This is a genomic window from Lysobacter alkalisoli (assembly GCF_006547045.1).
GTDB lineage: Bacteria > Pseudomonadota > Gammaproteobacteria > Xanthomonadales > Xanthomonadaceae > Marilutibacter > Marilutibacter alkalisoli.
Genome location: NZ_CP041242.1, coordinates 860687 through 1088324, shown reverse-complemented (window position 1 = coordinate 1088324; position 227638 = coordinate 860687). Strand labels below are relative to the sequence as shown.

210 protein-coding genes, 4 tRNA genes, 4 pseudogenes and 1 riboswitch (2 of these 219 cut by a window edge) are annotated in these 227638 nt (G+C 66.7%); of the genes and pseudogenes, 116 read left to right on the top strand and 102 right to left on the bottom strand.

The genetic code is table 11. The features are described from left to right. On the bottom strand, nucleotides 1-517 hold the start of the coding sequence (locus FKV23_RS04710) for a fibronectin type III domain-containing protein (protein ID WP_167284972.1). The gene continues 902 nt to the left of window position 1, outside the view; only the first 517 of its 1419 coding nucleotides appear in the window; the start codon lies at nucleotides 515-517; its stop codon lies beyond the left edge, outside the window. 217 nt (nucleotides 518-734) lie between these two features. On the opposite strand from FKV23_RS04710, the gene FKV23_RS04705 reads away from it, so the two are divergent. Continuing rightward, nucleotides 735-3557 carry a TonB-dependent receptor gene (locus FKV23_RS04705; protein WP_167284969.1) on the top strand — a complete coding sequence of 941 codons (2823 nt, stop codon included), beginning with the start codon at nucleotides 735-737 and terminating at the stop codon, nucleotides 3555-3557. Between the two features lie 610 nt (nucleotides 3558-4167). Continuing rightward, a complete protein-coding gene (upp, locus tag FKV23_RS04700; RefSeq protein ID WP_141622809.1) occupies nucleotides 4168-4794 on the top strand; it encodes a uracil phosphoribosyltransferase in 627 nt (208 codons plus the stop codon). A 35-nt stretch (nucleotides 4795-4829) separates the two neighbouring features. Here upp and FKV23_RS04695 read toward each other — a convergent pair whose 3' ends face one another. The 8 genes from FKV23_RS04695 to rsmD all read right to left on the bottom strand — a co-directional run bounded on the left by FKV23_RS04695 (nucleotide 4830) and on the right by rsmD (nucleotide 11326). Continuing rightward, nucleotides 4830-5234 carry an MAPEG family protein gene (locus FKV23_RS04695; protein ID WP_141622808.1) on the bottom strand — a complete coding sequence of 135 codons (405 nt, stop codon included), beginning with the start codon at nucleotides 5232-5234 and terminating at the stop codon, nucleotides 4830-4832. Beyond that, entirely contained in the window at nucleotides 5234-6016 is a 783-nt protein-coding gene (locus tag FKV23_RS04690; protein WP_141622807.1) for a TMEM43 family protein, read from the bottom strand. The genes FKV23_RS04695 and FKV23_RS04690 overlap by 1 nt, the downstream gene beginning before the upstream one ends. After that, nucleotides 6013-6903: an MBL fold metallo-hydrolase gene (locus tag FKV23_RS04685; protein WP_141622806.1), complete on the bottom strand. Its 891-nt coding sequence runs from the start codon at nucleotides 6901-6903 to the stop codon at nucleotides 6013-6015. The genes FKV23_RS04690 and FKV23_RS04685 overlap by 4 nt, the downstream gene beginning before the upstream one ends. A gap of 419 nt (nucleotides 6904-7322) precedes the next feature. After that, on the bottom strand, nucleotides 7323-9074 hold the full coding sequence (ggt, locus tag FKV23_RS04680) for a gamma-glutamyltransferase (protein WP_244244153.1): 1752 nt from the start codon (nucleotides 9072-9074) through the stop codon (nucleotides 7323-7325). A 55-nt stretch (nucleotides 9075-9129) separates the two neighbouring features. Continuing rightward, complete coding sequence (locus FKV23_RS04675) at nucleotides 9130-9378, bottom strand: YfhL family 4Fe-4S dicluster ferredoxin (RefSeq protein WP_141622804.1); 249 nt, start codon at nucleotides 9376-9378, stop codon at nucleotides 9130-9132. Nucleotides 9379-9573: 195 nt separating this feature from the next. After that, nucleotides 9574-10062, bottom strand: a complete 489-nt coding sequence (locus FKV23_RS04670) for a hypothetical protein (protein WP_141622803.1) — start codon at nucleotides 10060-10062, stop codon at nucleotides 9574-9576. A gap of 35 nt (nucleotides 10063-10097) precedes the next feature. Further along, complete coding sequence (coaD, locus tag FKV23_RS04665) at nucleotides 10098-10607, bottom strand: pantetheine-phosphate adenylyltransferase (protein ID WP_141622802.1); 510 nt, start codon at nucleotides 10605-10607, stop codon at nucleotides 10098-10100. A gap of 110 nt (nucleotides 10608-10717) precedes the next feature. Beyond that, nucleotides 10718-11326, bottom strand: a complete 609-nt coding sequence (gene rsmD, locus FKV23_RS04660; RefSeq protein ID WP_141622801.1) for a 16S rRNA (guanine(966)-N(2))-methyltransferase RsmD — start codon at nucleotides 11324-11326, stop codon at nucleotides 10718-10720. A gap of 66 nt (nucleotides 11327-11392) precedes the next feature. Between rsmD and ftsY the strand changes: the two genes are divergently transcribed. The 3 genes from ftsY to FKV23_RS04645 all read left to right on the top strand — a co-directional run bounded on the left by ftsY (nucleotide 11393) and on the right by FKV23_RS04645 (nucleotide 14237). Next, on the top strand, nucleotides 11393-12661 hold the full coding sequence (ftsY, locus tag FKV23_RS04655; protein WP_141625048.1) for a signal recognition particle-docking protein FtsY: 1269 nt from the start codon (nucleotides 11393-11395) through the stop codon (nucleotides 12659-12661). Between the two features lie 61 nt (nucleotides 12662-12722). Then, on the top strand, nucleotides 12723-13769 hold the full coding sequence (gene mutY, locus FKV23_RS04650) for an A/G-specific adenine glycosylase (protein WP_141622800.1): 1047 nt from the start codon (nucleotides 12723-12725) through the stop codon (nucleotides 13767-13769). A gap of 192 nt (nucleotides 13770-13961) precedes the next feature. Continuing rightward, nucleotides 13962-14237 carry an oxidative damage protection protein gene (locus FKV23_RS04645; protein ID WP_141622799.1) on the top strand — a complete coding sequence of 92 codons (276 nt, stop codon included), beginning with the start codon at nucleotides 13962-13964 and terminating at the stop codon, nucleotides 14235-14237. A 306-nt stretch (nucleotides 14238-14543) separates the two neighbouring features. Here the strand turns inward: FKV23_RS04645 and FKV23_RS04640 are convergent, their stop codons facing one another. Beyond that, on the bottom strand, nucleotides 14544-17009 hold the full coding sequence (locus FKV23_RS04640) for a S8 family serine peptidase (RefSeq protein ID WP_208543239.1): 2466 nt from the start codon (nucleotides 17007-17009) through the stop codon (nucleotides 14544-14546). A 145-nt stretch (nucleotides 17010-17154) separates the two neighbouring features. After that, nucleotides 17155-17619, bottom strand: coding sequence for a DUF6491 family protein (locus tag FKV23_RS04635; protein ID WP_141622798.1), 465 nt, complete (start codon nucleotides 17617-17619; stop codon nucleotides 17155-17157). Nucleotides 17620-17860: 241 nt separating this feature from the next. On the opposite strand from FKV23_RS04635, the gene FKV23_RS04630 reads away from it, so the two are divergent. Beyond that, nucleotides 17861-17936, top strand: a tRNA-Phe gene (locus FKV23_RS04630). Nucleotides 17937-18390: 454 nt separating this feature from the next. Here FKV23_RS04630 and FKV23_RS04625 read toward each other — a convergent pair. Beyond that, a complete protein-coding gene (locus FKV23_RS04625; RefSeq protein WP_244244101.1) occupies nucleotides 18391-20892 on the bottom strand; it encodes a S8 family peptidase in 2502 nt (833 codons plus the stop codon). 275 nt (nucleotides 20893-21167) lie between these two features. On the opposite strand from FKV23_RS04625, the gene FKV23_RS04620 reads away from it, so the two are divergent. From FKV23_RS04620 to FKV23_RS04550, 16 genes are all read left to right on the top strand, one after another. Next, the gene (locus FKV23_RS04620) at nucleotides 21168-22028 is read left to right on the top strand and encodes a DUF6689 family protein (RefSeq protein WP_407067645.1); all 861 of its coding nucleotides are present in this window, start codon (nucleotides 21168-21170) and stop codon (nucleotides 22026-22028) included. A 216-nt stretch (nucleotides 22029-22244) separates the two neighbouring features. Continuing rightward, nucleotides 22245-23135, top strand: coding sequence for a GAF domain-containing protein (locus tag FKV23_RS04615; protein ID WP_208543237.1), 891 nt, complete (start codon nucleotides 22245-22247; stop codon nucleotides 23133-23135). After that, nucleotides 23132-26512, top strand: coding sequence for a protein kinase domain-containing protein (locus tag FKV23_RS04610; RefSeq protein WP_244244100.1), 3381 nt, complete (start codon nucleotides 23132-23134; stop codon nucleotides 26510-26512). The genes FKV23_RS04615 and FKV23_RS04610 overlap by 4 nt, the downstream gene beginning before the upstream one ends. Continuing rightward, nucleotides 26509-27258 carry a sensor histidine kinase gene (locus FKV23_RS04605; RefSeq protein ID WP_141622795.1) on the top strand — a complete coding sequence of 250 codons (750 nt, stop codon included), beginning with the start codon at nucleotides 26509-26511 and terminating at the stop codon, nucleotides 27256-27258. Before FKV23_RS04610 ends, FKV23_RS04605 begins: the two co-directional genes overlap by 4 nt. A gap of 135 nt (nucleotides 27259-27393) precedes the next feature. After that, nucleotides 27394-28092 (top strand): response regulator, encoded by a 699-nt coding sequence (locus tag FKV23_RS04600; RefSeq protein WP_141622794.1) that lies wholly within the window; start codon nucleotides 27394-27396, stop codon nucleotides 28090-28092. Between the two features lie 71 nt (nucleotides 28093-28163). Continuing rightward, complete coding sequence (locus FKV23_RS04595) at nucleotides 28164-28670, top strand: NDR1/HIN1-like protein (RefSeq protein ID WP_141622793.1); 507 nt, start codon at nucleotides 28164-28166, stop codon at nucleotides 28668-28670. A gap of 34 nt (nucleotides 28671-28704) precedes the next feature. Further along, nucleotides 28705-30495 carry an acyl-CoA dehydrogenase C-terminal domain-containing protein gene (locus FKV23_RS04590; RefSeq protein ID WP_141622792.1) on the top strand — a complete coding sequence of 597 codons (1791 nt, stop codon included), beginning with the start codon at nucleotides 28705-28707 and terminating at the stop codon, nucleotides 30493-30495. Beyond that, nucleotides 30492-30635: a hypothetical protein gene (locus FKV23_RS17125; protein WP_167284964.1), complete on the top strand. Its 144-nt coding sequence runs from the start codon at nucleotides 30492-30494 to the stop codon at nucleotides 30633-30635. The genes FKV23_RS04590 and FKV23_RS17125 overlap by 4 nt, the downstream gene beginning before the upstream one ends. 273 nt (nucleotides 30636-30908) lie before the next feature. Continuing rightward, on the top strand, nucleotides 30909-31421 hold the full coding sequence (locus tag FKV23_RS04585) for an HNH endonuclease (protein WP_341867582.1): 513 nt from the start codon (nucleotides 30909-30911) through the stop codon (nucleotides 31419-31421). A 244-nt stretch (nucleotides 31422-31665) separates the two neighbouring features. After that, nucleotides 31666-32439, top strand: a complete 774-nt coding sequence (locus tag FKV23_RS17120; protein ID WP_167284961.1) for a hypothetical protein — start codon at nucleotides 31666-31668, stop codon at nucleotides 32437-32439. After that, the gene (locus tag FKV23_RS04575; protein ID WP_141622789.1) at nucleotides 32340-32909 is read left to right on the top strand and encodes a hypothetical protein; all 570 of its coding nucleotides are present in this window, start codon (nucleotides 32340-32342) and stop codon (nucleotides 32907-32909) included. Before FKV23_RS17120 ends, FKV23_RS04575 begins: the two co-directional genes overlap by 100 nt. Before the next feature lie 175 nt (nucleotides 32910-33084). Next, nucleotides 33085-35034: a 1-deoxy-D-xylulose-5-phosphate synthase gene (gene dxs / locus FKV23_RS04570; RefSeq protein ID WP_141622788.1), complete on the top strand. Its 1950-nt coding sequence runs from the start codon at nucleotides 33085-33087 to the stop codon at nucleotides 35032-35034. Between the two features lie 62 nt (nucleotides 35035-35096). Next, nucleotides 35097-35873: a sterol desaturase family protein gene (locus FKV23_RS04565; protein ID WP_141622787.1), complete on the top strand. Its 777-nt coding sequence runs from the start codon at nucleotides 35097-35099 to the stop codon at nucleotides 35871-35873. Beyond that, complete coding sequence (locus FKV23_RS04560) at nucleotides 35870-36787, top strand: fatty acid desaturase (RefSeq protein ID WP_208543236.1); 918 nt, start codon at nucleotides 35870-35872, stop codon at nucleotides 36785-36787. Before FKV23_RS04565 ends, FKV23_RS04560 begins: the two co-directional genes overlap by 4 nt. Continuing rightward, nucleotides 36787-38691 (top strand): iron-containing redox enzyme family protein, encoded by a 1905-nt coding sequence (locus tag FKV23_RS04555; RefSeq protein ID WP_141622786.1) that lies wholly within the window; start codon nucleotides 36787-36789, stop codon nucleotides 38689-38691. Before FKV23_RS04560 ends, FKV23_RS04555 begins: the two co-directional genes overlap by 1 nt. Continuing rightward, complete coding sequence (locus FKV23_RS04550) at nucleotides 38688-39614, top strand: DUF6999 family protein (RefSeq protein ID WP_208543235.1); 927 nt, start codon at nucleotides 38688-38690, stop codon at nucleotides 39612-39614. Before FKV23_RS04555 ends, FKV23_RS04550 begins: the two co-directional genes overlap by 4 nt. Here FKV23_RS04550 and FKV23_RS04545 read toward each other — a convergent pair. From FKV23_RS04545 to thrS, 10 genes are all read right to left on the bottom strand, one after another. Then, the gene (locus tag FKV23_RS04545) at nucleotides 39584-40582 is read right to left on the bottom strand and encodes a TraB/GumN family protein (RefSeq protein ID WP_167284959.1); all 999 of its coding nucleotides are present in this window, start codon (nucleotides 40580-40582) and stop codon (nucleotides 39584-39586) included. The two genes, FKV23_RS04550 and FKV23_RS04545, sit on opposite strands and share 31 nt — an antisense overlap. Before the next feature lie 279 nt (nucleotides 40583-40861). Further along, nucleotides 40862-40938, bottom strand: a tRNA-Pro gene (locus tag FKV23_RS04540). A 132-nt stretch (nucleotides 40939-41070) separates the two neighbouring features. Next, a complete protein-coding gene (locus tag FKV23_RS04535) occupies nucleotides 41071-41427 on the bottom strand; it encodes a MerR family transcriptional regulator (protein WP_141622784.1) in 357 nt (118 codons plus the stop codon). After that, nucleotides 41408-41707 carry an integration host factor subunit alpha gene (locus FKV23_RS04530; RefSeq protein ID WP_111265868.1) on the bottom strand — a complete coding sequence of 100 codons (300 nt, stop codon included), beginning with the start codon at nucleotides 41705-41707 and terminating at the stop codon, nucleotides 41408-41410. The genes FKV23_RS04535 and FKV23_RS04530 overlap by 20 nt, the downstream gene beginning before the upstream one ends. Nucleotides 41708-41734: 27 nt before the next feature. After that, the gene (gene pheT, locus FKV23_RS04525) at nucleotides 41735-44122 is read right to left on the bottom strand and encodes a phenylalanine--tRNA ligase subunit beta (protein WP_141622783.1); all 2388 of its coding nucleotides are present in this window, start codon (nucleotides 44120-44122) and stop codon (nucleotides 41735-41737) included. A 131-nt stretch (nucleotides 44123-44253) separates the two neighbouring features. After that, nucleotides 44254-45264 carry a phenylalanine--tRNA ligase subunit alpha gene (pheS, locus tag FKV23_RS04520; RefSeq protein ID WP_141622782.1) on the bottom strand — a complete coding sequence of 337 codons (1011 nt, stop codon included), beginning with the start codon at nucleotides 45262-45264 and terminating at the stop codon, nucleotides 44254-44256. Between the two features lie 266 nt (nucleotides 45265-45530). After that, entirely contained in the window at nucleotides 45531-45890 is a 360-nt protein-coding gene (gene rplT / locus FKV23_RS04515) for a 50S ribosomal protein L20 (protein WP_141622781.1), read from the bottom strand. 13 nt (nucleotides 45891-45903) lie between these two features. Continuing rightward, nucleotides 45904-46101, bottom strand: a complete 198-nt coding sequence (gene rpmI, locus FKV23_RS04510; protein WP_141622780.1) for a 50S ribosomal protein L35 — start codon at nucleotides 46099-46101, stop codon at nucleotides 45904-45906. 328 nt (nucleotides 46102-46429) lie between these two features. Then, nucleotides 46430-46966, bottom strand: a complete 537-nt coding sequence (gene infC, locus FKV23_RS04505; RefSeq protein WP_141622779.1) for a translation initiation factor IF-3 — start codon at nucleotides 46964-46966, stop codon at nucleotides 46430-46432. Nucleotides 46967-47044: 78 nt separating this feature from the next. After that, a complete protein-coding gene (gene thrS, locus FKV23_RS04500) occupies nucleotides 47045-48961 on the bottom strand; it encodes a threonine--tRNA ligase (protein ID WP_141622778.1) in 1917 nt (638 codons plus the stop codon). A 333-nt stretch (nucleotides 48962-49294) separates the two neighbouring features. On the opposite strand from thrS, the gene FKV23_RS04495 reads away from it, so the two are divergent. The 3 genes from FKV23_RS04495 (at nucleotide 49295) to FKV23_RS04485 (ending at nucleotide 51116) form a co-directional block, all read left to right on the top strand. After that, nucleotides 49295-50230 (top strand): aminotransferase class IV, encoded by a 936-nt coding sequence (locus FKV23_RS04495; protein ID WP_141622777.1) that lies wholly within the window; start codon nucleotides 49295-49297, stop codon nucleotides 50228-50230. After that, complete coding sequence (locus FKV23_RS04490; protein ID WP_141622776.1) at nucleotides 50227-50955, top strand: sulfotransferase; 729 nt, start codon at nucleotides 50227-50229, stop codon at nucleotides 50953-50955. Before FKV23_RS04495 ends, FKV23_RS04490 begins: the two co-directional genes overlap by 4 nt. An 86-nt stretch (nucleotides 50956-51041) precedes the next feature. Continuing rightward, a tRNA-Val gene (locus tag FKV23_RS04485) sits at nucleotides 51042-51116 on the top strand. A gap of 113 nt (nucleotides 51117-51229) precedes the next feature. On the opposite strand, the gene uvrB is transcribed toward FKV23_RS04485, so the two are convergent. Continuing rightward, on the bottom strand, nucleotides 51230-53296 hold the full coding sequence (uvrB, locus tag FKV23_RS04480) for an excinuclease ABC subunit UvrB (protein ID WP_141622775.1): 2067 nt from the start codon (nucleotides 53294-53296) through the stop codon (nucleotides 51230-51232). A 249-nt stretch (nucleotides 53297-53545) separates the two neighbouring features. Between uvrB and FKV23_RS04475 the strand changes: the two genes are divergently transcribed. After that, nucleotides 53546-54073: a GspH/FimT family pseudopilin gene (locus tag FKV23_RS04475; RefSeq protein WP_141622774.1), complete on the top strand. Its 528-nt coding sequence runs from the start codon at nucleotides 53546-53548 to the stop codon at nucleotides 54071-54073. Between the two features lie 77 nt (nucleotides 54074-54150). Then, a tRNA-Asn gene (locus FKV23_RS04470) sits at nucleotides 54151-54227 on the top strand. A 74-nt stretch (nucleotides 54228-54301) separates the two neighbouring features. Here the strand turns inward: FKV23_RS04470 and FKV23_RS17655 are convergent. From FKV23_RS17655 to FKV23_RS04440, 6 genes are read right to left on the bottom strand one after another with little or no spacing between them, the layout of a single operon-like run. Then, nucleotides 54302-54742 carry a type IV pilin protein gene (locus FKV23_RS17655; RefSeq protein WP_279633040.1) on the bottom strand — a complete coding sequence of 147 codons (441 nt, stop codon included), beginning with the start codon at nucleotides 54740-54742 and terminating at the stop codon, nucleotides 54302-54304. A 3-nt stretch (nucleotides 54743-54745) separates the two neighbouring features. Then, the gene (locus FKV23_RS04460) at nucleotides 54746-58168 is read right to left on the bottom strand and encodes a pilus assembly protein (protein ID WP_141622773.1); all 3423 of its coding nucleotides are present in this window, start codon (nucleotides 58166-58168) and stop codon (nucleotides 54746-54748) included. 43 nt (nucleotides 58169-58211) lie between these two features. Beyond that, the gene (locus FKV23_RS04455) at nucleotides 58212-58766 is read right to left on the bottom strand and encodes a pilus assembly PilX family protein (protein WP_244244099.1); all 555 of its coding nucleotides are present in this window, start codon (nucleotides 58764-58766) and stop codon (nucleotides 58212-58214) included. Further along, entirely contained in the window at nucleotides 58763-59782 is a 1020-nt protein-coding gene (locus FKV23_RS04450) for a prepilin-type N-terminal cleavage/methylation domain-containing protein (protein ID WP_141622772.1), read from the bottom strand. Before FKV23_RS04450 ends, FKV23_RS04455 begins: the two co-directional genes overlap by 4 nt. Next, nucleotides 59779-60261 (bottom strand): type IV pilus modification protein PilV, encoded by a 483-nt coding sequence (pilV, locus tag FKV23_RS04445; RefSeq protein WP_244244098.1) that lies wholly within the window; start codon nucleotides 60259-60261, stop codon nucleotides 59779-59781. The genes FKV23_RS04450 and pilV overlap by 4 nt, the downstream gene beginning before the upstream one ends. Before the next feature lie 8 nt (nucleotides 60262-60269). Further along, nucleotides 60270-60845, bottom strand: a complete 576-nt coding sequence (locus FKV23_RS04440; protein WP_141622771.1) for a GspH/FimT family pseudopilin — start codon at nucleotides 60843-60845, stop codon at nucleotides 60270-60272. 146 nt (nucleotides 60846-60991) lie between these two features. On the opposite strand from FKV23_RS04440, the gene FKV23_RS04435 reads away from it, so the two are divergent. Beyond that, entirely contained in the window at nucleotides 60992-62008 is a 1017-nt protein-coding gene (locus tag FKV23_RS04435; protein WP_141622770.1) for a sensor histidine kinase, read from the top strand. Nucleotides 62009-62137: 129 nt separating this feature from the next. Here FKV23_RS04435 and ppnN read toward each other — a convergent pair whose 3' ends face one another. From ppnN to grxD, 5 genes are all read right to left on the bottom strand, one after another. Continuing rightward, nucleotides 62138-63529 (bottom strand): nucleotide 5'-monophosphate nucleosidase PpnN, encoded by a 1392-nt coding sequence (ppnN, locus tag FKV23_RS04430; RefSeq protein WP_141622769.1) that lies wholly within the window; start codon nucleotides 63527-63529, stop codon nucleotides 62138-62140. A 110-nt stretch (nucleotides 63530-63639) separates the two neighbouring features. After that, complete coding sequence (locus tag FKV23_RS04425) at nucleotides 63640-66906, bottom strand: TonB-dependent receptor (RefSeq protein WP_141622768.1); 3267 nt, start codon at nucleotides 66904-66906, stop codon at nucleotides 63640-63642. Between the two features lie 300 nt (nucleotides 66907-67206). Then, the gene (locus FKV23_RS04420) at nucleotides 67207-67803 is read right to left on the bottom strand and encodes a YhgN family NAAT transporter (protein WP_141622767.1); all 597 of its coding nucleotides are present in this window, start codon (nucleotides 67801-67803) and stop codon (nucleotides 67207-67209) included. Beyond that, a complete protein-coding gene (locus FKV23_RS04415) occupies nucleotides 67800-68546 on the bottom strand; it encodes an SDR family NAD(P)-dependent oxidoreductase (RefSeq protein WP_141625039.1) in 747 nt (248 codons plus the stop codon). The genes FKV23_RS04420 and FKV23_RS04415 overlap by 4 nt, the downstream gene beginning before the upstream one ends. 26 nt (nucleotides 68547-68572) lie before the next feature. After that, complete coding sequence (gene grxD / locus FKV23_RS04410) at nucleotides 68573-68908, bottom strand: Grx4 family monothiol glutaredoxin (protein WP_141622766.1); 336 nt, start codon at nucleotides 68906-68908, stop codon at nucleotides 68573-68575. 199 nt (nucleotides 68909-69107) lie between these two features. On the opposite strand from grxD, the gene FKV23_RS04405 reads away from it, so the two are divergent. Continuing rightward, nucleotides 69108-69686, top strand: coding sequence for a superoxide dismutase (locus FKV23_RS04405; RefSeq protein WP_141622765.1), 579 nt, complete (start codon nucleotides 69108-69110; stop codon nucleotides 69684-69686). A 335-nt stretch (nucleotides 69687-70021) separates the two neighbouring features. Here the strand turns inward: FKV23_RS04405 and FKV23_RS04400 are convergent, their stop codons facing one another. Both FKV23_RS04400 and purE read right to left on the bottom strand, forming a co-directional pair. Beyond that, nucleotides 70022-71164: a 5-(carboxyamino)imidazole ribonucleotide synthase gene (locus FKV23_RS04400; protein ID WP_141622764.1), complete on the bottom strand. Its 1143-nt coding sequence runs from the start codon at nucleotides 71162-71164 to the stop codon at nucleotides 70022-70024. A gap of 10 nt (nucleotides 71165-71174) precedes the next feature. Then, nucleotides 71175-71693, bottom strand: a complete 519-nt coding sequence (gene purE, locus FKV23_RS04395) for a 5-(carboxyamino)imidazole ribonucleotide mutase (protein ID WP_141622763.1) — start codon at nucleotides 71691-71693, stop codon at nucleotides 71175-71177. A 194-nt stretch (nucleotides 71694-71887) separates the two neighbouring features. Here purE and FKV23_RS04390 point away from each other — a divergent pair, with 194 nt between their 5' ends. From FKV23_RS04390 to FKV23_RS04380, 3 genes are read left to right on the top strand one after another with little or no spacing between them, the layout of a single operon-like run. Beyond that, on the top strand, nucleotides 71888-72157 hold the full coding sequence (locus FKV23_RS04390; protein ID WP_141622762.1) for a Trm112 family protein: 270 nt from the start codon (nucleotides 71888-71890) through the stop codon (nucleotides 72155-72157). Between the two features lie 47 nt (nucleotides 72158-72204). Next, the gene (nadC, locus tag FKV23_RS04385) at nucleotides 72205-73098 is read left to right on the top strand and encodes a carboxylating nicotinate-nucleotide diphosphorylase (RefSeq protein ID WP_141622761.1); all 894 of its coding nucleotides are present in this window, start codon (nucleotides 72205-72207) and stop codon (nucleotides 73096-73098) included. A gap of 14 nt (nucleotides 73099-73112) precedes the next feature. Beyond that, a complete protein-coding gene (locus FKV23_RS04380) occupies nucleotides 73113-73439 on the top strand; it encodes a DUF3301 domain-containing protein (protein WP_141622760.1) in 327 nt (108 codons plus the stop codon). Between the two features lie 18 nt (nucleotides 73440-73457). Here FKV23_RS04380 and FKV23_RS04375 read toward each other — a convergent pair whose 3' ends face one another. From FKV23_RS04375 to FKV23_RS04350, 6 genes are all read right to left on the bottom strand, one after another. Beyond that, a complete protein-coding gene (locus FKV23_RS04375; RefSeq protein WP_167284956.1) occupies nucleotides 73458-73997 on the bottom strand; it encodes a ClpXP protease specificity-enhancing factor in 540 nt (179 codons plus the stop codon). A gap of 204 nt (nucleotides 73998-74201) precedes the next feature. After that, the gene (locus tag FKV23_RS04370; RefSeq protein WP_141625037.1) at nucleotides 74202-74837 is read right to left on the bottom strand and encodes a glutathione S-transferase N-terminal domain-containing protein; all 636 of its coding nucleotides are present in this window, start codon (nucleotides 74835-74837) and stop codon (nucleotides 74202-74204) included. Between the two features lie 212 nt (nucleotides 74838-75049). Beyond that, nucleotides 75050-75793, bottom strand: a complete 744-nt coding sequence (locus tag FKV23_RS04365) for a cytochrome c1 (protein WP_407067667.1) — start codon at nucleotides 75791-75793, stop codon at nucleotides 75050-75052. 25 nt (nucleotides 75794-75818) lie between these two features. Next, entirely contained in the window at nucleotides 75819-77078 is a 1260-nt protein-coding gene (locus tag FKV23_RS04360; RefSeq protein WP_141622758.1) for a cytochrome b, read from the bottom strand. 3 nt (nucleotides 77079-77081) lie between these two features. Continuing rightward, on the bottom strand, nucleotides 77082-77726 hold the full coding sequence (petA, locus tag FKV23_RS04355; protein ID WP_141622757.1) for a ubiquinol-cytochrome c reductase iron-sulfur subunit: 645 nt from the start codon (nucleotides 77724-77726) through the stop codon (nucleotides 77082-77084). A gap of 212 nt (nucleotides 77727-77938) precedes the next feature. Then, nucleotides 77939-78877: a lytic transglycosylase domain-containing protein gene (locus tag FKV23_RS04350; RefSeq protein WP_141622756.1), complete on the bottom strand. Its 939-nt coding sequence runs from the start codon at nucleotides 78875-78877 to the stop codon at nucleotides 77939-77941. A gap of 140 nt (nucleotides 78878-79017) precedes the next feature. Between FKV23_RS04350 and miaB the strand changes: the two genes are divergently transcribed. After that, nucleotides 79018-80466, top strand: a complete 1449-nt coding sequence (gene miaB / locus FKV23_RS04345) for a tRNA (N6-isopentenyl adenosine(37)-C2)-methylthiotransferase MiaB (RefSeq protein WP_141622755.1) — start codon at nucleotides 79018-79020, stop codon at nucleotides 80464-80466. 34 nt (nucleotides 80467-80500) lie between these two features. Further along, nucleotides 80501-81244, top strand: a complete 744-nt coding sequence (locus FKV23_RS04340; RefSeq protein WP_167284954.1) for a phosphatase PAP2 family protein — start codon at nucleotides 80501-80503, stop codon at nucleotides 81242-81244. A 332-nt stretch (nucleotides 81245-81576) separates the two neighbouring features. Here the strand turns inward: FKV23_RS04340 and FKV23_RS04335 are convergent, their stop codons facing one another. Then, nucleotides 81577-83238, bottom strand: a complete 1662-nt coding sequence (locus FKV23_RS04335; RefSeq protein WP_141622753.1) for an amidohydrolase — start codon at nucleotides 83236-83238, stop codon at nucleotides 81577-81579. A gap of 96 nt (nucleotides 83239-83334) precedes the next feature. On the opposite strand from FKV23_RS04335, the gene msrB reads away from it, so the two are divergent. Next, nucleotides 83335-83781: a peptide-methionine (R)-S-oxide reductase MsrB gene (msrB, locus tag FKV23_RS04330; RefSeq protein ID WP_141622752.1), complete on the top strand. Its 447-nt coding sequence runs from the start codon at nucleotides 83335-83337 to the stop codon at nucleotides 83779-83781. A gap of 80 nt (nucleotides 83782-83861) precedes the next feature. Here the strand turns inward: msrB and FKV23_RS04325 are convergent, their stop codons facing one another. The 4 genes from FKV23_RS04325 to FKV23_RS04310 all read right to left on the bottom strand — a co-directional run bounded on the left by FKV23_RS04325 (nucleotide 83862) and on the right by FKV23_RS04310 (nucleotide 87713). Further along, nucleotides 83862-84965, bottom strand: a complete 1104-nt coding sequence (locus FKV23_RS04325) for an ABC transporter permease (RefSeq protein ID WP_141622751.1) — start codon at nucleotides 84963-84965, stop codon at nucleotides 83862-83864. Beyond that, the gene (locus tag FKV23_RS04320) at nucleotides 84962-85927 is read right to left on the bottom strand and encodes an ABC transporter ATP-binding protein (RefSeq protein ID WP_141625036.1); all 966 of its coding nucleotides are present in this window, start codon (nucleotides 85925-85927) and stop codon (nucleotides 84962-84964) included. Before FKV23_RS04320 ends, FKV23_RS04325 begins: the two co-directional genes overlap by 4 nt. Nucleotides 85928-86001: 74 nt before the next feature. Continuing rightward, nucleotides 86002-86943 carry an HlyD family secretion protein gene (locus FKV23_RS04315; protein ID WP_244244151.1) on the bottom strand — a complete coding sequence of 314 codons (942 nt, stop codon included), beginning with the start codon at nucleotides 86941-86943 and terminating at the stop codon, nucleotides 86002-86004. 11 nt (nucleotides 86944-86954) lie between these two features. Continuing rightward, nucleotides 86955-87713: a TetR/AcrR family transcriptional regulator gene (locus FKV23_RS04310; protein WP_141622749.1), complete on the bottom strand. Its 759-nt coding sequence runs from the start codon at nucleotides 87711-87713 to the stop codon at nucleotides 86955-86957. Nucleotides 87714-87885: 172 nt separating this feature from the next. Between FKV23_RS04310 and FKV23_RS04305 the strand changes: the two genes are divergently transcribed. From FKV23_RS04305 to FKV23_RS17760, 6 genes and pseudogenes are all read left to right on the top strand, one after another. Next, nucleotides 87886-88881 carry a PhoH family protein gene (locus tag FKV23_RS04305; RefSeq protein ID WP_244244097.1) on the top strand — a complete coding sequence of 332 codons (996 nt, stop codon included), beginning with the start codon at nucleotides 87886-87888 and terminating at the stop codon, nucleotides 88879-88881. Between the two features lie 9 nt (nucleotides 88882-88890). After that, nucleotides 88891-89373 (top strand): rRNA maturation RNase YbeY, encoded by a 483-nt coding sequence (gene ybeY, locus FKV23_RS04300; protein WP_141622747.1) that lies wholly within the window; start codon nucleotides 88891-88893, stop codon nucleotides 89371-89373. A gap of 92 nt (nucleotides 89374-89465) precedes the next feature. Then, the gene (locus FKV23_RS04295; RefSeq protein WP_141622746.1) at nucleotides 89466-90392 is read left to right on the top strand and encodes an HlyC/CorC family transporter; all 927 of its coding nucleotides are present in this window, start codon (nucleotides 89466-89468) and stop codon (nucleotides 90390-90392) included. Continuing rightward, nucleotides 90385-91602, top strand: a complete 1218-nt coding sequence (locus FKV23_RS04290; RefSeq protein ID WP_141622745.1) for a lipoprotein N-acyltransferase Lnb domain-containing protein — start codon at nucleotides 90385-90387, stop codon at nucleotides 91600-91602. Before FKV23_RS04295 ends, FKV23_RS04290 begins: the two co-directional genes overlap by 8 nt. Nucleotides 91603-91668: 66 nt before the next feature. Then, nucleotides 91669-92424, top strand: a complete 756-nt coding sequence (locus FKV23_RS04285) for an ankyrin repeat domain-containing protein (RefSeq protein WP_141622744.1) — start codon at nucleotides 91669-91671, stop codon at nucleotides 92422-92424. Nucleotides 92425-92492: 68 nt separating this feature from the next. Continuing rightward, nucleotides 92493-93287 (top strand): annotated as a pseudogene (locus tag FKV23_RS17760) (Mbeg1-like protein); the annotation flags it as partial. Between the two features lie 355 nt (nucleotides 93288-93642). On the opposite strand, the gene FKV23_RS04275 reads toward FKV23_RS17760, so the two are convergent. The 11 genes from FKV23_RS04275 to ssb form a co-directional block, all read right to left on the bottom strand. Next, nucleotides 93643-94671 (bottom strand): ArsA family ATPase, encoded by a 1029-nt coding sequence (locus FKV23_RS04275; protein WP_141625034.1) that lies wholly within the window; start codon nucleotides 94669-94671, stop codon nucleotides 93643-93645. A gap of 12 nt (nucleotides 94672-94683) precedes the next feature. Then, complete coding sequence (locus tag FKV23_RS04270; RefSeq protein WP_141622743.1) at nucleotides 94684-94965, bottom strand: cory-CC-star protein; 282 nt, start codon at nucleotides 94963-94965, stop codon at nucleotides 94684-94686. Beyond that, nucleotides 94965-96650 carry a carbon starvation CstA family protein gene (locus FKV23_RS04265; protein WP_141622742.1) on the bottom strand — a complete coding sequence of 562 codons (1686 nt, stop codon included), beginning with the start codon at nucleotides 96648-96650 and terminating at the stop codon, nucleotides 94965-94967. Before FKV23_RS04265 ends, FKV23_RS04270 begins: the two co-directional genes overlap by 1 nt. Before the next feature lie 183 nt (nucleotides 96651-96833). Then, on the bottom strand, nucleotides 96834-98096 hold the full coding sequence (locus tag FKV23_RS04260; protein ID WP_279633036.1) for a DUF819 family protein: 1263 nt from the start codon (nucleotides 98094-98096) through the stop codon (nucleotides 96834-96836). Between the two features lie 120 nt (nucleotides 98097-98216). Continuing rightward, complete coding sequence (locus tag FKV23_RS04255; protein ID WP_141622741.1) at nucleotides 98217-100331, bottom strand: S9 family peptidase; 2115 nt, start codon at nucleotides 100329-100331, stop codon at nucleotides 98217-98219. Nucleotides 100332-100570: 239 nt separating this feature from the next. Beyond that, entirely contained in the window at nucleotides 100571-102562 is a 1992-nt protein-coding gene (locus tag FKV23_RS04250; protein ID WP_141622740.1) for an alpha/beta hydrolase family protein, read from the bottom strand. Nucleotides 102563-102668: 106 nt separating this feature from the next. After that, nucleotides 102669-103556 carry a dTDP-4-dehydrorhamnose reductase gene (gene rfbD, locus FKV23_RS04245; protein ID WP_141622739.1) on the bottom strand — a complete coding sequence of 296 codons (888 nt, stop codon included), beginning with the start codon at nucleotides 103554-103556 and terminating at the stop codon, nucleotides 102669-102671. Between the two features lie 10 nt (nucleotides 103557-103566). Continuing rightward, the gene (gene rfbC, locus FKV23_RS04240) at nucleotides 103567-104124 is read right to left on the bottom strand and encodes a dTDP-4-dehydrorhamnose 3,5-epimerase (protein WP_141622738.1); all 558 of its coding nucleotides are present in this window, start codon (nucleotides 104122-104124) and stop codon (nucleotides 103567-103569) included. Beyond that, entirely contained in the window at nucleotides 104121-105005 is an 885-nt protein-coding gene (gene rfbA / locus FKV23_RS04235; RefSeq protein WP_141622737.1) for a glucose-1-phosphate thymidylyltransferase RfbA, read from the bottom strand. The genes rfbC and rfbA overlap by 4 nt, the downstream gene beginning before the upstream one ends. Before the next feature lie 9 nt (nucleotides 105006-105014). Continuing rightward, on the bottom strand, nucleotides 105015-106067 hold the full coding sequence (gene rfbB, locus FKV23_RS04230) for a dTDP-glucose 4,6-dehydratase (RefSeq protein WP_141622736.1): 1053 nt from the start codon (nucleotides 106065-106067) through the stop codon (nucleotides 105015-105017). Nucleotides 106068-106121: 54 nt separating this feature from the next. After that, complete coding sequence (gene ssb, locus FKV23_RS04225; RefSeq protein ID WP_141622735.1) at nucleotides 106122-106619, bottom strand: single-stranded DNA-binding protein; 498 nt, start codon at nucleotides 106617-106619, stop codon at nucleotides 106122-106124. Between the two features lie 231 nt (nucleotides 106620-106850). Between ssb and FKV23_RS04220 the strand changes: the two genes are divergently transcribed. Beyond that, a complete protein-coding gene (locus FKV23_RS04220) occupies nucleotides 106851-107858 on the top strand; it encodes a polyprenyl synthetase family protein (protein ID WP_141622734.1) in 1008 nt (335 codons plus the stop codon). Nucleotides 107859-107864: 6 nt separating this feature from the next. Here the strand turns inward: FKV23_RS04220 and FKV23_RS04215 are convergent, their stop codons facing one another. The 4 genes from FKV23_RS04215 to FKV23_RS04200 form a co-directional block, all read right to left on the bottom strand. Further along, nucleotides 107865-108665, bottom strand: coding sequence for a dienelactone hydrolase family protein (locus FKV23_RS04215; RefSeq protein WP_141622733.1), 801 nt, complete (start codon nucleotides 108663-108665; stop codon nucleotides 107865-107867). A 79-nt stretch (nucleotides 108666-108744) separates the two neighbouring features. After that, a complete protein-coding gene (gene murD / locus FKV23_RS04210; RefSeq protein ID WP_141622732.1) occupies nucleotides 108745-110223 on the bottom strand; it encodes a UDP-N-acetylmuramoyl-L-alanine--D-glutamate ligase in 1479 nt (492 codons plus the stop codon). After that, nucleotides 110165-111565, bottom strand: coding sequence for a UDP-N-acetyl-alpha-D-muramoyl-L-alanyl-L-glutamate epimerase (murL, locus tag FKV23_RS04205; protein ID WP_141622731.1), 1401 nt, complete (start codon nucleotides 111563-111565; stop codon nucleotides 110165-110167). Before murL ends, murD begins: the two co-directional genes overlap by 59 nt. 13 nt (nucleotides 111566-111578) lie before the next feature. After that, entirely contained in the window at nucleotides 111579-114161 is a 2583-nt protein-coding gene (locus FKV23_RS04200) for a bifunctional aspartate kinase/diaminopimelate decarboxylase (protein ID WP_244244094.1), read from the bottom strand. Between the two features lie 220 nt (nucleotides 114162-114381). Here FKV23_RS04200 and FKV23_RS04195 point away from each other — a divergent pair, with 220 nt between their 5' ends. Beyond that, complete coding sequence (locus tag FKV23_RS04195) at nucleotides 114382-115257, top strand: PhzF family phenazine biosynthesis protein (RefSeq protein ID WP_244244093.1); 876 nt, start codon at nucleotides 114382-114384, stop codon at nucleotides 115255-115257. On the opposite strand, the gene rrtA is transcribed toward FKV23_RS04195, so the two are convergent. From rrtA to FKV23_RS04175, 4 genes are all read right to left on the bottom strand, one after another. Next, a complete protein-coding gene (gene rrtA / locus FKV23_RS04190; RefSeq protein ID WP_141622728.1) occupies nucleotides 115226-115741 on the bottom strand; it encodes a rhombosortase in 516 nt (171 codons plus the stop codon). The two genes, FKV23_RS04195 and rrtA, sit on opposite strands and share 32 nt — an antisense overlap. A gap of 47 nt (nucleotides 115742-115788) precedes the next feature. Beyond that, nucleotides 115789-116703 carry a rhombotarget lipoprotein gene (rhlP, locus tag FKV23_RS04185; RefSeq protein WP_167284951.1) on the bottom strand — a complete coding sequence of 305 codons (915 nt, stop codon included), beginning with the start codon at nucleotides 116701-116703 and terminating at the stop codon, nucleotides 115789-115791. 362 nt (nucleotides 116704-117065) lie between these two features. Next, a complete protein-coding gene (locus FKV23_RS04180; protein WP_141622726.1) occupies nucleotides 117066-117881 on the bottom strand; it encodes an alpha/beta fold hydrolase in 816 nt (271 codons plus the stop codon). A 6-nt stretch (nucleotides 117882-117887) separates the two neighbouring features. Beyond that, nucleotides 117888-118325 carry an OsmC family protein gene (locus FKV23_RS04175; protein ID WP_141622725.1) on the bottom strand — a complete coding sequence of 146 codons (438 nt, stop codon included), beginning with the start codon at nucleotides 118323-118325 and terminating at the stop codon, nucleotides 117888-117890. 264 nt (nucleotides 118326-118589) lie between these two features. Between FKV23_RS04175 and FKV23_RS17475 the strand changes: the two genes are divergently transcribed. The 3 genes from FKV23_RS17475 to FKV23_RS04165 are packed head-to-tail and all read left to right on the top strand — an operon-like array spanning nucleotide 118590 to nucleotide 120954. Next, the gene (locus FKV23_RS17475; protein ID WP_244244092.1) at nucleotides 118590-119456 is read left to right on the top strand and encodes a GTP-binding protein; all 867 of its coding nucleotides are present in this window, start codon (nucleotides 118590-118592) and stop codon (nucleotides 119454-119456) included. After that, entirely contained in the window at nucleotides 119360-120631 is a 1272-nt protein-coding gene (gene fusA, locus FKV23_RS17470; protein WP_244244150.1) for an elongation factor G, read from the top strand. Before FKV23_RS17475 ends, fusA begins: the two co-directional genes overlap by 97 nt. Then, nucleotides 120631-120954, top strand: a complete 324-nt coding sequence (locus FKV23_RS04165) for a helix-hairpin-helix domain-containing protein (protein WP_141622724.1) — start codon at nucleotides 120631-120633, stop codon at nucleotides 120952-120954. Before fusA ends, FKV23_RS04165 begins: the two co-directional genes overlap by 1 nt. Before the next feature lie 17 nt (nucleotides 120955-120971). On the opposite strand, the gene FKV23_RS04160 is transcribed toward FKV23_RS04165, so the two are convergent. The 4 genes and pseudogenes from FKV23_RS04160 to FKV23_RS04150 all read right to left on the bottom strand — a co-directional run bounded on the left by FKV23_RS04160 (nucleotide 120972) and on the right by FKV23_RS04150 (nucleotide 123631). Continuing rightward, complete coding sequence (locus FKV23_RS04160; protein WP_244244091.1) at nucleotides 120972-121961, bottom strand: hypothetical protein; 990 nt, start codon at nucleotides 121959-121961, stop codon at nucleotides 120972-120974. Nucleotides 121962-122081: 120 nt separating this feature from the next. Beyond that, nucleotides 122082-122183, bottom strand: a pseudogene (locus tag FKV23_RS17755) (DUF4236 domain-containing protein); the annotation flags it as partial. After that, nucleotides 122180-122950, bottom strand: coding sequence for an ion transporter (locus FKV23_RS04155; protein ID WP_208543233.1), 771 nt, complete (start codon nucleotides 122948-122950; stop codon nucleotides 122180-122182). The gene FKV23_RS04155 and the pseudogene FKV23_RS17755, both read right to left, overlap by 4 nt. A gap of 90 nt (nucleotides 122951-123040) precedes the next feature. Next, a complete protein-coding gene (locus FKV23_RS04150) occupies nucleotides 123041-123631 on the bottom strand; it encodes a carboxymuconolactone decarboxylase family protein (RefSeq protein ID WP_141622722.1) in 591 nt (196 codons plus the stop codon). 67 nt (nucleotides 123632-123698) lie between these two features. On the opposite strand from FKV23_RS04150, the gene FKV23_RS04145 reads away from it, so the two are divergent. After that, a complete protein-coding gene (locus FKV23_RS04145; protein WP_141622721.1) occupies nucleotides 123699-124136 on the top strand; it encodes a putative toxin-antitoxin system toxin component, PIN family in 438 nt (145 codons plus the stop codon). On the opposite strand, the gene FKV23_RS17115 is transcribed toward FKV23_RS04145, so the two are convergent. From FKV23_RS17115 to FKV23_RS04130, 3 genes are all read right to left on the bottom strand, one after another. Continuing rightward, a complete protein-coding gene (locus FKV23_RS17115; RefSeq protein ID WP_167284949.1) occupies nucleotides 124133-126370 on the bottom strand; it encodes a DUF5916 domain-containing protein in 2238 nt (745 codons plus the stop codon). The two genes, FKV23_RS04145 and FKV23_RS17115, sit on opposite strands and share 4 nt — an antisense overlap. 147 nt (nucleotides 126371-126517) lie before the next feature. Beyond that, the gene (locus FKV23_RS04135) at nucleotides 126518-127318 is read right to left on the bottom strand and encodes a 3-hydroxybutyrate dehydrogenase (RefSeq protein ID WP_141622720.1); all 801 of its coding nucleotides are present in this window, start codon (nucleotides 127316-127318) and stop codon (nucleotides 126518-126520) included. A gap of 258 nt (nucleotides 127319-127576) precedes the next feature. Beyond that, nucleotides 127577-128092, bottom strand: coding sequence for an SET domain-containing protein (locus tag FKV23_RS04130; RefSeq protein WP_141622719.1), 516 nt, complete (start codon nucleotides 128090-128092; stop codon nucleotides 127577-127579). Nucleotides 128093-128269: 177 nt separating this feature from the next. Between FKV23_RS04130 and FKV23_RS04125 the strand changes: the two genes are divergently transcribed. The 13 genes from FKV23_RS04125 (at nucleotide 128270) to FKV23_RS04065 (ending at nucleotide 142427) form a co-directional block, all read left to right on the top strand. After that, the gene (locus FKV23_RS04125) at nucleotides 128270-128731 is read left to right on the top strand and encodes an SUF system Fe-S cluster assembly regulator (RefSeq protein WP_141622718.1); all 462 of its coding nucleotides are present in this window, start codon (nucleotides 128270-128272) and stop codon (nucleotides 128729-128731) included. Nucleotides 128732-128747: 16 nt separating this feature from the next. Next, on the top strand, nucleotides 128748-130232 hold the full coding sequence (sufB, locus tag FKV23_RS04120) for a Fe-S cluster assembly protein SufB (RefSeq protein ID WP_167284946.1): 1485 nt from the start codon (nucleotides 128748-128750) through the stop codon (nucleotides 130230-130232). Between the two features lie 64 nt (nucleotides 130233-130296). Further along, nucleotides 130297-131061 carry a Fe-S cluster assembly ATPase SufC gene (gene sufC, locus FKV23_RS04115; protein WP_141622717.1) on the top strand — a complete coding sequence of 255 codons (765 nt, stop codon included), beginning with the start codon at nucleotides 130297-130299 and terminating at the stop codon, nucleotides 131059-131061. Between the two features lies 1 nt (nucleotide 131062). Then, nucleotides 131063-132361, top strand: coding sequence for a Fe-S cluster assembly protein SufD (gene sufD, locus FKV23_RS04110; RefSeq protein ID WP_141622716.1), 1299 nt, complete (start codon nucleotides 131063-131065; stop codon nucleotides 132359-132361). Beyond that, complete coding sequence (locus FKV23_RS04105; RefSeq protein WP_141622715.1) at nucleotides 132358-133635, top strand: cysteine desulfurase; 1278 nt, start codon at nucleotides 132358-132360, stop codon at nucleotides 133633-133635. The genes sufD and FKV23_RS04105 overlap by 4 nt, the downstream gene beginning before the upstream one ends. Before the next feature lie 435 nt (nucleotides 133636-134070). After that, nucleotides 134071-134595: a GNAT family N-acetyltransferase gene (locus tag FKV23_RS04100; RefSeq protein WP_141622714.1), complete on the top strand. Its 525-nt coding sequence runs from the start codon at nucleotides 134071-134073 to the stop codon at nucleotides 134593-134595. A gap of 123 nt (nucleotides 134596-134718) precedes the next feature. Further along, nucleotides 134719-135042, top strand: a complete 324-nt coding sequence (locus FKV23_RS04095) for a Rieske (2Fe-2S) protein (RefSeq protein ID WP_141622713.1) — start codon at nucleotides 134719-134721, stop codon at nucleotides 135040-135042. Nucleotides 135043-135201: 159 nt separating this feature from the next. Continuing rightward, nucleotides 135202-137658, top strand: a complete 2457-nt coding sequence (locus FKV23_RS04090) for a TonB-dependent receptor domain-containing protein (protein ID WP_244244090.1) — start codon at nucleotides 135202-135204, stop codon at nucleotides 137656-137658. Between the two features lie 19 nt (nucleotides 137659-137677). After that, the gene (locus FKV23_RS04085) at nucleotides 137678-138313 is read left to right on the top strand and encodes a PepSY-associated TM helix domain-containing protein (protein ID WP_141622712.1); all 636 of its coding nucleotides are present in this window, start codon (nucleotides 137678-137680) and stop codon (nucleotides 138311-138313) included. 19 nt (nucleotides 138314-138332) lie between these two features. Continuing rightward, a complete protein-coding gene (locus FKV23_RS04080) occupies nucleotides 138333-138842 on the top strand; it encodes a DUF2271 domain-containing protein (RefSeq protein ID WP_141622711.1) in 510 nt (169 codons plus the stop codon). Nucleotides 138843-138918: 76 nt separating this feature from the next. Beyond that, on the top strand, nucleotides 138919-139737 hold the full coding sequence (locus FKV23_RS04075) for a DUF4198 domain-containing protein (RefSeq protein WP_141622710.1): 819 nt from the start codon (nucleotides 138919-138921) through the stop codon (nucleotides 139735-139737). A 21-nt stretch (nucleotides 139738-139758) separates the two neighbouring features. After that, the gene (locus FKV23_RS04070; RefSeq protein ID WP_141622709.1) at nucleotides 139759-140727 is read left to right on the top strand and encodes an FAD:protein FMN transferase; all 969 of its coding nucleotides are present in this window, start codon (nucleotides 139759-139761) and stop codon (nucleotides 140725-140727) included. Continuing rightward, nucleotides 140724-142427: a flavodoxin domain-containing protein gene (locus FKV23_RS04065; protein WP_141622708.1), complete on the top strand. Its 1704-nt coding sequence runs from the start codon at nucleotides 140724-140726 to the stop codon at nucleotides 142425-142427. Before FKV23_RS04070 ends, FKV23_RS04065 begins: the two co-directional genes overlap by 4 nt. On the opposite strand, the gene FKV23_RS04060 is transcribed toward FKV23_RS04065, so the two are convergent. Together FKV23_RS04060 and FKV23_RS04055 are read right to left on the bottom strand one after the other, a co-directional pair. Beyond that, nucleotides 142421-143041, bottom strand: coding sequence for a HutD/Ves family protein (locus FKV23_RS04060; protein WP_141622707.1), 621 nt, complete (start codon nucleotides 143039-143041; stop codon nucleotides 142421-142423). The two genes, FKV23_RS04065 and FKV23_RS04060, sit on opposite strands and share 7 nt — an antisense overlap. Before the next feature lie 215 nt (nucleotides 143042-143256). Next, nucleotides 143257-143604, bottom strand: a complete 348-nt coding sequence (locus tag FKV23_RS04055; protein WP_141622706.1) for a ComEA family DNA-binding protein — start codon at nucleotides 143602-143604, stop codon at nucleotides 143257-143259. A gap of 246 nt (nucleotides 143605-143850) precedes the next feature. Here FKV23_RS04055 and FKV23_RS04050 point away from each other — a divergent pair, with 246 nt between their 5' ends. The 4 genes and pseudogenes from FKV23_RS04050 (at nucleotide 143851) to FKV23_RS04035 (ending at nucleotide 150124) form a co-directional block, all read left to right on the top strand. Further along, nucleotides 143851-145359, top strand: coding sequence for a M20 family metallopeptidase (locus tag FKV23_RS04050; protein WP_407067644.1), 1509 nt, complete (start codon nucleotides 143851-143853; stop codon nucleotides 145357-145359). A gap of 293 nt (nucleotides 145360-145652) precedes the next feature. Further along, nucleotides 145653-147485, top strand: a pseudogene (locus FKV23_RS04045) (assimilatory sulfite reductase (NADPH) flavoprotein subunit); the annotation flags it as partial. Between the two features lie 129 nt (nucleotides 147486-147614). Beyond that, a complete protein-coding gene (gene cysI, locus FKV23_RS04040) occupies nucleotides 147615-149375 on the top strand; it encodes an assimilatory sulfite reductase (NADPH) hemoprotein subunit (protein ID WP_141622704.1) in 1761 nt (586 codons plus the stop codon). Further along, complete coding sequence (locus FKV23_RS04035; protein ID WP_141622703.1) at nucleotides 149372-150124, top strand: phosphoadenylyl-sulfate reductase; 753 nt, start codon at nucleotides 149372-149374, stop codon at nucleotides 150122-150124. Before cysI ends, FKV23_RS04035 begins: the two co-directional genes overlap by 4 nt. Before the next feature lie 67 nt (nucleotides 150125-150191). On the opposite strand, the gene FKV23_RS04030 is transcribed toward FKV23_RS04035, so the two are convergent. Beyond that, nucleotides 150192-150992, bottom strand: coding sequence for an NAD(P)H-dependent oxidoreductase (locus FKV23_RS04030; protein ID WP_141622702.1), 801 nt, complete (start codon nucleotides 150990-150992; stop codon nucleotides 150192-150194). A 123-nt stretch (nucleotides 150993-151115) separates the two neighbouring features. Between FKV23_RS04030 and FKV23_RS04025 the strand changes: the two genes are divergently transcribed. Further along, on the top strand, nucleotides 151116-152009 hold the full coding sequence (locus tag FKV23_RS04025; protein ID WP_208543232.1) for a LysR family transcriptional regulator: 894 nt from the start codon (nucleotides 151116-151118) through the stop codon (nucleotides 152007-152009). Nucleotides 152010-152099: 90 nt separating this feature from the next. On the opposite strand, the gene FKV23_RS04020 is transcribed toward FKV23_RS04025, so the two are convergent. Continuing rightward, nucleotides 152100-153086: a LysR family transcriptional regulator gene (locus tag FKV23_RS04020; RefSeq protein ID WP_141622700.1), complete on the bottom strand. Its 987-nt coding sequence runs from the start codon at nucleotides 153084-153086 to the stop codon at nucleotides 152100-152102. Nucleotides 153087-153237: 151 nt separating this feature from the next. Here FKV23_RS04020 and cysG point away from each other — a divergent pair, with 151 nt between their 5' ends. From cysG to FKV23_RS04005, 3 genes are all read left to right on the top strand, one after another. After that, nucleotides 153238-154698 (top strand): siroheme synthase CysG, encoded by a 1461-nt coding sequence (gene cysG, locus FKV23_RS04015; protein ID WP_141622699.1) that lies wholly within the window; start codon nucleotides 153238-153240, stop codon nucleotides 154696-154698. A 77-nt stretch (nucleotides 154699-154775) separates the two neighbouring features. Further along, nucleotides 154776-155735: a cysteine synthase A gene (gene cysK, locus FKV23_RS04010; RefSeq protein WP_141622698.1), complete on the top strand. Its 960-nt coding sequence runs from the start codon at nucleotides 154776-154778 to the stop codon at nucleotides 155733-155735. 226 nt (nucleotides 155736-155961) lie between these two features. Continuing rightward, entirely contained in the window at nucleotides 155962-156975 is a 1014-nt protein-coding gene (locus tag FKV23_RS04005; protein ID WP_141622697.1) for an aminoglycoside phosphotransferase family protein, read from the top strand. Nucleotides 156976-157062: 87 nt separating this feature from the next. On the opposite strand, the gene FKV23_RS04000 is transcribed toward FKV23_RS04005, so the two are convergent. Continuing rightward, complete coding sequence (locus FKV23_RS04000; RefSeq protein ID WP_167284944.1) at nucleotides 157063-157869, bottom strand: right-handed parallel beta-helix repeat-containing protein; 807 nt, start codon at nucleotides 157867-157869, stop codon at nucleotides 157063-157065. Between the two features lie 492 nt (nucleotides 157870-158361). On the opposite strand from FKV23_RS04000, the gene murU reads away from it, so the two are divergent. The 4 genes from murU (at nucleotide 158362) to FKV23_RS03980 (ending at nucleotide 161176) form a co-directional block, all read left to right on the top strand. Further along, nucleotides 158362-159093: an N-acetylmuramate alpha-1-phosphate uridylyltransferase MurU gene (gene murU, locus FKV23_RS03995; protein WP_141622695.1), complete on the top strand. Its 732-nt coding sequence runs from the start codon at nucleotides 158362-158364 to the stop codon at nucleotides 159091-159093. A gap of 340 nt (nucleotides 159094-159433) precedes the next feature. Further along, on the top strand, nucleotides 159434-160042 hold the full coding sequence (locus FKV23_RS03990) for an RNA polymerase sigma factor (protein WP_141622694.1): 609 nt from the start codon (nucleotides 159434-159436) through the stop codon (nucleotides 160040-160042). Nucleotides 160043-160055: 13 nt separating this feature from the next. After that, a complete protein-coding gene (locus FKV23_RS03985; RefSeq protein WP_141622693.1) occupies nucleotides 160056-160442 on the top strand; it encodes a hypothetical protein in 387 nt (128 codons plus the stop codon). Beyond that, complete coding sequence (locus FKV23_RS03980; protein ID WP_141622692.1) at nucleotides 160442-161176, top strand: PDZ domain-containing protein; 735 nt, start codon at nucleotides 160442-160444, stop codon at nucleotides 161174-161176. The genes FKV23_RS03985 and FKV23_RS03980 overlap by 1 nt, the downstream gene beginning before the upstream one ends. A 35-nt stretch (nucleotides 161177-161211) precedes the next feature. Here the strand turns inward: FKV23_RS03980 and hda are convergent, their stop codons facing one another. The 3 genes from hda to FKV23_RS03965 are packed head-to-tail and all read right to left on the bottom strand — an operon-like array spanning nucleotide 161212 to nucleotide 164296. Then, nucleotides 161212-161919: a DnaA regulatory inactivator Hda gene (gene hda, locus FKV23_RS03975; RefSeq protein ID WP_141622691.1), complete on the bottom strand. Its 708-nt coding sequence runs from the start codon at nucleotides 161917-161919 to the stop codon at nucleotides 161212-161214. After that, the gene (locus tag FKV23_RS03970; RefSeq protein WP_141622690.1) at nucleotides 161916-163151 is read right to left on the bottom strand and encodes an AI-2E family transporter; all 1236 of its coding nucleotides are present in this window, start codon (nucleotides 163149-163151) and stop codon (nucleotides 161916-161918) included. Before FKV23_RS03970 ends, hda begins: the two co-directional genes overlap by 4 nt. After that, nucleotides 163151-164296 (bottom strand): DUF2066 domain-containing protein, encoded by a 1146-nt coding sequence (locus FKV23_RS03965; RefSeq protein WP_141622689.1) that lies wholly within the window; start codon nucleotides 164294-164296, stop codon nucleotides 163151-163153. The genes FKV23_RS03970 and FKV23_RS03965 overlap by 1 nt, the downstream gene beginning before the upstream one ends. A gap of 150 nt (nucleotides 164297-164446) precedes the next feature. On the opposite strand from FKV23_RS03965, the gene purM reads away from it, so the two are divergent. From purM to FKV23_RS03945, 4 genes are read left to right on the top strand one after another with little or no spacing between them, the layout of a single operon-like run. Further along, complete coding sequence (gene purM, locus FKV23_RS03960; RefSeq protein ID WP_244244089.1) at nucleotides 164447-165550, top strand: phosphoribosylformylglycinamidine cyclo-ligase; 1104 nt, start codon at nucleotides 164447-164449, stop codon at nucleotides 165548-165550. A gap of 4 nt (nucleotides 165551-165554) precedes the next feature. Continuing rightward, complete coding sequence (gene purN, locus FKV23_RS03955) at nucleotides 165555-166226, top strand: phosphoribosylglycinamide formyltransferase (RefSeq protein WP_141622687.1); 672 nt, start codon at nucleotides 165555-165557, stop codon at nucleotides 166224-166226. A gap of 25 nt (nucleotides 166227-166251) precedes the next feature. Continuing rightward, nucleotides 166252-167052: a DUF3108 domain-containing protein gene (locus FKV23_RS03950; RefSeq protein ID WP_244244088.1), complete on the top strand. Its 801-nt coding sequence runs from the start codon at nucleotides 166252-166254 to the stop codon at nucleotides 167050-167052. Beyond that, nucleotides 167053-167751, top strand: coding sequence for a DUF3108 domain-containing protein (locus FKV23_RS03945; RefSeq protein WP_167284942.1), 699 nt, complete (start codon nucleotides 167053-167055; stop codon nucleotides 167749-167751). Nucleotides 167752-167759: 8 nt separating this feature from the next. Here the strand turns inward: FKV23_RS03945 and murA are convergent, their stop codons facing one another. Then, on the bottom strand, nucleotides 167760-169031 hold the full coding sequence (gene murA, locus FKV23_RS03940) for a UDP-N-acetylglucosamine 1-carboxyvinyltransferase (protein ID WP_141622686.1): 1272 nt from the start codon (nucleotides 169029-169031) through the stop codon (nucleotides 167760-167762). Between the two features lie 4 nt (nucleotides 169032-169035). Then, nucleotides 169036-169266: a BolA family protein gene (locus FKV23_RS03935; protein ID WP_141622685.1), complete on the bottom strand. Its 231-nt coding sequence runs from the start codon at nucleotides 169264-169266 to the stop codon at nucleotides 169036-169038. A gap of 226 nt (nucleotides 169267-169492) precedes the next feature. Between FKV23_RS03935 and FKV23_RS03930 the strand changes: the two genes are divergently transcribed. The 15 genes from FKV23_RS03930 to FKV23_RS03860 all read left to right on the top strand — a co-directional run bounded on the left by FKV23_RS03930 (nucleotide 169493) and on the right by FKV23_RS03860 (nucleotide 182346). Then, the gene (locus tag FKV23_RS03930) at nucleotides 169493-170506 is read left to right on the top strand and encodes a KpsF/GutQ family sugar-phosphate isomerase (RefSeq protein WP_141622684.1); all 1014 of its coding nucleotides are present in this window, start codon (nucleotides 169493-169495) and stop codon (nucleotides 170504-170506) included. A 92-nt stretch (nucleotides 170507-170598) separates the two neighbouring features. Further along, the gene (locus FKV23_RS03925; protein ID WP_141622683.1) at nucleotides 170599-171177 is read left to right on the top strand and encodes a KdsC family phosphatase; all 579 of its coding nucleotides are present in this window, start codon (nucleotides 170599-170601) and stop codon (nucleotides 171175-171177) included. Then, nucleotides 171174-171740 (top strand): LPS export ABC transporter periplasmic protein LptC, encoded by a 567-nt coding sequence (lptC, locus tag FKV23_RS03920; protein ID WP_141622682.1) that lies wholly within the window; start codon nucleotides 171174-171176, stop codon nucleotides 171738-171740. The genes FKV23_RS03925 and lptC overlap by 4 nt, the downstream gene beginning before the upstream one ends. Beyond that, nucleotides 171721-172260 (top strand): lipopolysaccharide transport periplasmic protein LptA, encoded by a 540-nt coding sequence (gene lptA, locus FKV23_RS03915; protein WP_141622681.1) that lies wholly within the window; start codon nucleotides 171721-171723, stop codon nucleotides 172258-172260. The genes lptC and lptA overlap by 20 nt, the downstream gene beginning before the upstream one ends. After that, a complete protein-coding gene (gene lptB / locus FKV23_RS03910) occupies nucleotides 172260-172979 on the top strand; it encodes an LPS export ABC transporter ATP-binding protein (RefSeq protein WP_141622680.1) in 720 nt (239 codons plus the stop codon). Before lptA ends, lptB begins: the two co-directional genes overlap by 1 nt. A 196-nt stretch (nucleotides 172980-173175) precedes the next feature. Beyond that, nucleotides 173176-174606 carry an RNA polymerase factor sigma-54 gene (locus tag FKV23_RS03905; protein WP_141622679.1) on the top strand — a complete coding sequence of 477 codons (1431 nt, stop codon included), beginning with the start codon at nucleotides 173176-173178 and terminating at the stop codon, nucleotides 174604-174606. A 176-nt stretch (nucleotides 174607-174782) separates the two neighbouring features. Further along, nucleotides 174783-175112, top strand: coding sequence for a ribosome hibernation-promoting factor, HPF/YfiA family (gene hpf, locus FKV23_RS03900; protein WP_141622678.1), 330 nt, complete (start codon nucleotides 174783-174785; stop codon nucleotides 175110-175112). Between the two features lie 91 nt (nucleotides 175113-175203). Beyond that, nucleotides 175204-176154, top strand: coding sequence for an HPr(Ser) kinase/phosphatase (gene hprK, locus FKV23_RS03895; RefSeq protein ID WP_141622677.1), 951 nt, complete (start codon nucleotides 175204-175206; stop codon nucleotides 176152-176154). Next, entirely contained in the window at nucleotides 176151-177083 is a 933-nt protein-coding gene (gene rapZ / locus FKV23_RS03890; protein ID WP_407067643.1) for an RNase adapter RapZ, read from the top strand. The genes hprK and rapZ overlap by 4 nt, the downstream gene beginning before the upstream one ends. 251 nt (nucleotides 177084-177334) lie before the next feature. After that, nucleotides 177335-177664 (top strand): hypothetical protein, encoded by a 330-nt coding sequence (locus FKV23_RS03885; protein WP_141622676.1) that lies wholly within the window; start codon nucleotides 177335-177337, stop codon nucleotides 177662-177664. A 143-nt stretch (nucleotides 177665-177807) separates the two neighbouring features. Continuing rightward, nucleotides 177808-178200: a PTS sugar transporter subunit IIA gene (locus FKV23_RS03880; RefSeq protein WP_141622675.1), complete on the top strand. Its 393-nt coding sequence runs from the start codon at nucleotides 177808-177810 to the stop codon at nucleotides 178198-178200. Between the two features lie 92 nt (nucleotides 178201-178292). Beyond that, nucleotides 178293-178562 (top strand): HPr family phosphocarrier protein, encoded by a 270-nt coding sequence (locus FKV23_RS03875; protein WP_141622674.1) that lies wholly within the window; start codon nucleotides 178293-178295, stop codon nucleotides 178560-178562. Nucleotides 178563-178572: 10 nt separating this feature from the next. Continuing rightward, entirely contained in the window at nucleotides 178573-180333 is a 1761-nt protein-coding gene (ptsP, locus tag FKV23_RS03870; protein WP_141622673.1) for a phosphoenolpyruvate--protein phosphotransferase, read from the top strand. 178 nt (nucleotides 180334-180511) lie between these two features. After that, nucleotides 180512-181873: a magnesium transporter gene (gene mgtE, locus FKV23_RS03865; RefSeq protein ID WP_141622672.1), complete on the top strand. Its 1362-nt coding sequence runs from the start codon at nucleotides 180512-180514 to the stop codon at nucleotides 181871-181873. Nucleotides 181874-181983: 110 nt separating this feature from the next. Continuing rightward, nucleotides 181984-182346: a hypothetical protein gene (locus FKV23_RS03860; RefSeq protein ID WP_141622671.1), complete on the top strand. Its 363-nt coding sequence runs from the start codon at nucleotides 181984-181986 to the stop codon at nucleotides 182344-182346. Nucleotides 182347-182477: 131 nt separating this feature from the next. On the opposite strand, the gene FKV23_RS03855 is transcribed toward FKV23_RS03860, so the two are convergent. From FKV23_RS03855 to FKV23_RS03825, 7 genes are all read right to left on the bottom strand, one after another. Beyond that, on the bottom strand, nucleotides 182478-183440 hold the full coding sequence (locus tag FKV23_RS03855) for an aspartate carbamoyltransferase catalytic subunit (protein WP_141622670.1): 963 nt from the start codon (nucleotides 183438-183440) through the stop codon (nucleotides 182478-182480). Between the two features lie 17 nt (nucleotides 183441-183457). Continuing rightward, nucleotides 183458-183937, bottom strand: coding sequence for a Holliday junction resolvase RuvX (ruvX, locus tag FKV23_RS03850; RefSeq protein WP_141622669.1), 480 nt, complete (start codon nucleotides 183935-183937; stop codon nucleotides 183458-183460). Nucleotides 183938-183962: 25 nt separating this feature from the next. After that, nucleotides 183963-184535: a YqgE/AlgH family protein gene (locus FKV23_RS03845; protein WP_141622668.1), complete on the bottom strand. Its 573-nt coding sequence runs from the start codon at nucleotides 184533-184535 to the stop codon at nucleotides 183963-183965. Between the two features lie 131 nt (nucleotides 184536-184666). Beyond that, nucleotides 184667-185149: an FKBP-type peptidyl-prolyl cis-trans isomerase gene (locus tag FKV23_RS03840; RefSeq protein WP_141622667.1), complete on the bottom strand. Its 483-nt coding sequence runs from the start codon at nucleotides 185147-185149 to the stop codon at nucleotides 184667-184669. A 185-nt stretch (nucleotides 185150-185334) separates the two neighbouring features. Further along, nucleotides 185335-186033: a TraX family protein gene (locus FKV23_RS03835; protein WP_141622666.1), complete on the bottom strand. Its 699-nt coding sequence runs from the start codon at nucleotides 186031-186033 to the stop codon at nucleotides 185335-185337. Between the two features lie 228 nt (nucleotides 186034-186261). After that, on the bottom strand, nucleotides 186262-187392 hold the full coding sequence (locus tag FKV23_RS03830) for a PilT/PilU family type 4a pilus ATPase (RefSeq protein ID WP_141622665.1): 1131 nt from the start codon (nucleotides 187390-187392) through the stop codon (nucleotides 186262-186264). Between the two features lie 152 nt (nucleotides 187393-187544). After that, nucleotides 187545-188582, bottom strand: a complete 1038-nt coding sequence (locus tag FKV23_RS03825; RefSeq protein WP_141622664.1) for a type IV pilus twitching motility protein PilT — start codon at nucleotides 188580-188582, stop codon at nucleotides 187545-187547. A 191-nt stretch (nucleotides 188583-188773) separates the two neighbouring features. Here FKV23_RS03825 and FKV23_RS03820 point away from each other — a divergent pair, with 191 nt between their 5' ends. The 3 genes from FKV23_RS03820 (at nucleotide 188774) to FKV23_RS03810 (ending at nucleotide 190903) form a co-directional block, all read left to right on the top strand. Next, nucleotides 188774-189490, top strand: a complete 717-nt coding sequence (locus tag FKV23_RS03820) for a YggS family pyridoxal phosphate-dependent enzyme (RefSeq protein ID WP_244244087.1) — start codon at nucleotides 188774-188776, stop codon at nucleotides 189488-189490. Nucleotides 189491-189563: 73 nt separating this feature from the next. Further along, nucleotides 189564-190415 carry a pyrroline-5-carboxylate reductase gene (gene proC / locus FKV23_RS03815; RefSeq protein ID WP_141622663.1) on the top strand — a complete coding sequence of 284 codons (852 nt, stop codon included), beginning with the start codon at nucleotides 189564-189566 and terminating at the stop codon, nucleotides 190413-190415. A 2-nt stretch (nucleotides 190416-190417) separates the two neighbouring features. After that, entirely contained in the window at nucleotides 190418-190903 is a 486-nt protein-coding gene (locus tag FKV23_RS03810) for a DUF4426 domain-containing protein (protein ID WP_141622662.1), read from the top strand. A gap of 50 nt (nucleotides 190904-190953) precedes the next feature. On the opposite strand, the gene FKV23_RS03805 is transcribed toward FKV23_RS03810, so the two are convergent. Both FKV23_RS03805 and pdxH read right to left on the bottom strand, forming a co-directional pair. Further along, the gene (locus FKV23_RS03805) at nucleotides 190954-191775 is read right to left on the bottom strand and encodes a cobalamin-binding protein (RefSeq protein WP_141625023.1); all 822 of its coding nucleotides are present in this window, start codon (nucleotides 191773-191775) and stop codon (nucleotides 190954-190956) included. Continuing rightward, nucleotides 191748-192365, bottom strand: coding sequence for a pyridoxamine 5'-phosphate oxidase (gene pdxH / locus FKV23_RS03800; RefSeq protein WP_141622661.1), 618 nt, complete (start codon nucleotides 192363-192365; stop codon nucleotides 191748-191750). The genes FKV23_RS03805 and pdxH overlap by 28 nt, the downstream gene beginning before the upstream one ends. A gap of 17 nt (nucleotides 192366-192382) precedes the next feature. Between pdxH and FKV23_RS03795 the strand changes: the two genes are divergently transcribed. Further along, nucleotides 192383-193261 (top strand): kinase, encoded by an 879-nt coding sequence (locus FKV23_RS03795; RefSeq protein ID WP_244244086.1) that lies wholly within the window; start codon nucleotides 192383-192385, stop codon nucleotides 193259-193261. Here FKV23_RS03795 and FKV23_RS03790 read toward each other — a convergent pair. Then, nucleotides 193248-193451 carry a dodecin family protein gene (locus FKV23_RS03790; protein WP_141622660.1) on the bottom strand — a complete coding sequence of 68 codons (204 nt, stop codon included), beginning with the start codon at nucleotides 193449-193451 and terminating at the stop codon, nucleotides 193248-193250. The two genes, FKV23_RS03795 and FKV23_RS03790, sit on opposite strands and share 14 nt — an antisense overlap. Nucleotides 193452-193618: 167 nt before the next feature. Between FKV23_RS03790 and FKV23_RS03785 the strand changes: the two genes are divergently transcribed. The 5 genes from FKV23_RS03785 to FKV23_RS03765 all read left to right on the top strand — a co-directional run bounded on the left by FKV23_RS03785 (nucleotide 193619) and on the right by FKV23_RS03765 (nucleotide 197634). Continuing rightward, entirely contained in the window at nucleotides 193619-194155 is a 537-nt protein-coding gene (locus FKV23_RS03785; protein WP_141622659.1) for a shikimate kinase, read from the top strand. After that, a complete protein-coding gene (gene aroB / locus FKV23_RS03780) occupies nucleotides 194155-195264 on the top strand; it encodes a 3-dehydroquinate synthase (RefSeq protein WP_141622658.1) in 1110 nt (369 codons plus the stop codon). Before FKV23_RS03785 ends, aroB begins: the two co-directional genes overlap by 1 nt. 113 nt (nucleotides 195265-195377) lie before the next feature. After that, on the top strand, nucleotides 195378-195632 hold the full coding sequence (locus tag FKV23_RS03775) for a WGR domain-containing protein (protein WP_141622657.1): 255 nt from the start codon (nucleotides 195378-195380) through the stop codon (nucleotides 195630-195632). A 226-nt stretch (nucleotides 195633-195858) separates the two neighbouring features. Continuing rightward, on the top strand, nucleotides 195859-196932 hold the full coding sequence (gene hemE / locus FKV23_RS03770) for a uroporphyrinogen decarboxylase (RefSeq protein ID WP_141622656.1): 1074 nt from the start codon (nucleotides 195859-195861) through the stop codon (nucleotides 196930-196932). A 6-nt stretch (nucleotides 196933-196938) separates the two neighbouring features. After that, nucleotides 196939-197634 (top strand): penicillin-insensitive murein endopeptidase, encoded by a 696-nt coding sequence (locus FKV23_RS03765; RefSeq protein ID WP_141622655.1) that lies wholly within the window; start codon nucleotides 196939-196941, stop codon nucleotides 197632-197634. A 42-nt stretch (nucleotides 197635-197676) separates the two neighbouring features. Here the strand turns inward: FKV23_RS03765 and FKV23_RS03760 are convergent, their stop codons facing one another. Together FKV23_RS03760 and FKV23_RS03755 are read right to left on the bottom strand one after the other, a co-directional pair. Then, nucleotides 197677-198282: a copper chaperone PCu(A)C gene (locus tag FKV23_RS03760; RefSeq protein ID WP_141622654.1), complete on the bottom strand. Its 606-nt coding sequence runs from the start codon at nucleotides 198280-198282 to the stop codon at nucleotides 197677-197679. Nucleotides 198283-198326: 44 nt separating this feature from the next. Further along, nucleotides 198327-201920 (bottom strand): ATP-binding protein, encoded by a 3594-nt coding sequence (locus tag FKV23_RS03755; RefSeq protein WP_141622653.1) that lies wholly within the window; start codon nucleotides 201918-201920, stop codon nucleotides 198327-198329. A 94-nt stretch (nucleotides 201921-202014) separates the two neighbouring features. On the opposite strand from FKV23_RS03755, the gene FKV23_RS03750 reads away from it, so the two are divergent. From FKV23_RS03750 to FKV23_RS03740, 3 genes are read left to right on the top strand one after another with little or no spacing between them, the layout of a single operon-like run. Then, a complete protein-coding gene (locus FKV23_RS03750; RefSeq protein ID WP_141622652.1) occupies nucleotides 202015-202797 on the top strand; it encodes a YceI family protein in 783 nt (260 codons plus the stop codon). Next, nucleotides 202794-203375 (top strand): cytochrome b, encoded by a 582-nt coding sequence (locus FKV23_RS03745; protein ID WP_141622651.1) that lies wholly within the window; start codon nucleotides 202794-202796, stop codon nucleotides 203373-203375. The genes FKV23_RS03750 and FKV23_RS03745 overlap by 4 nt, the downstream gene beginning before the upstream one ends. A 54-nt stretch (nucleotides 203376-203429) precedes the next feature. Beyond that, the gene (locus tag FKV23_RS03740) at nucleotides 203430-204002 is read left to right on the top strand and encodes a YceI family protein (protein WP_141622650.1); all 573 of its coding nucleotides are present in this window, start codon (nucleotides 203430-203432) and stop codon (nucleotides 204000-204002) included. Nucleotides 204003-204047: 45 nt separating this feature from the next. Here FKV23_RS03740 and FKV23_RS03735 read toward each other — a convergent pair whose 3' ends face one another. After that, nucleotides 204048-204290 carry a glutaredoxin family protein gene (locus tag FKV23_RS03735; protein WP_141622649.1) on the bottom strand — a complete coding sequence of 81 codons (243 nt, stop codon included), beginning with the start codon at nucleotides 204288-204290 and terminating at the stop codon, nucleotides 204048-204050. A gap of 101 nt (nucleotides 204291-204391) precedes the next feature. On the opposite strand from FKV23_RS03735, the gene FKV23_RS03730 reads away from it, so the two are divergent. The 5 genes and pseudogenes from FKV23_RS03730 (at nucleotide 204392) to FKV23_RS03715 (ending at nucleotide 210926) form a co-directional block, all read left to right on the top strand. Then, complete coding sequence (locus FKV23_RS03730) at nucleotides 204392-205774, top strand: L-serine ammonia-lyase (RefSeq protein WP_141622648.1); 1383 nt, start codon at nucleotides 204392-204394, stop codon at nucleotides 205772-205774. Between the two features lie 153 nt (nucleotides 205775-205927). Beyond that, the gene (locus FKV23_RS03725) at nucleotides 205928-206431 is read left to right on the top strand and encodes a cupin domain-containing protein (protein ID WP_167284939.1); all 504 of its coding nucleotides are present in this window, start codon (nucleotides 205928-205930) and stop codon (nucleotides 206429-206431) included. A 3-nt stretch (nucleotides 206432-206434) separates the two neighbouring features. Further along, nucleotides 206435-207421, top strand: a pseudogene (gene cysK / locus FKV23_RS03720) (cysteine synthase A); the annotation flags it as partial. Nucleotides 207422-207424: 3 nt separating this feature from the next. Then, entirely contained in the window at nucleotides 207425-207916 is a 492-nt protein-coding gene (locus FKV23_RS17465; RefSeq protein ID WP_341867578.1) for a glutaredoxin, read from the top strand. Nucleotides 207917-208433: 517 nt separating this feature from the next. After that, on the top strand, nucleotides 208434-210926 hold the full coding sequence (locus FKV23_RS03715) for a glycosyl hydrolase family 18 protein (protein ID WP_244244085.1): 2493 nt from the start codon (nucleotides 208434-208436) through the stop codon (nucleotides 210924-210926). A 313-nt stretch (nucleotides 210927-211239) separates the two neighbouring features. Here FKV23_RS03715 and FKV23_RS03710 read toward each other — a convergent pair whose 3' ends face one another. From FKV23_RS03710 to metX, 3 genes are read right to left on the bottom strand one after another with little or no spacing between them, the layout of a single operon-like run. Continuing rightward, nucleotides 211240-212355 (bottom strand): homoserine dehydrogenase, encoded by a 1116-nt coding sequence (locus tag FKV23_RS03710; RefSeq protein WP_141622645.1) that lies wholly within the window; start codon nucleotides 212353-212355, stop codon nucleotides 211240-211242. Continuing rightward, a complete protein-coding gene (gene metB / locus FKV23_RS03705; protein ID WP_141622644.1) occupies nucleotides 212352-213557 on the bottom strand; it encodes a cystathionine gamma-synthase in 1206 nt (401 codons plus the stop codon). Before metB ends, FKV23_RS03710 begins: the two co-directional genes overlap by 4 nt. Next, nucleotides 213554-214549, bottom strand: coding sequence for a homoserine O-succinyltransferase MetX (gene metX, locus FKV23_RS03700; protein WP_244244148.1), 996 nt, complete (start codon nucleotides 214547-214549; stop codon nucleotides 213554-213556). Before metX ends, metB begins: the two co-directional genes overlap by 4 nt. Before the next feature lie 226 nt (nucleotides 214550-214775). Further along, nucleotides 214776-214898, bottom strand: a riboswitch (SAM riboswitch). Between the two features lie 130 nt (nucleotides 214899-215028). Between metX and FKV23_RS03695 the strand changes: the two genes are divergently transcribed. From FKV23_RS03695 to trhA, 4 genes are all read left to right on the top strand, one after another. Beyond that, nucleotides 215029-216183 carry an NHL repeat-containing protein gene (locus tag FKV23_RS03695; RefSeq protein ID WP_141622642.1) on the top strand — a complete coding sequence of 385 codons (1155 nt, stop codon included), beginning with the start codon at nucleotides 215029-215031 and terminating at the stop codon, nucleotides 216181-216183. A 43-nt stretch (nucleotides 216184-216226) separates the two neighbouring features. After that, nucleotides 216227-217192, top strand: coding sequence for a peptidoglycan DD-metalloendopeptidase family protein (locus FKV23_RS03690; protein WP_141622641.1), 966 nt, complete (start codon nucleotides 216227-216229; stop codon nucleotides 217190-217192). Between the two features lie 118 nt (nucleotides 217193-217310). Continuing rightward, complete coding sequence (locus FKV23_RS03685) at nucleotides 217311-218915, top strand: peptide chain release factor 3 (protein ID WP_141622640.1); 1605 nt, start codon at nucleotides 217311-217313, stop codon at nucleotides 218913-218915. A 63-nt stretch (nucleotides 218916-218978) separates the two neighbouring features. Next, nucleotides 218979-219683 (top strand): PAQR family membrane homeostasis protein TrhA, encoded by a 705-nt coding sequence (gene trhA, locus FKV23_RS03680; RefSeq protein WP_141622639.1) that lies wholly within the window; start codon nucleotides 218979-218981, stop codon nucleotides 219681-219683. A 55-nt stretch (nucleotides 219684-219738) separates the two neighbouring features. On the opposite strand, the gene FKV23_RS03675 is transcribed toward trhA, so the two are convergent. The 3 genes from FKV23_RS03675 to mtgA form a co-directional block, all read right to left on the bottom strand. Further along, a complete protein-coding gene (locus FKV23_RS03675; RefSeq protein WP_141622638.1) occupies nucleotides 219739-220167 on the bottom strand; it encodes a CBS domain-containing protein in 429 nt (142 codons plus the stop codon). Between the two features lie 85 nt (nucleotides 220168-220252). Further along, a complete protein-coding gene (locus tag FKV23_RS03670) occupies nucleotides 220253-221284 on the bottom strand; it encodes a glycosyltransferase family 2 protein (RefSeq protein ID WP_141622637.1) in 1032 nt (343 codons plus the stop codon). Nucleotides 221285-221313: 29 nt separating this feature from the next. Next, a complete protein-coding gene (mtgA, locus tag FKV23_RS03665; RefSeq protein ID WP_141622636.1) occupies nucleotides 221314-222057 on the bottom strand; it encodes a monofunctional biosynthetic peptidoglycan transglycosylase in 744 nt (247 codons plus the stop codon). An 86-nt stretch (nucleotides 222058-222143) separates the two neighbouring features. Here mtgA and hslO point away from each other — a divergent pair, with 86 nt between their 5' ends. From hslO to FKV23_RS03645, 4 genes are all read left to right on the top strand, one after another. Beyond that, a complete protein-coding gene (hslO, locus tag FKV23_RS03660) occupies nucleotides 222144-223049 on the top strand; it encodes an Hsp33 family molecular chaperone HslO (protein ID WP_141622635.1) in 906 nt (301 codons plus the stop codon). Nucleotides 223050-223197: 148 nt separating this feature from the next. Next, the gene (locus tag FKV23_RS03655) at nucleotides 223198-224088 is read left to right on the top strand and encodes an XOO1806 family protein (RefSeq protein WP_141622634.1); all 891 of its coding nucleotides are present in this window, start codon (nucleotides 223198-223200) and stop codon (nucleotides 224086-224088) included. 216 nt (nucleotides 224089-224304) lie between these two features. Then, the gene (locus FKV23_RS03650; RefSeq protein WP_208543231.1) at nucleotides 224305-226998 is read left to right on the top strand and encodes a TonB-dependent receptor plug domain-containing protein; all 2694 of its coding nucleotides are present in this window, start codon (nucleotides 224305-224307) and stop codon (nucleotides 226996-226998) included. A gap of 116 nt (nucleotides 226999-227114) precedes the next feature. Beyond that, nucleotides 227115-227638, top strand: partial view of a putative 2OG-Fe(II) oxygenase gene (locus tag FKV23_RS03645; RefSeq protein WP_141622633.1) — the 5' portion only. 160 nt of this gene lie beyond the right edge of the window; 524 of the gene's 684 nt are visible here — the first part of the coding sequence; the start codon lies at nucleotides 227115-227117; its stop codon lies off the right edge, out of view.

The following is a 227638-nucleotide window of genomic DNA, read 5'->3' as shown; positions in this document are numbered from 1 at the left end:
GCGTGTCTCCGAAATACAGCATCTCGAACGCCTCGCCGGCTTCCGCGGCGGTACGCACCTGGTACCACGGACTCCAGGTACGGTCGCCCTGCACGCGGTAGGCGTACAGGGTGTCCGGCTGCAGGCCTCCGACATCGACACGGTGGTGATGGGCGGTGCCGTTCTCGGTCTCCAGCGCGTGAGTGGCGGCAACGACACTGTTCGGGATGCCCATGTCCGGTGAATCGCCGGCCACGACCCATTCCAGCACCGGCGCTCCCACCGTGACATCGGTGCGCCAAGCAACGGCGAAACCACGGGAAGCATCCTGCGCCGGCGAGGCCACGACGCGCTCGGGGAAACCGCTGGGCGCGTAACGCATCACGCCCTTCGGAACCAGCGTGTTCGGTTCGAGGGTGCGCGCCTGCGGCATGCGCGCCTCGGCCTGCACTGGAATCTGCACTGTCAGCAGACCGGATACCGCAAGAGTGAGAACGACGGCAATGCCGGACCGGGCGGACAACAGCTTCAGGTGCATACGGCAACTCCCAACGGATGGAACATGCAAACCCGGTTGTATATCGAGGTCCTGTTTCATCGCCGTGACACGCGCGACAAAGTCGATGGAGCGCCGGGACGATGCGACAACCTTAATGCTACGGAAACATTTCCGACCCAGGATTCTCACGCACTTTGAACGCGTCGCGCAGGGATGTGCCGGACGTCGTTTTCCTGTCCATCCCACGGGTCCAAGCATGAACTTCAAACACTCCCTGATCGCGACCGCGGTCGCTTCCGCGTTGGCGCTTTCCTTCAACCTGTCTGCACAGGCCCAGTCCTATCAACCGCGGATTGCCGAGGAAGGCACCGCCGGCACCGTCACCGGCCGGATCAAGGAAGCCGTGCGCGGCGTGTACCTGGATGGCGCACGCGTCACCCTCAACGGCACCCAGGTCGCGACCCAGCGCGATGGCGGCTTTCGCATCAGCGGTCTGGTGCCGGGGCAGTACCGGCTCCGCGTCGACTACATCGGCTACCACCCCCAGGAGCTGCAGATCGAAGTCGGCAGCAACCGTGGCCTGCACGTCGAACTCGACATGATCAGCACGGTGAGCGCCGCCGACGCGACCGACCTGGACCGCATCCAGGTGCGAGCCACGCGCGATGCCCAGGCGATGGCGCTCAACCAGCAGCGCATGTCGACCAACTACGTCAACGTCGTCTCGGCCGACCTGCTGGGCCAGTTCCCGGACAACAACATCGCCGAATCGACCCAGCGCATGCCGGGCGTATCGATCGAGCGCGACCAGGGCGAGGGTCGCTATGTGACCGTGCGTGGCGCACCCAAGGAATTCACCACCGTCTCCATCGACGGCGTACCGCTGGCCAATCCCGACCAGGCCAGCCGCGGCGTCGAGCTGGACACCATTCCTTCCGACGTGATCGCCGCACTCGAAGTCACCAAGGCGCTGACCCCAGACATGGACGGCGATGCCATCGCCGGCAACATCAACATCCGCACCCAGAGCGCACTCGATCGCGACGGCATGATCCTGCGCGCCTCGGCCGGCATGGGGCGCTACGAGCTGGGCGACGGCGACAACGAGCGCTACAGCGGCGCCATCGGCAACCGCTTCGGCGCTGATGGCAACATCGGCGTGCTGCTCTCGGCCTCGCACAGCCGGCAGGGTCGCTTCACTGACAACGTCGAAACCGTATATGTCCAGGAAGACGATGGCCGCATCCTGCCGGAGACGGTGGAAATCAAGGACTACGAAGGCACCCGGACCCGCACCGGCATCACCGGCCGCCTGGACTTCCGCATCGACCCGGGCAACCTGATCTATTTCGTCGCCAACGACTCGCGCTTCAAGGATCACGAGTTCCGCGACAACCTGATCATCGATATGGACCGCCACAGCGACGAGTCCAACCAGACCACCGGCACCGTCCGCGCCACCTTCGACAAGGAACTGCGCGAGCGCACCTACGACAAGACCATCCGCACCTTCAACCTCGGCGGCGAGCACTTTGCCGGCGATGACTGGAAGATCGACTGGCAGGCCTCGCACAGCAAGGCGACCAAGGAAACCAGCCCGCGCATGCAGTACATCTTCCGCTCCAGCGTGCGGCCGGATATGGAGTATGACTACACCAATCACGATTTCCCGACCTGGACGATTCTCGGCCAGAGCGACGCCCCCGCGACCGGCGTCAACCTGCCGGAAGAATGGTTCGGCTTCCGTCGTCTCAACGACCGTTATGAATACGGTGAGGAAAAGGAACTCGGTCTCCGCGTCGATGCCGAACGCATGCAGGGCTTCATCGGCGACACCGGCAGCATCAAATTCGGCCTGCGCGCACGCCTGCGCGACAAGTCCTTCGACGACGAGCGCTACCGCAATGGCTCTGCCGACGATTTCGCCGCGCTTGGCATCACCATGTCCGACATGCTGTGCGACAGCGTCTCCAACAACTTCGGCTACTTCCTCGCTGGCCGCAGGTTCTGCCGCGACATCTTCGACAAGTACGCCACCCCGCTACAGGCCAGCGACAACCACAACCACCTGTTCGCGGATTCGATCACCGGCGACTACACCGCCAATGAAGACATCTACGGTACCTATGTCAGGCTCGATGCGCAGTGGGACAGGCTGACCATGGTCACCGGCCTGCGCTACGAGCGCACCCACACCGAAGGCCATGCGGTGCAATACAACGAAGACACCGATGAGGTGATGCCGACGAGCTCCAGCCGCAACTACAACCAGTGGTTGCCCAGCCTGCACTTCCGCTACGAGATCGATCCCGACAGCATCCTGCGCGCCTCGTACTCCACCGGCATCAACCGCCCGGACTTCCACCGCACCGCACCGTACCGCACCATCGGCGAACTGGAGACCTCACCGGTCAACGAAGGCAACCCGACAGTCAAGGCGGCCTATGCGCACAATCTGGACGTCTCCTGGGAGCGTTACATCCGGCCCCTGGGCCTGCTCTCGGCCGCCGTGTTCTACAAGCACATCGACAGGCCGCTGTTCGTGGCCAGCCACGACGAGGACATCGGCGACGGTCGCACACGCCGGGTGACCCGCCCGGAGAACGGCGACAAGGGCCGCGTGCACGGCCTGGAGCTGGCCTGGCAGCAGACCTTCGACTTCCTGCCTTCGCCGTTCGATGGCCTTGGCGTCTACAGCAACTACACCTACGCCAAGTCCAGGGCCGAGCTGCCGTTCGACGGCGGCAGCACCGAACTGCCGGGCACCTCGCGCACCAACTACAACGTGGCCCTGACCTACGACAAGTACGGTCTGAACGCGCGGCTTGCCTACAACTACCGCTCGAAGTTCATCCAGGAGTTCAACATCGACGCCCCCGAGTTGAACATCTACTGGGGCGACCGCGCCAGCCTGGACTTCACCGTGAACTATGCGGTGACCCCGAACTTGCGCCTGTTCGGCGAGGTCAACAACATCAACGACACCCGCCAGGTCCGTTTCCAGGGCGTGCGCAGCCGCGTGCTGGAGATGGAAGGATTCGGCCGTTCATGGCTGGCGGGCGTGCGCTACGAATACTGATCGACCCAGCCACTGCAGTTGAAGAAGCCGACCTCGCGTCGGCTTCTTTTTTTGCTTCTTGGTGAAGGGAAGCTCGCCTTCAGCGAAGGCGTGGGCGCTGCCGCTTGCTCTCGATCGCCGGTTCTCGCCGCTACCTGGCTGTCCCGACGCGACCTGCCGGCCTTGACGGCGAATGTCCCCCGGCCGCCGCCCGTGGCGGCGGCCTCCTCCTTGATTTCGCCGTCAAGGCCGGCAGGCCACGTCGGATCGCGCGGCCACAATAGAACGCCAAGCCGACCCTCCCCGGGAGTGCGCTTCCAGGGCCATCAGTCGTGTCGGAACGCCGGGGGCGAAGAACCCTTTTTTCTCCCATTTTCCGGTATTGACGATTCGGAAAGAATCGCCGACCCACTCTCCAGAAGCCGGTGGCCCTGCCTTTGCGGGACCGTCCGCGACATGGATGTCGCGGAAGAGCTCCATGGATGGATTCACGCGTGTCCCGCAAAGGCAGGGCCACCGGCTTCCTCGCAGACGTTCTTTCACTTGGGAGAAGAACCCTTTCATCCATCGACTTCGACACCAACAGCACCATGATGCAGACTCCCCGCATCGAGCCTGGAACCACGCCCACATGAAGATCGTCGAAGTCCGCCACCCGCTGGTACAGCACAAGCTCGGCCTGATGCGCCGTGCCGACAACAGCACCAAGAGCTTCCGCGAGCTCGCTTCCGAGGTCGCCACCCTGCTCACCTACGAAGCCACCGCCGACCTCGAAACCGAGCAAGCCACGGTCGAAGGCTGGGCCGGCACCGTCGCCACGCGCCGGATCAAGGGCGCCAAGATCACCCTGGTCCCGATCCTGCGTGCCGGCTTGGGCATGCTGCCGGGCGTGCTGGAACTGATCCCGGCGGCCAAGGTCGGCGTGGTCGGCCTGCAGCGCGACGAGGAAACACTGCAACCGGTCGGCTACTACGAGAAACTGACCGGCCGCATGGACGAGCGCACCGCGCTGATCCTCGACCCGATGCTGGCCACCGGCGGCACCCTCATCGCCACCGTCGACATGCTCAAGGCCGCCGGCTGCAAACGGATCAAGGGACTGTTCCTGGTCGCCGCGCCGGAGGGGCTGCAGGCGCTGGAGTCGCGCCACCCCGACGTCGAGGTCTACACGGCCGCGATCGACGAACGCCTCAACGAAGTCGGCTACATCCTGCCGGGACTGGGCGATGCCGGCGACAAGATCTTCGGCACCCGGTAAAGCCCGCATCCATGCAGGCGTGCCTTCGGGCGCGCCTACGCAGGCCAGGCGATGACGACCCCGGCAATCGCACCAGCCAGCAGCACGCCCCAGCTCAGCAACGAACCGGCAAAGCGGCCAAACGAATAACCCGCACTCGACGACAGGCCGATCGCATGCAGGATCCGGCCCGCCAGCAGGGCCGCACCCAGCGCCCATAGCCAGATCGACGCCAGCCCGCACAGTTCGAGCAACGCCATGAGCAGCAACGCCAGCGGCACCTGCTCGATGAAATTGGCATGCACGCGGATGCGTCGCTGCAGCAGCCGGTCGTCACCACTGCCGATACCGATCTTGCTGCTACGCCGGACCATGCTGACCCGGACCATCAACACCAGATTCAACAATGCCAACAGGGCCGCGAAAAACAGAGTGACGGCAGGCAAGGAGACAACGGGCATCAGGATTTCCTTCTTGTCTTGCGACGTTTGAGCAGCAACACGATCAACAGCAGCGGGACCGCAAGCCACCACCAGGACAGCGGCGACACATCGCCCTGACCATCGCCGGCAGCGCTTGCCAGGGCCTCGTCATCGGTTCCGCCACGCTCGATTCCCGGCATGACAGACGGCCGCAGGTGCCACACACCATCGCGCAGCGCCACCTTGCCCCGCAGTGGCGGCAGTATGAGTTCGCGCCAGCGTATGCGCAGGTCGCCGATCTGCGGCTGCAGGGGATTCTCGGCACTGCCCAGGCCATCGCCTTCGGGCTGGAAGGCCGCGGCCATGTTCAGCGGCAAGCGGGTGAAGTTCGGGCGGAACACACGCCATTCGCCCAGCACCTGGAGCACTTGCGGATCCACGGGATGGCCGTCGAGGGTAGCCTGCTCGCTCCACCAGCGTCGGCTTTCGAGCTGGAACGGCGGATTCCGGCGCTCACCATCGAAGCCGGTCGAATCGATCCGCGCGGCATTCCAGACCCGCTCGTATTCGCCGTCCCTGATCCGCCACTGGTACATCTCCACCAGCCGGTCGAGGCCGGCCGCGGAGGTCTGCACGCCGAAGTCGCGATCGACCAGCAGGCCGCCGCCATCGAGCGCCCCCACCGGTTCGACGACCGGGCCCGCCTGTCCATCTTCCACGCTTGCTTGCGTAGCGGCAGCCTCCTGCCAGTAGGCCGCAGCGTCGGTCGCGGACGCGAGCGACAGCAGTGCGGCCACGATGGCGCAGACCGCCTTGTTCATGACCCCAGCATCCGCGCCTGCAGTTCGGCGACTTCATGGGCGGTGGAGTAGCGGCCCTTCTCGTCGCGCACCACCTGCGCGAGCGCGCAGCCGGGGTCATGGGTAAAGAACAGGTGCACGTTGCGGGCCAGCTTGTCGCCGAGGAACGTCTTCTTCTCGTCGATCAACAATTCGGCATTGCGGTCGTAGCCCATCGTGATCGGCACGTGCACCCAGGGGCGACCCGGGATAAGGTCGGCGCAGAACACCACCCCGCCGTGGGGTTCGCCATCAATCGTTTCCGGCCCCACAATTTCGGCCAGCATCAGGCCCGGCGTATGGCCGTCGCTGTAGTGGAAGCGGACACCGCTGCCCAGTGTCCGGCAATGCGAGCCATCGACCAGTTCCAGCCGGCCGGTGGCTTCCAGCAGGCCGGGCAGTTCGGGAATGAAACTGGCGCGGTCGCGCGGATGCGGCTGCAGGGCGCGCTGCCAATGCTCGCGGCCGACGACATAGGACGCGTTCGGGAACGCCAGCTTCGGCGGCTCGCCCTCCCGCCACGCCTCGAGCACGCCACCGGCATGATCGAAATGCAGGTGCGAGAGCACGATCACATCGATGTCTTCGGGCTTGAAGCCGGCTGCAGCCAGCGAGTCGAGCAGCACGTGGCGCTCCTCGACCACGCCGTAGCGCTCGCGCAACTTCGGTTCGAAGAAGGCGCCGATGCCTGCCTCGAACAACACTGTCTTGCCGGCCAGGGGCGTCGCCAGCAGCGCGCGGCAGGCCAGGTCGATGCGGTTGTGGTCGTCGGGTGTCGTCCAGCGTTCCCACAGCGCCCGCGGCGCGTTGCCGAACATCGCGCCGCCGTCGAGCTTCTGGCTGTTGCCGGTGATGGACCAGAGTTTCATGGGTAGGGCCTGCCCCCCCATTGGGACAGGCCACGTTGCCGTGTCCGGCCGTCATGTGGTCGTGTGCGGCGCAGCGACAGGCTGGCCGCCTGTTCAAGCCGCGCGCGGCCGCATGGCGGCCGGACACGGCAACCCGAAGGGCCGCGCCTGAGTGCACGCGGTTCGGCGTCCTCACTCGGTCATCTATCGACATAAATTCTCTCGTTCCTCCTTGCCCCGCGCGCACTCAGGCGCGGCGTGGCCTGTCCCAATGGGGGGGGCAGGCCCTAGGGTACCTCCGGTGGTGTTCATTTCGCGTATGACCGACGACACTCGCCGCCGGCAATCATCCACCGCCGAGGTAGCCCGGGTAAGCGACGCGCGCCCGGGACATCGCCTCGGAGTCCCCGGGGTGCGCTTTCGCTTGCCCAGGCTACACGCTACCGCGCCTCGACGACTTCCGCCCGGCCAACCGGGTTGCGCGGATCGCTGCCTCCCTCCAGGGTATTGGCACGCTTGTTCCACGACACCGTTTGCAGGTTGCCCCAGCTGTCGCTGGAACGACGGCCATCGGCAACTTCGCCTGGTACGTCGATGGTGTGGCCCATGCCGCGCAGCTTCGTCACCACGTCGGACTCCAGTGCGTCCTTCTCGACCGAGATCGCGTCCGGCATCCACTGATGGTGGTAGCGCGGCAGCGCGGCGACCTGCTGCGCATCGAGGCCGTCGGCATAACCGAGCACGCCCAGCAAAACCATGGTGATGATCCGGCTGCCGCCGGGCGTGCCGAGTACGGCGACCTTGTCCTCGGACTCCATGAATGTCGGCGTCATCGAGCTGAGCATGCGCTTGCCCGGTGCCGGTGCGTTGGCGTCGAAACCCATCACCCCGAACGCATTGGGCGTACCGGCCTTGAGCGCGAAGTCGTCCATCTCGTTGTTCAACAGCACGCCGGTACCGGGCGGCACCAGACCGGAGCCGAACAGCAGGTTGACGGTCTGGGTGACAGCGACGCGGTTTCCCTCGGCATCGATGATCGAGAAGTGGGTGGTCTCCTCGTCCTCTAGCGGGGTCGGCAGGCCCGAGAGCATATCGCTGGGGGTGGCCTGCTGCGGATTGATCGTCGCACGCAGGCCGGCCGCGTAGTTGCGGTCAGTGAGCGTTGCGACCGGGATGTCGACGAAGTCCGGATCCCCGAGATAGAAGGTGCGATCGCGGAAGGCACGGCGCATCGCCTCCACGGTCAGGTGCACGCGCTGCGTCGGCTCCAGCGCTTCCAGGTCCCACGGCTCGAGGATCTGCAGCATCTGCGCCAGCGCGATGCCGCCGGACGACGGCGGCGGCGCGGTCACGACTTCCCAGCCGTCGTAGCTGAAGCGCAGCGGCTCGCGTTCGCGCACCCGGTAGCCGGCCAGCTCGTCGGCGGTCCATTTACCGCCTTCGGCATGCACGCCTTCGAGCAGCAGCTTCGCGGTCTCGCCACGGTAGAAGCCGTCGAAACCATCTTCGGCCAGCCTCTCCAGGGTCTGCGCCAGCTCCGGCTGCCGGAACAGCTGACCTTCTTCAAGCGGCAGGCCATCGGGCTCGAACACCGCGCGGGTACCGGGATAGCGGCGCATGACCTCGCCCCGCGCGGCATAGCCTCGCGCCATGCGGGCATACACCGGGAAGCCTTCGCGAGCGACACGGATCGCCGGCTGCAGGGAGGCCTTCAACGGCAGCCGGCCGTAGTTTTCCGCCACATGCACCAGTCCCGCCGGCAAGCCGGGGATACCGGCCGCCCAGGGGCCGTTGACCGCGCGGTCGCGGTCGAGCTCGCCATCGGCATCGAGGTAGACCTCGGCGGTGGCCGCGGCCGGCGCGGTCTCGCGCGCGTCGACGAACACATCGCGGCCCTTGTCCGCCTCGTGCAGCAGGAAGAAACCGCCGCCGCCAAGCCCGGAACTGATCGGCTCGACCACCGACAGCGTCGCCGATACCGCCACCGCGGCGTCGAAGGCATTGCCGCCAGCGTCGAGGATCTCCAGCCCGGCCCGGGTGGCCAGCTCATGCGCGCTGGCGATCGCCGCGCCCGGCGGGTCGGCCGCCGGGGATTGCGCGGCCTGCGCGACGGTCTCCTGCGTGGCCGGAGCATCCGCCCGGCAGGCCTGCAACGACACCGCTGCAACCAGCACGGCCACTAGGGTCCACATCCGCAACATCACGCGCATGGATCAACTCCGGTTGGGCCTCGCTTCCGAGGCGGGATCACTCCGACTGCAGGCGCGCCAACTTGGCCAGCAACTGCTCCTGCGTCTCGGGATGGCCGGGATCGGGGTCGATGCACTCGACCGGGCAGACCACGACGCACTGCGGCTCATCGTAATGGCCGACGCATTCGGTGCAACGCGCCGGATCGATCACATAGATGGTTTCGCCCTGCGAGATCGCCTGATTCGGGCAGGCCGGCTCACAGACATCGCAGTTGACGCAGAGCTCGTTGATCTTGAGGGACATGCTTTTCCGTCATCCCGGCGCTAGCGCTGTACAGCCGCCGGATGGCTGATCGAGCCGGGATCCATTTCGATTCCGGCGCGCAACCGGCATCCGGATCAGGATCAACATGACCCCGGCGTTCGCCGGCGTGACGACCATTGGAGGAGATGGCGATTCGGCACACCCGCGCCCGCAAGGCGGGCGCGGGCCGGATCGTCACTTCGCCTCGACGAACTGATAGGCGGCACCGGACGGCTCAACGGCCTCCTTGACGCGCTCGCTGTCGGCGGCATCGCCGATGAACAGCACGCGCACGCCGTTCATCGAACCCGGCTGTGCCTCTTCGAACGAAGACACGGCAAGATCGGCGCTCTTGGCCGAGTCCGGCGAACCGTAGGCCAGCAACGTGCCTTGCACGCCACCGCGCATCACGTCGGTGCGGGCCTTGTCCAGCTGGCGCTCGTACTCGCCCTCGTAGTCGGTCGAATCGGCGGCCGGCAAGGTGTACAGGTAGATGCTGCTGGCGTCGCCGACATTGCGCCTGACCACGTCGGTCAGGTACGCGGCCCAGTCGTTCTCGTCGTTGGTGGCCGGCTTGGCGACCGGAGCCTCCTCGACCACGGCCGTCGTGTCCTCCTTCTGGCAGGCGGCGAGGAATGGCAGGCTGAGGCAGGCGACCAGGATCAGGCGGGTGGACATCTTCATTGGGTCTATCCCCTTGGGTGGTTCTTGCTTGTGGATTATGACGGCTGACGGGCGCGTTGCCACTCGGCCTGGAGAGCGTCGGCGACGGGCCCGGGCACGAAGCCCGACACATCGCCGCCCAGGCGGGCGACCTCGCGCACCAGCGACGAGGAAATGAAGCCGTATTGCTCGGCCGGAGTCATGAACAGCGTCTCGACCTCCGGAATCAGGTGGCGGTTCATGCTGGCGAGTTGGAACTCGTACTCGAAGTCCGACACCGCCCGCAGACCGCGCAACAACACGCCGGCACCCACATCCGCGACGAAGTGGGCAAGCAGCGAGTCGAAGCCGCGGACTTCGACGTTGGCGTGGTGGGCCAGCGCCTTGCGCGCCAGCTCGACACGCAATGCCAGCGGCAACGCCGGTCCCTTGCCCGGGCTTTCGGCAACGCCGATCACCAGTTTCTCGAACAGCGGCGCGGCCCGGTTGACCAGGTCGACATGGCCGTTGGTGATCGGGTCGAAGGTGCCGGGGTAGACGGCGATGCGTTGTCGGGCCGCAGTCATCGAATAGACGTTCCCAGGGGCGTTTCGGATGCCGGCAGGACGGTCGCCGGCGGCAGGAATCGAGCGCCGGACAGTCTAGCAGGCACGGCGCGCGCGCTAGTCCAGACCGCTCAGTACGGTCCGCCTCGCCGGTACAGGGCGTGGTGGACCTCGCGGGTGCGGCCGTCGCGATGCAGCGCCCAGCCGGCCGGCGGCGCAGCCGGAGTCTCGGCCCGGGACTCGACGTACAACCAGCCATCGGCGGCAAGCAGCGGCGAGAGCACCGGCAACACCGTCTCCCACAACCCTTCTGCGAATGGCGGGTCGACAAAGGCGATATCGAAAGAGGCGTTCGCCTGTCCCTGCAGCCACTGACGGGCATCGGCCTCGGCCACCTTCACCACTTCGCCGCCCGGCAAGCGCCCGGCGACCGTGCGCAGGGCCTGGGCCAGCACGCGGTCGCGCTCGACCAGGACCGCCGAGGCCGCGCCGCGCGAGACCGCTTCCAGCCCCAGCGCGCCGCTGCCGGCGAACAGGTCCAGCACGCGTGCGCCCGGCAAGGCCGGAGCCAGCCAGTTGAACAGGGTCTCGCGGACCCGATCCGAAGTCGGCCGCAGGCCGGCCACCTCCGGCACCTCCAGACGGGTGCCGCGCCAGCGCCCGCCGATCAGGCGGACACGGCCGGGTGCGGTGGCCCGCGCGCGCGTGGCGTACCGCCCATTGTGGTGGCGCGCTTTCATCGGGGTGAACCGGGAGCGGGTGCTAGCATGTCGCCATTCTCGCGCATTCCCTCACACAACCGCTCGATGGTCAGTTTTTTCCGCCGCAAGAAATCCGACAAGCCCGCCCGCTCAGGGTCTACTGACGCCGATTCCGAACGGCGCATCGCCGAGCTGGCGGCCGCCTTCCCCGGCGCGGCCGCGGCCGGGGACCAGGCACCTGAACCGGCGCCCGAGCCGGATCCCATACCACCCACTCCGCCCGCTCCGCCGGCTCCGGCCGAAGCCGCGCCGGCAACCGAACCCGAGCCGGTCCCGGCCGAGATCATTGCCGCGGCCATGGAAACCGGGCCGTCGTCCGCCGCCGAACCTGGGCATGGGCCTGAATCCGAACCAGAATCCGTCCCCGGGCCACAGCCTGTCGCCAAACCCGCAGGCTGGCGCGATCGTCTGCGCGGCAGCGCCCTGGCCCGTGGCCTCAGCGGCCTGTTCTCGCGCAATCCGCGCCTGGACGACGACCTGCTCGACGAGATCGAGACTGCGCTGATCACCGCCGACGTCGGCGTCACCGCGACCACCGACCTGATCGAGGACCTGCGCAAGCGGATGAAAGCGCGCGAGTTCGTCGATGCCAATGCGCTGCTCGCCGCCCTGCGCACCGACCTGGTGGAGATGCTGCGCCCGGTCGCGATGCCGCTGCGGATCGACCGCAATGCAAAACCCTTCGTGCTATTGACCGTCGGCGTCAACGGCGTCGGCAAGACCACCACCATCGGCAAGCTCGCGCGCCGCTTCAAGGACGAGGGCCGCGGCCTGATGCTGGCCGCCGGCGACACCTTCCGTGCCGCCGCGGTCGCGCAGTTGCAGGCCTGGGGTGAGCGCAATGGCGTCACCGTGATCGCGCAGGGCCAGAACGCCGACGCCGCCTCGGTCGCATTCGATGCGCTCCAGGCCGCGAAGGCACGCGGCACCGAAGTGCTGATCGCCGACACTGCCGGCCGCCTGCACACCCAGAAAGGCCTGATGGACGAGCTGGGCAAGATCAAGCGCGTGCTGCAGAAACTCGATCCGTCCGCGCCACATGAGGTGCTGATGGTGATCGACGGCACCACCGGCCAGAACGCGCTCAGCCAACTGCGCCAGTTCCATGCCGCGGTCGGCGTGACCGGACTGGTGGTGACCAAGCTCGACGGCACCGCCAAGGGCGGCATGGTGTTCGCGCTGGCGCGCGAATTCGGTATCCCGATCCGCTACGCCGGCATCGGCGAGCGCCCGGAGGACCTGCGCGTGTTCGACGCCGAAGCCTTCGTCGACGCATTGCTGCCCCAAGGACTAGGGGAGAGTGGCGAGAAGTGAGAAAAGAGTGGGCGCAGCCTTCTCTCGTTTCTCACTCCTCTTCACTCTCCACTCGCTCGAAATGACCATCGCCGCCCGCCTGCTGCCCTGGTTCGACAGCCATGGCCGCCACGACCTGCCCTGGCAACACCCGCGCACGCCATACCGGGTGTGGCTGTCGGAAATCATGCTGCAGCAGACCCAGGTCTCGACGGTGACCGGTTACTTCGACCGTTTCGTCACCGCCCTGCCCGACCTGCCGGCACTGGCCGCAGCCCCGCTCGACGACGTGCTCGCCCTGTGGTCCGGCCTCGGCTACTACGCCCGCGCCCGCAACCTGCACGCCGCGGCGAAAGCCTGCGTCGAACGCCACGGCGGCGAACTGCCGCGCGACATCGATGCCCTCGTCGCCCTGCCCGGCATCGGCCGCAGCACCGCCGCCGCAATCTTGTCGCAGGCCTGGGGCGACCGCCACGCCATCCTCGACGGCAACGTCAAACGCGTACTCGCCCGCTACCACGGCATCGAAGGCTGGCCCGGCACGCCTGCGGTCGAGAGAAAATTGTGGCTGCTGGCCGAATCCCACACCGCCGACTCCACCCTGCCCGACGCCCGTCTGCCCGACTACACCCAGGCGCAGATGGACCTCGGCGCGACCCTGTGCACCCGCGCCAACCCGACCTGCCTGCTGTGCCCGCTGCGCGACGACTGTGTCGCCCACCGCGAAGGCCGCACCGCCGAACTGCCGACCCCGCGCCCCGGCAGGACCCTGCCGCAGCGCGAAGCGCAGGTACTGTGGCTGGAAGACGCCAACGGCCGCATCCTGCTGCAACAGCGCCCGCCCGCCGGCATCTGGGCCTCGCTGTGGACGTTGCCGCAGTTCGAGGACGCAGACACCGCGCGCGACTGGCTGCAGAAGAACACACGCACCGACTCCACCACAGCGACGACGCTGCCGGCGATCGCCCACGCCTTCAGCCACTACAAACTGACCTTGCACCCCCACCGCTGGCACGGCATCGCCCTGCGCGACCGCATCGGCGACAATGAAAGCCTGCGCTGGGTGGCGCGCAACGAACTCACGAAACTCGGCATTCCGGCGCCGATACGCAGGTTGTTGGATTCCTGAGCCGCCGGTCATGTATCAAAGGGTGTCCCGCCGTCGCTTTGCGGGACCTTCCGAAACATGGATGTTTCGGATGAGCCCCCATGGACGGGTTTACGGCGTGTCCCGCAAAGCGATGGCGGGATACCCTCCAGGCAAATCATCCGGCACCAACATTGATGTCCCCGCTTTCATGGGGATCACGAGAAAATACCGATGCCCCGCACCGTCTACTGCGAATACGAAAAGAAAGAAGCCGAAGGCCTCGACTTCATCCCCTGGCCCGGCGAACTCGGCAAGCGCGTGTTCGAACACATCGGCAAGAACGCCTGGGTCGCCTGGCTTGCCCACCAGACCATGCTGATCAACGAGAACCGCCTCTCGCCGATGGACCCGAAACACCGCGCCTTCCTCACCGCCGAGATGGAAAAGTTCCTGTTTGATGGTGGCGCCGAGAAGCCGGCCGGATACGTCCCGACGCCCGAAGACTGAAGCCTCCGCAGAAGATAAAAAGGTGCTTCTCCCCTCTCCGGGGATAGCGGCTTCGGGGGGCTTTTCCCGAGCGCCGACCACGTATCCAGAAGCCGATGGCTCTGCCTTTGCGGGACCGTCCGCGACATGGATGTCGCGGAAGAGCTCCATGGATGGATTCACGCGTGTCCCGCAAAGGCAGAGCCATCGGCTTCCACGTAGTCTTCCCGGGCTTGGGAGAAGAGCCATAAAAAAAAGCCTGCCGCTTGCGCGGCAGGCTCCCCCCACAGGCGTGCACCCTGGGGTGCACGCATCACCTCACGACACTTACGGCCGGTAGACGTCGAAGCTGCGGCTGGTCGCCGCGGCGAAGGCGGCACGGGTCACCGCCTTGCCCGGATCAAAGTAGGCAACCAGCGTCGGCTGCAGGTCGAACGGCCCCTGCTTCAGTTCGAACCGGGCGTTGATCAGCCCCAGGTCAAGCGCGAGCTGCACATAGCCGCGCAGGCTGACCGGCACTTTGTCGGCATCGGCGATCGCAATGCGGTTGCTGCCATACAGCACGGTCAGCTGCTCCACCGGCTCCAGAGCCTTGGCCTGCAGCCCCAACGCCTGCACCAGCGAATAGGCCAGTCCCGCCCGGGAGACCTTGTCGTCCGGACGGAACCCACCATTGACCTTGCCCATCGCCCCGGCATGCTTGTGGGTGAGATCGCGCTGTGGCGCACCCCGGGTGGTGGCGGCCTCGGCCCAGACCCAGGCCGGATGGACCGGGCCGATGTCGCTGAACGTGGAAACATTGTGCATCGGCAGCCACTGGCGCAGGCCGCTGCCCATGACCAGGTACTGCGCCAGCTCGGCACGGGTCAGCTGGCTGTCGGGATGGAACCGCCCATCGGTGCGGCCATCGACCAGCCGGTTGGACACGCCGAATTCGATGAAGCCCTGTGCCGGGTGGCCCGCCACGTCGGCCAGACCGGTGTAACCGTCGGTACGCAACCGGCTCACGTCGACATTGACCGTGCCGGGCACGCCGTAACCATTGGTGACCTGCAGCGGATCGAGCGCGACCCCGGACACCGAGCCGACCCCGCGAACGGTCACCGACCACGTACCCGGCACCCCCGGCGCGGATACCGCGATGTTCTGCCCCAGCACCGGAAGCGCGATCGACGAACCGTAACGCTTGCCGTTCGGGTCGGTCAGCGAGATCGCCACGGTGTTGTCACCGACATTGGCGCTGGCGCTGACCAGCGAGATGTCGCTGCCGACCTGGAAATACCTCACGTCGGGTTCGAGGACCGGATCGAATTTGATTGCGTAGCGTTCGCTGCCGGCAACGGAAACCTGCGCATTGGCATTGAAGTCCTGCGCGGCATTGACGGTGCCGCCGAAATTGCCGGCGTCGAATGCCGCCTGCACCGCGGCATGGGCGTTGACGTAGCCGGCGCCGGCTTCCCAGTCGGCGCGGCCGGGGATGTTGCTGGCGGTCTCCTGCAGCAGCCGCTTGACGTCTTGCCAGCCCAGGTTTGGATTGGCCTCCAGCATCAGCGCGACGATCCCCGAGACATGCGGCGCCGCCATCGAGGTACCGGACATGTGGGTGTAGTACACCGCCTGCCCGGCACCGAGCAGTTCGATGTCCTTGTCGATCGATGTCTTGTCGAGCGCACCCAGCGATGCCCGCGCTGAAGCGATGTCCACGCCCGGCGCAGTGACGGTCGGCCGGTCCTCCCAGGTGTAGGTCTTGCCGTCGATCACGACCTCGCCGCCCTTGTCGCGGCGTCCGCGCGAGGAGAAGCTGGCCAGGTTGCCCTGCTTGTCGCCGGCCGCCACGGTGACCACCCATGGCGCCTTCTTGAAGTTGCCGGTGATCGTGCCTTCGCCGGAACCGGAGTTGCCGGCCGAGAACACCACCACCACGCCGCGGTCGGCCAGGCGCTTGGTGGCGATGTTGGTCGGATGGTCGGGGTCGAAGTCGCTGCCGGTGTCGCCGGTGCTGCCGAACGAGTTGGAGACGACGCGGATGTTGTACTGCGCCTGGTGGGTCAGCGCGTAGTCGAAACCGCCGAGGGTGTCGAGGATGAACAGGCCGGCGCCGGAACCGTAGCCGATGATCCCGGCGCCCGGCGCCACGCCTTCCTGCTCGCCACCCGGCGAGGCCGCGCCGTTGCCGCCGATGGTGCCGGCGACGTGGGTGCCGTGACCGCCGCCGATATCGGTGTTGGGCACGTTCTCGGTGTAGGTGATCGGCAGGATCGAGCTGAGCGAGTACAGGTTGGTCTGCGCGGCGACGTTCTGGCGGGTGTGCTCGGGGTATTTCAGGTCCGGATGGGTACCATCGACGCCGGAGTCGTTGACCACCACGCTCAGGCCGCGGCCGGTGACCGGCATGCCGTTCACGCGCATGGCATCGTCGGTACGCAGACGGTCGACGCCGGTCAGCTGGGTGGCCTCGCGGTTCTCCAGATCCAGCGGGGCGTTGAGCCAGACCGAACGGACATCGTCCATTGCCAGCAGCGACTGCACCTGCGCCGGAGTGGCGGCGGTGCCGATCATCGGCAACTCACGCAGGCTCAGGCCGGTGAGGCCCAGCGCTTCCAGGCGCGCCTGCTGGGTGGCATTCAGCGGACCATTGCCGTGGAAGCTGACGATTACTTCCACGGTTTCGCCGGCTGCAACCGCAGGCAGCATCGATTCCAGCAACGGATCGAGGCGACGCGCCTCGGCGAGCATCGGGGTGGCGAGGATGGCGGCGGCCAGCAGGCCGGCGCGGAAGCTTGAGATGGGCATGAACGGGAGCCTTGCCGGATGGCATCACACGCGGATTGCGCACCCGTCACGATGCAGCACGCCATGCCCGGCACCCATCCGGCATTGCCCTCAATGGTTGCAGGGGAAACCCTTCAATCCGGTCACGGATGGACCGGCCGGATCGTCAGCCGTCCGTCGTCTCGTCGACCGCCTCGTCAGGTACCGTGCCGGCCTCTCGCCGCTCGGCCTCGTCCGCCTTGATGCCCTTGGTATCGAGCGGCCGGATCTCGCGGATGATGCAGGGAATCGTGATCGAGCCCTGCCCGAGCACCCGCACCTTGTCGAACCGGGCATGGACCGATCCGGCCTGGCTGGTCACCGTTATCGCGGTCGCAAACGGCAGGTCCGGGCAACTGCCGGCCAGTTCGAGCAGGTAAGCCGTGCTGGGCCGGGTCCAGACCGCCAACGCCTCGCTACCGAGCGGGGTCCAGCTGTCCAGGCGACCGAAGAACCGGAAACTCCTCACCGGCTCGCCCGCATTGGCCCGATAGATCGCCAGCCGCTCGTCATCGCTGATCCGGCCGCTGCTGGCGCAGGCCGCCAACAGCGATGCCACCAGGACCAGTCCCGCCATTGCACGCTTCTTCATGTCCATCTCCATGTCCGGATGCCGATGCCGGCCTACGTGTCCCATACGCACCGGTCGCCACCGGCGTCGCAGCATCGCGCAAGCCCGGTCAGCGCGGCGTCAGCAAAGCGCTCCGCACCCGCACCCGCTGCCTCTGCCCGACTCGCTGCCGCAAGACACCTCGATCGGCTTGCCACATCCTCTTCCCATCCGTATGATGCCGCTCCTCGCATGGCACGCCCTACTGGTCGCGCTGCGACGTGGCCGGGTAGCTCAGTTGGTAGAGCAGGGGATTGAAAATCCCCGTGTCGGGGGTTCGATTCCCTCCCCGGCCACCATGATCAAACGAAAGCCCCGCAAGCCTTCCAGCTTCGCGGGGCTTTTCTTTGGCTGTTCTCTTTGGTTCTTCTCCCAAGTGAGGGGGAGCTCGCCTTCAGCGAAGGCGTGGACGCTGCCGCTTGCGTTCGATCGCCGGTTATCGCCGCGGCCTGGCTGTTCCGACGCGACCTGCCGGCCTTGACGGCGAATGTCCCCCGGCCGCCGGCCCTGGCCGGTGCCGGGGGACATTCGGACCCAAGGGCCTTCGCCCCCGGCGCCCAGTCGCCCAACAGACCCCGTGCTTTCTCCTCGATTGAGCGAAGAAGAACCTTTTCTTTCTCCGGGGCAAAAAAGTGGCCCGGCAGTGATGCCGGGCCACACACGGGGAGCGGGCAAGGGGGACGGGGTGCCCGCTCCTGTGTCTCCCTGAACCTGTCTCTCGGAAACTTTTCCCCAGAGTCGGTTCAAAAAACGTCACTCGCCACTCTGGTAGTGCGCCTGGTAGCGGCCGGCCGCGACCGCATAGGCGGCACGGGTGACACTCTGGCCGGGGTCGAACCAGGCCTGCAGCTTCGGCTGCAGATCGAACGGCCCCTGGGTCAGGGTGAAGCGGGCATTGAGCAGGCCGTGGTCGAGCGCCAGCTGGGCATACCCGCGCAGGCTGGCGGGGATGTTGCCGGCGTCTTCCACCGGAATCCGCTGGCCGTCGTAGTAGGCGGTCAACTGTCCATCGAAAGCCTGCGCCTCGCCCTGCAACGCCAGGCTCTGCACCAGCGAGTAGGCCAGGCTGATGCGGGTGACCTTGTCGTTGGGACGGAACGCACCATTGACGGCACCCATCACCCCCGCCTGCGACTGGCTGCGATCGCGCAGCGCCGCGCCGCGGGCCACGACCGATTCGGCAAACGGATAGACCTCATCACCGGGGGACAGGTCGGTGAAGCTCGACCGGCCATCGAATGGCAGGTGCGCGCGCACGCTGGTTCCCATCGTCAGGTACTGAGCCAGCTCGCCGCGCTTGAGCACCTGGTCCGGACGGAAACGCTTGTCCGAGAAACCGTCGACCAGGCGGTTGGCAACCGCGAACTCGATCGCGCCCCTGGCCGCATGGCCGGCGACATCATCCATGCCGGTGTAGCCGCCGCTGTTGATGAAGCTGACCTGGCCGTCGATGATCCCCGGCGCGGCGACACCGTTGGTGGCCTGCAGCGGGTCGAGCGAAACGCCCGAAACCGAGCCGATGCCGCGTACGGTGACCTTCCAGGTGCCCGGCTTGGCCGGGGCGCCGGTACCGACGGTGTCGCCGATCACCGGCAGCGCGATCGACGAGCCATAGCGCACGCCGTCCGGATCGATCAGCACCACCGCAATCGTATTGGCATCGACCGTCGCGCGGGCGCTGACCCAGGCGACCTCCGGCCCGACCTCGAACTCCTTCGCTTCGACCTCGCCCACCGGCGAGAAGAAGATCGAGAACGGCACCGGGTCGCCGCCCGGTACGAGCAGCGCATTGGCGTTGAATTCGCGCAGTGCGTTGACGGTGGCGCCGAAGTCGTCGCGGCGCAGGCCGGCCGCTTCGGCGACCGCGGCGTAGGTGTTGATGTGACCGGCACCCGCCTCCCACGGCAGCCGCCCGGTCATGTTGGTGGCGGTGCGCTGGATGATGTCCCTGACTTCGGCCGGAGTCAGGTGCGGATTGGCTTCCAGCATCAGCGCGATGATGCCGGACACGTGCGGGGTCGCCATCGAGGTGCCGCTCATGTAGCAGTAGAACGGCGCGTAGGCGGTCGGCACGTCGGGATCGTCGACGGCCGGCGTGCACAACGTGCCGGTGCTGTCCCAGGTCGAGAGGATGTCGACGCCGGTGGCGACGACGGTCGGCTCGTTGATGTAGGTCCACTGGCGGCCGTCGGGCATGGTGAAGTCGGCGACCTCGCCGCGCTTGCCGCGCGAGGAGAATCCGGTCAGCACACCGTTCTTTTCACCGGCGCCGACCGAGATCACCCACGGCGCCTGTGCGTACGGGTTGTGGGTGTCCTCGCCCGGGCCATCGTTGCCGGCGGCGAACACGGTGACGACACCGCGCTTGTACAGCTCGTAGGTGGCGATGCTGATCGGATTGGTCGGATCGAACGTACCCGAGGAGCCCCAGGAATTGCTGGTGACCCGGATCGGATGATCGAAGCTGAACTGGTTGGTGGCGACGTAGTCGAAGCCGCGCACCGCATCGAGCACGAAGATCACCGCGCCGGAGCCGTAGCCCACCAGGTCGGCACCCGGCGCCACGCCACGGTACTGCTGTTGCGAGCGCGCGCCGGTGCCGCCGATGGTGCCGGCGACGTGAGTGCCATGGCCGGAGCCGATATCGGTATTGGGCACGTTCTCGATCCAGGTCACCGGCACGAAGCCCGGGGCCACGATGTCGGCCAGCGCGGGCACCACGGTCTGCGCGCCATACACGTTCTGCACCAGGTTCTTGCCGAACTTGATGTCCTCGTGGGTGCCATCCACGCCCGAATCGATGACCGTCACGGTCACGCCGTGGCCGCTGAACGGAATCGCACGGCCGTAGTCCGCCGGATTCGCAACCGTGCGCGCTGCGCCGGAAATCTCCCGCGCCTCCTTGTTGAAATAGCGAAGCTGCGCGTTGTGGTGGATCGAGACCACGTCGTCGCGCTGGGCCAGCGCGCGGATCTGTTCCGGCGAAGCCAGGGCACCGACGATCGGCAGATTGCGCATGCGCTCGCCGCGGCCGATTCCCAGCGCCTCAAGTGCCTGGATCTGGGCCTGTGTCACCGGCCCGGACTGTTCGTAGCTGATGATGACCTCGAGCTCCTTGCCCGCTTGCGCAACGTCCATGAGCGAAACCAGGTCCTCGCCCAACCGGGCTTCGGCAAGGGCGATGCCGCTGGCCAACAGGCCCGCAGCCAGGGCACTGAGGCGGATGACGTTACGATGAGGAGCGATCGTGGACACTGCAAAACCTCCGGATCCGGGTGCCCTGTCGGGCTCGAGCCCCGAGTATTTCGCCGCCGGACACATAACCCCATCGGCATTTGCCCCCAGTCCGAAGGGGGAAAAATACCCATGCCGCGCCCTCTCCGTGATGATTCACATAGATGAATGAGCGTGAGTGAAAACCCCTAGAGACGTGGATCACAGTCCGCGCTATGGTGCGGACGTTGTCCTGCCCTGCCCGGCTGACGGCCGGAATCGGCGGCACTGTCCTGAGCTCCACCCCGGAGGTAGCGATGTCGAGGTTTTCCCAGGTATCCACACGACTCATGACGGCATGGCTGTTGGCCGCATCCCTGTTGATCGGCACAAGCAGCGCCGCGGCCCAGAGCCTGCCCGTGCAGGTCAGCGTTTCCGGCAAGACCGCCACCGCCAGCATCGGCCTTCCCGGCCAGCCCATGGCCGACATGACCCTGACCTTCAGCGACGCGCGCAATCTCAAGGCCTCCAACCTGGGCATCAGCGCGCAACTGGTCAGCGTGACCGACCCCGACCTGCTTTCGCGGCTGTCCGATCCGCAACTGGTCCAGCTCCTCTCGACCCTGCCGCTGCTGATCACCGTCGAGCCGCCGGCCGCATCCGGCCTGAGCCTGGACCGCACGGTCCGGGTCGAAGTGCATACCCATGCCCTGCCTTACTCCGCCGGCAGCCCGTTCCGCCTGTTCAAGGCCCCGCAGGGCGGTATGTTCCGCGACATCACCGACGAGATCGCCCCCGGCAGCGTGCGTGCACGCGGCACCACCAGCGGCTTCTCGCAGTTCCTCGTACTGGCCGATCTGCGTGAGACCGGCACCGTGATCACGGAGAAGTTCGACTGGCTGCGCGCACGCGTCAACGGCCTGCCGTCGTCGGTAAAGGCCGGATATGCCGCCAACCTCGACGCTGCCGAAGCCGCCTGCGCCGCCGGCAACCATGCCGATGCCCTCGTCGCGCTGGACACGATCCGCGCCAATGCCTCTGCCCACGCCGGCAACGAACTGAGCCAGACCTGGAACGCCGGCGATGCCGAAACCGCGGTGAACCAGGCCGGCGGCCTGATGGCCGGGGTCGCCACGCTCAGGTACAGCATCGAATTCCTGCGCGACTACGGACAGTGACCGGGCAGTAACCGCGACAGTTCCGGCGGCTGCGGAGCAGCCGCCGCTCGGTCGCCATTCGAACCATTCGAACGGCGTTGCCGTTTGCACTGCGGACCTTGCCGGGCATCGGAGGCCATGCCGGATGCTCGCTTCCACAAGTGAAATGCGCGTTAACATGGCCGGATGCAGGCGCGACTGATCGCATACCCACCTGACGGCGCTGCCATATCCCGCATGATTCCGGCGGTGGCGCGGCTGCGCATCGGTCGTGCCACCGCGGAGGCCACGTCCGGCACTGCTCCACCGGGTACGGAGGCGGAATGCCTGCCCCTCGCCCACGCCTCGATCTCGCGCCTGCACGCAGAACTGCGCAACGTCGGCGGCAGCTGGCACCTGGCCGACCTGGGCAGCAAGAACGGCAGCTTCGTCGACGGCATCCGGATCAACGAGGTCCGCCTGCCCGACAGCTGCTGGCTGCGCTTCGGCGATGTGCATTGCGAGTTCGCCACGGTAGACGATGCCCATGTCGAGGCGGATGCCTCCCGTTTCGCGGCCCGCCGGGCCAGGGCCACCGCCCACACCCAGCAGCTCGGGCGGATCAACGACCTCGACAGCATGCTCGACGCGACCCTGCGCTCGGTGCTCGAACTGGCCCAGTGCGACCGCGGCTTCGTGCTGCTGGAAGAGGGTAGCGGCTACAGCGTCCGCGCCAGCATCGAACTGCCACCGGCATCGCTGGCCCTGCGCGAGTTCTCCGGCAGCGTCGGCGCGGTGCAACGCGCGATGGGCGAACGCCACGCCGTGGTTGCCAACGACATTTCGACCCAACCCTGGCTGGCCGGCCGCGCCTCGGTCTCGGCGGCGGGACTGAGCACCCTGGTCTGCCTGCCCCTGCTCGACGGCGATGACGTGCTGGGCGCGGTCTATGCCGACCGGGTCCGCCCCGGTGCAGCGATCAGCACCCTCGATGTCGAACTGCTGCAAGCCTTCGTCGAGAACGCGGCGGTCTGGATCGCCGCGCGCCGCGCCCACGACCTGCTCGATGCCCACACCACCCCCGCGGAACCGCCCCGCGAGCACGCATGGGAGCGGATCATCGCGAACCACGCAGGGCAGCGCCGTTGACCAACACCACGCCCCCCGGCAACGACGCCACGATGACCGGCCTCTACAACCAGGCCGAGTTCGAACCGGGGACAGTGCTGGCAGGACGTTTCCGGATCGAATCGCTGCTTGGCGTCGGCGGCATGGGCGTGGTCTACCGTGCCACCGACATCGACCTGGACGTCACGGTCGCGGTCAAGCTGCTCAGACCCGAGCTGGCCCATCGTCCGGAATCGTTCGAACGCTTCCGCTCCGAACTGCTGCTCGCGCGTCAGGTGTCCAACCCGCACGTGGTCCGTATCCACGACCTGGCCCGCCACCAGGAACACTGGCTGATCAGCATGGACTTCGTCGACGGCGCGCCGCTCGACCGGGTACTGGACAGGCGCGCACTGGACAGGCGCGCACTGGACAAGCCGGCCGCCGGCCACGAAGGCGCATTCGCGGTCGACGATGCGCTGCGGATCGCCCGCCAGCTGGCCGAGGGGCTCGGCGCGGCGCACGCAAAGGGCGTGATCCACCGCGACCTCAAGCCGGCCAATGTGCTGCTCGATGCCGACGGCAACGCCTACATCAGCGACTTCGGGGTGGCCCGTTCACTGGCGACCAGCGGCCTGACCCGCTCCGGCACGATCGTCGGCACCCCCGACTACCTGTCGCCCGAGCAGGCGCGTGGCGACCCCGTCGACGCGCGCAGCGATCTCTACGCGCTGGGCCTGATCCTCTACGAAATGCTGACCGGCGCGCCGCCGTTCTCCAGCGGCACCCTGGCCGAAGTACTGGCCCAGCGCATGGTGCGCACGCCCCGGCCGGTGACCGAGGTGCGCAGCGACGTGCCGGCCTGGGTCGCGCGACTGCTCGACAAGCTGTTGCGCCCGCAGCCGGCGCACCGCTTCAAGAGTGCGGCCGAAGTGATCGCGGCGATCGACCGCCGTGAAGTCCCGCGCGAACTGCGCCCCGGTCGTGGCCTGTGGCTGGGTCTGGCCGCCGCCCTGGCCGTGGCAGCCGGATCCGGCCTCTGGTGGTGGCAGCACGACCACGACCCGACGATCGCGGTACAGCCACCGCTGCAGCGCGTGCTGGTATTGCCCATCCAGCCCGGCCCCGGCACCACGGACGCACCCGGCCCGGAGCGGATGACCGCGCTTGGCGCGCACCTGCGCGACGCGCTGGCCAACGCCGACGATCCGGCGGTGGTCGACCGGGACCGCACCATCCAGGCCCTGCGCCAGCTCGACCCGGTCAGGGCATCCCGGCCCGACATGGCCCTGCTCCATGGCACCGCCGCCTCGCAGCGGATACTGCAGCCGCAACTGACTGCCGTTGAAGGCGGCTGGCAGATCAGCGCGCAACTGCACGAAGCCGGTGGCGGCACCCACAACCTCGAGGGCCCGATCGCCGCCACGCCCGCCGCCGCCCTCAACGCCTGGGGCCGCCAGCGCACCACCCGGCGGGCACTCGACCTGAAGTCACCGGTCAGGCTCGACCTGCCCGAAGACTCCACCGCGCTGGATGCCTACGGTGCCGGCCTGATCGCACGCGACCATGGCCGGCTCGATGCGGCCATCGAGCAGCTGCGCGCAGCCACCACGGCCGCACCCGACTACGCCTCCGCCTGGCTGGCCGAAGCCGAAACCGCCCAGGCCATCGGCGAGGTCGATGGCACCTGGGACGCGATCGAGCGCGCCGGCAAGGCCGCCACCGATGCACCCGAACGCCTCCGCCGCCGCCTGGCCGCCGATGCCGCCCTCCTCGACGGCGACGCTCCTGCAGCCGTCAGCCAGTGGCGCGCGCAGCTGCAAGCCAGCCCCGACGACACCTTCGCCCAACTGCAACTGGCACGGGCCCAGGGCTTCGGTGGTGATTTCGCTGCGGCCGTCGCCACCGCGCAGGCCCTGACCCAACGCGACGGCAACGATCCGCGCGCCTGGTACGAGCTGGGCAAGTTCAGCATCCTCAGCGGCGACGCCCGGCGCGCCGTGGACGAATACCTGGTCCGCGCGCTGGTGCTCTACAAGCGCAGCCGCAATACCTACGGCGAGGCCGAGACGGTCAACGCACTCGGCATCGGCTATGCCCGCCTCGGCCAGATCGCCGATGCCACCGAGCAGTACCGCAAGGCCGTCGAACTCCGCCGCACGGTCGGCAACCGGCGCGGCGTCGCCACCAGCCTGGGCAACCTGGCCAACGTGCTGGCCCTGACCGGGCACCATGACGAGGCCGCCGACAACCTCCAGCAGGCCCGCACGCTCTACACCGAGCTCAACGACCGTGCCGGCCTGGCCGCGGTCGAGAACGAACTCGGCCTGCTGAAGGAAGAGCGCGGCGACTACGGCGGCGCCCTGGCCGCCTTCCGCGACGCGCTGCAGAGCTGGCAGCAGATCGGCGACCTCGACGGCAGCGCGCAGGCGCTCAACAACATCGGTTTCTCCCACTACCAGCTCGGCGCCTACGACGATGCCCAGGTGTACTGGCAGCAGGCGGCCGATGCCTACCGCGGCCTCGGTTCGGAAACCGGCGCGATCCGCACCATGCAGAACCTCGGCCTGCTCGACACCGCACGCGGCCGCTGGGACGACGCCCGGCAGCGCCTCGAGGACTCTCTGGCACGCGCCGAACGCCAGCAGATGCCGGAAGAAGCCGCGGTCAGCCGCCGCAACCTGGCCGAGCTGGAATGGCTGCAAGGCCACCTCGGTGCCGCGATCACACAGGCCGAAGCGGCCCAGGCGCTGTTCCGCCAGCGCGAAGATCGGCGCGGCATGGCCGATGCCGGCCTGCTCAAGGCCCAGGCCCTGCGTGGCGCCCATGCCGGCGAGCAGGCACGACAGGAGCTCGAGACACTCATTCCGCTGCTCGACGATGCTTCCGCCGAGCAACGTGCGATCGCCGAACTGATCCGCGCGGAACTGGCCCGGGACGCCGGCGACGCTGCCGGGGCACGGGCCGCATTCGAACAGGCCCGCCAGCATGCCGCCGATTCCGGCGTACGCCTGCTGCAGTTGCAGACCGAACTGCACCTCATCCCCGCCGGCACCGCGGCCCCCGGCCACCCGCTCGACACCGCCACCGCCCGGCTGGGCCATGCAACCCTGCGGCTTGCGTGGCTGGAACGGCTGATGCGCGACGCACTGGCCCGCAACGACCCCGCCCAGGCCCTGGACGCCTACCGCGAGGCCTCCTCCCTGTTGCGCAACGGCGACCATGTCGGCGCCACCCGTATCCACCGGCTCGCCGCCACTGCCCATGACGCCCGCGGCGATACCGCCAACCGCGATGCGGCCGAAGCCCGTACCCGCGCCGCCCTCGACACCCTGCGCGACAGCCTGCCGGAACCGCTCAAGGCCGGCTTCGACGAATACCGGCCGCCGACGATGACCGCTGCAGGCCCTGCATCATGAATACACCAGCGCCCGAAGACGACCTGTCGCTGGCCGCGATCCGCCAGCAGTACCAGCGCCTGCTGCAGCGGCTGGAGGCCAACGAACACGAATTCCGTCGCCTCGCGCGCTCGGTCTGGCGCGTGCAGGAAGACGAACGCAGGCGGCTGGCCCGCGAACTGCACGATGGCATCGGCCAGAACCTGACCGCGCTCAAGCACCGTCTGGTCCAGGTCGGCCACGATCGCGACGGAGCGCAACTGGATCCGGAACAGCGCGCACATCTGGAAGCCGCCCTCACCCTGTGCGACGACACCCTGCAGGACACCCGTCAGCTGTCGAGGCTGCTGCGCCCGCCGGTGCTCGACGACCTCGGCCTGGAGCCGGCGCTGCGCTGGCTCGCTCGCAGCCAGGGCGAGGCCAGCGGCCTGTCGATCGAGGTCGAGGTCGAACCCCTGCCCGAACTCGACAACGACTTGCAGACCCTGCTGTTCCGCATCGCCCAGGAAGCGCTCAACAACGTCGCCCGCCACGCCAGCGCCCGTGAGGTGTTGCTGCGCCTGGTCGCCCGCGGCCCGCACCTGCAACTGCAGGTGGTCGATGACGGTGACGGCTGTGAAGCGGACAAGGCCTTCGGCTCCGGCGGCAGCGGCCTGGGCGGGATGCGCGAACGCCTGCGCCTGCACGGCGGCCGCCTCGAACTGCACTCCAGCCCCGGCAACGGCACCCGCCTGCGCGCGGTGGTGCCGCTCGATTCTCCCGGCTGACCCCGGCACGGCCCGCAGCTCCCCTGCAGCCGACGGATCGCAAACGATTTCAGTTTCGCCCTGCAGACAACGGATCGCATAGACTCGGGACACGATCCCAGCAAGCGAGGTCGCGGGCCGACGCCCGACCATCCGATGCCAGCCACCGACACGCCCGGGAACACCAACACGCCCACCAGCACGCCCAACCGCGTCCCCATCCGCGTACTGATCGCCGACGACCACACCCTGGTGAGGGAAAGCCTGGCCAGCCTGCTGCAGGCCGGCGGCGACGTGCAGGTCGTCGCCCAGGCCTCCGACGGCCTGGAAACGGTGGAAAAAGCCATCGCCACCCACCCCGACGTGGTCGTCACCGACATGTCGATGAGCCGCCTCAACGGCATCGAAGTGGTCCGCCGCCTGCGCGAGGCCCTGCCGCAGACCAAGGTGCTGGTACTGACCATGCACCAGGAAGACGAATACGTACTGCAGGCGGTCCGCGCCGGCGCCTCCGGCTACCTGGTCAAGGACAGCGCCGCCGCCGAACTGCTCGCCGCCGTGCGCAGCCTGCAGGCGGGCAAGAGCTACTTCGGCCCGCAGGCCGCCCGCGCCCTGGCCGAACAGCTGCAACACCCCGAGCGTCTCGTCGACGACCCCTACGGCCGCCTGACCGCCCGCGAACGCGAAGTCTTCCACCTCGTCGCCGAAGGCCACACCACCAAGGAAGTCGCCCAGCGCCTCGACATCAGCACCAAGACCGCCGAAAACCACCGCGCCCGCGTGCTCGACAAACTCGGCGTGCGCAATACCGCCGAACTGGTGCGCTATGCATTGCGGAAAGGGTTGCTGGACTGAGCGGACCACCAGCCGCACCCACCCACCATTCGCCGTAGTATCCTCGCGGTCCCACACCCGAGGAGCGCGGAATGATCGCGAGCCGTTGTGCAAGCTGTTGGACAGGTTGGGCCCGCGTTGCCCTGGTAGCCGGCCTGCTGGTGACGTTGGCGGCATGTTCGAGTGGTCCGGTGCGACGGATCTCCGAGCCGGACGCGCGGCTGCAGCAATTGATCGTGGCGGCCGATGGCAGCTGGACCGCGCAGGTCCGGATCGAGAACTACAGCAGCATCCCGATGCGCTTCGACAGTTTCAGCCTGGCGCTGGAAACCGCCGGTGAAGCCGCCGGCACCCTGCAGGCACAGCCGGCGCTGACCATCGGTCCGGAGTCGGCCGATGTGGTCGATGTCCAGCTCACTCCTGCAGTCGCCGCCAAGCTGGCCGTCGCCGATGCGCTGGCCGCCGGCCGCAGCGTGTCGTACTCGCTCAAGGGCAGCATCACCACGATGCCCGACGCGGCAAGCAAGGCGCGCAACTTCGACATCGAACGCAGGAGCGCGCTGAGCCCGGCCCCCGGCCTGCCCGGCGTGCTGCGCTGAAGCCCCTCCTCCGAATCCCGACACCGGACCCGACATGAGTACCTACAAAGCCCCGCTCGACGACCTTCGCTTCGCCCTCTACGACGTGCTGGACGTGGAAAAGCAGTTCGCCGCACTCGGCCAGGACGAGGCCAGCCGCGACATCGTCGATGCGGTACTGGACGAGGCCGCGCGCTTCACCGAAACCGTGCTCGCGCCGCTCAACGCGATCGGCGACGAGGTTGGCTGCACGTTCGACAAGGACAGCGCCGAGGTCACCCCGCCGCCGGGCTTCAAGGAGGCTTTCCAGCAGTTCGCCGAAGGCGGCTGGACCGGTCTGACCGCCTCGCCCGACCACGGCGGCCAGGGCATGCCGGCGGTGCTCGGCTATGCGCTCACCGAGATGGTCGACGCCGCCAACCTGGCCTGGGGCAACTTCCCGATGCTGTCGCACGGCGCGGTCGAGGCGCTCAAACACTACGGCACCGACTGGCAGAAGGAGACCTTCCTCAAGCCGTTGGTCGACGGCCGCTGGACCGGCACCATGTGCCTGACCGAACCGCACTGCGGCACCGACCTGGGCCTGCTGCGCACCCGCGCCGAACCCAACGACGACGGCAGCTACAACATCAGCGGCACCAAGATCTTCATCACCGCCGGCGAGCACGACCTGGTGCCGAACATCGTCCACCTGGTGCTGGCCAAACTGCCGGACGCACCGCCGGGACCGAAGGGCATCTCGTTGTTCGTGGTGCCGAAGTTCAAGGTCGGCCAGGACGGCACGATCGGCGAACGCAACACCGTGCGCTGTGGTTCGATCGAGCACAAGATGGGCATCCACGGCTCGGTGACCTGCGTGATGAACTTCGATGGCGCCCAGGGCTACCTGGTCGGCGAGCCGCACCGCGGTCTGCAGGCGATGTTCGTGATGATGAACTCGGCCCGGCTCGGCGTTGGCGTGCAGGGCATCGGCCTGAGCGAACGCGCCTGGCAGAACGCGCTGCGCTATTCGCGCGAGCGCCTGCAGTCGCGTTCGCTGTCCGGACCGAAACTCCCCGACAAGCCGGCCGACCCGATCATCGTCCACCCGGACGTGCGGCGCATGCTGCTGACGGTGAAGTCGCTGCTCGAAGGCAGTCGCCTGATGGCGATGCATGCCTATTCGCTGCTCGATGTGGCCCATGGCGCCGGCGACCCGGCCGAGCGCGAGAAGGCGGAGACGCTGGTCAGCTTCCTGACCCCGATCTCCAAGGCCTGCCAGACCGAGTGGAGCGTGGAGAACACCTACCACGCACTGCAATGCTTCGGCGGCCACGGCTACATCCGCGAGCACGGCATGGAACAGCTCGCCCGCGACGCACGCATCACCACGCTGTACGAAGGCACCACCGGCATCCAGTCGCTGGACCTGGTCGGACGCAAGACCGCCTCGACCCAGGGCGCGGGGCTGAAGCTGTTCATCGGCATGATCGAAGAGTTCGCCAAAGCACATGAAGGCGACGCGGCACTGGCCGAGTTCATCGCCCCGCTGCAGGCCAAGGCCGGCGAGTGGGCGCAACTGACCACCGGCATGCTGCAGCGCGCGGCGAACAACCCGGAGGAGCTTGGCGCAGCCAGCACGGACTACCTGTTCTATTCCGGCTACGTGGTGCTGGCCTACTGGTGGGCGCGCAGTGTCGCCGCGGCCAATGCCTCGGCGCAGAACGAGGCATTCAGGCAGGCCAAGCTGGAAACCGCACGCTTCTACTACGCCCGCATCCTGCCGCGTACGCTGGCGCACAAGGCCGCGATCGAGGCCGGCGCGGAGCCGCTGATGGCGATGGCCGCGGAACGTTTCGGGGCTTGACCGCCCTCGATGCCCTCCGCATCTTCATCGAAGATCACGAGCAGCCGTTCGTGATCGCCGGTGCCGGCGTCAACACCGATTCCGGCACCCCCGACCACCGCGATCGCAACAGCGGATGGGAGCGCGCGCAGGCCGCGTGACCCGCCTGCACGGCCACCTCGACACGGCGCATCGACCGGGCACGGTTTACACAAACTGTCAACAATCGGGTATAAGCTGGTTTCCCGATGGAGACCGATAGAGCGCCACTACGCTTGGTCCACACCGGAACGCCCGATGCCAACCATCGCCGCGGTCTGGATGCCCCGTCGACGCTGTCGACCGGACCCCGCCCCATCCCACGTAACGCCATCGAACGCCTGAACTCGGTCCGGTTGCTGTCGCTGGACGCCTGCGGTCGAGTGCTCGACTGGATGAGCTGGCAGGATGCCGCCTGCCTCTATGCCCGCGATGCGGTCGCCTGGACCCTCGGCGAACCCTGCCTGCGCGTGCACGGCGGCACCAGCCGCCTGACCGGCGAGCAGAGCGTGCTCGACCTGCCGCCGATCATCGCCGCACGCGGACATGCTCGAGTCAGCGCGCTCGACCCCACCCCGACCCTGACCAACGCCGCCCTGTTCGCGCGCGACAGCTACCTTTGCCTGTACTGCGGCCAGCATTTCAACCGCCCGCAACTGACCCGCGACCATGTGCATCCAGTCTCGAAGGGTGGCCGCGACATCTGGGAGAACGTGGTCTCGGCCTGCTTCAACTGCAACTCGCGCAAGGGCAACCGCACCCCGCAGCAGGCACACATGCCGTTGCTGGCAGTGCCGTTCCGGCCAAGCTGGATCGAGCACATGATCCTGTCGAACCGCAACATCCTCGCCGACCAGATGGCCTTCCTGCGAGCCCAGCTGCCGAAGAAGTCGCGCCCAATCTCCTGACTTCGTACCGACCGGCCCGGATGCCCGGCCTGGAACCGGGAGCCGGATCCTGCGCAATCCACCGCCGCAACGCAGCATCGAAACCCGCGATCTTGACCCTGGCGGGCGTTTTCCTGCCCCAGCGCGTCACCTGCCGGCAGCGGTGTTGCGATGGGATGCCGGAAAGCGGCGCCCGCTCGTTGACGAAGCATTCAGGATTGGCAAAATTCGATTACGATCTGAAATTACGCGTACGGACTGCACCATGCCTCTGACCTTGGGCCTGACCGGAATGGACCCGGACACCGAATCGGCACTGACTGCCGCCTTCAATGCTGCCAACGCCCGTCTCGGCAAGCCCTGGCACCTGGTGTCGGAGACGGAAGCCGCCTACGTGATCGTCGACATGGACAGCATGTACGGTCCGATGAGCTGGTTGCGCCTGCACGCGGCCCGCAAACAGGTCACCGGCCTGACCACCGCGGCCCGTACCCAGACCGATTTCCGCCTCGAGCGCCCGTTCGATGTCGATGGCGTCTCGGCACTGCTGGTCGAACTGGCCGCGAACGCCGGGGTGACTCTCGGTACCGCACCCGGAACGAGCACCGGACCGGAAACCGGGACACTGACAGCCGCCGCCACGCCGGCTTCCCCTGCACCGCCTTCCCCTGCACCGCCTTCCCCTGCACCGCCTTCCCCTGCACCGCCTTCCCCTGCACCGCCTTCCCCTGCACCGCCTTCCCCTGCACCGCGTTCGCCTGCCCCGACACCGCAGCCCATGGCCGCTCCCGAGCCGATACATGTGCCGGCACCGGTCGTTGCAGAGGCCGCCGCCGTGGCCAACCCGCCCCGGCCATCGCTGGCGACGGCAACCGTTGCCCCGCCTCCCGCCGCTCCGTTGCGCCAGCCCTCAAATGGGACTGCGGCAACTGCTTCCCCATGGTTGCGCCGACGTCCACCAGCACCCTTGCCCACTGGCTGGCCGAGGGCCGGCTGGCCGGCCGCGTCCGGCTGGAACGTGGCGGCCAGCGCGTCCTGATCGATGCCGACTCCCGCCAGTACCTGGCAGGCGCCGCGCTCAAACCGCTGGCACCTCTGTTCGATGGCGCGCTGACCGCGGCCGATTTCAAGCCTGTCGACATAGCCGGCTGGGCCGCCGAAGCCGGCAAGATCGAACCGCAGCCCCTGACCAGGCTGATCTGGCTGGCAGGCCTGCTCGCCGGCAAGGGCCGCATCGTCGGCGACCATGCCCCGGATGCGCGCTTCCACATGCTCAAATGGCCGCAGACCGAGCGCGAGTACCCCAAGCACTTCCGCATTTCGACGGTGATGATGAAGGGGCCCGCAACGCTGGCCGAGATCGTCGTCGCCAGCGGCGTGCCCGAGGCCGACGTGGCCGACTTCATCAACGCCAACCTGGCCACCGGCTTTGCCGAGCCGTACAGCGAGTCGGCGCCGGAGCCGGAGGCCGCCAGGACAGGTCTGTTCGGCCGCCTGCGCGGTCGCTAGGCACTCCGGCCGGAAAGTCCTGCCCCTGCGGGAGCGGCATGGGCTTCGACCGACCTGGTCTGTCTGCGATTCCGCACGGCGATGAACCATCGCCCGGGATCGCTTGCCCCACCCCTTTGCCCGCAGGACAATGACGGACTGGCTGCACGCAGCGATACAGAGCCTCTCTGTCGTAATGATCGACCCCCAACGCTACCCCCGCCTCTCCCGCATCGCGGTCCCCGCCGACCTGCGGCAATTCCCGGAAGAGGAGCTCACCGCCATCGCCGACGAACTGCGCGACTACCTGATCGAGCAGGTCGCGCGCGTGGGCGGCCACTTCGGCGCGGGACTGGGCGTGATCGAGCTGACCGTCGCCTTGCATTATCTCTACGACACCCCGGCAGACCGCCTGGTCTGGGACGTCGGCCACCAGACCTATCCGCACAAGATCCTGACCGGCCGCCGCGACAGCATCCACACGGTCAAGCAGAAGGACGGCGTTGCACCGTTCCCGAAGCGCGAAGAGTCCGAGTACGACACCTTCGGCGTCGGCCATTCCTCGACCTCGATTTCCGCCGCGCTCGGCATGGCGGTGGCGCTGCAGCGGCTGGATGAAGACCGCAATGCCGACCCCAGAAAGGTCGTGGCGGTGATCGGCGACGGCGCGATGACCGCAGGCATGGCCTTCGAGGCGCTGGCCCACGCTGGCGGCATGGGCGACGACGGCCAGACTCCCGAGCCGGACATGCTGGTGATCCTCAACGACAACCAGATGTCGATCTCGGAAAACGTCGGCGGCGTCACCCGCATGCTCGGCCGCCTGACCGGCAGCCGCACCCTGAATGCGATCCGCGAGGGCGGCAAGAAACTGCTCGGCGACAAGCATGGCGCGCCGGCGCGCTTCGTGCGGCGCTGGGAGGAGCACTGGAAGGGCATGTTCGTGCCCTCGACGATGTTCGAAGAGCTCGGCTTCCACTACACCGGCCCGATCGACGGCCATGACCTGCCGGCGCTGGTTTCCACCCTGAAGACGCTCAAGACCCTCAAGGGTCCGCAGTTGCTGCACATCGTCACCACCAAGGGCAAGGGCTACGAACTGGCCGAGGGCGACCAGATCGGCTATCACGCGGTCAGCCCGTTCGATCCGGCCCAGGGCATGGCCAGGAAGGCCGGCGCGAAACAGCCGACCTACACCGACGTGTTCGGCGACTGGATGTGCGACATGGCCGCCGCCGACCCGAAGCTGATGGGCATCACCCCGGCGATGCGCGAAGGCTCGGGCCTGGTGCGCTTCAGCCGTGAGTACCCGCAGCGCTACTTCGACGTCGCCATCGCCGAGCAGCACGCGGTTACCCTCGCCGCCGGCATGGCCTGCGAGGGCGCCAAGCCGGTCTGCGCGATCTACTCGACCTTCCTGCAGCGCGGCTACGATCAGCTGGTGCACGACGTCGCGATCCAGAATCTCGACGTGCTGTTCGCGATCGACCGTGGCGGCGTGGTCGGCCCGGACGGTGCAACCCACGCCGGCAACCTCGACCTGAGCTACCTGCGCTGCGTGCCGAACATGGTGGTGATGGCGCCGGCCGACGAGAACGAGTGCCGGATGATGCTGTCCACCGGACACTGCTACGAAGGTCCGGCCGCGGTGCGCTACCCGCGCGGCACCGGCCCGGGCGTACCCGTGCAGCCGGGTTTCGACACTCTGCCGATCGGCAAGGCCGAACTGCGCCGCCACGGCGGCCCGGTCGCGGTGCTCGCGTTCGGCGCGATGGTCGCGGCGGCCGAGCAGGCGGCGCACTCGCTGGACCTGACCCTGGTCAACATGCGTTTCGTGAAGCCGCTCGATCGCGCGCTGGTGCTCGACCTGGCCCGCAGCCACAGCGGCCTGGTCACCGTCGAGGACAATGTGATCGCCGGCGGCGCCGGTTCCGGCGTGGCCGAACTGCTGGCTGCCGAAGGCATCACCCTGCCTGTGCTGCATCTGGGCCTGCCGGACGCTTTCCAGCACCATGCCAGTCGCGAACAGTTGCTGGCCGAGGCCGGCCTGGATGTCGATGGCATCCGCGCCGCGGTGCTGGCGCGCTGGCCGGAACTCGAGTCCGTTGGGCTGGACAAGCCTGCAGCACAAAGCGCTTCGCTCTGAACTTCCGCCACCGGGCGCCGGTCCCATGGATGCGGGGTCGCCGGAATCAAAGGAGTTGATGGATGGGTGAGTGGTTCATCGCGCAGAACGCCCTGACCGTGATGGCGGTCGGCGTGGCCTTCTTCACCCTGCTCTATGCGGGCACCGGCCTCCTCTCGGTACTGCTGTCACGAGTCGTGCTGCCGCACATCGGCCACGGGCGCCGGCTCGATCCACGCCCGGTCACAGGCGAGCAGTTGCGCCGCGAGCTCAGGGCCTCGGCTTCGTCGATCCTGATCTTCGGCATCGGCCTGGTGGTGCCGTGGGGGCTGCTGCGACTGGGCTGGGCCGGGCTGGCGGTGGATCCGCCGTGGTGGCAGGTCGCGATCGAGATCGGCGTGCTGTTTCTCTGGAACGAACTGCACTTCTACCTCAACCATCGCCTGCTGCACACCCGGCCGATGCGGCGCTTCCACGCCATGCATCATCGATCGCACGTGCCGACGCCGTGGTCGACCTACGCCTTCCATCCGGTCGAGGCGGCGATGCTCGGCAGCGTGCCATTGATCCCGATGCTGCTGCACGATTTCAGCTTCGCCGCGCTGATGACCCTGCCGGTGCTCAGCATCGCGCTCAACAACCTCGGCCACTCCAACTACGAGGCCAGCCGCGACGCACCCGCGCGCGGCTGGCTCGGCGCCAGCCGCCGCCATCACCTGCACCATGCCTGCTACCACGGCAATTACGGGTTTCTGCTGGAGGTGTTCGACCGGATGTTCGGCAGCGTGATCCCGCTCGACGCGGCCGACCGCAACATCGCCCGGCATACCGGGCATGGCACCACGGAGGTATCGCGGTGAGCCGGCTTCCGATCAGCCCGCTCGATCCGCTCGGCCCGCTGCGCGATCGCAGCGACCTGCAGAGCCTGGCCTACCTGCTCGCACAACCGATGCTGATGGCCTGGCAATGGGTCCACGGCTTCCACCCGCTGGCGTACGCCGCCAGCCTGTTCCTTGCTGTCGGGATCAGCGTGATCCACCACAATCACGCCCACCTGCCGATGTGGACGCGGCGCCATCCCAACCGGGCCACCGACCTCGCCATCACCCTGTTGCAGGGACATCCGACCTGCGTGCTGCACCCGGCCCATCGCCTCAACCACCACCGTTTCCGCCACGGTCCGGAGGATGCGGCCCGCACCTGGCGCTTTGGCGACCACAACCACCTGCCCGGCTGGGCGCTGCATCCGCTCCAGGCCGCGATCGCCGTCTACCCGCTGGTGCTGACCTGGCTGCGACGCCTGCGCCGGCACCGGCCCGCGGTATGGCGCTGGTACATCGCGCAGTACGCGCTGTGGCTGGGCAGCTGGGCACTCCTGCTCGCACTCGATCCCGGCAAGGCGCTGGGACTGGTGATCGTGCCGCAGCTGTTCGGCCTGCACTGGCTGCTGGCGGCCAACTACCTTCAGCACGCCCATGCCGACGACGGCAGCCGCTATGGCTATGCCCGCAACTTCGAGGGCTGGCTCAACCCGCTGCTGTTCAACATCGGCCTGCACACCGCCCATCACGAGCACGGCCGCGCGCACTGGTCGCAGCTGCCACGCCTGCACCGGCGCTATCGCGAGCGCGTCGATCCTCGACTGCTCGAACGCGGCTTCGCGCGCTACGTGTTGCGGGTGTTCGTGCTCGGGCCGTTCGCACCCGCCCTGCGCTCGCGATCGCTGCGGCCTGCTACCGTCAACCCCGAAAATCCGCACAAGGACCGTTGTTGATGCCTACCGTTTTCAATCGCACCTGGATCCACGGCAGCGGTCGCTTCCTGCCCGGCCCGGCCATCGACAACGAGGCGATGGATGCCTACATCGCGCCGCTGAACCGGGTCTCGGGCCGGATCAAGCGCCGCATCCTGGGCGAGAACGGCATCCGCACCCGGCACTACGCGATCGACCGCGACGGCCACACCGTGCATTCCTGCGCGGCAATGGCCGCGGCCGCGATCCACGACTGCCTCGGCACGACCCGCACTCCGCTCGATGCGATAGGCCTGCTCGCCTGCGGCAGTTCCGGCGGCGATGCGCTGATGCCCGGCTTCGCCAGCATGGTCCATGGCGAACTGGCGGCACCGCCGATGCAGGTGTTCTCCAACCACGGCATCTGCGCTTCCGGCGTGGCGGCGTGGGAAAGCGCGGCCGCTGCGGTCGAACTGGGCTCGCACGAACGCGCCCTGGTCGCCGCCGCCGAGATGCCGTCGCGGCTGTTCAAGCGCTCGCGCTACGCAGCGAAGGACTACGACGCCGACTTCGATGCCCACTTCCTGCGCTGGATGCTGTCCGACGGTGCCGGCGCGCTGCAGCTGACCTCGACCGCACCGACGCAGGGCGGCATCCGCCTGCGCCTGCGCTTCATCCACCAGCGCTCGTTCGCCGGCGACTACCCGGTCTGCATGCAGCTCGGCCTGACTCCGGACCGCAGCCGCTCGCACCTCGATTACGACGCCTGGCAGGCTGCCGAGGCGGACGGCGCATTGTTCCTGCGCCAGGACATCCGCCTGCTGCCGCACCTGTTCGACGTCGGCGTGCATGAGTACGCCAAGCTCTGCCACGGCGGCTGGATCGATCCGGCCACGGTCGATCATTTCCTCTGCCACTATTCGTCCGAGCGTTTCGCCCCGGTCGTCGATGAGCTGATGGCCAAGGCCGGCCTGTCGATCCCGCGCGAACGCTGGTACAGCAACCTCACCATCCGCGGCAACACCGGCGCCGCCTCGATCTTCATCATGCTCGACGAGTTCCTGCGCACGCACGCACTGCAGCCGGGCCAGCGCATCCTCTGCTTCATCCCCGAGTCGGGGCGCTTCACCGTCGCCTTCGCGATGATCGAGGTCGAGGCCGCCGACGCACCGGCCAGGACCGCGACCACGCCATTGCCGGTAACACCGGCCGTGGCGGACGATGGCATCGCCCCGCCCCATGATCCGGGCGATGCGCCCGCCGCGCTGCGCCACCTGCTCGGCGAACTGGCGACGATCTGGCACGACTACCGCTCGCGCGCATGGCGCACGCCGATGATCCGCAAGCTGCGCGAGGGGCGCTTCACCGCGCCCGACTACGTCGCCTGGATGCGCGACTGGATCCCGCAGGTGCGCGAGGGCAGCAAGTGGATGCGCGAGGGTGCGGCCTCGGTGCGCCCGCCGTACGAGGCGCTGGCCACCCTGATCGAAACCCATGCCGGTGACGAGCAGGACGATTACATGATCCTGTTCGACGACTACCGCAAGGCCGGCGGCGATATCGCCGACATCGACGCGCTGCGCCGCAATCCGGGCGGCGAGGCGCTCAACAGCTACCTGCATGCGCTGGCCGCGACGCCCAACCCGCTCGGCCTGCTCGGCGCGATCTACATCATCGAGGGCACCGGCCAGCGCATCATCCCGGCGCTGCTGCCACTGATGAAGGCCGCGCTCGACCTGCCGCCGGACGCGTTCCGCTTCCTCGAATACCATGGCGAGAACGACGCGCACCACCTGGCCCGCTGGCTGCGCGCGGTGGAGATCGTGCTGGACAATGACGCCAGTGGCAGCGGGGCCCGGGCCATCATCGACACCGCGCGCCGCACCGCCGGGCTGTACCTGATGCAGTTCGAACACCTGGCCATCGCACAGGACACACCGAGATGAAGCATGCCGACATCAAGCACGCCGGGATGAGGCGCGAGCCCGACTTCCTCGACCAGGCCCATGATCCGCGCGACCCGAACCCATGGCTGGCGATGTACCTGGACCGCAGCACGCCGATCGACGACGCGGTCAAGCATGCCTGGCTGGCCGACTCCAGCTCGCGCTCGCGCCAGTACCTGTTGCCCTTCATCCGCCCGTTCGCACGCACGATGATCGTGCTGATCCAGGTGTTCAAGGTATTCACCCCGCGCAAGCTGGCATTCTCGCGCGCGCTGCACCGGCTGCTGGCCTGGGGCATGGAGAACTTCATCCGCCCGGAGGCGAACTGGCTGATCCTGCGCCACTTCCACCTCGGCTCGCAGATCCTCGAATTCATCGCCCGCAACGCGCCGGTCGCGGTCGCCACCAATCCGCTGCGCCCGGAAAAGATCGCGGATGTGCGCGAGGAACTGTTCCTCATCCACGACCTCAACCTCTACAACTTCATCATCCGCCTCAACAAGACACTGCAGGACGAAGGGCGGCAGCTGGAGTACGTCGAGCGTCCCAACCTGTCGATGATCCGGCAACCGCCATTGCGGCTGGAAGACATGCCACGCCAGCGGCGCAACTTCCTCGACCTGCAGAGCTCGATCGAGCTGTTCACCCCGATCTACCAGTTGCTGCTGACCGACAGCGACTTCTGGCGCGCGACCAACTCATTGCAGCTCGACGAGACCATCGGCCTGTACGCGGCCACCCTGCTCGACGCCCACGACCACCTGGTGCTGCTCAACAACCGCCACCCGCTGGTGCCGATGTCGACCCTGCGCGCCGGCTTCCGCCTGACCCTGCACGGGTTGTCGACCGAGATGCTGCACGACTTCCTGATGCGGATGCGTGCCCGACAGGATCAGTCGGCGCTTGCCGCACCCGCCTCGTAGCCCCCGGCTGCGGCCTCGTCCGCGATCGGGTCGGCCTCGTACTCGCCGGGTGCCTCGACGGTGTAGCCGCGCGCGCGCAGTTCGGCGACCAGACCGTCCTCGCCCTGCAACTGGCGGAGCGATAGCAGGGCCAGGGTCACATCGTTGTTCGACAGCGCGCGTTCGGCCTCGCCGAGCCATTCCTCGCGCATCCGCGCCAGCAGGTCGCCGCCGCTGCGGCGGCTGATGACTTCGGTGGCCTGCACCGCATCCAGGCACGCCTGGTAGTGGTTGGTATCCGGCAACGTGGCCAGTTCTTCAAGATCGCCCACGGCCCAGGCATTGGCGCGCTCGCGCATGATGCCCAGCTCGCCCTCCAGCTTGTCCAGGGTCTTGCGGAAGCAGTCCAGATCGTCGAACCGGGTCTTGCGCAGCTCGGCTATCGCCTGCTTCGGGTCTTCGATCACCACCTTGATGACCGGCCTGCTCTGGGTGACGCCGTGCGTCCGGGCCAGTTTTTCGAGGACGGGTTCGATCACGCCACTCTGGCGCAGCCCCGTATCGTCGATCGCCTCTCCGTACAGTTCGAGCGCGGCATAGATCGGCTGCCAGCCTTCGATCCGGTTGCTGCGGCCGACGTACTTCCGCTTGAGCACGGCCCAGCGGGCGTAGTCCTCCGCCGGCACCACGTCCTCCAGCCGGGCGCCATCCGGGTTCTTGCGCATGCCGATCACCTTCGGCGCCAGCGCCAGACCGCGGAAGAAACCGACGTCGGCGCTGAAGCTGACGCTCGGCCACCACATCAGTTCCTGAGCCCGGGCCATCACCTGCCCGACCTCGCGCGCTTCCCACTCCATCTTCCTCGGCAGTGGCGACACCGTGCCCAGCACCCACATCACGTGCCCGCCATTGCTGACTTTCCACAGCCCCGGGCCGGGCAGCACGCCGCTGACGACGACGGCATCGATGTCACGGACCGTGTCGTCCACGGGAAGTTCATCCGCGTGAAGTTCATCCGCGTGAAGTTCGTCAACGGGCAGCGGAAGCGACGGAGCCGCGGCATCCTGCGCGACGGCTGGCGCGGCCAGCAGCGACGACAGGGTCAGGACGGGGACGGAAAGAAAGCGGAGGAATCGCATTCAAGCTCCTTGGCCAAGCGATGGGCATATCGGGCGTACCCGACGGAGTCGTGAATTAAGCAGAACCGCGCGCATGCGAAAACACCCGGAAGTCCCGGGTGTCGATGGTCGTTAAGCAGGGCTTCGGATTGGTCGGGGTGGCCGGATTCGAACCGACGACCACCTGTCCCCCAGACAGGTGCGCTACCAGGCTGCGCTACACCCCGATGATGTTTCCGGATTCCGCTTCGATCGCGACGGCCGGCCATCGAGCGGGCGGCAAGTATAACCAGTGCCAGGGCATCCGACCATGCCCCGGGCGCGGCATTCGGTATCGCGCCGCAACCCGCGGGGCGGAATCACCGCTTCAACAGGTGCAGGATCTCCTCCAGCTCCATCCGCACCTGCTTGATGACCTGCGCGGTCAGCGCAGACTCTTCCTTGCCCGCATCGCCTTCCAGCCGCTGGCGGGCACCGCCGATGGTGTAGCCCTGTTCGTACAGCAGGGCACGGATCTGGCGCACCATCAGCACTTCGTGGCGCTGGTAGTAGCGGCGGTTGCCACGACGCTTGACCGGGTTCAGGGTCGGGAACTCGGTTTCCCAGTAACGCAGGACGTGCGGCTTGACGTCGCACAACTCGCTGACTTCACCGATGGTGAAGTAGCGCTTCGCCGGGATCGGCGGCAGCTCGCGGTTACTGCCCGGGTCCAGCATAGGCTTCCACACGCTCCTTGAGTTTCTGGCCCGGACGGAAGGTCACCACCGTGCGCGCCGAAATCGGAATTTCCTCGCCGGTCTTCGGGTTGCGTCCCGGCCGCTGGTTCTTGCGGCGCAGGTCGAAATTGCCGAAGCCCGACAGCTTCACCTGGCGTCCCTGCTCCAGCGCTTCGCGCAGGGCATCGAAGAATGCATCGACGAACTCCTTCGCTTCGCGCTTGTTCAGGCCGACCTCGTCGAACAGTCGCTCGGCCATCTCCGCCTTGGTCAGTGCCATCTCAACTCCTTGCCTCAGCCGCAGCACTCAACTACGCACCACCGCGCTGTGGTCGCGCTGCAGCGCTGCCGTTACGTCGGCCAACACCGCATCCACATCCCGGTCGGTCAGAGTGCGCGATTCATCCTGCAGAATCAAGCCCATAGCGAGACTCTTGAATCCTGATTCCACCCCCTTGCCCTGGTAGCGGTCGAACAGCACCAGATCGCGCAGGGACAGGCCTGCCGCGGCGCGCACGCTGGCCGACAGCTCGGCCCAGCTGACCGATTCGGCGACGACGAACGCAAGATCCCGGCGGACGGACGGGTATTTGGACAGGACGCGCGCCTTCGGGATCGCCCGTTCAGCCAACGGCTCCAGCGCCAGCTCGAACGCGACCACGTCGACATCCAGCTCCAGCTTCTGCTGCAGGCGCGGGTGCAGTTGGCCGATCCAGCCGATCACCCGGCCGTCGCGGACGATGTCCGCCGAGCGCCCCGGATGCGCCCAGGCCGGCTGCGAAGGCCGGAATTCCAACTCGGCCCCGGCCAGCGCGGCCAGACTTTCGAGGTCGCCCTTGAGGTCGTGGAAGCCGACCGCCCGTTCCGGCTGCCCCCACTGCTCGGCATGCGACGATCCGCAGGCGGCAGCAGCGATGTGCAGGGTCTCCAGCGGTGCTTCGCCGGCACGCGCCGCGAACACGTTGCCGGCCTCGAACAGGCGCACCCGCAACTGCTGGCGGGCGGCATTCCGGCCCAGCGCGGCGACCAGGCCCGGCAACAGACGGGTCCGCATCACCCCCAGCTCGGCACTGAGCGGATTGGCCAGCGGCACGGCGCCGTCGGCCATGCCCCAGGCGTCGAGCAGGGCCGTATCGACGAAGGCGTAGTTGACCGCCTCCAGGTAGCCGCGCGCGGCCATCTGCCTGCGCAAGGTGGCGTCATCGACGCGGCCCTCGCCCGGCGCGGCCAGCCGGCTGGCGCCTACCGGCAGCGTGGTCGGCACCGCATCGTAGCCGTGGATGCGGGCGATCTCCTCGATCAGATCTTCCTCGATCGCGATATCGAAACGGCGCGCCGGCGGCTGTATGCGCCACCCATCGCCGATGGTCTCCACGCCCAGCCCCAGCGCGCGCAGGATGCGCTCGACCTCCTCGTCGGACACGCGCACGCCCAGCACGCGGGCAAGGCGCTCGCGCCGCAGTTCGACCGGCCGCGGCCGGGCCAGGTCGGCTTCGCGCACGGCCTCGACCACCGGGCCCGGGGTGCCGCCGGCGATGTCGAGGATCAACCGGGTCGCATACTCCACCGCGACCCGCGGCAGCTCGGGATCGACGCCGCGCTCGAAGCGGTGGCCGGCGTCGGTGTGCATGCCGAGCTTGCGGCTGCGGCCGATGATCGCCGACGGAATCCAGTGCGCGGCTTCGAGGAAGACGTTGCGGGTCGCGTCGGTGACGCGCGTGTCGAGGCCGCCCATGATGCCGCCCAGTGCCACTGCGCGCGCGCCCTTGCCGCCACGGCTGTCGGCCACGACCAGGAAGTCGTCGTCGAGCGTCACGCTGCGGCCATCGAGCAGGGCCAACGACTCGCCGCTGCGCGCCGGGCGCACGACCACGGGCACCTCCAGGGTGTCGCGGTCGAAGGCATGCATCGGCTGGCCGAGCTCCAGCATCACGTACTGGGTCACGTCGACCAGGAAACTGATCGGACGGATGCCGCTGCGGCGCAGGCGCTCGGCCATCCACAGCGGGGTTGCCGCACGGGCATCCACACCGTCGATCGCACGGCCGACGAAGCGCGGCACCTTGGCGCCGGCGTCGAGGATCACTTCGGGTGCGACCTCGCTGGCGGGCGGCACCGGGGTGGTATCCAGCGACAGGACATCGCTGCCCAGCGCGGCGGCCACGTCATAGGCGATGCCGCGCACGCTGAAGCAATCGGCACGGTTCGGGGTCAGCTTGAGCTCGAGGGTCGCATCGGGCAGGCCGAGGTACTCGGCGATCGGCGTGCCGACCGGAGCGTCGCCGGGCAGTTCCAGCAGGCCGGAACTGTCGGTGTCGCTGGCCAGCTCCTTGGCCGAGCACAGCATCCCGAACGACTCCACCCCGCGCAGCTTGGCCGGTTTGATCTTCAGCTCGCCGGGCAACACGGTGCCGACGGTGGCCAGCGGCGCCTTCAGCCCGGCGCGCGCATTCGGCGCACCGCAGACGATCTGCACGATGCCGTTGCCGGTGTCGACCTCGCAGACCTGCAGACGGTCGGCCTCGGGATGCTTTTCCGCCTTGAGGATCTGCGCGACGACAACACCGTCGAGCGACTCGCCCAGCGGCGTGACCTCCTCGACCTCGAGGCCGATCGCGGTCAGCGTGGCGACGAGCTCGTCGCGACTGGCGGTGGTCGGGACATGATGGCGCAGCCAGTTTTCGTTGAATTTCATGCGGGTTGTCCGAAGATTTTTCCTCCCTCCCCCTCAGGGGGAGGGCCGGGGTGGAGGCGGGTTTCGTTAGCCGCAGGAAAACCCATCCCCACCCTAACCCTCCCCTTGAAGGGGAGGGGACAAAAGCAAGGTCAGGCGAACTGCCTGAGGAAACGCACGTCGTTCTCGAAGAACGCGCGCAGGTCATCGACGCCGTAGCGCAGCATCGCGAAGCGCTCCACGCCCATGCCGAACGCATAACCGGTGTACTTCTCCGGGTCGATGCCGACGTTGCGCAGCACGTTCGGATGGACCATGCCGCAGCCGAGTACTTCCAGCCAGCGGGTCGAACCGTCCGGCTGCTGCCAGGCGATGTCGACCTCGGCCGAGGGCTCGGTGAACGGGAAGTAGCTCGGACGGAAGCGCATCTCGAAGTCGCGCTCGAAGAACGCGCGCACGAACTCGGCCAGGGTGCCCTTGAGGTCGGCGAAACTGGCGTGCTCGTCGACCAGCAGGCCCTCGCACTGGTGGAACATCGGCGTGTGGGTCTGGTCGCTGTCGGAGCGGTAGACCTTTCCCAGGGCGATCATCCGCAGGGGCGGTGCGCCGCCGCCCTCGAGCAAGTCCTTCATGTAACGCACCTGCACGCCCGAGGTGTGGGTGCGCAGCAGGCGCCCGTCGCCAAAGTAGAAGGTGTCGTGCATCGCCCGCGCCGGATGGTGCGGCGGGAAGTTCAACGCCTCGAAGTTGTGCCAGTCGTCCTCGACCTCCGGGCCGTCACTCAACTCGAAACCGAGCCGACCGAAGATGTCGGCGATCCGCTCCATCGTGCGGCTGACCGGATGCAGGCCGCCGCGGTCGGCATCGATGCCCGGCAGGGTCACGTCGACCGTTTCGGTGGCCAGGCGGGCGTCCAGCGCGGCACCGGCCAGTGCGGCCTTGCGCGCATTCAATGCCGTCGCCACCGTGTCGCGGGCACGGTTGATCGCCTCTCCAGCGGTTTTGCGCTGGTCCGGCGGCAGCGTGCCAAGCTGTTTGAGGCGGCCGGTGATGGTGCCGCTCTTGCCCAGCAGGGCGACACGCAGGGACTCGATGGCGTCCGGCGTCTGCGCGGCCTCGATGTCGGCCAACGACTGTTGCGTCAGTGATTCGATTTCACTCATCCGAACCTCGATATTCCGATGTCATCCCCGCGAAGGCGGGGATCCATGGACTTTGCCTTGCCTTGCCTTGCCTTGGCCTTGTCGAAGTCATGCCGGACAAGTACCGACTTCTGAAGTCCATGGGTTCCCGCCTTCGCGGGAATGACGGGCAAAAAACAAAACCCCAAAACGAAACATGGGGAAGGACTTGCGCCCTTCCCCATGCGTGTATTGCATTGTGTCCGGCCAGCCCCGTGCGAATCGCGCACGACGGCGGCCGGCGACAATTACGCTGCGAGCGCGCCCTTCGCCTTCTCGGCCAGCGCGGCAAAACCCGCCGCATCGTGCACGGCGATGTCCGCCAGCACCTTGCGGTCGAGGGTGATGCCGGCCTTCATCAGGCCGTTCATGAAGCGGCTGTAGCTCAGGCCGTTGATGCGGGCCGCGGCGTTGATGCGGGTGATCCACAGCGAGCGGAAGTTGCGCTTCTTCTGCTTGCGGCCGATATAGGCGTACTGCAGGGCCTTGGTGACGGCCTGCTTGGCAACGCGGAACACCTTGCGGCGCGCGTGGTAGTAGCCCTTGGCCTGCTTGAGGATCTTCTTGTGACGGCGTCGTGCAGTGACGCCACGCTTGACTCGTGCCATTTTTCAGCCCTCCTCAGAGATACGGCAGCATGCGGTTCAGACGGCCCGCATCCTCGGCACGAACATGGTTCGTCTGCCGCAGGTTGCGCTTCCGCTTGGTCGCTTTCTTGGTGAGGATGTGGCTACGGTTGGCGTGGCCAGCCTTGTACTTGCCGGAGGCGGTCTTGCGGAAACGCTTGGCCGCACCCCGGTGGGTCTTGATCTTGGGCATTGGGATGTCCTTTCGGATATTGGATCACTGACCTGGGCGGTGGCGACATCCCCATGGGAGCGACCACGCTTTCCATCCTGCCCGAGCCGGCTTGTAAGTCGTTGATCAACAAGGGATCACGACAGGTCCTGAGTACAACAAAAACAACCAACCCGGCGAACCGGGCCGCGTATTATGCCCGCTGCGGGATTTGCTTGCAAATCATCCGGTTAGGGACATTCGACAAAAGCGGAAGGCGCCTGTGGCGGCGCCTTCTCCCCTCACCCTTGACCCTCTCCCGCAAGCAGAAGAGGGGAACGGTTGGCCAGTCGCACCAGTGGCGCGAAAGCTATTTCTTTTTCGGGGCGATCATCATGACCATCTGCCGGCCTTCCAGGCGCGGACGCGATTCGATCACGATGTCTTCGCCAAGGTCGGCCTCGATCCGCGCGGCCATTTCCCGGCCCAGCTCCTGGTGGCTCATCTCGCGGCCACGGAAGCGGATGTTGACCTTGATCTTGTCGCCCTCTTCCAGGAATGCACGCATCTTGCGCAGCTTGATCTGGTAGTCGCCCTCGTCCGTGACCGGGCGGAACTTGACTTCCTTGATCTCGACCTGCTTCTGGCGCTTCTTGGCCTCGGCCGCCTTCTTCTGCTGGTCGAACCGGAACTTGCCGAAGTCCATGATCTTGCAGACCGGCGGATCGGCGTTGGGCTGGATCTCGACCAGGTCCAGGCCTTCCTCTCCGGCCATGCTCAGGGCTTCGTCGCGCGAAAGCACGCCGATCATCTCGCCATCGCTGCCGATCACTCGGACGCGCGGTACGCGGATCTCGTGGTTCCTGCGATTCGGTTTTTCGGGGGTACTGATTGTGCAATCTCCAATGAGGGGCGTTCCGGCCCTGGAACTGCGGGGAATCGGGCCGGTCCAATCGTCACATGCCGGGCGCCAGGAAGCAGCGGATCACTCGGTAGAAACCGCGCCAACCTGCTCACTGCGCAAACGCGAGGCGAACTCGGCGACGGTCATCGTCCCCAGGTCCTCCCCTCCTCGTGCCCGCACGGCGATCATGCCATTATCCCGCTCACGGTCACCGACCACCAGCAGGTAAGGCACGCGCTGCAACGTGTGCTCGCGAATCTTATAGCCGATCTTCTCGTTCCGCAAATCGGACTGGACCCGGAATCCTTGATTTGAAAGGGATTTCCGGACTTCATCCACATAATCGGCCTGGGCATCGGTGATGTTCATGGCCACCGCCTGGACCGGGGCCAGCCAGGTCGGCAGCTGGCCGGCGTGGTGCTCGATCAGGATGCCGATGAAACGCTCCATCGAACCGACGATCGCGCGGTGCAGCATCACCGGATGCTGGCGCTGGCTGTGCTCGTCGACGTACTCGGCGCCAAGCCGGCCCGGCATCATGAAATCGACCTGCATCGTGCCCAGCTGCCAGGTACGGCCGATCGCATCGCGCAGGTGGTATTCGATCTTCGGGCCGTAGAACGCGCCCTCGCCCGGCAGCTCCGTCCACTCCACCCCGGCCGCACGCAGGGCCGCGCGCAGGGCCTCCTCGGCCTTGTCCCAGGTGGCGTCGTCGCCGAGCCGCGGTTCCGGACGCAGCGCCAGCTTGACCTGCACGTCCTCGAAACCGAAATCCGCGTAGACCTGCATCGCCTGGGTATGGAAGGCGGTGACCTCGGATTCGATCTGGCCCTCGGTACAGAACACGTGACCGTCGTCCTGGGTGAAGCCGCGAACGCGCAGGATGCCGTGCAGCGCGCCGGACGGCTCGTTGCGGTGGCAGGCGCCGAACTCGCCGTAGCGGATCGGCAGGTCTCGGTAGCTGTGCAGGCCGTGGTTGAACACCTGCACGTGGCCGGGGCAGTTCATCGGCTTGAGCGCGTAGGTGCGCTTCTCCGACTCGGTGAAGAACATGTTGTCCTGGTAGTTGTCCCAGTGGCCGGACCTCTTCCACAGCGACACGTCGAGGATCTGCGGGCAGCGCACCTCCTGGTACCCGCTGTCGCGGTACACCTTGCGCATGTACTGCTCGACCGCCTGCCAGATCGACCAGCCTTTCGGGTGCCAGAAGATCAGGCCCGGCGCCTCCTCCTGCAGGTGGAACAGGTCCTGCTGCTTGGCGATGCGGCGGTGATCGCGCTTCTCGGCTTCCTCGATGCGCTGGATGTAGGCGGCAAGCTGCTTCTTGTCGGCCCAGGCGGTGCCATAGATGCGCTGCAGTTGCTCGTTCTTGGAGTCGCCACGCCAGTAGGCGCCGGAAATGCGGGTGAGCTTGAACACCTTCAGGAAACGCGTGTTCGGCACGTGCGGGCCGCGGCACATGTCGACGTATTCCTGGTGGTAGTACAGGCCCATCGCCTTCTCGTCGGGCATGTCCTCGACCAGGCGCAGCTTGTAGTCCTCGCCACGCTCGGCGAACACCTTGATGACCTCCTCGCGCGGGGTCACCTTCTTGACCACGTCGTAGTCCTGGTCGATCAGCTCCTTCATGCGCTGCTCGATCGCGGCCATGTCGTCCGGGGTGAACGGGCGCTCGGACCAGATGTCGTAATAGAAGCCCTCATCGATGACCGGACCGATCACCATCTTGGCGTCCGGGTACAGCTGCTTGACCGCGTGGCCGACCAGGTGGGCGCAGGAGTGGCGGATGATCTCGACACCCTCCTCGTCCTTGGCGGTGATGATGCGCAGGCTGGCGTCGCGATCGATGACGTCGCTGGCATCGACCAGCCTGCCATCGACCGCGCCGGCGATGGTGGCCTTGGCCAGGCCGGGGCCGATGGACTGGGCCACGTCCATGACGGACACGGGCTGGTCGAATTCGCGGCGGCTGCCGTCGGGAAGGGTAATCGTGATCATGGGTGCTTTTGCTTTGGAAAGTCCGCACATGGATGTGCGGGTTCTTCGCCCTTGGACGGGCAACAAAAAAGGCGCCGCGAGGGCGCCTTGATGGTGGCCTCGGGCAGGTGTTCAGCGCTGGAAACGGGTAGTCCTCATGTCACACGCTCGACCGGCGGTTTGCCGCAGGCCACCTTGTCTTCGCTGGGTCGCCGGTCAAGGTAGTGGCGGCCCGGTGCGAAGTCAATGAACCCATCCCTGCACGCGGCGCCAGGCGACATTAGAGTAGGCCCCGCCCCGGGCAACGCCCGGGGTGGCACCGCCTCCCCCGCCCTCCGACGGACCCGTCAACACATGGCCACCAGCATCCATGACTTCCACGATGACCCACGCAACGCCGACATCCGCATCTGGATCAATGGCGCCCTCAAACCGCGTGCCGAAGCGGTTGTCTCGGTATTCGACAGCGGTTTCGTGCTCGGCGACGGGGTCTGGGAGGGGCTCCGGGTGGTCGACGGGCATCCGGCCTTCCTCGATGCCCATCTCGACCGCCTGTACGAGGGGGCCCGGGCGATCGCCCTCGACATCGGTCTCGATCGGGCACGACTGACCCGGGCCATCTACGACACGCTCGCGGCCAACGCGATGCGCGACGGCGTGCACCTGCGCCTGATGGTGACCCGCGGCGTCAAGCGCACGCCCTACCAGGACCCGCGGGTGACGATCGGACCGGCGACGATCGTGATCATTCCGGAGCACAAGACCGCCAAGCCGGAGACACTCGAAACAGGGCTGAAGCTGTTCACCGTGCACGTGCGGCGTGGCTACCCGGACGTGCAGGACCCCAAGCTCAACAGCCACAGCAAGCTCAATTGCATCACCGCGTGCATCCAGGCCACCGAGGCCGGCGCCGACGAGGCCCTGATGCTCGATCCCCACGGCTTTGTCGCCACCTGCAATTCGACCCACTTCTTCATCGTCCGCAAGGGCGAGGTGTGGACCTCGAGCGGGGACTATTGCCTGGGCGGCATCACCCGCGCGAACGTGCTGCGCGCCTGCCACGAGGCAGGCATCCCCGCATTCGAGAAGAACTTCAGCCTGACCGAGGTCTACGGCGCCGACGAGGCCTTCGTCACCGGCACCTTCGCCGGCGTGGTCCCGGTGCGCCAGATCGACGGCCGCGTGATGGGCGACGGCACCCCCGGGCCGATGGTCGCGCGACTGCAGGATCTCTACCGCGACCTGGTGGCGCGCGACATCGCCTTCCGGGCCGGGGAACGACTCGCATGAGCGCGCTTCGCATCGCGATGTGGAGCGGTCCGCGCAACATCTCCACTGCGATGATGCGGGCATGGGAGAACCGCGAGGACTGCGTGGTCAGCGACGAACCTCTGTATGCCGCCTACCTCGCCATGACCGGGCTCGACCACCCAGGGCGCGACGAGGTGATCGCCGCCGGCGAGAGCGACTGGCGGCAGGTCGCCCAGACCCTGACCGGGCCGGTTCCGGGCAATACCCCGCTCTGGTACCAGAAGCACATGAGCCACCACCTGCTGCCCGGCATGGATCGCGACTGGATCCACGGGCTCATAAATGTCTTCCTGATCCGCGATCCGGCCGAAGTGGTCGCCTCGTACCTCAGGTCCCGCGCGACCGTCGCACCGGAGGACATCGGCCTGTTGCAGCAGGTCGAGCTGTACGACGCCCTCGCCGACGCGGGCACGCCGCCGCCGGTGATCGACGCCGGCGATTTCCTGCGTGATCCGGAGGCCCACCTGCGCGCCCTCTGCGGCCTGCTCGGGATCGGATTCACACAGCGGATGCTGCACTGGCCCGCCGGTCCGCGAGACAGCGACGGCGTATGGGCGCCGTACTGGTACGACGCGGTCTGGAAGTCCACCGGATTCGAGAGGCCGCAGTCGCGCGACACTCATCTCACCGGCCACGCCCGGGAGGTCGCCGAGGCCTGCCGCCCGGCCTATGAACGCCTGCACGCGTTGCGGCTGCGCCCGTGAACCGCGCCCACGTCCGCGACTGTTGCCGACGCGCGACGGACAGGCTACACTGCGCGCCCTTCGCCGGGAGGTTTTCAGCCGGCAAAGGGCGGTTAGCTCAGCGGTAGAGCACTACCTTGACATGGTAGGGGTCACAGGTTCGAACCCTGTACCGCCCACCAGATTCACGACGAAGGCCCCGGCTTGCTGCCGGGGCCTTCGTTTTTGCGGACCGCGATGGCCCGCGCCGGACCCGGGTGCGCTCCGCTTACCCGGGCTACGGAAACCGTCCTCACTATCCGGCGAAGCCCTGCTCCTTCAACCGGTGCACCTCGTCGCGCACGGCGGCGGCCTGTTCGAACTCCAGGTCGCGGGCGTGCTGGTACATCTTCTGCTCCAGCTCCTTGATCCGGGCGGCGACCTGCTTCGGTTCCATCGTGGCGTAGTCCGGAGTCTCCTCGGCGACCCGGCGGCCACGGCCGCGGGAACGGGCGGCATCGGGCTCGGTCCGCGCGCCTTGCATGACGTCAGCCACGGCCTTGTTGACCGATTGCGGGGTGATGCCGTGTTCTTCGTTGTACTCGACCTGCTTCTGGCGACGGCGGTCGGTCTCGTCGATCGCGGCCTTCATCGACTTGGTGATCCGATCCGCGTACAGGATCGCCTTGCCGCGGACATTGCGGGCGGCGCGGCCGATGGTCTGGATCAGCGAGCCGGCAGAGCGCAGGAAGCCTTCCTTGTCGGCATCGAGGATCGCCACCAGCGACACCTCCGGCATGTCCAGGCCCTCGCGCAGCAGGTTGATGCCGACCAGCACGTCGAACTTGCCCAGCCGCAGGTCGCGGATGATCTCCACGCGCTCGACGGTGTCGATGTCCGAGTGCAGATAGCGTACGCGCACGCCGTGCTCGCCAAGGTATTCGGTCAGGTTCTCGGCCATGCGCTTGGTCAGGGTGGTGATCAGCACGCGGTCGCCCCATGAGACCCGCTCGGTGATCTCGCCGAGCACGTCGTCGACCTGGGTCGCCACCGGGCGGATCTCGACCTGGGGATCGATCAGGCCGGTCGGGCGCACCACCAGTTCGATCACCTCATCGCCGGAATGCCTCAGCTCGTACGGGCCCGGCGTGGCCGATACGAAGATGGCGCGCGGCGAGCGCCCTTCCCACTCCTCGAACTTCAACGGCCGGTTGTCCAGCGCCGAGGGCAGGCGGAAGCCGAACTCGACCAGGGTTTCCTTGCGCGAGCGGTCGCCCTTGTACATCGCGCCGACCTGCGGGACGGTCACGTGCGACTCGTCGATCACCAGCAGCGCGTCCGGCGGCAGATAGTCGAACAGGCACGGCGGCGGCTCGCCGGGCATGTGCCCGGTCAGGTGCCGTGAGTAGTTCTCCACCCCATTGCAGTAGCCGACCTCGGCCAGCATCTCCAGGTCGAACTGGGTGCGCTGGGCCAGCCGCTGCGCCTCGACCAGCTTGTTGGCCGCATACAGCTGCTCCAGGCGCTCGCGCAGTTCTTCCTTGATGGTGTTGATCGCGTCGAGCACGGTGCGCCGGGTGGTGACGTAGTGCGAGCCGGGATAGATCGTGTAGCGCTGCAGCTTGTCGCGGGTCTCGCCGGTGAGCGGATCGAACAGGGTCAGCTGCTCGATCTCGCCGTCGAACAGCTCGATCCGCAACGCCTCATCGTCGCTTTCGGCCGGATGCACGTCGATCACCTCGCCGCGCACCCGATAGGTGCCGCGGCGCAGTTCGGTGTCGTTGCGGGTGTATTGCATCTCGGTCAGGCGACGGATCAGCTCGCGTTGGTCGATGCGCTCGCCGCGGACCATGTGCAGGACCATGCGGAAGTATTCGTTCGGGTCGCCGAGGCCGTAGATCGCCGACACCGTGCAGACGATGATTGCGTCACGCCGCGACAGCAGCGCCTTGGTCGCCGACAGCCGCATCTGCTCGATGTGCTCGTTCACCGAGCTGTCCTTCTCGATGAAGGTGTCGGACGACGGAACGTAGGCTTCGGGCTGGTAGTAGTCGTAGTAGCTGACGAAGTATTCGACCGCGTTGTCCGGGAAGAATGCCTTGAACTCGCCGTACAGCTGCGCCGCCAGGGTCTTGTTGGGCGCCATCACCAGGGTCGGCTTCTGCACCTGCTGGACCACGTTGGCGATGGTGTAGGTCTTGCCCGAGCCGGTCACGCCAAGCAGGGTCTGGTGCGCCAGTCCACCCTCGAAGCCCGCCACCAGCCGCTCGATCGCCTGCGGCTGATCGCCGGCCGGGGAGTACGGTGACACCAGCCGGAAGCGGGCCGGGGCCGAGGCTTCGTCCGGGTCGCGGAGGGTGGCGATGCTGTGGGGATCGGTCATTGGGGGGAGCCGTGGTCGTTGCGGAAGTCTGCCGAACTCATCGTCTCCGCCCGATCAGCCATCCGGCTGCTTTGAAGCGTCATGTGTGGATGACGGCAAGGACACGGAAACGACGAATCCTGTGAGTGTAGTCGGACAAAAGGATGGGGACGACGGGCGGTTTTCCTACCCATCCCCATCCGTGATGCCGATGCCCCGTCGTCGCGCCCGCCGGGATGATGCCTTCATCTCCCGGATGGAGTCTTCGAAATGCGACGGAATGCAGACGGATTCACCCTGGTGGAACTGGTGGCGACAGTCGCGGTGCTGGCCATCCTGCTCAGCCTGGCCACGCCCGCCTTCGGCCGGATCGCCGAGCACAGCCGCAAGACCAGCGCCTTGCACCGCCTGACCAGCTCGCTGGCGCTGGCGCGGATCTCGGCGGTGCGCCTCGGTATCCCGATCACCGCCTGCCCCAGCCACGACGGTCGTAGTTGCCGCGGCGACAGCGACTGGAGCGAAGGCTGGATCGTGTATGCCGATCCACAGCGTACATCCAGCCCACTGGACGACAGCAAGGTACTGGAGGCCTCCGACGGGCTCGGCAGCGGCATCGCGGTCCTGGGCACCGTCGGGCGCCAGCGGCTTCGCTTCTCGCCGCATGGCTGGTCCGCCGGCTACAACCAGACAGTCCGCCTCTGCTCGTCCGATGGCCGCCTGCTCGCCAGATTGATCGTCAACAACGCCGGCCGGACGCGCACCGAAACCCCGCCCGAAGGGACGCCCTGCTCCGTCTGAACAGGCCCCCGGCAACCACCATATCCGACCCTGGAGGGCTTGACCCGTCCCCGCCAGGCTTTACAATGCCCGTCCCCGCCCGAATAGCTCAGCTGGTTAGAGCACTTGACTGTTAATCAGGGGGTCGTTGGTTCGAGTCCAACTTCGGGCGCCAGATCTGCAAACAGAAAGGCCCGCGCATCGCGCGGGCCTTTCTGTTTGCATCGGCTGCGCTTTGAACAGCCGTATTCAGAAGCACTCGCTGGCGCTATAGGTGCCGGTCACCGATTTCGCGCCGGCCTGGTTGACCGACAGGTCTCCGCACTTGGAATCCTTCTCCTGCGCCCCCTTTGCCGTGGCAGTAATGCTGAAGGCGTTTGCCCCTCCCACATTGACTGCATAGTCATAGTGGTCATCCGTATCGAAACGGCAGGCTGTCTGCGGCAATTCTGCGGCGGCATAAGTCATGTTGGTGGTGTAGTAGCGCTCCATGAACTGCGCCATCTCCAACAGACAGCCCGCACCCGCGCTGCGTCGCGTCTTGATGATGTGTTCCTGATAGCTCGGATAAGCGATCGCGGCAAGGATCGCGATGATCCCCACAACGATCATCAGTTCGATCAGGGTGAAGCCGCGCATCTGGGACAACGGGCGGCGCGGCTGGCGCCTGGCATGATGGATACGGGTCATCGATCAGTCTCCAATGATTTCGCGCCAAGAGATTCGGCCTTTGATGACCTGGGGATTGATGCCAACGGAACCGGTAGTGCCCAGTGAACCGCCGGCCACCAGCAGGCTCTCGACCACGGTGGGCGAGGTCGGCATGGCGATGTCCAGATCAACCGAACCGATCGGCCTGCTGCTGTCGCCAACGCCCAGCACGTCGTCGTCGAAGCTGCCATTGCCGTTCACATCGAAGAACGATGCCCGGACGCTGGTGCCGGTGAAGGCATCGATGGCATTCATGTAACCGGTGCCACCGGCCTTGCAGGGATCCGAATCCGGCAGGATGCTGGCGGTCACCAGGACACGGCCGACCATCAGCGGATCGGACACCATGCGCTCGGACGGGGGCGTAACCGCTGGCGGCGCGGGAGCCTCGAGGTTCACGTACCAGCCGCGGCTGTCATCGGGCAACGGCGCATGCGGCTCGAACGCACGGACCTTGCGTCCGCCATGACTGCCAACAATCTCGATCTTGCGCTCGGTCAACAGGGCATCGCCTGTGATCCGGCTGCCAGTGTCCTTGATTCCGTACCAACGCTGCTGGCCCGTGCTGGTGGTGTCCGATTGCTCCAGGTACTTGCCGGTGCCGAAGAAAACCCAGCGTTCGTAGGTCATCGGATCGAAGGCGATCTGCAGGCCACCGGTGATCGGCCGACCGGTAGCCACCAGGGGGTTGCCACCAGCAGCCCGCCGCACCTGCCCCTGGATCTGGCCGCCGTCGGCCAGGCCCCACTTGCCCGGATCGTGGTAGTCGAGATCGAACTTCCAGACATTGCCCTTAAGGTCGGCGGCGAAGACATAGTCGTGGATACCGTCACCGTCCTCGTCCCAGGCCTGGATGCTGGTGATGCCGTTGTCTCCCGTGGTGTCGACCGGGAGACTCCACATCATCTGGCCGGTTTCGGCATCGACCGCAAAGAGAGTGGCGTTTCCGCTCTCGCTGTTGAGTCCATTGCCGAATATCGCCATTGCCGGGCGCAGGTTGCTGTTCTGATTGCCGGTCCGCGCATTGGTGCGCACGATCAGGGGCCGGCTCAGGATCAAACCCAGATCGGCACGGTCCTGGGCCGTCCATCCGGTAGGCGCGCTGGTAGATGAAGCTTCCCATAGCACATTGGCAGCAGTGAACGTCGACGGGCTGGAAACATCAAGGGCAAATACACCACGACCACCGCGGCCCAGCGTGCCTACCAACAGGTTTTTGTTAGGCGTCTTGGCTTGGGTCGACACAGTGACCGGGCCGTCCACATAGTATTCGTGACTGTAATCGGGATCCGACAGCTTCTTCAGCTTGTCGTTGCTAATGAGGTTAGGGCCCGGTACATAGGCGAACAGCTCTTCACCATTCTCCGCGTGGAAGGCATGCAACATGCCGTCATTGGCACCGACAAAAAGGGCAGGCGTCGCTGTTTCGGACGAGAACGCCGGCGAGGAATGGATGATGTCGCCCAGCACCGTGTTGCGGTTGCGGAACGGCCCGTCATTGCTGCGCTCGCCGGAACGGTCGCCCAGCAAGTAATCGGCAACCCCGTGGCCGTCGACACTGCCCAGCGCATCGCCACGCTGCCCATGGAAGGTGCCTCCTGGCGTGAACACGCGGTCGCGCCGCGCGGTATGGGGCTTGATCTTGCCTGGATCGCTGGCACGCCACGAAGGCGTGGCGGACACACCATTCGCGGTGATCGGGTAGGACGCCAGCTGACCGGTCCATTGCCCACCGACGTAGCTGGCCTGGAAGATACGGGTCTCGTCGCGCAGGGCCACGCTGTTGGCCGCCACGTTCGAGCCGGAGGCGGTGCGTTCGATGATACTGGAAAGAGTCTTCGTCAGCTCTTCCGCAAACGTTTCCGGATCGCCGGCGCTGAAGAAGTCACCGCGCGAATTGACGGCCGCATGCAGCAGGTCGTCGATCTTTGCCGAAGGATTGCTTGCATCGAATGGATCCGGCCAGACCAGGGAGCCGGATGTCTTGCCGATCTCGCCGAACGCGTAGTCCGGGGTGTACCGGCCGAATACACCGAGACCAATACCGTAGGTCACCATGTGCTGGTGGGTGTTCGGGTTCAACGGACTGGCCGGAACCTCGTTCGGGATGTCGGCACGGAGATCCTTGTTCCAGAAGTGGTAGGCAACGTCGGCCAGCGTGTTGCCGTACCCATCGGAGAATGGATAACCCGCGGTGCCATCTTCATTGCCCAACCCGGAGTCTGCACCGTTCCAGTAACCGTCCGTCATCAGCATGGCGAAGTTCTGTCTGCAAGCCAGGTACTCCGAATGCTTCGGATCACTGGCGTTGCCGACGCCAGTCCGCCATGGATCGTCTACGCCGGTCTCGGTCTCGAAATGCTTGCCGACATCGTAGAGCGCCTTGCGCAACGGCGTGCCCCTGTTCGGAATGGTGCCGCCATACAGGCTGTCGTAGAACGCCTGCCGGTCGGTTCCGGCAAATGGACGGATGTATCGAGAAACGGCTCCATCCGTATTGATGGTCGCATAGCCAACACGCGGGCCGCTCTCGGGGTCATCAGGCAGGCTCGAAAAGGCCCGCCCGATGCCGCCGCGACTCGCAAGAATGCGGGAGCGATAGTACTGGAACCAGTTGGCGAAATTCTGGAGCTCAGCACCACTGACTGTGCGCTCAACGTAGTTATTCGCATTGTACTTCGATTGTGGGCTGGCAGGATCACCCGTGAATTCGTAGTAGACGTTGAACTTTATATCTCTGCTGCCGCGAGAAACGAAACAGGCCCTGGTCGAACAAAAGCTACTGTCTGTACGTTGCCACCAGACGTTCGCATAAGACAGCGTGCCCGCCAAATTCACCGCCCCCTTGTCTGGGTCTTCAGGATTCCAGTACGCCTGAGCAGGGTTGGCATCCGGATAGCTCGTACCATCCGACCTGACCCAGGGCCGATAAATGACCTTGGGGTCATAGTATTGGGGGTTGAACATCGCCGTACGCAATATCCGCCCATAAACATTGCCCGGATCTGCTACAGCATTCGCATACTCGCCAACTCCCTGCCCCTCGAAGATAGCCCCATAAAGAGTCGGGATCCTGGGGTAGACCCTGCCAATATTCGTAATGCTCGTAGTGCCATTGTTGCAACGAATACCATTGGCATTGCGATCATCAAGATTAGGGCTACACCGGCTGACAACATCAATCGACTCATCTGGCAACACCTCACTCTGCATCGACCCCGAGTCATCAAGAATGAACATGATGTTCGGCGACACGGTGGAACCAGACTGTAGTGGCACATCCGGGATGACCACGGCGGCATGCACCGGCAGGGCCAGGGTGGTCAGCAGGCAGGCCGCGAGGCCGGCGCGCAATGGATGCGCGCGCGGAGCGCGTGGCACGGAGCGGGTGACGGGATCGTTCATCTTGATACTCCACAGCGACGCCTTTCAGGCGCCTGGGCATGAATCATTCGGGGGATGTGAAACTGCTTTGCAGCATGACCTCGGAACGGCCCGCGGCACGGGCACGCGCGGTGACTCGATAGCGTGGTCCCATGCAGCCCACCTGCATCGGCTCGGAGCGATCGCAGCCCACCCAGTTGGGGTACAAGCCGATGTATTCGATGAAGTATTCCGGCTGGACTTCCAGATCGCCCGACTTCACCGTGGCCGCGGCGACATAGGGCGGCGCAGCCTGATGCCAGCGATCCACCCAGTCATCTGCACCATCCGGGTTGGGCACGTCGCACAGGCCGGCGCCGCAAGTGGCGGTGTAGTCCCCACGGCGGGAATCGGCAGCGACCGCCTCGCCCTCGCGCAGGGCCGCCTCGGCCGCCTGGAACATCAGCGAACGGTCGTAGAGAGCCGCACTCATGCGCTCTTCCAGCAGAACCCCGCGCATGCTCGCCAATCCCAGCAGGGTCACGACCAGCAACAGGACCAGGACCATCACCAGGGCCACACCGCGCTGGGTGGACTGTCGGAAACCTTTGGCGCGCATGGCCGCATGACGCAGGTTCATGGATTACGCCCCCTCAAGGTGACCACGTGGGCGAGCTGGCGATTCAACGCATCCCCGTCGACGCCGGTGATCTCGCGGCTGCGCAGGGCGCCCTCGACGGCCTGCAGGTTCAGCCCGACACGAACGGCTGCGACATCGCTCCAGAGCGAAATACTGCTTGCCGTCCGATAGTCGTTACCGGGCTCCAGGTAGGTCAGTGTCATGTTCTGCACGCCTTCGGTGATCTCCTCGGCATCGCGGCCGGCGACCCTGCGATACAGCGAGCGGCCGCCGCGCGAGTTGTTGCCGATGTACCAGATGGCGGCATGAAGCTTGGCGACCACGGCGTTGTCGTCATACTGCTTGCCGTCCTTCGGTTTGTCCTTGCAGTCGGGATCGACCGGGAAGCTGAGCGCCTTGCAGGAATTGCCCCCAGAAGGCTCACCGCTGTTGCCGGTGTTGTGGCCGATATGCAGCACGGCACCACCCGGCGTCATCTCGAAGATGGTCGCCTGGGAGTAGTCGCAGATGATCAGCACATCGCCCGGCTCGAAACCGTGGTTGGCGGTGTTGACGTGGACCACGGCCGAAGACGGAACATGTTTGGTGACGGTGACGCCACCGCTGGCCGAGGAGCGCAGTTCGATCGCCTGCGTGCCGTTTACCCGCTGGCCAGCACCTGTGCCGAACGGCGCCAGTGCAGCCGCCATATTTCCTTCATAGCCACGCAGGCCGTCGCCCCAGTTGAAGGTGTCACCCGGCGTATTGAGCACGTTGGCGATGGGAATATTGTTGCCGCAGGCCGTCGACCCTGCTTCGCGAATATCGCGCGCCATCAGTTCGAAGGCGATGCGGCCGTTCTCCTGGATCCGTCCCAGGGTTTCGGTGGCGTTGTAGGTCTGCTTGTTGGACAGGAAGATCGAGCCGGCCGCGCCGACCACGATCAGGCCGAGCACCATGCCGACCATGAGTTCGATCAGGCTGACGCCGCGCTGGTAGCGGCGCTGGTTTGGGGAATAGTAAGCAGAATGAGTCATAGCCGGCTCGTGGTCTCGATGGACATGGCAGCAGCACCTGCAGTACCGCGGGATTCGTCCCAGGACACCGTGACCGTGCAGACATTGTCGCCGTCGCAGTCGATCGCCCCGCAGGCACTGCTGCCAACGGTCTGCCCCAGCGCACCGATCCAGAGGTTGAGATCGGCTTCCACCTGGCCGGCGCCAGCTACGGGTGCACAGGTCCTGCCACGGTCGTAGCTTCCCGCCCGCGCCGCGGAAACGTTGGCACGCATCGCATCCAGTATCGAATAGCTCTGGATCACTGCCTGGGTGCGCTCCATGGAACTCTGGCTGTTGCGCAGGGCCACCGTCTGCAAGGCCGCAATGCCAAGCAGGCCGACCGCCATGACCAGCACGGCCACCATGACCTCGATCAGAGAGGCGCCGTGTTGCCGACGTGCGCGAAAGTCCCGCGCTCGCGTCCGCAGCGCACGCAGGCGCGATGTCGTCTGTGTCATCTGCTTGCTCATGAGTTACCCACCTGGCCGGCACAGGAAGCCGAGGTCAAAGGCGGATCGACCGATACCCGGGCGCCAGAAACGGCAACGTGACGCGCGTTCTGCGTCGGTCGAGTGGTATTCGTGCAGACCTCGATCTTGCCGCTGAGAATGGTGCCCACTGAGCTCCCCTGTCGCGCAAGGCCGTCAGGCCGGAACACGATCGAGGTGCCGACATTGCTGCTGGCACGCACGGTGAGGCGGGAGTTGATTGCGACCTCACGCAGCACCGCATTGTCTGACGTGCGCATGACCGTCCTGCTCCAGTCCGAACCGCTGCAACTGGTGCCGTTTGTGGTGGGGCACAGGGTGACACGTGCATTGCGGCGAATGGCTTCCGACTTGGCGACCTGCAGGGCGGCTACGAACTCGTTGGTCCCCGAGACCAGGCGGTTGTGGTTGATCATCCCCTGGAAGTTCGGCGCGGCGATCGTCACCAGGATCGCCAACACCGCTAAAGTCACCCCCAGTTCGACCAAGGTGAAGCCGCCCGCCCTGACGCCGGATGCGGGAGGAGACATCGGTTTTGGTTTGCTGCGGGACATCGTCTGCGCCCTTATGCTCTTATGAGCCAAGACTACGAGCGTGCCGTCCACCCACACCAGCCAACACCGACGGACGGTGAATGCGGCGGAATCGGCGGCAGACTGGACTCACACCCATGCGAACCGGATCACCTTCCTGACCGCCGATGCCCCTGCACGAACGCCCACTGGAATTTCTCTGGCAGCCGCGCGCCCTGACTGGACTGGCTCTGTCCGGCATCGGCCTGGCCCTTGTATTGACACTGACGCCGGCGGATATCGGCGACCGTCTGGTCTTCTTCGGCCTGGCCGCGCTCGGGATCATGTGGGTCATCCTGCTGACTCTGACCGGTCTGTACCTGGCCCGGCACAGGTTGGATCGATTGCAGCCGGTCCAGATTGCCTGGGTGGCACTGGGACTGTGGCTGCTCTCGACCTGGCTCCTCGCCGGTGCCGCCTGGCTGGCCTGGCCGGGCGGCATGACCCTGCCGGAAGCCCTGCGCATCGCCGCGCTGCTCACTCTGCTCGCATTGACGGTGGGACTGTTGGGCATCGCCGCATTCCAGAGCCACTGGCGAAACCGCACGCTGGGCCTGCGCGCACGCCAGGCCGAACTGGAAGCCCTGCAGGCGCGCATCCGGCCGCATTTCCTGTTCAACACACTCAACACCGGCGCGGCGCTGGTGCACCAGCAGCCGGAGGCAGTCGAGCAATTGCTGTTGGACTTGTCGGACCTGTTCCGCGCGGCATTGGCGGGACCGCACCAGGTCTCACTGGAGGACGAACTGGGGCTGGCGCGGCGCTACCTGGAGATCGAGTCGCTGCGGTTTCGCTCGCGGCTCGAGGTCGAGTGGAAGCTTCCGCGTGAGATACCCGACGTGACGGTGCCGGCCCTGACCGTGCAGCCGTTGGTGGAGAACGCGATCCGACACGGCATCGAGCGTCGGCCGGAAGGCGGCCGGGTCGAGATAGTGGTGTCGACGACGCCGGAAATGGTGATCGTCCGCATCAGCAACCCGTTGCCGCCGGAAGGCCTGGCTTCACGGCCGGGGCACCAGGTGGGGTTGAACGCATCGCAGGTGCGGATCGAGGCGCTGACCGACGGGCGTGGCAGCGTGCTGACCCAGCGGGAAAACGGGCGGTTCGTCGCAACAGTGCGGTTGCCGCTGTCCGGGGAGGGCTGAGGAGGCCTTTGGCCTGCCTGTTTGCCCTCACCCCAACCCCTCTCCCGCAAGCGGGCGAGGGGCTTTGAAAGCGACCGGCTGCCTATAACCCCAATCCCGCTTGCGGGAGAGGGGTTGGGGTGAGGGCCGTCAAACCACCACGCGGTAGCAGGGCTTGTACTCCCCTTCGATCTTCATCCGCCGCTGTTCGACGAAGGCTCGCAGCAGGGCATCGAGTGATTGCATCATCTCCGGATCGCCGTGGATCTCGAACGGGCCGTGTTCGTCGATGCGGCGCATGCCGTCTTCCTTGACGTTGCCGGCGACGATGCCGGAGAACGCGCGCCGAAGGTCGGCGGCCAGTTCGTGCGGCTTGCGGCCCTTGTGCAGGTCGAGCGCGGCCATCGCCTCGTGGCTCGGCACGAACGGCTGCTGGAACGCCAGCGGGATGCCGATCGACCAGTTGAAGAAGAACGAGTCCTTGTGTTCGATACGGTACGAGCGGACCTTGCGGATGCCGGCGATCATCTTCCTGGCCACCTCGGCCGGATCGTCGATGATGATCTCGTAGCGCGAGGTCGCGGCCTCGCCCAGGGTCAGGCGGATGAACCTGTCGATCTGCTCGAAGTACGGCGCCGAGGCGGCCGGGCCGGTGAAGATCAGCGGGAACGGCAGTTCGGCGTTCTCCTCGCGCAACAGGATACCGAGCAGGTAGAGGATTTCTTCGGCCGTGCCGACACCACCCGGGAACACGATGATGCCGTGGCCGATGCGGACGAACGCCTCCAGGCGCTTCTCGATGTCCGGCATGATCACCAGGTGGTTCACGATCGGGTTCGGCGATTCGGCGGCGATGATGCCCGGCTCGGTCACGCCGATGTAACGCGGATGACGGCTGCGCTGCTTGGCATGGGCGACGTTGGCGCCCTTCATCGGCCCCTTCATCGCGCCCGGGCCGCAGCCGGTGCAGATGTCCAGCCCGCGCAGGCCGAGCTGGTAACCGACGTGCTTGGTGTAGTCATACTCCATGCGCGAGATGGAGTGACCGCCCCAGCACACCACCAGGTTCGGGTCGGCCGGTTCGAGGATGCGGGCATTGCGAAGCAGACCGAACACGGCATCGGTGATGCCCTCGGTGCTTTCCAGGTCGCGGCCACCGTCGTCGCCCAGTTCGATCGCACGGAACGCGAGATCACGGACCACAGCGAACAACAGCTCGGCCACGCCGCGGATGATCTCGCCGTCGACGAAGGCCATCGCCGGCGCGTTGCTCAGGTCCAGTCGCATGCCACGGTCCTGCTGGTGGACCTGGATGTCGAAGTCGGGATATTGCGCCTGCGCCGCACGCGGATCGTCCGCGATGCTGCCGGTGGTCAGCACCGCCAGCGCGCAGCGGCGCAGCAGGTCGTGCATGCCGGTGGAGGCGTCGCGCAGGCGTGCGACCTCGTCGCGCGACAACACGTCGAGACCGCCACTGGGGTAAATGCGGGCATTGACGGTGGGGTATACGGCGCCACTCGCCGCACTGGAGGCCTTGCTCATTCTTTCCTTCTCTTCTTTCGTCATAGCCTTGCGACTCTAGCGCAGCTGCTCCCACAAAAGAACGGCCGGGGTTGCCCCCAGCCGTTTCGTGTACTGCATTGGCAGATCGGTCAGAACCGGTAGTGCAGGGTTGCCTGCAACGCCCAGCGCGACTGTCCGGTGTTGTCGTACAGGAACTCGCCGTCGACGCCGGTGTAGTTGTACTTGTACTTGCCGGTCGCCTCGTCGATGCCGTCGAACTCGGCCACGCGGCGTCGGAACGGGAAGCCGACCTCCTCGATCCGGCCCCAGTCCTTGTTCAGCAGGTTGCCGATGTTCATGACGTCGAAGGTGATCTCGGCCTTGTGGCCGGTAAAGAAGCCCGGCAGTTCCTGCGAAATGCGCAGGTCGAAGGTGTTGACCCAGGACGAGGTGCCGGAGTTGCGATCGACCACGCGCCCGCGGTAGCGGGCCAGTTCCGGGGTCCGGGCCAGCATCTCGAAGAACGCCGCTTCCTGGGCGGCATCGCGGAAGATCACGTCGCCGGGGCCGTTGGGCACGTAGAACAGATCGTTGACGTAACCATCGCCGTTGGCATCGTTGCGGAAGCCCCAGCTGTACGGACGACCGCTGCGGCCTTCATAGATCAGGCCGACCTTGGTCCTGTTGTCGCCGAAGAAGGCCTTCTGCCAGTTCAGCACGCCGATGAAGCGGTCGCGGATCTCGTAGTTCGAACGCGATGCGACGTCCTCGTTCGGGTTGTAGACCATGCGACCGTTCCAGTTGGAGATCGCGCGCGAGCTGGTCAGCGGGCTGACTTCACTGGCCTTGGTAAAGGTATAGGCAGCGGTCCAGGCCCAGTTCTCGGTCATCGGCTTGTCGAGGCTCAAGGTGAGCTGCTGCGTATGGCCCTTGCTGGTGTTCTTGAGCAGGATCACACCGTCGTTGTGCCAGCCGGTGACGCTCTCATAGCCGGCCGGCAACTGGCCGGCGTCGATCAACTCCTGGATTTCCTTGCTGCCGTTGGCACGGACACCGCTACGGGTGTACGGGTTGCCCCAGTACATCTCGCGACCGTCCGGCATGAACCCGGTCGGTGCGCCCAGATCCAGGCGCTCGAAATGCAGGCCATCCTTGACCTTGGTCAGCAGCAGCTCCGCCGAGGCGACCATGCCGAACCACGGCAGCTCGCGCTCGAACGCGAGGTTGGTCTTCCAGACCGACGGCTGGCGCATGCCGTCGTCCATCAGGTTGACCATCATCTGGAAACCGGCGGCCGGCGGCGGCGTGGTCGGATTGTCCGGATCCATGGTCACCGGCAGCGAGGCCCAGATCGCCTCGCGCTCGGCATCGGTCATGTCCGGATCGATCTGCTGGTTGTAGCCGATCAGGCCGAAGCCCGCGTTCTGGTAGGAGTTGCCGATCCAGACATTGGCCGCCGCACCCTGGAACAGGCCGAAGCCGCCGCGCAGCTGGGTCGGGCGGTCGCTGTCGAAGGTGTAGTTGAAGCCGAAGCGCGGCTGGACCAGGTTGTTGCCGTCCAGGGTCTTGCGGTTGTCGCGCCCGTAGATCTCCTGCACCAGCAGGTTGTGGGTGCCGACGTCATCCATCGACGGGATGTCGACGCGCAGGCCGAACATCAGGTTCAGGTTGTAGTTGACCGCCCAGGTGTCCTGCACGTACAGGCCCAGGTTGTCGTGCTTGTAGTTCATGGTGATGCTTTCGAACGGCATCCCCGGCACCGGCGCATTCAGGCGGTACTGCCAGTACTCTCCGTCGCGGAAGTGGCGGGTGCTGGCGAACGAGTAGGCGCCGAAGATGTTCTGCGCGAACAGGTTGAAGACGTCGTTCGACTCCCAATCGAAGCCGAACTTGAGGGTGTGGTCGCCCATGTACCAATGGGCCAGGCCGAGCGCATTGGTGGTCTTGGTGCCCACCTGGTTGCCGTGGCGGAACTCGTCGGCACCGAAGTTCAGGGTCGGGGTCCGCGGTTCGTCACGGTCGCCGGTCAGGTCGCCGAAGCCGATGCTGACCGCCGGCATCCGCGATTCGATCGTGCTCAGCGAGTCGTACTTGCGATGACCGACCTTGAACTCGGTCGAGAAATTGTCGCTCCAGTCGCTGAACAGCTGGGCGACGGTGGTCTCGACGTTCTTGTTGACCGTGTACCAGCGGGTGCTCAGGCCGATTGAGCTGGCGCCGGAACCGGACAGGAACGGCTGCGCCTGTTCGACCTTGGAATAGCGCAGCGAGGCGCGGTGGTTGTCGTTGATGTTCCAGTCGATCTTGGCGGCGTATTCCTCGAGCTTCTCGTTGATGCTGTCGGGCGTCTCGTCGTTGCCGATATCGATACCGTAGACGTCACGCGCGATCTGCCGCACCTCGGCGATCTCGTCCGGATGGATGTTGACGATATTGGAGGCGCCCGAGCCGATCGGACCGAACGAGGCCCCCGGGGTGGAGCGCTCGAACTTCTCGTAGTTCACGAAGAAGAACAGCTTGTCCTTGACGAGCGGGCCGCCGAGGGTGGCGCCGTAGGTCAGCTCGTCCTTGAAACCCGAGAACTTGGAGCCGTCGGTGTTCTTGCGGATCATGCTGTTGTCGCGGTAGGCGCCATAGACGCTGCCGTGGAACTCGTTGGTACCCGACTTGGTGACGGCATCGACCACTGCACCGGTGGCACCGGTGATGGTGGTGTCGTAGTTGGACAGGTCGACGCGGATCTGTTCGATCGCGTCCATCGACACCGGCTGGCGGAAGGTCGGCAGGTTGTTCGCTTCCAGGCCGAAGGTGTCGTTGATGGTGACGCCATCGACGCGGATCGCATTGAAGCGCGTGTTCTGGCCGCCGGCCGAGATCTCGCCACGGCCCTTGTCGGTCTGCGCGATACGCGGATCGAGGCGAACGTAGTCCTGGATGTTGCGCTGGACCGAAGGCAGCCCTTCGAGCTGCTGCTGGGAGACGTTGGTGCCCGCACCCATCTTGTCGGCACTGAACACTTCCGAGCCGCCCATCGCAACCGCCATGACCGACTCCAGCGTGGTCACGTCGCCGCGCAGGGTCGCGTCCACCTGGGTAACGTTGCTGAGGGTCAGGAATACGTTGTCGCGGGAGTCGGTGCCTTCACCAGCCTTGCTTACGGTCACGTTGTAAGGGCCGCCCACGCGCAGACCGCGCGCGTTGTAGCGGCCATTGGCATCAGTGGTCGCACGACTGACCGTGCCCGACTCGGCGTGGACGATGGTGATCTCGGCGCCTGCGACCGGCTGGCCATCAGCGCCCACGACACGACCGCCGACGCCGGCGGAAGTCTGTTGTGCGAATGCGGGGGCGGTGGCAAGGACGGCGAGCAGGCCAAGCGTGAGCCTGGACAGTCGGACACGGTTCGAATGGGTCATGGGAGATGGCCTCGGTGCGTGGGAATACGTGGCAATTGCCGTCGATACGGCAAGGCCGCATCGGCAAGGTGTGCTGCGATGAACCCCTCCGACGTGGCAATACGCCGCCGTCGGGTTAACATCAGTTTAACAGACTAAAAAGCCGATGTGACAAGGGTGTGACGACCGTCAACGGAAGGTCGCATGCGCCCTGGCGGGGCGACGGATTCTGCCGGCATTGGAAGTCAGGAATGTGACGACCGCCACGAGCCCCGGCACGGAGCCGGTCCGCCCGTGCGTCGCATGGCCCGTCTCGGCCGGTCAGGGCGGCGAAATCTGCAGGTAGGTGCCAAGCCCGTCGAGGAACATCTGCACCGAGATCGCCACCAGCAACATGCCCATCAACCGCTCGATCGCGGTCAGGGCACGGCGGCCGAGCAGCTTGTACAGCAAGGTGGCCGAGAACAGGATCACCGCGGTCGCGCCCCAGGCGATCAGCAGGGCGATGCTCCAGTCGGCAAGCCGGGCCGGCTCATTGCTGCCCATCAGCATCACCGCGGCCATGCCGGAAGGCCCGGCGACCAGCGGGATCGCCATCGGCACGATGAAGGGTTCGCCGTCGGGCAATTCACCCATCAGGCCTTCCGGCGGCGGGAAGATCATCCGGATGCCGATCAGGAACAGCACGATGCCGCCGGCGATCGATACCGACTCCTGGCGCAGGTGCATCAGCTCGAGTGCGTACTTGCCGCCCCACAGGAACAGCATCAGCACCGCCAGTGCGATCAGAAGCTCGCGCGCCAGCACGATCCGCTGCCGGCGCGGCGGCAGGCTGCGCAGCAGGCTGAGGAAGATCGGGATGTTGCCCAGCGGGTCCAGGATCAGGAACAGCAGCAGGGCAGCGGCGGCAATGGTCATGGCGTCCAGACCTGTCCGCGATGGGCAGCTCCGGCGGACGATAGCAGGGTCACGCAGGCGGCGGCGTATCCGGCCGGGTCGCGGGCCTGGCCACCGGCGTCGTCGGCATAGGCGCGCGAGCGCAGCGGGGTGCGCATCGGCCCCGGCTGCAGGCCGCTGATCCGGACCGGGCCATTGGCCAGCTCATGGTGCAGCATGCCGATCATCGCCGCCTGGCCGTGCTGGGCAATGCCGTAGCCGCCCCAGTAGGCCTGGCCGACCCGGGCCGGGTCGTCGATGACGAACACCACGGCCGCGTCCTCCGCTTTCGACAGCAGCGGCAGGCAGGCCTGGGTCAGCCACCAGCGCGCGGTCAGGTCGACATGGATCGCCCGCGCGAACGCCGCCGGATCGGTCTGCGCCAGCGGAGTCAGGCCACGGAACTCGGCCGCGCAGTGCAGCACGCCATCGAGCCGGCCCAGTTCGCCCTCGATGCGGGCGGCCATCTCGGCATGGTCGTCGGCCGAGGCGCCCTCAAGGTCGAGCGGGTACAACAACGGCTCCGGGCCAACCGCAGCCACCGCGTCATGGACACGGTTGAGCTTGGGCACCTTGCGGCCCAGCAGGATCACGGTGGCGCCCGCTTGCGCACAGGCCTGTGCGGCGGCGGCACCGAGGCCGCCGTGGGCACCGGTGATCAGGACGACACGTCCCTCAAGAACAGGTCCCTCAAGAGCAGACCCTTCAGGAGCAGTCCCCGCCAGGGCCGGCTTCTCCGGTGTCGCCGCGCTCACGGGGTCGCAATCTTGGCCGGTTGGATCTCGCTGATCATGCGCGCCAGCTCGCCGGATTCGAACAGCTCCAGGGTGATGTCGCAGCCGCCGATCAGCTCACCGTTGATGAACAGCTGCGGGAAGGTCGGCCAGTTGGAAAAGCGCGGCAGGTTGGCGCGGACATCCGGGTCCTCTAGCACGTTGACGGTATGCAGTTCGGTTGCGCCGGCTTCCTTCAGCGCCTGCACGGCGCGACTGGAAAAGCCGCACATCGGGAACTGCGGAGTCCCCTTCATGAACAACACGATCGGGTGGCCTTCAACCTCGGTCTGGATCCGCTCAAGCACGGACATGGAATGCTCCTGGGATGGCCCGTTGCGCGAACGGACCGGAATTGACGGCCCGACAACAGGACGTGGGGATACAATCGCGCATTGTAATCCCTCACCGAGTCCCCGACGCAGCTACACCGGCTGCCACCGACGGCCTCCCTTCAGCCACGCTTCCGGAACCACACCCCGGAGCAATAAACCCAGCCACAAGGAGCCCCCAATGGCGATTGAACTGCCTGCCCTCCCCTACGACCGCAGCGCGCTGGAACCTCATATTTCCGGCGAGACCATCGACTTCCACTACGGCAAGCATCACAAGACCTATGTCGACAACCTCAACAAGATGATCGAGGGCACCGAGTTCGCCGACATGCCGCTGGAGGACATCATCCGCAAGTCGCAGGGCGGGATGTTCAACAACGCCGCTCAGATCTGGAACCACACCTTCTACTGGAACTGTCTGTCCCCGAATGGCGGCGGCGAGCCGACCGGCAAGCTGCTGGATGCCATCAACAAGGCGTTCGGCGACTTCGCCACCTTCAAGGAGGAGTTCACCAAGACCGCGGTGACCACCTTCGGCTCCGGTTGGGGCTGGCTGGTGCAGCGCCCTGACGGCTCGCTGGCGCTGGCCAGCACCTCCAACGCCGCCACCCCGCTGACCGGCGACGACACTCCGCTGCTGACCTGCGACGTGTGGGAGCACGCCTACTACATCGACTACCGCAACGCCCGGCCCAAGTACGTCGAGTCGTTCTGGAACCTGGTCAACTGGGACTTCGTCGCTTCGCAGATGAAGTGACGCAATGGCACGTCCGCGTATCGAACGCGGTCGCCTTTGCCATTGAGTCATCCCGGCGAAAGCCGGGCTCCATGCAGGACATGCAAACGGCCGGGGCGACCCGGCCGTTTTTCATGGTTCGTCCATCTTCGCAGGGATATCGACTTCGTTCGACCTGGAAGAATTGTTTTTCCTGTAAGCGCCGACGGCCTGTCCAGAAGCCGGAGCCCATGGGGTTTGCGGGACCTTCGGAGGCAGGACGCCGACGATGAGCTTACATGGACGTACTTGCAGCGTGTCCCGCAAACCCCATGGGCTCCGGCTTCCCCACGAACACCCCCCGCGACTTCGTTCTTTCAGCCGCGCAGGCGCTCGATCACCGGCGCCACCTGCGCTTCGCGCCCCAGTGCCACGCCAACGCGCTGCAGCGCCTCGGCCAGCACCTCCTGCGTATCCGCGCGCAACGTCGCATGACCGACCTTGCGGCCCACGCGCGGCGACTTGCCGTAGTCGTGCCAGTGACCGCCAGGCTCGTCGAGCACCGGCAGCGCATCGGGCATCGCGCCGATCCAGTTGAGCATGCAGGCCTGTCCCAGCATGCGGGTGTCGCCCAGTGGCAGGCCGAGCACGGCGCGCAGATGGTTCTGGAACTGGCTGGTCTCGCTGCCTTCAAGGGTCCAGTGACCGGAGTTGTGCACGCGCGGAGCGAGTTCGTTGGCGAGCAGTTCGCCGTCACGGCAGAACAGCTCTAGAGCGAACACGCCGACGTAGTCGAGCGCCTCGGCCAGCTTGCGTGCATGGTCGACCGCTCTGGCGATCAATGCATCGTCGGCCGTGGCCGGCGCAAGGCTGGCCGACAGCACGCCGTCGACATGCCAGTTCTCGGTCAGCGGCCAGGTGCGGAACTCGCCCTCGCGACTGCGCACTGCCACCACCGAAAGCTCGCGTTCGAAAGCAACGAAGCCCTCGACGATCAGGCCGACGGTGGTCGCTTGCGCACCGAGCGCATCCCAGGCCGCATCCAGATCGGCCGGCGATTTGATCCGGAACTGGCCCTTGCCGTCGTAGCCGAGGCGGCGGGTCTTGAGGATGCACGGCGTACCGACCTCTGCGATCGCCGCCTGCAGCGCCGCGCGGCTGTCGACCGCGGCGAATGCGGGTACCGGGATGTCGAGTTCGCGGAACAGGGTCTTCTCGGCCAGGCGGTCCTGGGCCATGGCCAGCGCGCGCGGGTTCGGGAACACCGGAATCCGCCCGGCCAGCCATTCGGCCGACTCGGCCGGGACGTTCTCGAAGTCGAAGGTGGCGACATCGACCCTGGACGCGAATTCCGTCAGCGCGGCCTCGTCGCGGTAGTCGCCGACAACCATCGGCGCGAACTGGCCGGCGCAGGCATCGGCGGCGGTATCCATCACCAGGAAGCGCAAGCCGAGCGGCGCACCGGCCAGGGCCATCATGCGGGCGAGCTGGCCGCCGCCGAGAATTCCTACCGTGGTCATGGCGTGCCGGTCATTTCCGCGGGTCGTCGTTGGCGGCGACGTCGTCGGTCTGCTTCTGCCGGAACGCCTCCAGTGCCGCGCCGATTGCCGGATGCTCGGCGGCCAGCATCGCCGTGGCGAACAGCGCGGCATTGGCGGCACCGGCATTGCCGATCGCGAAGGTGGCCACCGGGATGCCGGCCGGCATCTGCACGATCGACAGCAGCGAGTCCATTCCGTTGAGCGCCTTGCTCTGCACCGGCACGCCCAGCACCGGCACCAGGGTCTTGGCGGCGAGCATGCCCGGCAGGTGGGCGGCGCCGCCTGCACCGGCGATGATCGCGCGCAGGCCGCGCGACTTCGCGCTGGCGGCGTATTCGAACAGCGCGTCCGGGGTGCGATGCGCGGACACCACTCGCACTTCGTGCGGCACGCCCAGCAACTCGAGCCGCGCGGCAGCGTGCTGCATGGTTTCCCAGTCGGATCGCGATCCCATCACGATGCCCACCAGTGGTGCGGCGTCAGCCGCGACCTCAGAACCTGTTTTCATGTGTTGGCCCAACGTCGGAACATGAATCAAAGCAGGCTATTCTAGGCCCTGTTGCCCCCCTCCCGATAGGAAGCGGGTAGTCGTTCCCGTCAAAGCGGGAACCCGGCGCCTTGGAGCCCACAAGATAGGACGCCGGATTCCCGCCTTGGCGGGAATGGCGAACCAGCCCCGCCCCATTACTGCCCTGGAACATCATGGACCGCAAACTGCTCGACCTCCTCGTCTGCCCGACCACCCGCCAGCCACTGTCGCTGCTTGACGCCGCGGGCCTGAAGACGCTCAACACGGCGATCGCGGCCGGCAGCGTCGCCCGCGGCGACGGCGGTCCGCAGGCCGAAGCGCTGGTCGAGGCCCTGGTCACCCGCGACCGCAAGACGGTGTACCGGATCGACGATGGCATCCCGGTGCTGTTGGCCGAGGAGGCCCTTGATACCTCCCGGCTCGACGGCTTCGGCGCACCGTGAGCACGCCGCCTGCCAACGTGCCGTCTACAAGCGCGCCGTCTGCAAGCATGCCATCCACAAGCCCGCCGTCCGGAGGCCCGTCGATCGCCCCGCCCCCCGCCGGGCAGGTCGAGGCCGATGTGGCCGCGGCGTTGGCCGAGGATGTCGGCAGCGGCGACGTCACCGCCGCCCTGCTGCCCGACGCAGCCGACAGCGCCTACCTGCTATGCAAGGAGGACGCGGTGATCTGCGGACGGCCGTGGTTCGATGCCTGCCATCGCGCGCTGGATCCGGATGTCCGGATCGACTGGCGCGTGGCCGAGGGAGACCGGGTCGCGGCCGGCACCGTACTGGCGACTCTGCAGGGACGCAGCCGCGCGCTGGTCACCGCCGAACGCACGTCGCTGAACTTCATGCAGACCCTGTCCGGCACCGCCACCGTTACCGCCGCTCATGTCGAGGCGGTACGCGGAACCGGTACCGGCATCCTCGACACCCGCAAGACCTTGCCCGGCCTGCGCGTGGCGCAGAAGTACGCGGTCCGGGTCGGCGGCGGGCACAACCATCGCATGGGCCTCTTCGACCAGGTCATGCTGAAGGAGAACCACGTCCGCGCCGCCGGCTCGCTGGCCGCGGCGATCGGCGCCGCGCGCGCGATGCATCCAGCGCTGCCGCTGATCGTCGAGGTCGAAAACCTGGATGAACTGCGTGAAGCACTGGCTGCCGGCTGCGACCGGATCCTGATCGACGATTTCGACCCGGACATGCGCCGCGAAGCCGTCGCGATCGCGCGAGGCGCGCCGTTCGATAGCCGCATCCCGCTGGAAGTCTCCGGCGGTGTCGACCTGGAAGGCCTGCGTGAGATCGCCGCCGACGGCGTCGACTTCATTTCGATCGGCGGGCTGACCAAGCACGTGCACGCGATCGACCTGTCGCTCAAGCTCGGCCCGCCCCCGGCCTGAAGGTAACCGCCGCCATGCCCACCGCAATCCTGCTCATGATCCTCGGCGCCTTCGGCTATGCCTGGTGGAACGCCGGCCGCGCTGCGGCCGAACGTGCCGAACAATTCGGCCGCGAGGCCTGCCGGACTGCCGGAGTGCAGTGGCTGGACCAGACCGTGCATGTGGTCGCGATGCGCCTGTGCCGGCACGAAAACGGTTGGCTGGGCCTGGAGCGCACGTTCCGCTTCGACTACTCACTCAACGGCCACGACCGCCACATCGGGCGGCTGACCCTGCGTGGCGACCGGATGGTGATGTTCAGCGGACCGGTGATGCCCTCTGCACGGGAGATCGAGGGCTGATGTGAGGGCGGCTTCCAGTCACTTCACGATACGCAGATGCCCGGTACGGCGGGGCGTGCTGGGCGGCCCGTCGTCGTCTCCGTCGGGCGATTGCGCGCCCGGCACTGCACTCAGCGGCGGTGTCGCGACTGGCTCGCCGGCATCGCCGGGGACCGCATCGATGCCGGCCTCGACCCCGGCCTCTCCAGAATCGCCTTCATGCTCTTCAGGCACCGCATCCGGCACCGGACTGTCGTCCGGCAGGGCCATGCCCTGGCCGGTCTCACGGGAATAGATCGCCAGCACGGCTTCCACTGGCACGGCCACGGCCTGGCTGACCCCGCCGAAGCGGGCGCTGAAGCGGATCAGCTCATTGCCCATTTCCAGTTGTGTCACCGCGCGCTGGGCCACGTTGAGCACGATCCGGCCCTCCTGGACCGCATGTTGCGGCACCTGCACGCCGGCGCGGGTGGCATCCACCAGCAGGTGCGGGGTCATGCCGTTGTCGGCGATCCATTCGTACAGCGCACGCAGCAGGTACGGGCGGTGGCTGGTCATGCCGTGGGTGTCATTGCTCATTTCAAACCGCGTTATGCGTTGCGTCGATGGATCGGGAGATGGGTCTACTTTGCGGTCCGCACCGGGCCCTGTCGAGGGCGCAGTCCGCATTGCGCCTGTTCATCTGCAGCAGCATCCGGCAATCACGCCAGGCCGCCATGAAAACCGGGCCCCGGCGTGGACTCACACCAGGGCCCGTCTCGACAGTCGATGCGGCAGTTCGCGTCAGATCGGCAATTCGTTGAGCTTGCGCTCGTCATCGCTCAGGCTGCGGGCGAAGCCCGGGCTGCGGAAGATCCGGTTGCCGTAGTCCTCGATCGCCTTGCCGTCCTTGGGCAGCGGCACGCCGAGTGTGGGCAGACGCCAGACGATTGGCGCCATGGCGCAGTCGGCCAGGCTCATTTCCGGATTGAGGAAGAACTTGCTGGCCTTGAACAGCGGCACCGAAGCGGTCAGCAGCTCCTTCAGCCGCTTGCGGCCGGCATCGGCCTGGGCCTTGTTGCCGAGCTGGATCGCCTGCACCTGCGGTACCCAATCGTGCTCCAGCCTCAGCATCGCCAGGCGCAGGCGCGCGCGCGACAGCGGATCGACCGGCATCAGCGGCGGGTGTGGATAGCGCTCGTCGAGGTATTCGCTGACCACGCTGGCGGCGTACAGCACCAGCTCGCGTTCGACCAGGGTCGGCACCGAATGGTAGGGATTGAGGTCGACGAGATCTTCGGGCGGGTTCTGCGGATCGACCGGGACAAGGTCGTAGGTCACGCCCTTCGCAGCCAGCACCAGCCGGACCCGGTGGCACAGGACGCAATCGGTCGAGGAGAACAGTGTCAGTGTATTTCGCATACGTGGGCTCGCCGCCATCATCGGCCTCTCCGGAAACCGGGCCGATGATCGCGCTCCGGTCATGAAAACGCCGTCCACCCCTTGTGGACGGTCGTCATGCTCCCCGAGCCTGCCTGTTCAGCGCGTATCCGTAAAGTGTCCAGGACACGCGCCGGGCCCTGGCGCTCATGGCGGCCCTTGCCAAGGCAGCCCGGCAACCGCCGGGGCACCATGAAGACACCGCCGGCGGCTTACTTCACGTCGCGCCAGAACTCCGTCTTCAACAGCCATGCCAGGAAGGTGAACACGACCAGGAACAGGATCACCCAGACGCCGATCTTCTGGCGCTTGAGGGCGGCCGGCTCGCCGGCGTACTCGAGGAAAGTGGTGATATCGCGCGCTGCCTGGTTGAAGCCGGCACTATCGAGCTGACCGGCCTGGGTGACCTTGAGGGCCGTCACCGGGCGCTCGCCGAGCGCGTCCAGCTCGCCGAACTCGGCATGCTGCAGGCCCTGCAGCTCCCACAGCGGGTTCGGCATCGACGCATTCGGGAACAGGGTGTTGTTCCAGCCCAGCGGACGCGACTCGTCGAGGTAGAACGACTTCAGATAGGTGTAGATCCAGTCGCTGCCACGCGAGCGCGAGACCAGGCTCAGGTCCGGCGGCACCTGGCCGAACCATCCGGTGGACTGCTCGGCAGGCATGCTGGCGACGATGTGTTCGCCGAACTGGGCGCCGGTGAAGTTGAGGTTCTCCATCACCTCGTCCTCGCTCAGGCCCAGGTCCTCGGCCATTCGCGAGTAGCGCAGGTACTTGAGCGAATGGCAGCCCGAGCAGTAGTTCATGTACAGCTGGGCGCCACGCTGCAGCGAGGCACGGTCGCCAAGATCGACGCCCGCCTGCTGCAGATCGGCGTTCCCGCCGGCCGCGAGGGCGCTGCCAGAAACCAGCAGCGCGGAGGCAACGAGTGCGAGCTTCTTCAGGATACGCATCATCTGGAAGGAATAGACCTGGGTCATGTCAGTCATGCATCGTCACCCGTTCCGGCACCGGTTTGGTCCTGTCCAGCTTGGTCCAGACCGGCATGGTGATGAAGAAAGCGAAGTAGAAGAAGGTCAGCACACGACCGACGATGGTCTCGACCGGGTCAGTGCCAGGACCGGCGCCGATCTTGCCCAGCCAGATGAAGCTGAAGGCGAAGGCCAGCAGCATCAGCCAGGAGAACAGGCCGCGGTAGCGGTAGGACTTGACCTTGGCCTTGTCCAGCCACGGCACCAGGAACAGGATCGCGATCGCCGCGAACATCACGATCACGCCGAACAGCTTGTCCGGCACCACCCGCAACATCGCGTAGTACGGGGTGTAGTACCAGACCGGCTTGATGTGCTCCGGGGTGACCAGGCGATTGGCCTCGACGAAGTTGTCGTGCTCCAGGAACCAGCCGCCGAAGGCCGGGGCAAAGAAGATGATGAAGGCGGCAATGATCAGGAAGAAGCCGGTGCCGAACAGGTCCTTGACCGTGTAGTACGGATGGAACGGGATGCCGTCGGCCGGCTTGTTGGCGTCCCAGCGGTTGCCCTTCGGACCCTTCTTGATGTCGACGCCGTCGGGGTTGTTGGAGCCGACCTCGTGCAACGCGCCCAGGTGCAGCACGACCAGCAGCAGCAGCACCAGCGGCAGCGCGATCACGTGCAGGGCGAAGAAGCGGTTGAGGGTGGCATCGCCGGGCAGGTAGTCGCCCATGATCCATTCGACCAGGCCGTTGCCGATCACCGGGATCGCGCCGAACAGCGAGATGATCACCTTGGCGCCCCAGAACGACATCTGGCCCCACGGCAGCACATAGCCCATGAAGGCCTCGGCCATCAGCACCAGGTAGATCAGCATGCCGAGGATCCACACCAGTTCGCGCGGCTTCTGGTACGAGCCGTACATCAGGCCGCGGAACATGTGCAGGTAGACGACGATGAAGAACAGCGATGCGCCGGTGGAGTGCATGTAGCGGATCAGCCAGCCCCACTCGACGTCGCGCATGATGTACTCGACCGAGGCGAAGGCTTCCTCCGCGCTCGGCTTGAAGTGCATCGTCAGGAAGATGCCGGTGACGATCTGGTTGACCAGCACCAGCAGGGCCAGCGAGCCGAAGTAGTACCAGACGTTGAAATTCTTCGGCGCGTAGTACTCGGTCATGTGCTTGCGGTACGCCGGCATCATGCCGGGCGCGCGCTCATTGACCCAGTCCATCACGTTGGTGGCGGTACGGGAGATGATGTTCGACATGGCTTACGCGGCCCCCGTGTTGGCCTGGGATGGATCGACGCCGATGACGATGGTGTTGTCGTCGACGTAGTGGTGCGGCGGCACGACCAGGTTGGTCGGCGCCGGCACGCCTTCGAACACACGCCCGGCCATGTCGAACTTCGACTTGTGGCAGGGGCAGAAGAAGCCGCCCTTCCACTCGGCGTCGAACGGTTCCGGCCGGATTTCGGCCTTCATCTCCGGCGCGCAGCCCAGGTGGGTGCACAGGCCGACCAGGACCAGGACCTCGGGCTTGAGCGAGCGGAACTCGCGGTTGCCCTCCAGCACGTAGGCCGGCTGCTGGTCGGCGTTGTCCGACTCGGGGTCGCGCAGATGGCTGTCCAGGGTCGGCAGCGCGTCGAGCACGGCCCTGGAACGCTTGACGATCCAGATCGGCTGGCCGCGCCACTCCAGCACCAGGCGCTGGCCCTCCTCGAGCGCGCTGATGTCGGCGGTGACCGGCGCGCCGGCCAACTGGGCCCGCGCACTGGGATTCCAGGACTTGATGAACGGCACTGCCGCAATACCCGCGCCAGCGGCGCCGACCACAGCAGTGGTCGCCGTCAGGAACCGGCGTCGGCCGGTATTGACGGGCTCGTGGATAGGATCATTGACCCCTTGGTTGGCCATCCGGCACTCCGCAAAACTTGTTGGATGTCGAGGTTCACCGCAGGCCAGCCACTGGCGACTGCTCGCGGCTTATAAAGACGCGGAAGTGTAACGGAAGCCTTAACGGACAGACAATCCGTGTCTACGTCCGGATGTCCGGGCAAGCCTGGCGGGCAACATGAAATCCGGCCGGAAACGCCGCTGCAGTGGGCCATTGCGACGGAAACCCGGCTTCAGCGCTGGACGATCGCCTGCCGATAGCGCTCGGCCAGTACACCGACGCGCTGCACGTAGACCTGGGTTTCCCGGTACGGCGGCACGCCCTTGTGCCTGTCGACCGCACCCTCACCGGCGTTATAGCCGGCCGCGGCCAGGGTCAGGTCTCCGTTGAAGCGTTTGAGCAGCCAGGCCAGGTATTGAACCCCGCCGTTGATGTTCTGGCCGGGATCGAACGAATCGGCCACCCCGAACCGGCGCGCCGTGGCCGGCATCAGCTGCATCAGGCCCTGGGCACCGGCACGCGACACCGCAGTCGGCCTGTAGGCCGATTCGGCATGGATGATCGCGCGCACGACGGCCTCGTCGACCCCGTGCCTGCGGGCAGCGGCGGCGATCTCGTCCTGGTAGGCGGAGGTATTGAGCCGCACCGCGCCGAAGTTGACTCCGGAGCGGGTGTTGCAGGCATAACAGGTCTCGATGAAGCTGTAGTTGATCGTCCGCACCGGGCCCGCGTTGGCCAACCCGGCCGGTTTGCGGCTGGTGTAGTGGCGCACGCCGTCCTTGATGTAGGAGTAAACCTGCCCGGACACGACCCTGGAACCGGGCGCGCCCGGCTTGACCGCCTGGATCGGCGACGCATTGGTCATCGCGCTTTCATCGGCCGACTGGATCCGGCCGGAGGCCGGCGAACCGCTGACCACCGCCTCGGGCGTGGCGTTGCCGACCGTGGCCGGACGCGAAGGCTGCGGCAGCGAGGCCGCGGTTTCGGGCCGCGAGGGCCGGCTACCGCCTCCCGAATAGCTGGTCACCGCCGAGCACTGGGCCCCGGGCACGCGCTTGCTGACGTAGCTGCGCACGCCATCGGCCGATTCACAACGGTAGATCGTGCCCGCAGCCGCAGGCAGGACGGCCAGCAGGCCGATGATCCCCAATAGCAGAAAGCCCCCCTTCATGGGCGCGAGTGTCCCTCAAAAAGCGACCGGATTGCCACCACCTGCCTGAAGAAACGCGACTTGCACCCCCTTCCGGCCGCTACAATGGCCGCCGAAGTGCTTTCCGGCACGGATTACCCACCGCATCCCGGGACCCGACCATGTCCGAAAACCTGATCCCACTGCCGACCACTGCGTCGGCCCCCGCCCCTGCCAGCACGCGCCAGCCGGGCGAGGCTACGAAAAAACTCTTCATCCAGACCCACGGGTGCCAGATGAACGAGTACGACTCGGCCAAGATGGCCGACGTGCTGGCCGCCTCTGACGGTTTCGAGCTGACCACGAACGCCGAAGATGCCGACGTGATTCTGGTCAATACCTGCTCGATACGCGAAAAAGCGCAGGAGAAGGTGTTCAGCCAGCTGGGCCGCTGGAAGGGCCTGAAGGACGGCGAGCGGCCCGTCCTGATCGGTGTCGGTGGCTGCGTGGCCAGCCAGGAAGGCGAGGCGATCATCAAGCGCGCCCCGTACGTCGACCTGGTGTTCGGCCCGCAGACCCTGCACCGGCTGCCCGAACTGATCCGCGCCAAGCGCGAAACCGGCCGGCCGCAGGTCGACATCAGCTTCCCCGAGATCGAGAAGTTCGACCGCCTGCCGGAGCCGCGCGCCGAGGGACCGACCGCGTTCGTCTCGATCATGGAAGGCTGCTCCAAGTACTGCTCGTTCTGCGTGGTGCCCTACACCCGCGGCACCGAAATCAGCCGTCCGTTCGAGGACGTACTGGTCGAAGTCGCCGAACTGGCCGCGCAAGGCGTGCGCGAGATCAACCTGCTTGGGCAGAACGTCAACGCCTATCGTGGCCCCATCACGCCCGTCGAAGACGGGGCCGAAAAGATCGGCGACCAGGAGCTCGCCGACCTCGGCCTGCTGATCCGCACCATCGCCGAGATCGACGGCATCGACCGCATCCGCTTCACCACCTCGCATCCGCTGGAGTTCTCCGACTCGCTGGTCGAGGCCTACCGCGACGTGCCGGAACTGGCCAATTACCTGCATCTGCCGGTGCAGTCCGGTTCCGACCGCGTGCTCAGCGCGATGAAACGCGGCTACACCGCGCTGGAGTTCAAGCAGAAGATCCGCAAGCTGCGCGCGGTGCGGCCGGATATCTCGATCAGCTCGGACTTCATCGTCGGCTTCCCGGGCGAGAGCGAGGCCGATTTCGAGAAGACGATGAAGCTGATCGAGGACGTCGGCTTCGACCAGAGTTTCTCGTTCATCTATTCGCGGCGCCCGGGCACCCCGGCCGCCGACCTCGAGGATGACGTGACCAGCGAGGAGAAGCACGCGCGGCTGTCGCGGCTGCAGGCGACGATCAACGCCAATGCCAAGCGCATTTCCGAGGCGATGGTCGGCAGCGTGCAGAAGGTGCTGGTCGAAGGCCCGTCGAAGAAGGACCCGAACGAACTGACCGGCAAGACCGAGAACATGCGCTCGGTGAACTTCCCAGGAAGTACGCGCCTGGTCGGGCAGTTCGTCGACGTGGTGATCACCGAGGCGATGAGCAACTCGCTGCGCGGGCGCGTCCACACCCGCGACAACGCGGCGGCATGACGATGGGGCACGCAGCCTGATGGCGGCCCGGGCCATGGACGCCCACCCGGTCGCGTTCCGCATCCGCCTGCTGGCAGTGCTGGCGGTGGTCGCCGTCAACACCGCGCTGTACCTGCTGGCCAACGCCCATCCGACCCGCGAACCGGCCCTGCTGCCACTGTCCGCGATCGACACCGCCATCGGCTGGCATGCATGGACGATATGGCCGTACTGGCTGCTGCTGTGCATCAACCCCTTTCTCGCAATGGGGCTGCGCGACAGGACGCTGTTGTGGGCGACCTTCAAGGCCTATGGGCTGGCGATGGGCCTGAACATGGCGCTGTGGCTGGCCTGGCCGACCCGGATCGTCCGCCACGCCCTGCCCGACGACCTTGGCGGCGCCACCCGTGCGGTCTGGGATCTGCTCCATGCACTGGACGAGCCCAACAGCTGCTTCCCGTCCGGGCACATCACGATCCCGGTCGTGGTGATGGTCGCCTTCGCCCGCCAGCACCCACGCTCGCGCCCATGGATATGGCTGCCGGTGCTGCTGTTCCCGACCATCGTCACCACCGGCCAGCATTACGCGGTCGATCTGCTTGGCGGCGCGGCGACCGCGTTCGCGGGCTATGGTGGGCCGGACTGCTGGGCAGGCGGATGCCTGCCACGGCGTCATTGCACCAGCGCGCCGCGGCTACGATGCGCGATTGATCGCCCCGGCTCCCGGAGCCTGTCAACGCTGATCACGCGCGTCGCGCCGGTATACCGCGCGGTTTTCGCTCCCGGCGTTCGGACATGACCGGTGGTTCCAGAAGCGGAATCCCGGTGAGGACCGGCTTCGCCCTCCAGCGTGACCGCGCGACCCCAGCGCTCCAATGTGCTCGCGCGACCCGCTGTGGCCTGCCGGCCTTGACGGCGAAATCAAGGAGGAGGCCGCCGCCATTGGCGGCGGCCGGGGGACATTCGCCGTCAAGGCCGGCAGGCCACAGCGGGACAACCAGGTAGCGGCGAGAACCGGCAATCGAACGCAACCGGCAGAGCCTTCGCTGAAGGCGACCTCCCGCGATCAGGCGAAGAACCATTCAAAAAAACTTCCCGGGTGCGGCTTCGCCTTACCCGGGCTACGGGGACTCAATTGTTTTCGTACACCGGCCTGCCATCGACCCAAGTCGACAGCACGGTCAGGTCGCGCAGCTTCTCCGGCGGGATCGCCAGCGGATCCTCGGCCAGGACGACGAAATCGGCGCGCTTGCCGACGGCGAGGCTGCCGACCTCTGTCTCGGCGAAACCGGCGTATGCCGCGTCGAGGGTGAAACCGCGCAAGGCCTCGAACGCGGTCAGTTTTTCTTCCGGGCGCCAGCCGCCTTGCGGCAGGCCATCGGCATCGCTGCGGGTGGCCGCCGCATACAGGCCCAGCCGCGGATCGACCGACTCGACCGGGAAATCCGAGCCCAATGCCAGCCGGGCACCGCTGTCGCGCAACTGCCGCCAGGCATAGGCGCCGACGATCCGGCGCGGGCCGACACGGTCCTCGGCCCAGGGCATGTCGCTGGTGGCGTGGGTGGGCTGCATCGAGGCGATCACGCCCAGTTCCGCCAGTCGAGACAGTTCGTCCACCGCAACGACCTGGGCGTGTTCGATGCGCCAGCGGTGGTCACCACGCGGCCGGTCTCCGAATGCATCCAGGTAGGCCTCCAACACTTCATGGTTGCCGCGGTCTCCGATCGCATGGGTCGCCACCTGCACCCCGCAACCGCGCGCCTTGCGCGCGACTTCACGCAGGCCGTCGGGCGGGGTCAGCATCAGGCCACGATTGCCGGGGTCGTCGCTGTAGTCAGCCAGCAATGCGGCACCGCGGCTGCCGAGCGCGCCATCGGCGTAGACCTTCACGGTGCGCATCTGCAGCCTGCCGGACGGGTGCCGGTAGAGACCATCACGGCACAGCGCGTCCAATGCATCGCCGTCGCCGGACGCCATCGCGGTGATCCGCAATGGCAGCGCGTCGCGGTCGGCCAGGTGCCGGTAGCGCTGCAATTCAGCCAGATCGATGCCGGCATCGTGCACGCCGGTCAGGCCATGTTCGACCGCGGCCTGCATGCCGAGCACCAGCGCGCGCTCGGCGGTCGCCTCGTCCAGCGGCGGACGCGCCTGCTCGACCAGGTTCATCGCTGCGTCGATGAACACGCCGGTCGGCTGTCCGGCCGCATCGCGGACGATCAGGCCGCCTTCGGGCTGCCAGTCACCCGCCAGGTCCCGCGTCACCGCAGCCAGTGCCGCACTGTTGGCCCAGCCGGCGTGTCCATCGACGCGCTCCAGCCAGACCGGACGCTCGGGGAAGGCCGCGTCGAGATCCGCCGCAGTTGGAAACTGCTTCTCCGGCCACCGGTTCTGATCCCAGCCGCGGCCGATCAGCCAGGCACCGGCAGGCAGGTCACGTTCGAACTCGCGCAGCCGCCTCACGATCCCGGCCTTGTCGCGCGCGCCGACCAGGTCGGCGGTCAGCATCGCCATGCCGAGCCCGCCGACATGGGCATGGGCGTCGATCAGTCCGGGCACAACGGTCGCGTCACCAAGGTCCAGCGTGCGCGCATCGGGAAAGCGCTGGCCGACCTCGGCCGTCGTGCCCACCGCGAGGATCCGGCCTGCGTCGTCGAAGGCCATCGCCTGCGCATGCGGTTGCGCGGTTTCCATGGTGTGGATCGTGCGTGCGCTCAGAACGGTGATTTCGGCCGCGGCGGGCGACGCCGCGCACAGCGCGAGCAGCAGCGGCAGGACACGGATGTATGCGCTCATGGCCTCTCTCCGGACGACGCGACGTCCGAATGTGGCGGGTCGCGGCCGATGATGCAAGCCGCGGCCCGGCGTACACTGCGCACGAGGAGGACAGGCATGCTCAAGTGGCAGGACGTGATCGCCTTCGCGACGACCGGTAATCCGGAGCCAGCGCGGCGGGTCGAGAGAAGCGACGACGAGTGGCGCGCGCGGCTGACGCCCGAGCAGTACCGCGTCACCCGCCAGGCCGGGACCGAACGTGCGTTCAGCAACCCGATGTGCGAGCTGTTCGAGCCGGGTCGCTACCACTGCGTCTGCTGCGACGCGTTGCTGTTCGACGCCGCCGGAAAGTTCGACTCCGGCACCGGCTGGCCGTCGTTCACCCAACCGGCGACCGAGAACGCGATCGCGTACCATCGCGACGATGCCCATGGCATGCAGCGGATCGAGACCACCTGCAACAGCTGCGATGCGCACCTGGGGCACGTATTCCCGGACGGCCCGCCGCCGGGCGGGCTGCGCTACTGCATGAACGCCGTGGCGCTGCGCAAGGCCGCGGACTGAGGGCAATGCTGAAAAAGCCGTCATCCGGGAGAAAGCTGGGATGACGAGCTTCGACTGGTCCAGCCATTGCCTGAGACGCCTCAGTCGAGGCTCTTGCGGAAGCGGTTGATCGCCAGCGTCATCATCACCGCCGTGAAGGCAACCAGCGCCAGCACGTCCGGCCACAGCTCCCACAGGCTGGCGCCGCGCAGCATGATGCCGCGGATCAGGCGCAGGAAATGGGTCAGCGGCAGCAGCTCGGCGATCCACTGCACCACCCGCGGCATGCCGGCGAACGGGAACATGAAGCCCGACAGCAGGATCGACGGCAGGAACACGAAGAACGTCATCTGCATCGCCTGGAACTGCGATTGCGCCTTGGTCGAGATCAGCAGGCCGAGGGTCAGGTTGGCCAGGATCAGCAGCACCGCCGCCAGATAGACGTGCAGTACGCTGCCGAGTACCGGCACCTGGAACAGCCACAGCCCGAGCAACAGCACGACCGTGGTCTGCACCAGGCCGATCGCCGCATACGGCAGCACCTTGCCTATCATCAGTTCGGCGCGGCTGATCGGGGTCGCGATGAGCAGTTCCATGTTGCCGCGTTCGCGTTCGCGGACGATGGCGACGCCGGTGAACAGCACCATCGTCATCGTCAATATCACCCCGATCAGGCCGGGCACGATGTTGACCGCCGAACGTCGTTCCGGGTTGTAGAACGCGACCACGCTGATCGGCGCGGCAATGTCGGCATTGGTCCCGGGACGCGTGGACGCCCCACCGTCGATCGGCATCCGCGCGAGCTGGATCGCCGCGCTCTGGACCACGGTATCGCTGCCATCGACCATCACCTGCACGGCCTCGCGACCGTCGATGCGACGGCGTTCGAAGTCCGGCGGGATCGCGACGCCGACGCTGATCTCGCCGCGGCGCAGCATGTCGACCAGCTCCTGCGGTGTCCGCGCCTCTGCGACGGGGCGGATCACGCCGGTGGCGAGCATGTCCATCACCACCGCACGCGAGCCGGAGGTGTTGGCTTCGTCGACGATCGCGGCATCGAGCCCACGCAGGTTGAGGTTGATCGCGTAGCCGAACAGCACCAGCTGCATCACCGGGATGCCGATGATCATCGCCAGGGTGATGCGGTCGCGGCGCATCTGCCGCATTTCCTTGACCACGATCGCAAGCAGGCGTCGCCAGTTCATGTCGCGTCCTCCGCCGCCTGGTCACTCACTTGTTCAGGATGCAGTTCGCGGTGCGTCTCGCCGCCACGGGTGGCATCCACGAACACGTCCTCCAGGTTCGGCGGCACCGCCTCGACCTCGGCGCGCTGCCCGGCCCCGTCGAGCGCATCGCGGATCCGCACGTCGGCATCGCCATCCTCGCGGGTCAGCACCCGCAACGCGTTGCCGATCTGCGCCACGCTGACCACGCCCGGCACGTCCAGCAAGGCCTTCTGGGCGCGGCGTGGCTGCTCGGCGCGGACCTCGACGGTGCGCCCTCGCAGCTTCGCGGTCAGTTCGTCGGGCGAACCGTCGGCGACCAGTGCGCCACGATCGAGGATCGCGAGCCGGTGACAGCGCTCGGCCTCGTCCATGTAGTGGGTCGATACCAGCAGGGTAGTGCCGGCATCGGCCAGTTCGAACAGTTTCTCCCAGAAATCCCGCCGCGATTCCGGGTCGACCGCGCTGGTCGGTTCGTCGAGAAACAGCAGCTCCGGTTCGTGGATCACCGCCGCCGCCAGCGCGAGCCGCTGCTTCTGGCCACCACTCATGGTGCCGGCGAGCTGCTTCTGGCGATCACCGAAGTGGTACTGCTCGACCAGTTCGTCGATCCGCGAACGTGTCTTCTGTTTCGGCACGCCCTGCGCGGCAGCCATGAACTCGAGGTTCTCGCGCACGCTCAGGTCGCCGAACAGCGAGAAGCGCTGGGTCATGTAGCCGATATGCCGGCGGAGCTCCTCGGCCTGGCCGGGCACGCGCAGGCCGAGCACCTCGACTTCGCCCGCGTCGTGGCCGAGCAGGCCACACAGCATGCGGATGGTGGTGGTCTTGCCCGAGCCATTCGGGCCGAGGAAGCCGTACACATGCGCGCGCGGCACGGTCAGGTCGACGCCATCGACCGCGACCAGGTCGCCGAAGCGCTTGGTCAGCCCACGTGCGCGGATCGCAACGTCGGGCGCTTCCCTGTCGGATGCTCCGACGGCGTTGTCCTCGGCAGCATTGGCGTTGACGGTGCCCATCAGTCCGCGTCGACGAACTCGACCCGCACCGGCAACCCGACCGGCAGCTCACGCGCCGCGTCGCCATCGAGCGTGATCTCGGCGAGATAGCTCAGGCGCGCCGCGTCCTCGCCGGTGAGCGCGTAGTACGGGGTGAAGCTGGGTTCGCTGCGGATCATCCGGACACGGCCTTCGAAGGCAGCCTCGTGGCCATCGACGCTCACGCGTGCCCGCTGGCCGACGCGGATGCCGGCCCGGATCGGTTCGGGCACGTAGACGCGCGCATGTGGCGCTTCGCCCACCAGCAGCACCGCCAGCGGCGCGCCGACAGGCGCCTGGTCGCCGAGCTTGTACGGCAGGCTTTCGATCACGGCATCGCGTGGCGCGACCACGGACAGTTTTTCCAGCGTCGCCGCTTCCTCCTCGGCCCGGGCCGTGGCCGCCCGCTCGGCCGCACGGCCCTGCACCAGCTGCTCGGCGCGGGTGCCATGTTCGAGCTCGAGCAGCGCGGCCTCGGCGGCGCGCACCTCGGCACTGGCATGGCCGGCCGCGGCGCGGGCGCTGTCGACCTCGGCCGCGGCGACCAGCTGCCGTTCGCCAAGCGGCCGCACACGGGCGTGGTAGGCCTGCGCATCGACGGCCCGCGCCTTCGCCGCTGCGAGCCGTGCCCGGGCCTGGTCGATGGCTTCGTGGCGTGGACCGGCTTCCAGCTCGGCCAGCACCGCGCCCGCCTGGTGTGCCTGCGCACGCAGCGCTTCCAGCCGTGCATCGGTACGGACCGGCTCCAGTTGCATCACCCGTTGGCCGACCGCGACCGTCTCCCCCTCGCGCACGTCGATGGCGACGATGCGCTCGGCCGCCGGGGCCGGCAGGGTGATGCGGTCGCGTTCCAGCGTGCCAAGCGCATCCGGCACATCGCCACGGCAACCCACCACGGCCAGCAAGACCAATGCCATGCCCATACACGACCTTTTCATGCGTCCTCCTCGTGTCCGCCTTGCGCGGGCGGTTTCGCAGACAGTTCCAGGCCGCGTTCAAGCAGGGTCAGGGTGTGCGCACGCAAGGCTTCGAAATCGAGATCATCGGCGTCGAACAGACTGCGCCACAGCGATGCGCTCGCGATCGGAAACATGGTGAGACCGACCAGCGACACCATCAGCAGGCGCGGGTCGAGGTCGGCATTGAGTCTGCCCTGTCGCTGTGCCTCGGCGAAGCGGCCGGCCATCATCAGCGGCACCTGCGGACCGATCCGCTCGAGCAGCACATCGCGCAACGCACCACCTTCGCACAGCACCTCACGCACCCACAGCGACGGCAACCACGGATGCTCGGCCATCACCACGCCGATGCCCTGGACGAAACCACCGACCAGCCCGGCGACGTCGTTGCCATCGCGAGCCAGGCGTTCGCGCAAACCGGCCAGCGCAGGCAGCAGACGCTCATTGACCATCGCCTCGCGCAACTGCGCCTTGTCGCCGAAGTAGTAGTGCAACAGGGCCGGGTTGACCCCGGCGTGATCGGCGATCCGGCGCAACGTGGTGGCGGCGATGCCGTGCTCGACATAACAGGCGATGGCGGCATCCAGCACCCGCTCGCGCTGATCCGGGCCATCGACACCCGGGCGACCGGGAGCACGCCGATTCCTGGCCGACCCGTCCGCCGCCTTCGCGCCCCGCGCCAGCCCTGTTCGAGCGCCTCGTTTGCTCTTGCCGGAGTTCGTGATCTCACTCATGGTCATATTTAATTAAATAATTAATTTAATTTCAACCCCCTCTGCAATTCACCCCCTTCAGACATCACCGCATCCTTCGCTTTTTGCGAAAATCAGCGCATCGGCGCAAGCTCTCCATGCTGCCAAGTCGCCCCCCAAACCATCCATGAGCCCCGCTCTCAAAGAGTCTGTTTTGAACGACACTGTCTCGCGGACCACCGCGTCCGAATTCGCCCTTGATCCCGCCGACGCCGAACGCCTGGCCAATCTCGCCGGCCCGTTCGACGGCCACCTGCGCATGCTCGAACTGCGGCTCGGGGTGGAGATCGCCAACCGCGGCAACATCTTCCGCATCAGCGGTCCCAAGGATGCGGTGCCGCGCGCGGAAAAGCTGGTGCACGCACTGTGGAACGATGCGGCCAGCGAGACCCTCGACGAGGGCGCCATCCATCTCCGCCTCACCGAAGCCGGCGCCGACCGCATCGGGCAGGACTACCACCCCCAGGACGTCACCATCCGGGTCAAGCGCGGCACTGTGCGCGGACGCGGCGCCAACCAGCAGAAGTACCTGCACACGATCGCGATCAACGACATCAATTTCGGCATCGGCCCGGCCGGCACCGGCAAGACCTTCCTCGCCGTCGCCAGCGCAGTCGAGGCACTCAACGAGGGGCGCGTACACCGGCTGATCCTGGTCCGGCCGGCAGTCGAGGCCGGCGAAAAGCTCGGCTTCCTGCCCGGCGACCTGACCCAGAAGGTCGACCCCTACCTGCGCCCGCTCTACGACGCGCTGTACGAGATGCTCGGCGTGGAGAAGGTCATCAAGCTGCTGGAGAAGAATGTCATCGAGATCGCGCCGCTGGCCTACATGCGCGGGCGCACCCTCAACGACGCCTTCGTGATCCTCGACGAGGCGCAGAACACCTCGATCGAACAGATGAAGATGTTCCTGACCCGGATCGGCTTCGGCAGCACCGCTGTGGTCACCGGCGACATGACCCAGATCGACCTGCCACGACACCAGAAGTCGGGCCTGAAGGACGCAGTGGAAGTGCTGCGCGGCGTCGACGGCATCTCGTTCACCTTCTTCGAATCGCGCGATGTGGTGCGCCACCCGCTGGTCGCACGCATCGTCAACGCCTACGATGCACGTGACGCCACCGACAAGGAAACCGGCCCACAAGGCTGAGAAATCGAGATGACCAAAGGTCCCGTCCGCCTCGACGTCACCGTCAACTACGGCCTGCCACGCACCGGCATCCCGGCGGCGGTAAGTTTCCGCAAATGGGTGGCTGCAGCGCTGGAGGGCCGCATCCGCGAGGCCGACCTGGCGATCCGCATCGTCGACGCGCGCGAGGGCCGCGCGCTCAACCGCCATTACCGCGGCAAGGACTACGCGACCAACGTGCTCAGCTTCCCGGCCGAGGTACCGGAAGGCCTGCCGAAGAACGTGAAGTTTCCCCTGCTCGGCGACCTGGTGATCTGCGCCCCGGTGCTCGCCCGCGAAGCGCGCGAGCAGAAGAAGCCGCTCGCCGCCCATTACGCCCACATGACCGTCCATGGCACCCTGCACCTGCTGGGCTGGAACCACGAGGACGAGCGCGAGGCCGAGTGCATGGAACTGCTCGAACGCGAGATCCTGGCCTCGCTGGGGATCGCCGACCCCTATCTGGCCCCCTGAGCCTCCCGACAGGGCCGGACAGGCGCCCTGCCCCGGTTCCGCGCTAGACTGGCGCCGACGGCCCACCCCGCGGGCTGCTTTGCACACCCCAGATGTCCGAGGACGACAGTAGTAGCTTCCCCGCCGCCGAATCCGGCGACCGCCATCACGAGAAGCCGCAGGAGGGCAAACCTTCCGAAAAACGGCGCTCCTGGCTCGAACGCATCAGCTCGGCCCTGTCGGGCGAACCGACCTCCCGCGAGGACCTGGTCGAGTTGCTCCGTGACGCCCAGGCCGACGGTCTGATCGCGGCCGACACCCTGGCCATGATGGAAGGCGCGATCAGCGTCTCCGACCTGAGCGTGGGCGACGTGATGATCCCCCGCTCGCAGATGGTCGCCCTGATGGCTGACGCACCGCTGATGGAATTGATGAAGGACGTGGTCGAATCCGGCCATTCGCGCTTCCCGGTGCATGGCGAGGACAAGGACGATGTCCTCGGCATCCTGCTGGCCAAGGACCTGCTGCGTGCGGTGACCGCGGCCGAAGACGGCGCGCCCGAGGACAGCCGGATCGGCATCCACGAACTGTTGCGACCTGCGGTACTGATCCCCGAATCCAAGCGCCTGGACGTGCTGTTGCGCGAGTTCCGAACCAGCCGCAACCACATGGCGATCGTGATAGACGAGTACGGCGGCGTCGCCGGTCTGGTCACGATCGAGGACGTGCTGGAACAGATCGTCGGCGAGATCGACGACGAGCACGACGATGCCGAGGACACCGACGCGCTGATCGCCGCCCAGGCCGACGGCCAGTACGTGGTCGATGCGTTGACCCCGATCGACGATTTCAACGAACGCTTCGGCGCCGACTTCGACGACGACGAGTACGACACCATCGGCGGCCTGATCATCGCCGCGATCGGCCACCTGCCCGAGGCCGGCGAGGAGCTGACCCTGGGCCGGTTCGTGTTCCGGGTATCGAGCGCCGATGCGCGCCGGGTGCATGCCTTCCACGTAGGTGTGCTGGGCGATGCTTGAGCGCGGACTGGCAGCGCTGCTGACGCTGCTGCTGCTGGTCTTGTCCGCGGCTCCCGCCCTCGCCGACGACGGCACTCCGCCACCGCGCATCGGCATCGTCACGATGCAGCCGGGCGAGATCTTCTTCGAGCGCTTCGGCCACAACGCCGTACTGGTCGAGGACCCGCGCACCGGCGAAGCACTGTCGTACAACTACGGCTTCTTCGATCCCGACGAGCCTGACTTCATCACCCGCTTCATGCGCGGCGACATGCAATACCAGCTGGTCGCGTTGCCGTTCGCGCGGGATCTGGCCTATTACGAACGGGTTGGCCGCGGGGCCTCGATCCAATGGCTGGACCTGAGCGCCGGACAGGCACGGAACCTGGCCGATGCCCTGGCCAGCAACGCCCGTCCGGAGAACGCGCGCTACCGTTACGACTACTTCCTCGACAATTGCTCGACCCGGGTCCGCGACGCGATCGACCTCGCGCTGGACGGCGGTCTGCAACGACAGCTGGAAGGCCGCTCGCACGGCACCAGCTTCCGCAGCGAGGCGTTGCGGCTGGCCTCGCCGGATCCGTTGATGTGGCTGGGCTTCGACATCGGCCTGGGCCCTGCTGCCGACATGCCGCAACCCTTGTGGAACGAGTCCTTCGTACCGATGCGGCTGGAAACCGCTCTGCGTGGAGTCCGCAACGACGCCACCGGCCAGCCGCTGGTGAAGGCCGAACAGCCCCTGCTGCCACAGTTGTTGCCACCGGAGCCGGCCGAACAGGCGCTGGCCTGGTGGCCGTGGGCGCTGGCCGGCATCGCGTTGGGCATCGCCCTGGTCTGGCTCGGTCGTCGCCGTCCGCGCCTGACGGCCGGCATCGCGTTGCCGTTCTGGCTGCTGTGCAGCGTGCTGGGCGCATTGATGCTGTTCATCTGGTTCGGCACCGAGCACCGTTTCGGCTGGGCCAACCGCAACCTGCTGTTGTTCAGCCCGCTGTGCTGGCTGTTGCTGCCGGGCGGCTGGCAACTGCTGCGCCGACGCAGGCCCGGCCGGTGGTTCGATATCCTGCTGGTGATGGTGGCGGCGCTGCCGGTGGCCGCGCTGTTCTTCTACTGGCTACAGGTACAACCGCAGCGCAACCTGCACTGGATCGTATTGTTGTGGCCGATCCACATCGGTCTGCTGGCCGGACTGCGGCGCTCTGGAACATCACACTCATACGGCCCAGCCATATGACCATGATAGGATCGGCCCGAACGAGCGAAGACCCCGACCCGCACTTCGCAACCGGAGCAATCCGATATGCGTAAAGCTGTCTCCGTACTGGCGGCGCTCGCCGCCTCCCTCGTCATGGTTTCATGCACCCCAGGATCGAACGGTGCCAAGGAGCAAATTCGCATGTCCGCATCCATGAAGGAAGCCAGCATCCCGTTCCACGACCCCGCGACCAAACCACTGGCTGCTGCCGTGGCCACCGGAGACGTCAACCGTATCCGGGACCTGGCGTCTTCCCACGACCTGTCGGTACGGGGCGAGGATGGCGTCACCCTGCTCGAATGGGCGATATGGAATCAGCAGCCGGACGCACTGGCGGCCCTGCTCGAGGCCGGTGCCGACCCTGCGCAAGCGGGAACCGACCAGGAGACCGTGGCGCATATGGCCGCGATGGTGGAGGATCCGCAGTACCTGCAGATCCTGATCGGCCATGGCGCTCCCGTCGACACGGTCAGTCCGCGTGCCGGCTGGACGCCGATCTTCCGCGCCGTACAAAGCCGCCGCACTCCCCAGGTGGACCTGCTGGTACAGGCCGGTGCCGACCTGCAGCGCAAGGACTCCATGGGCAACACACTGCTGCATGTGGCGGCCAACGTGAACGACGCCGAACGCGTACTGGGGCTGCTCGAAGCCGGCATCGACCCCAATGCCACCAACAACCGTGGCGAGACCTTCCAGACGGCGCTGTTCGCCGGGTCCGACGCCCGTCTCAATGCGCAAGCCCGCGCTGAACGACAGAAGGTACGCGACTGGCTTGCGGCGCACGGCGTCGCCACTCCCTGAGCCACCACGCCGATCAACCGACAGGCCGAAGCCGCCTGCTGACGCAAGGAGCCGCGATGAACGCCCCAATGGATACTTCGCCCACCCACGCCGGGCATGGCGAGAGTTTCGCTGGACAGGTCGCCGGTCGCCAGCCGCACGCGATCGACCGTGAGCTGTCTTCCATCCTGCAGGACAACTACAACTGGACCGACGAGCGCCGCGGCCGGGAGTTCGAGCCATCCCATCCGCCCGGCAACTGGTCACGCATGGACGACGCAGCGCTGCGTGCGGCCGGCATCGATCCGAGCCTGCTGCACGACGGCAAGAGCGGCTTCGGCGCCAATTTCTACAGCAACGACCAGGGCCATGTGGTGCTGGCCTTTACCGGTACCGACGAAGGCAAGGACTGGAAACACAACTTCCGCCAGGGCCTGGGCCTGCGGGACGTGCAGTATGACCAGGCCATCGCACTGGGCGGACAGGCCAAGCGCGCGTTCGGCGACGACCTTGTCATCACCGGCCACTCGCTGGGCGGCGGTCTGGCGGCAGCGGCGAGCATGATCCACGAGGCCCCTGCGGTGACCTTCAATGCCGCCGGCGTGAACAACCGGACGCTCGAACGCTATGGCTTCGATGCCAGCGTGCTCAAGCAGGAGGCCGAACAGGGCCTGATCCGCAGCTATGCGGTCAAGGGTGAAATCCTGACCCATCTGCAGGAAGACAGCGTTCCGCTGAAATACGCCATGCCCGACGCGCCAGGCCACCGGATCGAACTGCCCGATCCGGAAAAACTGTCGTTCTTCCAGCGGATGGTTCCGGGCCGGATGCTCATGCACCGGGTCGACCTGCACTACATCGATGCGGTGATGCAGGCGCAGGATGCCGCCGGCCTGTCGGTGCGCGAGGCCGACAATCCAACCAACCAGCAGCCTGCACATTCGTCCGCCACGGAAGCCAGCGCACATCTGGACAGGTTGCTGGCAGGCCAGATCGATCCGACTGCACAGCAGTCCTGGACCCAGGAAGTGGCCGCTCAACGGACGAGTCTGGAACAGGAACAGGCACGTACGCAGGAATCGGCATTCGCGCAGTCGCAATCCCTCGAACAGATCGGCCAAGGGCGCTGATGCGTATGCGGAAGGGGACTGAGTCCTCGTTTTCGGATACCTGTGGCTGGTGATGACCACTCACGGGATTGAGCGTCATCCCGACCCACCACCATCCACCTCACGCTTGTCACTCGCAGGGCATTAGTCGCGCGGCAAACGCCTCCAGCGCCTCGTGGCCGACCGGCTCGCCGGGCAGCAGTGGCAGTTGCAGCAATGGCAGGTCGGGCAACGCGGTGCGCAGTTCGTTCAGATGACCGGCCTCGATCCGGGCGCGGGCTGCGAGGAACTCGCCGGCATCGTCCGGCGAACGCTTGTTCACCACCAGTCCGCCGACACTGACCCCGGCCCGCACCAGCTGCCCATGCAATTCGATGGTCTCCAACACCGGCAGCCGCTCGGCGGTGAGCACGATGACGAAGGCGGTGCGCTCGCCATCGGCAAGCACCTCGCGCAGATGCTCGAAACGGTGACGGCGGCGATGCAGCAGGCTGCGGATGCGATCGTCGCGGGTTTCGCCCTCGCTCTCACGCGCGGCATGGCGTTCGCCGTGTCCGCCCAGGATCTGCTCTCCGACGCTGTCGTCACGACCCAGGTTACGCAACACCTCGCCGAAATGCCGGCTGCGCGCCTGCCGGTGCAGCATGCCGTCGACCCAGGCCGACATCAGCTCCGGCAGTGCCATCAGGCGGGCGGTATGGCCGGACGGCGCGGTGTCGAACACCAGCAGGTCATGTCCTCCAGAACCCGGGGCATCGAGCCCATGTTCGACCAGTTCGGCGATACGCTCCAGCAAGGCGGCTTCGTGCATGCCCGGCGTTTCTCGCGACAGCGCCATGTGCTTGTCGACCTCACCGGCCAGGTGTTCGGGCATCAGCCGGCGCAGCGCGGCGCCGACTTCCTGCAGGTGCGCATTGATCGTCTGCTCCGGATCGAGCTCGAGTCCGTCGAGGTTGGGCGCAAGCCGCCTCGCCTGCGCTCCAACTTCCCGTCCCCACAGGTGACCGAGGTTGTGCGCGGGGTCGGTCGAGACCAGCAATACACGCCGGCCGGCATTGGCCGCAGCGAGCGCGGTGGCCGCGGCCACCGTGGTCTTGCCGACGCCGCCCTTGCCGCCGATGAACAGCACGCGGCGCGATCGCGCCAGGTCAGTCAACATACTCACGTAGCATCAGCAGCAACCGATATGGTCCAGCGGCGAACGCTCCATGCCCATGCGCCGGTGCCAGTCGTGGAAGCGTTCGTACAGCACCGGCATCAGTTCCATCGTGTAGCAGGCGGCCGGGTTGGGCACGCCGAGGGTCTCGGCGAACACCAGCAACATGAACAGGTCGTCCTCGTCGCGCCGGGCGCGGGCGAAGCTGCGCCGGTACGGCGCGACGTAGAACTCCTGCAGGCCCGCGGCGAACCGCTCCAGCGACGACTTTTCGTCGCGCGGGCCCTTGGTCGCCATCAGCGCGACCCGCCCTCGGTGACAGTGGCGGTGCCCTCGGCGCCGCGCGCCATCGCCATCGCCGCCTCGAGCGCCACCCACAACGCGGCGACCAGGATCACGATGTCCATGCCCAGCAGCAGCCAGTTCTCGGCCTCGTAGAACTGCTTGAGCTGCACCAGCAGGGCCAGTACCGACATCACCAGCAGAAACACCAGTGGAATCGCGGTGAACCACGCCGGCCGGCGCAGCTTGATCAGGATCACCGACAGGATCGACAAGGTCAGGCCGGCCAGCAATTGGTTGGTGGTGCCGAACAGCGGCCAGATGACCATGCCACCGGAACCGTCGCCGCCGGCACCGAAGGCCAGCGCAAGGCAGAAGCCCAGCGCGATCAGCGTGGCGATCCAGCCCTTCTGCATTGGCTTGATGCCGGCGATCTCGGCCGCTTCCTGCACCACGTAGCGCTGCAGGCGCAGGCCGGTGTCCATGGTGGTGGCCGCGAACAGGATCGCCATCACCGACAGGATGGTGCTGCCCAGTCCGGAGTCGAGACCGAGGCCATTGGCGAGAATCTGGCCACCGCCGTTGACGAAGGCGACCACGCCACCGGAGCCGAACTTCTCGTAGACGCCCTGCCACTCACCGAGCGTCGCGAAGCCGGCCGTGCAGGCGATGATCGCCGCCAGCGCCAACATGCCCTCGCCGACCGCACCGAAATAGCCGACGAAGCGCGCATCGGTCTCCTTGTCGAGCTGCTTGGAGCTGGTGCCGGAGGCGACCAGTCCGTGGAAACCGCTGATCGCGCCGCAGGCGATGGTGACGAACAGCAGCGGCACGATGCCCGGCGTGCCCGCGGGCACATCGTGATTGATCGCCGGGGCGACGATCTCGGGCGCGGAGAACAGCACCGCGGCGTACACCAGGCCGAGGCCGACGAACAACTGCAGCCCGTTGATGTAATCGCGCGGCTGCAACAGCACCCAGACCGGCAACAGCGAGGCGATGCCGGCATAGCTGAACAACAGGATGATCCACTGCGCCTTCGGCCCCAGGCCCAGTACCGACTCCGGCAGGGTGATCGGGTAGGACTGGCCAAGGAAGATCAGCGAGTACAGCACCACCACGCCGATGATCGACGGCCAGAACAGCGAAACCTTGAAGCGGTAGATCGCCTGGCCGATGCACAGCGCCACGATGATCGCGCCCCAGGTCGGGATCACCGAAGCCGGGTTGGCTACCAGCAGGTTGGAGATCACCACCGCGAACGCGGCATTGACCATCAGCAGCAGCAGGAAGATGACGACCAGGAACAGGTTGCGGGCACGGTTGCCGATCACCGTGCCGGTCAGGGTACCGATCGACTTGCCCTTGTTGCGCACGCTGGCCCACAACGCACCGAAGTCGTGCACGCCGGCGAAGAACACGGTGCCTAGCGTGACCCACAGGAATGCCGGCAGCCAGCCCCAGATCACCGCGATGGCCGGGCCGACGATCGGCGCCGCGCCCGCGACCGAGGTGAAATGGTGGCCCCACAGCACGAACTTGTTGGTCGGAACGAAATCGATGTCATCGCGCAGTTCGTGCGCGGGCGTCCGGAAGTTGGGGTCGAGCCGGTAGATCTTCTCGGCAATGAACTTTGAGTAGAAAAAGAAGCCGGCCGCCATGGTGGCGAGACCGACGATCATCAGAGCGATGGAACTCACGGCATACCCTCCTCTCCGGCGCCCCCAACTGCGGGGCCGCCTCGGGATGAGGATGGAACGTCAGCCGCTGGATTGGAAGCGCGCGAGCCTGCCAAACCGGGCCATTGCGACTAAAGTCGCAGCAGTCCGCCACGATTGGTGCGGCGCAGCATCAGGACTGCGTGCAACCGGGCGTCCATGGCGCTACGCGCCTGCCATCACCCTCAGAAGCTGGCCGAGCCAATAGGCGACGACCGTCCCCGTCGCGTAGCCGACCGTGCCCAGCAGCACGCCCACTGGTGCGAGCGTGGGGTGGAATGCGGCCGCGACCACCGGCGCCGAGGCGGCCGCGCCGACGTTGCCCTGCGAACCCACCGCCATGAAGAACAATGGCGCCTTGACGAGTCTTGCCGAGAACCAGAGCACCCCCACGTGCACCAGCATCCAGATCAGTCCGATGAGGATCAACTCGGGCCGGTCGAACAGCTTGGTGAAATCCATCTGCATGCCGATGGAAGCGATCAGGAAATACAGACAGACAGTACCGACCCTGGATGCCCCTGCGTTCTCCAGCTTCCGGGCCCGCGTGAAGCTGAGGCCCAGCCCTCCCGCCGTCGCCAGCAGCACGACCCAGACGAACGAGGAGTCCAGGCTGAACTGCGGCGCCGCGGCGACATTGTCGGCGAACCAGGCAGCAACCGGTGCGGCGACGGCATGCGCCAGGCCCACGATGCCGAAGCCGACGCCTATGATGACCATCAGGTCGGTCAATGCCGGAATCCGCGCGTTGGCCGCCTCATAGGCGGAGATGCGCGCCTTCATGTCGTCGATGGCAGAAGTGTCGGCACCGCTACGGGCATCGATCTGTGCCGAGCGGTTGGCCAGGAACAGCCATGTCGCCAGCAACATGCTGGCGATCGCCACGTCGACCACGGCAAACTGGCCGAACAGCGTCGCATCCACCTGGTAGACCTCGCGCATCGCGACCATGTTGGCGCCGCCACCGATCCAGCTGCCGGCAAGGGCCGCCATGCCCTTCCAGGTATCGCCCGCGACCGCCGATGGCCATACCCATGCCATCACCTGGAACGACACGATCGCGCCCAGCACGATTCCCACCGTCGCCATGCAATAGACGAACAGCAGCCGAGGCCCCAACTTCAGGATTCCCTTCAGATCGATCGACAGCGTCAACAGCACCAGTGCCGCCGGCAGCAGCACGCGACTGGCCACCGGGTTGTACAGCGCACTGTTCTCACCGTCGATCAGGCCGGCCGTGTTGTAGAACGCGGGGATGAAGTAGCACAGCAACAACGCCGGCACCCATGCGAACACCTTCTTCCAGAACGGTGTCGGTCCGCTGGCAAGCCAGAAAATCAGGCCAAGCGTGGCCGCAATGAGGCCGAACACGACGATGTCGTTGCTGATCAGCGCGGTGCTGGCGGCGGGATCGGTGACGATGGCCATTCGTACTCCTCGGAAAATGCCCAGCGCGTCATCCCGGGCTGGGAGCAAAGGACGCGCTGCTGCAGAAAGCAGACCCCGACCCAGAGTCGCCGGGTCGGGACAACGGCAAGAGGCGCGGCGTCAGTCGCCGATATGCTGTTTCAGCCAGTCGTTGACCGTATCGTGCCACTGCACGCTGTTCTGCCCCTTGAGCACCCAATGGTTCTCGTCCGGGAAGTACAGCAGCTTCGACTCGATGCCGCGGCGCTGCAGCGCGGTGAATGTCGACAATCCCTGGTCGAGCGGGACGCGGTAGTCCTTCTCGCCCTGCACCACCAGCATCGGCACCTTCCACTTCGACACGTGGTTGACCGGGTTGAACTTCTCGTAGTTCGCCGGCACGTCGTACGGAGTGCCGCCGTTCTCCCATTCGGTGAACCACAACTCCTCGGTCACGTAACCCATCGAACGGGTATCGAACACGCCATCGTGATTGACCAGGCACTTCCACGGCGAGTTGCCGTTGCTGTCGAACCAATTGCCTGCAATCCAATTGATCATGTAGCCGCCATAACTGGCGCCGAGTGCGCAGGCGCGGTCGCCATCGAGGAAGCCGTACTTTTCCTGCGCTGCGACCCAACCCTTCTGCAGATCCACCAGCGGCTTGCCGCCCCAGTCGCCGCTGATCGAATCGGTGAACGCCTGTCCATAGCCTGTGGAGCCGTGGAAGTCGATCATCACCACTGCGTAGCCCTGGCCGGCATAGGTCTGCGGGTTCCAGCGGTAGCTCCAGCCGTTGCCGAAGCTGCCCTGCGGGCCGCCGTGAATGATGAAGGCGACCGGATACTTGCGTCCTTCCTCATGGTTCCAGGGCTTGACCACATACCCGTGTACGGTCTCGCCGTTCCAACCCTTGAAGCTGAACTGCTCGAAATCACCGAATTTCACTTCCGGCAGCATCTCGCCGGCACTGGGCGTCAGTGCCCGCAGCGATTCACCCTCCGGCGTGGCGGCATAGACGACGCTGCCGGTATGCAGGCTGGCGCGGGTGAAGGCCAGGGTCGGCCCTGCCGCCTGTACCGACGACACGCTGCCCTCGCCGACCAGCTTGCGGACGTCGCCGCTGGCGATGTCGATCGCGAACAGCGGATGCTCGCCCATGTCATCGACGGCGGTGTAGATCGTCGTGCCATCGGCTGACAGGGTGATCCCGCCGGCGGAACGGTCCCAGCCGGGGGCGATCTCGCGGGTGGCGCCGGTGGCCATGTCCATCGCCATCAGGCCGAAACGGTCGGCCTCGAAGCCGGGACGCTTCATCGCCGTGTAGTACAGGGTGCCGCCGTCGGCGCTGAATACCGCGCCGGTGTCCCAGGCCTTGTTGGCCTCGGTCAGATTGCGCGCCGTGCCGTTGCCATCGGCATCGACCTGGTAGAGGTCGAAGTTGGTCGACCAGGGCTCTTCGCGGTTGGCCAGTCGCGCGCTCATCACCAGCGACTGTCCATCCGGTGCCCAGGTGTATTCGCTGCTGTCGCCGAACGGTTTCGACGGCACGTTGGCCAGCAGGTCCGCCCCGACCAGATTCGCCGTGGTGGCGGGCTTGCCGCCCCGCATCCCCTCCAGCCGGGCGACGAACACACGGTTCAGGCGGCCGTCCTTCCAGGTATCCCAGTGACGGACGAACAGGCTGTCGTACACGACGCCGCTCTGCTTCGACTCCGCACGCTCGTCGAGGCGGGCCTTGTTGCAGGCCAGATCGCTGCCACAGTCCGGAAAGGCTTCGGCATTGAAAGCAACGCGGCTGCCGTCCGGCGAGATCCTGAAGCCACCGATGTCGACCGGAAAGTCGGTCAGCTGGCGCGGCTTGCCACCACGCACGTCGATCGAATACAGCTGCGAACTGCCGGACTTGCCGCTCAGGAAATAGACCTTGCTGCCATCGGGCGAGAACGCCGGCGAGTTGACGTTCCAGCCCTCAGGCGTCAGTTGCTTCGGCGGCGCCGCGTCGCGTGCGAACAGATCACGGATCCACAGGCTGGAGCCGGCCTTGTTCGCCTCCAGATCGGCCTCGCGCTTGGCGAACACGATGTGGCGCCCATCCGGCGACAGCGACGGCGAGGAGAACCGGTCGATCGAGGCCAGATCGCGGATATCGAAACCCCGCTCGGCGGCAAAGGCGGAACTGCTGGCTGCAAGCAGGCTGGCGAATGGCAGCGTTGCCGCGACCAGCAGCGGCAGGACGGCATGGCGAAGGCTCATGAAGCGGGGCTCCGGGATGGGCGAAAGGTCCGATGTTAGGCGGCTGGCCGCGCCGGGGCAAAGGCCAACGGTCACGGCCGTCTGTTGCTGCATCGCAGCAGCAAATACTGCTTCATGGAAAGAGCAGACCCAAGGGGGATGTCGGGCGGCTTCTGGATTGCGCCAGTTCACCGGCAGCCCGGCAAGCAAAACGGCGCCCGAAGGCGCCGTTTATTCATTCGCGGCAACCATTCCACCGGTCAGTCGCCGGCAGCAGCGCCTCCCGATGAGGTTGTCGCCACATCGCCACCGAGGTTCCTGGAAAGGAACGCCAACAGCTGGGTGTAGAACTCCCGCTGGTGTTCTTCCTTGTAGAAGCCGTGACCCTCGGTCTTGTAGTAAAGGGTTTCCACCGGCACACCCTCCTTCTTCAACGCCCGCTCCATCATCTCGCTGTGCTTGATCGGTGTGCGCTGGTCCTCGCCACCGGCAGCAAGAAAAACCGGCACCTTGATCCGGTCGGCGAGCCGGGCCGGGGACACCTCCGCCACCTCGTCGCGCTCACCGACCCACTCCTTCAGGTAGGTTCCGCCAGAGCGCCTTTCCTGGATATCGCCATGTACATGCATGGTCGGCAGGTCGTACACACCGACATAGCCGGCCGCGCATCGATACAGCCCGGGCTCTTTCGCCACACCCATCAGCGAGGCATAGGCGCCATAGCTGGCGCCGAAAATACAGATCCGCCCGGAATCGGCGATGCCCTGCTGGATCGCCCAGCGGGTAGCGTCGGTCAGGTCGTCCTGCATCGCCCTGCCCCATTGTTTCGCGCCGGCGGCCCTGAACGCCTTGCCGAAGCCCCCGGAGCCACGGAAGTTGACTTGCAGCACCGCGTATCCCGCCCCGGCAAGCAACTGGGCGTTGGTATCAAACCCCCACGTATCCTGGATGCCGAACGGTCCGCCATGCGGCATCACCACCATGGGCAGGCTGCTGCCACCAGAACCGTTGGGCAGAGTCAGATATCCGTGCAACGACAGACCATCGCGTGCCTTGAACGTGACCGGGCGCATCTCACCCATCCCATCCGGATCGAACCATTCGCGCCGGCTGAGCAAGTGATCCGCTTTCTTCGCAGCAATATCGAAAACATAGAAGTCGCCGGGATTGCGGTCACTGAAAACCTGCAACAGCGCCAGGTTGCCATCCGTGGTCCGCGAGGTGATCCGCACAGCCTGGCCGTCGAAGGCGGCCTCCAGGCTGCGGTACAAGCGCGCCTCCGGCTCGTCATCATCGATGAATGCAGTGCGCGGTTTGCCATTGGCGAAGAAGGCACCGACCGGAATGCGGGTCCGGCTTCGATAGATGATGCGCGCGGGATCGGCGACTTCGTCACGCAACACCTGCCTGCGACTCATGTCCGAAAGGTCCAGCGCGATGATCGCGTCCGGTCCGTCGGCCTGTTCGGCGCGCAGGTAGGCCGTGTTGTCGTCGGCCGAGAACCCGATCACCCGCTGATCCAGGCCGGTTTCGCCTTCATCGCTGATCAGCTGCCAATCGTCGCCCTTGCCGTTGCGGTAATACAGCTTGCTCATGTTATCGATACCAGCACCGTGGGCGAACCGCACCTCGCCCCGGTTGTCGGTACTGAAGTTGGCACGCCGCACCGGTGCGCGCGCAATCGGAACGCGGCGACCCGTGTAGACATCCATACGCTCGGCGCGCGTGTAGGGCTCGGCAGTGAACGGTCCCACGGCGATCACGACATGTCTGTCGTCGTTCGGCAGGGCATTGACCATGTCGGCCCAGACCCGCTCCACCTTCTTCCGGTCGATTCGCGACCCCGGCCCACTGCCCTGCAGACGCTGTCCCACCAGCATTTCGGATTTGCTGCCGTCGGCACTGACCGCATATAGCTCGCCGGTGCCCAGCGGCCGGTCCAGACTGCCGAACTTCTCCGCCATGCTGGCCACGATCCGCTCGGAATTGGCCCACCAGAAGTCATCGACAACGGTGTTCCTGGTACCGCTGACCTGTGCGGTGACCTTGCCTTCGGCACGATTGATGATCACCAGTCCGGTACGGTCCTCGCCGCGTACGGTCGCCGCGTAATACTCGCCGGTAGGCGATATCTTGATGTCGTCGAAATGATCCTTCCTGACGAAAGCCCCCACATCCACCGGTCCAGCCACGGCTGCAGGCATGGCCGAGGACGCAATGGCCAGCAGGGCCGCCAACACAATACGCTTCATCCTCCCCCCCAGATGATTGAATTACGACTCCATTGAAAGCCCCGCCCTTCTCCCCAGAAGGATGTTTCGAGGCCCGGATACTGTACACAAAGCTCCAGGGTGGCGTTCAGACGTCCAGGGTCTTCGCCAGTGCTTGCCGCCACTGCGGCAGGCCTACCCCTGCAACCTGCTCCAGGCGCCTGGTGTCGAGCACGGAGAATGCAGGCCTGCGCGCCGGTGTCGGATAGTCGGCAGTGGGGATCGGCGTGATCACGGGCGCGCGCTCAATCCGCCCTGTCTCAACGCCCAGGCGCACGATCTCGCCGGCGAATGCATGCCAGCTGCATTGCCCGGCCGTCGTCAGGTGCAGGGTTCCCGCGTCCGTCGCTCCATTCGCCAGCAGTCGTGCGGTGACATCGGCGATCAGCCAGGCCGGCGTCGGGCTGCCGACCTGGTCGCCGACGACCCGCAGTTCGTCGCGCTCGGCCGCAAGCCTCAGCATGGTGCGAAGGAAATTGTGTCCGTGCAGGGCGTAGACCCAGGCAGTTCGCAGGATCAGATGCTCGACGCCGCTGGCACGGATCGCTTCCTCGCCGGCCAACTTGCTTTCGCCGTAGACGCCCAGTGGGGCGGTCGGATCGTCCTCGCGATATGGACTGGTGCCCTGGCCGTCGAAAACGTAGTCGGTCGAGTAGTGGACCAGCGGGATGCCGGCCTCGGCGCAGGCAGAGGCGAGCACGCCCGGGGCTTCGGCATTGATGCGGAACGCGAGTTCGCGCTCGGCCTCGGCCTTGTCGACGGCAGTGTATGCGGTGGCATTGACCACGACATCCGGCCTGAAGCGCCCGACCATTCGCGCGATGGCACCGAGGTCGGACAGGTCCAGCGCTTCGGCCGGGCCCTCCGGTTCAAGACGTCCATCACGACTGGTAACGACGATTTCGCCCAGCGGTGCCAGGCTGCGGCGCAGTTCGCGGCCCACCTGGCCGTTGCCCCCGAGAAGCAGGATCTTCATGGCCTGGCGCTCATGGAACGAAAATCGGCAGCCGGTCCTCTGCTACATCCTTGAGGAGTGGTGCGCGTGCGTCCTTCTCCGACAGCACCGGCGCGCTGACAGGCCAGTCGATCGCGAGGTCGGGATCGTCCCAGCGGATGCCGGCGTCGGCCTCGCGGTCATAGGTTTCGGTGCACAGATAGGTAAACACCGCACGCTCGCTGAGGACCACGAAGCCGTGCGCGAAACCTTCCGGAATCCAGAAGTGGCGCTTGTTGTCGGCGGTCAGCAGCACCGCGGCCCAGCGCCCGAAATGTGGCGAACCGCGGCGGATATCGACCGCGACGTCCCAGACCTCGCCTTCGACCACGGACACATACTTGCCCTGTGGTTTCGGCCACTGGTAGTGCAACCCGCGCAGCACCCCTCGGCTGGATGAAGACACGTTGCCCTGTACGAACGCGGGCCTGAGCCCGTGCACGGCCAGCTTGTCGTGGTTGAACGATTCGAAGAAGAAGCCGCGATCGTCGCCGAATACCTGCGGTTCGATCACCACGCAACCCGGCAAATCGGTCTCGATCACCTTCATGGCACGAACCCGCGCTTGGCGAGGCCCATCAGGTACTCTCCGTAGCCGTTCTTCGACAATGAACCCGCCAGTTCGACCAGCTTTTCGTCGTCGATCCAGCCATTGTTCCAGGCGATCTCCTCGGGACAGCAGACTCGCAGGCCCTGACGCGCCTCGATGGTCTCGATGTAGTTGCAGGCCTCCAGCAACGACTGGTGGGTGCCCGTATCCAGCCAGGCATAGCCGCGACCAAGCTGCTCCAGATGCAGCGAACCTTCATCGAGGTAGCGCTTGTTGAGATCGGTGATCTCCAGTTCACCGCGTGGTGAAGGCTTCAGTTCAGCGGCGATGTCGCTGACCCGGCCGTCATAGAAGTACAGGCCGGTCACGGCGTAATTGGAGCGGGGCTGGCTCGGCTTCTCCTCGATCGACACGACCTTGCCGCCGTTGTCGAACTCGGCCACGCCGTAACGCTCCGGATCACGGACCCAGTAGCCGAACACGGTCGCACCTTGCTCGCGTCCATCGGCACGCTTGAGCATCGCGGTCAGGCCCGGGCCATGGAAGATGTTGTCGCCCAGCACCAGGCAACTCGGCTGCCCAGCCAGGAACTCACGGCCAATCAGGAAAGCCTGGGCAAGTCCATCCGGACTCGGCTGCACTGCGTACTCTAGATTCATCCCCCACTGCGAGCCATCCCCGAGCAGATTCTGGAAAAGCGCCTGCTCGTGCGGTGTGTTGATGATCAGCACGTCGCGGATGCCCGCCAGCATCAGTACGCTGAGCGGGTAATAAATCATCGGCTTGTCGTAGACCGGCAGCAGTTGCTTGCTGATGGCCTGGGTGATCGGATACAGACGGGTTCCGGAACCGCCGGCCAGAATGATGCCCTTGCGTGCCATGCGTCCTCCTCAGCCCTGTCCGATGCGTTCGAGGCGGTAGCTGCCATCCAGCACACGCTGCACCCATGGCTGGTTGTCCAGATACCAGTCGACCGTGCGCGCCATGCCTTCGTCGAAGCTCAGTGTTGGCTCCCAACCGAGTTCGTCGCGCAGCTTCGACGCATCGATCGCGTAGCGGCGATCGTGGCCCGGGCGATCCTTGACAAAAGTGATCAGATCCTCCCGCTTGCGGCCATCTCCAAGGGGGCGGCGTTCATCGAGCAGGCGACAGATCGTGCGGACCACGACGATGTTCTCGCGCTCGGCGTTGCCGCCGACGTTATAGGTTTCGCCAGGACGCCCTTTTTCCAGCACCCGTACGATCGCATCGCAGTGATCCTGCACGAACAACCAGTCGCGGACATTGAGCCCATCGCCGTAAACCGGGATCGGCTCACCGGCCAGCGCCTTGGCGATCACCAATGGGATCAGCTTTTCCGGGAACTGGTATGGACCGTAGTTGTTCGAGCAGTTGGTGGTCAGCACCGGCAGGCCGTAGGTGTGGTGAAACGCCCGTACCAGGTGGTCGGACGCGGCCTTCGATGCCGAGTACGGCGAGTTTGGCGCGTACGGCGTGGTCTCCGTGAAACTGCCGGTCTCCCCAAGCGTGCCGTAGACCTCGTCGGTGGACACGTGCAGGAAGCGGAAATCACGCTGGCCGGCCTCGTCGAGCGACTTCCAGTAATCGCGGACCTGCTCCAGCAGACTGAGCGTGCCGACCACGTTTGTCTGCACGAATGCCGCTGGGCCGTCAATCGAGCGATCCACATGGCTTTCGGCGGCGAAGTTGATCACTGCGTCGGGACGGCATTCATTCAACAGCGTCCGGACAAGAGTGGCATCGCCTATGTCGCCCTGCACGAACGCATGATCGGCATTGCCTTCAAGCGTGGCGAGGGTATCCAGGTTTCCTGCATATGTCAGGGCATCGAGGTTGACCACCCTGACGCCCTGCCCCACCGCATCCAATACGAAATTCCCGCCAATGAAACCGGCTCCACCGGTCACGAACCAAGTCGGCATCAAGCAACTCCAAATATCAGACAAAAGACAAAATCATGGCCCGCCGTCCGGCCATCAGAAGGGGATGTCATCATCCGCGAAATCATCGGCGAAGTCGTTCGACTTGGCCGGCGGTGCCTCACGCCGGGGCTGGGCGTCCTGCCGTGCCGGTGCGCGCTGCTGCTGCGGTCGGTCACCACCACCACGGTACTCGCCGCGGCTGCCACCGCCGCCTTCGCCGCGGCCACCGAGCATCTGCATCTCGTCGGCAATGATGTCGGTGGAGTACTTCTCCACCCCGTCCTGGCCGGTGTACTTGTCGTAACGGATCGAGCCTTCCACATAGACCTGGCTGCCCTTGCGCAGGTATTCGCCGGCGATCTCGCCGAGCTTGCCGAAGAACACCACCCGGTGCCATTCGGTGCGCTCCTGGGTGTTGCCCTCGCGGTCCTTGCGTACGCTGGTGGTCGCCAGGCTGATCCGGGTCACGGCCATGCCGCCCTGGGTGTATTTGGTGTCGGGATCGTTGCCGAGGTTGCCGACCAGGATCACCTTGTTGATGCCACGAGCCATGTACGGGGTCCTATGCTTGCTCTGGAAATTCGCCTCAGGGGCGATACGGCATTTGAGTATACCCTTCGTTCCGACACCACCGGTCTGGCTCCCGATGCCGGGTAGGAATTTCCCTACTCCCGGATGAACGGCCGGCCGGACACCGCCAGAGCACGGGCCGTGACCACGGCGCGAGGGGGACGGCCGCGCCCCACCGGTATAATCCGGCGTCCTTCGTCCCTAGTCCCCCGCATGTCAGCACAGCCTCAGGCCGCCGCTCCGGACCTCGCCACCATCCAGTCGCTCGCCCGCACGGACATGGCTGCCGTCGACGCCTTGATTCGCCGTCGCCTGGCCTCGGACGTGGTGCTGATCAACCAGGTCGCCGAGTACATCGTCGGCGCCGGCGGCAAGCGATTGCGGCCGATGCTGCTGCTGCTGGCGGCAGGCGCGACCGGCGGCGGTCGGCATGCGATCAATGCCGATGCCCATCAGCTGGCGGCGGTGGTCGAATTCATCCACACCGCGACCCTGCTCCACGACGACGTGGTCGACGAGTCCGACCTGCGCCGCGGCCGTCGCACCGCCAATGCGGTCTGGGGCAATGCCGCCAGCGTGCTGGTCGGCGACTTCCTGTACTCGCGCAGCTTCCAGCTGATGGTCGAGCTCGACCGCATGGAAGTCATGCGCATCCTCGCCGACACCACCAACCTGATCGCCGAAGGCGAAGTCCTGCAACTGCTGCACGTGCGCAACCCCGACACCGACGAAACCGCCTACCTGCGCGTGATCGAACGCAAGACCGCGGTACTGTTCGCGGCCGCGACCCGGCTCGGTGCACTGGTCGAAGGTGCCGACGTCGCCAGCTGTGACGCCCTGCACGATTACGGCATGAATCTCGGCTACGCATTCCAGATCGCCGACGACGTGCTCGACTACGCCTCGGATGCCGAAACCATGGGCAAGAACCTCGGCGACGACCTGGCCGAGGGCAAGGCGACCCTGCCGCTGATCCACGCCATGCAGCACAGCGATGCGGAAACCCGCGCCCGCCTGCGCTCGATCGTCGAGGAAGGCGACACCGACGCGCTGCCGGAAGTGCTGACCGCGATCCAGGCCTGCGACAGCCTCGCCTACAGTCGCATGCGCGCCGCTGCCTACGCCGCGCGGGCAGAAGCCGCGCTGACCGGCATCGGTGACAACGAGTACGTAGCGGCACTGCGCGGGCTGGCCCGCTACGCGGTCAGCCGCGACCACTGATCGGGATCAGCGCACGTTTCCGAAGCGCTCGGCGAAGAACAACCGCATCATCGCCATCGAACGTTTCGCCGCACGCGCGTCGTAGCGGCAGTTGCTGTCGGGCGGATTATCCGCATCCTCCTCTTGCGCGAAGCAGTGCCGCGCGCCGCTGAAGTTGACGAACTGCCAGTCTGCCCCGGCCGCATCCATCTCCTGCTCGAAGGCACGGATGTCCTCGTCCGGCACCGACGTGTCGTCTGCACCATTCAACACCAGCACAGACGTTCCGATCCGGTTGTTCTCGCCGGGTAGATAGGTCTTCAGCCCGCCGTGGAAGCTGACGATGCCGGCCAGTTCGGCGCCATCGCGCGCCAGCTCCAGTGCAACCGAACCGCCGAAGCAGAAGCCCAGCGCGCCGATCCGCTGCGGGTCCAGGGGCACCCGGTCCGCCTGCGCCTTCAGTACCTCTACCGCCTGTGCGGCGCGTGCACGCAGGGAGGCACCGCCGTCGGCATAGGCCCGGCCGACCTGCGCACGCGCCTCGTCCGCATTCTTTGGCCGCACGCCCTTGCCGTACACATCCACGACGAGCACCACGTGATCCTGCCCGGCAATCTGGCTGGCCTTGGCGATGGCATGTTCGCCCACACCCATCCAGTTCGGCACCATCACCAGTCCCGGACGCGTCGCGGTGGAAGCATCGTCGTAGACGAGCGCGCCCTCGAAGGGCTCGCCGTCCACCTCCCACGCGACCGGTTCGGTCCGCATTTCAGCCAGGACCGGCAGGGCGGGCAAGCAAAGAACAAGGGCCGCGACTATGCGACGCATGACCGGTCTCCGTCGAGGAACACGGTGCGAGCCTAGCGCGGTCGGTACCGGAGCGCATGCTGCGGCGCCGGAAGCGGACTCAACCGATGCCGAGCCCCGGAATCGAACTGATCGCGTCCGGGTCGGAACCGGCCAGTTCGGCAAAATGACGACCGCGGGCGACATAATCGCGATACGGGCCGAAGCTGGGCGCACCAGGCGACAGCAGCAGCACGCCATTGCCGTCCAGGCATTCGCGGGCTGCGACGACAGCGCTTTCCAGCGTATCGGCTTCGCGCAAGTCGAAGCCGGCCTTCCCGGCCTGCGGCCTGAGCAACGCGGCGATCCGCGGACCGTTCTGCCCCATCGTGACGATGGCCACCGGCGTGCGCGTCGCTTCCGCCCGCATCGCATCCACGAACACCGACCAATCCAGGCCGCGGTCATGGCCGCCTACCAGCACCGCGACACGGCGGCCGGCGAAGCAGTCCAGCGCCGCCAGGGTCGCGTGCGGAGTGGTGCTTATGGAGTCGTTGACGTACTCGATGCCGCCGCGCACGCCCAGCGACTGCAGGCGGTGCGGCAACGGCCGGAAATCCGTGGCGGCCGCGGCCAGCGGAACCGCTTCCAGCCCCAAAGCCTCGATGGCGGTGAGCGCCGCACACAGGTTGCCGCGGTTGTGGCGGCCTGGCAGTGGCAGCGGCGAAGTGTCGAGCACTCTCTGGTCGCCACGATGCAGGATATCGCCGCGCAGGTGCCAGCCCTCCTCGCTGCCGTACCAGCGCACCTCGCTGTCCGGCAGCCGGAGCACGGACAGGCGCGGATCGGCGGCGTTGAGCACGGCGATACGAGGCCTCCCCTCGACCACCAGCCGCAACTTGTCCTCGACGTAGCGATCTTCCGAACCGTGCCAGTCCAGGTGCTCCGGAAACACATTGGTGACGACAGCGACCTCGGGACGCACGCCGCTGGCGGCGACGTCGCCGGTCTGGTAGCTCGACAACTCGATCGCCCAGTACGCAGGTGGCAGCGCTGGCGGCGGGCCAAGCACGTCAAGCAGCGGCAGGCCGATGTTGCCAGCCAGGGCGGTGCGATGACCGCCCGCACGCAACAGATGGGCGAGCAACGCGGTAGTGGTGCTCTTGCCTTTGGTACCGGTCACGCAGACGGCGTTGCGAACGAAACCCGCATCGTCTGCATGATCTGCGAACCACAGCGCAGTACCGCCGATAAAACGCGTGCCGCGCTCCGACGCAGCCATCGCCTCGGGTCGGTATGGACTGATACCGGGCGACTTGATGACCACATCGAAGGTGGACAGGCGATCCGCCGAGGCCTCGGTCTCCACCGTCAATGCCGGGTCGCCGAGCGCACGGATGCCTTCAGCTTCCCTCTCGGTGCAGAACACTGTCAGCGGCTGGTGCGCGAGCCGGAGCGAAGCACGCAACGCCGCATGGGCCGCACGGCCTTCGAGGCCCCAGCCCCAAAGCGCGACCTTGCGGCCGTCAAGCGCGGAGAAACTAGTCCGAGAGCCGCGCACCCAATCGCTCCCGAAGCGCGGGGGGAATGCGGTGCCCATCGTCGGGCACCAGCAACGGATCAATGGCCAACTCATCCCTGTCCAATTGCGGCAGGATCTCGCGGGCGAAGCGTTCGACCACCAGGTCGCCACGCCACTCCGCGCGCGTGGCCAGCAGCGCCATCGCCGCACGCGATTCGCGCCCCTCGCCGACGCATTCGAATGGCTTGTGGTCGCGATATTCCAGCAATGCGTCGTAGCCGGCGATCTGGTCTTCGTCATCGAGCAGGTTGCGACCGAAGATGCCGACCAGGCGCGGCTTGGGCATGAACGGCGCCAGCGCGAGGAACACGAAATGGCACTTCGGGCACACGCCGCACCAGCGGTTGGCCGGGCGCTCGCCGAGGATGTGGAAGTTGCGGTTGCAGCTGGAGAAATGCGCGTCGTAGCGGTCGCTCCTGGCGAACTGCCGGGCCACCGCCAGCTCGCTCAGCGGCCGCAGCAGCGAGTAGTAGTGCAGGTCGGCGGCGACGCGGCGCTCCACGTATTCGCCGAAGGCCTGCTCGAACGCCCAGCCCTTCGACCACTGGTGGTTGACCTCGTCGGTCCCCCTGCCGTCAGGGGCGATGATGATCGAACCGTAGCTGGCCGAGCGCTCGTTGGAGAACACGACCTGGTCGACGCCATGCAGCAGCGCGGCCAGCACCAGGATCGCCGAGTTCACCGCGGTGACCGGGATATGCCCGTTCCACGCGCCCTGGCGGTTGTACTCGAACAGTTCGGGGGCCAATGCGCGGCCGATATTGAGGGTCGGCAGACCGGTGCGGTTGGCACAGGCGCGGATCAGCTGCGAGCCGCCTATCCAGGCCACGGTCTGCTCGACGCCCAGCTCGCGCAGGGCCTCGATGCTGACCAGCGAGTCCTTGCCGCCGCCGATGGCGACGAGGGCGTGCTGGCGCAGGCCGAGGGATGCACGTTCCCCCGGGTGCGCTTCGCTTACCCGGGCTACAGGGAACTTGATCCTGTCGTGGAGGTTCAAGCCATTCCGATACGCGAATTCACCCAGTCCGTTGACGTAGATCGTCTCCAGCAGTGCCGCGGTGTCGGCGTCGATCCCGTACGAGTCGATCCGGATTTCCCCGGGCACCGCCGCCTTGTAATAGCTGACACCGGCGATCAGGTGCAGCAGGCGCAGCGCGCGTTCGACCGCCGCAACGCGTGCGGCGTCCAGCCCTGCATCGCCATTGAAAAACGGCGCGCCGGGCACGGTGATGGTCTCGACCAGCTCCGGGCCGTCGTCGAAGGCGTACACCAGTGTCGCGATGCCGGTTTCCGGGTCGAAGCCGCAACGCACGAAGCGGAACGCTTCGATCGCGTCACGCTGGAAGCTCCACTTGTTCATTCCATCCACTCACTCATTCAATCACGTCCTCAACCGGCAGGGCCCGCAGGTTGTAGGTACTGGCCATCGTGTAGCCGTAGGCCCCGGCATCGGCGATCAGCATCGCGTCGCCCGGCACCGTGGTCGCCGGCAGGCGCACGCGATGGCCGAACACGTCGCTGGATTCGCAGATCGGCCCGACCACGTCGAAAACGCCGTCGGTCGCTTCATCCAGCCGCTGCAGGTTGATGATCTCGTGCCAGGCGTCGTACAGCGCCGGGCGGATCAGCGCATTCATGCCGGTATCCAGGCCGACGCGCAGCACGCCATCCTTCTCCACCACCTGCGAGGCGCTGGCCAGCAATACGCCGCACTCGGCGACCAGAAAACGGCCGGGCTCGACCACCAACTGGAACGCCGGATGCACCGCTTTCATCTCGGCCAGGCCTTCGGCCCAGTCGCCGAGGTCGAACGGCTCATCGTCCTGGCCATAGGGAATCGGCAGGCCGCCACCGATATCCAGCACCTGCACGCTGCCGATGCGGCGCGCGAAGCCGGCCAGTTCGTCGTACATCTGCCGCCAGTGCGCACGCGTCTCCACGCCACTGCCCAGGTGCGCGTGCAGGCCAACGATGCTCACCCCCAGGTCACGGGCGGCATCGACGAACTCGTCCACGCGGGCAACGGCGAGGCCGAACTTGGAGGCCTTGCCGCCGGTGGTGACCTTCTCATGGTGGCCATCGCCGTAACCGAGATCGATGCGCAGCCAGATGCTGCGGCCACGGAACACCTCCGGCCAGCGGCGCAGCGCCTCGACATTGTCGACGGTGACGGTCACGCCCAGCTCGAACGCGGCCGCGTACTCGGTGTGGGGCGCGAAGCTCGGGGTGAACAGTACCCGACGGGGGTCCAGTTTCGGCAGGACTTCGAACACATGGCGCAGTTCACCCAGCGAGACGCATTCCAGGCCGAAACCCTCGGCGACCAGTGTCTTGAGGATCTGCGGATGCGAGTTGGCCTTGATCGCGTAGTAGCGGCGATCGATCGCATCGATGGCGGTCAACTGGCGCGCACGCTCGCGCACCGTCGGCAGGTGGTAGACATAGCGTGGCGTGCCGCCTTCCGCCAGTTGCAGCAGGCGCTCGCGTTCGGCCTTCCACCATGGCGTCGGTTTCGGCCGAAGCTGGCCCTGGATCTCGCGCCAGCGCGGGCCGAACACCTGCGCCTCGTACACAGGCATCGCGCCGCTGTCGATCAGTTCGGCGTGCAGGAACGGCAGCATGCCGTCGGCATCGGCTTCGTCGATCACGAAGGTCAGGTTGAGGTCGTTGGACGACTGCGAGATCAGGTGCACCCGCTCCTTGCCGAAAGTCGCCCAGACACCCGACAGCTTGTGCAGCAGCGAACGCATGCCGCGCCCGACCAGGGTGATCGCCGCGCACGGCACGATCACCCTGACCCGGCAGATCTGCTCCAGGTCGGCCGACAGCGCTTCCAGCACGTTGGTGTTGACCAGGTTCTCGCTCGGGTCCAGCGACACGGTGACGTTGGTCTCCGAGGAGCCGATCAGGTCGACCGACAAACCGTGCCGCTTGAAGCGCTCGAAGATGTCGGCGAGAAAGCCGACCGACTGCCACATTCCGACGCTTTCCATCGACACCAGCACGATGCCGTTGCGGCGGCTGATCGCCTTGACGCCCGGCACGGTCGCGGCCGAGGTATCGATGCGGGTACCGGGCAGATCGGGGCGCTCGGTGTCGAGGATCGCCATCGGCACATCCGCATGCCGGCACGGGCCGAGCGAACGCGGATGCAGCACCTTGGCACCGGTGGTGGCGATTTCCTGCGCCTCGGCATAGTCGAGGCGGGTCAGCAGGCGCGCGTCGGGCACCTCGCGCGGATTGGCGCTGAACATGCCCGGCACGTCGGTCCAGATCTCGACCCGCCGGGCCTTGAGCAGGCAACCGAAGTACGCCGCCGAGGTGTCCGAGCCGCCACGGCCGAGCACGGCGGTGCTGCCATCGCGATGGCGGGCGATGAAGCCCTGGCTGATCAGCAGCGGATTGGGCTGGGTCGAGAAGCGTTCGCCGAAACCGGCATCGGCCTCGCGCTGGCAGTTGACCGACAGCCGCTGCGACCACTCGCTGGCGTTGGGCAGCGATACCGCATCGAGCCAGTCGCGCGCGTCGCACCAGCCGAAATCGTGGCCCTGCGAGCGCAGGTAGGCCGCGCCAAGCGTGGACGACATCAACTCGCCCTGGGCCAGCACCTCGGCCTGCCAGTCCAGCGCCAGTGTGGTGCCGCGCGGGTCGGCGCCCAGCGCACGCAGGGTACTGATCCGCTCGCCGAGCACGGCGTCGGCATCGAGATCCAGCTCGCCGCAGAACATGCGATGGCGCTCGACCAGCGCCTCGACGCGCGCCGCGACATCGTCGCCGGCACAGATCGCGGTCAGTTCGTTGGTGACCCCGGACAGGGCCGACACGATCACCAGCACGCGGGCATGCTCTTCGGCCATGCGTTTGGCGGCGAGCGTCCCGATGGTGTCCCAACGGTTGCGACGGGACACCGAGGTGCCGCCGAACTTGAGTACGACCCAACGCTGTCCTTCTGCCACCACTGCGCCTCTGAGGTTATGTCGATATGGGGAGATGGAACCGGCACGAGGCACCGGCACCGCCTAGAATCACCTGCCCTGCCGGACAATCGCGGGCCGCATGTCCCGCCCTCGGGACATCGGGGCCGGCATACCGCCCATGCATCCGAGCCCGCTACTCCAAACCGGCAATTCTAGAGCAACTCCCCTCCCCCGACCCCACACCTCCCCCGTTTTCCTCATGACCCGTCGTTATCTGCAAATGGATGTATTCGCCGACCGCCCTGGCGCCGGCAACCCGCTCGCCGTGATTCCCGATGCCGAAGGTCTGGACGATGCCGCCATGCAGGCGATCGCCCGCTGGACCCGGCTGCCGGAGACCACCTTCGTGTTTCCGCCGACACAACCCGGCGCCAGCTACCGTGTGCGCATGTTCAGCCCACGCCGGGAGGTGCCTTTCGCGGGCCATCCGAGTGTCGGCACCGCGCACGCCCTGCTGGAACTCGGCCGGGTGGCGCCGGTCGACGGCCTGCTGTGGCAGGAAGGCGCGGCCGGCCTGCTGCCGCTGGCGATAGACGGCGAAGGCCCCGGGCGCCGGATCGCGATACGCACGCCGCGAGCCTCGGTGGTCGAGGTGGCGTCCGCAAACGACCCGCGCCTGGCCGATGTCCTCGCCGGCCTGTCTCCGGGTGCACTTCCGCCGGCGTTGATGGACGGCGGCCGCCGCTGGTGGCTGGCCGAAATCGCCGACGAGGCCGCCCTGCGGACCATCGAACCGGCCTGGGACGCGATCGAGGCGCTGGCCCACGCGACCGACAGCATGGGCCTGTGCTGCTTCGCCCGTGCCGACAGCGGCAACGATTACGACCTCGTGGTCCGCGCCTTCGTCGGCGCCACCGCCCGTTTCGAGGACGCCGCCTCAGGCGCCGCCAATGCCACCCTCGCCGCCTGGCTGGCCCACAACGACGCCCTGCCCGGCCGCGACGGCCGCTACGTCGTCAGTCAGGGCCGCGAGGTCGGTTTCGACGCCCGCCTGCACCTGCACGTGGATGCCGACGGCGAGGTCTGGTCCGGCGGCCGGGTGGTCACCGTGGTGCGCGGACAGATCGACTGGTAAGGCGCCCTCGTCCGCGTGCCGCGCGCCACCCATGCGCGGCCCATGCCAGCACCAGGCCGCCCGCCGCACCCAAACGGTGCGCTTCGGTCGTCACCGATACTCCGGTACCGCCCACCGCTCCGGACGACATCTCCCACCACAACTTCAGGCCGAGCAGGGCCAGCCCGACTACGGCCACGATCCCCCTGCGTTGCACCAGGAGCCATGCCAGCCAGCCGTGCAGCAGGCCGGACAGGCCGGCATACCACTGCAGGTCAGGCAGAAGCAGCAAGACCCCGATACTGATCACCGGCATCAGGACCAGCGAGGCCAGCAACAATCGGCCCATGGCCTGGGAACGGACAGCCACGACCGCCAGCATTACCAGCGCTGTGAGGTTCAGCCCTGCGTGGGCCGGATCCACATGCACGAGATGACCAGTCCACAGGCGCCATAGCTGGCCGGCCTCCAGCATTGGCCGGTCCAGCGCCAGCGCGTCGAACACGGCGGGCCAATGCAGGCCGGCCAGTGCCAGCGCACCGGTCGCCAGGGTTACCCGCGTCGCCGCAACAGCAGCAGCGCGGCGCCCAGCAACAGAACGCCCAGCTCCCACGCCCGTACGCTCCCCTTTCCACCCGATCGTTGATGCCAACTGCTTCCGGATCGGCGATCCACCAGCCGCACCTGACCTTCCTCGCGCACCCGCCGGTCGAAATCGGCAATCGATGCATCCAGATTGGCGACCATGTCGGTGACTGCGGACTGAAAGCTTTCGCGCGCCAGCCGGTCCTGCACGTCGCCAACCCGGATCGCGGTGGACGCAGCCTTCTGCTGGTCCTGTCCCGGCGCGCGCAACAGCAGGGTTCGCGTGGCCACGTCGAACACCGAGGTATCGACGAAGGTGCTGACCTGGTTGCGGTTGGCCGGGACCGTGTAGGCGCCGACGATGGTCCAGTACAGGAACGATGCCGCCGACTCCTCGGTGCGCAGGACCTGGTCATAGGACACCAGTGCGACGATATCGACTCCGTGCAGGCGCGCGACCTGTTCGAGATTTTCGAATCCGCCTCCAGGTCGCAGATAACTGTCCGGCACGATCTCGATCCGCTCGATGAAGGGCTGGCTCTTGAATGCGTCACGCACCTGGTCCAGCAAGGATTGCTTGTCGGCCCCGGTAAGCCCGACAGGCTGTCGCGACGACGGCACGAACATCAACCCCACCCGGGCAGGCAACCGGACCTCCGGGGTTTCCTCATGCATCGGCTCGAACTTCTCGCCAGCCGGGTACAGGTAGTCGACCACGCTGCTGGATACGCCGGTACGTTGTGCCGCTCCGGAAAAGAACGAGGCACACCCGGCGACCAGCGATACCGCGGCAAGCCCCAGCAACATCGCCACGACCCGCTTGCCCCAGTGACACCGGGAGCCCTTGTGACGGCGCAGCTCTCCGCCTTTCGAATCTTCCATTTTCGCCCCCTGAGTTTCCTGGACCGGCCAGGCCGGAATGGCGGGACTATAGCCGATGCCACGATGGGCCTCGTGTGGCCGTTCCATCCACGCTCCCGCCTTCAGCGAAGGCGTGGCGGCTGCCGCTTGCGTTCGATCACCGATTCTCGCCGCTACCTGACTGTCCCGACGCGACCTGCCGGCCTTGACGGCGAATGTCCCCCGGCCGCCGCCCGTGGCGGCGGCCTCCTCCTTGATTTCGCCGTCAAGGCCGGCAGGTCACGTCGGGTCGCGCGGCCACGCTGGAACGCGAAGCCGGTCCTCTGCTTCTGGAACCACCGATCATCTCCGAACGCCGGGGGCGAAGGCCCTTGGGTGTGAAATCAAGGAGGAGGCGCCGGCCCTGGCCGGCGCCGGGGGACATTCACACCCAAGGGCCTTCGTCCCCAGCGCCCAGTCATCCAACAGACCCGGCGCTTCTCCCTTGATCGGGGGAGAACCTCAGACCTGTCGCAACCACCCCGCGACCCGCCCGGCCACGGCCGGCGCGGCACGGCCGAGCAAGGGCCTACATGGCTGGCATCGGCCAGATGCATGCAATCGCCCGACCAGGCCCGGGCCAACCCGGCCGTGACCCCGGCCGGCACGTCCTCGTCGTGCTCCGAAGCGATGCACAAGGTCCGGCAGACCGGCGCGGCCATCGCCACGCCAGCATGCGCCTCGCGCAGCACCGCGCCCGACTCGTCGCGCCAGCGGCGGAACGCGAACAGCGTGGTGGCCGGATCGGCATCGGGCAACGCACGGCGGGTCGAGGCCAGTCGTGCGTCGCGGCCCCATGGCACCACGTCAGGCCATTCACGGCTGGGCAACTGCCCGGCCCATGGAGACGGCGGCAGCGGGTTGACCAGCACCAGCGCATCGGCGGCATCGGCAACGATCACGGCCAGCAGTCCGCCAAGGCTCGCGCCGATCGCCGCTCGTGGCCGCGGCAGAGCCGCCAGCGCAGCCCGTGCCTGGACGACGTAGTCATCGAGCCGGGTGGCCTGCAAACCGGCCGCGACGGGCATCAGGTCGAGAGCGTGGACAGCGATGCCCTCGGCCTCCAACACTGGCTGCCAGATCGCCCATTCCCAGCCGCCACCGCCGGCGCCGTGCAGCAGCAGGGCGTGGCGGCAGTCGCCGGTCGCCTCCCCCAGCAAGCGGGGTCAGGCCTTCAGCGTCGCCGACAGGCTGACCGGGACCGACAGCGCACGCGAAATCACGCAGCCGGCCTTTGCGCCTTCCGCGATCTGCTGGAACTGCTCGACACTGATTCCGGGCACGCTGGCCTCGACGATCAGGTGCACGCCGGTCACGGTCGGCCCCGGGTCCATGCCCGGCTCCATCTCGACCTCGGCACGGGTCTGGATGCGGTCGGGGGTGAAGCCCTCCTTTCCGAGCACTGCCGACAGCGCCATGCTGAAGCAGCCTGCATGGGCCGCGGCCAGCAATTCTTCGGGATTGGTCCCTTTCTCGTCGCCGAAGCGGGTCTTGAAGGAATAGTTCTGGGCCTCGAACAGGCCACTCTGCGGGGTGCTCATCGAACCCTTGCCGGCCTGCAGGTCGCCCTGCCAGACCGCATCGGCGTAGCGCTTGAATGCCATCTGCCTTGCTCCGTCATGGTGGAATCAGCCTTCAAGAATAGCCATTCGTTTGTTATCGACCCGCGACGCCCGGCGGGCCGGCCACGGCAGGCTTGACCTCCATTGCAGACAGCGCGAGGCTTGCATCCCCGGTCCGGGCTCGCGCCCGGCCGGCACCCCGCCATGACCGCCCGCCGAGCGCCACTCCGCCCTCGGACGACAGCGCTACCGAAGCGGACAGCCATGACGGCCCATCCACTCCACCATCCTGGGAGGGACGGCCTCATGTCCTACAGCACCGCCGATATCCGCAATGTGGCCCTGGCAGGCCACCCCGCCGCCGGCAAGACCACCCTGTTCGAAGCCCTGCTGCACGCCGGCGGCACCATTCAGACGGCAGGCAGCATCGAACGCGGCACCACGGTGTCCGACTTCGACCCGATGGAAAAGGCGCGCGGCCATTCGCTCGATGCCGCGATCGCCAGCACCGACCACAACGGCGTCCATCTGAACCTGATCGACACCCCCGGCTACCCCGATTTCCGCGGTCCGGCGCTCTCGGCGCTGGCGGCCGTGGAGACGGTACTGGTCGTCGTCGATGCCGACCACGGCGTCGAGTACGGCACCCGTCGGATGATGGATTACGCCAGATCGCGCCAGCTCTGCCGCGCGGTGGTCATCAACAAGATCGACCACGAAGGTGTGGACCCGGGCCGGGTGCTGGAGGAACTGCGCGAGGCCTTCGGCCCGGTTTGCCTGCCGCTCAACCTGCCAACCGATGGCGGCAAAGCGGTGGTCGACTGCTTTGGCACATCGGAAGGCGACAGTGACCTTGGCCCGATCGCCGACTGGCACCAGAAGATCATCGACCAGGTGGTCGAGATCAACGAGACGGTGATGGAGCACTATCTCGACCTCGGCGAGGACGGACTGTCCGGCGATGAACTGCACGACGCCTTCGAGCAATGCCTGCGCGAAGGCCACCTGGTGCCGGTGATGTTCTGCTCGGCGCGCAGCGGCGTCGGCGTGAAAAAACTGCTCGACATCGCCGAACGCTGGTTCCCGAACCCGGCCGAGGCCAACCCGCCCCCTTCGAGAAAGGCCCTGAACACGAACGCATCGAAGCCGTACCCGATCCGAAGGCGCACGTGATCGCCGATGTATTCAAGGTCATCAACGACCCCTTTGTCGGCAAACTGGCCGCGTTCCGCGTCTACCAGGGCACCGTGCGCCGCGACACCCAGCTATTCGTCGACGACGGCCGCAAACCCTTCAAGGTCGGCCATCTGTTCAAGTTCAAGGGCAAGGACCACGTCGAGATCGAGCGCGCGATTCCCGGCGACATCGCCGCCGTTGCCAAGGTCGACGAGCTGCATTTCGACGCGATACTGCACGACAGCCACGACGAGGACCACATCCACCTCGCGCCGCTGGATTTCCCCAAACCGATGTTCGGCCTCGCGGTCGAGGCGACGCGCAAGGGTCAGGAACAGAAACTGGCCGCGTCATTGCACAAGCTGGCCGAAGAGGACCCCTGCTTCGTCGTCGAACACGAAACCGAGACCAACGAGACCGTGATCCGCGGCCTGTCCGATCTGCACCTGCGGATCAACCTGGAGCGGCTGCAGGAACGTCATGGCGTCGAGGTCGAATCGCGCCCTCCGCGGATCGCCTACCGCGAGACCGTCAGCGGCAAGGCCGAGGGCCACCATCGCCACAAGAAGCAGACCGGTGGCGCCGGCCAGTTCGGCGAAGTGTTCCTGCGCATCGAACCGCTGCCGCGTGGCAGCGGCTTCGAATTCGTCGACGAGGTCAAGGGCGGCACCATCCCGGGCCAGTTCCTGCCCGCGGTCGAGAAGGGCGTGCGCCAGGTCCTGCAGGGCGGCGCGCTGGCCGGCTACCCGATGCAGGACATCCGGGTGATCGTCTACGACGGCAAGCATCACCCGGTCGACAGCAAGGAGGTCGCCTTCGTCGCCGCCGGCAAGAAGGCCTTCCTCGACGCAGTCGGCAAGGCGCGCCCGCAGGTCCTCGAACCGATCGTCGACCTTGAGGTCGCCGCGCCCGAGCAGAACATGGGCGACATCAGCGGCGGCCTGGCGGCCAAACGCGCCCGCATCAACGGTACCGACGCGACCAAGGGCCACGAGATCGTGGTCAAGGCCCAGGTGCCGCTGTCCGAGCTGGAAGGCTATGCGGCGGAGCTGAAATCGGTGACCGCCGGCCGCGGTCGTTACTCACTGGACTTCAGCCACTACGAGCCGGTACCGGCACAGGTGCAGCAGAAACTGGTCGAGGCGTACAAACCGCATCACGAGGAGGATTGATGGCGAAAGCACGCACCATGGCCGAGGCAAAGCGGCTGGAGGACATCCCGAACATCGGCCCGTCGATGGCCGACGACCTGCGCGCGCTCGGCATCGAAGCGCCAACCGGGCTGCGCGGCAAGGACGCAACCGGGCTCTACTTGCAGCTATGCACCCTGACCGGCCTGCGCCAGGACCCCTGCGTGCTGGACACCTTCATAGCCGCAGTCGCGTTCGCCGACCGCGACGACGCTCGACCGTGGTGGGCGTTCACCGAAGGGCGCAAGGCGATCTGGGCTGGAGTGGAGGCGCGGTTGCCGGCAGGCTTGCGACGCCTCCGATAGCTCATACCCCTTGTGACTCAGGTGTACGGCTCGATCGCACTGAAGATCCCTGTCTTTGTCATCTTTCGCCGCAACGGAAATCGTGCGAGCGCATCGACTGGGTCCACGAGATCGAGCCGCGAGAAGTCGATCTCCTGCCAGCCCGACCGCTCGACAACCACACTGATCAGATATTCATCACGAATGGTCCCGGTCGCTTTATCTGGACGCTGTGAGTAGCCCGATGCCACCACTTCTCCAAGCGTCGGTGCGGCATGGAAAGCTTCTCCTACGAGTCGAAACATCACTGCATGAACATGTGCCGCATAGAGCTTGCGTTTGGCCGATTCACTGAAAGGTTTGACTCGTAACTCGCGCGCCCTAACGGCAACTTCCGGCACCCCATGAGGCAGATCCTCGATCTCAGGAAAGTCGACATCAAGGCATAGCCTGCTGCCTTCAGGACTAAGCGCAAGATCGACAGAAGTATCCTGAGGCCATTGCAATCCGGTCAGATGCCAGCCGAGGAAATCCTCAATACCTGCACTATCTCCACTATCGCGCTTCCTGAAGTAACTTTGACGCTCAAGTGCTTTTCTGTCATGTGCAGAACGAGCATCGAGCCAACCTCGATGCACTGCTTGATACGCTTCAACGCCCGCATCATTTGCGGCATCCACCTTGCGCCGATGCCAAGGCAACACTTTCCATAGCCAATGATAGTTTTCCAACTCAGGAGGTGATGGCTCCTGAAGGTCAAACGGCTTCCGCACATACTCCAGCGAAGGGACTGAAGATGGCGTGGTGCGATGCAACGTAGCCAGAGAATGGATATCCGCGCTGATTGCCTCACACTGCGAGGCAAGCTGATCCAGCAGCTCGTTTCGAAGATGCTTCCACGCAACCTCCTGTACTTCGAACGTAAGCGAGGCACCCTCGCTGTCTACAAGATCGATGGAGCCGCCATCCAGCGGTGCTGTCAGGCGCGGACCGGACGAGTAGAAGCGCTCAAGAAGCTCGGCCTCCAACTCACGCCGGCTTACCTTCGCTGATCCAAAGCCAGGAGTTTGACGGCCAGAAAGCTTCTTTCGCTGGTAAAGCCCTGAACCTGGAATACTTGCGTTCCCCCAGACACCTTTCGGCCCTACAGATACCGACGCCCCACGAGGCCCGAAGGAAAGACCAACGCCGCTACCTGAAAGATTCAGACCAATCCCCGGCGCGATCCTGATCCGACGCCTGAATCTCATTGCACGTTACCCTCTACCCCATCCGCGTCTGCCTTAGCCTTCGACAAAGCATCCGAGAATCCAGCAGCCAGGATGCCAGTGGGCATGGCAATCAGCCCAATCCCGGCGAACGCAGTTAGCGATGCGAAGAATTTTCCAAGCGGAGTCAGCGGAACCAAATCGCCGTAACCGACCGTTGTCAGCGTCGCCACGCTCCACCAGGCCGCACGCGGGATGCTTCCAAATGCCTCAGGCTGACCATCACCCTCAACGACATACAGGACTGCCGATGAGACCAGTATCACGCAGGCTGCCAGCAGCATGGTGAAACCAAGTTCAAAACGCCGGCTGTGTATGGACTCGAAGACCAGGCGTATCGCTGTCGAATAGCGCGCAAGCTTGGTCAGGGCAAGCAGCCGAAGCAAGCGAACCAGCCGGAGGATCATCGACTCCGGGCCTGACAACCCAACCAGAAAGGGGGCCAATGCGACCAAGTCGATTACCGCCATTGGTTGTCGCATGTAGCGAACACGTCCGAGAAAGCCCGAGAACTGGGACTGTGATCCAGCACTCCAGACGCGAGCCATATACTCGACCAGGAAAATGCCCCCGAACACAAACTCGACATATAGCAGAGTGGGCCCGGCAAACTCACGGACCATAGGCTCGGTGGAGACTACGGCAATGAATACACTGGCAAGGATTATCGATACCAGGCCACGCTGAAAGCCGTTGAGCCCTTCACTCCCTTCACCGTGAATGATCGCGTATATGCGACTTTTCCACACGATTCTGCCCCCCTGTCTTCGCGAAGGGTACGCCCCATAAAGTTCGCTGTCATCCGCCGACAAGAATGGACGCACAGAGCACAAAAATTTCTACACATGCTTGCCGCGCGTCCAGCCCTCATGCGCGAGCCACTGGCGGCCGGACTCCTCGGCGCCCTCTTCTAGTGTCGTCGCCATGCTGTCGTTCCAGCGGTTGAGGTAGCCGAACAACGCGATCACGCCGAGGATCTCGACGATCTCCCCTTCATCCCAGTGCGTGCGCATCCGCGCCTGCACGCCCTCATCGACCGCGTTGGGCACCTGCGAGGCGGCCAGCGCGAAATCCAGCGCGGCGCGCTCGGCCTCGCTGAAGGCCGGATGCGAGCGGTACTCCCAGACATGCTCCATCTGGTCGGCATCGGCGCCATAGCGCTCGGCGGCGCGGATCGTGTGCGCCTGGCAATAGCGGCAGCCGGCGACATGGCTCGATACATAACCGATCAAACGCTTGAGCGCGCTGGTAACGCGGCCCCGATTCTCCATCACCGCCATGTTCAGGGCGATGAAGGACTTGGCGATCGCCGGCCGCCGCATCATCGTCAGTACGCTGTTGGGGCAGAAGCCCAGCGTTTCGTTGAAGAACTTCGCCAGCTCGGCGACTTCGGCGTCGCTGTCGGCAGGCAAGGGATCGACCAGTGGCATGACGGCTTCCCAGGTTCGCGATGAGGGTTCGAGCTTACATCCCCGCGCAGGCTGCTAGCCTTGCCGGATGACTGCCACCCCACCCCGCATCGTCCTCGACACCAATGCCTGGCTCGACCTGCTGGTGTTCGACGACCCTCGCATCATCGCGATCGGCACGGCAATCCGCTCCGGGCAGGTCGAAACCGTAACCAATGCGGATTGCAGGGAGGAATGGCGTCGGGTACTCGGCTATCCGCTACTGGCGCTGGAATCCGATCGTCAACGCTCGCTGCTCCAGGCCTTCGACGCCAGCGCGGTCCATCTCGATACCAGGCCCGATGAAACGGCGACATTGCCGCGATGCCGCGACCCCGACGACCAGAAGTTCCTCGAACTCGCCCATGCCAGCGGCGCCCGTTGGCTGGTCAGCCGCGACAAGGCATTGCTCAGACTCAATCGCCACACCCGGCGCGATGGCCTGTTCGCCATCCTGGTGCCAGAGGCCTGGACATCGCCCGACTAGATCTCGAACCGGTACGACAATTTCACCATCAACTGTTCGTCATCACGCAGGTCGAAGCTGTCGAACAGCGCATTGCCCACACCATCGGCATGGTCGAGAGCGTCGAAGCCACCACGGCCGTATACGACGTACAGGTACGACAGCGGCGCCAGCTCGTATCGGTAGCGGATCTGGAAACCGAAGTTGCGCACGCTGAAGTCATCGACGGGATCGGCGACGGCGATCGCATGGCCGGCGGGATCGAAGCGCCAGGCATCATGCGCCCGTGCGTCGATGCCGATCGCCTGCAGCTTGACCCGCAACTCCTGGCGGCTGCCGATGCTCCAGTCCAGCCCGGCCCGCAGCTTCACCTCACGCCCGTCGTAGGCGCCGACCAGGTTGCCCTGATCCGGCCCCTGCCAGATCAGCCAGTCCGGTCGGCGGATGGTGATCGCGCCGGCGTTGATGCTGAAGGCATCGTTGACGAAATAGGTGGCGCCGTACCAGACCGCGGAGCCGATCTTCGAATTGCCGGCCAGTCCGCCACTGAACACTTCCAGCTCGACATCGTGCGTCCAGTTCCCCTTGCGCGGGCGCTCGTACTCGTAGAACGCACTGAAGTTGGACGGCAGCCTCACGACGCCGTTACCGCGCAGCAGCGTGTCGTTGATGCCGGCGCTGTTGATGTTGATCTGGCCGTACTCGGAACTGCCGTTGCGCAACTGCCCCTGGCGGCTGAGCCGGAACTGGTCATTGAGCTTGTCGCCGCGATTGTTGTGGATGGTGGTGATGCGCCCTCGCCAGTCCTTGGAAGCGTAGCGCGAGGTTTCCGGCAACTCGGCAAAGCGCCGGCGCACCTCCCAATGCAGGTAATTCATGCTGTTGCGCGACAGGTAGCCGGCATCGTTGATTTCCAGATCGTTGCCGAAGTGCATGGCGATCCATTGCTGGCGCCAGCCGCCGTCCATCTCGTAGTCGGCCCAGACCGTCGCGCCGAGGTCGCGCGCCGTCGCGCCGAACTGGTCGACTTCGCTGCCGAACACGCGGCTGCGAACGTTCCAGCGTGGCGTCGGCCGCCAGTTGTGGTCGACGCCGAGCACGGTCGCCTCGCGGTCGCGGAACGGTCGATCGGTGTGGACCAGCATCATGCCGAGGTTCTGCGATTCGAAGTCGCGGACCAGCCGCAGCGCACGGAATGCACGCCCGGCCTCGCCGGCCTCATCGGCGGCGAACAACCCGTACTTTATCTGCCCGAAGCTGCCGTTGAGTTTGAGCGCCGCATTGATGTCACCGGCTCCGCTGCCATCGTCGGCGGGGCCGCCGATCCGGCGCGTGTACAGCAACTGGCTGAAGTCGGAAGGCGTGGTGTACTCAAAAAAGCCCTGGTTCTCGGTGAAGAACGGCCGCTTGTCGCTGACGAAGGTCTCGGTGGCGCTGAAATTGACCACCAGGTTGTCGCTCTCGACCTGGCCGAAGTCCGGGTTGACCGTGGCGCTGAGCTGGAACTGGCCGTTCGGCTTCCAAAACAGGTCCAGACCGGCATTGAAATCGCTGCTGCCGCCGATGTTGTCGTACAGCCCGGACACGTATGGCGTGAGCGCGAGCAGCGACTGGCTGTACTGCGGCACCTCGATCTCGGCGAAGTCGGACAGATAGCGCGGCCGTTCGAAGCTGGCGCCGGGCCAGGCCATGCGCTCTCCGGTGGAGCCGATCACCCGGTCGAGCTGCAGCTTGATCCGGCGCATGCCGTCCTCGCCCTCGCGCATCGGCGCGATGTACCAGGGGATCAGCATCTCGACGGTCCAGGCGTCCTCCTCCTCGCGCACCGCGTGCAGCCAGCTTCCATCCCAGTCGTCGTTGAACTGGTTCTCGTTGGTGATGACCGCGTCGGCGATGCCGCCGGTGGACGAGATGGTGAAGTTGTAGCCGGTGCGGCCATCACCATCGAAGTCGACCATCAGGTTGACCCGGTCGACCTGGACATTGAAGTCGCGTCGCACCCGCTGCCGGGTCCATGTCACCGACTGCGGCTGCTCATTGCGGAACGCGATCGCCAGGCCTTCCGGGACCGCCTTCACCCAAGCCTCGGTCGGCAGCGAGCCCGGCTCCAGGCTCAGCGGTTGGACCTTGCGGAAATCGGTGATGTGCTGCGCACCCGCCCATTCGTCCGGGTCGATGCGGCCGTCGATCTCGACCGAATGCGCGGAGGGGGCGGCCGCCAGGGCCAAGGCGAAAAGAAAAAAGGAGAGGCGCATGGATACTGGTTGTACGGGATCGGCGCACAGGCTATGCCGATCCTGCCCCAGCGCCGACTGGCACAAGTCATGGCAACCATCCGCACCCAGCGCGCATCCATGCTCCGATGGAGCCCCGGAGGCCGGCAGGCGTCCGGCCGGTGAGGACTACTGCATGTGCCAGCCGTGGCTGACGATGATGCTCTGTCCGGTCAGCGCCGCGCTCGGGAACTCGCACAGGAAGCGAACGGTCTGCGCCACGTCCTCGACGGTGGTGAAAATGCCATCCACGGTCTGCCCGAGCATGACGTTGCGGATTACCTCCGCCTCGGGGATGCCCAGTTCCTTCGACTGCTCCGGGATCTGCTTGTCGACCAGCGGCGTGCGCACGAAGCCCGGGCAGACCACATGGCTGCGCACGCCACGCTCGCCCCCCTCCTTCGCCAGGGTCCGCGACAGCCCGAGCAGGCCGTGCTTGGCGGTGATGTAGGCGGATTTGAGCTTGGAGGCCTGATGCGAATGCACCGAGCCCATGTAGATCACCGTGCCGCCGCGCGGCTTGCCGTCGGCGCCGGTCGCGTACATGTGCGGCAGCACCGCGCGGGTGGTCAGGAAAGCACCGTCGAGGTGGATGGCGAGCATCTTCTTCCAGTCGCCGAAGTCGTACTGGTCGATCGGGTTGACGATCTGGATGCCGGCATTGGAGACCAGGATGTCGATCGGCCCCAGCGCCTGCACCGCCTGCTCGATGCCGGCATTGACCGCGGCCTCGTCGGTGACGTCCATCGCCACCGCCAGCGCGCGGCCGCCGGTCGCGGTGATCGCGTCGGCGACGGCCTGGGCACCGTCAAGGTTGAGGTCGGCGATGACCACTGCCGCGCCGGCGCGCGACAACTCGTGCGCGATCTCCCTGCCGATGCCGCTCGCGGCGCCGGTGACGACCGCGACCTTGCCTTCAATCGAACTCATGCCTGGCTCCTACCGTTCTGCACTTTCAATGCCCGGCAGTATCGCCCCGTCCCGATGACGACACCATTGCCCGTTGGTACGCGGCACGCCGACTTCGAATGGGTTTCCGGCAAGTGCCGACCACGTGTCCGGAAGCCGGTGGCCCGGCCTTTGCGGGACCTTACGAAACATGGATGTTTCGGAAGAGCCCCCAGGGATGGGTTAACGGCGTGTCCCGCAAAGGCCGGGCCACCGGCTTCCCACGCGGGACAACCCGCCTCAAGCCTTCTTCTTTCTCTTCTTCCCGCCCTTCTTCTTTTTCTTCTTGTCCTTCTTCGGCTGCAACATGGTCCCGGTGCAGTTCTTCGCCCCGCAGAGGCAAGCCCAGACCTGCTTCAGTTCCTTCGTATGCTTCTCGGCCAGGGTGATGCCGTAGTTGTAGGACAACTCCTCGCCCGGCTCGATGTCGCGGATCGCCTCGATGAACACCCGATCCTTGCGCGGATCGCCACCCTCGTCCTCGTCCAGGACCGCCTCGCAATTGGGCTTGCAGCTGTGGTTGATCCAGCGCGCGACGTTGCCCCGCTCGTTGGCGTCGATCACGTACTCGTCGTTGAGGGTGAACAGGAAGGTATGGCCGGAATCGACGTCGCCGGTGTCGCCGGCATCGACCTCGGCATGGGTCTTGAGCTTGCCCTTGTACTGGACGACACGTTCGCCCTTGTGGATCGGTTCCTTGGCGAAAACGCCGTTGCCATGGATCTCGGAACGGCGGGCGACAATCTTGCTTGGCATGTGGGCTTCCAGGTTGGCTTGCAGTCATTCTGACCCGGATCGCATGACAACGGCCAATACCCCGGGTACGGCAGGGGTCTGTCCGCGGGCCTGGCCTGAACGTCTGCCGGGGCCCTACTTGGCCTGCTCCGGCTAAATCCGTACAATTCCGGTACTGATTAAAGGCCAGCGCCCGGCATGCTCCGCGTCACCAAACTCACCGATTACGCAACGGTCGTCATGACCGTGCTTGCGACCCGTCCCGACGACGTGCTCAGCACGTCCGAGCTGGCCGAGCGCGCCGGTCTGGAGCCGCCGACCGTGGCCAAGGTGCTCAAGCCGCTGGCGCAGGCGGGCTTGGTCGAGGGCTTCCGCGGCGTCAACGGCGGCTACCGGCTCGCCCGTCCGGCCAACGAAATCGGCCTGATCGAGATCGTCGAGGCCATGGAAGGACCACTCGGCATGACCGAGTGCAGCGTACATGGCGGCAACTGCACCATCGAGGACCAGTGCGGCGTACGTGCCAACTGGCGCCACATCAACGATGTGATCGTCGCTGCGCTGCGCGATATGACCCTGGCGCAGATGCTGGAACCGCCGGCATCTCCGCCCGCCCCACCCGACACGAAGCGCATCGACCTGCGCCTCGCCAACATATAGACAGTAGGCAGCCCCCATGGCCACCGAAATCATCGAAACCCCCGAAACCACCACCGACCTGCCCGAGGCCAACCGCGACATCCACGCGCGGCTGGGCCGCAAGTATGACGCCGGTTTCGTCACCGACATCGAGTCCGACAGCCTGCCCCCGGGCCTGGACGAAGACATCATCCGCGCGCTCTCGGCCCGCAAGAACGAGCCGGAGTGGATGACCGAGTGGCGCCTGCAGGCCTACCGCCACTGGCTGACCATGCCGATGCCGAACTGGGCCAAGTTGAAGATCGAGCCGATCGACTTCCAGGCGCTGAGCTACTTCAGCGCGCCCAAGGGCCCGAAGTACGCCTCGCTCGACGAAGTGCCGCAGGAACTGCTCGACACCTACGAGAAGCTGGGCGTGCCGCTGCACGAGCGCGCCAAGCTGGCCGGGGTGGCGGTGGACGCGGTATTCGACTCGGTATCGGTCGGCACCACCTTCCGCAAGGAACTGGCCGAGAAGGGCGTCATCTTCTGCTCGATGTCCGAAGCGATCGCCGAGCACCCCGAGCTGGTCCGCCAATATCTGGGCAGCGTGGTCCCGACCGGCGACAACTACTTCGCCGCGCTGAACTCGGCGGTGTTCTCCGACGGCAGCTTCGTGTTCATCCCCAAGGGCGTGCGCTGCCCGATGGAACTGAGCACCTACTTCCGCATCAACGCGATGAACACCGGCCAGTTCGAGCGCACCCTGATCATCTGCGAGGACAAGGGTTACGTCTCCTACCTGGAAGGCTGTACCGCGCCGATGCGCGACGAGAACCAGCTGCATGCCGCCGTCGTCGAGCTGGTCGCGCTGGAAGACGCGGAGATCAAGTACTCGACCGTGCAGAACTGGTACCCCGGCGACGAGGAAGGCCGCGGCGGCATCTACAACTTCGTCACCAAGCGCGGCGAGTGCCGCGGCGACCGCAGCAAGATCAGCTGGACCCAGGTCGAGACCGGCTCGGCGATCACCTGGAAGTACCCGTCCTGCGTGCTGCTGGGCGACGATTCGGTCGGCGAGTTCTACTCGGTCGCGCTGACCCACCACTGCCAGCAGGCCGACACCGGCACCAAGATGATCCACGTCGGCGCCCGCACCAAGAGCAAGATCATCAGCAAGGGCATCAGCGCCGGCCGTGGCCAGAACACCTACCGTGGCCTGGTCAAGGTCGACAAGGGCGCCGCCGGCGCGCGCAACCACACCCAGTGCGACAGCCTGCTGATCGGCAAGAAGTGCGGCGCGCACACCTTCCCGTACATCGAGGTCAAGCACCCGACCGCGACCGTCGAGCACGAGGCCACCACCTCCAAGATCAGCGAGGACCAGCTGTTCTACTGCCGCTCGCGCGGCATCGGCGAGGAGGATGCGGTGTCGATGATCGTCGACGGCTTCTGCAAGTCGGTATTCCGCGAACTGCCGATGGAGTTCGCGGTCGAGGCCAAGAAGCTGCTGGAAGTCTCGCTGGAAGGCAGCGTCGGCTGATCGATGCCCTCACCCCAACCCCTCTCCCGCAAGCGGGAGAGGGGCTCAACAAGCAGAAAGAATCATGCTCAAGATCGAAAACCTCCACGCCTCGATTGGCGGACGCGAAATCCTCAAGGGCCTGTCGCTGGAACTGAAGCCGGGCCAGGTGCACGCCATCATGGGTCCGAACGGCGCCGGCAAGTCCACGCTCGGCAACATCCTCGCCGGCCGAGAGGGGTATGAGATCACCGAGGGTTCGGTGACGTTCGACGGCCAGGACCTGCTCACGCTGGAGCCCGAAGAGCGCGCCGCGGCCGGCGTGTTCCTCGCGTTCCAGTACCCGGTCGAGATCCCGGGCGTGAACAACACCTACTTCCTGCGCACCGCGCTCAACGCCCAGCGCAAGGCGCGCGGCGAGAGCGAGCTGGACTCGATGCAGTTCCTCAAGCTGGTGCGCGAGAAGCTCGCCGTGCTGCACCTGAAGGATGAATTGCTGCACCGCGGCGTCAACGAAGGCTTCTCCGGCGGCGAGAAGAAGCGCAACGAGATCTTCCAGCTCGCCCTGCTGGAACCCAGACTGGCGATCCTCGACGAGACCGACTCCGGACTCGACATCGACGCGCTCAAGACCGTCGCCGAGGGGGTCAACGCGTTGCGCTCCGCCGACCGCGTGTTCCTCGTCATCACCCACTACCAGCGCCTGCTCGAATACATCAAACCGGACGTGGTCCACGTACTGGCCGACGGTCGCATCGTCGAGACCGGCGGCCCGGAACTGGCGCTGGAGCTGGAACAGCACGGCTACGCCTGGATCAAGGACCGGGTGGCGCCGGGAGCGACGGCCTGACATGACCGCGCTGCTCGACTCATTCGCAACCGCTTTCGACGCGCTCGAATCGCGCGACGCCGCCGGTCTCGGCGACAGCCGCCGTGCCGCGCTCGACGCCGTCCTGCGCGACGGCATCCCGCATGCCCGCGTCGAAGCCTGGAAGTACACCCCGCTGCGAGCGCTCGAGCGCCGTGCCTTTGCCGCATCGCCGGAAGAGGCAACGCCGGTTCTGGATACCGGCCTGCTCGCCGATATCCCCGCCCCGCGCCTGGTGTTCGTCAACGGCCGCATCGACACCACCCGCAGCGACACCGCCAGCCTCCCCGCAGGCGTTTCGCTGCAACCGCTGTCGACCGTGCTGGCCGAAGGCGACGCGCGCGACGCCAACTTCCTCGCCCGCCGCTTCGACCGCAGCGACGAGATCTTCGCCCGCGTCAACGCCGCGCTGGCCGATGAAGGCGCGGTATTGCGCGTGGATGCCGGGGTCTCCATCGAGCCCCCCGTGCATCTCGTCTTTATCGGGACGCCTGCCGACACCGACCGCGCCTGGCACCTGCGCCACCTGGTCGAACTGCGCGAAGGCGCTTCGCTGACCGTGGTCGAACACCATCTTGGCAACGGCGCCCATCGCCATCTCGCCAACGGCCTGCTGCATGTCCATCTCGGCCCACGGGCACGACTGGTGCACGCGCGGGTGCAGGACGAGGACATTGGTGCGACGGTGATCAACCGCACCGATGCCGTGCTCGCCCGCGAAGCCCGCTACGAGCGCATCGACCTCGAACTCGGTGCGGCGTTGTCACGCCACGAGCTCAACGTGTCCCTGCATGGCGACAATGCCCGCGTCCACGCCAACGGCGTGCTGCTGGCGACCGGCAAGCGCCACCTCGACACTCGCCTCGGCATCGACCACGCCGGCCGCGACAGCGGTTGCGAGCTGACCTGGCGCGGGCTCGGCGCAGGTCGTTCGCGCGCCGCCTTCCACGGCGGCATCCTGATCCGCGAAGGCGCCGATGGCACCGAAGCGATGCTGTCGAACAAGAACCTGCTGCTGACCGAAGGTGCCGAGATCGACAGCCAGCCGGTGCTGGAGATCCATGCCGACGAGGTCCAGGCCGCGCACGGTGCCACCGTCGGCCAGCTCGACCCGACCGCGCTGTTCTACCTGCGCAGCCGCGGCGTGCCGGCGGCGCAGGCGCGCGCGTTGCTGACCCATGCGTTCTGCCGCGAGACGCTTTCGGTGATCGAAGACGCTGTGTTGCGCGATGCATTGGCCACACGGCTGGACGCGGCCCTTGCACGGCTGGAGGAGAAATGAGCATTTCGCACGCTGACCCTCACCCCCACCCTCTCCCGCAAGCGGGCAAGGGAGCCAGCAGCATCGACTGGGCCAGGGTCCGCGCCGACTTCCCGGTGCTGGAGCGGCAGGTCCACGGCAAGCCGCTGATCTATCTCGACTCGGCCAACACCGGGCAGAAGCCCAATGCGGTGATCGACACCGTCGACGACTTCTACCGCCACCACAACGCCAACGTCAGCCGCGCCGTGCACACGCTCGGCACCGAGGCCACCGAGGCCTACGAGGGTGCGCGCAACAAGCTGGCCAGGTTCCTCAACGTCCGCGCTGACGAGCTTGTGCTGACCAGCGGAACCACTTTCGCGATCAACCTGGTCGCCTATTCGTGGGCGCTGCCGCGGCTGGAGCCCGGCGACGCGATCGTGCTCACGCGGATGGAGCACCACGCCAACATCGTGCCGTGGCAGCTGGTCGCCCAGCGCACCGGCGCGACGATCAAGGTCGCCGAGCTCAACGATCGCGGCGAGCTCGATCTCGATCAGCTGTATTCGCTGCTTACCCCCGAAGTGAAGCTGCTCGCGCTGACCCACGTCTCCAACGTGCTCGGCACGGTCAACCCGGTCCGCGAGATCTGCCGCGAGGCGCGGCGCCGTGGCATCGTCACCCTGATCGACGGCTCGCAGGCGACGCCGCACCGCCCGCTCGACATCGCCGCGGTCGGCTGCGACTTCTACGCGATCACCGGCCACAAGATGAGCGGCCCGACCGGCACCGGCGCGTTGTGGGCGCGGCGCGAGCACCTCGACGCGATGCCGCCCTTCATCGGCGGCGGCGAGATGATCAAGGAGGTGCGCTTCGACGGCACCGTGTTCAACGACGTTCCGCACAAGTTCGAGGCCGGCACCCCGAACATCGCCGGCTTCGTCGGCCTGGGCGCCGCGGTCGACTACCTGTCGGCGCTGGGCATGGCCAACATCGAGGCACGCGAGCAGGAGCTTCTGGCTTACGCGACGAAGGCGCTGTCGGACGTCGACGGCCTGCGCATCTTCGGCGAGCCGGTCGAGAAGGCGGCGGTGATCAGTTTCCTGGTCGAAGGCGCGCACGCGCACGACCTCGCCACCCTGCTCGACCTGGAAGGCGTGGCGATCCGCTCCGGCCACCACTGCGCGCACCCGTTGATGCAGCACTTCGGCGTGCCGGCCACCTGCCGCGCCTCGCTGGCGTTCTACAACACCTTCGAGGAGATCGATGCCTTCGTGGCGGCGATCCACAAGGTACGCAAGCTGCTGGCGTGATCCCCGGGCTGCACCCGGGAATCCCCAAAGTTTGCCGCGCAAACCTTGGGCCCCGCCGTTGCGCTTCCACACCCCCATTCGTGCCTGCGGCACGAATCGCCCCTCACTCAGGGGGGACGTTCACCAAGCTGCGCTTGGTAAACCCCAAAACCTGCTGCGCAGGTTTCGGGCCCCGTCAATGCACTTCCACACCCCCATTCGTGCCTGCGGCACGAATCGCCCCCTCACTCAGGGGGGGACGTTCACCAAGCTGCGCTTGGTAAACCCCAAAACCTGCTACGCAGGTTTCGGGCCCCGTCAATGCGCTTCCACACCCCCATTCGTGCCTGCGGCACGAATCGCCCCCTCACTCAGGGGGCTGGGTCATGCCCATATCCATTGATGATGCAGGCGCGGCGTTCCTACGGGAGCTTGTATGCGGATACCATTCCCGCCATGCACGAACTGAATTTCCGCCTCGCCGAAGAGGCCGACATCCCCGCCCTGGTCGAACTCGTCACCTCGTCGTACCGCGGCGACGCGAGCCGTGCCGGCTGGACCACCGAAGCCGACCTGCTCGACGGCAACCGCATCGATCCGGACGTCCTGCGCCACGACATCCAGCGTCCGCGCAGCCACGTCATCATCGCCGAGCGCGACGGCGCGATGATCGCCTGCGCTCACGTCGCCGATGACGATGGCGCCGGCTACTTCGGCATGTTCTCGGTCGCGCCGACGGCACAGGGCAACGGCCTTGGCCGCGCGGTGCTGGCGGAGGCCGAACGCGTCGTCCGCGAGGATCTCGACCTGGCGACGATGCGGATGACCGTGATCGACGTGCGTGAGGAGCTGATCGCCTGGTACGAGCGCCGCGGCTACCGGCGCACCGGGATCAGGAAGCCGTTCCCGTACGGCGACGAACGCTTCGGCATTCCAAAACGCGACGACCTGCGCTTCGAAGTCCTGGAAAAGACCCTTTGATCGAACTCGTAGCCCGGGTAAGGCGAAGCCGCACCCGGGACGACCCTCCAAGCCCCGGGCGCGCTTCGCTTACCCGGGCTACTTCGATACGCTGGCGCGCAGGCACATAGGAGAACATCGAGCATGGGCGACTGGGTCAGCGTCTGCGGCACCTCCCAACTGCTTCCCGGCGAATCGACCGTGGTCTGGGACGGCGACACGCCGATCCTGGTCCTCAACTACGACGGCGACTTCTACGCGCTGGAGGACAAGTGCTCGCATGAGGACTTCGAACTGTCCGCCGGCCCCTTCGACGGCGAGGAAGCGACGATCGAATGCGTGCTGCACGGTTCGAAGTTCGACATCCGCGATGGCCGCTGCCTCAACCCGCCCGCCTATACGCCGGTGGTGAAGTTCCCGATCAAGGTCGAGGACGGCATCGTCTGGACCCGCGACGACCGCGACTGAGCATCCGCTCCCGGGCCCGCCTCCGGATACGCCCGCGCCGCATGGCCAATCGCCAGACTTCATCAAACGAGATCCATTCTCGATTGTTGTAAACGCGAACTATTCTCATTATTATCCCGTTCGACGCCGGCCCCCCGGCCGCACTGACTACGGGACACCATGACCAAGCGCTCTCCTGCCATCTCACCGATGGCGGGCGCGATCTTCCTCGCGCTCGTTTCCACCCTGCCACCCGCCCATGCCCGGACGCCGCTGATGGCGACGGCCGCCGCCGATGCCAACACCCTCGACACGGTGGTCGTGACCGCCGCCGGCTTCGAGCAGAAGATCACCGATGCCCCGGCCAGCATCAGCGTGGTCACCCGCGAGGAGCTGTCGCTGCGTCCCTACACCAACCTGATCGATGCGCTGCGCGACATCGAGGGCATCGATATCGGCCTGGAGAGCACCGACAAGAACGGCAACGCCTCGATCAGCATGCGCGGCATGCCGTCGGACTACACCCTGGTGCTGATCAACGGACGCCGCCAGAGCAACGTCGGCGACATCTACCCGAACGGCTTCGGCGGCGGCCAGTTCTCCTTCATCCCGCCGCTGGACTACGTGGACCGGATCGAGATCGTGCGCGGTCCGATGTCGACCCTGTACGGCTCCGATGCGATGGGCGGCGTGATCAACATCATCACCCGCAAGGTGCCGCAGCAGTGGGAAGGCTCGGTCACCCTCGGCCACACCTGGCAACAGGAGAGTGAGTTCGGTGACGCACGCACGATCGACCTGTACGCGGCCGGCCCTCTGGTGGCCGACAAGCTCGGCCTGGCCTTGCGCGGCAGCTGGTACGACCGCGACGCCTCCAACCCGGAATGGGAGTCCCTGCCCCTGCCCGATGGCAGCCGCTGGGACCGCTCGCTTGGTTTCGGCAGTGGCGGCCGCCGGGTCGCCAACACCAACTGGCATGGCGGCCTGAGCCTGTCGTTCACGCCCAGCGAGAACCACGACCTGGTGCTCGACTACGACGCCTCGCGCCAGAAGTACGACAACAGGCAGGGTCAGACCGGCACCCTCGATGGCCTCGAGTCGCTGTGGCGCAGTGGCAATGCCGTGATCCCCAATCCGGACTTCGATCCCTCGCAACCGGCCGGCCCGGACAACCCGGAAACCGTCATCCGCCGCGTCGTCCAGCCACGCGTGGGATACACGGAGTATCAGCGTTACGAGCGCGATCAGCTCGCCCTGACCCACATCGGCCGCTGGGACATCGGCACCAGCACCAGCAGCCTGATGTACAGCCGCTCCAGCAACCTCGGCCGCTCGCAGCCGCTGAGCATCGCCGAGCGCGGCCAGCTGCAGGCGTTGTGGAACGAGGTCTGCGCACGCCATGGCGAAGACGGCTACTGCGACAACGGCATGGGGGCCGCCGGCATCGCCGCCCGCGACCTGAGCGCGGATGAGCTGGCCCGCCTCGGCGCCTTCCTGCCGCGCGCGCTGCGCCCGCTCGAAGTCGAGGGCTGGCTGTTCGACACCCGGCTGGAGATGCCGTTGGGCCGCCACCTGCTGACCGTTGGCGGCCAGTACAACAACGTCGACATGGAAGACGGCACCTTCGGCATGGTCGACGGCGACTACGTCGCCGGCACCACCCAGAAGCATCGCCAGTGGGCGGTATTCGGCGAGGACAACTGGAGCCTGACCGATGCGCTGACCCTGACCGCCGGCCTGCGCTACGACGACCACAACATCTTCGGCGACCACCTCAGCCCGCGCGGCTATCTGGTCTGGACCGCCAGCGAGAACTGGACGCTCAAGGGCGGCATCAGCACCGGCTACAAGACGCCCAAGCCGAACCAGCTGCACCCGGGCATCACCGGCTTCGGCGCACAGGGCGTGATCCCGTTCGTCGGCACTCCGGGCCTGCAGCCGGAAACCAGTACCAACACCGAGATCGCGGCCTACTTCGACAACCTGGACGGCTTGAGCTTCAACGCCACCGCGTTCTTCAACAAGTTCAAGGACAAGATCACCAGCGGTGAGCAGGTCGCCAACTGCGAGGTCGCCGCCGCTGGCGAACCCTGCGTGGACATCGGCCCGGGCTGGGCCGCACTGGGCTACACCAGCTTCCGCCAGAGCACCAACGTCGACCGCGCCGAGACATACGGTGTCGAACTGGCCGCACGCTGGGCGATCAATCCGGCCTGGACGCTGCGCGGCAACTACACCTGGACCGAATCCGAGCAGAACAGCGGCACCAACAAAGGCAAGCCGATCGCCGGCAACCCGGCCCGTCACATGCTCAATGCCGGCCTGGACTGGCGTGCCAGCGACAGCATCACCGTCTCGCTGACTTCGGAGGCACGCTCCAAACGCTACCGGGGCACCGACGCGTTGACCGGCCGTGACACCTGGTACGAGGACTACGCCCTGCTCAACCTCGGTGCGTCCTGGCAGGTCAACGAATGGCTGCGCTTCAACGCCCGCATCAACAACCTGCTGGACAAGGACTTCGTCAGCCAGACCTGCGAGCTGGTCGCGACCGGCGATGCCTACGACTGTATCGACGACTACCTGATCAAGGACCAGCGCCGGAGTCTCTGGTTGTCGATGAACGTGAAGTTCTGAGCAGGCTCATCGCTTGAGCATGGACACCGCCCAACCCGACCTCGCCCGCCAGCAGCGCCGCGGTTTCTGGCTGCGCACGCTGCACCAGTGGCACTGGATCAGCTCGGCGGTGTGCCTGGTCGGGATGCTGCTGTTTGCGATCACCGGCATCACCCTGAATCACTCGGGCGCGATCGAGGCCACGCCGCAAACCCTCAATCGCATCGTCGAGATGCCGGAACCGGTGCTGCAGGCGCTGGGTGAGCGCGAGCAAGGCCATGCACCGCTGCCGGCGAGCGTGGGTGACTGGCTCAACGAAACGCTGCCGGTCTCGATCGGCCGGCAGCACGCCGAATGGTCGGCCGACGAAGTCTACCTGTCGCTTCCGCGCCCCGGCGGCGACGCCTGGCTCAGCATCGACCGCGGCAGCGGCGAGGTCGAGTACGAACGCACCGACCGCGGCTGGGTCGCCTGGCTCAACGACCTGCACAAGGGTCGCAACACCGGCACAGCCTGGAGCTGGTTCATCGACGTGTTCGCCGCGGCGTGCGTGGTGTTCTGTGTGACCGGCCTGCTGCTGTTGCAGATACACGCCCGCCAGCGGCGCATGACCTGGCCTGTCGTCGGCCTGGGCCTGGTATTGCCGCTGTTGCTGGCATTGATCTTCATCCACTGACTCCATCGAGATGCCACACATGCGCATGAAACTCACCATCGCCCTGGGCGGGCTGCTCGCCCTGCCGGCCCACTCGGCCGAAATCCAGCTCGACGTGGAGATCCCGCAGCTCAACGTCGCCGAATACCACCGTCCGTACGTGGCGATCTGGGTCGAGGGCGCCGACCAGAAGGCGCTGGCCAACCTGGCCGTGTGGTACCAGCAGAAGGCGACCTCCGAGGGAGCCGGCACCAAGTGGTTGCCCGACCTGCGCCAATGGTGGCGCCGCAGCGGCCGCACGCTGGACGTGCCGGTGGACGGCGTGACCGGCCCGACCCGCCCGGTCGGCACCCACACGCTCAAGCTCGACGACAACCACCCCGAACTGAAGCGGTTGCCAGCCGGCGACTACACCCTGGTGGTCGAGGCCGCGCGCGAGGTCGGCGGCCGCGAGCTGCTGAAGATCCCGTTCAAGTGGCGCGGCGCCAGCCAGGGCAACGCCCGGGGCAGCAGCGAGCTGGGCGAAGTGTCCCTGAAGACCCGCTCCTGATCCGCGCACGAGCGACCTGCCGGATCTCACCGCCAAAGCCGCACTTGCGAACACGCATCCCGCAGAGGAGAACCCAATGAAGACCCCGTCGATCCTGGCTGCCGCACTGGCCACCACCCTTGCCGTCGCCATGCCGTTCTCGGCCTTCGCGCACAAGGCCTGGCTGCAACCGTCGCAGACGGTACTGGCCGGCAACGACCCGTGGATCACCGTCGACGCGGCGGTGTCCAACGACCTGTTCCATTTCAATCACGTGCCGCTGCGCCTCGACAACCTGGTCATCACCGCCCCGGACGGCAGCAACGTGGCATTGCAGAACCCGGCCACCGGCAAGTACCGCAGCGTGTTCGACCTGCAGCTCGTGCAGCAGGGCACCTACCGCCTGGCCGTGGTCAACAGCGGTCTGTTCGGCAGCTGGGAAGAGAACGGCCAGCCGAAGCGCTGGCGCGGCTCGGTGGACACCCTCGCCACCGAGGTGCCGAAGGACGCAAAGAACCTGCGGATTTCGCAGACGATGGGGCGCATCGAGACTTTCGTCACCAACGGCGCGCCGAACGACACCGCGTTGGAACTTTCCGGTGAAGGCATCGAGATGCAGCCGCTGACCCACCCCAACGACCTGTTCGCCGGCGAGGCCGCGAAGTTCCGCCTGCTGATCGACGGCCAGCCCGCCGCCGGGCTCGAGATCGAGATCGTGCGTGGCAGCACCCGCTACCGCAACGCGCAGGACGAGATCAAGCTCGTCACCGACGCCGGCGGCGAGTTCAGCGTGACCTGGCCGGAGCCCGGCATGTACTGGCTGGAGACCACGACCCAGGACGGGAAGACCTCGGTGCCGCAGGCGGAGCAGCGCCGCCTGAGCTACGTCGCCACGCTGGAAGTGCTGCCGCAGTAAGCGGCAGTTCTCCTCGCGCGAATGAACGCCATAACCGCCCAGAGCCCCGCTCCCGCCACCCTGGGTGGCGAGTCGATGGGCACCACCTGGTCGGTGAAGCTGGCCGCACCGCCAGGCGCGAACCTGCATGCCCTGCACCACGGCATCCAGTCGGTGCTCGACGATGTCGTTGCGCAGATGAGCAACTGGGAGCCGGATAGCGATCTGGCCCGCTACAACGCAGCCAGGGCCGGCAGCTGGCACGCTTTGACCGACGGTTTCTGGCGTGTGCTGCAGGCTGCGCTGGAGATCGCCGCCGCCAGCGACGGCGCCTTCGACCCGACCGTCGGTGCACTGGCCGATACCTGGGGCTTCGGCCCGTCGCGACGGATCGACACCTCGGCGACTGCACTCGAGGCCGCGCGCAGCCACATGGGCTGGCGCCGGATCGAACTCGACGCCGCCAACCACCGTGCCCTGCAGCCCGGCGGCGTGCGACTGGACCTGTGCGCGATCGCCAAGGGCCACGCGGTCGATGCCGTCGCCGAGCACCTGCGCGCGCGGGGCATTGCCAATGCTCTGGTTGAGGTCGGTGGCGAACTGTCCGGCTACGGCCGCAGGCCCGACGGCACGCCCTGGCGGGTGCTGGTCGAAGCCTGGACCGGCGACGAGGATGGCAGCGCCGAGCCTCGCGTGCTGGCACTGGACGGATTGGCCGTCGCCACCTCCGGCGAACGCTGGCATCACCACCAGCACGATGGCATCCGCGCCAGCCACACGCTCGATCCACGCAGCGGCAAACCAGCGCGCGATGCGCCTGTCGCGGTCACCGTTGTCGCCAGCGACGCCATGCACGCCGACGGCTGGGCCACAGCACTGACCGTGCTTGGTATTCACACGGGCTACGAACTGGCCTGCGCGCGCGGCCTGGCCGCACGCTTCATCGCCCCGGCGACGGACGGTCATGCCGAACGGATGACGCCAGCCTTCAATGCATTGCTGGACGGATGAGCATCACCACGCAAGGCGCGCCGACGGCGGGCGCGGCCATTTCCAGCGCCGTGCGGGTGCGGCTCGGCAACGCCGCGGTCCTGCTGGCGTTGTTGCTGACCGCCCTCGCCTTCGCCCGGTGGCAAGGCGGGCCATGGTGGATCGCGATGCCACCCGGCGAGCGGTGGTGGCTGGCAGGTGCGACCGTTCTCGCCTACTTCGGGCTCTGCACCGTCCCGTTGCTGCGCACGCGAAAGCGTCCGGCGGCACTGGACGCTGACGAAGGCGAATCCGCCGTGCTGCTGGCCTGGGCGAGCCAGACCGGTTTCGCCGAACAGCTGGCCGAACACAGCGCCAGCGCATTGCGCGGTGTCGGGATCGCGGCACGGGTGCATCCCCTGCACGAGGTCGACATTGAAATGCTGAAACGGCACCGCCGCGCGTTGTTCATCGCCAGCACCACCGGCGAGGGCGACCCGCCCGACCATGCGCTCGGCTTCACCCGCGATGTGCTCGGCCAGGCTGCGGCTCTGCCCGGCCTGCAATATGCGGTGCTCGCGCTTGGCGACCGCAGCTACGCCAACTTCTGCGCATTCGGGCTGCAACTCGACCGCTGGCTGCAGCACAGCGGTGCGCGGCCGCTGTTCGACCGTGTCGATGTCGACGCTGGCGATACCGGCGCACTGCGCCACTGGCAATACGGCCTTGGTCAGCTCGCCGGTCGCGCCGACCTGCCCGACTGGTGTCCGCCTGCCTACCGGCCGTGGCGACTGCATGCCAGGCGACTCTTGAACGCAGGCAGCGAAGGCGGCCCGGTCTACGAGATCGCACTGGTGCCGGAACAGGCGGGCGAGCTCGACTGGCAGGCCGGCGACATCGCCGAGATCGGCCCGCGCCACCCCGCGCATGAGGTCACGGCATGGCTGCACGCAACCGGCCTCGACGGTGACAGCGAAGTCCATACCGATGGCGCACCCACGACGTTGTCGGCATTGCTGTCACGCGCACGCCTGCCCGATCCCGCCAACGTGCACGACCAGAACGCACAGGCACTCGCCGAGTCCCTGCAACCCATGCCCCATCGCGAATACTCGATCGCCTCGACGGCTGGCGAAGGCCGGCTGCACCTGCTGGTGCGGCAGGTGCGCCACCCCGATGGCCGCCTCGGCAGCGGCAGCGGCTGGCTGACCGCCCATGCGGCCGGTGGCGACCGCATCGACCTGCGCATCCGTCGCAACCCGGGGTTCCATCTTCCCGCCGACGACCGTCCGCTGATCCTGGTCGGCAACGGTACCGGCCTCGCCGGCCTGCGTGCGCTTGTGATGGCGCGGATCGAACGCGGCCACGCGCGCAACTGGCTGTTGTTCGGCGAGCGGCGTGCCGCTTTCGATTTCCACCATCGCGACGAGATCGAAACCTGGCTGCACCAAGGCTGGCTGCAGCGGCTGGACCTCGCGTTCTCGCGCGACGGCGGCATGCTCGCTGCCGACAGCGGACAGGCGCTGCAAGCCCACCCCTTCGAGCGTCCCTATGTGCAGGATCTGCTGCGACGGCAGGCCGGACGCCTGCGCGAATGGCTCGACGCGGGCGCCGCCGTGTACGTCTGTGGCAGCCTGCAGGGCATGGCGCCGGGCGTCGATGCGATGCTGCGCGAACAGATTGGTACGGAAACGCTGGAAAAGATGGCTGCCGACGGCCGCTACCGTCGCGACGTCTATTGAACGCGCGCTGCGAGCCGGATCAACCAGGCTTCACCACCACCATCGAGCACGTGGCGCAGGCGGGCATCGCCTGCGGCGAAGATCGCGGTATCGCCACTGGCCAGCGGTGGCAGGCCGGAATCGTCGTCGAAACGGGCCTGGCCGGCGATCAGGTGCACCGCCCAGGTACTCCGGGGTTCGGCGAAGATCACCATCGGCCCGACCAGCGGCCGGTGCCAGGACGCGACCTCGACCCGATCGCGCCGCCACATCAGGTTGACCACCTCGACGCGGCCGTCGACCGGCTGCGCGGTCATCTCCTCCTCACCGCTGAAGCGCACGCGCTCGTGGGGAGGCATCAGGAGCGTGTCGCCCCCCGCACGGATCAGGCGCAGGCCGCTGCCAGACAGCAGCATCTGTTCGCGATCGACGCCCTCGAAGCGGGAGTAAGCGGCCTCGGCCTCGATCTCGGCAATCGACAGGCGCCAGTCCCAACCGGCGTCATCGGGAGGCCCTGCAATGCTCCCGGACAGGACTTCACGGGTCCAGCCCAGACCATTGCGCCAACGCTCGCGGCGGCAGGCGTTGGCAGGAATGACCCGGGAGTGCGGAAGGATTTCGGAAACCGGCTGCATTCGCAGAGTCTAGGCGATGGGAGGGGATCCGTTCTCCATCAGCATCTTCCATCAGCACCGGCCAACTGCCCCAAAGCCTCAAAACAGAACCGCCCACCGCGGATCCTTCCACGGCGGGCGGTATACATCCTTGTCCAGGGTCTCCCCCCGATTCCTTCGGGCTTCCTGCCCTTGATACACGCCGGGACGCATCCTGCACCCGGCCTTGCATGATGTCAGCGACCTGCTGCGCTTCCTGCCGACGACGAACCGCTCCTGGCCGCGGGCTGACGCGAGGCGGTATTGCCGACCTCGATCAGGTCGAGGTTCTTCTCGACCGTCTTCAGACCGATGCCGGCGACCAGGGCCAGTTCCTCGGCGCTGCGGAACGGGCCGTTGGCCTCGCGATACTCGACGATCGCGGCAGCCTTGGCCGGCCCGACATTGACCAGCTGCTCGAGCGTGGCGGCGTCGGCGGTATTGATGTCGACCTTCTCACCGGCCACGGCGGTGGCGGTCAGCACACTGCCGACAAGCAGCAGCGACAGGGCCAGGGACTTGAAGATCAGGCGAAGTGATTTCATGGCGAATTCCTTTCTCGATGAATGTGGATTTGCGTCGCGTCCTTGTGGGGTGCCGGGCGGAGCTGGCCGGGGCGGCGTGCCCAGGCCGGTGTCCCGTCCGGCGAGAACAGTCTCGGAAATTCGCCGGCCCGGCTGTATCGGCCTACCTTCCGTCGTCGGGTCGGGAAAAGTCCCGGTCCGGGGTAGGAAAATTCCTACACGGCGGCTGACGTTAAAATGGCCGCTTTCGCGAACAGAGGCCCCTCCATGGACGCCAGCCAGATCGAGCCCGCCCTCATCGAACGCTTCGTCGCCGGCAAGTGGGACGACGAGATCGTTCCCCAGCTCGTCGAGTACATCCGCATCCCCAACAAGTCGCCGATGTTCGACGCCGACTGGGTCGCCCACGGCTACATGGAGGATGCGGTCAAGCTGATGACCACGTGGGCCAACGCCCAGGGCATCCCCGGCATGCAGCTGGAGGTGGTCCGGCTGGAAGGCCGTACCCCGCTGATCTACATCGACATCCCGGCCGCCAACGGCGGCAGTGACGATGACTGCGTGCTGATGTACGGCCACCTCGACAAGCAGCCGGAAATGACCGGCTGGGACGATGACCTCGGCCCGTGGAAGCCGGTGCTGCGCGGCGACAGACTGTACGGCCGCGGCGGCGCCGACGATGGCTACGCGATCTACGGCTCGCTGACCGCGGTCAAGGCCCTGCAGGAGCAGAAGCTGCCGCATTCGCGCTGCGTGGTCATCATCGAAGCCTGCGAGGAATCGGGCAGCTATGACCTGCCGGCCTACGTCGACCACCTCGCCGACCGCATCGGCAAGCCGTCGCTGGTGGTCTGCCTGGACTCGGGCTGCGGCAACTACGACCAGCTGTGGTGCACCACCTCGCTGCGTGGCCTGGCCGGCGGCAATCTGAGCGTGAAGGTGCTCGACGAGGGCGTGCACTCGGGCGATGCCTCCGGCATCGTGCCGTCGAGCTTCCGCCTGTTGCGCCAGCTGCTGTCGCGTATCGAGGACGAGAACACCGGCCGCATCGCCTTGGACGGCCTGCACGTCGAGATCCCGGCCGAGCGGATCGAGCAGGCGAAACGTGCCGCCGAAGTGCTCGGCACCGCCGTCTACGACAAATTCCCGCTGGTCGGCGGCCTCAAGCCGATGCATGACGACCTGGCCGAACTGGTGCTCAACCGCACCTGGCGCCCGGCGCTGTCGGTCACCGGCATCGGCGGCATCCCCTCGCTCGACTCGGCCGGCAACGTGCTGCGCCCGCATACCGCGGTCAAACTCTCGTTGCGGCTGCCGCCGACCCTGAACGGCAAGCAGGCCGGCGAACTGCTCGGCGAGGTACTGCTGCGCGACCCGCCCAACGGCGCGCAGGTCTCGCTGGAACTGGAGAAGGCCTCGGCCGGCTGGAACGCGCCGGCAATGTCGCCATGGCTGGAGAAGGCGATCGACACCGCCAGCCGCGAGTTCTACGGCCGGCCAGCGATGTACATGGGCGAAGGCGGCTCGATCCCGTTCATGGGCATGCTCGGCGAGAAGTTCCCCGGCGCCCAGTTCATGATCACCGGCGTGCTCGGCCCGCACTCGAATGCACATGGACCCAACGAGTTCCTGCACATCCCGATGGGCAAGCGCGTCACCGCCTGCGTCGCCCGCGTGATCGCCGAGCACCACCACGCCAGCCAGCGCGGCGAGACCAGCGGTGCCGCGGTGGTGCCTGACAGTGGCGACCGGCATGGGGATCACGGCTGCTGCTGAGTGCGTCTGCCCTCACCCCAACCCCTCTCCCGTTCACGGGAGAGGGGCTTTGCATAACGCGCCGACCACCTGTCCAGAAGCCGTTGGCCATGGGTTTGCGGGACCTTCGGAGGCAGGATGCCGACGATGAGCCTACATGGATGTACTTGCGGCGTGTCCCGCAAACCCATGGCCAACGGCTTCCACAGCGACACATCCGCCCGACCTCCCCGATCGGCATAACCGCATAACCGACCGTCCTTTCCGTCGACGGTGGCGCGTCCCTAGTCTCGTGGCCAAGGAAATCCCACGAGACCCACCGCGATGCGCGCCTCCCCTGCCCCGCCCCGCTCAGCGACGAACAGGCAGGCCTGCTCGGCCGCCTGACCGACGGCCTCGACGGCGCCGGCCTGTGGTGGCTGTCCGGCTATGCCGCCGGCCTTGCCCGCGGCCAGGCCCTGCAGGGCCGCCCGGCCAGCGCCGCCCTGCCCGCGGCCGAAACCGCGCCGTCGCAGATCCTGACCATCGTCTACGGCAGCCAGACCGGCAACGCCAAACGCGTCGCCGAAAAGCTCGCCGCGCAAAGCGAAGCCGCCGGCGTCACCGTGCGCCTGCTGCGCGCCGACGCCTACCCGACCCGAGAACTGAAGGACGAGAAACAGCTCTACATCGTCATCAGCACCCAGGGCGAGGGCGACCCGCCGGACGACGCGATCGGCCTGGTCGAATTCATCCGCGGCCGCCGCGCGCCCAAGCTGCCGCAACTCAAGTTCGCCGTGCTCGGCCTCGGCGACTCCAGCTACCCGCAGTTCTGCGAGATCGGCCGCGTGCTCGACGAGCGTCTGGCCGAACTCGGCGCGACCCGCCTGTTCGAACGTGGCGAGGCCGACCTCGACATCGATAGCGTCGCCGCCCCTTGGCTGCAACGCGCGGTCGAGGAAGCCAAGACGCTGGCCACAGTGCAACCCCAGCACAGCGCCACCGTCACCCCGCTGCGCCCGCTGCAGGCTACCGCGCCGGCGCACGACCGCGACCGCCCGTTCGCCGCCGAACTGCTCGCCGCCCATCGCCTGACCGCCCCGGGCGGCCTGCGCACGCCGGCCGGTCGCGACGTGCGTCATTTCGAGATTTCGCTGGAAGACTCCGGCCTCCACTACCAGCCCGGCGACGCGCTTGGCCTGTGGCCGCAGAACCCGCCGGCGCTGGTCGATGAAGTGCTGGCGACGCTCAAGCTCGCCGGCGACACCGCAGTCAAGGTCGGCGACGACGAACACTCCTTGCGCGAGTGGCTGTCCGGCAAGCGCGAACTGACCCGGTTGTCGCGCCCGTTCCTCGCTGCCCATGCCGGGCGCAGCGGCGACGATGGCCTCAAGGCCCTGCTCGACGCCGGCAACCGCGAGGCCATGGCACGCCTGTTCGACGAACAGCAAGTGATCGACCTGCTGCGGCGCCACCCGGCCGACTGGGACGCCGAGGCCCTGGTCAGCGCACTGCGTCCGATGGCGCCGCGGCTGTATTCGATCGCCTCCAGCCAGAAGCAGGTCGGCGACGAGGTCCACCTGACCGTGGCCCATGTCGAATACGACTTCGACGGCCAGACCCGCTGGGGCACCGCATCCAACTTCCTGTCGCGCACCGCCGAGGGTGAGCGCCTGCCGGTCTACATCGAGCCGAACGAACGCTTCCGCCTGCCGACCGACGCCTCGCGCGACATCATCATGATCGGCCCGGGTACCGGCGTGGCGCCGTTTCGCGCCTTCGTGCAGGAGCGCGCAGAGATTGGAGCTGCTGGCCGCAACTGGCTGTTCTTCGGCAACCCGCACTTCCGTACCGACTTCCTCTACCAGCTCGAATGGCAGCGCGCGGTGCGCGACGGCCAGTTGCAGCGCATCGATCTCGCCTTCTCGCGCGATCAGGCACAGAAAATCTACGTACAGCACCGCATCCGCGAGAACGGCCGCGACGTCTACGACTGGCTGGAAAGCGGCGCGCACGTCTATGTCTGCGGCGCGATCGCGATGGGCAAGGACGTGCACGCGGCCCTGCTCGACGTGGTCGCCGAACACGGCGGCAAGTCGCGCGAGGATGCCGCCGACTACCTGAGCCAGCTGCAGCAACAGGGCCGCTACGCCCGGGATGTGTACTGATGACCCGCACCAACCCCCCCGTAGCCCGGGTAAGGCCGATGGCCGCACCCGGGGCCACGACGGGCACGAAACTCCCCGGGTGCGGCCTCGCCTTACCCGGGCTACGCAAACCGCATGGAGGGCCGCTGCATGAGCGCGCATTCGGTTGAAGACATCAAGCGCGCCAGCGCCGGCCTGCGTGGCAGCCTGCTGCAGAGCCTGGCCGACCCGTTGACCGGCTCGCTGCGCGAGGACGACCAGACCCTGATCAAGTACCACGGCAGCTACCAGCAGGACGACCGCGACATCCGCGAGGAACGTCGCGTGGCGAAGCTGGAGCCGGCCTACAGCTTCATGATCCGCACCCGTACTCCGGGCGGCGTGGTCACGCCGGAGCAGTGGCTCAAGCTCGACCACATCGCCACCACCTTTGCCGAGCGCGGACTGCGCATCACCACCCGCCAGGCATTCCAGTTCCACGGCGTGATCAAGACCGAGCTGAAGTCGACGATGCAGGCGATCAACGCGGCGTTGATCGACACCCTGGCCGCCTGCGGCGACGTCAACCGCAACGTCGCGGTGTCGGCCAATCCGTTGCAGTCGCGCACCCACGCTGCTGTCTACGCGCATGCCGCGGCGGTGTCCGAGCACCTGTTGCCGAACACCCGTGCCTACTACGAGATCTGGCTCGACGAGGAGCAGGTGGCGGGCAGTCCGGATGTCAGCGAACCGGTCTACGGCGAGACCTACCTGCCGCGCAAGTTCAAGATCGGTTTCGCGATCCCGCCGTACAACGATGTCGACGTGTTCGCCCAGGACCTGGGCTTCATCGCCGTCATTGACAGTGATTCCGTCGAGAACGACGGAGTCGTCGGCTACAACGTCGTGATCGGCGGTGGCATGGGTGCGACCCACGGCGATGCCGAAACCTATCCGCGCCTGGCCAACGTGATCGGCTTCATCCCGGTCGAGGCATTGAAGGACGTCGCCACCGCCGTCGTCACCACCCAGCGCGACTGGGGCAATCGCGAGGTGCGCAAGCGGGCGCGACTGAAGTACACCATCGACGATCATGGCCTGGACAATTTCAAGGCCGAGGTCGAGAAGCGTGCCGGCATCGCATTCGAACCGGCGCGGCCGTGGGTGTTCGAGCACAACAACGACCGCTTCGGTTGGGTGCAAAGTGATGGGAACGGGGGCGAAGACGGCCGCTGGCACCTGACCCTGGCCTTGCCGGCCGGGCGCATCGTCGACAACGACACCACTGACAACGGCCGGGTCCGCCACCTTTCCGGCCTGCGCGAGATCGCGCGCCTGCTTCAGGACAGCACGCTGCAGGAGCATGGCGAAGGCGCCGAGTTCCGCATGACTGCGAACCAGAACCTGGTGATCGCCGGCGTGCCGGCGGACAAGCGCAAAGCGGTCGATGCCCTGGTAGCGGTCTACGCGCTCGACATCCATCGCAGCGCCAGCCCTCTGCAACGCGACGCCATTGCCTGCGTGGCACTGCCAACCTGCGGCCTGGCCATGGCCGAGGCCGAGCGCTACCTGCCCGAGCTGGCGGCAAAGATCGATGCCCTGCTCGCAAAGCACGGCCTGGCCGACGCGCCCATCAACCTGCGCATCAGCGGCTGCCCGAACGGCTGCTCGCGCCCGTACCTGGGCGAGATCGCGCTCGTCGGCAAGGCACCCGGCCGCTACAACCTGATGCTCGGTGCCGATCATCGCGGCCAGCGGCTCAACACCCTGCATCGGGAAAACATCGACGAAGCCGCGATCCTCGCCGAGCTCGACAGCCTGTTCGCGCGCTATGCCGGCGAGCGCCGGGCCGACGAAGGCTTCGGCGACTTTATCGTCCGCAACGACGTCGTCACGTACCAGCATCCCTCGCACTACGAGGTGACCCCATGAGCATGCCCCCCGATCCCATCACCGCCGCCGAATCGCCGAAGGCGCTGGCCGAACTCAACCGCTGGCTCTCCCAGCGCAGCGCCGAGGAGCGCGTCGCCTGGGCGCTTGAGAACACCGCCAGTGAGCACGCTCTGTCGTCGAGCTTCGGCGCGCAGGCGGCGGTGTCACTGCATCTGGTCACGCGGCAGGCGCCGGACATCCCGGTGATCCTGCTCGACACCGGCTACCTGTTCCCGGAGACCTATCGCTTCATCGACGAACTGAGCGATCGCCTTGGCCTGAACCTGCATGTCTACCGCCCCGAAGTCAGCAATGCCTGGGCCGAAGCACGGCTGGGCCGGCTGTGGGAGAAAGGCGTCGAAGGCATCAGCCGCTACAACCGCATCCACAAGGTCGAACCGATGCAGCGTGCGCTGGATGAGCTCGGTGTACGCACCTGGATTGCCGGCCTGCGCCGCGACCAGTCCGCGACCCGCGCCAACATCGACATCCTGGAGCTGCGCAACGGCCGCTGGAAGCTGCATCCGCTGGCCGACTGGAGCGAACGCGACGTCTGGCAGTACCTCAACCAGCATGACCTCCCCTACCACCCGCTATGGCACCAGGGCTACGTGTCGATCGGCGACGTCCACACCACCCGCCGACTGGAACCGGGCATGCGCGAGGAAGACACCCGTTTTTTCGGTCTCAAGCGCGAGTGCGGGTTGCATTTCGACGATGACGAAACCGAAAACGAAAAGGCCGCGTAGCTGCATGAAGTGGGCATCTCAGACGCTCGTTCCACCTGCCCCAGTGCGCGTGTACCAGGCGCTCACCCTACGAACCCGCCTGGCCGGCGCCGTCCAGATGAAGCGCGAAGCCGGTAGCTCCCGGATCACCCAGCTCCGGGCGTAGCTGCATGCTCGGAATCAGATAGTCGCCGAAGTTCTGCCGGCGATAGGGGATGGGCGGGATGGTTGACAGTGTCCGCATCCGCTCACGCAGGCGTTCGGCCACCGGTTCGAAACCGGCATCATCGAAACGATCGACCCGGTAGACCACGAACGGCGGCAGCACGTCATAGCCCGGGTAGTAGAGAATCCCGTGATTGATGGGGAATAACAGATCGTCGATCGGCCCATTGATCCCGCGGGCGTCGTAGTGCTCCTCCCAGCCGCCGGTGGTCACGATCAGCATCGCACGCCTGCCGGCAAAGACACCTTCGCCGAAGCGGTCGCCCCAGCGCTTGTCGCTGTGCTCGCCAACGCCATAGGCAAGACCGTAGGAGAAGACCCGGTCGACCCAGCCCTTGAGGATCGCCGGCATCGTGTACCACCACAGCGGGAACTGCAGGATCAGGGCATCGGCCCAGAGCAGCTTTTCGTGTTCGGCTTCAACATCCCCGGTCAACGTGCCGGCAGCGTAGGCCTGTCCCGAGGCCGCGGCCACCTGCAATCGCGCCCCGGGCTCCAGCGTGGGGAAGTCGTCGCGATCGACCTGGGACTTCCAACCGTCCGCGTACAGATCGGACACCCGCACCTGGTGGCCCTGGGCCTCGAGCTCCCTCACGGCGACCTCGCGCAGGGCGCCATTGAGCGAGCGCGGTTCGGGGTGAGCGAAAACAAGCAGGACTTTCATTGGACACCTGTGATGAAAAGGACAGGGCCCATACGCTAGACAAGGCACCAATGATCCGGAAGCCGCGCGCAATACATATTATTATTCCGAATAATGGATAGATCGGATATCACGCTCGAGCGCATGCGCACTTTCGTCCGCGTTGCCGAACGCGGCAGTCTGTCGGCCGCTGCGCGCGAACTCGGCATCGGCCAGTCGACGGTCACGCGTCAGCTTCGTGAACTGGAAGCGGCGCTCGGCGTGCCCTTGCTCAGCAGGACCACGCGGCGGACCACTGTCACCGACGAGGGCCGCCACTACTACGCCAACTGTGTCCAGATCCTGCGCCTGGTGGAACGGGCGGGAGACGAAGCGCGAGCGACGCGTGGCGCGCCCGCGGGTACGATCCGGGTGTCGTGTACGGCAGCCTTCGGAGTGCTGCATGCCTGCCATCTGGTCTTCGCCTTCCAGGACCGCTATCCGGATATTCAAGTCGACCTCAGCCTCACCGACGAGCGCATCGACCTGGTCCGCGAAGGCGTCGACATCGCGTTGCGCCTGGGTCCGCTCAGCGACAGCTCGCTGAAACTGCGGGCCCTGGGTCAATCGCAACGCCTGCTGGTGGCTGCGCCGGACTATCTGGCAATGAAGGGGACGCCGCGCACGCCACACGAACTCTCCGCCCATGAAGGCATCCGGATGGCGAATGTGGCCGGCAGCGACATCCTGGCCCTGCAGGGACCCGACGGCGAACAGTACGCGGTGCCTTTTACCGGGCGTTTCCGGGTCGACCACGGACTTGCGGCACGCGTGGCGCTGCTCGCCGGGCGAGGCATTGCACCTGCCCATCGATGGCTGGTCGACGACCTCATCGCCGATGGGCGGTTGGTTGCAATCCTGCCTGACCACGAGTTGCCCGCTGTCCCCTTGAGCATGCTCATCGTTCCCGAACGCGCAGGCATTGCGCGGGTGCGATTGCTGATCGACTTTCTCGTCGATCGGATCGGCAGCGTTCCCGGTATCAAGCCAGCTGCATAGGCTGGGGTTGAGCGATACATGATCCCGGCATCGGAGACTGGTGTCGCCACGACGTCGGGTTGCAACCCGGCCTACCGCGATGACGACTTCCTACAACGTCATCGTCTGGGTCAGCTCGATCCAGCTCGGCGGCTCGGGCCAGTCGGCCTCGGCATTGCCCTCCAGCACGAGACGGATATCCCGGCGGTCGATCTGCGGGGCGATGGCGTGGATCAGCTCCAATGCATAGTCGCGCGACACCCGCGAGCGCGGCAGTACCGCCCAGGCGATGCATTCGGGAATCGCTGCGGGGGCCGGCAGGATCACCAGGTCGGTTTCTTCATGCACGCCCAGCGCCATCTCCGCGAGCAGGCCGACGCCCATGCCGGTGCGCACATAGGTCTTGATCAGGTCGGCGTCGCGCGCGGTCATCGCCAGTTGCGGCTCGACGCCCTCGCCGGCGAACGCGCGGCGCAATGACGACTCCGGGCGGATCGAGGATTCGTAACTGACCAGCGGGTATTTCGACAACTCGACCAGGGTGGGGGCGCGACCGATTCCGGCCAGCGGGTGCGCCTTCGGCACGATCACCTTGCGCTGCCAGCGGAACAGCGGCACCGCGAGGCCGCCATCGGGCACCTGGCCGGCAGTGCTGAGCACGGCCATGTCGGCGGCGCCGTGGGCCAGTTGTTCGAGCACCTCGCCATCGGCGACCGGCTCCAGGTGCACGCTGATCCGCGGCCAGGCGCGCTTGATGGTCGCGATCGCGCCGGGCAATACGTGGCGGGCCTGGGTGTGGGTGGTGGCGAGCACCAGCCGGCCGACATGCTCGCCGCGCTCGTTGGCGGCGTAGGCACGGATGTTGGCGGCTTCTTCCAGTATCCGACGGGCATGCGCGATCACCCGCTCGCCGGCCGGTGCCACCGCCTCCAGGCTGCGGCCGCGGCGCATGAACAGCTGGAAGCCGAGTTCATCCTCCAGCTGCTTGAGCTGCTTCGACAGCCCCGGCTGGGTCGCGTGCACGCGTTCGGCCGCCAGCGTGATGTTGAGGCCGGCGTCGGCGATGGCGACAAGGTAGCGGAGCTGGGTCAGGGTCATGGCTGCAGTGCAAGCTAGCCCATGCACCATGACCCGTCCAGCATGTGGCGCTCATGGCTTATGACCGCTCGGCATGGCGGCCGGTCGATTGCTCATTTCCGATTGACTGCCCGCGGTCCTAGCGTTGCTATCCCACCTCCACCATCCCGCCATGTCCAGCCCGCCGGCCACACCACAGCTGTTTCCGTTGTTCGCCGACCTCAAAGGCCGCCGCGTGCTGGTCGTCGGCGCTGGTTCGATCGCGCGGCGGAAGATCGATGCCCTGCTCGGTGCCGGCGCACGGGTTGCCGTGGGCTCACCTGCATTGGAACCGTCCGTCGCGGCACTGGTCGATGCCGGCCGGATCGAACACTACCCTGGCCGCTTCGACCCCAACTGGCTCAACGATGCCTGGCTGGTGGTGGCCGCCACCGACAGTCCGATCACCAACCGCGCCGTCGCTACCGCCGCCGAAGCACGCCGGGTCTGGGCGAACGTGGTCGACGACGCCGAACTGTCGAGCGTGCAGGTTCCATCGCGGGTCGAGCGGGGTCCGTTGCAGATCGCAATTTCCAGCGGCGGCGGCGCACCGATGCTGGCGCGTCACCTGCGTGAACAGCTTGAAACCCAGCTCGACGAGTCACTCGGCGACCTAACCGAACTGCTTCGCACGCAACGCAGGCGCATCCGCCAGCGACTGCCCGACATCGCCGCCCGCCGCGCGTTCTTCGAACGCCTGCTGGCCGGCCCGGTGCCTGGCCTGCTGCGTCGTGGCAATCATGCCGAAGCCGAACGCGCGTTCGAGAAAACCTTGTCCGAAGGCGCCGGAACCACGGCCGGTCGCGTGGCTCTGGTCGGCGCCGGCCCCGGCGACCCCGGCCTGTTGACCCTGCGCGGCCTGCGCGTGCTCAACGAGGCCGACGTGATTCTGCACGACCGGCTGGTCAGTACCGAGGTGCTGGCGCTCGCACGCCGCGATGCCGAGTTGATCGAGGTCGGCAAACAGGTCGGCGGCGATCACCACGCCACCCAGTCGCGCATTCATGCGTTGCTGGTCGAGCACGCGCGCGCCGGCAAGCGCGTGGTGCGGCTGAAGGGCGGCGATCCGTTCGTGTTCGGACGTGGCGGCGAGGAGTTGGAAACGCTGCATGCCCACGGCATCGACTTCGAGGTCGTACCCGGCATCACCGCCGCGGTCGCCTGCGCCGCCTATGCCGGGGTACCACTGACCCATCGCGAGCATGCGCAATCGGTACGTTTCGTCACCGCGCTCGGCCGCGACGGCAGCGATCCCATCGACTGGCCGGCGCTGGCCCGGGAACGGCAGACACTGGCCTTCTACATGGGCGTGTCCGGACTGGACCGCCTGCGCGACAACCTTGTCGCCCACGGCCGCGACCCCGCCACCCCGTTCGCACTGGTCGAGAACGGCACCCGCGCCGAACAGCGCGTGGTCACCGGCACGCTCGCCGAACTGCCGGAGGCCGCCGCCGCCCACGCGATACGGGCGCCGGCCTTGTTGATTCTGGGTGAAGTCGCCGGCTCGGCCGCCACCCTACACTGGTTCGGGCCACGCCCACTGCGCCTGGAAGACGCGCCTGCCACCGGCACCTCGATCGCACAGGCCGCCTGATTGCGCGACCGGCCGCCAGCGCCGCCGAATCCCGTCTGTCCCTACATGTCACCGTCCTGAAATACCGGAGCACCCTCATGGCCCTGCACGACAGCATCCTCGACACGATCGGCAACACCCCGATCGTCAAACTGCACCGCATCGCGCCCAAGCACGTCGATCTCTACGCCAAGGTCGAGGCCTTCAACCCCGGCGGCTCGGTCAAGGACCGCCTGGCGCTGGCGATCATTCTCGACGCCGAGCAGAAGGGCCTGCTAAAGCCCGGCCAGACCGTTGTCGAGGCGACCAGCGGCAACACCGGCATCGCCCTGGCGATGGTCTGCGCCGCACGTGGCTACCCGTTCGTGGCGGTGATGACCGAAACCTTCTCGATCGAGCGGCGCAAGCTGATGCGCGCCTATGGCGCCAAGGTCATCCTGACCCCGGCCGCCGAGCGTGGCAGCGGCATGGTCCGCAAGGCCGCCGAGCTGGCCGACAAGCACGGCTGGTTCCTCGCCCGCCAGTTCGAGAACGAGGCCAATCCCGCCTACCACCGCCAGACCACCGGCCCGGAGATCCTGCGCGACTTCGCCGGCCGGCGTCTGGACTACTTCGTCAGCGGCTGGGGCACCGGTGGCACCATCACCGGTGCCGGCGAGGTACTCAAGCTGGCCCGCCCGGACCTCAAGGTGATCGCCTCCGAGCCGGCCGGCGCCGCGCTGCTGTCGGGCAAGGAGTGGCAGCCACACAAGATCCAAGGCTGGACCCCGGACTTCCTCCCCGACGTGCTCAGTCGCACGATCGCCGACAAGATCCTGCCAATCGACGACGTGCTGGCCCGCGACACCTCGCGCCGCCTCGCCGCCGAGGAAGGTCTTTTCGTCGGCATCTCCGCCGGCGCCACCGTCGCCGCCGCCCTGCAGGTCGCCGAGAAGGCGCCAGAAGGCTCGGTGCTGCTGGCGATGCTGCCCGACACCGGCGAACGCTACCTGTCGACCTTCCTGTTCGAGGGCATCGCCGAAGGCTCGGACGACGAGTGGCTGGCCTCGCTGGACTGAATCCGACCACAGGCCACCAGTAGCCCGGGTAAGCGGAGCGCACCCGGGACCATCGATACACGTCAATCTGCCCCGAGTGTGGCTTCGCCTTACCCGAGCTACACCACCGCCGCTTCGGACGAACACACCTTCAAACGCAGCCTTCCCCTGGGCCCTGCAGCGACACACGGACCGTGTCGCCGCCGGGCGTTTATGCTGTGCGCTTCGGAACGACCTGAAGCACTGCATGACCGCCGACACCGACGCGCGTGGCGCCGCCCGCCTGGCCTGGGCCCGCGCCGCCAGCGGACAGCCCGCACTCGAACTCGAACGCGCGTCCTACGACGCCGGCCACCGCAGCTACTGGCGCACGGTCGGCATCGAACCCAGCCTGATCGTGATGGACGCCCCGCCCGGGCTGGAGGACGTACGTCCTTGGTTGCGCATGCATGCTCTGCTCGATGGCGGCGGCGTGCGCGTGCCGCGGATCATCGCCCGCGACGAGGACACCGGCTTCCTGCTGCTGGAAGACCTCGGTGGCCCCACTCTCGCCCAGGTCATCGACGACGACAATGCCGACGTGCATTTCGATGCCGCGATCGAACAATTGATCCTGTTGCAGTCGATCGCGCCGCCGGCGGATCTGCCGGTATTCGGCGAGGCCCTGCTGCAACGCGACGCCGGCCTGTTCGAGGAATGGTTCCTGCGCCGCCACCTCGGCCTCGAACCCGGCTGCGGCGATACCGAGCGACTGCAGCTTGCCCAGCGCCGGCTGATGGACAACGCCCTCGCGCAGGCAAAGGTGCTGACCCATCGTGATTTCATGCCGCGCAACCTCATGCCTGCCAAGAACGGGCCGGTCGACGGCGGGCCGGCCGTGCTCGACTTCCAGGACTGCGTGCTCGGACCGATCGCCTACGACCCGGTCAGTCTGTTCAAGGACGCCTTCCTGAGCTGGCCGCTGGAGCGCGTCGACGGCTGGCTGGCGCGCTACCACGCCCGAGCCGTCGAGGCCGGCCTGCCGGTACCGCCACTGGAACGGTTCCTGCGCGACGCCGACTGGCTCGGCGTGCAACGCCACCTCAAGATACTCGGCATCTTCGCGCGGCTGCACTACCGCGACGGCAAACCGAAATACCTTGCAGACGCGCCACGCTTCATCGCCTACCTCGACCAAGTACTGCCGCGCCATGCCGGACTGACGCCGTTGCGCGAACTGCTCGACTGCAAGGTCCATCCGGCAATGTGCAGTCCGCCATGATTTAGATATCGCCGCTAATGCATCGGTCGCACACCCCCTATTGACCGTAACAGCACTCAGACCTAGATACCTTCGACACCTTATTACTCAAGGGTTCGAAAAATTTTCGTTGTCTGCACACACAGCGATTGGAACCGTGAAACCATTGATGACGTTGGCGACGGCGATACTGGTATCGTCAGAACAATCAATGCCCGTACCAGATCCCAATCCAGAAATGTCATTGTTCCGCACGGCGACGCGACTGCCTTGCACAATGGCAATCCCGAACATAGCACCCATGCCCGGCAATCTCAGGCCACGCACCCTGTTGTTGTTGATGCTTCCACTTGTATTGTGCGCAGCATAAATTCCAGTAGCGTAGCTCCAGCTAAAGTCTGAATTACTGTTGATCGGCGACACTCCGCTGACAGTGTTGTCAAGCACATCTACTTCGCCCATCGTCCGAATACCGGTAGCTTCACCTTCGAACAAGCTGGAACCACCTGTGTCCAGGATCAAATTATGCCGTACTACTGAGCGATCACCTGACACATCAACGCCAGCAGATGTGTTGCGGTCGAAACGGTTATTCTCGACAACATGCCCTCCACCACTCAAAAAGACGCCGCTGTAGAAACCACGGACATGACAGTGGCGAACCGTAATGTTGTGCTTATTTGTGGCTGCGATTCCTGACGCATCCGCACCTGCCCCAGCAGACAGCCCTCCTAACTTGAAATGATTACAGTCAATGGTGACATTGTTCGCATTAATTTGAATTGCCGCAGCACCAGTGATGGCTGTGGAAAGATCTTTACGCAGACACCAAACGCCTTGCGTACTTATCGTGGCTGGAAGCGAATCAATAAACCCCGTACAACTTTCAAAGCTCTGCGCTGCCTTAGCCATCATTGGGGATAGCGAAAGCGCAGCAAGCAGGACACCTCGTGCGAACAGATGGTGAATTGACATATCTGGAACCCCTACGCATTGTTATGAAACAAGCCCTGCTTACAATTTCTACTCAAACCCCATAAAGCGAGAGACCTGAGGCGATACGTAATATGTATACTTGGCGGACGACCAGGGAAAGACAGATGAGAGCGAGCCTCAGAGGCCATCAAGCGTGACGCATGCCATTCATAACATCAATTGCATGCCGTCTTTACACACTTCCACGGCAAACCTCACCCAAGCCGTTCCGTCGCCGGCATTACGGGTAACACACGAGCGCTTTACATATTACACTTCCCCTTCCGACGCAAGCGCTCCGGAGAAGTCCCAAGGAAATCCGGGGTCGCCCTTTCATTCTAGAAACACTTTGAAAATTCTCTACAAGAACATTCAAAATTTGCATCCATATCAAACTCTAGACAGAGACGATGGCCACCCTAGGGGGCGCCTCTGAAAGCCCTGATCTTCGCCGCCGGCCTCGGCGAGCGCATGCGCCCGCTGACCGACACCACGCCCAAACCGTTGCTGGAGGCCGGTGGCAAGCCGCTGATCGTCTGGCACCTGGAAAAGCTCGCCGCTCTGGGCGTGCGCGACGTGGTCGTCAACACCAGCTGGCGGGCCGACCGTTTCGAACCGGCGCTGGGCGACGGCAGCCGATGGGGGCTGCGCCTGCATTTCGCCTACGAAGGCGCGACTCCCCTGGAAACCGGCGGCGGCATGCTGCACGCGCTGCCACTGCTCGGCGACACGCACGGGTCCAATGAAGCGTTCCTGCTGGTCAACGGTGACGTCTGGACCGACTTCGACTTCGCCCGCCTGCCGCGCGAACCGGCAGGTCTGGCGCATCTGGTGATGGTCGATCGCCCCGGACACGCGACCCACGGCGATTTCGCCCTCGCCCCTGACGGTCATGTACGTAACGAAGGCGAGAACGTACCGGACAACAGCCTGTTGACCTACGCCGGCATCGGCATCTACCGCCCGCAGATCCTCGACGGCTGGCAATCCGTCATCGGCGACTGCAATCACGTCGACGGCAAGCCGAAATTCCCCCTCGCCCCGATCCTCAGGGCACGCATGGCCGAGGGCCGCATCACCGGTGAACACCACCGTGGCCAGTGGACCGATGTCGGCACCCCGCAACGGTTGGCCGAGCTGGATGCGCGGCTCAGCGGGGAGTAGTGGTTCCGCTCCGTGCCCGATCCCCGGATGCGCCCCGGGTGCGCTGCGCTTACCCGGGCTACGACGACTGAACGCCCGAGCGCTGCGTGCGAGGGCCGGGGATCCATGGACGTCAGTTCCCGATCTTTCCGTAAATGCCAGTTCACTTTCCAGAAGCCGGTGGCCCTGCCTTTGCGGGACCGTCCGAAACATGGATGTTTCGGATGAGCCTACAGGGATGTATTCACGGCGAGTCCCGCAAAGGCAGGGCCACCGGCTTCCACGGCAAAGAGCTCCGGCATCACGCCGCACTGTCGCTACAAGTGCGACGGTTTGCCCCATCCATCCGTAATGTGCCGGCATGGACCAGGCGGTAACACACCTTGTGGACGAGCCCGAACTCCTGCGCCAGGCCCGCTGGGGCAATCGCGAGGCCTTTGCCGAGCTGTACGCCCGCCACGCCGGCGCCGTGCACGCCCTCGCCCTGCGCCTGACCGCCGACCCAGCCACTGCCCAGGACCTGACCCACGACGCCTTCGTGAAGATGCTCCGCTTCATCGGCGGCGTGCGCAGCGACCGACCCCTGCGGCCATGGCTGAAAAAGGTCGTCGCCAACGCCGCCATCGACCGACTGCGCCACGAACACCCACACCTGTATGCCGACACCGGTGACGAAGGCCCCGACAGCGAAGCCTGGGCCGGACCGGTAAAAGACCCGGCGGCACATGCCGAAGCATCCGCACTGCTGCAACGGCTGCCCCCGCAGGCCCGTACCGTTGTATGGCTGCATGAAGTCGAAGGCTGGTCGCATACCGAACTGGCCGAACGCTTCGGCCACACACCGAGCTGGTCCAAATCGGTACTGTCGCGCGCGCTCAACCGCCTGCGCGAAACGCTGGACGAGGTACCCGACGACGCACCGGACACCTCACCCCCGCTCCGGACCCACCGCCACCGGCACGAACGCTGAATACGGATTCGCCATGCAACACTCCGACCACGACCTCCGCCGCCAGCTCCGCGCCCTTCCGGACCCGGATCCGCCTGCCGCGCTGCGTGAACGCGTACTGACCTCGCACCGCCACCGCCAACGTGCGATCCGCAGCGTTGCCGGTGTCTCGGCCATTGCCCTGCTGCTGGCCATCGTGCTGCCCGACCTGCCCGGACCGCAGGATGCCTCACCCCCTCAACCCGGACTGGCGGCCACCGCCCTGCCCGCGCACGACGCCATCGCCCGCCTGCGTGCGATCGACCGCGCCCTGCAGGCCGCCTATGAACGCGGCGCCAGCGACGATGAGGTCGCACCGCTCTGGAAGGCACGCGAAACACTGCTTGCCGCCCTTCCGGCCAACCAGAGACCATCGTCCTGATGGCCGCACTCCGCACCATTGCCATGGCCCTGCTGCTGGCCTTCCTGCCGCTGCCGGCACTGGCCACAGGAGGCAACCCGCTCGATGTCGTCGTTGACGTACGCCGGCCACATACCGAGGGTGTGACCGTCATGGCCGTCACCCCGGGCGGCAACGGCGAACGAATCGGATTGCGCGTCGGCGACCGTATCATCGAGGCCAACGGCCGATCCCTGACCGACACCCTGAAACCCTCCCGCATGCTCGCCGAAGCCACCTCCGGCGGCGACAGCCTGCGGCTGCGGGTCATCCGCGACGGGCAAACGCTCATCCTCGACGGCAGCGTCGTCGAGGCCGCCGCACCTGCAGTGGAAGGCTGCGGTTACATCAGCACCCTCGGCACCCTGCCGCATGTCCGCGACAAACTGTACCCGGTGGTCATCGTCGACATCGATGGCACCGGCACGCCGCTCGAGGCCAACCGCCACCGGCTGCCGGCCGGCCTGCACGTGGTGGTCGTGAACGAGCGCATCGGGGGCATCCGCTTCAACGAAATGCTGCGCCGGCAGCGCGACCGCATGCAGGTCCGCGAGGGCGCCCGCGCCGGCAAGGCATTGCTGGTCGACGTGCAGCCGGGCAAGCGTTACCTGCTTGGCGCGCGATTCCTCGATGACAACCTCGGCGTCCGCACCATCAGCGACAACGCCTACTGGGAACCGCTGGTGTGGAAGGTGGTCGACGAGGACTGCCGGTAACCGGCCCAAGGGAAAGCGACGACACGCCCTTGCAGTCAGGATTTGTCGAGCGAACCGCCCAGCGCCTCGCGCAGGAACGGCACGGTCACCCGCCGCTGCGCCGCCAGCGAGGCGCGGTCGAGCCGGTCCAGCAATCCCGTCAGTCCGACCAGATCGCGCCCGGCGCGCCTGAGCAGCCAGTCCAGCGCCGCATCTTCCAGCACCAGCCCGCGGCGACGTGCACGCTGTGACAGCACTGCCCGGCGGCCATCGTCGTCCAGCGACTGCAATGCGACCCGTGCGCACTGCGACAACCGTGAGCGCAGATCGGGCAGCCCCAGCTCCAGTTCGGCCGGATTGCCACGCGCGGCGTAGAGCAGGCAGGCGCCCGAAGCACGGGCGCGGTTGTGGGTGTCGAACAGGGCGACTTCATCCTCACGCCGGCCGGCGATCGCCTCCAGCCCGTCCAGCGCGACCAGGTCGTTGCCCTCCAGCGCCTGCAACGCCTCGCCAAGGCGTCCGGCCGCGGCCGGCAAAGGCAGGTAGGCGACCCGGCGCCCGGCGGTCTCGGCCGCGGCACAGGTCGCCAGCAGCAGGTGGGTCTTGCCGACTCCGGCGGGGCCGGACAGGTACAGCCAGTCGTCACCGCCCGCGATAGCAAGCGCCTGCAACTGCGCCAGCGCGCCGTCCGGTGCGTCGAGGTAGGTATCGAATCGCTGGTCCGGCGGATAGCGCAGCGCCAGCGGCAACTGCGGGACACTCACTCCGACTCCTTCTCCGTCGTCGCCTCGGCGACCTGCCCGGCCGGCATGTCTTCCACCGCCGCCCCGTCCGCCTCCGGTTGCGCGCCACCGGCCGCCGCTGTGGCCGTTCCCGCAACCGCCGGCATGGCCCCATCGCCGGCTGCATCGCCGGCATACAGCCGGCTGCGGGTGTAACGCTCCTGGGCGAAGCGCAGCAGTACGTTGGCCACCGCCGCCACCGGCAATGCCATCAGCATGCCGATGAAGCCGAACAGCTGGCCGCCGGCCATGATCGCGAAGATCACCGCCATCGGGTGCAGGCCAATGCGGTCGCCAACGATGCGCGGAGTCAGCACGTAGCCCTCGATCATCTGCCCGGCCACGAACACGGCCGCCACCATCAGCACCAGGGTGAAGTCGGCGCCCGGCTGCACGAAGGCGGCAATCAGCCCCAGCACCACGCCGACGGCCGTGCCCAGGTAGGGCACGAAGCTGATCAGGCCGGCAATGAGGCCGATCAGCAGGCCGACCTTGAGCCCGACCAGGGTCAGGCCCACCGCGTAGATCGCACCCAGCGCGATCATCACCAGGATCTGCCCGCGCAGGAATGCCGACAACACGTCATTGGACTCGTGTGCCAGTCGCGAGACGGTACCGATGCGGTCGCGCGGCACCAGTGCCGCGACCCGCTCGACCAGCTTGTCCCAGTCGCGCAGGAAGTAGAACGTCAGCAGCGGCAGCAGCACGATGTTGGCGACCCAGGCGACCACCGCCATGCCCGAACGCGATACGTAGCCGAACACGCTCGCGGCCACGCCACCGGCCTCCTGCCAGTGCTCGCGCAGCAGCCCGATCATCGCCTGCGGGTCGAGCCAACCGGCCAACTCGACCCCGGTACGCTGCTCGATCCACGGCATCGCGGTGCCCATCACCCACTCCTGCACCCGCGGCAACAGGTCCAGCAGGGTGACGACCTGGCGCTCGATCATCGGCACCAGGATCAGCAGCGCCAGCACCAGCAGCAACACCATCAGGGTGAACACAAGGGCGACTGCGACATTGCGCGAGCGTCCGGAGCGCTCGAGCCGGTCGACCAACGGGTCGCCCAGCCAACCCAGCAGCGCGCCCAACACGAACGGCGACAGGATCGGGCCCAGTGCCCAGATCAGCCACAGCACCGCCAAGACCACCACGCCCCACTGCAGGCGCTTGAGGAAGCGGGCGATATCCGCCATCGGCTCGTTCGCGTACATCAGCGCACCCGGTAGATGGTGGGCGCCGGAGCGTCAGGCGTCTCGCCATCCTCTTCCGGTACGACCGGACCGGGAGCAGGCATGGCTTCAGCGCTGGCCGCAACCAGGACATCGCCCTCGCCGGCCATGCGCTGCAGGCCGGGCAATCCGGTCAGCAACTCCAGTTCAAGCACCATCTCATCAGCGGTCGCCCGCAGCGGCTTGATCCCGCGCACCACCGACAGCCCCTGCAGGTAGCCGGACAGACGCATGTATTTCTCGCTGCTGTCCAGTCCGCGGAAGGTGACCGCATAGCTGCCGGCCGGACCGGCCGCCGTGCGCTTGGCGTAGCGCTTGGTCAGCGCGTCGGCGGCGCCGTCGGCGCCGGTGGCCATGACCATGCGTGCATCGGCGCCGCTCTCGGACCAGCGTGCCAGCACCCGCCCGCGGTCGACGAAGATCCAGTCCGCGGCCCAGCCGCCATTGCCTCGGCGGAGCTTGCCGATCAGTTGCATCGGCGGGCTGTAACGTTGCGAGGCGCGGGCGATCGCGGCGGTGTCGCCACGCCAGATGGCCCCCACTACCGCCTGCTCGGCGGCGCTGCCGCCCGGCAGGCCAAGCCGGTAGCCACGCTGGACCGCACGATCCAGTACCGAACGGGCGGCATTGGACTGGGCAAGGCCGACCAGCCGCGGGCCGCTGCCATCGTCGATCGCCAGCCACAGCACCGGCTTGGGACGCGGCGTCGGCCAGACCGGAATGCCCAGGGTGGACGCCAGCGCATCCACCGCGGCCTCGTCGTAGCGGGCCACCAGCACGGTCTGATAGGTCGGTGCCCCGCTCGCGGACACCCCCTCGTCCTGGCGGTAGTCGTAACCGGTCACGTAGTCGCCGGCACGGCGCAGTTCTCGTGATACGCCAGGACGCGATGCCGCACCGCTGTCGCCCGACAGCTTGCCCAGCACCTGGGCCAGACCCCGGGCAAGCGCGGACCTGCGCTCGTCTTCGCCCTGTCCGCGGACCACGACCTCGGCGGTATAGACGTCGTCGGCGTGGATCTGGTCGCCCTCGACCCGCTGCGCGGAGACGGGGAATATCATCGCCAGGAGCAGCATCCCGAGAACCGTGTTGATCGCGATGGAGGTCTTGCGCAATGCAGCAGTCATGCGGGGTTCGCCGCCTGTATAGCCGTCGGAATGCCCGGAATGGTGCCGCAGCCGGACCGGAACGTCCATCCGCAGCGATACGGCCTCGCCCGGTTATTCCCCGGCGGTCTTGGTAAAATCGCCGTCTTCCCGCCGCCCTGCGACCCTGCCGTGACGTCCACCCCCCTTCCCCCCGCTCCCCTGACCTACCGCGATGCCGGCGTCGATATCGACGCGGGCAACGAGCTCGTCGAACGCATCAAGCCGCTGGTCAAACGCAGCTTCCGTCCCGAGGTCATGGGCGGACTGGGCGGCTTCGGCGCGCTGTTCGACCTGTCGAACAAGTACAAGGAGCCGGTGCTGGTATCCGGCACCGATGGCGTCGGCACCAAGCTGAAGCTGGCCCAGCAGTTGGGTCGCCACGACACCATCGGCATCGATCTGGTCGCGATGTGCGTGAACGACGTGCTGGTGCAGGGCGCCGAACCGCTGTTCTTCCTCGACTACTTCGCCACCGGCAAGCTCGACATCGACACCGCCGCGGCGGTGGTCGGCGGCATCGCCCGCGGCTGCGAGGAGTCGGGCTGTGCGCTGATCGGCGGTGAGACCGCCGAGATGCCCGACATGTACCCGCCGGGCGAATACGACCTGGCCGGCTTCTGCGTCGCCGGCGTCGAGAAGTCGAAGCTGCTCGACGGCGGCAGGACCCGCGAGGGCGACCTGCTGATCGGCATCGCCTCGTCCGGCCCGCACTCCAACGGCTACTCGCTGATCCGCAGGATCTACGAGCGTGCCGGCAGTCCGGCCGAACTCGAACTCGCCGACGGCCAGAAGCTCGCCGACGCGTTGATGGCGCCGACCCGGCTGTACGTGAAGCCGGTGCTGGAGCTGCTGCAGGCTCATGGCGGAGGTGATGCGAGTCCCTCGCAAACGCCCGCACATCCATGTGCGGACTCTCCAATTCATGCCATGGCCCACGTCACCGGCGGCGGCCTGACCGAGAACATCATCCGGGTCATCCCCGATGGCCTGGGCATCGACATCGACGCCGCAAGCTGGCCGCTGCCGCCGGTGTTCGAATGGCTGCAGCGCGAAGGCGCGGTCGAAGCCACCGAGATGTGGCGCACCTTCAACTGCGGTATCGGCTTCGTGCTGGTGGTCGCGCCGGAAGAGGCAGCCGCCGTCGAGGCCGATCTCGAACGCCTGTCGCTGCCGAACTGGCGGATCGGTCGAGTGGTCAGGGCTGGCGACGGCGAGCGCGTCCGCATTGGCTGAGTACATGCAGGCCAATTGCGGGCGCCGGATCGCGGTGCTCGCCTCGGGCCGCGGCAGCAACCTGCAGGTCTTGATCGATGCGATCGCCGCCGGCAGGCTGAACGCCACCATCGCCGGCGTGTTCTCCGACAGGCCGAAGGCCGGCGCCCTCGAACGCGCCCGCCACGCGAGCATCCCGACCACCTCGCTGCGTCCGCGCGATTTCGACTCGCGCGCGGCATTCGATGACGCGCTGTTCAGCCACGTCGACACTGTTCAGCCCGACCTCATCGTCTGTGCGGGATACATGCGTCTGCTCAGCGAACACGTCGTCGAGGCAAGACAGGGCCACATGATCAACATCCACCCATCGCTGCTGCCGGCCTTCAAGGGCCTGCATACCCACCAGCAGGCGCTGGCCGCCGGGGTGCGCGAGCATGGCGCGAGCGTCCACTTCGTCACCTCCGAGCTGGACGGCGGACCGGTGATCGCGCAGGCGCGGGTGCCGGTGCTGGACGGCGACGATGCCGACGCTCTGGCCGCACGGGTGCTCACCCGCGAACATCCGTTGCTGCTGGCCACGGTCAAGGTCCTGGCCGAAGGCCGCGTGCGCCTGCGCGACGGCACAGTCACCCTCGACGACAGGCCCCTGGCCGCGCCGCTGCAACTTGATGACAACGATCGGCTGTCAGGCTGATCCTCTTTCCCGCCCGAAGCCCCCCATGCCCCGGACTCCCGCCCGTCTCGCATTCGCCATCGTGCTGGCCCTGTCGCCGGCGATCGCGGCCACCCAGGCCCCGGAAGCGGTGCCTGCCACCACACAGACCGAGGTCGAAGCCGAGGCCACCCAGGCACTGGCACCGTTCATGGCCAGCTACCAGGTACTCAACCACGGGCGCGCGCTCGGGGAGGCCAGCCTCCAGGTGACCGAACTGAATGCACCGCACCGCTGGCGCGTCGACCTCAACATGGGCGGGCGCGGCCTGCTCAAGCTGGCCGGCATCAATGCCGAACAGAGCACGGTATTCGAGGACACTGCCAGCGGCTTCCTGCCGCTGAGCCAGTCCACCCTCCGCAAGACCCTGTTCACCCGCAAGCGTTCCACCGGCATATACGATTGGGCCGCAGGCCAGGCACGCTGGGAAGGCGACCTGAAGGAATGGCGGCAGCGCCCGGTCCCGCTCCAGCATGGCGACATGAGCGCCCTGCTGATCAATCTGGCGGTAATCCGCGACGCGGAACCGGGCAGGACCCTGCGCTACCGTTTCGTCGACAACGGACGGGCGAAGGCACACATCTACCATGTCGCCGAGGAACTGGAGGGCGTGCGGGTCGGCGAACTCAGTTACAACGCGATGCGGGTCACCCGCCTCCCCGACGAAGGCGATGACGACAACGCCGAGGACGAGGAGCGGGTGGTCTGGGTCGTGAAAGGCGTCCCGACCCCGGTGCGGATGTTGCAACGCGAGGGCGGGGAAGACACTTACGACCTGCGACTGGTCGATTACACGGGAGTGCAGTAGATGAACCATGCATCGAACACGCGCAAATACCTGACCTTGATGCCTGCGCTGGCAGCGCTGCTCATGTTGGCCACGCTGCCCGCGCGCGCGATCGAGCCATTCACCGCCGACTACAAGGCCGGCTACATGGGCATGGAGGCGAATGGCCAGATGACCTTGACCCGGGAAGAGAACGACCGCTGGCGCTACAGCCTCAACGTGCGCAACGCGCTGGCCGACCTGTCCCAGACCACCGTGTTCGAGGAAAAGGACGGCCAGCTACGCCCGCTCAGCAGCAACGACACCAACAAGGTCCTGGTCAAGCGCAGCCGCAAATCCGCCACCTATGACTGGGCCGCCGGCCAGGCACGCTGGAGCGGCGACGTGAAAGCCGACCGCGCCGGCCCGATCGCGCTGAAAGCGGGCGACATGGACGCGCTGCTCATCTACCTGGCGATCGTCCGCGACCTGAACGCGGGCAAGCCGCTGAAGTACCGCATGGTCGACGACGGCCGGGTCAAGCAGCTCAGCTACACCACTGCCGGCCAGGAAACGATCACCATCGATGGCCGCAGCCACACTGCGACCAAGATCGTCGGCGACGACGAGCGTCGCAAGACCACCGCCTGGGTAGTGGACGGCATGCCGGTGCCGGCACGCATCATCCAGCAGACGAAGAATGGCGATTCGCTGGAATTGACCCTGCAATCGCTGCGCTAGATACCCGATCAACGCACCCGGCGGATGCTCGCCCCCAGCCCGGACAACTTCTCCTCGAGGTTCTCGTAGCCGCGATCGAGATGGTAGATGCGGTCGACGGTGGTCTCGCCCTCGGCCACAAGACCGGCCAGCACCAGCGAGGCGGAGGCGCGCAGATCGGTCGCCATCACCGGCGCGCCGCTGAGCTTGTCGACGCCGCGCACCACCGCGGTGTGGCCATCGACGCGGATGTCGGCACCCAACCGCAGCAGCTCGTTCACGTGCATGAAGCGGTTCTCGAAGATCGTCTCGTTGATCACGCCAACGCCCTCGGCGATGCAGTTCAACGCCATGAATTGCGCCTGCATGTCGGTGGGGAACGCCGGATGCGGTGCGGTGGAGATGTCCACCGCCTTCGGCCGACGTCCGCCCATGTCGAGGGTGATGCGATCGCCGTCGACCGCAATGTCGGCACCGGTCTGGCGGAGCTTGTCGAGCACCGAATCTAGTGTGTCTGGCCTCGCCTTGCGCACGGTAATACGGCCGCCGGTCATCGCCGCGGCGACCAGGAAGGTGCCGGTCTCGATCCGGTCCGGCACCACCGAATGCGCGCCGCCATGCAGGCGTTCGACGCCTTCGACCACGATCCGGTTGCTGCCGGCACCCTCGATCCGGGCGCCCATTGCCTTCAGGCACTCGGCCAGATCGACGATCTCCGGCTCCATCGCCGCGTTTTCCAGCACGGTGGTGCCTTCGGCCAGCGTCGCCGCCATCAGCACGTTCTCGGTCGCACCGACGCTGACCATCTCGAACACGTGGTGCGCGCCCTTCAGGCGATCGGCACGTGCCTTGATGAAGCCGTTCTCGACCGCGATCTCCGCACCAAGGGCCTGCAGACCCTTGATGTGCAGGTCGACCGGCCGCGAGCCGATCGCACAGCCACCAGGCAACGAGACCTCGGCATGGCCATAGCGCGCAAGCAGCGGCCCGAGCACCAGTACCGAGGCGCGCATGGTCTTGACCAGCTCGTAGGACGCGACCTGGCTGTGCACCGTGGTCGGGTCGACGCTGATCCCGCATCCCTTGGCCAGCGTGCCCTCGTCGATGGTGATGCCGGCGCCCAGCTCGCCCAGCAGTTTCACCGTGGTGATGACGTCATGCAGATGCGGGACATTGCTGATCTCGACCGGCCCGTCGGCCAGCAGGGTCGCGCAAAGGATGGGCAGCACGGCGTTCTTGGCGCCGGAGATCTGCACCTCGCCATTGAGCGGCCGACCGCCCTGGACAACGATCTTGTGCATCGGCTCAGGCAGCCTCTTCCGGAGTCAGGGTCTTCAGCGACAGCGCGTGGATCTCGCCGCCCATGCGCTCGCCAAGGGTGGCATAGACCAGCCGGTGCCGGGCCAGCGGCAGCTTGCCGCGGAAGGCCTCGCAGACCACGGTGGCCTCGAAATGGACGCCATCGTCGCCGCTTACCTGGGCGCGGGCGCCTGGCAGGCCCTGTTCGATCAGGGATTGGATGATGCTGGGGGTCACTGGTACTCCTCGGATGGAACCGGGCACGCCGATGCCGGGCGGCCACAGGGGGTCAAGGCAATGCAGTCCTCCGCGACCTCCGGTGGGCCGCGCGTCAGGCAAACATGAACTGGAGGGCCTAGAATTGGCCGATTAGCGTAGCGGGAACCTCGAAGGTTTTCGAGGTTCCATCAGTATCCCACCCCTGGCCATGAATTCCCGGCCCACTTTGATGGCATCCCCCGAAATGGCAGCCCAACCTTCCACCGCCCGCCCGATCGTCCCGGCCACCGATGACGGCCTGGCCGCCTGCGGGCGTCGCGTGTTCGAGATCGAGGGCCAGGCCCTGGCCGCGGTCGGCGCGCGGGTCGGCGCCGAATTCGCTGCCGCCTGCCGGCTGGTGCTCGAAGCCCGCGGCCGCGTGGTCTGCACCGGCATGGGCAAGTCCGGCCATGTCGCCCGCAAGATCGCCGCGACCCTGGCCTCGACCGGTACCCCGGCCTTCTTCGTCCACCCCGGCGAGGCCGGCCACGGCGACCTGGGCATGGTCACCGACGCCGACGTGGTGCTGGCGCTGTCCAACTCCGGCGAGAGCGACGAGGTGCTGATGCTGCTGCCGGTGCTCAAGCGCCAGGGCAACCCGCTGATCGCGATGACCGGCCGCCCCGGCTCGACCCTCGCGCGCGAGGCCGACGTCCACCTCGACGTCACCGTGCCGGCCGAAGCCTGTCCGCTCGACCTCGCCCCGACCTCGAGCACGACCGCCGCCCTGGCGATGGGCGATGCGCTGGCGGTCGCGCTGCTGGAAGCGCGTGGCTTCACCACCGACGACTTCGCCCGCTCGCACCCGGCCGGCTCGCTCGGCCGCCGTCTGCTGCTGCACATCACCGACGTCATGCACAGCGGTAGCGACGTGCCACGGATCGGCCCCGACGCCACCGTCAGCGAGGCGCTGGTCGAGATGAGCCGCAAGCGCCTGGGCATGACCGCGATCGTGGACGACGCCGGCAGACTGCTCGGCCTCTACACCGACGGCGACCTGCGCCGCAGCCTCGACGACGCCGCCGTCGACCTGCGCAGCACCCGCATCGGCGAGGTGATGACCCGCAGCCCCAAGACCATCGGCGCCGACGCGCTGGCGGTGGAGGCCGCGCGGATGATGGAGACCCACAAGATCGGCGGCCTGCTGGTGATCGATGCCGACCACCGCGTTGTCGGCGCGCTCAACATCCACGACCTGCTGCGCGCACGGGTAGTTTGAAACAGTGAAGGGTGGAGAGGAGTGAGAAACGAGTAAAAGCCCGACCTCCACTCCCACTCTTTCCTCATTCCTCTCCACTCTCGACTCGCTCCATGCCCTACAGCCACCTCAACGACTACCCCGCCGACATCCGCGAGCGCGCCGCGCGCATCCGCCTGGCCTGCTTCGATGTCGATGGCACGCTGACCGATGGCCAGCTCGGCTTCGACAGCGAGGGCCGCGAGCACAAGGCCTTCCATGTCCACGACGGCATGGGCCTGGTGATGCTGCGCAAGTCCGGGATCGCGGTCGCCTTCGTCACCGCACGTACCAGTGCGGTCGCCGAGCGGCGCGCCGGGGAACTGGGTGTCGAGGCCCATACCGGAGTCAAGGACAAGCTGGCCTGCGTCCAGGCGATCGCGCAACAGCTCGGGATCGGGCTGGACCAGGTCGCGTTCATGGGCGATGACCTGCCCGACCTCAAGGTGATGCTGCAGGTCGGCCTGTCCGTGGCCCCGGCCAATGCCCATCCCTGGACCCGCGAGCGCGTCCACTGGCGCACCCATGCCGGCGGCGGTCATGGCGCCGTGCGCGAACTCTGCGACCTGCTGCTGGCCGCGCAGGGGCATGCCGAGGCCCTGCTGTCCGACCTCAGCGGCGATGGCGCCGGTTCGGACGGGACACGCGCATGAACTGGCGCACCCTCGCCACCCTGACCCTGCTCGCCGGCGCCCTGCTGACCGGCTGGGTGTTGTGGAGCCAGCGCGACCGCGATGCCACGCCTGCCAGCGGCCAAACGCAGCCGGACTACATCCTCAACGATTTCGAGATGATCGCGCTGGACAAGCAGGGGCAGGAAGCGTTCACCGTGCGCGCGCCACGACTGGAACGCGACCCCGACAGCAAGACCATGGACATCGAGACCCCGCTGTTCATCATCCCATCGTCCCCGGATTCCGGAGGCGGCACCTGGGAAGTGCGCTCGCAGACCGGCTGGGTCAGCGAGCGCGGCGACGAGATCCGCCTGCGCGGCCAGGTCCAGGCCGATAGCGGAGATGCCGACGGCCGCCCGGTGACGATGCGGACGGAACAGCTCGATGTGTTCCCGCAGGCAAAGCGGGCCACCTCCGCGGTTAAAGTGACGCTCACCCAGCCCGGACTCATAATGACCGGCCACACCCTCGAGGCCGACCTCGAGCGTAACCGGATCACCCTCCAGGACACCCGTACCCGCTATGAAAGCATCCGCCGCTAGCCTCACCGCACTGCTGGCCATCGCGCTGCTGGCCGTCCTGCCGGCGGACCTGCTGGCGCGTTCGTCCGACCGCAACCAGCCGATGGACATCGATGCCGACGACTTCGACCACTCCCTCAACGAGAGCCAGCCGACGGTGTTCATCGGCAACGTCGTCATCAAGCAGGGCACGCTGGACATCCGCTCCGTGCGCGCCGAGGTGACCGTACGCAACGGCGAACCCACTCGCGCGGTGTTGACCGGCAGCCCGGCCACGCTCAAGCAGGAAATGGACGACGGCAGCCCGTTCAACGCGCGCGCCAACCGCATCGACTACGACCTGACGGTCGACACCGTCACCCTGACCGGTGACGTGAGCGTCCGGCAGGACGGCAACACCATGAACGGCCCGCGCCTGGTCTACAACATGCGGACCGGACGGGTGCAGGCTTCCAGCAACGCATCCGACAACGGCCGGGTCAAGCTGCGGATCATGCCGAAGAACGGCAACGCGGCCCCCGGCAAGCCGGAGGGCAACTGATGCTGGTCGCCGAGGGCCTGCGCAAGGCCTATCGTTCGCGCCAGGTGGTCAGGGAATTCGGCCTGACCCTGGATGCCGGCGAGGTGGTCGGCCTGCTTGGCCCCAACGGCGCCGGCAAGACCACCTGCTTCTACATGATCGTCGGCCTGGTCCCGGCCGATGCCGGCCGGATCGTACTCGACGGCAAGGACATCACCGGCGAGCCGATGTATGCCCGGGCCAAGTACGGTGTCGGCTATCTGCCGCAGGAACCGTCGGTGTTCCGCAAGCTCGACGTGGCCGACAACATCCGCCTGGTGCTGGAGCTGCGCCAGGACCTGGACAAGGCCGGCCGCGAGCGCGAACTGGCCAGTCTGATGGACGAGCTGCAGGTCACCCACGTCGCCGACCAGCTCGGCGCCAGCCTGTCCGGCGGCGAACGGCGCCGGGTCGAGATCGCCCGCGCACTGGCGGCCAAGCCGCGACTGATGTTGCTGGATGAACCCTTTGCCGGCGTCGACCCGATTTCGGTCGGCGAGATCCAGCGGATTGTGCGCCACCTCAAGAATCGGGGAATCGGTGTGCTGATCACCGACCACAACGTCCGCGAAACCTTGGGAATCTGCGACCGCGCGTATATCCTCAACGACGGTGGCGTGCTCGCGCAGGGGGCTCCGGACACGCTGCTGGCGAATCCGGACGTGCGCCGCGTGTACCTCGGGGAAACCTTCCGTCTCTAGCTGCCGGCACTGATCAATCTGCTTTCGATCAACCTGCTTTGATACGGTGACCCGTGGTCACGGGCACAACGCCCGGGCATGGAACCACGGGGACTGCACTCGGGTAACCGACATCTTCAGTATCCCGTCCGTGCCGGGCGGTGTCCGGCTATTGCCCCGACCGCCACACCCGACGGCCTCCGTATCGCGACAGGAAATGAAACCCCGCCTGCAAGCCTCTCTCGGACAGAATCTGGTCATGACGCCCCAGCTGCGTCAGGCCATCCGTCTGTTGCAGCTGTCCGCCGCCGAACTGGAGCTTGAGCTGGCCGACGCGATCGAGACCAATCCTTTGCTGGACTGGGCCGAAACCACGATCGACGCCGGTGGCGATGAAGCGGGCGCACAGGACAGTGGGACCGGACAGGAGGTCGACGGCAGCGATATCCAGGTAGAGGCGGCCGACGACTGGACGCCCGGCGAAGGCGAGTCCTGGTACGAGCGCAGCGGTCCGGCCGGTGGCTCCGACGAAGGCAGTGCCGCCGATCAGGTCGCCGCCGACGACAGCCTGCAGGACCATCTGCTCTGGCAACTGCACCTGAGCCACCTGTCGCCGCGCGACCGCAGCATCGGCGCAACCCTGATCGAGGCGATCGAGGACGACGGCTACCTGCGCGAGCCGCTGGACGCGATCATCGCCGCGTTGGCGCCGGAGATCCGGGCCAGCGAGGAGGAAATCGCCACCGTCCTGCACGTGATCCAGCGTTTCGACCCGGTCGGGGTCGGTGCGCGCGACCTCGGCGAATGCCTGCGCCTGCAGATCGAGACACTGCCCGACGATACCGCAGGCAAGGCCCTCGCCCACAAGCTGACCTTCAGCCCGCTGCAGCGTCTGGCCAAGGCCGGCGTGGCGGGCCTGGCCGGGGAGTTGAAACTCGATCCCGGCGAGGTCGAGATCGCCGTGCAGCTGCTGCGCTCCCTGGATCCGCGTCCGGGCTCGCAGGTGGGCGGCACCGACAGCGACACCTACGTCGCCCCGGACGTCGTGATCTGGCGCCAGAAAGGTTTGTGGCGGGTCGCACTGGCCGAAAGCATGCGCCCGCGCATCACCATCCATCGCGGTTACGAAAGCATGATCCGCGGCGCCAGCGCCGCCGACGCCAGCTACCTGCGCGGCCACCTCCAGGAGGCGCGTTGGCTGCTCAAGAGCCTGGAAGCGCGTGGCGAGACCCTGCTCAAAGTGGCCCAGTGCCTGATCCGGCAGCAGGCCGGCTTCCTGGAATTCGGCGACAGCGCGCTGCGTCCGCTGACCCTGCGCGAGGTCGCGGCCGAGATCGGCATGCACGAATCCACCGTGTCGCGCGCGATCGCCCGCAAATACGCCCGCACCCCGCGCGGCACCCTGCCGCTGCGCGGCTTCTTCGCCTCCGGGGTCAGCAACGACAGTGGCGGAGAGTCCTCCAGCACTGCGATCCAGGCCATGATCCGCCAGCTGATCAATGCCGAGGACCCACGCAAGCCACTGTCCGATGCCCGCCTGGCCGAGACCCTCAAGTCCACCGGGGTACCCGTGGCCCGGCGCACAGTGGCGAAATACCGCGAGGCGATGAACATCCCGTCATCGCAGGATCGCGTGAGAATCGGCTGACGATCCACAGCCCAGGCGGTCGGAAGCACAGGCTGCGCCACCTTCGGCGGCATTCGCCGAAATGATGACGTATCGCGGCCCGCCGGCCCTGCCCATCCCGTTCCGATCGTGCGATGCTGTAGATCCGGCGCCCCGGCCCCGGACCCACCTCAGGCGACGACTCAGGAGGTTCTGCGATGCGTATCGAAACCCACGGCCAGCAGATCGATGTCACCCCGGCCCTGCGCGACTATGTCGAGACCAAACTCGCCCGCCTCGAGCGCCACTACGAACAACCGCTGGACATCCGCGCCCAGCTCAGCCTCGACAAGCCGGACCATCGGGCCGAGGCTACCGTGAGCATCTCCGGCCGCACCCTGCATGCCGACGCCAATGCGATCGACATGTACGCCGCCATCGATCTGCTGGCCGACAAGCTCGACCGCCTGTTGATGAAACACAAGGAGAAGATGGTCGATCACCATCGCGGCGAGAGCCTCGCCCGCAACGGCGAGTTCAGCATCTAGGAACCTTCACCGATGCCCGGTGCCATCGCGTACCATCTCGACGCATGAACCCGGGCACCGAACACCGCCCCCGCCTCGGCGGGGCACGGCCATGAACGCGAGCATCAGCGCCGGCGAACTGTTCGAGCAGCAGCGCGAGCGGCTCGACCTGCGTTGGGCGGCCGGCCAGACCGGCGCCACGCGGGTGCTGGAAGCGGTACACACCGTGGCCCGGCGGCCGTCACTGGCCGGCTACCTCAACACCATTTACCCGAACAAGGTGCAGATCCTCGGCACCGAGGAACTGGCCTGGCTGGACTCGCTGGATTCGCGCCACCGCTGGGAGACGATCGAGAAGATCATCCAGTTCCGGCCGCTGGCGATGGTCATCAGCAAGAACCAGCCCTGCCCGGAAGACCTGCGCGAAGCCGCCGAGGAATCCGGGACCCCGCTGTGGATCTCGCCACGGCGCGGTCATGAACTGCTCAACCACCTGCAGTACCACCTTGCGCGCACGCTGGCACCACGGGTGACCCTGCACGGCGTGTTCATGGAAATCTATTCGATCGGCGTGCTGATCACCGGCGAATCGGGTTCGGGCAAGAGCGAGCTCGCGCTTGAACTGGTCACCCGCGGCCACCGCCTGGTCGCCGACGACGCGCCCGAGTTCACCCAGATCGCACCGGACGTGCTCGACGGCACCTGCCCCGACATGCTGCAGGACCTGCTCGAAGTGCGTGGCCTGGGCGTGCTCAACATCCGCGAGATGTTCGGCGACACCGCGGTCAAGGGCAACAAGTACCTGCGCCTGGTGATCCACCTGACCCGCCCAATGGCCGAGCCGTTGCCGGCCGGTATCGAGCGCCTGACCGGCGACAGCGGCACCCGCCGCATCCTCGACCTCGACGTGCCGACGATCACCCTGCCGGTCATGCCCGGCCGCAACCTCGCGGTGCTGGCCGAGGCCGCGACCCGCTTGCACAGTCTGCGCATGAAAGGCATGGACCCGGCCGCCGCCTTCATCGCACGGCACAGCAATTTCCTTGAACGGGGGGAGACGTGAACGAAACCGGCAACGAAACGCCATCCACCGCACCGTCCCCGTCAGCCGCTGTCGCCGATGCCGGTCCGGTGCTGCTGATCGTCAGCGGCATGTCCGGCTCGGGCAAGTCGGTGGCGCTGAAGACGCTGGAGGACCTGGGCTACTACTGCGTCGACAACCTGCCGGCCGACCTGCTGCCGCAACTGGTGCAGGGCATGAAGGACGGCGACGACGGCGCCCCGGCAAAGGTCGCGGTGGCCATCGACGTGCGCAACCACCGGAGCGACCTGACCAACATTCCCGAATGGCTGTCGGCGGTCGGCAATCATGGCTTCGACCCGCACCTGCTGTTCTTCGACAGCAGCGACGAGGTGCTGCTGCGCCGCTACGCCGACACCCGTCGACGCCATCCGCTGAGCCGGCTCGGCCTGCCGCTGGCCGATGCGCTCGCGCTCGAGCGCCAGGTTTCCCGCCCGCTGCGCCGCATCGCCGACACGGTGATCGACACCAGCGAGATGAACGTCCACCAGCTGCGCCGGCACATCATCACCGGCTTCGGACTCAGCGACAGCAGCACCGTGTCGCTGCTGTTCGAGTCCTTCGCCTACCGCCACGGCGTACCGGCCGACGCCGACTTCGTGTTCGACACCCGCGTGCTGCCCAATCCGCACTGGAACGCCAGCCTGCGCCCGCTGTCCGGCCGCGACGCCGCGATCTGCGACTACCTGGCCGGGCAGCCGGAAGTGGAGCACTACCGCGCCCAGGTCGCCGACTTCCTCGATACCTGGCTGCCGCGCATGGCCAGCGGCTCGACACGCAGCTACGTGACCGTCGCGTTCGGCTGCACCGGCGGTCGCCACCGGTCGGTCTACCTCGCCGAGCGAATGGCCGCGCATGCCCGGGATCAGGGTTGGGAAGAGGTCGCCGTGCATCACCGCGAGCTGGACTGAGCGACCGCGAGCGGGCATGAACACACCCTGACACGATTCCCGCGCGCTTTCACCGAATCACGAAACATTTGCGTTCTGCTAGCGTCGGGCTTGCATCTGCAGGTCTAGGTTCGGGGTGCGCCTGAATGCGGCGCGCCACGCGGTTTACTCGAGCCCCCTCTCTCCCAGCCAGGAGGCAAGCCATGAACTCTCGCACCACAGCATCCCCGCACAGACATACTTCGAAACACCGCGCCTCGAACACCGGTTCCGTGGCCGCGCAACGCGCACGCATCGCATGCTCGGCATTGTCGATCGCCATCCTCGCCGCGTTCGCGCTGTCGGGCTGCGACCGGCCCGAGCCGTACGAGCCGGCAACGCCATCCTCAACCGAGCCCATCCGGGATGAGAGCATCCCTGCCGAACAGGACATGCCGCCACCCGAAGCGACGCCCCCCGAGACGGAAACCGAGAACATATATCCCGAGCAGATCCCGCCGTACGACGATCAGGCGATACTGCCGGAACCGCACATCCCGGAGCAGCCGATCCGTGATCCGGAGCCGGACCCGACCACCGACGACGCGCCTCCCGACCGCTGACGGCGCACCGCGGCCAAGTCCGCTCCAACCATGCTTGTACGAACACGGGCAGCCTGTCACGGCTGCCCGTGATCTTATGCGACCGGCGCCCGACACAACGCCAACGCTTCCGGCCTGTTACCCGCCTCTGCTAAGTTTGCGGCATGAGCGTCGGCATTCTCCTCGTCACCCATGAAGGCATCGGCAGCGCGTTGCTGGCGGTGGCTACCCAGCTGCTGCGCAACCTGCCGCTGCGCACCGAGGCTTTCGAGGTACCCATCGGTGCCGATCCGGACCAACTGCTGCCGCAGGCGAGCGCGGCACTGCGCCGGGTCGATGGCGGCGACGGTGTGCTGGTACTTACCGATCTTTATGGCGCCACTCCGAGCAACCTCGCGGCGAATGTCGCGCGGCTCGGCACTCCGGTGCGCCGGGTCTCGTCACTGAACCTGCCGATGCTGCTACGGGTGATGAACTACGCCGAACTCGAACTGGACGAACTGCCCGCGGTCGCCGCCGCGGGCGCGCGCAACGGGGTCATTCTCGACGACGCGTGAGCGGAACCGACGGGCCCGGACGGCCCGCCATTCCACGCCGCCACAGGGCATGGGGCCGTGGGCAGATAGCTGGTACGAATGAGGACACCCCCATGATCGAACGCGAACTGACCGTTTCGAACCGCCTCGGCCTGCATGCGCGTGCGACCGCCAAGCTCGTCCAGGTACTGTCGGCCTTCCGAAGCAATGCCACCCTCGTCGCCAAGGGCCGCGAGGTGAATGCCAAGAGCATCATGGGGGTGATGCTGCTTGCCGCCGGCCAGGGCACCCAGGTCAAGCTGCGCGTCGACGGCGAGGACGAGGACGCCGCGACCGAGGCCATTGTCGCGCTGTTCGAGCGCCGCTTCGACGAAGACAGTTGAGGAGCACCGTATGAGGCAGGAGTTCGCTGGCACCGGAGCATCGCGCGGAAGCGTGCTGGGCCGTGCCCGTGTTCGTCTGCCGCATGCACTCCAGGTCGTCGAGGAACAGATCGCCGGCGAGGCCATCGACGACGAGCTGGCCCGGCTGCACGCCGCCATCGCCAGTGTCCGCGAGGAAATGCGTACCCTGCGCGAGCGCCTGCATGGCGCCCTCGCCCATGAAGTCGGCGAATTCCTCGACCTGCACACATTGCTGCTCGACGATCCGGAACTGCTGCAGGGCCTGAACGAGCTGATCCGCATTGGCCGCTACTCCGCGGACTACGCCCTGCGCCTGCAGCGCGACCGCATCGCCGCGGTATTCCAGGAGATGGACGACGCTTACCTGCGTAGCCGGGTGGAGGACATCGACCAGGTCATCGGCCGCATCCACGCCGCCCTGCATCGTCGCGTTGGCGACACCCGCGGCATCGCCGGCGACATCCTGGTCAGCGATACGGTGGCCCCGTCCGAGCTCGCCCAGCTCCAGACCCAGGGCGTGATGGCGATCGTCACCGCCAACGGCAGCGTGCTTTCGCATACCTCGATCCTGGCCCGCAGCCTGCACCTGCCTCTGGTGGTGGGCGCACCCAATGTGCTGCAGAAGATCAACGACGGCGACACGTTGATGATCGACGGCGCCAGCGGTCTGGTGGTGCTGGAACCCAATGCCGAGGACCTGCGCGGGCATCGCGCTCGCGTGCGCGAGCTCAAGGCCGAGCGCAAGCACCTGCACCGCCTGCGCCGCGAGCCGACCCGCACCCTCGACGGCGTCGACATCCGGCTCTACGCCAATGCCGAGACCCGCGAGGACATCGCCTCCGCGCATGCGCTGGGCGCGGCCGGAGTGGGCCTGTACCGGACCGAGTACCTGTTCCTGCAGCGCAGGGAGCTGCCGGACGAGGAGGAGCAGTTCCACGCCTACCGCGATCTGGTACTGGGCATGACCGGCCGCAGCGTGACCGTGCGTACGGTGGACCTGGGCGCCGACAAGATCGATCACGCCGGCCTGGCCCTGCGCGACGAGCCGAATCCGGCGCTCGGCCTGCGTGGCGTGCGTCTGTCGCTGGCGCACCCGCGGATACTGGAAACCCAGCTCCGGGCGCTGCTCCGCGCTTCGGGCTACGGACCGCTGCGGATCCTGCTGCCGATGGTCGCCAGTCGCGCGGAAATCCGCGCAGTGCGCGCGGAACTGGATCGCGTCGCCGGTGTGCTTCGGGCCGAGGGCCATGCCATCACCGACCGTATTCCCCTCGGTGCGATGATCGAGGTACCCGCCGCCGCCATCGCCCTGTCCAGCTTCATCGACGAGGTCGACTTCCTCTCGATCGGTACCAACGACCTGGTCCAGTACCTGCTCGCCGCCGATCGCATCAACGAATCGCTGGGCGAGCTGTACACCCCGCTGCACCCCGCGGTGATCCGGATACTGCGCGACGTGATCCGCCTCGCCCACGCGCGCGAGGTACCGGTCTCGGTCTGTGGCGAAATGGCCGGCGATGCGGCTTTCGCGCCATTGCTGCTGGCGTTGGGCCTGCTCGAGTTCAGCCTGCACCCGGGCACCCTGCTCGAACTGCGCCGGGCCATCCGCAGCCACGACCTGTCCGAGTTGCGCGCGGCGGCACCGGCGCTGCTGCGCGCACGCGACCGCGACGGCATCGAACGCTGGCTGCATGCGCATACCCGTGCGAGTGCTGCGTTGACGGAAACGGAAGAGACGGGCCCCACATAGCCACGGCAGATGTCGCCCGCGCATGCGGAGCGCACCCGGGATCGATCGCCATGCCGCGGCTGCGGCCCTCGAGCTTACCCGCGCTACCACTCCGGGGTGTGCAGTTCCGGCCACAACGGTGATAATGCCGCCCAACCGGAGACCGCCTGCGGTTCCCCGTACCCGACCGGAGCACTGCATGGCCGAAGCCGTCCGCCACGACAAGACTGCACGCCAGCTGCGCCTGCTCTCCAACGCACTCGACAGCGGCCGGCTTGGCCCGGTCAGGCGGCTGGTCAACACCCTGTCGCCGGCGGAGATCGGCAACCTGCTCGAATCGCTGCCGCCGGCCAAGCGCACCGTGGTCTGGGGCCTGGTCGATCCCGAGGACGACGGTGAGGTGCTGGTCCACGTCGGCGACGAGGTCCGCGAAAGCCTGCTGGCGGAGATGGACCCGGACGAGATCATCGCCGCGGTCGAAGATCTCGACATCGACGACCTCGCCGATCTGGCCGAAGATCTGCCGGACACGGTCATCGACGAAGTGCTCAAGTCGATGGACCGCGAGAACCGCGACCGGCTCGAACAGGTCCTGTCCTATCCCGAGGACACCGCCGGCCGCCTGATGAACCCCGACGTGGTGACGGTGCGCTCCGACACCACCGTCGACGTCGTATTGCGCTACCTGCGCCTGCGCGGCGAGTTGCCCGAGCACACCGACCACCTGTACGTGGTCAGCCGCCGCCACCAGTACCTGGGCAGGATCGCGCTGGCGTCGCTGCTGACCTGCGAGCCGGGCGAGCCGATCAACAAGCTGATCGACGACGAGCAGCCCGCCATCGACGTCGAAGAATCCGCGAACGAAGTCGCGCGCCAGTTCTCCGACCACGACTGGCTCAGCGCGCCGGTGGTCGACGACAACAACGTCCTGCTCGGCCGCATCACCATCGACGACGTGGTCGACATCATCCGCGAACAGGCCGAGCACCAGGCCCTCGGCGCGGCCGGTCTGGACGAGGAAGAGGACATGTTCAGCCCGATCGTCCGCGCGATGCGCCGGCGCATGATCTGGCTGGCGATCAACCTCGGCACCGCGTTCCTCGCCGCCACCGTGGTCGGCCAGTTCGAGGACTCCATCGAGAAAATCGTCGCGCTGGCGGTACTGATGCCGATCGTCGCCGGCATGGGCGGCAATGCCGGCACCCAGGTACTGGCGCTGATGATCCGCGGCCTTGCGTTGGGCCAGGTCGGCGCCTCCAACGCCGGCGTGCTGCTGTGGAAGGAAATCCGGCTCGCCGCACTCAACGGCATCGCACTGGGCAGTCTGCTCGGCGTGATCGTCTGGTTCTGGTTCGGCGATCCGATGCTGTCGGTGGTGATCGCCACCGCGCTGACCCTGAACCTGTTGTTCGCCGCGACTTCCGGCGTGCTGGTCCCGCTGACCCTCAAGCGGCTGGGCTTCGACCCCGCCCTCGCCAGCGGCATCTTCCTGACCACGGTCACCGACGTGCTCGGCTTCTTCACCTTCCTCGGGCTGGCGACGCTGGTATTGCTGAAGTGACGTTCTGGCCTCAGAAAGGCCGTCGGCTTGACAGGGCATTCGACAAGCAAGGACACTGAGTTTGCCGACTTTGGCGACACCTTCCAATTGGCACTCACAAGGAACTTGAGATGCAAGTACCGGACAGGATTCATGGAAACACACTCTCCGAAATGGCCTCTGCTATATGGACACTTTTAACCGGAAGCTTGTGTGCGCTTTGGGGGTTTTCCAGGTTCGCAAACACAAAGATTACCTTGAGCTACCCTGATGGCAGCATCATCCGTCAACAGGATATCTTTGCAGTAGCGAGCAGCGTGCTCCCGGCGCTGGCCATGGTCATCGTTACATGCATCCTGATGTTTTTTGTATCAAGGTGCGCCAAGCTTCTGCCTGACCCGCAACAAGCTGCACTCATGCGAAGACTTGGCCTCAGCGGGGTTGCCCTGTCCTTGCTCGGATTGATGCCGGCATCATTTGTAGCCTTTCTCTGATTTGCTGAACCCGAGATTCCACCTGACTCTGCCGTGGAGGCCTGTCACCCGGAACCACATGGCATCCTTCAAAACGTCTTGGGTGTGGCCTCGCCTTGTCCGGGACACCGATTCAACGCCAACTTGATCCTTCAGCGAGGATGGCCCAGCAGCGCCTCCAGCACCGCCATTCGTACCGCGACGCCGTTGCCGACCTGGCGCAGCACCAGCGAGCGCGGGCCGTCGGCGACCTCGTCGGTGATCTCGACGCCGCGGTTCATCGGTCCCGGGTGCATCACCACCGCATCGGCCGCGGCGCGGGCGAGGCGCTCCGTGGTCAGCCCGTAATCGCGGTGATAGTCGTCCAGCGAGCTGACCCGGCCCTCTTCCATGCGCTCGCGCTGCAGGCGCAGCATCATCAGCACATCCACACCTTCCAGCGCGGCGTCGAAATCATGGCTGACCGTGCAACCGCGCAGGGTGTCGTCATCCGGCAGCAGTGCCTGTGGGCCGCAGACGCGGATTTCACCGGTGCCGAGGGTGCGCAACGCATGCAGATCCGAACGTGCGACGCGCGAGTGCTTCACGTCGCCGACGATCAGCACCTTCAACTGCGGGAAATCTGGTCCCTTGGCCTGGCGCAGCGTCAGCATGTCGAGCAAGCCCTGGGTCGGATGCGCGCTGCGGCCGTCGCCGGCATTGATGAGGGCGGTGCCGGGATTCGCCTCGGCGGCCAGCGCGGCTACCGCGCCATCCTCACGCGCGCGGACGATGAATCCATGCACGCCCATCGCCTCGATGGTCTTGAGCGTGTCGCGCGCGGTTTCGCCCTTGCTGGTCGAAGAGGTCGAGGCGTCGAAGTTGAGCACGTCGGCACCGAGCCGTTGCGCGGCCAGCTGGAAGCTCAGGCGGGTCCGGGTCGAGGGCTCGAAGAACAGGGTGCAGACCGCGATCCCGGCCAGCGCGGCGCGGTTGTCGTGGCCGTCGGCAAAGTGCTGGGCACGGTCGAGCAGCGCGAGCATGCGTTCGCGCGGCATGTCGTGCAGGCCGATCAGGTGGCGTGACGGATCGACCGCAGCGGCGTGCGGTCGGAGGCCAGGGGCATCGTGGCTCATGAGGCGGAAGCGGAGGCTCAGTGGGAAGCGTCGGGAGAATGCGGTACCGGGGTGATCTCGATGACATCGTCGGGTGCGGCCAGCCAACGCTCGACGATCACCGCGGCGGCCATCGCGTCGAGCACCTCGGCGTCGCGACGCTTCCTGCGGCCTTCGGCGCGGGCACCGGCGAAACGCTGCGCGGCCTCGATCGAACTGGCGCGCTCGTCGACCAGCACCACCGGCAGCCGGTAGCGCGCGTGCAGCTCGCGGGCAAAGGCATGGGCACGCTTGCGGTTGGGCTGATCGCCGCCGTCGAGGGTCATCGGGTCGCCGACCACGAAACCGGTGGGCAACCACTCCTTGCGCAGGCGGTCGATCGCGGTCCAGTCCGGGCCGTGGCCGTGCACGTCGACCACCGCCAGCGGGCGCGCGCCGTGGCCGAACCCGCTGCCGACGGCGACGCCGATGCGGCGGGCGCCGACATCGAATCCGAGCACGGTGCCGTCGCGCTTCATGCCCGGTCTCTCATCGGCACACCCCTCATGCGTGGCCGGCGTAGTCGGCCAGGTGGGCGAAGTCGACGCCGATGCGTCCGGCCGCGGCCTGCCAGCGCGAATCCAGCGGGGTCGAGAACAGCAGTTCGGCGTCGGACGGCGCCGTGAGCCAGTCGTTGTCGGCCAGCTCGCGCTCCAGCTGCCCGGAACCCCAACCGGCACAGCCCAGGGCGACGATCGCCTGTTCGGGGCCTTCGTCGAGGGCCATGGCTTCGAGGATGTCGCGCGAGGTGGTGAGATACAGGCCGTCGGCGATCTGCATCGTCGAATCCCAGACCATCCCGCCGTCATGCAGGACGAAGCCGCGCTCCGGATGCACCGGGCCGCCGGCCAGGACGATCTGGGACCGCAGCGAGTCGCTGCCGCCGTCCACGCCCATCTGGCCGAGCACCTCGCCCAGCGTGTACTCGGAGGGGCGGTTGACCACGATCCCCATCGCGCCGTCGTCATCGTGCTGGCAGATCAGCGCGACGCTGCGCGAGAAGTTGGTATCCGCCAGTGAAGGCAGGGCGATCAGCAGCTGATTCGCGAGTGGCGTGGGCGTAGGAGTGGCCGACATGGCAACCATTCTAGCCCGGAAACATCATCGCTTCCCCGCTGCGGTACCCCGCCGACCCGGACCGGCGCGCGGGCCATGCCCGGCACCCGAGGCCCGGGGACGGCGGGACGCCGCACCCGGGTTTCCACGGATTACGCGTGTTCGCCGCCGGCGCCATGCACGTGGCCATGCTGCTGCTCCTCGGCGGTGGCTTCACGCACGTCGGTGACCTCGACGTCGAAATGCAGGGCCTTGCCAGCCAGCGGATGGTTGCCGTCGACGGTGATGGTGGCGTCGCCGACCTCGGTCACCGTGACCAGCAGCGGACCATTGCCGGTCTGGGCCTGGAACTGCATGCCCGGCTGCACGTTGTCGATGCCCTGGAAGGCCTCGCGCGGGACCTGCTGGATCAGGCCGTCGTGGCGCACGCCATAGCCCTCTTCAGGGGCGACATCGACCTTGAGCTTGTCGCCGGCCTGCTTGCCGGCCAGCGCCTTCTCCAGCCCGGCGACGATGTTGCCGGCGCCGTGCAGGTAGCTCAGCGGGTCACGCCCGTTGGACGTGTCGATGACCTGACCATCATCGCCGGTCAGGGTGTAGTGGAAGGATGCGACGCAGTTGTCGGCGATCTCCATGGAAGCCTCCATATCTTGGGAGAGAGTGGGAATACGCCGAAAAGGCCGGAGCACTGATAGACGACGCAAAGAAACAGCCGCACATGGCGGCTGCCGGTAAAGTCTGGCCAACCTGGCCTGGGATCGCAACCTCGCGGCACTCACCTGATCGACCGCGCGAACACCCGGGTTTCAGGCAGCCATTATCAGAAGAACACATAGCCGACCTTGCCCATGGGGATGCGGATCAACCACAGCGCGGCCAGATGCAACGGGTAATACGCGTAGAAGGCCCAGCGCAGGCGCGGCATGGGCAGGCCGACGCGCGTCGCGACCAGCAGCAGCGGCAGCGCAGCCAGCGCCCACCAGTTGCCGTTGACGAGCCACAACGAGGCGCAGGCCAGCAGCGCGACGATCGCCGCCGCCCAGGACGGCCGCTTGCAGTACGACCACACCGCCAGACCGAAGGCCACCGCGGGCCACCAGAACTCGACGAACAGGCCGCCAACCAGGAACACCACCACGGCGAAGAACAGGTAGGTCGCCCCGCCCTTCTCCACCAGCCAGGCGCAGGCGGTAATGGTCAGCAGTGTGAACATCACATTGAGTGGGAACCAGCCGGCAAGCAGGCCGCCCAAAGCCATGAACGGCACCGAAGCCACGGCGCCGAACACGGCGAGGTGCTTCATCGTGCGCTGGTATGTACCGCGCTCCAAGGCACCGGGCCTGGCCAGGTTGTAGGCCAGGACGAAGGCGAAAATCGGCAGCGCAAGACGGCCACACTCGAACAGGACCGGCAACTTGCCAATGAACAGGTACTTGTTGACGTGATCGCCGGTCATGAAAAGCAGGGCGATCCACTTCAATGCCTCAACGGTGCCGTTCGGCACGTTCAGTGGCTTCATTCAGTGCTTCCTGTCGCGCTGTGCGTAGACGCGCAGCGCCAGGTGGGCATGCTACAGGGCCGGTGATGCAGCATGTTCGTCCAAACGGGCGCAGAAGAAATGCGGAGTCATGCAGGTTCAAACTCCCCGAAAAATGAATCCAGCAATAGCAAAACCAAGGGAAATCAGCCAAAGCTGGCTATCCCGAACCCTTGCGCTGCCGGACTTCGGTGGATTCTGCAGGGCCGACTACCGCACCTCGGCGACTTCCACCCCATCCAACCCCTGCGCCAGTGTCTGCGCGTCGCCGCCCTGGGCGAGTTTGATGCGCAGGCGGACTTCGTTCTGGGAGTCGGCGTAGCGCAGGGCGTCTTCGTAGCTGATCTCGCCGGCCTGGTAGAGCTCGAACAGGCTCTGGTCGAAGGTCTTCATGCCCAGCTGCACGGATTCCTTCATCACTTCCTTCAGCTTGTGGATCTCGCCGTCGCGGATGTAGTCCTGGACCAGCGGGGTGCCGAGCAGGATTTCCATCGCGACGCGGCGGGCCTTGCCGTCGGGGGTCGGTACCAGCTGCTGGGCGACCACGCCCTTGAGGTTCAGCGACAGGTCCATCAGCAACTGGCCGCGGCGGTCTTCCGGGAAGAAGTTGATGATGCGGTCCATCGCCTGGTTGGCGTTGTTGGCGTGCAGAGTGCACAGCACCAGGTGGCCGGTTTCGGCGAAGGCGATGGCGTGGTCCATGCCCTCGCGGGTACGCACCTCGCCGATCATGATCACGTCCGGGGCCTGGCGCAGGGTGTTCTTGAGCGCGTTCTCCCAGCTGTCGGTGTCGATGCCGACCTCGCGCTGGGTGATGATGCAGCCCTCGTGCTTGTGCACGAACTCGATCGGGTCCTCGATGGTGATGATGTGGCCGGTCGAATTCTGGTTGCGGTAGCCGATCATCGCCGCCAGCGAGGTCGACTTACCGGTACCGGTGGCACCGACGAAGATGATGATGCCGCGCTTGGTCATCGCCAGCGTCTTGATGATCGGCGGCAGGCTCAGCTCCTCGACGGTCGGGATCTTGGTCTCGATCCGGCGCAGCACCATGCCGACCTGGTTGCGCTGGTAGAAGCAACTGACGCGGAAGCGGCCGACACCGGCCACGCCGATCGCGAAGTTGCATTCGTGGGTCTTCTCGAACTCCTCGCGCTGCTGCGGGTTCATCACGTTGAGCACGAGGTCGCGGCTCTGCTGCGAGGTCAGTGCGTTCTGGGTGATCGGCGAGATCTTGCCGTGCACCTTCATCGACGGCGGCATGCCGGCGGTGATGAACAGGTCCGACGCCTTCTGGTGCGCCATCAGTTTGAGGAAGGAGGTGAAGTCGATCGTGCTCATTGCGTGTGCCTCCATGAGGCCCTGGTTTCCATCAAGTACGGGTCCATCAAGTGCGGGCCCATCAAGTGCGGGATCTTTCCCGGCGACGACGGAACTCCCCTTCCGCCCCGCCCTGTGAAACACCCCCGCGGTACGGGGGCATGGAACGCGGATCAATCGAACAGCCGCTTGTCCTTGGCGTACTGGCGGGCCTGCTGGCGGGCCACCAGGCCGCGCTTGACCAGGTCCTGCAGGTGCTGGTCGAGGGTCATCATGCCGTGCTGCTGGCCGGTCTGGATCGCCGAATACATCTGCGCGACCTTGTCCTCGCGGATCAGGTTGCGGATCGCCGGGATGCCGACCATGATCTCCCACGCCGCGGTACGGCCGCCGCCGACCTTCTTCAGCAGCGCCTGCGAGATCACCGCGCGCAGCGATTCCGACAGCATCGAGCGGACCATCGGCTTCTCGCCGGCCGGGAACACGTCGATGATGCGGTCGACGGTCTTGGCTGCCGAGCTGGTGTGCAGGGTGCCGAACACCAGGTGGCCGGTTTCCGCGGCGGTCAGCGCCAGGCGGATGGTTTCAAGGTCGCGCAGCTCGCCGACCAGGATGTAGTCCGGGTCCTCGCGCAATGCCGAGCGCAGCGCCTCGTTGAAGCCGTGGGTGTCGCGATGCACCTCGCGCTGGTTGATCAGGCACTTCTGCGAGGTATGGACGAATTCGATCGGGTCCTCGACCGAGAGGATGTGTGCGTACTCGTTCTTGTTGACGTGGTCGAGCATCGCCGCCAGCGTGGTGGACTTGCCCGAACCGGTCGGGCCGGTGACCAGGATCAGGCCCTGCGGCTGGTCGATCAGGTCCTTGAAGATGCGTGGAGTCCCCAAGTCCTCCAGGGTCAGCACCTCGGAGGGAATGGTACGGAACACCGCACCGGCGCCGCGGTTCTGGTTGAACGCGTTGACGCGGAAGCGCGCCAGGCCGGGGATCTCGAACGAGAAGTCGACCTCGAGGAATTCCTCGTAGTCGCGGCGCTGCTTGTCCGACATGATGTCGTAGACCAGCGCGTGGACCTGCTTGTGGTCGAGCGCCGGGATGTTGATGCGGCGCACGTCGCCATCGACGCGGATCATCGGCGGCAGGCCGGCCGACAGATGCAGGTCCGAGGCCTTGTTCTTGACCGAGAACGCCAGTAGTTCGGCGATATCCATGCGTGCTCCCCAACACTGAAAAAGAATGGCCCGAAAAGAGCCCGGCAGGCGCCGTCGAATGGAACGATACTAACCCCGTGGGGCAGTATAGCCCCGTATCGGGAACGTGAAGCCAGCGTTTCCGACAACTGCGGAACCGGTCGCAAAGCGGCCCGCCGCGATACCGAAACGACCCAGACAGGATTCCGTCCGTGGATGCAGCTTCCCTCCACGCCAACTTGCGCGACACCCTGCAACATATTGATAACGCAGCGCATTCCAGCGGACGGCCAGCGCCGCGCCTGCTCGCTGTCGGCAAGACCCGACCGGCGGACGCAGTGGCCGCGCTGGCCGCTGCATTCTGTGACCTGCGTCCGGGCGAAGTGCCGGCCTTCGGCGAGAACTACGTCCAGGAAACGGCCGCCAAGCAGGCCGGGCTTGCCGTCATGCGCGACGTCCCGACGATCGAATGGCACCTGATCGGCCACCTGCAATCGAACAAGGCGCGCGAGGCCGCGACCCTGTTCGACTGGGTGCAGACCGTGGACCGCCCGAAACTCGTCACCGCCCTCGCCCGTCATCGCCCGGACAATCGGCCGCCACTGAACCTGCTGATCCAGGTCAACATCGATGACGAGGCGAGCAAGCATGGCTGCCGGCCTGACGAGGTGCCCGCGCTGGCCCGAGCCATCGCCGCCCATGCCAATCTGCGCCTGCGCGGGCTGATGGCGATCCCCGCGCCTGCGGAGGACGAATCGGTGCGACGGCGCGCCTTCGCTGCGATGCGCGAATGCTTCGAAACACTCAGGGCCGACCATCCGCACATCGACACGCTGTCGATGGGCATGAGCGACGATTACCCGCTGGCGATCGCCGAGGGGGCGAGCATGGTGCGGATCGGCACCGCGCTGTTCGGGGCCAGAGGTTAGCGGCCGGGGAAAGACACAGGCCGCATTGCAGCGCCTTGCTATCCTCGCCTCCCCGGCATCAGCACCTGCTCGCATGACTTCCATGACTCCCCAATCCCAAGTTCCCAGCCCCCCGTCCATCGCCTTCATCGGCGGCGGCAACATGGCGCGCAGCCTGATCGCGGGGCTGGTAGCACACGGCATGGCCGCGGCGTCGATCCGGGTTGCCGAGCCGGTCGAGGCGCTGCGTTCCGCGCTGCACGATGACTATGGTGTGGCGACCTTCGCCGGCGCGGCGGAAGCGGTCGACGGCGCCGGGACGTGGGTGTTCGCGGTCAAGCCACAGGTGATGCGCGCGGTCTGCGCCGAGCTCGCCGGAACTGCGCAGTCGTCACGACCGCTGGTGGTCTCGATCGCGGCCGGCATCACCTCGGACCAGCTCGACCGATGGCTGGACGGCGGCCTGGCCGTGGTTCGCACCATGCCCAACACCCCGGCCCTGCTCGGCGCCGGCATCACCGGGCTGTTCGCGAACGCGCATGTCGACGCGCAGCAGCGCGCGCAGGCTGGACACATCCTGTCCAGCGCGGGCGAGACGGTCTGGATCGACGATGAGACGTTGATGGACGCGGTCACCGCCGAATCCGGCAGCGGCCCGGCCTACGTGTTCCTGCTCGCCGAGGCGATGCAGGCCGCGGGCGAGGCGCAGGGCCTGCCCGCCGACACCGCACGCAAGCTGGCCGCGCAGACCATCCTCGGCGCGGCACGCATGCTGGTCGAGTCGGGTGAAACCGCCGAGGTGCTGCGAAAGCGGGTGACCTCGCCCGGCGGCACCACCCAGGCCGCGATCGAGACCTTCGAGGCTGGCGGTTTCCGCGAACTGGTCGGCTGTGCGATCACCGCCGCCACCGTACGCGGACGCGAACTGTCGAAGGCCAACGATTGAGCGTGACGCGCTGCCTGGCTGCCGCCGCGCTTGCCGCATTCGCCCTTGTGGCCGGCTGCGGCCGTTCGCCGTCCACGCCATCGGAAGGCAGGCGCGACGGCGCCGCGATGATGGAGGAAGCGGTGGCCACGGCCGGCGATGTCACCGTGCGTGCCAGCGTGGTGTCGACGGCACGCCTCAACGAAGCGGTCGCGCGGCAGTATGGCGTCGAACGCAACCGTGGGCGTGTGCTGGTGCTGGTCGGCGTGCGGCAGGGGCCTGAATCGGATGAGGCATCGCTGCCGGCCGTGGTCCGCGCCGAGGTGTCGGATCTGCGCGGCGTCCGCCAACGGCTCGTGCTGGAGGAAGTGCGCAGCGGCGATCTGATCGACCACGCCGGCAGCGTGCGGGTCACGCCACCTGATACGCTGCGGTTCGACATCAGCGTCGAGCCGGAAGGCAAGGCGCCGATACGGTTGCAGTTCAACCGGGACATTTTTCCCGACTGACGGGCGCCGCCGGAGGGTCGCGCCCGAGGACGCTCCTGCGGGTGGCGCCCCTATTGGTTTTTATCGGCCCATCGCCGGATGATCGCCGCGATCTCGCGCACTCCATCGGTCAATGCCGCCGGACCCGGCTGCAGGATCAGCGGCGACTTGATCTCGTGCAGTTCGCCGTCGCGCACCGCCGGGATCGCATCCCAGCCCGGCCGCGCGGCCACCTTCTCCGGCCGGAACTTCTTGCCGCACCACGAGCCGAGGATGATGTCGGGCGCACGCCGCACCACTTCATCGGGATCTTCAAGAATCCTTGCCTTCGCCAACGACTCGGCGGCGCGCTCGGGGAAGATGTCGTCGCCACCGGCGATCCGCACCAGTTCGGCGACCCAGCGGATGCCGGTGATCGGCGGCTCGTCCCATTCCTCGAAATAGACTTTCGGCCGGCGCGGCAGCTTCGCGCTTTCGGCCTCGATTGCCTGCAACCCGCGCTGCAGCTCATCGGCCCAGGCGTTGACACGATCGGCGGCGCCGACCATCGCGCCGAGCCGGCGGATGTAGTCGAGGATGCCATCGACACTGCGATGGTTGCTGATCCAGACCTCGACGCCGTGGCGGATCAACTCGCCGGCGATCTCGGCCTGGATGTCGGAAAAACCGATCACGAAGTCCGGCTGCAGCTTGAGGATCTCGCCGATCTTCGCGCTGGTGAAGGCGCTGACCTTGGGCTTTTCCTTGCGCGCGGCGGGCGGGCGCACGGTGAAGCCGCTGATGCCGACGATGCGGTCCTGTTCGCCGAGCGCGTACAGCACCTCGGTCGGCTCCTCGGTCAGGCAGACGATGCGTCGCGGACCGGTCACGGATACAGCATCCGCTTCGACCATTCGCCGGCGGCGTCGCATTCGTAGAGCTGACGCTCGTGCAGGCGGTATTGCGCGCCGTACCAGAACTCGATGCATCGCGGCCGCACCCGCAGACCGGTCCAGCGCGGCGGACGCGACACGTCGCGGCCTTCGAATTCCTGTTCGGCGCGGGCGTAGCGCTGGTCGAAGGCCTCGCGCGACTCCAGCGTCTCGGACTGCTTCGAGGCCCAGGCACCGAGCTGGCTGCCACGCGGGCGGCTCGCGAAGTAGGCGTCGGCCTCATCGTCGGAGACGATCTCCACCGCGCCCTCGATCCGCACCTGCACGCCATCGCGCACGCGCGGCCAGTGGAACAGCAGCGCGGCCTGCGGGTTGGCCTGCAATTCACGCCCCTTGCGACCGTCGAGATGGGTGTAGAACACGAAACCGCGCGGGTCGTGCGCCTTCAGCAGCACGATGCGCGCCGATGGCCGCCCGTCGAGACCGGCAGTGGCGACGGTCATCGCGGTGGGGTCGGGCTCGCCGGCGTCGGCCGCTTCCCGGAACAGGCGATCGAAGGTGGCGAGGGCTTCGGCGAGCAGGCCGGGCGTTTCGACAGTGCTGGTTTCCATGGCGCTATTGTGGGCCGATGAAGCGGACATCGCATCCCCCGCCGGGGTTCGCTCCCGGATTCGTCGCCGGCGTGCTCGATGACGCGCTCACGCACGATGCGCGCACCTACGCCATCAGCGGCCTGCAGGGCACGGGCAAGTCAACGCTGGCGACGCAGGTGGCGGCGCTGGCACGGACGCGTGGCCTGCGCGCCGCTGTACTGTCGATCGACGACTTCTACCTCGGCCGCCGCGAACGCCAGCACCTCGCCCGCGACGTGCACCCGCTGCTGGCCACCCGCGGGCCGCCGGGCACGCACGAAGTTGCATTGGCCTGCGAGACACTCGACGCGCTGCACGATGGCCGGCCGGCGCGGTGGCCGCGCTTCGACAAGCTGGCCGACACCCGGCTGCCGCCGTCGCGGTGGCGACGGATGCAAGCGGCCGACCTGATCCTGTTCGAGGGCTGGTTCCTGAAAACGCCCGCGCAATCCGACCCGCAGTTGCGTACGCCGATCAATGCGCTGGAGCGGGACGAGGACGGCGACGGCACCTGGCGCCGCTGGTGCAACGACGCACTGGCACGCGACTACCCGCCGCTGTGGTCGCGACTGGAGCGGCTGCTGTTCCTGCAACCGCCGGGTTTCGAGATCGTGCCGGAATGGCGCTGGCAGCAGGAGCAGGCGATGCAGGCTGCGCGCGCCGGACGTCGCGGGATGGACCGCGCCGAGGTGGAGCGCTTCGTGCAGCTGTTCGAACGCGTCAGCCGACGGGCGCTGGCCACCCTGCCCGGCATCGCCGAGCGGACGGTCCGGCTCGATGCCGGACGCACGCCGATCCCGATGGTTCCGGGCCCGGCTCAGTCCCCAGCGATGGGGGGCTCCCGGAGCGGCCAGTCCGGCGCTACTCGACGATGAAGCTCACCCGCAGATTGACCCGCCACTCGGTGACGCTGCCGTCGGGCGAGGTCACGACCTTGAGGTCGTTGACCCACGCGCCCTGGATGTTCTTGACCGATTCGGCGCACTTCTTCAGCCCCGTCTTGACAGCATCCTCGACGCCTTTGCTGGACGAAGCGGTGATTTCGATGACCTTGGCAACGGACATGCCGGACTCCTTGGGAATGGCCGGGCAATGGCACCCGGATGTCCGACCCTAGGCGCACCGGTGTTAAGAGTGCGTACGCGGCCGACATCGGAGCGTTGCGGCCGCGGGCAAGCGTTTCGGCTGCAACCACCGCCGGCATCACCGTGGCCCTGCCCTACAATCACCGCATGAATCCCGCCCGCAACCTGATCCTGGTCGGCCCGACTGGTGCCGGGAAGTCGTGCATCGGTCGCCGCCTCGCCGAGCACTACCACCTGCGGATGGTCGATGCCGACAACGAGATCGAGCAACGCACCGGCGCCGACATCGGCACCATCTTCGACTGCGAGGGCGAATCCGGCTTCCGCGCACGCGAGAAGGCGGCGCTGGAAGAACTGCTGCAGGCCGACGACCTGCTGCTGGCGACCGGCGGCGGCGCGGTGCTCGACGCCGGAAATCGCGCCTTGCTGCAATCGCGCGGCTTTGTCGTCCACCTGCGGGTGACGCCGGCCCAGCAGATCGAGCGACTGCGCCACGACCGCAGCCGGCCGCTGCTGGCCCGGCCCGACCGTGAAAAGGTGCTGGCCGAAATGGCCGCGGTGCGCGGGCCGCTGTATGCCGAGATCGCCGATCTCGCTTTCGACACCGAAACCCTGGGCGCTGCCGAAGCCACCCGCCGGCTGCTGCTAGAACTCGACCAGCACTGGCAACGATGGAGCGTTTGATGACTGCAACCCGGACCGTCCACGTCGAAGGGACCACCCCTTACACGGTGACGATCGCGCCCGACCTGATCGATGACGGTGCGGCCCTCACCGCGGCCCTGCGTGGCCGCCACGCCCTGCTGGTCAGCGACGCCAACGTCGCCCCGCTGTACGCCGACCGCGTCGAGACGGCGATGCGCGCGGCACGACCCGGCTTGCAGACCGCCCGCTTCGTGATGCCGGCCGGCGAGCACGAGAAGACCCTGGCCCGTTTCGGCGAATGCCTCGACGCGCTGGCCGCGCTCGGTGCCACCCGCGATGCCGCCGTGGTCGCGCTCGGCGGTGGCGTGATCGGCGACCTGGCCGGATTCGCCGGCGCGTGCTGGATGCGTGGCATCGACGTGATCCAGGTGCCGACCACGCTGCTGGCGATGGTCGACTCCTCGGTCGGCGGCAAGACTGCGGTCGACCTGCCGACCGGCAAGAACCTGGTCGGCGCCTTCCATCCGCCACGCGCGGTGGTCGCCGACACGACGACGCTGCGCAGCCTGCCCGAGCGCGAGCTGCGCGCCGGCCTGGCCGAGGTGGTCAAGTACGGCGCGATCTTCGACGCCGGTTTCCTCGACTGGCTCGACGCGCATGCCGACGCCCTGCTCGCCCGCGACGACGACGCCATCGCCGAGGCGGTCGCACGCAGTTGCCGCTACAAGGCCGACGTGGTCGCGCGCGACCTGTACGAACACGGCGACCGCGCCCTGCTCAACTTCGGCCACACCTTCGGCCATGCGATCGAGACCGAACAGGGCTACGCCGGCACGAGCGGCGACGGCCTCAACCATGGCGAAGCGGTAGCGGTCGGCATGGTGCTGGCGGCGCGACTGTCGGCCGACCTCGGCCTGGCCCCGGCCGCCGATGCCGGGCGCCTGCAGGCATTGCTGCAACGCTTCGGCCTGCCGGTCGCGTTGCCGGCAGGGCTGTCGCCGGACGACCTGCTGGCGCGGATGCGACTGGACAAGAAGGCGGATGCCAAAGGCCTGCGCTTCATCCTCTGGGACGGCGCCGGCGCCGCGCGGATGATCCGCGACGTATCCGACGAGGCGGTATTGAAGGTCCTGGAAACTCCGAGGTAGCCCGGGTAAGCCCACAGGGCGCACCCGGGGCATGGCTCGTCGATCCCGGGTGCGCCCTGTGGGCTTACCCGGGCTACCGCTCCATTCCCCATCGGTGGGTACAATGGCAGGCTATGCGCCTGCTCCTGCAACAACGTCCCGACGGCCCCGAAGCCCCGCGCTTCGTGCAGCTGTTCCTGCAGCCCGACCTGCTGGGCGGCTACACGCTGGTGCGCGAATCCGGCCAGATCGGTGGCCGCAGCAGCGTGCGGCGCGAGCAGTTCATGGACCAGGCCAGCGCCCAGGCCGCACTGGAGCGCGTGCGCGACCAGCAGCTCAAGCGTGGCTTCCAGGTGATGTTCACGCAAGGCGCGAATGCGCCGCAATAACGCCCCCTCCGCCGTCCCGGACGCAAAGCGGAATCCGCGTTCCGATAATCTGTCCAGGCGCAGGCGGGTACGCCTTTGCAGGACCGTATGCAGCATGGATGCTGCATCCGAGCCTACATGGATGTATTTACGGCGTGTCCTGCAAAGGCGTACCCGCCTGCGCCCCCTTGAAGCCATCAGCAGATCCCTCGCAACGCCTGGGACAACGACACTGAACTGACCAACGATGACCTCTCCCCTCAAGAACGACCGTTTCCTCCGTGCCCTTCGCCGTGAACCCGTCGACCGCACCCCGGTCTGGCTGATGCGTCAGGCCGGCCGCTACCTGCCCGAGTACCGCGCCACCCGTGCCGCGGCCGGCAGCTTCCTGGCCATGGCCAAGAACCCGGAGCTGGCCTGCGAGGTCACCCTGCAACCGCTGCGGCGATTCCCGCTCGACGCGGCGATCCTGTTCTCCGACATCCTGACCGTGCCCGATGCGATGGGGCTGGGCCTGTATTTCGTCGACGGCGAGGGGCCGAAGTTCGAGCGCCCGGTGCGCACGCCGGACGACATCGCCCGGCTCGCCGTGCCGGACATGGAAACCGAACTGCGCTACGTGATGGATGCGGTGCGCACGGTCCGTCGCGAGCTGGATGGCAGCGTGCCGCTGATCGGTTTCTCCGGCAGTCCGTGGACGCTGGCCTGCTACATGGTCGAGGGCGGCGGCAGCAAGGACTACGCGAAGGTCAAGTCGCTGGCGTTGAATCACCCGCAGGCGATGCACCAGTTGCTCGGCGTGGTCACCGACGCGGTGATCGCCTACCTGTCCGCGCAGCGTGCGGCCGGTGCGCAGGCGCTGCAGGTGTTCGACACCTGGGGCGGCGTGCTGTCGCCGTCGATGTACCGTGAGTTCTCGCTGCGTTACCTGCGCCGCATCGCGCAGGAACTTCCGCGTGGCGAAGACGACGCACGCACACCGTTGATCCTGTTCGGCAAGGGCAATGGCGCATATCTCGGCGAACTGGCCAACACCGGCGCCGACGCGGTGGGCGCCGACTGGCTCATCGACCTGGGAGATGCCGCACGTGCGGTCGGCGGCAAGGTCGCGGTGCAGGGCAACCTCGACCCGGTGACCCTGTACGCAGAACCGGAAGCGATCCGTCGCGAGATTGGCCGCACCCTCGACAGCTGGCGCGACGGCAACGGCGGCTCGCGCGAAGGCCACGTGTTCAACCTCGGCCACGGCATGTCGCCGGACATGGATCCCGACCACGTCGCAGTGCTGGTCGATGCGGTGCATACGCTCAGCGCGCGCTGAGCAGGCATGCGGACACCGGCGCGTCTTGCCATCGGTCTGCTGACCGCCCTTTACGCCAACGGGGCGTGGGCGGCCGACAGCATCTGCCATGGAACACCGTCGAACGGCCGGCTTGAGCACGGCGTCGCACTGCCCACATCCGGGTCGAACTTCCGGCCCTACAGCCGGCTCGGAGTGACGCTTGGGCGCACCCATGTGCACGCCCGGGTCGAACGCGCCGTCACCGCGGCCTACGCCGTACTGGCCCGTTCAACGCCGGATGTCGTCTACGTGTATGGCGAAACCGGCTGGCCACGCGGCGGCCGTTTCAAGCCGCACCGCACCCACCAGAACGGACTGTCGGTGGACTTCATGGTCCCGGTACGCGACACCGCCGGCCGCTCGGTACCGCTACCGACCGACCCGGGCAACAAGTACGGCTATGCCATCGAGTTCGATGCGCAGGGCCGGTTCGGGGACCTGCGCATCGACTTCGAGGCAATCAGCGAGCATCTGCGCCGCCTTCACGAAGCAGCGCGCGCGCAGGGCATCGGCATCGAGCGGGTCATCTTCGACCCCGCCTACCTGCCGCGCCTGCATGCGACCACCCATGGCGCCTACCTGCGCCGGAACATCCGCTTCATGCAGCGGCAGGCATGGGTGCGCCACGACGAGCACTACCACGCCGACTTCACCACGCCCTGCCAGCCAATGCCGAATTGACGTTCCGCCGGCATTCGCCGGGCGGCACGTGCCACCACGGCATCAGTGTCGGTCTTCGTGCTCCGTGTCTTCCGGCATCGACGAGGTCGCCCCCAATCCCATCACCTTGAACACGACCTCGAGTTCGCCAGTGTGTTCGAAGTTCAGCGTGACCGGGATTTCTCCACCCTCGACAAAGGGCTCGGCCGGGTCGAAGAACATCAGGTGGTAGTCGCCCGGCCTGAGCACGACCTCGCTGCCGGCCGGCAGCGGCAAGCCATCGGCCAGGTGGCGCATCTGCATCACACCGTCGGCCATGCGCATCTCGTGGATCTCGACCCGTTCCGCGGCAGGACTGGCGACCGAAACCAGACGATCGTCACCGCCGCCCTCGTTGCGCAGGGTCATGAAACCGCCCGCCACCTTGGCCCCAGGCGCCATCGCCCGGGTCCAGGCGTCGGAGACGACAATGCCTTCGACCACTGCGGGCGCCTGCGCGTCCACGGTCGATGCATCCGTCTCCGCCTGCACCGCCTCGTCGGCAAGCGACGCCCCCTCTCCGGGGCCGGGCGAGCAGGCGACGAGCACCGTCATCACAAGCGCGGCCACCAGCGGCAACAGGGTCAGGCGCGAGGGCGGATTCGGGAATGACAGGCAGAAGCGCGGCATCGTGGGGTCCAATTGCTGAAGACGACAGTCTAGCCCGGTGCTTTTCATGCTTGCGTGGACATTTTGTCCACCCTGCCCGGCCTGTCCACGTCCTCGAGCACCTCTGCCAGCATCGCCCCGGTCAGCGGCTTGCGCACGAAACGTTCGAAGCCGGCCTGCATCGCCTCGTCTTCCACCTCCGCGTCGGCGCGGGCGGTCACCGCGACCAGCGGTGCTTCGAAGCCCTGTGTCCGCAACTGCTGTGCCAATGTCATTCCGTCCATGCCCGGCAGGTCCAGGTCGAGCAGGGCGACATCGAATCCGCTCCCCCGCCCTCCGGCCGAAGTCGCTTCGACCAGGGCGGCCAGGCCGTGCTCGACGTGGATCACGCGATGCCCCTGGGCCTGCAGCAGGCCCGTCAGAACATCGGCCACGGTCGGGTCGTCCTCGACCAGCAGCACCGAGAGCGGCCGCAAGGTGTGATCGGCGGCCGGCGCCTCGTCGACGGCTGCGGGTCCGGTTTCGGCAGGCAGCGGCAGCACTACCCTGAAACGGGCGCCACGGCCCGGCGCGCTGTCGATCTCGATGCGCCCACCCATCGCCTCGGCCAGTTCCTGGCTGATCGCCAGACCGAGACCGCTGCCACCGTAGCGGGCCGCGGTGCGCCCGCCCTCGGCCTGTTCGAAGCGGCGGAACAGCCGCACCTGCTGCTCTTCGCTCATGCCGGGTCCGGTGTCCTCGATGACGAAACGCAGCGCACCCCCGGCCTCGCGCCCGACCTTGAGCGACACCCGGCCGACCTCGGTGAACTTGATCGCATTGCCGAGCAGGTTGAGCAGTATCTGGGTCACCCGATTGACGTCGCCACGGAACCGTACCGGCAAGCCGGGCTCCACGTCGGTCACGAACTCCAGGCCCTTGCCGCGCGCGAGTGGTGCATTGAGCCCGGTTACCTCGGCCAGCAATTTCCGCAGATCGAACGGCGCCGCAACCAGCTCCAGCCTGCCCGATTCGATGCGCGCCAGATCCAGTGCATCGTTGACCAGTCGCAACAGATGTTCGCCGGCCTGCTTGATCGACTGCGCGTACGAACGCTGGTCGGGGTCCAAGCGGGTGCCAAGCAGCAGTTCGCTCATGCCCAGCACGCCGGTCATCGGTGTGCGCACTTCGTGGCCGAGCGTGGCCAGGAACCGGGTCTTGGCCAGTGAGGCCTGCTGTGCGATCTCGCGCTCATGCTCGGCGCGCGCGCGCGCATGCTGCTGGCGCAGGCGCTCACGGTAGGCCTCGGCGGCCCACCAGAGCAACAACGTGGCCAGGCCGACGAATCCGGCCAACGCACCCCAGGTACGCCACCAGGGTGGCAGCACTTCGAACTCCACCACGCGCGTCGGCGACCAGACGTTGTCGGCGGTGCGCGCGGACAACTCCAGCCGGTACTGCCCGGATGGCAGGCGCGGAAACAAGCGCTCGCCATTGATGCCCGTCTCTATCCAGTCGCTGTCGTAGCCGACCAGGCGGGAGCGATGGACGTGGCTGCGCGCGTCGTGGAACGACAGGAGCCGGGCCACGACCTTGAGATCGCCATCATCGTGCTGGAGCTTGAACCCGCCCTGCCCTGGCAGTTCGACCCAATCGCCGTGATGGCGGACCTGGATGCTCTCGACATGCAGGTTCGGTTCGTGCTCCTGCGGTCGTACCACCGCCGGGTCGAACACCACCACGCCCTCCGCGCTGCCGAGCAGGATCCGCCCGTCGGCCGGACGGGCCACCGGGAGGCCGCGGTACTCCTGACTTGGCAAGCCATCGCGCACACCGTACACGCGCACGCTGCGCGTCTCCGGATCGAGCCGGACCAAGCCGCGTTCGCTGGTCAGCCAGACGATCCCGGCACGATCGACGATCAGCCCGTTGGCCGCAACCCGCGGCAAGCCGTCGCGATAGTCGTAGCGTGCCTGCAGTTGCAGGCCCGCCCCATCCCAGGCAAACGACTCCAGTCGCCCACCCTCCTGTGCCAACCAGACCTGGTCGCGGGCCGAATCGGCTCCGAACGCATAGACATGCGTCGTCGGCGTGCCAGGTACCGGTTCGAGCCGACCGCCTTCATCGTTCCATTGCAGAACGCCGCCATCGGTCGCCACCCACAGCAACCCAGCGGGGCCGGTACCGACCTGCTCCGACGTAACATCGGCCGGCAGCCCACGCGGATCGCCGGCAGCGAGCGTCAGCGTCACCCGGCCCTGCATGTCGCGCGCCTGCAGTCGGCCATCGTGTGCGACCAGCCAGAGCCGATCCTCGCGATCGAACACGAACCTGCTGATCCCGTCCGACAGCAAATCCTCCTGCCGGCCCGCATTCCAGCGCTGCAGGCGGCGGCTGTCAGGCTCGTAGCGGACCAGACCGCCGTAGTAGCCGATCCAGACCGCGCCGGTGGAATCCTCCATTACCCTGTTCGTCACGTAGCCTTCGCTGAAGTCGGTCAGCACATGCTCGACCCGACCACTCTCCGGGTCGAGCCTGTCGAGCACGCCGCTACCGCCCACCAGCCACATGTCGCCACCGCGGGCCGGCGCGATGCCGCGCACATCGGCATTGCCAAGCGATTCCGGGTCGTCGATCCTGCTCGTGAGAACCGAGAACTGGCGCCAGGTCGCGGGCAGGTACCACAGGCCATGGCCGTTGCTGGCGAGCCACAGCCCCCCCTCGCGATCGCGATACGCGTGCTGCCACGACGGCCTGATCAACCCCTGGCTCATCTCGCTGTACAACGGCACCACCTGCACCGACTCGTCCTGCCGGGCCAGACCGAGTCCTTTCGGGATATCGAGCCAGTACTGCCCGTTGCGGTCGCTCGCCAGCACATTCAGCACTTTCAGCTCATACGGCTCCTGCGCCCACGGCCCCGGAAGGTAACGGCCGTCGGCCGTACGCAGGCCGATGCCGCGCGGCGTACCGAACCAGATCGTGCCGTCGGCCTCGGACCCGATCTCGTTGATGATCGGCGACGGCAGCGCATCGGCCGGCACGCGCTCGAAATCCCGCCCGGTCCAGCGCGCCGCGCCGCCACGCGTACCGACCCATAGGTGGCCATCCGGCGCCACCACGAGCTCGTTCACCTCGTCCGAAGGCAGGCTGTCCGGGTTGTCCGGGTCGTGCGTGAAGCGGGTGATCCGGCCCTGCGTATCCAGGCGATGCAGGCCACCGCCATCGGTGCCGAACCAGATCGTACCGTCATCGGTGCCGGTCACTGACCAGACCGCATCGCTGCCGATCCGTGGATCATCGGCTCGCCGGTAACGGCGCCATTGCTTGCGCTCGCTGTCGAACATCACCAACCCGGCCCGATCGGTGCCCACCCATACCCGGTTGTCCCGATCCACGAATACCGACCAGAGGAAGTCGTCGCCCAATCCGTCCTCGGCGCGCCAGACCTTGAAACCGGCGCCGTCGTAGCGCCCCAGCCCGTCGCTGGTGGCGACCCACAGGTAACCGTCGTGGCCTTCGGCCAGCGCATTGACACGATTCGACGGCAAGCCGTCGGCTACCGTGACCTGCTGCAATCGCGGCCGCTCCGGCAAGCCAGCGTGGACCGATGCGATCGCACCCAACCACGCGGCCAATGCCAGCCCTGTCAGCCATCGCAGATGTCGGCCCTGGTCCATGCCCCCTCCTGTCCACATGCCCCCGATCCCGGCGCATCCCGTCGCGGGGGCCCGGGCAGAGTCGGACGACAGACTGGCTTATCCTGTCGGCACGATGCAAGTTCGCAGCCTCTCCCCAACGCCCCGCCGCACCCGCACCTTCCCGGGCGCTCTGCTGGCCCTGCTTGCGCTGCCGGCGATGGCCGCCGGACCCGGCGCGTACAACCTGGATCCGGTGCATACGCGGGTGCTGGTGGAAGTCGGACACGCGGGGTTCTCGCAGGCGCTGGGCACGGTGTCCGGCAGCGAGGGCCGGCTGCTGTTCGACCCGGACGACTGGAGTACGGCACAGCTGGAGGTACGGGTACCGCTGGACCGGCTCGACTTCGGCGACGAAGCCTGGAACCGCGCGGTGGCCAGGCGCGGCCTGCTCGACAGCGGGCGGCATCCATGGGCACGCTTCGTCTCGGCCTCGGTGACCCCACACGACGACCGCCATGCACGCGTCTGCGGCGAACTGAGCATGCGCGGCACCACCCGGCCGCTGTGCCTGGAAGTCACCTTCAACGCCCTCGCCCGCTATCCGCTGCCGCCGTTCCGCCGCACCGCAGGCTTCTCCGCCACCGCGACCCTCAGCCGCACCGATTACGGCATCACCGCATGGCCGACGGTGATAGGCGACACCATAGTCCTGCGGATCGAGGCCGAGGCCGTGCGCGACACCAGGGCGGCCCGCACCCTCGACCCTGCCGTTCCGGCCATGGAACAGGCCGTCATGGATCAGGTCATCGACGAGGTAACCCTTTCCGACGACGATACGTACCGCACTCTTGAAGAGGCCGCCGAGGCGGCACTGCAGGACGACGACACCGACACCGACGACGAGCCGCCCCCATGACACTGAGAATCACTTCGCTGAAGAACAGCGTCGACCGCTGGGGCCCCGTCAGCCAGTCCCTGCACTGGTTGATCATGTTGCTCATCCTCGGCATGGCCGTGGTCGGCCTGAGCCTGGACTCGCTGCCGAAGTCGCCGAAGTACTTCTGGGTCTACGACCTGCACAAGTCGACCGGACTGGCGGTGCTGGCGCTGGTCGTCATCCGGTTGGCGTGGCGCTTGTATGCAGGCACGCCCGCGCCGGTCGCCGGCACTCCGGTCTGGCAGGCGCGCATCGCCGCCATCACCCATTGGATGCTGTACGCATTGATCCTGGCCATGCCACTGTCGGGCTGGCTGTACGACTCGGCCAGTGGCCTGCGTCCACTCAAATGGTTCGGCCTGTTCACCGTGCCCAAGCTCGCCGCACCCGATCCCGCCGTGCGCGACTTCGCCCGCGCCGCGCACGAGTGGCTGTTCTGGGTGCTGGTCGCGCTGGTCGCGCTGCACGTGGCCGCCGCGTTCTATCACCACATCTTCCAGAACGACGACACCCTGCGGCGGATGCTGCCGCGTCGCGGTTCATCCGGCTCCAGATAACCTGCTCTCGACAGCATTGCTCCCGACAACCTGCTCCCGATAGCGAGTCCCGCCATGCCCAGCTCCTCCCGCCTTGCCCGTACCCTTTCCCCGCTGCTGCTGGCATCGCTGGCATTCGCCGGCCCGGTGCTGGCAGCCGACTACGTACAGGCGCCCGGCTCGGCATTGACCTTTGCCAGCCAGTTCCAGGGCGAGGTTTTCGTCGGCCGCTTTCCCGACTTCAGGACCACGCTCAGCTTCGACCCCGCCGATCCGGCCGCGGCGAAGCTCGACGTGGTGATCCCGCTGGCCACCGTGACCACCAGGAACCCCGAACGCGACGAGACCCTGGTCGGCAACGACTTCTTCGCCAGCGACCGCTTTCCGCAGGCCCGCTACACCGCGTCCGGCTTCCGTCCGCTCGACGACGGCCGCTACGCCGCCGACGGCACCCTGACCCTGCGCGGGGTCAGCCAACCGGTGACGCTGACCTTCAGCTGGTCCCCGGGCGAACAGCCGGTGCTGACCGGCAAGGCCACCGTGCAACGGCTGGCGTTCGATGTCGGTACCGGCGACTGGGCCGACACGGCCGACCTGCCGAACGCGGTAGCGGTGAGCACCAAGGTGCTGTTCAAGCCGGCGGAGTAGAAACTCCAGCCCCATGTTTCCCCGGGTGCGCTTCGCTTGCCCGGGTCATTCCTCAAGGAAACGCCGCACCCCATCCGCGTCGAACGGCCAGTCCAGCTCCAGCCCTCGCGCCAGATCGCGCAACACCGGCACGCGCACGCCATAACGCTCTTCCAGCGCATCGTCATCGTCGATGAACACGCTCTCGAACTCGGGCGCGCGCGCGGCGGCCAGCACTTCCAGCGCGAGGTCGCAGAGGTGGCAGTCGTCACGCTGGTACAGCACGAGGGAAGGCGGCTGGGCAGTCATCGTCAATGCGGTCGGGTATGCCACCCGGGACAGAACGGCCGCGTAGAATAACGGGTTCACCCCGCTTGCCATCCCTCGCGGGGCCTTCTGGAGTTGCCCCAATGGCTGTCAGCTGTTTCGACCTGTTCAAGATCGGCATCGGGCCGAGCTCGTCCCACACCGTCGGCCCGATGCGCGCCGCCGCCCGCTTCGTCGAGCGCTGGCTGGTCGACAACGGCGACCTCGAACGCACCGTCCGCATCCGTGCCGAGGTGTTCGGCTCGCTGGCGCTGACCGGCCGTGGCCACGGCACCGACAAGGCGGTGCTGATGGGGCTGGAAGGCCACTGGCCCAACCAGATCGACCCGGACGTGATTCCGGAGGCGCTGGAACGCATCCGCTCCGGCAAGCGCATCAAGCTGCACGGCCAGCACGAGATCGGCTTCGACGAGAAGCACGACCTGATCATGAACAAGCGCCAGAAGCTGCCGTTCCACACCAACGGCATGCGCTTCACTGCCTTCGACTCGAATGGCGACGTCATTGCCACGCGCGACTATTACTCGGTCGGCGGCGGCTTCGTGGTCAACCAGGACGAGGCCGCGGAGGACCGAATCGTCGCCGACACTACTGCGGTCGCCTATCCGTTTTCCTCCGGCGACGAGCTGATCGGTACGGCGGAAAAACACGGCATCACCATCGCCAACCTGATGTATGCCAACGAGCAGTCATGGCGCACGCGCGAGGAGATCGACGCCGGTCTCGACGAGATCTGGGCGGCAATGCAATCGTGCGTGCAGCGTGGCATCCGCCAGACCGGCACCCTGCCCGGCGGCCTGCATGTCGCCCGCCGCGCGCCGACGCTGTACGCCGACCTGTCCTCGCGGCCGGAAGCGGGTATGCGCGACCCGCTGACCACGCTCGACTGGGTCAACCTCTACGCGCTTGCGGTGAACGAAGAGAACGCCGCCGGTGGCCGCGTGGTCACCGCACCGACCAATGGCGCGGCCGGCATCATCCCGTCGGTACTCCACTACTACGACCGCTGCATCCCGGGCTCGACCCTGCAGGGCGTGCGCGATTTCCTGTTGACCGCGGCCGCGGTCGGCATCCTCTACAAGGAGAACGCGTCGATCTCCGGTGCCGAGGTCGGCTGCCAGGGCGAGGTCGGCGTGGCCTGCTCGATGGCCGCCGCCGGCCTGACCGCCGCGCTTGGTGGCTCGCCGTCGAAGATCGAGAATGCCGCCGAGATCGGCATGGAGCACAACCTCGGCCTGACCTGCGACCCGATCGGCGGGCTGGTGCAGATTCCCTGCATCGAGCGCAACGCGATGGGCGCGGTCAAGGCGATCAACGCCAGCCGCATGGCGATGCGCGGCGACGGCAAGCACAAGGTCAGCCTCGACAAGGTCATCAAGACCATGCGCGACACCGGCCGCGACATGCGCGACAAGTACAAGGAAACATCGCGCGGCGGGCTGGCGGTGAACGTGATCGAGTGCTGAGGTTTCCGGGCCGGCCGCAACGGACGGACTGAACCGGGCGTTGCGCCAACGATTGCACCACGGCAATCGGAATTATCCCCGCGCCGCGGCCGCTCATGACCGGTACTCCCGTTCTTCTACGTTGACAACGCACCTGTCAGAGGAGAACCGATCATGAGAATCGTTGTTTCCACCCTTGCCTGCGCGGCGCTCCTGCTCGCGACACTCGCCCTGGGTGCCCAGGAACCTGTCCAGGCGATGGAAGACAAAGGACCGGAGCACCACATCCAGTACCTGCCGGGCGAAATCGAATGGCGCGATGGTCCGGGCTCCCTGCGCGCCGGCGCCCAATTTGCCGTGCTCGAGGGCAATCCCGCTGAGCCGGGTGTGTTCACGATGCGCCTGAAGCTGCCAGACGGCTTCCATATCTCACCGCACTGGCACCCCGGTGTGGAGCGCGTGACAGTGTTGTCCGGGATGTTCCTGCTGGGCCCGGGAGAAACCCTGGACAAGGATGCCGCCACGCGACTGGAACCGGGCAGCTATGTGTCCATGCCGCCGGGGATGCGCCATTACGCGCTGGCCGAGGGCGAGACCGTTGTCCAGCTCACCTCGATCGGCCCGTGGCAGATCAACTACGTCGATCCCGCGGACGATCCCCGCCTGCAAGGCCAGTGAGCCATGAGCCTTCGCCACGACAACATCCTGCACACCATCGGCAACACGCCGGTGATCCGCATCAACCGGCTGGCGCCGCCCGGGATCAACCTGTTCGTCAAGGTCGAGGCCTTCAACCCGATGGGTTCGGTCAAGGACCGGCTGGCGCTGGCGGTGATCGAGGATGCCGAACGCCGTGGCGAACTCAAGCCCGGCCAGACGATCGTCGAAGCCACCAGCGGCAACACCGGCATCGGCCTGGCCATGGTCTGCGCGCAGAAAGGCTATCCGCTGGTGGTGACCATGGCCGAGAACTTCAGCATCGAGCGGCGCAAGATGATGCGCTTCCTCGGCGCCAAGGTGGTGCTGACGCCGGCTTCGGAAAAAGGCTCCGGCATGGTCGCCAAGGCAACGGAGCTGGCACGCGAGCATGGCTGGTGGCAGCCGCGCCAGTTCGAGAACCCGGCCAATGCCGAGGTCCATGCGCGCACCACCGCGGTGGAGATCCTGCGCGATTTCGAGGACCTGCCGCTGGATTACTGGGTGACCGGCTTCGGCACCGCCGGCACGCTCAACGGCGTCTCGCGGGTGCTGAAGCAGAAGAGCCCGAACACCCGCATCGTGGTCTGCGAACCGGACAACTCAGCCATCATCGCCAGCGGCATCCCGCAGCCACGCAACGCCGACGGCACCCCGTCGGGCAGCCATGACGGCTTCCGCCCGCACCTGATGCAGGGCTGGTCGCCGGACTTCATCCCGGCACTGGCCGAGGAACCGATCCGGGAGAATCGCATCGACGAGTTCCTCGCCATTCCGGGCGCCGACGCACTGCAGTGCGCCCGCGATCTGGCGCGCCAGGAAGGCATCTTCGTCGGCATCTCCTCCGGCGCCACGTTCGCCGGCGCCCTGCAACTGGCGCGGCGCGGACCGCCGGGCAGCACGTTGCTGTGCATGCTGCCGGATACCGGCGAGCGCTATATGAGCACCCCGCTTTTCGCCGATGTCCCGGAAGAGATGACCGCGGAAGAGCTGGAAATTTCCCGCTCCACCCGCGGCTATCGTTTCGACGCCAAGGGCGCGGCTGCGGCCGTACCGCCGGTGGAGCCGGACGAAGAATCGGTGCAGGAACTGTCCCGGCTGCTGGCCGATCCCCACTCAGCCGTGCTGATGTTCGCCCTGGAGTGGTGCGAGTTCTGCTGGTCGGCGCGCAAGCTGTTCAACGCGTACGACATCCCGTATCGCAGCGTCGACCTCGATGCCGCCGCCATGCAGCAGGGCAACCACGGCGGACGCCTGCGCGCGGCCCTGCGCGCGCATACCGGCTGGAACACCCTGCCGCAGATCTTCATCGGCGGCGAGTTCATCGGCGGCTGTACCGACCTGTTCGACGAAGGCCTGGACGGCCGCCTGCAACAACGCCTGGACGCCGTCGGCATCCAGCTCGACCGCCCGATCGAAAACCCCTACGGCTTCCTGCCGAACTGGCTGCATTCGAGAAGCGCCTGAAGCGACACCTGGCGAGTCATCATTCCGGCAAAGACGGGGTGACGACTTGCCCGGTGCACTGCACGCAGGTCGCGGTTGGCCCACCCCTGCGCCCTTCCCACCGCGCCGGCCAGTCGCCGCCCTCACAGGCGTAGCGAGTCCCGGCTTCCATACCGCGCCAACATTCCGCACTGCAACACAGGACAGTCAAATGACCTGTGTTGCCGTCCTACATTTGTGATCTCGTCCGGAAAGCCTTTGTTTTGCTGTTGACAACGATATCAATAAGGCGCAGTTTCGGGACAACACGCTGATCGAAAGCGCCGCCAACCAAGGCGACCGCCCATGAGGGCGGACAAGGAGGCCGGAGAGCCTCCAATGCATCCCGGAGGCAGGGGGCCTCCTTCTTTGTGAGTCCACGAGGGGAAGGCACCGGCCATCCATGGCCGACGGCTCCGACACCGCATTGTTCCAAGGAGAGACGCTCATGAAATGCGCAATACCTCGCACAAGAACCCGACGCCCACGCGTCACGACAGTGCTCGCTGTATCCCTGCTCGCCGCGCTCGCGCCCCACGCCGTTTTCGCCGCCGTATGCGACGGCGTGGCCGAGTGGAACGCTGGCACCGTCTACCACGCCGGCGACAAGCTGGTGAAAAGCAGCACCCTGTACCAGGCGAACCAGGACATCTGGAACGCCCCGCCGGATCACCCGTCCGGCGCGCCCTACTACGACAATCTCGGCACATGTGACGGCGGTGATGGCGGCAACGCCGCCCCGACCGTGGCCCTGACCGCGCCCGCCAACGGCGCCAGCTTCGCCGAGGGCAGCACCATCGCCATCGGCGCGAATGCGAGCGACAGCGACGGCAGCATCAGCAAGGTCGAGTTCTTCCAGGGCACCACCCTGCTCGGCACCGACACCAGCGCGCCCTATGGCATCAGCTGGACCGGTGTTCCCGCCGGCAGCTACGCGATCAGGGCCGTGGCCACCGACGACGGTGGGCTGACTGCCACCTCGGCAATCGTCTCGATCACGGTGACGGCCAGCGGCGGCGGCAGTGGCTGCCATACCGCCTGGTCGTCCACGGCCGTCTACACGCAGGGCGACCGCGTGACCCACAACGGCCGCAACCATGAAGCCAAGTGGTGGACACAGGGCGACAACCCGGCGCAATCGGGCGAATGGGGGCCGTGGAAGGACCTCGGTGTCTGCAGCGGCGATGACAACCAGTCGCCAAGCGTGGCCCTGACCGCACCGGTCCACGGCGCCCGCTTCAACGAGGGCGACAGCATCGCGATCGCTGCCAGCGCCAGCGATAACGATGGCCAGATCGTCAGCGTGGAGTTCTTCCGCGGCAACGTGTCGCTGGGCATCGACACCAGCGCGCCGTATGGCGTGACCTGGAACAATGCGACCGCCGGCACCCACGCGCTGACGGCAGTCGCTACCGACAATGACGGCGCCAGCACCACATCGGCCACGATCACCATCACCGTCGACGCCGTGCCAATCGATGACGACATCCCGCCTAGCGTGCCGACCGGCCTGGCATCGACAGCGCAGACCGCGACCTCGATCAGCCTGAAATGGAACGCCTCGACCGACAACCCGGGTGGCAGCGGCGTCGCCGGCTACGACGTCTACCGCGGCGGGCAACCGGTCGGCTCGACTGCGCAAACGACGTTCACCGACGCCGGACTGACACCCGAAACCGCCTACAGCTATCGGGTTCGCGCGCGCGACGTGGCCGGCAATGCCTCGGCCCAGAGCACGGTGATCAGCGCCTCGACCACAGGCGCACCGGTGCCCGGCGACAAGCGCGTGATCGGCTACTTCACCCAGTGGGGCATCTACGGCCGCAACTACCGGGTCAAGGACATCGACACCAGCGGCGCGGCCGCGCGCACCACCCACATCAACTACGCGTTCGGCAACGTGCGCAACAACCGTTGCGAGGTCGGCAAGACCATCGCCTCCAACCCGAACACCGGCGAGGGCGGCGATGCGTTCGCCGACTACACCAAGGCGTTCTCGGCGGCCGAAAGCGTGGACGGCGCAGGCGATACCTGGGACCAGTCGCTGCGCGGCAACTGGAACCAGCTCAGGAAGCTCAAGGCCAGGCATCCGCAGATCAAGGTGCTGATCTCGCTCGGCGGCTGGACCTGGTCGCGCGGCTTCTCCGAAGCGGCCAAGCCGGCCAACCGCGAGGCTTTCGTCGCCTCCTGCATCGATGCCTACATCCACGGCAACCTGCCGGCCACCGATGGTGCCGGTGGCCCGGGCGCGGCAGCGGGCGTATTCGACGGCATCGACCTCGATTGGGAGTACCCGGTGGCTTGCGGCCTGACCTGCGGCAGCCCCGAGGACAATGCCAACTTCACCGCCCTGCTGGCCGAGTTCCGCCGCCAGCTCGACGCGGTGCAACCGGGCCTGCTGCTGACGGTTGCGGTCGGCGCCGGCATCGACAAGATCCGGGTCACCGATCCGGGCGCGTATCACCCGTACCTCGACTTCATCAACGTGATGACCTACGACTTCCACGGCGCGTGGGATCCGCGGACCAACCATCACTCGGCGTTGTTCGATTCGCCCAACGACCCGTCGACCGGCGACCAGGCGCTGTACAACTCCAACGATGCGATCGAGGCCTTCATCGCCCGCGGCGTGCCTGCACACAAGCTCAACCTCGGCATCGGCTACTACGGCCGCGGCTGGACCAACGTGGCCAACGTCAACAATGGGCTGTACCAGAGCGGTTCCGCCGCGCCGGGCACCTACGAGGCCGGAATCGAGGACTGGAAGGTCATCAAGAACAAGCCTGGCACCGAGTACACCGACGCCAGCGCGCGTGCGACCTGGAAGTACGACGGCAACACGTTCTGGAGCTACGACACGCCGGCGATGATCGCCGAGAAGATGCAGTACGTGAAGGCACAGGGCCTGGGCGGTGCGTTCTTCTGGGAGTACAGCGGTGACGATGCCCAGGGCACGCTGACCAGGACGATCAGCGACGGACTGGCGGATTGATTGCTTGACTCGCCGCGGCGCCCACGCGCCGCGGTCTCGGGGCGCCGCTCTCCCCCTCGGGAACGGCGCCCCTGTTTTTTATGGTTCTTCGCCCAATCGAGGGGAAAGCACCAGGTCTGTTGGACGACCGGGGCGCCGGGGGCGAAATCAAGGAGGAGGCCGCCGCCACGGGCGGCGGTCGGGGGACATTCGCCGTCAAGGCCGGAGGTCGCGTCGGGACAGCCAGGTAGCGACGAGAATCGGCGGTCGAACGCAAGCGGCGGCACCCCCGCCTTTGCTGAAGGCGGGCTCCCCCTCACTTGGGAGAAGAACCTTATTTTTTCCAGCCTCGCGCGATGCGCAGCGCGTCGTCGAGCAGTCCGGCCGCGGTGACGCCCGCGCCGGCACCCGGACCCTGGATCACCAACGGCTGGTCGTCGTAGCGATCCGACCAGATCGCGACCTTGTTGTCGGTCCCGGCGCCACCGGCGAGCGGATGGTCGACGGACAATGCATCCAGGCCGACCCGGGCGCTCCACCCACCGTCGGCGTTGCGCTCGAGGCGAGCGATGAAGCGCAGCTTCTCGCCGTTCTTGTACGCCTTGGCATAACGCTCGCGCAGCAGCGGATCGAGCCGCGGCAGCGACGCATCGACCTCCTCCTTCGGCAGCGCTGCAATCTCATCAGGCACCAGCGAGGCGACCTCGACCTCGTCCTGCTCCAGCTGCACGCCGGCGGCGCGGGCAAGGATCAGCAGCTTGCGGCGCACGTCCTCACCGGACAGGTCCTCGCGTGGATCGGGTTCTGTATAGCCGGCATCGCGCGCCTCGCGCACGAAACCGGAGAACGGGCGCAACCCGTCGTAGTGATTGAACAGCCACGCCAGCGAACCCGACAGTACACCGGCAATTGCGGTGACTCGGTCGCCGCCGGCACGCAGTTCGCGGATCGAGCGTAGCAGCGGCAGGCCGGCCCCGACGGTGGCTGCGTCGCCGTAATGGCTGTCGCCGGCAACGCAGGCGGCCTCGATCACCTGCCACGCCGCCAGCGACGTGCCTCGCGCAAGCTTGCAGGCGGTGACGACGTGGATGCCTTGCGCCAGCCATCCGGCATGGCGAGCCGCGACTTCGGCGCTGGCAGTGGCGTCGATGACGATGCGGGTTCCGTCCTCGCCCAGTGCCGGTGCAACTCGAGAAAGCCCCTCTCCCGTCTGCGGTAGAGGGGTTGGGGTGAGGGTGTGCGGGTGCAAGCTCTGGCGCGTGTTGGCCACATAGGCCAACTCCAGCTTCTCGCCGAACGGCGTCCCGACCCAACCGGCCAACCGCTCCAGCACTGCGCCACCGACATTCCCCGTGCCAAGCAACGCCAGCCGCGCCCGGGCCGCGGTGCGCGGTGCCTGCGCGGTGGCTACCGACAGGCTGCGGCGGACATCTTCGGCGAGTGCGCTCATTGGGCCGCGTACTCGCCTTTCAGTTTCGACACTACCGGCACCGCCGCCAGCGCACGGTCGAGCGCGGCGGTGATGTCCGCCACCAGGTCATCGGCATGTTCGATGCCGACCGACAGCCGCAGCAGGCCATCGCCGATTCCTGCCGCCACACGTGCTTCCGGGCTCATCGCCGCGTGGGTCATCGTCGCCGGGTGCGCGACCAGGCTTTCCACGCCGCCCAGCGACTCGGCCAGGGTGAAGCATTGCAGGCCGTCGACGAACGCTCGTACAGCCGCTTCGCCCCCCTTGATGTCGACACTGAGCATCGCGCCGAAGCCATCCTGCTGGCGCGCGGCGACCGCATGGCCCGGGTGCTCGGCGCGGCCCGGATAGTGGATCGCCTCCACCGCCGGATGCGACTCCAGCAGCTCGACCAGTGCGACGGTGTTCTCCTGATGCACGCGCAGGCGCGCATCGAGGGTGCGCAGGCCGCGCAGGGTCAGGAAGCTGTCGAACGGCGAGCCGGTCAGGCCGAGGCAGTTGCCCCACCACGCCAGTTGTTCGCCGAGTTCGGCCTCGCGCGCGATCACCGCGCCGCCGACCACGTCGCTGTGGCCGTTGATGTACTTGGTGGTCGAGTGCACGACGATGTCGGCGCCGAACCTGATCGGCTGCTGCAGTGCTGGCGACAGGAAGGTATTGTCGACCACCGCCAGCGCGCCGCTGGCATGCGCGGCTTCGATCACGAAACGCAGATCGGTGATGCGCAACAGCGGGTTGGACGGGGTCTCGATCCACACCAGCGCCGGCTTCGCCGCCAGCGCCTCGGCCAGCGCGCGCGGATCGGTCAGGTCGACGGTGAGCAGGTTGAACGCGCCCTTGGCGGCCAGCGCGTTGAACAGCCGCCAGCTGCCGCCGTAGGCATCGTGCGGCACGACGAGGGTGTCGCCCGGCTTCAGGCAGGCATGCAGGACCAGGGTGATCGCGCCCATGCCGGTCGCGGTGACGACGGCGCAGTGGCCACCTTCCAACTCGGCCAGCGCTTCGGCCAGCAGGTCGCGGGTCGGGTTGCCGCTGCGGGTGTAATCGTAGGTGCGCTTGTCATTGAAGCCGGCGAAGCTGAAATTCGACGACAGCACGATCGGCGGGGTCACCGCACCAAAAGCGGGGTCGCGATCGATGCCGGCGCGCACGGCGGCGGTACACAGGCTGCGGCGGCTCATGCGGAAATCTCCTGGGAAGCAATATGGGAATCGTCGGATGCGACGGTGCGGGCAAGCGCATCGCGCAGGATGGTGTCGATGTCGGCCTCTTCCTTGAGGAAAGCGTCGTGGCCATACGGCGAGCGCAGCACGTGCAGGCGCGGCTCCCGTGGGCATGTTCCACCTCGCAGTTCCTCGACCAGCGCATGGGCATCGGCCAACGGCACCAGCCGGTCCTCGACCACCGCCACCACCGTCACCGGTACCCGGATGCGCGAGGGGTCGACCGACTGCAGGTCGATCGATTCCGACAGCCGCTGATAGGCCACCGCCGAGCTGCGGCCTGCGAACCGGGCGGCACAATGATCGAGATAGTCCTCCGCGCCGACACGCACGCGGCCGTCGACCACGCGCGCCGGCGCGAAGCGCGCATCGAACTCCTCTGGCGTGCGGTAGCTGAGGATCGCAAACTGGCGCGCCAGCCCCAGACCATGGTTTTCGTCGCACTGCAGCGCACCCAATGCGACCGCGCGACGCTGCAGCGCGCGCCAGGCGCTGGCGTAGGGATGAGAACGATGCACGCCGCTGATCGCGACCAGCTGGCCAAGGCGCTCGCCGTGCAACGCAGCAAACTGCAGGCCGACCATCGCGCCGTAGGAACTGCCGATGAAGGCATGGATTCGGGCGATACCGAGCACGTCGAGCAGGGCGATGATGGCATCGGCCTGGTCGGCCGGATCGATCGGCGCATCGAGCGCACCATCGGCACCGACCCAGTCGAAGGAGACGATGCGGTGGTGGGCCGGATCGATCGCGCATCCGGCGCCGACCTGCGACGGCCACCATCCGGCCTCCGGGAAAGCACGGCTGGGCGCGACGTGACGGTTGGCGGAAATGCCGCCGGCCACGAAAACGACCGGCAGTCCCTTGCCACCCTGGATCTCGTAACGCAGGGCCACCTCGCGTCGGCCGGCATGGCGCAGATCAAGCGACACCACGATTTCGCCGCGCATCGCATCGGCGCCGGCAGGCGTGTCGTCGTGGGCATCGAAGGCAGCGTCACCGGCACCGAAGCGCGATCCGCACGCAGCATCGATGGGACAAGTGGAGGCGAGGACGTTGTGATTGCGGCTGAGGCTCATGGCGTGGTTCCGGAACTGCGGGGCCATCGAGCCAGACGCATCGCCTGCGCCGACAAAGCGGGCAAACGATCCGACCATCTTCCGGTAGACCGGCCGGACCGCATGGGTCGATGGCAGATCACCGCAGGAATTGGCACCTTGCCCGCCCTGCCACTGCGTGGTGGAGCGAGCCGGTTGCCCCGGCGTCTAAGGGCCTGTCCCTCAGCCGGTCTCGATGGATGGCGGCCAGTCTGCCAGCGCTCCGCGAGCATGTCAATCGCTTCATTGAGATGAAGCGATTTAATTTCTTCGGTAACCATGCCGTCAGCCGTGTGTGCAATCAAACGCACATTCACGAATACACTCTGCCGATGCGTACTCCCCAGTTCACCCAGCCCCGCGCCGTCAATGCCCGTGCGGTCATGGCTTCCTTCGTTGCCGCCCTGCTGCTGGCCAGCTGCTCCAGCCTCCGCCCCATCCATCACCAGGCGACCACCCACGGCGATATCCCGCTGACCGATGCAGTCATTCCCGAGACCTACATCACCGCCGACGCAAGCGACGACGAACTCGATTCACTGGCCACCTGGCCGACCGAGGACGGCACCACCTGGCTGATCGCGACCGCCAAGGCCAGCCACCGCCTGATCGTGTTCGATGCCGACACCGGTACCCGCCTGCGCACCGTCGGCGGCAGGGGCGAAGGACTGGGCCGATTCAACCGGCCCAACGGCATCGCCGCACTGGGTGAACATCTGTTCGTGGTCGAACGCGACAACCGCCGGGTGCAGATCCTGACCCTGCCCGACTTCACCCCGTTGGCGTCGTTCGGCGACGCTGTGCTGCGCAGCCCCTACGGCATCTGGGTCCACGAGACCGCGCCCGGCGAGTACGACGCCTATGTCACCGACAGTTTCATGTACGGTGAAAAATACGATCAGGTACCCGCTCTGGAAGAACTGGCAGAACGGGTCAAGCACTTCAGTCTGAACTTCGATACCGATCACGGCGTGCCCGAGGCGCACTACCGCGGCGCGTTCGGCGATACCTCGCCCGGGACCGCCCTGCGCATCGTCGAATCGATCGCCGGCGACCCCGCCTACAGCCGTCTGCTGATCGCCGACGAAAGCAACCCAAGCAAGGGGGGTCGCGATGCATCCACCCTGCACGAATACACCTTCGACGGCCGCTATACGGGCCGCAGCCTGCCGAACAGCACCTTCGCCGCCGAGGCCGAAGGCGTCGCCCTGTGGAATTGCCGCAACGACGCGGGCTACTGGGTCGCCGCGGACCAGCTTGCCCCGCTTACCGTGTTCCACCTGTTCGACCGCCACAGCCTGGAGCATCGCGGCAGCTTCCGCGGCGAGACCACGGCATCCACCGATGGCATCGCATTGCATCCGGCGGCCACGCGCGCGTTCACTGGTGGCGCCTTGTACGCGGTGCACGACGACAAGGCGGTCGCCGCCTTCGATCTGCGCGAGGTCGCACGGATACTGGGCCTGGAGTCCCATTGCACTGACTGAGCCGGGACGCATAATCCGTCCACCCTCCCTGCCACGCCCCACGATGCATTCCCCGACACCCGCACGACCCATCACAACCATCCTGGCGGGCCTGCTCGCTGGTGGTGCGCTTGTCAGCGGCGTGCTCGTCGGCGGTCTCCTCGTCACGGGCACGGCTGACGCCGGCCGGCTGTACCGCTGGACCGACGCCAATGGCGTCTCCCACTACGGCGATCGCCGGCCGGACACACCGGCAAGTCCAGTCACCGAGATTCCGGTCCACGCCGAACCCGATGCGATGGCGAGGCTGCGGGTGGAACGTGATGCCGGCTACTACCAGGCCTGGGCCGACAACGCCCTGGCCGGACCGATCGAGGTGATGTTGCACTTCTCCAACCGCGACAACATCGAAGGCATGCCGGCGCTGCCCGCACGCGCGACCGTTCCGGCCCGTGGCAGCGCACTGGTCTCGGTGCTCGGCCCGGTCCAGCCCGGACGCGGTGGCAGCTTCGAACTGCGCATGGACAGCCTGCCCGGCGATCCGAACGCGCGGCCACGGGATGCCGAGTACCTGATGCCGCTGCAGCAGGCAGAGCCGGACATCCAGCAGGGCTATGCTGGCCGCTTCAGCCACAACGACCCGCAGAACCGCCATGCGGTCGACTTCGCCGCCCCGATCGGCACCCCGGTACTGGCCGCGCGCGAGGGCGTGGTGATGCAGGTCGAATCCGACTTCGACCGGGCCGGCCTGAGCATGGAAAAGTACGGCGGCCGCGCCAATTTCATCCGCATCCTCCACGACGACGGCACCATGGCCTTGTACGCGCACCTGCGCGAAGGCGGCGCCCACGTCCGGGTCGGCCAGCGGGTGCGCGCCGGCCAGGTCATCGGCCTGTCCGGCAATACCGGTTTCACCACCGGCCCGCACCTGCATTTCGTGGTGCAGGTGAACCGAGGCATGCGACTGGAATCGATCCCGTTCCGGATGCGAGGGCCGCAGGGAGCGCTGCGGTTCGACATCACGCGATAAAGCGGCGAGTTCGCGAGGAGGACGGCGCTCGGCCAGCCATCCAAAGCCGGGCAGCCCCCCACCCCCTATAATTGCCGCCCCGCACCTCTCTCAAGGGCGCCCTGCGCGCCCCACCCGCATGTCCGACGTTTCCCTCGAAGCCGCCCGCCGCCGCACCTTCGCGATCATCTCGCATCCCGATGCCGGCAAGACCACGCTGACCGAAAAGCTGCTGCTGTTCGGCGGCGCGATCCAGATGGCCGGGTCGGTCAAGGGCCGCAAGGCCGCGCGCCACGCCACCTCCGACTGGATGGCGCTGGAGAAGGAGCGCGGCATCTCGGTGACCAGCTCGGTGATGCAGTTCCCCTACGAGAACCGCATCGTCAACCTGCTCGACACCCCCGGCCACGCCGACTTCGGCGAGGACACCTACCGCGTGCTGACCGCCGTCGACTCGGCGCTCATGGTCATCGACGTGGCCAAGGGCGTGGAGGAACGCACGATCAAGCTGATGGAGGTCTGCCGGCTGCGCGACACGCCGATCATGACCTTCATCAACAAGCTCGACCGCGAGGGCAAGGACCCCATCGAGCTGCTCGACGAAGTCGAAAGCGTGCTCGGCATCCGCTGCGCGCCGATCACCTGGCCAATCGGCATGGGCAAGCGGCTCAAGGGCGTGGTTCACCTGGTTACCGGCGAGGTGCACCTGTATGAGCAGGGCCGCAACTTCACCCGTCAGGACTCGACCATCTTTTCCTCGATCGACGACCCGGCACTGGAGGCGCGCATCGGTGCCGATGTGCTGGCGGAGCTGAAGGACGAACTCGAACTGGTCGAAGGCGCCTCACACCCGTTCGACCTCGGCAAGTACCTGGCCGGCGAACTGACTCCGGTGTTCTTCGGCTCGGCAGTCAACAACTTCGGCGTGCAGCTGCTGCTCGACTTCTTCGTCGAGCATGCGCCCTCGCCCAAGCCGCGCGAAACGACGACCCGTGAAGTCGGCGCGACGGAGACCAGGCTGTCCGGTTTCGTGTTCAAGATCCAGGCCAACATGGACCCGCAACACCGCGACCGGGTGGCGTTCATGCGGGTGTGTTCCGGAAAATTCAGCGCCGGCATGAAGGCCTTCCACGTGCGCAGCGGCAAGGAGATGAAGCTCGCCAACGCGCTGACCTTCATGGCCAGCGACCGCGAGATCGCCGAGAACGCGTATCCCGGCGACGTCATCGGCATCCACAACCACGGCACCATCTCGATCGGCGACACCTTCACCGAGGGCGAATCGCTCAGCTTCACCGGCATCCCCAACTTCGCGCCCGAGCTCTTCCGCCGCGCGCGCCTGCGCGACCCGCTCAAGCTCAAGCAACTGCAGAAGGGTCTGGCCCAGCTGTCGGAAGAAGGCGCAACCCAGTTCTTCAAGCCGCTGATGAGCAACGACCTGATCCTCGGCGCGGTCGGCGTGCTGCAGTTCGACGTCGTCGCCTATCGTCTGAAGGACGAATACGGCGTCGAGGCCATCTTCGAACCGATCAACGTCGCCACCGCACGCTGGGTGCGTTGCGGCGACGCGAAGAAACTGGAGCAGTTCCGCGACAAGAACGCCATGAACCTCGCGCTCGACGCGGCCGGCGAGCTGGTCTACCTCGCCCCGACCCGGGTCAACCTGCAACTGGCCCAGGAACGCGCACCGGACGTGGCGTTCCTCGCAACCCGCGAGCATGCCCACGCGGTGGCGGTGGACTGAACGGATGCCGTACCGGGGCGAGCAGCACATTCACCATTCGCTTGCGCACGGTAGGATGCAGGCATGGACGCCCCCACCCATGCCCCCGCTGCCGGCAGGCCCGAGGCCCGGCCTTCCTCGCAGCACGCCTACGAAGGGCACGCCTACGAAGAGCTGGCCAATGCCCTGACCCACGGCCTTGGCGCAGTCGCCGCGCTCGCCGGCGGCTCGGTGCTGATCGCCCTCACCGCGGTCTACGGCAACGGCTGGCAACTGGCCGGGGCGATCGTGTTCGGCCTGTGCCTGCTGCTGCTCTACGTCGCCTCGACGCTCTACCACGCGATCCAGCATCCGACCGCCAAGGCCCGGCTCAAGGTATTCGACCACTGCGCGATCTACCTGCTGATCGCCGGCACCTATACCCCGTTCACCCTGATCGGCCTGCGCGGCCCATGGGGCTGGGGACTGTTCATCGCGATCTGGACCCTGGCGGTGGCCGGGGTGGTGTTCAAGCTGATGTTCACCGGCCGCTTCAAGCTGCTGTCGACCGCGATCTACATCGCGATGGGCTGGCTGGTGATCGTCGCTATCAAGCCGCTGCTGGTCGCGCTCGACGGCTGGACCCTGGGCTGGCTGCTCGCTGGCGGCATCTGCTACACGTTCGGCACGGTGTTCTACCATCGCCCGTCATTGCGTTACTCGCACGCGGTCTGGCACCTGTTCGTGGTCGCCGGCAGTGTCTGCCATTTCGTCGCGGTGACCGCGCAGGTGCTGGGGCCGGGGCGTTGACCTCCTGAGCCGTCATCCCCGCGAAGGCGGGGGCAACGGCATCTTTCAAGACGACTCAACTGGCGATGTATCGCTGCAGCTGGTCCAGCTCCAGTTGCTGGTCCTCGATCACCGCCTTGACCAGGTCGCCGATCGACACCACCCCCAGCACCTGGCCATCGCGGACCACCGGCAGGTGGCGTATGCGGCGCTCGGTGACGGTGCGCATGCAGCGATCGGCAGTGTCGTCGGGGTCGACCGTGATCACCTCCGCGGTCATGATCGCGCTGACCGGCGTACCCGACGATGCACGCCCCTGCAGCACCACCTTGCGCGCGTAGTCGCGTTCGGAAACGATCCCGACCAGCACCGGCCCGTCCATGACCAGCACCGCGCCGATGCCTTTCTCCGCCATCAGCCGGACCGCGTCGATCACATGCGTATCGGGGCGAACCACGTAGATATCGGGAGACTTCGCCTCAAGTAGCTGTCGAACGGTACGCATTGCGCCCTCCTCCAGGCCGGTGCCTGCGCCGAGGATACTCCCGGCGCCCGGCAGGCGCATGTGAACGCGAGGAACGGAAACGTCGCTACTCGGCGCCGGAGCGGAACGTGGCCACCCGCCTGTCCCGATCCGGTGCCGCAATGGAAGCATCCCGCCCGCTGTCCGCCGCCGGCTGCCAGACATCGACCAGGTACAGCGGCCGCTGCTTGGCCTCCTCATACAGGCGACCGAGATACTCGCCGATCAGGCCCAGCGCGATCAGCTGCACGCCGCCGAGGAACAGGATCACCGCCATCATCGTCGGCCAGCCGGCGACCCGGTCGCCCCAGAACAAGGCCTTGACGATGATCATCACGCCGTAGGCGAAGGCCACCGCCGCGGTCGCCAGGCCGAGGTAGGTCGCCAACCGCAGTGGCGCGGTCGTGAAGCTGGTGATGCCTTCCAGGGCGAAGTTCCACAGCCGCCAGAAATTGAACTTGCTGTGGCCGGCGACGCGTGCGTCGCGATGGTAGGGGATCGACACCCGGTTGAAACCGACCCAGCCGAACAGCCCCTTCATGAACCGGTGCCGCTCACGCAACTGCCGCAACGCCGCCAGCGCGCGCGGCGACAGCAGGCGGAAGTCGCCGGTGTCGCGCGGGATCGGCGTCTTCGACAGGCGCCCGATCACCCGGTAGAAGGCGTGTGCGGTCGCCCGCTTGAGCCAGCCCTCGCCCTCGCGTTCGATGCGGGTGCCGTGGACATCGTCGAAGCCCTCGCGCCATTTCGCCACGAACTGCGGGATCAACTCCGGCGGATCCTGGCCGTCGGCATCGAGGATCAGCGCCGCGCCCCCATCGACACGATCGAGCCCGGCGGTCAGCGCCGCCTCCTTGCCGAAATTACGCGACAACCGCAGCAACGCGACCCGACGGTCGCCGGCCGCCACCCCCTGCAACACCTCCCAGGTGCCATCGCGACTGCCGTCGTCGACATACAGCACGCGGCCGTCGATGCCGTCGCCCGCAAGCGCATCCAGTACCGTCGCCACTCGCGGGTGCAGCAGCGGCAAGCTGCCGGCCTCGTTGAAGGCCGCCACCACCACGGTCAATGTGTCACGGGTCGGGTCGGGGCTCATGGCGCCATGGTAGCCGGTCGACGGCGATTTCAATCCAGTCGCTCCAGGTATGCCGTACCCCCCAGACTCCGCATCTGCCGCTGGATCGCCACGGTACGCCGCTGCACGTACGGGCCCGGCTGGGCAATGCTGTAGCGGCGCGGGCTCGGCAATACCGCCGCCATCCGCGCCGCCTGTGCCGGGCCGAGCCTGTCCGCATCGATGCCGTAATAGGTCCGGGCCGCAGCCTGGGCGCCGTAGACCCCATCACCGAACTCGGCCACGTTGAGGTAGACCTCGATGATCCGCGTCTTCGGCCACATCACCTCGATCAGCAGCGTGTACCAGGCCTCGATGCCCTTGCGCAGCCAGCTGCGGCCACTCCACAGGAACAGGTTCTTGGCGGTCTGCTGGCTGATCGTGCTGCCGCCGCGCACACGTCCGCCGCGCTCGTTGCTCTCGATCGCCTTCTCGATCGCCTTCAGATCGAAACCGCGATGCTCGGCGAACCGCTGGTCCTCCGAGGCGATCACCGCCAGCGGCAACTGCGGCGAGATCGCCTCCAGGTCGCGCCAGTCATACGCAATGCGGAACCGCCAATCGCCTGCCTGCCAGGCCTCGAACTGGCGCGCGACCATGAATGCCGACAACGGCGGATCGACGAAGCGCAGCACCGCCACCTGCAGCACGCTGGCCAGCATCGCCAGCAACGGCAGCGCCAGCAGCCAACGGAGCCCGCGTCGCAACCGCCCTCGCCGTCCAGCACTGGATGACCGACCTTGTGACCTGCCCATTCCACCCTCATTTCAACGAGCCAATAACCACCCGCGACCCAATGCCGGCATTATCCGCATCGGGCCCGCCGCTGTGAGACACCTGCATGACCACCCCCACCGACGACACCGGCCACGACCGCCTCACCCGCTTCCTGATCGGCCGCGCCGGCGTGCGCGGCGTGCACGTGCGCCTCGACGACACCTGGCGGCAGATCCGCAGCCACGGCGACTATCCGCCCGCCGTTGCGGAAATGCTCGGACAAGCCTGCACTGCCGCCGCCCTGTTCACCGGCCACACCAAGGTCGATGGCCGCCTCTCGATCCAGCTGCGTGGAGAGCATGCGCTGCGCACGCTGTTCGCCGAATGCACCGCGGCCGGCACCCTGCGCGGCATCGCCCGGCTCGACGATGATGCCGAGCCGCCACAGGACCTGCGCGGGATCGGTCCCGGAGCGGTGCTGGCAATCACCATCGAGAACCCGGCCACCGGCCGCCGCGAGCCAATGCGCTACCAGGGCATGGTCGGACTCGACGCCGACACCCTTGGCGAGGCCTTCGAGGGCTACTTTGACCAATCGGAACAGTTGCCCACCCGCCTGTTCCTGGTCGCCGACAAAGAACGCGCCTGCGGCCTGATGCTACAGAAGCTCCCAGGCGACGAAGGCGACGAGGATGGCTGGAACCGCGCCTGCGCCCTCTTCAACACCCTCGTCACAGACGAAATGCTGACGTTGACGGCCGAGGTGCTGCTGACCCGCCTGTTCCACGAAGACGGGGTCGAAACGCTGGCAAACCGGCCCTTGCGATTCGCCTGTTCGTGCTCCAGCGATCGGGTTGCGTCGATGCTGGTCTCGCTTGGCGAGGAAGAGGCCCTGGCCGCCGCGGCCGATGGCGAAGCCCATGTCCGTTGTGAGTTTTGTGGACGAGAGTACCGCTTCGGCCGTGACCGGATCCGGGAACTGTTCAAAAAGCATGCAATCGAACTGGAAGGCCCGGGGCGCCCGCAGTAGGCTCCGGAACATGGCCCGATGGGCCAGGGGAAGCCCCGGAAGGGCGCCACAGCCGACCGGCGGTGATTGTTAAATGAACATTAAAAGCCTATAGTTCAAGGCCTCAGGAAGGGGAACCGGGCCGGCGCTTGCCGGTCCAATCGAAACGATGCGCACGCACCTGCTCCAATTGCCGCTTGCCCTGCTGCTCGCCCTTGGCGTGGCGGCAGGTGCTCGTGCGCAGGGCGACAGCCGCACGCCTCCTGCAACCGACTCCACTGTCCTGCCGATCTGGAACAACGCCAGCGGCAAACTCGAAGCCGTCCTCCTGCTCGAGCCCACCGGCTCGCGGGCAACCAGTTCTCCGGCCGTCGGCACCCGCTGGCGCTTCGGCGCCAACAACACCCTCGACACGACCTTCTCGGCATCCTCAGGCAATACCCTGGGGCTGGTCTGCAACCGCGCAACCGGCTTGGCCAATGCCATCGGCAACCTCGCCAACCACTGCCTGCTAGCCTCGCTCGAACGCGATGCCGGCAGCAGCGGCAGTCGCGAAGTCACCGCCGGAGCATCCGTCGGCAACAGCAGCGGTCGCATCGGCCTGCTGGTAGGCGAAGGCCGCGATACCCTGCCCGGCTGGATGAGTCCCAACTCGCGCAACAGCCGTTTCGACGAGAACACCCTGACCGTCTACGGGCAAAAGAACATCGGCCGCGAGGCCACCGTCTCGATCGGCGGTACCTGGGCCCGCGCACGCCTGATCCCGGCCGACGACCTGCCGGCCGGCTTCAGCGACCGCTGGGACACCACCAGCCTGACCATCGGCGCGGAGGTCGGCAATTTCGGCGCCAACATCGTCGGTCGCGTCGTCGACACCCCGAACCAGCCGGGTCAATGGGAAGCCCTTGGCGTGGGCCTGACCTGGCGCACCCCATGGAGCGGCCAGCTCACCGTCGGCGCTGAAAACGTAGTCACCCGCGGCAAGAACCCGTTCGCGCCGGATTCGGCCACCAAGGACGAAGGCACCATCCCCTACGTCCGCTACGAGCAGGACCTGTAGACCCGGCCTTCACATGAATCGAACGTTTTTAGCGCCGTAAATTGCTGAATTGCATAAGAAAAGCCGCCCTGAACAGGGCGGCTTTTTTCGTTTGTTAACGACACTTTAATTTTTCCGAAAAGGGGGCTACTATCGGCCGACCTTGCTGATTTTGGCGCCTTCCTTGACGCCATCGGCAGGTTCCCATGGGAAACCAAGACTGACTTGGAGAGAGAGATGACCTTGAAGACCAACAAACTCCGCGACGCGATTACCTTCGCGCTCGTTGCGGGTGCCACCGCGGTGGCAGGTACCGGCGTTGCCGTTGCCCAGCAAACCGAAGAAGCCACCACCCTCGACCGCATCCAGGTCACGGGCTCGCGCATCAAGCGCGCCGATATCGAAGGCTCGCTGCCGGTGACAGTGATCACCCGTGCCGAACTTGACTCCAGCGGCGACATTTCAGTCGCCGATTATCTGCGCGGCACATCCTTCAACTCGTTCGGTTCGTTCCGTCCGCAGTCGGGCAGCTCGGCGCAGTCGTTCGCCGGCATCAGCCTGCGCGGCCTGGGCGAGGAGCGCACCCTGGTACTGGTCGATGGCCGCCGTGCCGCCGTGTCCCCGACCGCCGGTCAGGGCCAGGACCTCAACATCATCCCGATGAGCGCGGTCGAGCGCATCGAAATCCTGCTCGATGGCGCGTCCTCGGTGTACGGCTCCGACGCCATCGGCGGCGTAGTCAACATCATCACCCGCTCCGATTACGAAGGTGCCGAGATCACTGTCGGCCGCTCGTTCCCGAAGCGCGCGGGCGGCGACTCCGAAGAAGGCAGCGCACTGATCGGCATCAACGGCGACCGCGGCAACCTGATCGCCAGCATCTCCTATGAGAACCGTGACATCGTCTGGCAACGTGACCGCTGGTGGTCAGCCGGCGGCGCGTCGGTCTATTCCAACAACTTCTGGAACGATACGGCGCTTACGGTTGCCAATTTCGCCGGCGGCGTTCCGGGCGGCTGCTCGGACCCGGGCTTCTTCGAGTCCACACTCGGCGGCCAACCAGCCTGCTTCTACGACTTCACCTTCGTGGCCGCCGACGAGGCCGCCATCGGCAATCGTTCGCTGTTCGTCAAGGGTCACTACGACATCAACGACGACTGGCGCCTGTACAGCCGCGCCACCGTGTCGCGGGTGAAGTCGTTCGGCCGCTACGCGCCGGTGCCGTCCTCACCGTGGCCGTCCCCGGGCCTGATCACCATCTCGCCCGATTCGCCGAACCATCCGGCCAACGCCGTTGCAGGCTGGACTGGAACGACCGACACGATCTACCTGACCCACCGCTTTGCCGCGCTGGGTCCGCGTGACGGCAATATCGACTCCAACCTGTACGACTTCATGCTTGGCTTCGAAGGCCGTGTCGGCAACGTCGACCTCGACTTCGGCGTCCGCCGCAACGAGTACAAGACCTCCGACGTCGGCCGCAACTATGTCGTAGCCGCCATCGCCGGTGCGATGATCGAGAGCGGTGAATACAACATCTACGACCCGTCGGGCAATGATCCGGCAACCCTGCAGCAGTTCACCGCCACCATCGCGCGTGAAGCCACCACCAAGCTGGAGGAAGTGTACGCTTCGGCCGGCTTCGACCTGTTCCAGATGTCGGGCGGCACTGCCGCAACAGTGATCGGTGCGGAGTACCGCAAGGAAACCTATGCTGACATCTACGACTCGTTGTCCGAGGCGGGCCAGATCGTCGGCTCGGCCGGCAACTCGGCCGGCGGCAGCCGTGACGTCTACTCGGCCTATGGCGAAGTCCTGTTCCCGATCCTGGACAACTTCGAGGCCAGCGTCTCGGCCCGTTACGACAAGTACAGCGACTACGGCAGCGACTTCTCGCCGAAGGTCTCGCTGCGCTACCAGCCGCTCGACACACTGACCCTGCGTGGCTCGTATGGTCAGGGCTTCCGCGCACCGACACTGGACATCGTGACCCAGCGTCCATCGTTCGGTGCCGCCACCACCACGCACCCGGCCACCGTTGCGGTGCTGGGCGGTGGTGCCTCCAGCACCCAGGTCACCACCTGGCAGATCGCCAACCCGAACCTGGGATCGGAGACCTCCAAGCAGTGGGCCCTGGGCGCGGCATGGGATGCCTTCGACTGGATGAACATGAGCCTCGATTACTACAACATCAAGATCGAGGATCAGATCGGCTTCTTCGGCGTCAATGCCATCTGGCAATGCCTTGAGGGCGTATCCACCAGCTGCCCGAGTGATCTGAGCGTGTTCCCGAGTGGTACCGGACGACCGAATGTTGCGATGGGCCTCGGCCTCGAATACGGCCCGGATGGTGAAATCGTATGGGCGCAGACCGGTTCGACCAACTTCGGCACGGTCGAGACGGAAGGCTTCGATTTCAACCTGCGCACCCGCTTCGACATGGGCGCATGGGGCAACCTGCGCCAGGACCTGCAGATCACCAACCCGGTTAACTACCAGGTCAATGGCGCGGCCAGCATCGTCGGCCGCTCGGGTGCTCTGAGCACTCCGCGCTACCGTGGGGTCCTGCAGAATGCCTGGTCGCTGGGTGACTGGGAGATGGCGTGGACCATCAACTACATCCACGGCATGCAGTCGGCGGCCTACCGCCAATGGCTGGCCCTGGTCCGCACCCCGAACCGCACTCCCACGCAGGATGCCAACATGGCGGCCTTTGCCGCCGCGTCGAGCAGGGTGCCTTCGTGGGTCACCCATGACCTGCAGGTGAGCTACAACGCGCCGTGGAACGGCAAGTTCGTCTTCGGCGTGCAGAACGTGCTGGACAAGGATCCGGTCGTCGATCCGCAGGACCCGACCGGCCGCGGCTTCGCGTTCGATCTGTACAACGGCTATGGCCGCGTGCCGTACGTCCGCTACACCCAGAAGTTCTAAGCAACACTCCGGAACAACTGGACTGGAAAGGGGCCTTCGGGCCCCTTTCCTTTTGTCTGCTGGCAGAATGTTTCAACTACAAGGTAGCCCAACCCACTCTCCGCCAGGTAAGCAGCATGGACATCAACACGGCTTTCTCGACTCCGCTCGCCTTTGCCCGGATGAGCGCACCCGAGACGCTCAATGCGCAGCTTCGCGAACTGTTCCTGGCCTGCGAAGCGGAAGGGCCGAGGTTCGCCAACCCTGAGCCCTATACCCACCGCAACGACGCCCTGTTCGAGAGTAACTTCACCCTGTTCGATTGGCCTCACGAGCCGATCGCAAGGCTGCGGAATTTCTGCTGGTCCACCCTCTACGGCGTGATCGGCGAGCTCAACCAGTACGACACGAATGCCCTGCAGAACCTGCACATCGCTCATGAGTCGTGGTTCCACGTCACCCGCAAGGGCGGTTACTTCGGCGTACACAACCATCCCCTGCATTCCTGGTCGGGTGTGTACTGCGTCTGCCAGGACGGCGACGACCCGGAGAGCGACAGCGGCAAACTGACGCTCATCAATCCCCATGCCATGCACACCATGTTCATCGACATGGCAACGCACCAGATGAAAGCCCCCTTCAGCATGGGCAATCTGCCGAT

What these genes read in the sequence shown, in the direction of transcription:
- FKV23_RS04705 (WP_167284969.1), top strand. Translation starts at nt 735, where the DNA reads ATGAACTTCAAACACTCCCTGATCGCGACCGCGGTCGCTTCCGCGTTG.
- upp (WP_141622809.1), top strand. Translation starts at nt 4,168, where the DNA reads ATGAAGATCGTCGAAGTCCGCCACCCGCTGGTACAGCACAAGCTCGGC.
- FKV23_RS04695 (WP_141622808.1), bottom strand. Translation starts at nt 5,234, where the DNA reads ATGCCCGTTGTCTCCTTGCCTGCCGTCACTCTGTTTTTCGCGGCCCTG.
- FKV23_RS04690 (WP_141622807.1), bottom strand. Translation starts at nt 6,016, where the DNA reads ATGAACAAGGCGGTCTGCGCCATCGTGGCCGCACTGCTGTCGCTCGCG.
- FKV23_RS04685 (WP_141622806.1), bottom strand. Translation starts at nt 6,903, where the DNA reads ATGAAACTCTGGTCCATCACCGGCAACAGCCAGAAGCTCGACGGCGGC.
- ggt (WP_244244153.1), bottom strand. Translation starts at nt 9,074, where the DNA reads ATGTGGACCCTAGTGGCCGTGCTGGTTGCAGCGGTGTCGTTGCAGGCC.
- FKV23_RS04675 (WP_141622804.1), bottom strand. Translation starts at nt 9,378, where the DNA reads ATGTCCCTCAAGATCAACGAGCTCTGCGTCAACTGCGATGTCTGTGAG.
- FKV23_RS04670 (WP_141622803.1), bottom strand. Translation starts at nt 10,062, where the DNA reads ATGAAGATGTCCACCCGCCTGATCCTGGTCGCCTGCCTCAGCCTGCCA.
- coaD (WP_141622802.1), bottom strand. Translation starts at nt 10,607, where the DNA reads ATGACTGCGGCCCGACAACGCATCGCCGTCTACCCCGGCACCTTCGAC.
- rsmD (WP_141622801.1), bottom strand. Translation starts at nt 11,326, where the DNA reads ATGAAAGCGCGCCACCACAATGGGCGGTACGCCACGCGCGCGCGGGCC.
- ftsY (WP_141625048.1), top strand. Translation starts at nt 11,393, where the DNA reads ATGGTCAGTTTTTTCCGCCGCAAGAAATCCGACAAGCCCGCCCGCTCA.
- mutY (WP_141622800.1), top strand. Translation starts at nt 12,723, where the DNA reads ATGACCATCGCCGCCCGCCTGCTGCCCTGGTTCGACAGCCATGGCCGC.
- FKV23_RS04645 (WP_141622799.1), top strand. Translation starts at nt 13,962, where the DNA reads ATGCCCCGCACCGTCTACTGCGAATACGAAAAGAAAGAAGCCGAAGGC.
- FKV23_RS04640 (WP_208543239.1), bottom strand. Translation starts at nt 17,009, where the DNA reads ATGCCCATCTCAAGCTTCCGCGCCGGCCTGCTGGCCGCCGCCATCCTC.
- FKV23_RS04635 (WP_141622798.1), bottom strand. Translation starts at nt 17,619, where the DNA reads ATGAAGAAGCGTGCAATGGCGGGACTGGTCCTGGTGGCATCGCTGTTG.
- FKV23_RS04620 (WP_407067645.1), top strand. Translation starts at nt 21,168, where the DNA reads ATGTCGAGGTTTTCCCAGGTATCCACACGACTCATGACGGCATGGCTG.
- FKV23_RS04615 (WP_208543237.1), top strand. Translation starts at nt 22,245, where the DNA reads ATGATTCCGGCGGTGGCGCGGCTGCGCATCGGTCGTGCCACCGCGGAG.
- FKV23_RS04605 (WP_141622795.1), top strand. Translation starts at nt 26,509, where the DNA reads ATGAATACACCAGCGCCCGAAGACGACCTGTCGCTGGCCGCGATCCGC.
- FKV23_RS04600 (WP_141622794.1), top strand. Translation starts at nt 27,394, where the DNA reads ATGCCAGCCACCGACACGCCCGGGAACACCAACACGCCCACCAGCACG.
- FKV23_RS04595 (WP_141622793.1), top strand. Translation starts at nt 28,164, where the DNA reads ATGATCGCGAGCCGTTGTGCAAGCTGTTGGACAGGTTGGGCCCGCGTT.
- FKV23_RS04590 (WP_141622792.1), top strand. Translation starts at nt 28,705, where the DNA reads ATGAGTACCTACAAAGCCCCGCTCGACGACCTTCGCTTCGCCCTCTAC.
- FKV23_RS04585 (WP_341867582.1), top strand. Translation starts at nt 30,909, where the DNA reads ATGAGCTGGCAGGATGCCGCCTGCCTCTATGCCCGCGATGCGGTCGCC.
- FKV23_RS17120 (WP_167284961.1), top strand. Translation starts at nt 31,666, where the DNA reads ATGCCTCTGACCTTGGGCCTGACCGGAATGGACCCGGACACCGAATCG.
- FKV23_RS04575 (WP_141622789.1), top strand. Translation starts at nt 32,340, where the DNA reads ATGGTTGCGCCGACGTCCACCAGCACCCTTGCCCACTGGCTGGCCGAG.
- dxs (WP_141622788.1), top strand. Translation starts at nt 33,085, where the DNA reads ATGATCGACCCCCAACGCTACCCCCGCCTCTCCCGCATCGCGGTCCCC.
- FKV23_RS04565 (WP_141622787.1), top strand. Translation starts at nt 35,097, where the DNA reads ATGGGTGAGTGGTTCATCGCGCAGAACGCCCTGACCGTGATGGCGGTC.
- FKV23_RS04555 (WP_141622786.1), top strand. Translation starts at nt 36,787, where the DNA reads ATGCCTACCGTTTTCAATCGCACCTGGATCCACGGCAGCGGTCGCTTC.
- FKV23_RS04550 (WP_208543235.1), top strand. Translation starts at nt 38,688, where the DNA reads ATGAAGCATGCCGACATCAAGCACGCCGGGATGAGGCGCGAGCCCGAC.
- FKV23_RS04535 (WP_141622784.1), bottom strand. Translation starts at nt 41,427, where the DNA reads ATGCTGGACCCGGGCAGTAACCGCGAGCTGCCGCCGATCCCGGCGAAG.
- FKV23_RS04530 (WP_111265868.1), bottom strand. Translation starts at nt 41,707, where the DNA reads ATGGCACTGACCAAGGCGGAGATGGCCGAGCGACTGTTCGACGAGGTC.
- pheT (WP_141622783.1), bottom strand. Translation starts at nt 44,122, where the DNA reads ATGAAATTCAACGAAAACTGGCTGCGCCATCATGTCCCGACCACCGCC.
- pheS (WP_141622782.1), bottom strand. Translation starts at nt 45,264, where the DNA reads ATGAGTGAAATCGAATCACTGACGCAACAGTCGTTGGCCGACATCGAG.
- rplT (WP_141622781.1), bottom strand. Translation starts at nt 45,890, where the DNA reads ATGGCACGAGTCAAGCGTGGCGTCACTGCACGACGCCGTCACAAGAAG.
- rpmI (WP_141622780.1), bottom strand. Translation starts at nt 46,101, where the DNA reads ATGCCCAAGATCAAGACCCACCGGGGTGCGGCCAAGCGTTTCCGCAAG.
- thrS (WP_141622778.1), bottom strand. Translation starts at nt 48,961, where the DNA reads ATGATCACGATTACCCTTCCCGACGGCAGCCGCCGCGAATTCGACCAG.
- FKV23_RS04495 (WP_141622777.1), top strand. Translation starts at nt 49,295, where the DNA reads ATGGCCACCAGCATCCATGACTTCCACGATGACCCACGCAACGCCGAC.
- FKV23_RS04490 (WP_141622776.1), top strand. Translation starts at nt 50,227, where the DNA reads ATGAGCGCGCTTCGCATCGCGATGTGGAGCGGTCCGCGCAACATCTCC.
- uvrB (WP_141622775.1), bottom strand. Translation starts at nt 53,296, where the DNA reads ATGACCGATCCCCACAGCATCGCCACCCTCCGCGACCCGGACGAAGCC.
- FKV23_RS04475 (WP_141622774.1), top strand. Translation starts at nt 53,546, where the DNA reads ATGCGACGGAATGCAGACGGATTCACCCTGGTGGAACTGGTGGCGACA.
- FKV23_RS17655 (WP_279633040.1), bottom strand. Translation starts at nt 54,742, where the DNA reads ATGACCCGTATCCATCATGCCAGGCGCCAGCCGCGCCGCCCGTTGTCC.
- FKV23_RS04460 (WP_141622773.1), bottom strand. Translation starts at nt 58,168, where the DNA reads ATGAACGATCCCGTCACCCGCTCCGTGCCACGCGCTCCGCGCGCGCAT.
- FKV23_RS04455 (WP_244244099.1), bottom strand. Translation starts at nt 58,766, where the DNA reads ATGAACCTGCGTCATGCGGCCATGCGCGCCAAAGGTTTCCGACAGTCC.
- FKV23_RS04450 (WP_141622772.1), bottom strand. Translation starts at nt 59,782, where the DNA reads ATGACTCATTCTGCTTACTATTCCCCAAACCAGCGCCGCTACCAGCGC.
- pilV (WP_244244098.1), bottom strand. Translation starts at nt 60,261, where the DNA reads ATGACACAGACGACATCGCGCCTGCGTGCGCTGCGGACGCGAGCGCGG.
- FKV23_RS04440 (WP_141622771.1), bottom strand. Translation starts at nt 60,845, where the DNA reads ATGTCCCGCAGCAAACCAAAACCGATGTCTCCTCCCGCATCCGGCGTC.
- FKV23_RS04435 (WP_141622770.1), top strand. Translation starts at nt 60,992, where the DNA reads ATGCCCCTGCACGAACGCCCACTGGAATTTCTCTGGCAGCCGCGCGCC.
- ppnN (WP_141622769.1), bottom strand. Translation starts at nt 63,529, where the DNA reads ATGAGCAAGGCCTCCAGTGCGGCGAGTGGCGCCGTATACCCCACCGTC.
- FKV23_RS04425 (WP_141622768.1), bottom strand. Translation starts at nt 66,906, where the DNA reads ATGACCCATTCGAACCGTGTCCGACTGTCCAGGCTCACGCTTGGCCTG.
- FKV23_RS04420 (WP_141622767.1), bottom strand. Translation starts at nt 67,803, where the DNA reads ATGACCATTGCCGCCGCTGCCCTGCTGCTGTTCCTGATCCTGGACCCG.
- grxD (WP_141622766.1), bottom strand. Translation starts at nt 68,908, where the DNA reads ATGTCCGTGCTTGAGCGGATCCAGACCGAGGTTGAAGGCCACCCGATC.
- FKV23_RS04405 (WP_141622765.1), top strand. Translation starts at nt 69,108, where the DNA reads ATGGCGATTGAACTGCCTGCCCTCCCCTACGACCGCAGCGCGCTGGAA.
- FKV23_RS04400 (WP_141622764.1), bottom strand. Translation starts at nt 71,164, where the DNA reads ATGACCACGGTAGGAATTCTCGGCGGCGGCCAGCTCGCCCGCATGATG.
- purE (WP_141622763.1), bottom strand. Translation starts at nt 71,693, where the DNA reads ATGAAAACAGGTTCTGAGGTCGCGGCTGACGCCGCACCACTGGTGGGC.
- FKV23_RS04390 (WP_141622762.1), top strand. Translation starts at nt 71,888, where the DNA reads ATGGACCGCAAACTGCTCGACCTCCTCGTCTGCCCGACCACCCGCCAG.
- nadC (WP_141622761.1), top strand. Translation starts at nt 72,205, where the DNA reads ATGCCATCCACAAGCCCGCCGTCCGGAGGCCCGTCGATCGCCCCGCCC.
- FKV23_RS04380 (WP_141622760.1), top strand. Translation starts at nt 73,113, where the DNA reads ATGCCCACCGCAATCCTGCTCATGATCCTCGGCGCCTTCGGCTATGCC.
- FKV23_RS04375 (WP_167284956.1), bottom strand. Translation starts at nt 73,997, where the DNA reads ATGAGCAATGACACCCACGGCATGACCAGCCACCGCCCGTACCTGCTG.
- FKV23_RS04370 (WP_141625037.1), bottom strand. Translation starts at nt 74,837, where the DNA reads ATGGCGGCGAGCCCACGTATGCGAAATACACTGACACTGTTCTCCTCG.
- FKV23_RS04365 (WP_407067667.1), bottom strand. Translation starts at nt 75,793, where the DNA reads ATGATGCGTATCCTGAAGAAGCTCGCACTCGTTGCCTCCGCGCTGCTG.
- FKV23_RS04360 (WP_141622758.1), bottom strand. Translation starts at nt 77,078, where the DNA reads ATGTCGAACATCATCTCCCGTACCGCCACCAACGTGATGGACTGGGTC.
- petA (WP_141622757.1), bottom strand. Translation starts at nt 77,726, where the DNA reads ATGGCCAACCAAGGGGTCAATGATCCTATCCACGAGCCCGTCAATACC.
- FKV23_RS04350 (WP_141622756.1), bottom strand. Translation starts at nt 78,877, where the DNA reads ATGAAGGGGGGCTTTCTGCTATTGGGGATCATCGGCCTGCTGGCCGTC.
- miaB (WP_141622755.1), top strand. Translation starts at nt 79,018, where the DNA reads ATGTCCGAAAACCTGATCCCACTGCCGACCACTGCGTCGGCCCCCGCC.
- FKV23_RS04340 (WP_167284954.1), top strand. Translation starts at nt 80,501, where the DNA reads ATGGACGCCCACCCGGTCGCGTTCCGCATCCGCCTGCTGGCAGTGCTG.
- FKV23_RS04335 (WP_141622753.1), bottom strand. Translation starts at nt 83,238, where the DNA reads ATGAGCGCATACATCCGTGTCCTGCCGCTGCTGCTCGCGCTGTGCGCG.
- msrB (WP_141622752.1), top strand. Translation starts at nt 83,335, where the DNA reads ATGCTCAAGTGGCAGGACGTGATCGCCTTCGCGACGACCGGTAATCCG.
- FKV23_RS04325 (WP_141622751.1), bottom strand. Translation starts at nt 84,965, where the DNA reads ATGAACTGGCGACGCCTGCTTGCGATCGTGGTCAAGGAAATGCGGCAG.
- FKV23_RS04315 (WP_244244151.1), bottom strand. Translation starts at nt 86,943, where the DNA reads ATGGGCATGGCATTGGTCTTGCTGGCCGTGGTGGGTTGCCGTGGCGAT.
- FKV23_RS04310 (WP_141622749.1), bottom strand. Translation starts at nt 87,713, where the DNA reads ATGAGTGAGATCACGAACTCCGGCAAGAGCAAACGAGGCGCTCGAACA.
- ybeY (WP_141622747.1), top strand. Translation starts at nt 88,891, where the DNA reads ATGACCAAAGGTCCCGTCCGCCTCGACGTCACCGTCAACTACGGCCTG.
- FKV23_RS04295 (WP_141622746.1), top strand. Translation starts at nt 89,466, where the DNA reads ATGTCCGAGGACGACAGTAGTAGCTTCCCCGCCGCCGAATCCGGCGAC.
- FKV23_RS04290 (WP_141622745.1), top strand. Translation starts at nt 90,385, where the DNA reads ATGCTTGAGCGCGGACTGGCAGCGCTGCTGACGCTGCTGCTGCTGGTC.
- FKV23_RS04285 (WP_141622744.1), top strand. Translation starts at nt 91,669, where the DNA reads ATGCGTAAAGCTGTCTCCGTACTGGCGGCGCTCGCCGCCTCCCTCGTC.
- FKV23_RS04275 (WP_141625034.1), bottom strand. Translation starts at nt 94,671, where the DNA reads ATGTTGACTGACCTGGCGCGATCGCGCCGCGTGCTGTTCATCGGCGGC.
- FKV23_RS04270 (WP_141622743.1), bottom strand. Translation starts at nt 94,965, where the DNA reads ATGGCGACCAAGGGCCCGCGCGACGAAAAGTCGTCGCTGGAGCGGTTC.
- FKV23_RS04260 (WP_279633036.1), bottom strand. Translation starts at nt 98,096, where the DNA reads ATGGCCATCGTCACCGATCCCGCCGCCAGCACCGCGCTGATCAGCAAC.
- FKV23_RS04255 (WP_141622741.1), bottom strand. Translation starts at nt 100,331, where the DNA reads ATGAGCCTTCGCCATGCCGTCCTGCCGCTGCTGGTCGCGGCAACGCTG.
- FKV23_RS04250 (WP_141622740.1), bottom strand. Translation starts at nt 102,562, where the DNA reads ATGAAGCGTATTGTGTTGGCGGCCCTGCTGGCCATTGCGTCCTCGGCC.
- rfbD (WP_141622739.1), bottom strand. Translation starts at nt 103,556, where the DNA reads ATGAAGATCCTGCTTCTCGGGGGCAACGGCCAGGTGGGCCGCGAACTG.
- rfbC (WP_141622738.1), bottom strand. Translation starts at nt 104,124, where the DNA reads ATGAAGGTGATCGAGACCGATTTGCCGGGTTGCGTGGTGATCGAACCG.
- rfbA (WP_141622737.1), bottom strand. Translation starts at nt 105,005, where the DNA reads ATGGCACGCAAGGGCATCATTCTGGCCGGCGGTTCCGGAACCCGTCTG.
- rfbB (WP_141622736.1), bottom strand. Translation starts at nt 106,067, where the DNA reads ATGCCGACTTGGTTCGTGACCGGTGGAGCCGGTTTCATTGGCGGGAAT.
- ssb (WP_141622735.1), bottom strand. Translation starts at nt 106,619, where the DNA reads ATGGCTCGTGGCATCAACAAGGTGATCCTGGTCGGCAACCTCGGCAAC.
- FKV23_RS04220 (WP_141622734.1), top strand. Translation starts at nt 106,851, where the DNA reads ATGTCAGCACAGCCTCAGGCCGCCGCTCCGGACCTCGCCACCATCCAG.
- FKV23_RS04215 (WP_141622733.1), bottom strand. Translation starts at nt 108,665, where the DNA reads ATGCGTCGCATAGTCGCGGCCCTTGTTCTTTGCTTGCCCGCCCTGCCG.
- murD (WP_141622732.1), bottom strand. Translation starts at nt 110,223, where the DNA reads ATGGGCACCGCATTCCCCCCGCGCTTCGGGAGCGATTGGGTGCGCGGC.
- murL (WP_141622731.1), bottom strand. Translation starts at nt 111,565, where the DNA reads ATGAACAAGTGGAGCTTCCAGCGTGACGCGATCGAAGCGTTCCGCTTC.
- FKV23_RS04195 (WP_244244093.1), top strand. Translation starts at nt 114,382, where the DNA reads ATGACCCGTCGTTATCTGCAAATGGATGTATTCGCCGACCGCCCTGGC.
- rhlP (WP_167284951.1), bottom strand. Translation starts at nt 116,703, where the DNA reads ATGGAAGATTCGAAAGGCGGAGAGCTGCGCCGTCACAAGGGCTCCCGG.
- FKV23_RS04175 (WP_141622725.1), bottom strand. Translation starts at nt 118,325, where the DNA reads ATGGCATTCAAGCGCTACGCCGATGCGGTCTGGCAGGGCGACCTGCAG.
- FKV23_RS17475 (WP_244244092.1), top strand. Translation starts at nt 118,590, where the DNA reads ATGTCCTACAGCACCGCCGATATCCGCAATGTGGCCCTGGCAGGCCAC.
- FKV23_RS04165 (WP_141622724.1), top strand. Translation starts at nt 120,631, where the DNA reads ATGGCGAAAGCACGCACCATGGCCGAGGCAAAGCGGCTGGAGGACATC.
- FKV23_RS04150 (WP_141622722.1), bottom strand. Translation starts at nt 123,631, where the DNA reads ATGCCACTGGTCGATCCCTTGCCTGCCGACAGCGACGCCGAAGTCGCC.
- FKV23_RS04145 (WP_141622721.1), top strand. Translation starts at nt 123,699, where the DNA reads ATGACTGCCACCCCACCCCGCATCGTCCTCGACACCAATGCCTGGCTC.
- FKV23_RS17115 (WP_167284949.1), bottom strand. Translation starts at nt 126,370, where the DNA reads ATGCGCCTCTCCTTTTTTCTTTTCGCCTTGGCCCTGGCGGCCGCCCCC.
- FKV23_RS04135 (WP_141622720.1), bottom strand. Translation starts at nt 127,318, where the DNA reads ATGAGTTCGATTGAAGGCAAGGTCGCGGTCGTCACCGGCGCCGCGAGC.
- FKV23_RS04130 (WP_141622719.1), bottom strand. Translation starts at nt 128,092, where the DNA reads ATGCCAAGCAAGATTGTCGCCCGCCGTTCCGAGATCCATGGCAACGGC.
- FKV23_RS04125 (WP_141622718.1), top strand. Translation starts at nt 128,270, where the DNA reads ATGCTCCGCGTCACCAAACTCACCGATTACGCAACGGTCGTCATGACC.
- sufB (WP_167284946.1), top strand. Translation starts at nt 128,748, where the DNA reads ATGGCCACCGAAATCATCGAAACCCCCGAAACCACCACCGACCTGCCC.
- sufC (WP_141622717.1), top strand. Translation starts at nt 130,297, where the DNA reads ATGCTCAAGATCGAAAACCTCCACGCCTCGATTGGCGGACGCGAAATC.
- sufD (WP_141622716.1), top strand. Translation starts at nt 131,063, where the DNA reads ATGACCGCGCTGCTCGACTCATTCGCAACCGCTTTCGACGCGCTCGAA.
- FKV23_RS04105 (WP_141622715.1), top strand. Translation starts at nt 132,358, where the DNA reads ATGAGCATTTCGCACGCTGACCCTCACCCCCACCCTCTCCCGCAAGCG.
- FKV23_RS04100 (WP_141622714.1), top strand. Translation starts at nt 134,071, where the DNA reads ATGCACGAACTGAATTTCCGCCTCGCCGAAGAGGCCGACATCCCCGCC.
- FKV23_RS04095 (WP_141622713.1), top strand. Translation starts at nt 134,719, where the DNA reads ATGGGCGACTGGGTCAGCGTCTGCGGCACCTCCCAACTGCTTCCCGGC.
- FKV23_RS04090 (WP_244244090.1), top strand. Translation starts at nt 135,202, where the DNA reads ATGACCAAGCGCTCTCCTGCCATCTCACCGATGGCGGGCGCGATCTTC.
- FKV23_RS04085 (WP_141622712.1), top strand. Translation starts at nt 137,678, where the DNA reads ATGGACACCGCCCAACCCGACCTCGCCCGCCAGCAGCGCCGCGGTTTC.
- FKV23_RS04080 (WP_141622711.1), top strand. Translation starts at nt 138,333, where the DNA reads ATGCGCATGAAACTCACCATCGCCCTGGGCGGGCTGCTCGCCCTGCCG.
- FKV23_RS04075 (WP_141622710.1), top strand. Translation starts at nt 138,919, where the DNA reads ATGAAGACCCCGTCGATCCTGGCTGCCGCACTGGCCACCACCCTTGCC.
- FKV23_RS04070 (WP_141622709.1), top strand. Translation starts at nt 139,759, where the DNA reads ATGAACGCCATAACCGCCCAGAGCCCCGCTCCCGCCACCCTGGGTGGC.
- FKV23_RS04065 (WP_141622708.1), top strand. Translation starts at nt 140,724, where the DNA reads ATGAGCATCACCACGCAAGGCGCGCCGACGGCGGGCGCGGCCATTTCC.
- FKV23_RS04060 (WP_141622707.1), bottom strand. Translation starts at nt 143,041, where the DNA reads ATGCAGCCGGTTTCCGAAATCCTTCCGCACTCCCGGGTCATTCCTGCC.
- FKV23_RS04055 (WP_141622706.1), bottom strand. Translation starts at nt 143,604, where the DNA reads ATGAAATCACTTCGCCTGATCTTCAAGTCCCTGGCCCTGTCGCTGCTG.
- FKV23_RS04050 (WP_407067644.1), top strand. Translation starts at nt 143,851, where the DNA reads ATGGACGCCAGCCAGATCGAGCCCGCCCTCATCGAACGCTTCGTCGCC.
- cysI (WP_141622704.1), top strand. Translation starts at nt 147,615, where the DNA reads ATGAGCGCGCATTCGGTTGAAGACATCAAGCGCGCCAGCGCCGGCCTG.
- FKV23_RS04035 (WP_141622703.1), top strand. Translation starts at nt 149,372, where the DNA reads ATGAGCATGCCCCCCGATCCCATCACCGCCGCCGAATCGCCGAAGGCG.
- FKV23_RS04030 (WP_141622702.1), bottom strand. Translation starts at nt 150,992, where the DNA reads ATGAAAGTCCTGCTTGTTTTCGCTCACCCCGAACCGCGCTCGCTCAAT.
- FKV23_RS04025 (WP_208543232.1), top strand. Translation starts at nt 151,116, where the DNA reads ATGCGCACTTTCGTCCGCGTTGCCGAACGCGGCAGTCTGTCGGCCGCT.
- FKV23_RS04020 (WP_141622700.1), bottom strand. Translation starts at nt 153,086, where the DNA reads ATGACCCTGACCCAGCTCCGCTACCTTGTCGCCATCGCCGACGCCGGC.
- cysG (WP_141622699.1), top strand. Translation starts at nt 153,238, where the DNA reads ATGTCCAGCCCGCCGGCCACACCACAGCTGTTTCCGTTGTTCGCCGAC.
- cysK (WP_141622698.1), top strand. Translation starts at nt 154,776, where the DNA reads ATGGCCCTGCACGACAGCATCCTCGACACGATCGGCAACACCCCGATC.
- FKV23_RS04005 (WP_141622697.1), top strand. Translation starts at nt 155,962, where the DNA reads ATGACCGCCGACACCGACGCGCGTGGCGCCGCCCGCCTGGCCTGGGCC.
- FKV23_RS04000 (WP_167284944.1), bottom strand. Translation starts at nt 157,869, where the DNA reads ATGATGGCTAAGGCAGCGCAGAGCTTTGAAAGTTGTACGGGGTTTATT.
- FKV23_RS03990 (WP_141622694.1), top strand. Translation starts at nt 159,434, where the DNA reads ATGGACCAGGCGGTAACACACCTTGTGGACGAGCCCGAACTCCTGCGC.
- FKV23_RS03985 (WP_141622693.1), top strand. Translation starts at nt 160,056, where the DNA reads ATGCAACACTCCGACCACGACCTCCGCCGCCAGCTCCGCGCCCTTCCG.
- FKV23_RS03980 (WP_141622692.1), top strand. Translation starts at nt 160,442, where the DNA reads ATGGCCGCACTCCGCACCATTGCCATGGCCCTGCTGCTGGCCTTCCTG.
- FKV23_RS03970 (WP_141622690.1), bottom strand. Translation starts at nt 163,151, where the DNA reads ATGTACGCGAACGAGCCGATGGCGGATATCGCCCGCTTCCTCAAGCGC.
- FKV23_RS03965 (WP_141622689.1), bottom strand. Translation starts at nt 164,296, where the DNA reads ATGACTGCTGCATTGCGCAAGACCTCCATCGCGATCAACACGGTTCTC.
- purN (WP_141622687.1), top strand. Translation starts at nt 165,555, where the DNA reads ATGCAGGCCAATTGCGGGCGCCGGATCGCGGTGCTCGCCTCGGGCCGC.
- FKV23_RS03950 (WP_244244088.1), top strand. Translation starts at nt 166,252, where the DNA reads ATGCCCCGGACTCCCGCCCGTCTCGCATTCGCCATCGTGCTGGCCCTG.
- FKV23_RS03945 (WP_167284942.1), top strand. Translation starts at nt 167,053, where the DNA reads ATGAACCATGCATCGAACACGCGCAAATACCTGACCTTGATGCCTGCG.
- murA (WP_141622686.1), bottom strand. Translation starts at nt 169,031, where the DNA reads ATGCACAAGATCGTTGTCCAGGGCGGTCGGCCGCTCAATGGCGAGGTG.
- FKV23_RS03930 (WP_141622684.1), top strand. Translation starts at nt 169,493, where the DNA reads ATGGCAGCCCAACCTTCCACCGCCCGCCCGATCGTCCCGGCCACCGAT.
- FKV23_RS03925 (WP_141622683.1), top strand. Translation starts at nt 170,599, where the DNA reads ATGCCCTACAGCCACCTCAACGACTACCCCGCCGACATCCGCGAGCGC.
- lptC (WP_141622682.1), top strand. Translation starts at nt 171,174, where the DNA reads ATGAACTGGCGCACCCTCGCCACCCTGACCCTGCTCGCCGGCGCCCTG.
- lptA (WP_141622681.1), top strand. Translation starts at nt 171,721, where the DNA reads ATGAAAGCATCCGCCGCTAGCCTCACCGCACTGCTGGCCATCGCGCTG.
- lptB (WP_141622680.1), top strand. Translation starts at nt 172,260, where the DNA reads ATGCTGGTCGCCGAGGGCCTGCGCAAGGCCTATCGTTCGCGCCAGGTG.
- FKV23_RS03905 (WP_141622679.1), top strand. Translation starts at nt 173,176, where the DNA reads ATGAAACCCCGCCTGCAAGCCTCTCTCGGACAGAATCTGGTCATGACG.
- hpf (WP_141622678.1), top strand. Translation starts at nt 174,783, where the DNA reads ATGCGTATCGAAACCCACGGCCAGCAGATCGATGTCACCCCGGCCCTG.
- hprK (WP_141622677.1), top strand. Translation starts at nt 175,204, where the DNA reads ATGAACGCGAGCATCAGCGCCGGCGAACTGTTCGAGCAGCAGCGCGAG.
- FKV23_RS03880 (WP_141622675.1), top strand. Translation starts at nt 177,808, where the DNA reads ATGAGCGTCGGCATTCTCCTCGTCACCCATGAAGGCATCGGCAGCGCG.
- FKV23_RS03875 (WP_141622674.1), top strand. Translation starts at nt 178,293, where the DNA reads ATGATCGAACGCGAACTGACCGTTTCGAACCGCCTCGGCCTGCATGCG.
- ptsP (WP_141622673.1), top strand. Translation starts at nt 178,573, where the DNA reads ATGAGGCAGGAGTTCGCTGGCACCGGAGCATCGCGCGGAAGCGTGCTG.
- mgtE (WP_141622672.1), top strand. Translation starts at nt 180,512, where the DNA reads ATGGCCGAAGCCGTCCGCCACGACAAGACTGCACGCCAGCTGCGCCTG.
- FKV23_RS03860 (WP_141622671.1), top strand. Translation starts at nt 181,984, where the DNA reads ATGCAAGTACCGGACAGGATTCATGGAAACACACTCTCCGAAATGGCC.
- FKV23_RS03855 (WP_141622670.1), bottom strand. Translation starts at nt 183,440, where the DNA reads ATGAGCCACGATGCCCCTGGCCTCCGACCGCACGCCGCTGCGGTCGAT.
- ruvX (WP_141622669.1), bottom strand. Translation starts at nt 183,937, where the DNA reads ATGAAGCGCGACGGCACCGTGCTCGGATTCGATGTCGGCGCCCGCCGC.
- FKV23_RS03845 (WP_141622668.1), bottom strand. Translation starts at nt 184,535, where the DNA reads ATGTCGGCCACTCCTACGCCCACGCCACTCGCGAATCAGCTGCTGATC.
- FKV23_RS03840 (WP_141622667.1), bottom strand. Translation starts at nt 185,149, where the DNA reads ATGGAGATCGCCGACAACTGCGTCGCATCCTTCCACTACACCCTGACC.
- FKV23_RS03835 (WP_141622666.1), bottom strand. Translation starts at nt 186,033, where the DNA reads ATGAAGCCACTGAACGTGCCGAACGGCACCGTTGAGGCATTGAAGTGG.
- FKV23_RS03830 (WP_141622665.1), bottom strand. Translation starts at nt 187,392, where the DNA reads ATGAGCACGATCGACTTCACCTCCTTCCTCAAACTGATGGCGCACCAG.
- FKV23_RS03825 (WP_141622664.1), bottom strand. Translation starts at nt 188,582, where the DNA reads ATGGATATCGCCGAACTACTGGCGTTCTCGGTCAAGAACAAGGCCTCG.
- proC (WP_141622663.1), top strand. Translation starts at nt 189,564, where the DNA reads ATGACTTCCATGACTCCCCAATCCCAAGTTCCCAGCCCCCCGTCCATC.
- FKV23_RS03805 (WP_141625023.1), bottom strand. Translation starts at nt 191,775, where the DNA reads ATGGTCGAAGCGGATGCTGTATCCGTGACCGGTCCGCGACGCATCGTC.
- pdxH (WP_141622661.1), bottom strand. Translation starts at nt 192,365, where the DNA reads ATGGAAACCAGCACTGTCGAAACGCCCGGCCTGCTCGCCGAAGCCCTC.
- FKV23_RS03795 (WP_244244086.1), top strand. Translation starts at nt 192,383, where the DNA reads ATGAAGCGGACATCGCATCCCCCGCCGGGGTTCGCTCCCGGATTCGTC.
- FKV23_RS03790 (WP_141622660.1), bottom strand. Translation starts at nt 193,451, where the DNA reads ATGTCCGTTGCCAAGGTCATCGAAATCACCGCTTCGTCCAGCAAAGGC.
- FKV23_RS03785 (WP_141622659.1), top strand. Translation starts at nt 193,619, where the DNA reads ATGAATCCCGCCCGCAACCTGATCCTGGTCGGCCCGACTGGTGCCGGG.
- aroB (WP_141622658.1), top strand. Translation starts at nt 194,155, where the DNA reads ATGACTGCAACCCGGACCGTCCACGTCGAAGGGACCACCCCTTACACG.
- FKV23_RS03775 (WP_141622657.1), top strand. Translation starts at nt 195,378, where the DNA reads ATGCGCCTGCTCCTGCAACAACGTCCCGACGGCCCCGAAGCCCCGCGC.
- hemE (WP_141622656.1), top strand. Translation starts at nt 195,859, where the DNA reads ATGACCTCTCCCCTCAAGAACGACCGTTTCCTCCGTGCCCTTCGCCGT.
- FKV23_RS03765 (WP_141622655.1), top strand. Translation starts at nt 196,939, where the DNA reads ATGCGGACACCGGCGCGTCTTGCCATCGGTCTGCTGACCGCCCTTTAC.
- FKV23_RS03760 (WP_141622654.1), bottom strand. Translation starts at nt 198,282, where the DNA reads ATGCCGCGCTTCTGCCTGTCATTCCCGAATCCGCCCTCGCGCCTGACC.
- FKV23_RS03755 (WP_141622653.1), bottom strand. Translation starts at nt 201,920, where the DNA reads ATGGACCAGGGCCGACATCTGCGATGGCTGACAGGGCTGGCATTGGCC.
- FKV23_RS03750 (WP_141622652.1), top strand. Translation starts at nt 202,015, where the DNA reads ATGCAAGTTCGCAGCCTCTCCCCAACGCCCCGCCGCACCCGCACCTTC.
- FKV23_RS03745 (WP_141622651.1), top strand. Translation starts at nt 202,794, where the DNA reads ATGACACTGAGAATCACTTCGCTGAAGAACAGCGTCGACCGCTGGGGC.
- FKV23_RS03740 (WP_141622650.1), top strand. Translation starts at nt 203,430, where the DNA reads ATGCCCAGCTCCTCCCGCCTTGCCCGTACCCTTTCCCCGCTGCTGCTG.
- FKV23_RS03735 (WP_141622649.1), bottom strand. Translation starts at nt 204,290, where the DNA reads ATGACTGCCCAGCCGCCTTCCCTCGTGCTGTACCAGCGTGACGACTGC.
- FKV23_RS03730 (WP_141622648.1), top strand. Translation starts at nt 204,392, where the DNA reads ATGGCTGTCAGCTGTTTCGACCTGTTCAAGATCGGCATCGGGCCGAGC.
- FKV23_RS03725 (WP_167284939.1), top strand. Translation starts at nt 205,928, where the DNA reads ATGAGAATCGTTGTTTCCACCCTTGCCTGCGCGGCGCTCCTGCTCGCG.
- FKV23_RS17465 (WP_341867578.1), top strand. Translation starts at nt 207,425, where the DNA reads ATGACCGCGGAAGAGCTGGAAATTTCCCGCTCCACCCGCGGCTATCGT.
- FKV23_RS03710 (WP_141622645.1), bottom strand. Translation starts at nt 212,355, where the DNA reads ATGAGCGCACTCGCCGAAGATGTCCGCCGCAGCCTGTCGGTAGCCACC.
- metB (WP_141622644.1), bottom strand. Translation starts at nt 213,557, where the DNA reads ATGAGCCGCCGCAGCCTGTGTACCGCCGCCGTGCGCGCCGGCATCGAT.
- metX (WP_244244148.1), bottom strand. Translation starts at nt 214,549, where the DNA reads ATGCGCGGCGAAATCGTGGTGTCGCTTGATCTGCGCCATGCCGGCCGA.
- FKV23_RS03695 (WP_141622642.1), top strand. Translation starts at nt 215,029, where the DNA reads ATGCGTACTCCCCAGTTCACCCAGCCCCGCGCCGTCAATGCCCGTGCG.
- FKV23_RS03690 (WP_141622641.1), top strand. Translation starts at nt 216,227, where the DNA reads ATGCATTCCCCGACACCCGCACGACCCATCACAACCATCCTGGCGGGC.
- FKV23_RS03685 (WP_141622640.1), top strand. Translation starts at nt 217,311, where the DNA reads ATGTCCGACGTTTCCCTCGAAGCCGCCCGCCGCCGCACCTTCGCGATC.
- trhA (WP_141622639.1), top strand. Translation starts at nt 218,979, where the DNA reads ATGGACGCCCCCACCCATGCCCCCGCTGCCGGCAGGCCCGAGGCCCGG.
- FKV23_RS03675 (WP_141622638.1), bottom strand. Translation starts at nt 220,167, where the DNA reads ATGCGTACCGTTCGACAGCTACTTGAGGCGAAGTCTCCCGATATCTAC.
- FKV23_RS03670 (WP_141622637.1), bottom strand. Translation starts at nt 221,284, where the DNA reads ATGAGCCCCGACCCGACCCGTGACACATTGACCGTGGTGGTGGCGGCC.
- mtgA (WP_141622636.1), bottom strand. Translation starts at nt 222,057, where the DNA reads ATGGGCAGGTCACAAGGTCGGTCATCCAGTGCTGGACGGCGAGGGCGG.
- hslO (WP_141622635.1), top strand. Translation starts at nt 222,144, where the DNA reads ATGACCACCCCCACCGACGACACCGGCCACGACCGCCTCACCCGCTTC.
- FKV23_RS03655 (WP_141622634.1), top strand. Translation starts at nt 223,198, where the DNA reads ATGCGCACGCACCTGCTCCAATTGCCGCTTGCCCTGCTGCTCGCCCTT.
- FKV23_RS03650 (WP_208543231.1), top strand. Translation starts at nt 224,305, where the DNA reads ATGACCTTGAAGACCAACAAACTCCGCGACGCGATTACCTTCGCGCTC.